Annotated in this window: 214 protein-coding genes and 4 tRNA genes (2 of these 218 cut by a window edge); 118 read left to right on the plus strand and 100 right to left on the minus strand. The window is 66.9% G+C overall.

All coding sequences use genetic code 11. The features are described 5' to 3' along the window. Both J2X65_RS00785 and J2X65_RS00790 read left to right on the plus strand, forming a co-directional pair. Positions 1–216, plus strand: partial view of an ABC transporter permease subunit gene (locus tag J2X65_RS00785; protein ID WP_310197377.1) — the end only. It extends 510 nt beyond the left edge of the window; the window shows 216 of its 726 coding nt (coding positions 511–726); its start codon lies off the left edge, out of view; its stop codon occupies positions 214–216. Then, entirely contained in the window at positions 213–947 is a 735-nt protein-coding gene (locus J2X65_RS00790) for an ABC transporter ATP-binding protein (RefSeq protein WP_310196603.1), read from the plus strand. The genes J2X65_RS00785 and J2X65_RS00790 overlap by 4 nt, the downstream gene beginning before the upstream one ends. A gap of 283 nt (positions 948–1,230) precedes the next feature. On the opposite strand, the gene fae is transcribed toward J2X65_RS00790, so the two are convergent. After that, positions 1,231–1,737: a formaldehyde-activating enzyme gene (fae, locus tag J2X65_RS00795; protein WP_214009807.1), complete on the minus strand. Its 507-nt coding sequence runs from the start codon at positions 1,735–1,737 to the stop codon at positions 1,231–1,233. A 532-nt stretch (positions 1,738–2,269) separates the two neighbouring features. Between fae and J2X65_RS00800 the strand changes: the two genes are divergently transcribed. The 12 genes from J2X65_RS00800 to J2X65_RS00855 all read left to right on the plus strand — a co-directional run bounded on the left by J2X65_RS00800 (position 2,270) and on the right by J2X65_RS00855 (position 10,874). After that, positions 2,270–2,479 (plus strand): hypothetical protein, encoded by a 210-nt coding sequence (locus tag J2X65_RS00800; protein ID WP_310196607.1) that lies wholly within the window; start codon positions 2,270–2,272, stop codon positions 2,477–2,479. A gap of 229 nt (positions 2,480–2,708) precedes the next feature. Further along, the gene (locus tag J2X65_RS00805; protein WP_404977636.1) at positions 2,709–3,176 is read left to right on the plus strand and encodes a hypothetical protein; all 468 of its coding nucleotides are present in this window, start codon (positions 2,709–2,711) and stop codon (positions 3,174–3,176) included. Between the two features lie 106 nt (positions 3,177–3,282). Continuing rightward, positions 3,283–3,549 carry a histidine kinase gene (locus tag J2X65_RS00810; RefSeq protein ID WP_310196610.1) on the plus strand — a complete coding sequence of 89 codons (267 nt, stop codon included), beginning with the start codon at positions 3,283–3,285 and terminating at the stop codon, positions 3,547–3,549. A 119-nt stretch (positions 3,550–3,668) separates the two neighbouring features. Continuing rightward, positions 3,669–5,399: a HAMP domain-containing sensor histidine kinase gene (locus J2X65_RS00815; RefSeq protein WP_310196613.1), complete on the plus strand. Its 1,731-nt coding sequence runs from the start codon at positions 3,669–3,671 to the stop codon at positions 5,397–5,399. Then, a complete protein-coding gene (locus J2X65_RS00820) occupies positions 5,396–6,097 on the plus strand; it encodes a response regulator transcription factor (RefSeq protein WP_310196616.1) in 702 nt (233 codons plus the stop codon). The genes J2X65_RS00815 and J2X65_RS00820 overlap by 4 nt, the downstream gene beginning before the upstream one ends. A 187-nt stretch (positions 6,098–6,284) precedes the next feature. Further along, on the plus strand, positions 6,285–6,377 hold the full coding sequence (gene pqqA / locus J2X65_RS00825) for a pyrroloquinoline quinone precursor peptide PqqA (RefSeq protein WP_310196620.1): 93 nt from the start codon (positions 6,285–6,287) through the stop codon (positions 6,375–6,377). A gap of 36 nt (positions 6,378–6,413) precedes the next feature. Further along, positions 6,414–7,379, plus strand: coding sequence for a pyrroloquinoline quinone biosynthesis protein PqqB (pqqB, locus tag J2X65_RS00830; protein ID WP_310196623.1), 966 nt, complete (start codon positions 6,414–6,416; stop codon positions 7,377–7,379). Next, on the plus strand, positions 7,376–8,128 hold the full coding sequence (pqqC, locus tag J2X65_RS00835; RefSeq protein ID WP_310196626.1) for a pyrroloquinoline-quinone synthase PqqC: 753 nt from the start codon (positions 7,376–7,378) through the stop codon (positions 8,126–8,128). The genes pqqB and pqqC overlap by 4 nt, the downstream gene beginning before the upstream one ends. Continuing rightward, on the plus strand, positions 8,129–8,431 hold the full coding sequence (gene pqqD / locus J2X65_RS00840) for a pyrroloquinoline quinone biosynthesis peptide chaperone PqqD (RefSeq protein WP_310196628.1): 303 nt from the start codon (positions 8,129–8,131) through the stop codon (positions 8,429–8,431). 80 nt (positions 8,432–8,511) lie between these two features. Then, positions 8,512–9,588 carry a pyrroloquinoline quinone biosynthesis protein PqqE gene (pqqE, locus tag J2X65_RS00845; protein ID WP_404977649.1) on the plus strand — a complete coding sequence of 359 codons (1,077 nt, stop codon included), beginning with the start codon at positions 8,512–8,514 and terminating at the stop codon, positions 9,586–9,588. Positions 9,589–9,607: 19 nt separating this feature from the next. Further along, entirely contained in the window at positions 9,608–10,321 is a 714-nt protein-coding gene (locus J2X65_RS00850; protein WP_310196633.1) for a hypothetical protein, read from the plus strand. 187 nt (positions 10,322–10,508) lie between these two features. Continuing rightward, positions 10,509–10,874: a hypothetical protein gene (locus J2X65_RS00855; RefSeq protein ID WP_310197381.1), complete on the plus strand. Its 366-nt coding sequence runs from the start codon at positions 10,509–10,511 to the stop codon at positions 10,872–10,874. A gap of 318 nt (positions 10,875–11,192) precedes the next feature. On the opposite strand, the gene J2X65_RS00860 is transcribed toward J2X65_RS00855, so the two are convergent. The 15 genes from J2X65_RS00860 to J2X65_RS00930 form a co-directional block, all read right to left on the minus strand. Next, the gene (locus J2X65_RS00860; protein WP_310196635.1) at positions 11,193–12,023 is read right to left on the minus strand and encodes a quinoprotein dehydrogenase-associated SoxYZ-like carrier; all 831 of its coding nucleotides are present in this window, start codon (positions 12,021–12,023) and stop codon (positions 11,193–11,195) included. A gap of 128 nt (positions 12,024–12,151) precedes the next feature. Next, on the minus strand, positions 12,152–13,360 hold the full coding sequence (locus J2X65_RS00865) for an MFS transporter (RefSeq protein WP_310196637.1): 1,209 nt from the start codon (positions 13,358–13,360) through the stop codon (positions 12,152–12,154). A gap of 28 nt (positions 13,361–13,388) precedes the next feature. Next, entirely contained in the window at positions 13,389–14,213 is an 825-nt protein-coding gene (locus J2X65_RS00870; RefSeq protein ID WP_310196640.1) for an aldo/keto reductase, read from the minus strand. Between the two features lie 371 nt (positions 14,214–14,584). Then, complete coding sequence (locus J2X65_RS00875; protein ID WP_310196642.1) at positions 14,585–14,731, minus strand: hypothetical protein; 147 nt, start codon at positions 14,729–14,731, stop codon at positions 14,585–14,587. Between the two features lie 415 nt (positions 14,732–15,146). Then, a complete protein-coding gene (locus J2X65_RS00880; protein ID WP_310196645.1) occupies positions 15,147–15,665 on the minus strand; it encodes a gluconokinase in 519 nt (172 codons plus the stop codon). Positions 15,666–15,798: 133 nt separating this feature from the next. Further along, positions 15,799–16,836 (minus strand): L-idonate 5-dehydrogenase, encoded by a 1,038-nt coding sequence (locus J2X65_RS00885; protein ID WP_310196647.1) that lies wholly within the window; start codon positions 16,834–16,836, stop codon positions 15,799–15,801. 59 nt (positions 16,837–16,895) lie between these two features. Then, on the minus strand, positions 16,896–18,176 hold the full coding sequence (locus tag J2X65_RS00890; protein WP_310196649.1) for a TRAP transporter large permease subunit: 1,281 nt from the start codon (positions 18,174–18,176) through the stop codon (positions 16,896–16,898). A gap of 2 nt (positions 18,177–18,178) precedes the next feature. Then, positions 18,179–18,754, minus strand: a complete 576-nt coding sequence (locus tag J2X65_RS00895) for a TRAP transporter small permease (RefSeq protein WP_310196651.1) — start codon at positions 18,752–18,754, stop codon at positions 18,179–18,181. A 153-nt stretch (positions 18,755–18,907) separates the two neighbouring features. Next, positions 18,908–19,924, minus strand: a complete 1,017-nt coding sequence (locus J2X65_RS00900) for a TRAP transporter substrate-binding protein (RefSeq protein ID WP_310196653.1) — start codon at positions 19,922–19,924, stop codon at positions 18,908–18,910. Between the two features lie 64 nt (positions 19,925–19,988). Then, a complete protein-coding gene (locus J2X65_RS00905; RefSeq protein WP_310196656.1) occupies positions 19,989–20,759 on the minus strand; it encodes an SDR family oxidoreductase in 771 nt (256 codons plus the stop codon). 11 nt (positions 20,760–20,770) lie between these two features. Beyond that, positions 20,771–21,970, minus strand: coding sequence for a mandelate racemase/muconate lactonizing enzyme family protein (locus tag J2X65_RS00910; RefSeq protein WP_310196658.1), 1,200 nt, complete (start codon positions 21,968–21,970; stop codon positions 20,771–20,773). A gap of 66 nt (positions 21,971–22,036) precedes the next feature. Next, complete coding sequence (locus J2X65_RS00915; RefSeq protein ID WP_310196661.1) at positions 22,037–23,062, minus strand: DctP family TRAP transporter solute-binding subunit; 1,026 nt, start codon at positions 23,060–23,062, stop codon at positions 22,037–22,039. Next, positions 23,040–23,867, minus strand: coding sequence for a FadR/GntR family transcriptional regulator (locus tag J2X65_RS00920; RefSeq protein ID WP_310196663.1), 828 nt, complete (start codon positions 23,865–23,867; stop codon positions 23,040–23,042). The genes J2X65_RS00915 and J2X65_RS00920 overlap by 23 nt, the downstream gene beginning before the upstream one ends. Positions 23,868–24,021: 154 nt before the next feature. Further along, positions 24,022–25,320, minus strand: a complete 1,299-nt coding sequence (locus J2X65_RS00925) for a BNR-4 repeat-containing protein (protein WP_310196666.1) — start codon at positions 25,318–25,320, stop codon at positions 24,022–24,024. After that, a complete protein-coding gene (locus J2X65_RS00930; RefSeq protein ID WP_310196669.1) occupies positions 25,317–26,516 on the minus strand; it encodes a polysaccharide pyruvyl transferase family protein in 1,200 nt (399 codons plus the stop codon). Before J2X65_RS00930 ends, J2X65_RS00925 begins: the two co-directional genes overlap by 4 nt. Positions 26,517–26,707: 191 nt before the next feature. Between J2X65_RS00930 and J2X65_RS00935 the strand changes: the two genes are divergently transcribed. The 5 genes from J2X65_RS00935 to J2X65_RS00955 are packed head-to-tail and all read left to right on the plus strand — an operon-like array spanning position 26,708 to position 31,632. Then, positions 26,708–27,955 (plus strand): polysaccharide pyruvyl transferase family protein, encoded by a 1,248-nt coding sequence (locus tag J2X65_RS00935; RefSeq protein ID WP_310196672.1) that lies wholly within the window; start codon positions 26,708–26,710, stop codon positions 27,953–27,955. Continuing rightward, positions 27,952–29,547: a tetratricopeptide repeat protein gene (locus J2X65_RS00940; protein WP_310196675.1), complete on the plus strand. Its 1,596-nt coding sequence runs from the start codon at positions 27,952–27,954 to the stop codon at positions 29,545–29,547. The genes J2X65_RS00935 and J2X65_RS00940 overlap by 4 nt, the downstream gene beginning before the upstream one ends. A gap of 35 nt (positions 29,548–29,582) precedes the next feature. Continuing rightward, complete coding sequence (locus J2X65_RS00945) at positions 29,583–29,840, plus strand: acyl carrier protein (protein WP_310196677.1); 258 nt, start codon at positions 29,583–29,585, stop codon at positions 29,838–29,840. 6 nt (positions 29,841–29,846) lie between these two features. Further along, a complete protein-coding gene (locus J2X65_RS00950; RefSeq protein ID WP_310196681.1) occupies positions 29,847–30,713 on the plus strand; it encodes a hypothetical protein in 867 nt (288 codons plus the stop codon). Then, on the plus strand, positions 30,706–31,632 hold the full coding sequence (locus tag J2X65_RS00955; protein WP_310196683.1) for a hypothetical protein: 927 nt from the start codon (positions 30,706–30,708) through the stop codon (positions 31,630–31,632). Before J2X65_RS00950 ends, J2X65_RS00955 begins: the two co-directional genes overlap by 8 nt. A 46-nt stretch (positions 31,633–31,678) precedes the next feature. Here J2X65_RS00955 and J2X65_RS00960 read toward each other — a convergent pair whose 3' ends face one another. Then, complete coding sequence (locus J2X65_RS00960) at positions 31,679–34,696, minus strand: glycosyltransferase (protein WP_310196686.1); 3,018 nt, start codon at positions 34,694–34,696, stop codon at positions 31,679–31,681. Between J2X65_RS00960 and J2X65_RS00965 the strand changes: the two genes are divergently transcribed. From J2X65_RS00965 to J2X65_RS00975, 3 genes are all read left to right on the plus strand, one after another. Then, positions 34,695–34,877 carry a hypothetical protein gene (locus J2X65_RS00965; protein ID WP_310196690.1) on the plus strand — a complete coding sequence of 61 codons (183 nt, stop codon included), beginning with the start codon at positions 34,695–34,697 and terminating at the stop codon, positions 34,875–34,877. The two genes, J2X65_RS00960 and J2X65_RS00965, sit on opposite strands and share 2 nt — an antisense overlap. 129 nt (positions 34,878–35,006) lie before the next feature. Continuing rightward, a complete protein-coding gene (locus J2X65_RS00970; protein ID WP_310196693.1) occupies positions 35,007–36,029 on the plus strand; it encodes an LLM class flavin-dependent oxidoreductase in 1,023 nt (340 codons plus the stop codon). A 328-nt stretch (positions 36,030–36,357) separates the two neighbouring features. Further along, complete coding sequence (locus J2X65_RS00975; RefSeq protein ID WP_310196696.1) at positions 36,358–38,037, plus strand: B12-binding domain-containing radical SAM protein; 1,680 nt, start codon at positions 36,358–36,360, stop codon at positions 38,035–38,037. Positions 38,038–38,071: 34 nt separating this feature from the next. On the opposite strand, the gene J2X65_RS00980 is transcribed toward J2X65_RS00975, so the two are convergent. After that, positions 38,072–39,067, minus strand: a complete 996-nt coding sequence (locus tag J2X65_RS00980; RefSeq protein ID WP_310196698.1) for a LacI family DNA-binding transcriptional regulator — start codon at positions 39,065–39,067, stop codon at positions 38,072–38,074. Positions 39,068–39,220: 153 nt separating this feature from the next. Here J2X65_RS00980 and J2X65_RS00985 point away from each other — a divergent pair, with 153 nt between their 5' ends. From J2X65_RS00985 to J2X65_RS01005, 5 genes are read left to right on the plus strand one after another with little or no spacing between them, the layout of a single operon-like run. After that, positions 39,221–40,279: a sugar phosphate isomerase/epimerase gene (locus tag J2X65_RS00985; protein WP_310196701.1), complete on the plus strand. Its 1,059-nt coding sequence runs from the start codon at positions 39,221–39,223 to the stop codon at positions 40,277–40,279. Then, complete coding sequence (locus tag J2X65_RS00990; RefSeq protein ID WP_310196705.1) at positions 40,276–41,436, plus strand: Gfo/Idh/MocA family oxidoreductase; 1,161 nt, start codon at positions 40,276–40,278, stop codon at positions 41,434–41,436. Before J2X65_RS00985 ends, J2X65_RS00990 begins: the two co-directional genes overlap by 4 nt. Continuing rightward, the gene (locus J2X65_RS00995; RefSeq protein ID WP_310196709.1) at positions 41,433–42,950 is read left to right on the plus strand and encodes a sugar ABC transporter ATP-binding protein; all 1,518 of its coding nucleotides are present in this window, start codon (positions 41,433–41,435) and stop codon (positions 42,948–42,950) included. Before J2X65_RS00990 ends, J2X65_RS00995 begins: the two co-directional genes overlap by 4 nt. Then, complete coding sequence (locus J2X65_RS01000; RefSeq protein ID WP_310196712.1) at positions 42,943–43,938, plus strand: ABC transporter permease; 996 nt, start codon at positions 42,943–42,945, stop codon at positions 43,936–43,938. The genes J2X65_RS00995 and J2X65_RS01000 overlap by 8 nt, the downstream gene beginning before the upstream one ends. Positions 43,939–43,965: 27 nt before the next feature. Then, positions 43,966–44,925, plus strand: coding sequence for an ABC transporter substrate-binding protein (locus tag J2X65_RS01005; protein ID WP_310196717.1), 960 nt, complete (start codon positions 43,966–43,968; stop codon positions 44,923–44,925). A 94-nt stretch (positions 44,926–45,019) separates the two neighbouring features. On the opposite strand, the gene J2X65_RS01010 is transcribed toward J2X65_RS01005, so the two are convergent. After that, complete coding sequence (locus J2X65_RS01010; RefSeq protein ID WP_310196720.1) at positions 45,020–45,727, minus strand: LrgB family protein; 708 nt, start codon at positions 45,725–45,727, stop codon at positions 45,020–45,022. Beyond that, positions 45,705–46,133 carry a CidA/LrgA family protein gene (locus J2X65_RS01015; protein ID WP_310196723.1) on the minus strand — a complete coding sequence of 143 codons (429 nt, stop codon included), beginning with the start codon at positions 46,131–46,133 and terminating at the stop codon, positions 45,705–45,707. Before J2X65_RS01015 ends, J2X65_RS01010 begins: the two co-directional genes overlap by 23 nt. An 88-nt stretch (positions 46,134–46,221) precedes the next feature. On the opposite strand from J2X65_RS01015, the gene J2X65_RS01020 reads away from it, so the two are divergent. Further along, positions 46,222–47,109, plus strand: coding sequence for a LysR substrate-binding domain-containing protein (locus tag J2X65_RS01020; protein ID WP_310196728.1), 888 nt, complete (start codon positions 46,222–46,224; stop codon positions 47,107–47,109). Positions 47,110–47,242: 133 nt separating this feature from the next. Here J2X65_RS01020 and J2X65_RS01025 read toward each other — a convergent pair whose 3' ends face one another. The 6 genes from J2X65_RS01025 to J2X65_RS01050 all read right to left on the minus strand — a co-directional run bounded on the left by J2X65_RS01025 (position 47,243) and on the right by J2X65_RS01050 (position 51,768). Further along, complete coding sequence (locus J2X65_RS01025) at positions 47,243–48,067, minus strand: lytic murein transglycosylase (RefSeq protein ID WP_310196731.1); 825 nt, start codon at positions 48,065–48,067, stop codon at positions 47,243–47,245. 203 nt (positions 48,068–48,270) lie between these two features. Further along, positions 48,271–49,527: an RNA polymerase sigma factor gene (locus tag J2X65_RS01030; RefSeq protein WP_404977650.1), complete on the minus strand. Its 1,257-nt coding sequence runs from the start codon at positions 49,525–49,527 to the stop codon at positions 48,271–48,273. After that, on the minus strand, positions 49,527–49,898 hold the full coding sequence (locus J2X65_RS01035; protein ID WP_310196736.1) for a YciI family protein: 372 nt from the start codon (positions 49,896–49,898) through the stop codon (positions 49,527–49,529). Before J2X65_RS01035 ends, J2X65_RS01030 begins: the two co-directional genes overlap by 1 nt. Before the next feature lie 26 nt (positions 49,899–49,924). Beyond that, the gene (locus tag J2X65_RS01040) at positions 49,925–50,245 is read right to left on the minus strand and encodes a MoaD/ThiS family protein (RefSeq protein WP_310196739.1); all 321 of its coding nucleotides are present in this window, start codon (positions 50,243–50,245) and stop codon (positions 49,925–49,927) included. A gap of 11 nt (positions 50,246–50,256) precedes the next feature. Beyond that, the gene (locus tag J2X65_RS01045) at positions 50,257–51,342 is read right to left on the minus strand and encodes a sialidase family protein (RefSeq protein WP_310196742.1); all 1,086 of its coding nucleotides are present in this window, start codon (positions 51,340–51,342) and stop codon (positions 50,257–50,259) included. A gap of 12 nt (positions 51,343–51,354) precedes the next feature. Then, on the minus strand, positions 51,355–51,768 hold the full coding sequence (locus tag J2X65_RS01050; protein WP_310196745.1) for a VOC family protein: 414 nt from the start codon (positions 51,766–51,768) through the stop codon (positions 51,355–51,357). A 205-nt stretch (positions 51,769–51,973) separates the two neighbouring features. Between J2X65_RS01050 and J2X65_RS01055 the strand changes: the two genes are divergently transcribed. From J2X65_RS01055 to J2X65_RS01065, 3 genes are read left to right on the plus strand one after another with little or no spacing between them, the layout of a single operon-like run. Further along, positions 51,974–52,462 carry a helix-turn-helix domain-containing protein gene (locus tag J2X65_RS01055; RefSeq protein WP_310196748.1) on the plus strand — a complete coding sequence of 163 codons (489 nt, stop codon included), beginning with the start codon at positions 51,974–51,976 and terminating at the stop codon, positions 52,460–52,462. Between the two features lie 12 nt (positions 52,463–52,474). Next, positions 52,475–53,653 (plus strand): HlyD family secretion protein, encoded by a 1,179-nt coding sequence (locus J2X65_RS01060; RefSeq protein WP_310196751.1) that lies wholly within the window; start codon positions 52,475–52,477, stop codon positions 53,651–53,653. Next, on the plus strand, positions 53,650–55,263 hold the full coding sequence (locus J2X65_RS01065; protein ID WP_310196754.1) for a DHA2 family efflux MFS transporter permease subunit: 1,614 nt from the start codon (positions 53,650–53,652) through the stop codon (positions 55,261–55,263). The genes J2X65_RS01060 and J2X65_RS01065 overlap by 4 nt, the downstream gene beginning before the upstream one ends. 75 nt (positions 55,264–55,338) lie before the next feature. On the opposite strand, the gene J2X65_RS01070 is transcribed toward J2X65_RS01065, so the two are convergent. From J2X65_RS01070 to J2X65_RS01115, 10 genes are all read right to left on the minus strand, one after another. Further along, complete coding sequence (locus J2X65_RS01070) at positions 55,339–56,253, minus strand: DUF2950 domain-containing protein (protein WP_310196757.1); 915 nt, start codon at positions 56,251–56,253, stop codon at positions 55,339–55,341. Positions 56,254–56,264: 11 nt separating this feature from the next. Then, positions 56,265–57,614 (minus strand): DUF3300 domain-containing protein, encoded by a 1,350-nt coding sequence (locus tag J2X65_RS01075; protein WP_310196759.1) that lies wholly within the window; start codon positions 57,612–57,614, stop codon positions 56,265–56,267. Positions 57,615–57,844: 230 nt separating this feature from the next. Then, positions 57,845–58,201, minus strand: coding sequence for a winged helix-turn-helix domain-containing protein (locus tag J2X65_RS01080; protein WP_310196762.1), 357 nt, complete (start codon positions 58,199–58,201; stop codon positions 57,845–57,847). A gap of 238 nt (positions 58,202–58,439) precedes the next feature. Continuing rightward, the gene (locus tag J2X65_RS01085; protein ID WP_310196765.1) at positions 58,440–59,963 is read right to left on the minus strand and encodes an altronate dehydratase family protein; all 1,524 of its coding nucleotides are present in this window, start codon (positions 59,961–59,963) and stop codon (positions 58,440–58,442) included. Between the two features lie 4 nt (positions 59,964–59,967). Next, entirely contained in the window at positions 59,968–60,978 is a 1,011-nt protein-coding gene (locus tag J2X65_RS01090) for a zinc-binding alcohol dehydrogenase family protein (RefSeq protein WP_310196769.1), read from the minus strand. A 110-nt stretch (positions 60,979–61,088) separates the two neighbouring features. Further along, positions 61,089–61,889, minus strand: a complete 801-nt coding sequence (locus J2X65_RS01095) for a transporter substrate-binding domain-containing protein (RefSeq protein WP_310196772.1) — start codon at positions 61,887–61,889, stop codon at positions 61,089–61,091. Between the two features lie 52 nt (positions 61,890–61,941). Further along, positions 61,942–62,670: an amino acid ABC transporter ATP-binding protein gene (locus J2X65_RS01100; protein WP_310196774.1), complete on the minus strand. Its 729-nt coding sequence runs from the start codon at positions 62,668–62,670 to the stop codon at positions 61,942–61,944. Further along, positions 62,654–63,307, minus strand: a complete 654-nt coding sequence (locus J2X65_RS01105) for an amino acid ABC transporter permease (RefSeq protein ID WP_310196778.1) — start codon at positions 63,305–63,307, stop codon at positions 62,654–62,656. The genes J2X65_RS01100 and J2X65_RS01105 overlap by 17 nt, the downstream gene beginning before the upstream one ends. Positions 63,308–63,318: 11 nt before the next feature. Further along, positions 63,319–64,002: an amino acid ABC transporter permease gene (locus J2X65_RS01110; RefSeq protein ID WP_310196780.1), complete on the minus strand. Its 684-nt coding sequence runs from the start codon at positions 64,000–64,002 to the stop codon at positions 63,319–63,321. Further along, positions 63,999–65,135, minus strand: a complete 1,137-nt coding sequence (locus J2X65_RS01115; protein WP_310196782.1) for a mannitol dehydrogenase family protein — start codon at positions 65,133–65,135, stop codon at positions 63,999–64,001. Before J2X65_RS01115 ends, J2X65_RS01110 begins: the two co-directional genes overlap by 4 nt. Positions 65,136–65,398: 263 nt before the next feature. Here J2X65_RS01115 and J2X65_RS01120 point away from each other — a divergent pair, with 263 nt between their 5' ends. Both J2X65_RS01120 and J2X65_RS01125 read left to right on the plus strand, forming a co-directional pair. Continuing rightward, a complete protein-coding gene (locus J2X65_RS01120; protein ID WP_310196785.1) occupies positions 65,399–66,328 on the plus strand; it encodes a GntR family transcriptional regulator in 930 nt (309 codons plus the stop codon). After that, the gene (locus tag J2X65_RS01125) at positions 66,325–67,260 is read left to right on the plus strand and encodes a sugar kinase (protein ID WP_310196787.1); all 936 of its coding nucleotides are present in this window, start codon (positions 66,325–66,327) and stop codon (positions 67,258–67,260) included. Before J2X65_RS01120 ends, J2X65_RS01125 begins: the two co-directional genes overlap by 4 nt. Before the next feature lie 21 nt (positions 67,261–67,281). Here J2X65_RS01125 and J2X65_RS01130 read toward each other — a convergent pair whose 3' ends face one another. The 6 genes from J2X65_RS01130 to J2X65_RS01160 form a co-directional block, all read right to left on the minus strand. Next, the gene (locus J2X65_RS01130; protein ID WP_310196789.1) at positions 67,282–71,064 is read right to left on the minus strand and encodes an error-prone DNA polymerase; all 3,783 of its coding nucleotides are present in this window, start codon (positions 71,062–71,064) and stop codon (positions 67,282–67,284) included. 10 nt (positions 71,065–71,074) lie between these two features. Then, complete coding sequence (locus tag J2X65_RS01135) at positions 71,075–72,610, minus strand: Y-family DNA polymerase (RefSeq protein WP_404977651.1); 1,536 nt, start codon at positions 72,608–72,610, stop codon at positions 71,075–71,077. Then, complete coding sequence (locus tag J2X65_RS01140; RefSeq protein WP_310196792.1) at positions 72,561–73,388, minus strand: hypothetical protein; 828 nt, start codon at positions 73,386–73,388, stop codon at positions 72,561–72,563. The genes J2X65_RS01135 and J2X65_RS01140 overlap by 50 nt, the downstream gene beginning before the upstream one ends. Before the next feature lie 125 nt (positions 73,389–73,513). Next, positions 73,514–74,065 (minus strand): DUF924 family protein, encoded by a 552-nt coding sequence (locus J2X65_RS01145; RefSeq protein WP_310196796.1) that lies wholly within the window; start codon positions 74,063–74,065, stop codon positions 73,514–73,516. Further along, on the minus strand, positions 74,062–75,891 hold the full coding sequence (locus J2X65_RS01150) for a monovalent cation:proton antiporter-2 (CPA2) family protein (protein WP_310196798.1): 1,830 nt from the start codon (positions 75,889–75,891) through the stop codon (positions 74,062–74,064). Before J2X65_RS01150 ends, J2X65_RS01145 begins: the two co-directional genes overlap by 4 nt. Positions 75,892–76,418: 527 nt before the next feature. Next, a tRNA-Leu gene (locus tag J2X65_RS01160) sits at positions 76,419–76,503 on the minus strand. A gap of 211 nt (positions 76,504–76,714) precedes the next feature. On the opposite strand from J2X65_RS01160, the gene lipB reads away from it, so the two are divergent. Next, positions 76,715–77,401 (plus strand): lipoyl(octanoyl) transferase LipB, encoded by a 687-nt coding sequence (lipB, locus tag J2X65_RS01165; RefSeq protein WP_310196800.1) that lies wholly within the window; start codon positions 76,715–76,717, stop codon positions 77,399–77,401. A gap of 6 nt (positions 77,402–77,407) precedes the next feature. Here lipB and J2X65_RS01170 read toward each other — a convergent pair whose 3' ends face one another. Then, on the minus strand, positions 77,408–77,692 hold the full coding sequence (locus J2X65_RS01170) for an acylphosphatase (RefSeq protein WP_310196802.1): 285 nt from the start codon (positions 77,690–77,692) through the stop codon (positions 77,408–77,410). Positions 77,693–77,840: 148 nt separating this feature from the next. Here J2X65_RS01170 and mgtE point away from each other — a divergent pair, with 148 nt between their 5' ends. From mgtE to J2X65_RS01185, 3 genes are all read left to right on the plus strand, one after another. Further along, complete coding sequence (gene mgtE / locus J2X65_RS01175) at positions 77,841–79,241, plus strand: magnesium transporter (RefSeq protein WP_310196805.1); 1,401 nt, start codon at positions 77,841–77,843, stop codon at positions 79,239–79,241. A 224-nt stretch (positions 79,242–79,465) separates the two neighbouring features. Then, positions 79,466–81,688 carry a bifunctional diguanylate cyclase/phosphodiesterase gene (locus tag J2X65_RS01180; RefSeq protein ID WP_310196807.1) on the plus strand — a complete coding sequence of 741 codons (2,223 nt, stop codon included), beginning with the start codon at positions 79,466–79,468 and terminating at the stop codon, positions 81,686–81,688. Further along, positions 81,688–82,506 (plus strand): YdcF family protein, encoded by an 819-nt coding sequence (locus J2X65_RS01185; protein WP_310196809.1) that lies wholly within the window; start codon positions 81,688–81,690, stop codon positions 82,504–82,506. Before J2X65_RS01180 ends, J2X65_RS01185 begins: the two co-directional genes overlap by 1 nt. A 16-nt stretch (positions 82,507–82,522) precedes the next feature. Here the strand turns inward: J2X65_RS01185 and J2X65_RS01190 are convergent, their stop codons facing one another. Both J2X65_RS01190 and J2X65_RS01195 read right to left on the minus strand, forming a co-directional pair. Continuing rightward, positions 82,523–82,816 carry a DUF3253 domain-containing protein gene (locus J2X65_RS01190; protein ID WP_310196812.1) on the minus strand — a complete coding sequence of 98 codons (294 nt, stop codon included), beginning with the start codon at positions 82,814–82,816 and terminating at the stop codon, positions 82,523–82,525. Next, complete coding sequence (locus J2X65_RS01195; RefSeq protein ID WP_404977652.1) at positions 82,813–83,511, minus strand: DUF599 domain-containing protein; 699 nt, start codon at positions 83,509–83,511, stop codon at positions 82,813–82,815. Before J2X65_RS01195 ends, J2X65_RS01190 begins: the two co-directional genes overlap by 4 nt. A 292-nt stretch (positions 83,512–83,803) precedes the next feature. Between J2X65_RS01195 and J2X65_RS01200 the strand changes: the two genes are divergently transcribed. From J2X65_RS01200 to J2X65_RS01215, 4 genes are all read left to right on the plus strand, one after another. Then, a complete protein-coding gene (locus J2X65_RS01200) occupies positions 83,804–83,929 on the plus strand; it encodes a hypothetical protein (protein WP_310196817.1) in 126 nt (41 codons plus the stop codon). Positions 83,930–84,125: 196 nt separating this feature from the next. After that, entirely contained in the window at positions 84,126–84,800 is a 675-nt protein-coding gene (locus tag J2X65_RS01205) for a glutathione S-transferase family protein (protein ID WP_310196818.1), read from the plus strand. Between the two features lie 54 nt (positions 84,801–84,854). After that, the gene (locus tag J2X65_RS01210; RefSeq protein WP_310196820.1) at positions 84,855–85,286 is read left to right on the plus strand and encodes a DUF1489 domain-containing protein; all 432 of its coding nucleotides are present in this window, start codon (positions 84,855–84,857) and stop codon (positions 85,284–85,286) included. A gap of 68 nt (positions 85,287–85,354) precedes the next feature. Beyond that, a complete protein-coding gene (locus J2X65_RS01215) occupies positions 85,355–85,558 on the plus strand; it encodes a hypothetical protein (protein WP_310196822.1) in 204 nt (67 codons plus the stop codon). Here J2X65_RS01215 and panC read toward each other — a convergent pair. Beyond that, the gene (gene panC, locus J2X65_RS01220; RefSeq protein ID WP_310196825.1) at positions 85,555–86,406 is read right to left on the minus strand and encodes a pantoate--beta-alanine ligase; all 852 of its coding nucleotides are present in this window, start codon (positions 86,404–86,406) and stop codon (positions 85,555–85,557) included. The genes J2X65_RS01215 and panC overlap by 4 nt on opposite strands. A gap of 156 nt (positions 86,407–86,562) precedes the next feature. Here panC and J2X65_RS01225 point away from each other — a divergent pair, with 156 nt between their 5' ends. Together J2X65_RS01225 and J2X65_RS01230 are read left to right on the plus strand one after the other, a co-directional pair. Continuing rightward, the gene (locus tag J2X65_RS01225; RefSeq protein ID WP_310196827.1) at positions 86,563–87,327 is read left to right on the plus strand and encodes a VWA domain-containing protein; all 765 of its coding nucleotides are present in this window, start codon (positions 86,563–86,565) and stop codon (positions 87,325–87,327) included. Continuing rightward, positions 87,324–88,028, plus strand: coding sequence for a DnaJ domain-containing protein (locus tag J2X65_RS01230; protein ID WP_310196830.1), 705 nt, complete (start codon positions 87,324–87,326; stop codon positions 88,026–88,028). The genes J2X65_RS01225 and J2X65_RS01230 overlap by 4 nt, the downstream gene beginning before the upstream one ends. Positions 88,029–88,043: 15 nt before the next feature. Here the strand turns inward: J2X65_RS01230 and J2X65_RS01235 are convergent, their stop codons facing one another. Continuing rightward, complete coding sequence (locus J2X65_RS01235) at positions 88,044–89,792, minus strand: SPOR domain-containing protein (protein ID WP_310196832.1); 1,749 nt, start codon at positions 89,790–89,792, stop codon at positions 88,044–88,046. Between the two features lie 337 nt (positions 89,793–90,129). Between J2X65_RS01235 and J2X65_RS01240 the strand changes: the two genes are divergently transcribed. The 5 genes from J2X65_RS01240 to J2X65_RS01260 all read left to right on the plus strand — a co-directional run bounded on the left by J2X65_RS01240 (position 90,130) and on the right by J2X65_RS01260 (position 94,858). Beyond that, a complete protein-coding gene (locus tag J2X65_RS01240; protein ID WP_213358529.1) occupies positions 90,130–90,468 on the plus strand; it encodes a phasin family protein in 339 nt (112 codons plus the stop codon). Between the two features lie 312 nt (positions 90,469–90,780). Continuing rightward, on the plus strand, positions 90,781–91,113 hold the full coding sequence (gene clpS / locus J2X65_RS01245; protein WP_310196835.1) for an ATP-dependent Clp protease adapter ClpS: 333 nt from the start codon (positions 90,781–90,783) through the stop codon (positions 91,111–91,113). A gap of 31 nt (positions 91,114–91,144) precedes the next feature. Continuing rightward, positions 91,145–93,592, plus strand: coding sequence for an ATP-dependent Clp protease ATP-binding subunit ClpA (gene clpA, locus J2X65_RS01250; RefSeq protein WP_310196837.1), 2,448 nt, complete (start codon positions 91,145–91,147; stop codon positions 93,590–93,592). 169 nt (positions 93,593–93,761) lie between these two features. Beyond that, positions 93,762–94,508: an AzlC family ABC transporter permease gene (locus tag J2X65_RS01255; protein WP_310196840.1), complete on the plus strand. Its 747-nt coding sequence runs from the start codon at positions 93,762–93,764 to the stop codon at positions 94,506–94,508. Next, entirely contained in the window at positions 94,505–94,858 is a 354-nt protein-coding gene (locus J2X65_RS01260; RefSeq protein WP_310196843.1) for an AzlD domain-containing protein, read from the plus strand. The genes J2X65_RS01255 and J2X65_RS01260 overlap by 4 nt, the downstream gene beginning before the upstream one ends. A gap of 18 nt (positions 94,859–94,876) precedes the next feature. Here the strand turns inward: J2X65_RS01260 and J2X65_RS01265 are convergent, their stop codons facing one another. From J2X65_RS01265 to J2X65_RS01280, 4 genes are all read right to left on the minus strand, one after another. Further along, entirely contained in the window at positions 94,877–95,299 is a 423-nt protein-coding gene (locus tag J2X65_RS01265) for an HIT family protein (RefSeq protein ID WP_310196845.1), read from the minus strand. A 47-nt stretch (positions 95,300–95,346) separates the two neighbouring features. Further along, a complete protein-coding gene (locus J2X65_RS01270; protein ID WP_310196848.1) occupies positions 95,347–96,558 on the minus strand; it encodes a GNAT family N-acetyltransferase in 1,212 nt (403 codons plus the stop codon). Between the two features lie 84 nt (positions 96,559–96,642). Continuing rightward, positions 96,643–97,404 (minus strand): glycerophosphodiester phosphodiesterase family protein, encoded by a 762-nt coding sequence (locus tag J2X65_RS01275; RefSeq protein ID WP_310196850.1) that lies wholly within the window; start codon positions 97,402–97,404, stop codon positions 96,643–96,645. Positions 97,405–97,411: 7 nt separating this feature from the next. After that, entirely contained in the window at positions 97,412–97,873 is a 462-nt protein-coding gene (locus tag J2X65_RS01280) for a RidA family protein (protein WP_310196851.1), read from the minus strand. Positions 97,874–98,017: 144 nt separating this feature from the next. On the opposite strand from J2X65_RS01280, the gene J2X65_RS01285 reads away from it, so the two are divergent. Further along, positions 98,018–98,842 (plus strand): cell envelope integrity EipB family protein, encoded by an 825-nt coding sequence (locus J2X65_RS01285; protein WP_310196854.1) that lies wholly within the window; start codon positions 98,018–98,020, stop codon positions 98,840–98,842. Here J2X65_RS01285 and J2X65_RS01290 read toward each other — a convergent pair. Continuing rightward, positions 98,799–100,136: a DNA polymerase IV gene (locus tag J2X65_RS01290; protein ID WP_310196858.1), complete on the minus strand. Its 1,338-nt coding sequence runs from the start codon at positions 100,134–100,136 to the stop codon at positions 98,799–98,801. The genes J2X65_RS01285 and J2X65_RS01290 overlap by 44 nt on opposite strands. A 40-nt stretch (positions 100,137–100,176) precedes the next feature. Continuing rightward, entirely contained in the window at positions 100,177–100,476 is a 300-nt protein-coding gene (locus J2X65_RS01295; protein WP_310196861.1) for a DUF3572 domain-containing protein, read from the minus strand. A gap of 125 nt (positions 100,477–100,601) precedes the next feature. Between J2X65_RS01295 and J2X65_RS01300 the strand changes: the two genes are divergently transcribed. The 5 genes from J2X65_RS01300 (at position 100,602) to J2X65_RS01320 (ending at position 106,278) form a co-directional block, all read left to right on the plus strand. Then, the gene (locus J2X65_RS01300; protein WP_310196863.1) at positions 100,602–100,973 is read left to right on the plus strand and encodes a response regulator; all 372 of its coding nucleotides are present in this window, start codon (positions 100,602–100,604) and stop codon (positions 100,971–100,973) included. A gap of 317 nt (positions 100,974–101,290) precedes the next feature. Beyond that, entirely contained in the window at positions 101,291–104,056 is a 2,766-nt protein-coding gene (locus J2X65_RS01305) for a molybdopterin cofactor-binding domain-containing protein (RefSeq protein WP_310196865.1), read from the plus strand. Then, positions 104,053–104,565 carry a 2Fe-2S iron-sulfur cluster-binding protein gene (locus J2X65_RS01310; protein WP_310196868.1) on the plus strand — a complete coding sequence of 171 codons (513 nt, stop codon included), beginning with the start codon at positions 104,053–104,055 and terminating at the stop codon, positions 104,563–104,565. Before J2X65_RS01305 ends, J2X65_RS01310 begins: the two co-directional genes overlap by 4 nt. Before the next feature lie 9 nt (positions 104,566–104,574). Continuing rightward, complete coding sequence (locus J2X65_RS01315; protein WP_310196870.1) at positions 104,575–105,198, plus strand: Isoquinoline 1-oxidoreductase subunit; 624 nt, start codon at positions 104,575–104,577, stop codon at positions 105,196–105,198. 153 nt (positions 105,199–105,351) lie between these two features. Then, positions 105,352–106,278: a ribokinase gene (locus J2X65_RS01320; protein ID WP_310196873.1), complete on the plus strand. Its 927-nt coding sequence runs from the start codon at positions 105,352–105,354 to the stop codon at positions 106,276–106,278. Between the two features lie 2 nt (positions 106,279–106,280). On the opposite strand, the gene rocF is transcribed toward J2X65_RS01320, so the two are convergent. Next, complete coding sequence (rocF, locus tag J2X65_RS01325; protein ID WP_310196876.1) at positions 106,281–107,204, minus strand: arginase; 924 nt, start codon at positions 107,202–107,204, stop codon at positions 106,281–106,283. Between the two features lie 238 nt (positions 107,205–107,442). Between rocF and J2X65_RS01330 the strand changes: the two genes are divergently transcribed. The 3 genes from J2X65_RS01330 to J2X65_RS01340 are packed head-to-tail and all read left to right on the plus strand — an operon-like array spanning position 107,443 to position 108,742. Continuing rightward, entirely contained in the window at positions 107,443–107,673 is a 231-nt protein-coding gene (locus J2X65_RS01330) for a hypothetical protein (protein ID WP_310196878.1), read from the plus strand. Between the two features lie 15 nt (positions 107,674–107,688). Then, positions 107,689–108,606 (plus strand): dihydrodipicolinate synthase family protein, encoded by a 918-nt coding sequence (locus tag J2X65_RS01335; protein WP_310196880.1) that lies wholly within the window; start codon positions 107,689–107,691, stop codon positions 108,604–108,606. After that, the gene (locus tag J2X65_RS01340) at positions 108,599–108,742 is read left to right on the plus strand and encodes a hypothetical protein (protein WP_310196884.1); all 144 of its coding nucleotides are present in this window, start codon (positions 108,599–108,601) and stop codon (positions 108,740–108,742) included. Before J2X65_RS01335 ends, J2X65_RS01340 begins: the two co-directional genes overlap by 8 nt. 6 nt (positions 108,743–108,748) lie before the next feature. Here the strand turns inward: J2X65_RS01340 and J2X65_RS01345 are convergent, their stop codons facing one another. Beyond that, positions 108,749–109,669 (minus strand): LysR family transcriptional regulator, encoded by a 921-nt coding sequence (locus J2X65_RS01345; RefSeq protein WP_310196886.1) that lies wholly within the window; start codon positions 109,667–109,669, stop codon positions 108,749–108,751. A 101-nt stretch (positions 109,670–109,770) separates the two neighbouring features. Next, positions 109,771–110,694 carry a LysR family transcriptional regulator gene (locus J2X65_RS01350; RefSeq protein WP_310196889.1) on the minus strand — a complete coding sequence of 308 codons (924 nt, stop codon included), beginning with the start codon at positions 110,692–110,694 and terminating at the stop codon, positions 109,771–109,773. A 175-nt stretch (positions 110,695–110,869) separates the two neighbouring features. On the opposite strand from J2X65_RS01350, the gene J2X65_RS01355 reads away from it, so the two are divergent. The 3 genes from J2X65_RS01355 to J2X65_RS01365 all read left to right on the plus strand — a co-directional run bounded on the left by J2X65_RS01355 (position 110,870) and on the right by J2X65_RS01365 (position 116,238). Then, a complete protein-coding gene (locus J2X65_RS01355; RefSeq protein ID WP_310196892.1) occupies positions 110,870–111,691 on the plus strand; it encodes an alpha/beta hydrolase in 822 nt (273 codons plus the stop codon). A gap of 89 nt (positions 111,692–111,780) precedes the next feature. Continuing rightward, positions 111,781–113,010, plus strand: a complete 1,230-nt coding sequence (locus J2X65_RS01360) for an efflux RND transporter periplasmic adaptor subunit (RefSeq protein WP_310197385.1) — start codon at positions 111,781–111,783, stop codon at positions 113,008–113,010. Between the two features lie 45 nt (positions 113,011–113,055). After that, entirely contained in the window at positions 113,056–116,238 is a 3,183-nt protein-coding gene (locus J2X65_RS01365) for a multidrug efflux RND transporter permease subunit (protein ID WP_310196895.1), read from the plus strand. A 115-nt stretch (positions 116,239–116,353) separates the two neighbouring features. Here the strand turns inward: J2X65_RS01365 and J2X65_RS01370 are convergent, their stop codons facing one another. After that, positions 116,354–118,369 carry a transcriptional regulator gene (locus J2X65_RS01370; protein ID WP_310196898.1) on the minus strand — a complete coding sequence of 672 codons (2,016 nt, stop codon included), beginning with the start codon at positions 118,367–118,369 and terminating at the stop codon, positions 116,354–116,356. A 135-nt stretch (positions 118,370–118,504) separates the two neighbouring features. Between J2X65_RS01370 and J2X65_RS01375 the strand changes: the two genes are divergently transcribed. The 3 genes from J2X65_RS01375 (at position 118,505) to J2X65_RS01385 (ending at position 122,073) form a co-directional block, all read left to right on the plus strand. Continuing rightward, the gene (locus J2X65_RS01375; RefSeq protein WP_310196901.1) at positions 118,505–119,590 is read left to right on the plus strand and encodes a pyridoxal-phosphate dependent enzyme; all 1,086 of its coding nucleotides are present in this window, start codon (positions 118,505–118,507) and stop codon (positions 119,588–119,590) included. Positions 119,591–119,610: 20 nt separating this feature from the next. Beyond that, complete coding sequence (locus J2X65_RS01380; protein WP_310196903.1) at positions 119,611–121,092, plus strand: pyridoxal-dependent decarboxylase; 1,482 nt, start codon at positions 119,611–119,613, stop codon at positions 121,090–121,092. Between the two features lie 204 nt (positions 121,093–121,296). Further along, positions 121,297–122,073 carry an SDR family oxidoreductase gene (locus tag J2X65_RS01385; protein ID WP_310196906.1) on the plus strand — a complete coding sequence of 259 codons (777 nt, stop codon included), beginning with the start codon at positions 121,297–121,299 and terminating at the stop codon, positions 122,071–122,073. 94 nt (positions 122,074–122,167) lie between these two features. On the opposite strand, the gene J2X65_RS01390 is transcribed toward J2X65_RS01385, so the two are convergent. From J2X65_RS01390 to J2X65_RS01405, 4 genes are all read right to left on the minus strand, one after another. Further along, entirely contained in the window at positions 122,168–123,802 is a 1,635-nt protein-coding gene (locus J2X65_RS01390; RefSeq protein ID WP_310196909.1) for an ABC transporter ATP-binding protein, read from the minus strand. 1 nt (position 123,803) lies between these two features. Next, entirely contained in the window at positions 123,804–124,922 is a 1,119-nt protein-coding gene (locus J2X65_RS01395) for an ABC transporter permease subunit (protein ID WP_310196911.1), read from the minus strand. Continuing rightward, positions 124,915–125,838, minus strand: coding sequence for an ABC transporter permease subunit (locus J2X65_RS01400; RefSeq protein ID WP_310196915.1), 924 nt, complete (start codon positions 125,836–125,838; stop codon positions 124,915–124,917). The genes J2X65_RS01395 and J2X65_RS01400 overlap by 8 nt, the downstream gene beginning before the upstream one ends. Before the next feature lie 66 nt (positions 125,839–125,904). Then, the gene (locus J2X65_RS01405) at positions 125,905–127,479 is read right to left on the minus strand and encodes a peptide ABC transporter substrate-binding protein (protein ID WP_310196917.1); all 1,575 of its coding nucleotides are present in this window, start codon (positions 127,477–127,479) and stop codon (positions 125,905–125,907) included. A 298-nt stretch (positions 127,480–127,777) separates the two neighbouring features. Between J2X65_RS01405 and J2X65_RS01410 the strand changes: the two genes are divergently transcribed. The 7 genes from J2X65_RS01410 (at position 127,778) to J2X65_RS01440 (ending at position 137,915) form a co-directional block, all read left to right on the plus strand. Further along, on the plus strand, positions 127,778–128,200 hold the full coding sequence (locus J2X65_RS01410; RefSeq protein WP_310196919.1) for a VOC family protein: 423 nt from the start codon (positions 127,778–127,780) through the stop codon (positions 128,198–128,200). Between the two features lie 125 nt (positions 128,201–128,325). After that, positions 128,326–129,714 carry a chromate efflux transporter gene (chrA, locus tag J2X65_RS01415; RefSeq protein WP_310196923.1) on the plus strand — a complete coding sequence of 463 codons (1,389 nt, stop codon included), beginning with the start codon at positions 128,326–128,328 and terminating at the stop codon, positions 129,712–129,714. A 126-nt stretch (positions 129,715–129,840) separates the two neighbouring features. Next, positions 129,841–131,307 carry a DUF1800 family protein gene (locus J2X65_RS01420; protein WP_310196925.1) on the plus strand — a complete coding sequence of 489 codons (1,467 nt, stop codon included), beginning with the start codon at positions 129,841–129,843 and terminating at the stop codon, positions 131,305–131,307. A 3-nt stretch (positions 131,308–131,310) separates the two neighbouring features. Then, positions 131,311–132,534: a DUF1501 domain-containing protein gene (locus J2X65_RS01425; protein ID WP_310196929.1), complete on the plus strand. Its 1,224-nt coding sequence runs from the start codon at positions 131,311–131,313 to the stop codon at positions 132,532–132,534. Positions 132,535–132,651: 117 nt separating this feature from the next. Further along, positions 132,652–133,728 (plus strand): recombinase RecA, encoded by a 1,077-nt coding sequence (gene recA, locus J2X65_RS01430; protein ID WP_310196932.1) that lies wholly within the window; start codon positions 132,652–132,654, stop codon positions 133,726–133,728. 224 nt (positions 133,729–133,952) lie between these two features. Then, positions 133,953–136,604: an alanine--tRNA ligase gene (alaS, locus tag J2X65_RS01435; RefSeq protein WP_310196935.1), complete on the plus strand. Its 2,652-nt coding sequence runs from the start codon at positions 133,953–133,955 to the stop codon at positions 136,602–136,604. A 60-nt stretch (positions 136,605–136,664) separates the two neighbouring features. Beyond that, a complete protein-coding gene (locus tag J2X65_RS01440; protein WP_310196937.1) occupies positions 136,665–137,915 on the plus strand; it encodes a cyclic nucleotide-gated ion channel in 1,251 nt (416 codons plus the stop codon). Positions 137,916–138,315: 400 nt separating this feature from the next. Here the strand turns inward: J2X65_RS01440 and J2X65_RS01445 are convergent, their stop codons facing one another. After that, entirely contained in the window at positions 138,316–139,527 is a 1,212-nt protein-coding gene (locus J2X65_RS01445; protein WP_310196939.1) for an NADP-dependent isocitrate dehydrogenase, read from the minus strand. 243 nt (positions 139,528–139,770) lie between these two features. Here J2X65_RS01445 and J2X65_RS01450 point away from each other — a divergent pair, with 243 nt between their 5' ends. Together J2X65_RS01450 and J2X65_RS01455 are read left to right on the plus strand one after the other, a co-directional pair. Further along, complete coding sequence (locus J2X65_RS01450) at positions 139,771–140,634, plus strand: cycloisomerase (protein ID WP_310196942.1); 864 nt, start codon at positions 139,771–139,773, stop codon at positions 140,632–140,634. Positions 140,635–140,787: 153 nt separating this feature from the next. After that, positions 140,788–141,585, plus strand: a complete 798-nt coding sequence (locus tag J2X65_RS01455; protein WP_310196944.1) for an RNA methyltransferase — start codon at positions 140,788–140,790, stop codon at positions 141,583–141,585. A 76-nt stretch (positions 141,586–141,661) separates the two neighbouring features. Here J2X65_RS01455 and J2X65_RS01460 read toward each other — a convergent pair whose 3' ends face one another. From J2X65_RS01460 to J2X65_RS01500, 9 genes are all read right to left on the minus strand, one after another. Beyond that, positions 141,662–142,972 (minus strand): L-fuconate dehydratase, encoded by a 1,311-nt coding sequence (locus tag J2X65_RS01460; RefSeq protein ID WP_310196947.1) that lies wholly within the window; start codon positions 142,970–142,972, stop codon positions 141,662–141,664. A gap of 34 nt (positions 142,973–143,006) precedes the next feature. Then, complete coding sequence (locus J2X65_RS01465; protein ID WP_310196950.1) at positions 143,007–143,852, minus strand: fumarylacetoacetate hydrolase family protein; 846 nt, start codon at positions 143,850–143,852, stop codon at positions 143,007–143,009. Positions 143,853–143,876: 24 nt separating this feature from the next. Then, complete coding sequence (locus J2X65_RS01470; RefSeq protein ID WP_310196953.1) at positions 143,877–144,608, minus strand: SDR family oxidoreductase; 732 nt, start codon at positions 144,606–144,608, stop codon at positions 143,877–143,879. Positions 144,609–144,635: 27 nt separating this feature from the next. Next, positions 144,636–144,965, minus strand: coding sequence for an L-rhamnose mutarotase (locus tag J2X65_RS01475; protein WP_310196955.1), 330 nt, complete (start codon positions 144,963–144,965; stop codon positions 144,636–144,638). Between the two features lie 12 nt (positions 144,966–144,977). Continuing rightward, positions 144,978–145,808 (minus strand): amidohydrolase family protein, encoded by an 831-nt coding sequence (locus J2X65_RS01480; RefSeq protein WP_310196958.1) that lies wholly within the window; start codon positions 145,806–145,808, stop codon positions 144,978–144,980. A gap of 7 nt (positions 145,809–145,815) precedes the next feature. Then, positions 145,816–146,820 (minus strand): aldo/keto reductase, encoded by a 1,005-nt coding sequence (locus tag J2X65_RS01485; RefSeq protein WP_310196961.1) that lies wholly within the window; start codon positions 146,818–146,820, stop codon positions 145,816–145,818. A gap of 67 nt (positions 146,821–146,887) precedes the next feature. Beyond that, entirely contained in the window at positions 146,888–147,844 is a 957-nt protein-coding gene (locus J2X65_RS01490; RefSeq protein ID WP_310196964.1) for an ABC transporter substrate-binding protein, read from the minus strand. Between the two features lie 85 nt (positions 147,845–147,929). Continuing rightward, positions 147,930–148,967 carry an ABC transporter permease gene (locus J2X65_RS01495; protein ID WP_310196968.1) on the minus strand — a complete coding sequence of 346 codons (1,038 nt, stop codon included), beginning with the start codon at positions 148,965–148,967 and terminating at the stop codon, positions 147,930–147,932. Between the two features lie 11 nt (positions 148,968–148,978). Further along, positions 148,979–150,544, minus strand: a complete 1,566-nt coding sequence (locus tag J2X65_RS01500; RefSeq protein WP_310196971.1) for an ATP-binding cassette domain-containing protein — start codon at positions 150,542–150,544, stop codon at positions 148,979–148,981. A 245-nt stretch (positions 150,545–150,789) separates the two neighbouring features. Here J2X65_RS01500 and J2X65_RS01505 point away from each other — a divergent pair, with 245 nt between their 5' ends. Then, a complete protein-coding gene (locus tag J2X65_RS01505) occupies positions 150,790–151,485 on the plus strand; it encodes a FadR/GntR family transcriptional regulator (RefSeq protein WP_310197387.1) in 696 nt (231 codons plus the stop codon). Between the two features lie 25 nt (positions 151,486–151,510). Here J2X65_RS01505 and J2X65_RS01510 read toward each other — a convergent pair whose 3' ends face one another. Beyond that, positions 151,511–152,503, minus strand: coding sequence for an alginate lyase family protein (locus tag J2X65_RS01510; RefSeq protein WP_310196973.1), 993 nt, complete (start codon positions 152,501–152,503; stop codon positions 151,511–151,513). A 512-nt stretch (positions 152,504–153,015) separates the two neighbouring features. On the opposite strand from J2X65_RS01510, the gene J2X65_RS01515 reads away from it, so the two are divergent. Beyond that, positions 153,016–153,741 (plus strand): FkbM family methyltransferase, encoded by a 726-nt coding sequence (locus J2X65_RS01515; protein ID WP_310196978.1) that lies wholly within the window; start codon positions 153,016–153,018, stop codon positions 153,739–153,741. Positions 153,742–153,757: 16 nt separating this feature from the next. Beyond that, positions 153,758–154,540 (plus strand): hypothetical protein, encoded by a 783-nt coding sequence (locus tag J2X65_RS01520; protein WP_310196980.1) that lies wholly within the window; start codon positions 153,758–153,760, stop codon positions 154,538–154,540. A 114-nt stretch (positions 154,541–154,654) separates the two neighbouring features. Here J2X65_RS01520 and J2X65_RS01525 read toward each other — a convergent pair whose 3' ends face one another. Genes J2X65_RS01525 through J2X65_RS01535 form a run of 3 tightly spaced genes read right to left on the minus strand, consistent with a single transcriptional unit; the run spans position 154,655 to position 159,394 of the window. Beyond that, positions 154,655–155,407, minus strand: coding sequence for a DUF6270 domain-containing protein (locus J2X65_RS01525; protein WP_310196983.1), 753 nt, complete (start codon positions 155,405–155,407; stop codon positions 154,655–154,657). Continuing rightward, positions 155,404–158,625, minus strand: a complete 3,222-nt coding sequence (locus J2X65_RS01530; RefSeq protein WP_310196986.1) for a glycosyltransferase — start codon at positions 158,623–158,625, stop codon at positions 155,404–155,406. The genes J2X65_RS01525 and J2X65_RS01530 overlap by 4 nt, the downstream gene beginning before the upstream one ends. Positions 158,626–158,656: 31 nt before the next feature. Next, a complete protein-coding gene (locus J2X65_RS01535; RefSeq protein ID WP_310196989.1) occupies positions 158,657–159,394 on the minus strand; it encodes a hypothetical protein in 738 nt (245 codons plus the stop codon). 416 nt (positions 159,395–159,810) lie between these two features. Here J2X65_RS01535 and J2X65_RS01540 point away from each other — a divergent pair, with 416 nt between their 5' ends. After that, a complete protein-coding gene (locus tag J2X65_RS01540; protein WP_310196991.1) occupies positions 159,811–160,305 on the plus strand; it encodes a hypothetical protein in 495 nt (164 codons plus the stop codon). A gap of 83 nt (positions 160,306–160,388) precedes the next feature. Here J2X65_RS01540 and J2X65_RS01545 read toward each other — a convergent pair whose 3' ends face one another. Then, positions 160,389–160,811, minus strand: coding sequence for a VOC family protein (locus tag J2X65_RS01545; RefSeq protein ID WP_310196994.1), 423 nt, complete (start codon positions 160,809–160,811; stop codon positions 160,389–160,391). A 67-nt stretch (positions 160,812–160,878) separates the two neighbouring features. On the opposite strand from J2X65_RS01545, the gene J2X65_RS01550 reads away from it, so the two are divergent. The 11 genes from J2X65_RS01550 to J2X65_RS01600 all read left to right on the plus strand — a co-directional run bounded on the left by J2X65_RS01550 (position 160,879) and on the right by J2X65_RS01600 (position 169,381). Then, on the plus strand, positions 160,879–161,640 hold the full coding sequence (locus tag J2X65_RS01550) for a Sir2 family NAD-dependent protein deacetylase (RefSeq protein ID WP_310196997.1): 762 nt from the start codon (positions 160,879–160,881) through the stop codon (positions 161,638–161,640). A 130-nt stretch (positions 161,641–161,770) separates the two neighbouring features. Continuing rightward, the gene (locus J2X65_RS01555) at positions 161,771–162,373 is read left to right on the plus strand and encodes a cold-shock protein (protein WP_310197000.1); all 603 of its coding nucleotides are present in this window, start codon (positions 161,771–161,773) and stop codon (positions 162,371–162,373) included. A gap of 142 nt (positions 162,374–162,515) precedes the next feature. Continuing rightward, complete coding sequence (locus tag J2X65_RS01560) at positions 162,516–163,028, plus strand: DUF192 domain-containing protein (protein ID WP_310197005.1); 513 nt, start codon at positions 162,516–162,518, stop codon at positions 163,026–163,028. Positions 163,029–163,248: 220 nt separating this feature from the next. After that, positions 163,249–163,325: transfer RNA gene (locus J2X65_RS01565), tRNA-Pro, on the plus strand. 91 nt (positions 163,326–163,416) lie between these two features. After that, complete coding sequence (locus tag J2X65_RS01570) at positions 163,417–163,722, plus strand: ETC complex I subunit (RefSeq protein WP_310197007.1); 306 nt, start codon at positions 163,417–163,419, stop codon at positions 163,720–163,722. A 68-nt stretch (positions 163,723–163,790) separates the two neighbouring features. Next, positions 163,791–163,867: transfer RNA gene (locus tag J2X65_RS01575), tRNA-Arg, on the plus strand. Positions 163,868–164,191: 324 nt separating this feature from the next. Continuing rightward, complete coding sequence (locus J2X65_RS01580; protein ID WP_310197010.1) at positions 164,192–165,583, plus strand: aspartate aminotransferase family protein; 1,392 nt, start codon at positions 164,192–164,194, stop codon at positions 165,581–165,583. 94 nt (positions 165,584–165,677) lie between these two features. Continuing rightward, on the plus strand, positions 165,678–166,595 hold the full coding sequence (locus J2X65_RS01585) for an LLM class F420-dependent oxidoreductase (protein ID WP_310197012.1): 918 nt from the start codon (positions 165,678–165,680) through the stop codon (positions 166,593–166,595). Between the two features lie 21 nt (positions 166,596–166,616). After that, positions 166,617–167,792 carry a M24 family metallopeptidase gene (locus tag J2X65_RS01590; RefSeq protein WP_310197017.1) on the plus strand — a complete coding sequence of 392 codons (1,176 nt, stop codon included), beginning with the start codon at positions 166,617–166,619 and terminating at the stop codon, positions 167,790–167,792. A 10-nt stretch (positions 167,793–167,802) separates the two neighbouring features. Next, positions 167,803–168,771: a 2-phospho-L-lactate transferase gene (gene cofD / locus J2X65_RS01595; protein WP_310197020.1), complete on the plus strand. Its 969-nt coding sequence runs from the start codon at positions 167,803–167,805 to the stop codon at positions 168,769–168,771. Between the two features lie 133 nt (positions 168,772–168,904). Next, entirely contained in the window at positions 168,905–169,381 is a 477-nt protein-coding gene (locus tag J2X65_RS01600) for a cupin domain-containing protein (protein WP_310197023.1), read from the plus strand. Positions 169,382–169,505: 124 nt separating this feature from the next. Here J2X65_RS01600 and J2X65_RS01605 read toward each other — a convergent pair whose 3' ends face one another. Further along, positions 169,506–170,450: a nucleoside hydrolase gene (locus J2X65_RS01605; protein ID WP_310197026.1), complete on the minus strand. Its 945-nt coding sequence runs from the start codon at positions 170,448–170,450 to the stop codon at positions 169,506–169,508. 246 nt (positions 170,451–170,696) lie between these two features. Between J2X65_RS01605 and J2X65_RS01610 the strand changes: the two genes are divergently transcribed. The 8 genes from J2X65_RS01610 to J2X65_RS01645 all read left to right on the plus strand — a co-directional run bounded on the left by J2X65_RS01610 (position 170,697) and on the right by J2X65_RS01645 (position 177,808). Beyond that, positions 170,697–171,818 (plus strand): ABC transporter substrate-binding protein, encoded by a 1,122-nt coding sequence (locus J2X65_RS01610; protein ID WP_310197030.1) that lies wholly within the window; start codon positions 170,697–170,699, stop codon positions 171,816–171,818. Positions 171,819–171,927: 109 nt separating this feature from the next. Beyond that, on the plus strand, positions 171,928–172,812 hold the full coding sequence (locus J2X65_RS01615) for a branched-chain amino acid ABC transporter permease (protein WP_310197034.1): 885 nt from the start codon (positions 171,928–171,930) through the stop codon (positions 172,810–172,812). Positions 172,813–172,816: 4 nt separating this feature from the next. Beyond that, positions 172,817–173,689 (plus strand): branched-chain amino acid ABC transporter permease, encoded by an 873-nt coding sequence (locus J2X65_RS01620; protein WP_310197037.1) that lies wholly within the window; start codon positions 172,817–172,819, stop codon positions 173,687–173,689. Then, entirely contained in the window at positions 173,673–174,428 is a 756-nt protein-coding gene (locus J2X65_RS01625; protein WP_310197040.1) for an ABC transporter ATP-binding protein, read from the plus strand. Before J2X65_RS01620 ends, J2X65_RS01625 begins: the two co-directional genes overlap by 17 nt. A gap of 5 nt (positions 174,429–174,433) precedes the next feature. Continuing rightward, positions 174,434–175,156 (plus strand): ABC transporter ATP-binding protein, encoded by a 723-nt coding sequence (locus J2X65_RS01630; RefSeq protein ID WP_310197044.1) that lies wholly within the window; start codon positions 174,434–174,436, stop codon positions 175,154–175,156. Positions 175,157–175,165: 9 nt separating this feature from the next. Then, a complete protein-coding gene (locus J2X65_RS01635; RefSeq protein ID WP_310197046.1) occupies positions 175,166–176,053 on the plus strand; it encodes a polysaccharide deacetylase in 888 nt (295 codons plus the stop codon). An 84-nt stretch (positions 176,054–176,137) separates the two neighbouring features. Next, positions 176,138–177,247 (plus strand): P1 family peptidase, encoded by a 1,110-nt coding sequence (locus J2X65_RS01640; RefSeq protein ID WP_404977637.1) that lies wholly within the window; start codon positions 176,138–176,140, stop codon positions 177,245–177,247. A 33-nt stretch (positions 177,248–177,280) separates the two neighbouring features. Beyond that, positions 177,281–177,808 carry an Lrp/AsnC family transcriptional regulator gene (locus J2X65_RS01645; RefSeq protein WP_310197052.1) on the plus strand — a complete coding sequence of 176 codons (528 nt, stop codon included), beginning with the start codon at positions 177,281–177,283 and terminating at the stop codon, positions 177,806–177,808. An 8-nt stretch (positions 177,809–177,816) separates the two neighbouring features. On the opposite strand, the gene J2X65_RS01650 is transcribed toward J2X65_RS01645, so the two are convergent. The 6 genes from J2X65_RS01650 to J2X65_RS01675 form a co-directional block, all read right to left on the minus strand. Further along, positions 177,817–178,578 carry an SDR family oxidoreductase gene (locus J2X65_RS01650; protein ID WP_310197057.1) on the minus strand — a complete coding sequence of 254 codons (762 nt, stop codon included), beginning with the start codon at positions 178,576–178,578 and terminating at the stop codon, positions 177,817–177,819. 268 nt (positions 178,579–178,846) lie between these two features. Then, a complete protein-coding gene (locus J2X65_RS01655) occupies positions 178,847–179,584 on the minus strand; it encodes a peptidase (protein ID WP_310197059.1) in 738 nt (245 codons plus the stop codon). A gap of 80 nt (positions 179,585–179,664) precedes the next feature. Then, a complete protein-coding gene (locus J2X65_RS01660; RefSeq protein WP_310197061.1) occupies positions 179,665–180,501 on the minus strand; it encodes a transglutaminase family protein in 837 nt (278 codons plus the stop codon). A gap of 69 nt (positions 180,502–180,570) precedes the next feature. Next, positions 180,571–181,515, minus strand: a complete 945-nt coding sequence (locus J2X65_RS01665; protein WP_310197064.1) for an alpha-E domain-containing protein — start codon at positions 181,513–181,515, stop codon at positions 180,571–180,573. A 12-nt stretch (positions 181,516–181,527) separates the two neighbouring features. Continuing rightward, complete coding sequence (locus J2X65_RS01670; protein ID WP_310197068.1) at positions 181,528–182,163, minus strand: LysE family translocator; 636 nt, start codon at positions 182,161–182,163, stop codon at positions 181,528–181,530. A gap of 237 nt (positions 182,164–182,400) precedes the next feature. Then, the gene (locus J2X65_RS01675) at positions 182,401–183,822 is read right to left on the minus strand and encodes a circularly permuted type 2 ATP-grasp protein (protein WP_310197070.1); all 1,422 of its coding nucleotides are present in this window, start codon (positions 183,820–183,822) and stop codon (positions 182,401–182,403) included. A gap of 206 nt (positions 183,823–184,028) precedes the next feature. Here J2X65_RS01675 and J2X65_RS01680 point away from each other — a divergent pair, with 206 nt between their 5' ends. Further along, on the plus strand, positions 184,029–184,766 hold the full coding sequence (locus J2X65_RS01680; protein WP_310197071.1) for a molybdopterin-binding protein: 738 nt from the start codon (positions 184,029–184,031) through the stop codon (positions 184,764–184,766). Between the two features lie 13 nt (positions 184,767–184,779). On the opposite strand, the gene J2X65_RS01685 is transcribed toward J2X65_RS01680, so the two are convergent. Then, positions 184,780–185,115: a GIY-YIG nuclease family protein gene (locus J2X65_RS01685; protein WP_310197074.1), complete on the minus strand. Its 336-nt coding sequence runs from the start codon at positions 185,113–185,115 to the stop codon at positions 184,780–184,782. Positions 185,116–185,216: 101 nt separating this feature from the next. On the opposite strand from J2X65_RS01685, the gene J2X65_RS01690 reads away from it, so the two are divergent. The 8 genes from J2X65_RS01690 (at position 185,217) to J2X65_RS01725 (ending at position 190,627) form a co-directional block, all read left to right on the plus strand. After that, positions 185,217–185,801: a DUF2239 family protein gene (locus tag J2X65_RS01690; protein WP_310197077.1), complete on the plus strand. Its 585-nt coding sequence runs from the start codon at positions 185,217–185,219 to the stop codon at positions 185,799–185,801. Next, a complete protein-coding gene (locus tag J2X65_RS01695) occupies positions 185,785–186,324 on the plus strand; it encodes a DUF1330 domain-containing protein (RefSeq protein WP_310197081.1) in 540 nt (179 codons plus the stop codon). Before J2X65_RS01690 ends, J2X65_RS01695 begins: the two co-directional genes overlap by 17 nt. A 101-nt stretch (positions 186,325–186,425) precedes the next feature. Then, on the plus strand, positions 186,426–186,932 hold the full coding sequence (gene gpt, locus J2X65_RS01700) for a xanthine phosphoribosyltransferase (protein ID WP_310197084.1): 507 nt from the start codon (positions 186,426–186,428) through the stop codon (positions 186,930–186,932). An 11-nt stretch (positions 186,933–186,943) separates the two neighbouring features. Further along, positions 186,944–187,426 (plus strand): hypothetical protein, encoded by a 483-nt coding sequence (locus tag J2X65_RS01705; RefSeq protein ID WP_310197086.1) that lies wholly within the window; start codon positions 186,944–186,946, stop codon positions 187,424–187,426. 80 nt (positions 187,427–187,506) lie between these two features. Continuing rightward, a complete protein-coding gene (locus J2X65_RS01710; RefSeq protein WP_310197089.1) occupies positions 187,507–187,917 on the plus strand; it encodes a DoxX family protein in 411 nt (136 codons plus the stop codon). 113 nt (positions 187,918–188,030) lie between these two features. Beyond that, complete coding sequence (locus tag J2X65_RS01715; RefSeq protein ID WP_404977638.1) at positions 188,031–189,740, plus strand: formate--tetrahydrofolate ligase; 1,710 nt, start codon at positions 188,031–188,033, stop codon at positions 189,738–189,740. Positions 189,741–189,777: 37 nt separating this feature from the next. Continuing rightward, positions 189,778–189,864, plus strand: a tRNA-Leu gene (locus tag J2X65_RS01720). 70 nt (positions 189,865–189,934) lie between these two features. Next, positions 189,935–190,627 carry an HAD-IA family hydrolase gene (locus J2X65_RS01725; protein WP_310197093.1) on the plus strand — a complete coding sequence of 231 codons (693 nt, stop codon included), beginning with the start codon at positions 189,935–189,937 and terminating at the stop codon, positions 190,625–190,627. 24 nt (positions 190,628–190,651) lie between these two features. Here the strand turns inward: J2X65_RS01725 and J2X65_RS01730 are convergent, their stop codons facing one another. Continuing rightward, positions 190,652–191,557 (minus strand): LysR family transcriptional regulator, encoded by a 906-nt coding sequence (locus J2X65_RS01730; protein ID WP_310197097.1) that lies wholly within the window; start codon positions 191,555–191,557, stop codon positions 190,652–190,654. A 116-nt stretch (positions 191,558–191,673) separates the two neighbouring features. Here J2X65_RS01730 and J2X65_RS01735 point away from each other — a divergent pair, with 116 nt between their 5' ends. The 13 genes from J2X65_RS01735 (at position 191,674) to J2X65_RS01795 (ending at position 207,093) form a co-directional block, all read left to right on the plus strand. Further along, positions 191,674–192,351: a L,D-transpeptidase gene (locus J2X65_RS01735; RefSeq protein ID WP_310197100.1), complete on the plus strand. Its 678-nt coding sequence runs from the start codon at positions 191,674–191,676 to the stop codon at positions 192,349–192,351. Positions 192,352–192,878: 527 nt separating this feature from the next. Further along, a complete protein-coding gene (locus tag J2X65_RS26955) occupies positions 192,879–193,976 on the plus strand; it encodes a septal ring lytic transglycosylase RlpA family protein (protein ID WP_404977639.1) in 1,098 nt (365 codons plus the stop codon). 96 nt (positions 193,977–194,072) lie between these two features. Further along, positions 194,073–195,350, plus strand: a complete 1,278-nt coding sequence (locus tag J2X65_RS01745; protein WP_310197103.1) for a D-alanyl-D-alanine carboxypeptidase family protein — start codon at positions 194,073–194,075, stop codon at positions 195,348–195,350. Further along, a complete protein-coding gene (tmk, locus tag J2X65_RS01750; protein WP_310197106.1) occupies positions 195,334–196,047 on the plus strand; it encodes a dTMP kinase in 714 nt (237 codons plus the stop codon). The genes J2X65_RS01745 and tmk overlap by 17 nt, the downstream gene beginning before the upstream one ends. Further along, positions 196,044–197,078, plus strand: coding sequence for a DNA polymerase III subunit delta' (locus tag J2X65_RS01755; protein ID WP_310197110.1), 1,035 nt, complete (start codon positions 196,044–196,046; stop codon positions 197,076–197,078). Before tmk ends, J2X65_RS01755 begins: the two co-directional genes overlap by 4 nt. A gap of 58 nt (positions 197,079–197,136) precedes the next feature. Continuing rightward, positions 197,137–198,690: a methionine--tRNA ligase gene (gene metG / locus J2X65_RS01760; RefSeq protein ID WP_310197112.1), complete on the plus strand. Its 1,554-nt coding sequence runs from the start codon at positions 197,137–197,139 to the stop codon at positions 198,688–198,690. Then, positions 198,687–199,460, plus strand: a complete 774-nt coding sequence (locus tag J2X65_RS01765) for a TatD family hydrolase (protein WP_310197115.1) — start codon at positions 198,687–198,689, stop codon at positions 199,458–199,460. The genes metG and J2X65_RS01765 overlap by 4 nt, the downstream gene beginning before the upstream one ends. Before the next feature lie 19 nt (positions 199,461–199,479). Further along, positions 199,480–200,286, plus strand: a complete 807-nt coding sequence (locus tag J2X65_RS01770) for an MBL fold metallo-hydrolase (protein WP_310197117.1) — start codon at positions 199,480–199,482, stop codon at positions 200,284–200,286. A 94-nt stretch (positions 200,287–200,380) separates the two neighbouring features. Continuing rightward, entirely contained in the window at positions 200,381–201,205 is an 825-nt protein-coding gene (mazG, locus tag J2X65_RS01775) for a nucleoside triphosphate pyrophosphohydrolase (RefSeq protein WP_310197120.1), read from the plus strand. Between the two features lie 241 nt (positions 201,206–201,446). Further along, positions 201,447–202,727 (plus strand): glycosyltransferase, encoded by a 1,281-nt coding sequence (locus J2X65_RS01780; RefSeq protein WP_310197123.1) that lies wholly within the window; start codon positions 201,447–201,449, stop codon positions 202,725–202,727. Between the two features lie 15 nt (positions 202,728–202,742). Continuing rightward, positions 202,743–204,044, plus strand: coding sequence for a glycosyltransferase family 4 protein (locus J2X65_RS01785; RefSeq protein ID WP_310197127.1), 1,302 nt, complete (start codon positions 202,743–202,745; stop codon positions 204,042–204,044). Further along, positions 204,041–205,177: a glycosyltransferase family 4 protein gene (locus J2X65_RS01790; RefSeq protein ID WP_310197130.1), complete on the plus strand. Its 1,137-nt coding sequence runs from the start codon at positions 204,041–204,043 to the stop codon at positions 205,175–205,177. The genes J2X65_RS01785 and J2X65_RS01790 overlap by 4 nt, the downstream gene beginning before the upstream one ends. After that, positions 205,174–207,093, plus strand: coding sequence for a glycosyltransferase (locus J2X65_RS01795; RefSeq protein ID WP_310197133.1), 1,920 nt, complete (start codon positions 205,174–205,176; stop codon positions 207,091–207,093). Before J2X65_RS01790 ends, J2X65_RS01795 begins: the two co-directional genes overlap by 4 nt. Positions 207,094–207,105: 12 nt before the next feature. Here the strand turns inward: J2X65_RS01795 and J2X65_RS01800 are convergent, their stop codons facing one another. The 8 genes from J2X65_RS01800 to J2X65_RS01835 all read right to left on the minus strand — a co-directional run bounded on the left by J2X65_RS01800 (position 207,106) and on the right by J2X65_RS01835 (position 218,576). Continuing rightward, the gene (locus tag J2X65_RS01800) at positions 207,106–207,606 is read right to left on the minus strand and encodes a class I SAM-dependent methyltransferase (protein ID WP_310197135.1); all 501 of its coding nucleotides are present in this window, start codon (positions 207,604–207,606) and stop codon (positions 207,106–207,108) included. An 8-nt stretch (positions 207,607–207,614) separates the two neighbouring features. Next, positions 207,615–208,796, minus strand: a complete 1,182-nt coding sequence (locus J2X65_RS01805) for an ABC transporter permease (RefSeq protein ID WP_310197136.1) — start codon at positions 208,794–208,796, stop codon at positions 207,615–207,617. Then, positions 208,793–209,791: an ABC transporter permease gene (locus tag J2X65_RS01810; protein ID WP_310197139.1), complete on the minus strand. Its 999-nt coding sequence runs from the start codon at positions 209,789–209,791 to the stop codon at positions 208,793–208,795. Before J2X65_RS01810 ends, J2X65_RS01805 begins: the two co-directional genes overlap by 4 nt. A gap of 3 nt (positions 209,792–209,794) precedes the next feature. After that, positions 209,795–211,714 (minus strand): ABC transporter substrate-binding protein, encoded by a 1,920-nt coding sequence (locus J2X65_RS01815; RefSeq protein WP_404977653.1) that lies wholly within the window; start codon positions 211,712–211,714, stop codon positions 209,795–209,797. Beyond that, the gene (locus tag J2X65_RS01820; RefSeq protein ID WP_310197393.1) at positions 211,698–213,533 is read right to left on the minus strand and encodes an ABC transporter ATP-binding protein; all 1,836 of its coding nucleotides are present in this window, start codon (positions 213,531–213,533) and stop codon (positions 211,698–211,700) included. The genes J2X65_RS01815 and J2X65_RS01820 overlap by 17 nt, the downstream gene beginning before the upstream one ends. 64 nt (positions 213,534–213,597) lie before the next feature. Then, positions 213,598–215,295 (minus strand): adenylate/guanylate cyclase domain-containing protein, encoded by a 1,698-nt coding sequence (locus tag J2X65_RS01825; RefSeq protein ID WP_310197144.1) that lies wholly within the window; start codon positions 215,293–215,295, stop codon positions 213,598–213,600. Positions 215,296–215,348: 53 nt separating this feature from the next. Then, on the minus strand, positions 215,349–215,858 hold the full coding sequence (locus J2X65_RS01830) for a Crp/Fnr family transcriptional regulator (protein WP_310197146.1): 510 nt from the start codon (positions 215,856–215,858) through the stop codon (positions 215,349–215,351). 30 nt (positions 215,859–215,888) lie between these two features. Continuing rightward, a complete protein-coding gene (locus tag J2X65_RS01835) occupies positions 215,889–218,576 on the minus strand; it encodes an ABC transporter transmembrane domain-containing protein (protein ID WP_310197148.1) in 2,688 nt (895 codons plus the stop codon). 151 nt (positions 218,577–218,727) lie between these two features. On the opposite strand from J2X65_RS01835, the gene J2X65_RS01840 reads away from it, so the two are divergent. Further along, positions 218,728–219,687 carry a polysaccharide lyase gene (locus J2X65_RS01840; RefSeq protein WP_310197151.1) on the plus strand — a complete coding sequence of 320 codons (960 nt, stop codon included), beginning with the start codon at positions 218,728–218,730 and terminating at the stop codon, positions 219,685–219,687. A 15-nt stretch (positions 219,688–219,702) separates the two neighbouring features. Here J2X65_RS01840 and J2X65_RS01845 read toward each other — a convergent pair whose 3' ends face one another. The 7 genes from J2X65_RS01845 to J2X65_RS01875 form a co-directional block, all read right to left on the minus strand. Next, positions 219,703–221,040, minus strand: a complete 1,338-nt coding sequence (locus tag J2X65_RS01845; protein ID WP_310197153.1) for a nucleotide sugar dehydrogenase — start codon at positions 221,038–221,040, stop codon at positions 219,703–219,705. Positions 221,041–221,083: 43 nt separating this feature from the next. Further along, positions 221,084–222,484: a GTPase HflX gene (hflX, locus tag J2X65_RS01850; RefSeq protein ID WP_404977640.1), complete on the minus strand. Its 1,401-nt coding sequence runs from the start codon at positions 222,482–222,484 to the stop codon at positions 221,084–221,086. 2 nt (positions 222,485–222,486) lie between these two features. Beyond that, a complete protein-coding gene (hfq, locus tag J2X65_RS01855; protein ID WP_213351732.1) occupies positions 222,487–222,738 on the minus strand; it encodes an RNA chaperone Hfq in 252 nt (83 codons plus the stop codon). Positions 222,739–222,888: 150 nt separating this feature from the next. After that, positions 222,889–223,749: a D-amino-acid transaminase gene (locus tag J2X65_RS01860; RefSeq protein WP_310197158.1), complete on the minus strand. Its 861-nt coding sequence runs from the start codon at positions 223,747–223,749 to the stop codon at positions 222,889–222,891. A gap of 17 nt (positions 223,750–223,766) precedes the next feature. Then, a complete protein-coding gene (locus J2X65_RS01865; RefSeq protein ID WP_310197161.1) occupies positions 223,767–225,215 on the minus strand; it encodes a potassium transporter TrkG in 1,449 nt (482 codons plus the stop codon). Between the two features lie 13 nt (positions 225,216–225,228). Next, entirely contained in the window at positions 225,229–226,605 is a 1,377-nt protein-coding gene (gene trkA / locus J2X65_RS01870) for a Trk system potassium transporter TrkA (protein WP_310197164.1), read from the minus strand. 75 nt (positions 226,606–226,680) lie between these two features. Further along, on the minus strand, positions 226,681–227,183 hold the 3' end of the coding sequence (locus J2X65_RS01875; RefSeq protein WP_310197167.1) for a sigma-54 dependent transcriptional regulator. It continues 868 nt past the right edge of the window; the window shows 503 of its 1,371 coding nt (coding positions 869–1,371); its start codon lies beyond the right edge, outside the window; its stop codon occupies positions 226,681–226,683.

Genomic DNA, 227,183 nt, shown 5'->3' on the forward strand with positions numbered 1-227,183 from the left:
GCCCGCTCCGGCCTCGCGCTCACCTGGAAGATCGTGCTGGTGGTGGAACTGCTCGGCCGCTCCAACGGCGTCGGCTTCGAGTTGCAGACGGCGTTCCAACTGTTCGACGTCGCCACCGTGCTCGCCTATGCGCTGGCCTTCACCCTGGTGGTGCAGATCATCGAACTGCTGCTGCTCCAGCCGCTGGAACGCCGCGCCGGCCGGTGGCGCCGGTGACCGGCATCGCCATCGACATCGGCGAGAAGCGTTTCCCGGCGGCGGCCGGCGCGCCCTCGCGGCTGATCTACCGGGATTTCCGGCTGGAGGTGGCGCCGTTCGCCTTCGTGGTGCTGCTGGCGCCCTCCGGCCTCGGCAAGACGACGCTGCTCAACATGGTCGCCGGCCTCGACCGGGATTTTTCCGGCACCATCCGATTCCGGCCGGCGGCCGGCACGGCCACCCGTCCCGAGGGACCACGCCTCGCCTATGCCTTCCAGAGCCCGCGGCTGCTGCCGTGGCGCAGCGTCGTGGACAATGTCGCGCTGCCGCTCGGGCGTGACCCGGCGGCCATGGAGAAGGCGCTGGCGATGTTGCGGCAGGTCGGGCTCGAGGAGCAGGCGCACGCCTTTCCCGAGCGGTTGTCGCTCGGCCAGCAGCGGCGGGCGGCGTTGGCGCGGGCCTTCGTCATCGATCCCGACGTGCTGCTGATGGACGAGCCCTTCGTCTCGCTCGACGAGGCCGGCGCGGCGCGGCTGCGCGACCTGCTGCGCCGGCTGCTGGCGCAGCGTCCGGCGACGGTGATGTTCGTCACCCATGACAGCCGGGAGGCGGTGGAACTCGGCTCGCGGATCGTGCGGCTCGACGGAGTGCCGGCGCAAATCGTCGCCGATGTCGCGGTGGAACTGAGCCCGCAGGAGCGCCGCTCGCCCGACGCCGTCGAGGCCCTGCGCCGGCAGGTGGTGGGCTGAGAAGACCGCAGCGGGTGCCGGACTGTGGAGAGTTTCTCCTGACATTTCAGGTGAAATATGGAAGTTTATTCATTGATCCATAAATGAAAAAGACCCGAGGCGGTGACCTCGGGTCTCGGGAGTTGGCGGTCGCCGAAGCGGCATCGCCGCTTCGGTCTGCACGAGCACGAGAACGGACGCGCCGATCTCACTTGTCGAGGAAGATTGCCGCCAACCGCTGAAGCAGGCCCTTCGGCAAAGGTGCCGCGGGCGGTGGTATTTTCTGCTCCGGGTTGCTTCCGATCTAAGCCGCGAAGGGGTGCTTGGCGCTGGCAGCGCCGGCGACGACCTCTTTCACCGTGGGCTGGCCGTTGATGGCGCGGGCGAGCGCCTCCTTGGTGGCCTGGTAGTTGTACTGCTGGATCTTGGCGTCGTCAGCGGCTTCCCAGTGGATGAACACGCCGACCGAGATGAACAGGTCGTCGGCTTCTTCCTCGGGGATGACACCCTCGGCGACGCTGTCCACCACCGCCTTGGCGACGGCGTACTGGGCGGGGCCGAACATCTGGACGGCCTGGCGGGCGTCCTTGATGGTGACCTTGTTGAACAGGATGGTGTTCGGCTTGGCCAGCAGGTTGGGGGTCACCACCGCGAGCAGCGAGGTGAAGCCATCCTTGTTGTTGGTGAGTGCGTTGACGAAGGCACTTTCCGCCGCGCTGCCGCGCGGGCCGATGATCAGGTCGATGTGGGCCACTTCATTGCCGTCGCCGACAAGCGATTCACCGATCAGAACCTTGTTGATCTTGGCCATCTTAATCCTCCCAAACGGGGTTGCTCATCAAAAGGGCGGGGTGCCCCTCTCCGATGTCCCGGCTATCTTTGTTGCAGCGTTTGAAACACCAAACCGGTTGGCCCGATAGCACGACCACACAGGTATGAGACTAGTTCCGCTTCGCGACTCCCCGCAAGGGGGACGACGTTGCAATCGCTGCTTTTGCGACGGTTTCGCGCCGCTCCCGACGAGGTTTCGCCGCGGCCGGGCGAAGAGAGCGGCTCACTCGCGACCATCGGCCGCGCATTTCGGCCGTGATCAGCCTTTAGTCATGAGCGGATCGGCCGCGCCCAATCCTTGACCGGTCCCCGACCGGACGGGATCGGGCCCGGACGGGGCGGCATGGCCGGGGCCGCATCGGCGGCACGCATGAGCGGACCGGGACGCCGGGCGTGGACAATATGGCGCAGGTCGCCGAAGGAGGCGTTCATCTGGCATGCCGCTTGCTGGCAGAGGGACGTCTAAGGGGAAACGCTCGGGTAGCTCAGGTCCACACTCAAAGGGTCCCGCTATGGAGCTCATTTTATCTATCTGCCTGATCGCCTCGCCCGGCGTGTGCAAGGAAGAAGCCGTGTCCTTGAACGTCGAGCAAGTGTCGCTCCCCACCCAGTGCATGATGGGCGCCCAGCCCGTAATCGCCGAATGGTCGGAAACCCACCCCAAATGGCGGGTGACCAAATGGCGCTGCGGTCGTCCGGGCGCGGCCGGCAAGGACATCTGACGCGAAGACTTCACTCCACCCGGTGCCCCGGCGCCGGGAGGAGTGGCGCGCCTTCCCTCGGGCCTGTTTCCGGCGGCCCGTCAAAATCATAAAATATTCATAAGAATCAATGTCCTAGACAGGAAGAGCTGCCGCACATAGGTTTCCTGACGGGAAGAAATCCCGGCTCGGATTGCCGTTGCCGCCTGGCGATGGCGTCAAAGCCAAAGATAATGTCAGGAGGAAACCTATGAGGGACGGGCATCGCCGCCGCGTCGGTACGGGCTTGATTCTCGCCACCTTGCTGGGCGCCGCCGCCGCCCTGTTGCCAGCCGGCACCGGCGTGCAGGCGGGGGATCTCGCCAAGGGCCGGCAGGAACTGCCGGAGATCGTGCTGGGCGATACCAACGGCAACGACTTCGCCGTGCCGGTGAAGGACATCACCATGGAAGGCGGCAAATCCTACCGCCTCAACGTGACGTCGAATGGCGGCAAGGAATACAAATTCATGGCGCCGGAATTCTTCCGGAACGTCTGGATGAACCAGATCGTCATCAACCATCTCGAAATCCATCCCTATGGCGCGCCGCACCACATCGAGTTCGACGATGCGGGCACCATCGCCCTGGAATTCGTGCCGATCCGCACCGGCACCTTCGAATGGTGGATCGAGGGACTGAAGGACAAGGGCATGCACGGCACGCTGACGGTGAAGTAGCCGCGGGTGCGGTGACCGCGCCGACACGTTCCATCACTTCCGCTTGCCGCCACTTCCGCTTGAGCAATGAAAGCGCCGGCACAGACCGGCGATCGGGGAGGATACCATGCAGAGATTCACGCGCAGCGCCGCCGGAGCCCTATTGGCGGCGGCGTTCGGCCTCGGGCTGACGCTGCCGGCTTCGGCCGACGAGGCCAAGGATTGCACCGCCGGCATCGCGCTGCTCAAGGCCGAGGCGGCCAAGAACCCGCCCAAGGCCACGCTCGACAAGATCAACAAGGCGCTCAAGGGCGCCGAGCGCGAGCTCGGCGAAAAGGAATATGACGAGTGCCTCGACTTCGTGAACGACGGCAAGAAGGCCGTGAAGAGCTGAGGCGGCCAGCCCGGATGAGGCGAAGGCGCACGTGCTGCGTCGCAGCGTGCGTTGCCTCGCCGGACATGAAATCATCGGGACTCTTCGCAAGAGGAGCGTCGATCCGGGAAGCCGCCTGAATGCTGCGCCTGTCTTTCTTTCCGCTGCGGAAACGTCTTGCCGCGCTGCGCGGACGGATGTCCTCGCTGCGCGCGCGGATGGCGCTGCTGCTCGCGGTGGCGGTGCTGGTGACGGCGGTCTCCGCCGCCTCGCTGGTGACGGCGCTCGGCGTCGTCAATGCCGAGGTCGACCGGCTGGTTTCCGCCCAGCAGCGGCTGGAGCTGCTCTCCGGCCTCTCCGGCCGCATCGGCGATTATGCGCTGGTGGCCCTGCAGGCGGCGCAGGCGCCGGACGGCCTCGGCAACCTGCCGGCGGCGGGCGACCGCGCGCGCGAAGCCTTCCGCCGCTTCGAGACCGCGCTGGGCGAGGAGGTGGCGCGGCTGACCGACGAGGAGCAGCGCACCCTGATGGCCGCCCGCAGCCGCACCATTGCGCGCCTCAGGGCACAGTTCGAGATGCTGGATCAGCGGGTGAAGGTGGCGATGATCACGCCGCAGCGCGCCGTCGGCGTGCGCCTCGCCCTCGACGTGTTCGCCGCCGGATTCGGCGCGCCGCTCGGCCAGGCGATCGAGGAAGAGCGCGCCAGCGCCCAGGCGGCGCAGGAGGCGGTGCGCGCGTTGCGCGCCCGGACCCTGCGCTGGGGCATCGCCAGTGTCGTGTTCGCGCTCGCGCTGGCGGCATTGATCTATCACCGGCTCGGACGCTCGCTCATCCGCCGCGTGGCCGACGTCTCCGCCGCCGCCGCCGCGGTGGCGCGCGGGCGCACCGATACGCGCCTGACGGTAACCGGCCATGACGAGCTCAGCCTCGCCATGGCGCGCTTCAACCGGATGGCGACGCAACTGGCCCGCCGCGAGGCCCGCCTCGTCGCCGACCAGCAGCGCCTGCAGGAGATCATCGACGCGCGCACCGCCGAACTGCGTGCCGCCAATCAACGGCTGGAAAATGTCGACCAGGCGCGCCGGCGCTTCTTCACCGATGTGAGTCACGAATTGCGTACCCCGCTGACCGTCATTCTCGGCGAGGCCGAGGTCACGCTGCGCCCGGCGGCCCCCCGGCCCGACGACATGCGCACGGCGCTGCTGGTGATCCAGGCGCGGGCGCGCCGGCTGCACCGGCGGGTCGAGGACCTGTTGCGCATCGCCCGTTCCGAGACCGGGCAGATCGAGCTCGAGCGCCTGCCGGTCTCGGTGGCCGATCTGTTTGCCGAGGTGGCCGAGAGCATGCGGCCGGTCGCGGCGGCCCGCCGGCTGACGCTGGAGAGCGGGGCGGCGGCGGGATTGACCGTGCAAGCCGACCGCGAATGGCTGCGGCAGGTGATCGAGGGGCTGGTGGCCAATGCGGTACGGCATTCGTTTCCCGGCGGATCGATTCGGCTGGACGCGGCCGTGGGGGCCGGCGAGGTTGTTCTGCGGGTGCGGGACCAGGGCGAGGGGATCCCCCGCGACGAGCTGCCGCACGTCTTCGAACGCTTCTGGCGCGGCGCGCGTGGCGGCGGCGAAGGCAGCGGCTTCGGCATCGGTCTCGCACTTGCGAAATGGGTCGTGGAGCGGCATGGCGGCACCATCGCCATCGAGGGCGCCGGCGGCGCCCCGGAGGGCGATCCGCATGCCGACGGCGAGGCGTCACCGCTGGCGCCGTCGTCGCCGGAGGCCGGGAGCGCTGGCGCCGGCGGCGATCTTCCGGGTACCTGCGTCGCCATCCGCCTGCCCGCCGTCCTGCCGCATGTCACGCTGGAGCCTGCCCAATGACTATCCTGATCGTCGAGGACGATGCCGATATCGGCTCCCTGCTGCGGCGGGGCTTCGCCTCGGAGGGCTACCAGGTGGAACTGGTGGGCGATGGCGACCTGGCGCTGCGCGCCGCCAATGGCAAGGTGCCGGAGGCGATCATTCTCGACGTGATGCTGCCGGGCCGCTCCGGCATCGAGGTCTGCAAGGCGTTGCGGGCCGCCGGCCAGACGGCGCCGATCATCATGCTTTCCGCCCGCTCCAGCGTGAACGAGCGTACCGAGGGACTGCTCGCGGGGGCGGACGACTACATCATCAAGCCCTTCGCCTTCGAGGAACTGCTGGCGCGGGTGAAGGTGCAGGCGCTGCGACGCAGCTCCGGCGAGGAGGAGGTGCGGGTGCTGACCGCTGGTCCGCTGACGCTCGATCTCGACGTGCGGCAGGTCCAGGCGGGGGAGGCGCGGGTGCGGCTGACCGAGCGCGAAGTGGAGCTCCTCGCCCTGCTGATGCGCCATGAGGGCGAGCCGCTCGCCCGCGCCGACATCTTCGCCGCGCTGTGGGCCGGCCATGGCGGCGCGTCGCTCAACGTCGTCGACGTCTATGTCGGCTATCTCCGGCACAAGCTCGGCGAGGTCATGGCCAGCGGCGAGCAACTCATCGTGACGGTGCGGGGACGCGGCTTCATGTTCGATCCCAGATCGGAGCTCACGCCCGGCTGATCATCACCTTGATGTCGAATGTGCTGCGTTGCAATGCGTCTGGTATACAGTCGACCCAAGAATAATTCCGGACCTGTTCTTGACGTTGAATGTCGGAGTGATCAGAGTAATATTGTCGTCGTCGCAGTAGGATGTGACGAATGCCTCTTATAAACTTCTTATGAAAGTATAGAGAGGCGACCATAACATGGAGGAAGTGAAAATGGCCTGGACGACCCCGCGTATCGTCGAAATCTGCGTCGGCCTGGAAGTCAACGCCTACATGCCGGCTGATTTCTGACGTCCGGAGGCGGGACGCGTATCGGAAGGCATCAAGATGCCAGAGGGCACGTCCCGCCTACGGCTTAAGGTTCTGGGCTCTGCGGCCGGCGGGGGCTTCCCGCAATGGAACTGCAGATGCCCGGTGTGCGCTCTCGCCTGGGAGGGCGATCCGCGCGTCAAGCGGCGGACCCAGACCTCCATAGCGGTCAGCGCCGATGGCGAGCGGTGGGCGCTGATCAACTGCGCCCCCGAAATATTGTCGCAGATCCAGTCCTTGCCGGCCCTGCAGCCGCAGCATGGCCGACGGCATACGCCGGTGGCGTCCGTGCTGCTCACCAATGCCGACATCGACCATGTCGCCGGCCTGCTCAGTCTTCGCGAGGGGCAGGCCTTTACCCTCAACGCGACAGCGGCCATCCATGACGTGTTGCGCGCCAATCCGGTTTTCGACGTGCTGGCCGCAGGGCTGGTCGAGCGCCGCCAGATCGGGCTCGACGCGCCGTTCGAGCTGGTCGCTGGGGTGACGGCGGCGCTGTTTCCCGTTCCCGGCAAGATCGCACTCTATCTCGAGGCCGGCGAGATCGCCACCCGTGGCGAGGTCGCCACCGCGCTTGAGGGCGAGCAGACCGTGGGGGTCGAGCTCAGCGACGGCAAGGCCCGCGTCCTGTTCATTCCCGGCTGCGCGCGTATGACCGAGGCGCTCGCCGCGCGGATCGCCGGTGCCGACGCGGTGTTGTTCGACGGCACGGTGTGGCAGGACGACGAGATGATCCGCGCCGGCGTCGGCAGCAAGACCGGCGCCCGCATGGGCCATATGGCGATGGCGGGCGAGGCGGGCTCGATCGCCGCCTTCGCCGGCCTGGAGGTCGGCCGCAAGATCTACGTGCATATCAACAACACCAACCCGGCGCTGATCGAAGGCTCGGCCGAGCGCCGCGCCGCCGAGGCGGCCGGGTGGGAGATCGCCGAGGACGGCATGGACGTCGTGCCGGCGGGCGCGACGATGGAGACCGCATCATGACGACGCTGCTCTCGCCGGAGGAACTCGAGGCGCGGCTGCGCGACGTCGGCCGGCGCCGCTATCACAGCCTGCACCCGTTCCATAAGCTGCTGCATGGCGGCGAACTGAATTTCGGCCAGGTGCAGGCCTGGGCGCTCAACCGCTATTTCTATCAGGCGATGATCCCGGTGAAGGATTCCTCGATCCTGGCGCGGATGGAGGAGCCGGAACTGCGCCGGGCCTGGCGCCAGCGCATCATCGATCATGACGGCGACAGGGAAGGCGAGGGCGGCATCGCCCGCTGGCTGAAGCTGACCGACGGCCTCGGCCTCGACCGCGACTATGTCACCTCGCTTCGCGGGCTGCTGCCGGCCACCCGCTTCGCCGTCGAGGCCTATGTGCATTTCGTGCGCGACAAGTCGCTGCTGGAGGCCATCGCCTCGTCGCTCACGGAGATGTTCTCGCCGGGCATCATCGGCGAGCGTGTCGCCGGCATGCTGAAGAACTATGATTTCGTCTCGAAGGAGACGCTGGCCTATTTCGACAAGCGCCTCACCGAAGCGCCGCGCGATGCCGATTTCGCGCTCGACTACGTCAAGCGCAACGCCCGCACGCCGGAGCAGCAGCAGGCGGTGATCCGGGCGCTGGAATTCAAATGCGACGTGCTGTGGGTTCAGCTCGATGCGCTCTATTTCGCCTATGTCGATCCGGCCATGCCCTATCCCGGCGCATTCATGCCGGAAGCGGCACGTGCCAGGCAGGAGGCCTGAATGACCGCGGAGACCGCCAGCACCCGGCTTCCCGCCACCGGCGTGCCCCGGCTCGCCCGCGGCGTGCGGCTGCGCCATGACGAGGCGCGCGGGCAATGGGTGCTGCTGGCGCCGGAGCGGGTGCTGCAGCCCGACCCGGTGGCGGTGGAGATCCTCAAGCGCGTCGACGGCGCGCGCAGCATCGACGCCATCATCGACGACCTGATCGCCGCCTTTGCGGTGGAGCGCGAGCGCGTCGCGGCCGATGTCGACGCCTTCCTCGCCGACCTCGCCGAAAAGGGAATGGTGGAGGTGGAGCCATGAACGAGGTGGTGAACGTCCTGGCCCGTACGGTGGCGGAAGCCGCGGCGCTGGTCCCCCAGCCGCTGCCTGTGCCCTATGGCATGCTGGCGGAGCTGACGCATCGCTGTCCGCTTATGTGCCCCTATTGCTCCAATCCGGTCGAGCTCGACCGCCGCAATGCCGAACTGGACACCGAGACCTGGCTGCGCGTCTTCGAGGAGGCCGCCCGGCTCGGCGTGTTGCAGGTGCACCTGTCCGGCGGCGAGCCGACCGCCCGCCGCGATCTCGAGCAGATGATCCGCCACTGCGTGAAGGTGGGGCTGTACACCAACCTCATCACCGCCGGCGTCGGCGTCACGCCCGAGCGTCTGCAGGCGATTTCGGAGGCCGGCATCGATCACGTGCAGCTGTCCTTCCAGGGCGCGACGGCGGAGGTGACCGACCACGTGTCCAACTTCAGGGGCGCGCATGAGCGCAAGCTGGCCGTGGCCGGCGAGGTGCGCCGGCTGGGCATTCCGCTGACCATCAATTCGGTGGTGCACCGCGCCAACATCCACCAGATCCCCGATTTCATCGAGCTGGCGCTGAAGCTGGGCGCCCGGCGCATCGAGATAGCCCATGCGCAATATTACGGCTGGGCGCTACGCAATCGCGGCGCGCTGATGCCGACGCGCGAGCAGGTGTTCCACGCCCTCGACGTGGTGGAGGCGGCGCGCGAAAGGCTGAAGGGCGTGCTGACCATCGACGCGGTGGTACCGGACTATTACGCGAAATATCCGAAGCCCTGCATGAATGGCTGGGGCCGGCAGTCGCTTAATGTCACGCCGTCCGGCAAGGTACTGCCCTGCCATGCCGCCGAGACCATCCCCGATCTCGACTTCTGGAACGTGCGCGAGCATTCCCTCGCCGAGATCTGGCAGGCCTCGCCAGCCTTCAACGCCTTTCGCGGCACCGACTGGATGCCGGACCTCTGCCGCTCCTGCGAGCGCAAGGAGAAGGACTGGGGCGGCTGCCGCTGCCAGGCGATGGCGATTGCCGGCGATGCGGCGGCGACCGATCCCGCCTGCCACAAGTCGCCGCTGCACGCCCATCTGCTGGCACTGGCGGAAGCCGACGCCGCCGCCGGCGTGGTGGATTACGACTATCGCCGCTTTTCGACCCCCGACCGGGCGCAGTGACGCCTTCCGGAGCCCCCGCATGCGCCTGATGCCTTCTCGCCTTCCGCTTAGCCGCCTCGCCGTTCTCGCGATCCTGCCGGTCCTTGCCGGCACCGCCGTGCTGCCGGCCGGCGCGGCGATCGCCCAGCCCGGCCCGGTGGAGCTGTTTTTCGAGACGCCCTATCTCGCCAAGCTGCCGAGCGGCACCCGCCTCTCCTACGATTATACCCATACCACGGCCCGCAAGGATCTCGGCGACAGTTTCGACGAGACCATGCAGCTCACGGTGGTGCCGGCGGAAGAGGATGCCTCCAAGCAGGTCGCCAAGGTGGATATACGTCGTGGCGAGGTGGAGCGCGGCGCCGGCCCGTTCCCGGCGATGAGCAATCCGCTGACGCTGGTGCTGCTGGAGCGCGAGGCGAAGGAGATCACCGATCTCAGCAAGGGCAGCCCCTACTACATCCGCAACCGCCTGCGCGACGCGCTGGCCAATGCCAAGGTGGAGCCCACCCGCTTCGACTATGACGGCAAGTCGGTGGCGGGCTGGAAGATGAGCATGACGCCGTTCGCCGACGATCCGCACAAGCAGCAGCTGGTGGAGATCATCAACCGCCGCTACGAGTTCCTGTTCTCGGACGAGGTGCCCGGCGGTCTCTACGCGATGCGGGTGGTGACGCCGCAGGCGGATGGCAAGGCCATCATCGAGACCAGCGTGACGCTTTCCGACCAGCCCGCCCCCGCGGCGGTGAAATGAGCATCGGGCCTTCGCGCTGCCGCGCGGGCCGGAAGAGACAGAGCGCCGGCCAACGGCGAAGAAACGGAGCAAGGCCATGCGCATTATGACCGGGGCCGCGATCGGCCTTTGCCTGTGTCTCGTCACCGGCGCCGCCTTTGCCCAGGCCGGCACGCCAGCACCGGCCGCGGCGCGCGCACCGGGAGCGATGGCGGCTGGCGATCCTGCCGGCACCCTCGTCGGTCCCGCCGGGGTGAGCCGGCCGGCGCCGTCCGCCAACGTGCCACCTGGCTTCATCAGCGATTATCCCACCGTCGCGCGGGCCGACTATGTGTTCGGCTGCATGGCGGCGAACGGCCAGACCCGGCCGGCGCTGGAGAAATGCTCCTGTTCGATCGACACCATCGCGACCATCCTGCCCTATGAGAAATATGTCGAGGCGGAGACGATCCTCAGCGTCGGCCAGGTGGCCGGGCAGCAGGCCGAGGTCTTCCGCTCGACCGGCATGTTCCGCGACATGGTTGCCGATCTGCGCCGCGCCCAGGCCGAAGCCGAGGTGACCTGCTTCTATTGAGGCCGGCCCCGGCAGCCTTATCGGCGGGCCGAAACGCCGTCGCCGGCTGGGCGTCAGTCCGGGGTGGCGAGCGTCGTCCTGCGCTCGTCCCGTCCGATTTCGACAGGACGCCGCTCGGCGGCCAATGAGAGGCATCGGGCGGTCACGCTCGCTTGTTGCGTCCGCAGCACCCCCCGCTGTCCCCGCAAAAGGGCGGATGACCGTAGTCCTCGCCCGGTCATCCAACCCGCAAGCCGCTTAGAGCAGGGGGCCCGCGGCGGCGTACGGGCTGTCGCTCCAACTTCGGATGCTGCCGTGGCCTTGGGGGATCCGATGCACTCAGCCGGCAGGCTTCAATTCGCCTTCGAAGGTGCGCCCATCGGTGTCACCGGCATTGACGTGAATCTGCTGCCCGGTCGGCTCGAAGGAGAATTGCAGGTTGGGATCCTCGCTCAGCGAGATGCCGCCTTCCATGGAAAGAATCAGCGCATCGCCCTGCCTGACGTCGATACGGTCGACATATTTCGCCGGGATATACAGCCGGGTGATCTGGTCCATCTGCAGCCCGGAATAGTTGGGATGCCGGATCATCAGCTGGACGCGGGCGAACCGGTTCGCCTTGGTGGCGTCGCCCAGCTGGCCCGGCTGGACCAGCCGCATTTTCATCTGGCCGATGTTCTTCAGCGCCGCTTCCTCGTCCTTCATCGCCGGGGCCGAGCAGCCGCCCGACGCCTTGACGTAGCGCTGCGCCATTTGCAGCGAGCCGTCCGAAAGCTGTGCTACTGCACGCACATAGCTGTAGGAGTTCACCCGGATGCGGGTGGCCAGGGCGAGGTCGTGGCGCTCGCCGCCGAAGGTGAAGGTCGCGGCGACGGGGGCGGGGTTCTCGTCGACAATGAGGGTGAGCTTCTCCACCGTGCGGGCATCGCCCGGCGGCAGCGCCACGGCGATCTCGATGGGCACCATCGCGGCGTCCTCGGCGCGGGTCGGTGCGGTGAGCGTCACCAGCGGGCCGGCATCGGCTATGGGGCGCTCGCCGAATATGTCCGGCTTCAACGCCTGCCAGGTGGCGTCGGCTCCCGCCTCCTGCGCCGAGCCGGCGGCGGAAAGGGCGACCAGCAGCGTGGCCGCCATGATCGATGTGGCGAGTACCGCCTTGGCGAGGCGCATGACAACTCTCCCGCTATGTCCGCCGGGTCGTTTCCCGCCCGGCGGTTCAGGAGCCGATCATACGCCTGCGTGGCGTGCCGGATAGCTCAAATCATCGTTGGCCGATCCGGCAGGCCACGTCGTGCGCCTCACGCCCGGCAGGGCTGCGTCGCCCGCCGGGCGCGGCCGAGCCATGCCAGCGCCAGTCCGCCGGCCGCCAGCAGCCCGCCGGCCACCGGCACCGCCTGATAGCCGAGATCGAGGCTGATCACCCCGCCGCCCACCGCGGCGCCGAGCGCGTTGCCGAGATTGAACGCACCGACATTGATGGAGGATGCGAGGCCCGGCGCCTCGGCCGCCGCCTGCATCACCCGCATCTGCACGGGGGGGACGATGGCGAAGGCGGCGGCGCCCCAGACCAGCAGCCCGATCGCCGCGCCGACATGGCTGGTCAGCAGCAGCGGCAGCGCGACCATGATGAGGGCGAGCGCGGCGAGGAAGATCTTCGTCGCGCCATCGAGCGACCAGTCCGCCAACCGGCCGCCAAGGCCGTTGCCGAGGGTGAAGCCGACGCCGATCAGCACCAAAGTGAGAGTGACGAAGGTGTTCGAAGCACCGGTCAGTTCCTCCAGCACCGGGGCAACATAGGTGTAGAGGGTGAACATGGCGCCGGCGCCCAGCACCGTGGTCGCCATGGCCAGCAGCACGGTCGGATGCGTCAGCACGCGCAGCTCCCGCCGCACATCGGGGAGCTTGCCCGCCTCGCCCCGCGGCAGCGCCAGCCACAGCGAGACGATGGCGACCAGACCCAGCACGGCCGTGCCGGCGAACGCCATGCGCCAGCCGATCTGCTGGCCGACCCAGGTCGCCGCCGGCACGCCGCCGATATTGGCGATGGTGAGGCCCATGAACATGGTCGCGACGGCGCTGGCCTGCTTCTCCTTCGGCACCACGCTTGCCGCCACGATGGCGCCGAGGCCGAAGAAGGCGCCATGGTTCAGGCTGGTGACGAGGCGGGAAGCCAGCAGCGTGTAGTAGTCCGGCGACAGGGCCGAGAGCAGGTTGCCGACGGTGAAGATGCCCATCAGCAGCATCAGCGCGGTCCGCTTGCCGAACCGGCTGAAGGCGAGCGTCATCACCGGCGCGCCGACCATCACGCCGATGGCGTAGGCACTGACCAGCAGGCCGGCGGTCGGGATCGAGACGTCGACGCCCTCGGCGATGACCGGAAGCAGCCCCATCGGCGTAAATTCCGTGGTGCCGATGCCGAAGGCGCCGACGGCGAGGGCGAGGAGCGGCCAGTTGATGCCGCCGCTCCGGCGTGCTCCGGCCCGTGCGTCCGATGCTATGGGGTCCATGTCGTGCTTCCCGCTCTCTCTGCCGCGTTTACGCGTCCCAGGCCGGCGCCAGGCCGGGCGGGCTGACCAGTCGCCCATCGGGGCGGGCGCGCTTTCCGATCGCCGCCATCTCCTCGTCGCTGAGCACGAAGTCGAAGATGGCGATGTTCTCGGCCACCCGCTCGGGCTTCGCCGTCTTGGACAGGGCGACGAAGCCCTGCTGGATCAGCCAGCGCAGGCCGACCTGGGCGGCGCTCTTGCCGTGCCTGGCGCCGATGGCGCGCAGCTGTTCATCACGCGGCACCGCGCTATCGGCCATGCCGAAATAGGCGGTGAGGCTGACCCCTGCGGCGGCGGCGGCCTTCACCATTGCCCGCTGATCGAGATAGGGATGAAGCTCGATCTGGTTCGTGACGATCGGCGCGCCGCTCAGCGCCACGGATTCGCGCAGCTGGGCGACGTTCTGGTTGCTGACGCCGATGAAGCGGGTGCGGCCGGCGGCCTGCGCCGCATTGAGCATGGCGATCTGCTCGGCAATCGCCACTTTGTCGCCGGGCCAGTGCAGCAGCAGCAGATCCACCTGGTCGACTTTCAGCTTGTCGAGGCTCTCCTCCACCGAGGCCGCGAACGGCCCGGGGCTGTATTTGTCGACCCAGACCTTAGTGGTGAGGAACAGATCCTCGCGGCGCGCCCCGGCGGCATGCAGGGCACGGCCGAGCGCGGCTTCGTTGCCATAGATCTGCGCGGTATCGAAATGGGTGAAGCCGGCTTCGAGCGCTGCCGGTACGACCCGTTCCACTTCATCGTCCGACATGCGGAAGACGCCGAAGCCGAGGGCGGGGATCTCGGCGCCCTTGACGGACACGGTCTGCATGCGAGTGCTCCTGATGGATGGTTATGCGGTAATCGCCGCCTTGTCCGCGTCACACGCCGGGACGATCCCGAACGGTGGTTCGTCGATCATTGCCAGGACGGGCCGCCGGCCGGGGATCGCTTCGATGGAGGCGCCGGCGTTGGCGGGGCGACCATGCCACGTGCACCCGTCCTGCTCGAGCGAGGTGCTCGAGGCGGGCCCTATGCCGTGGCCGGCTGATGGCGTGATGGCTGGACGCTTCTGCATGAGCCCCACATAAGACGGCAGGGCCGTCGCGATAATGCGCCTGAAACCCACATCATCTGTGAAATGATTTCACAGGCCGCATCCGGGCGCCGGCCGGCATCCAGCCTCCCACGCGCATCGCGCGATCAGGGGCGCGGCGCCGAGAGCTGCGACAGCACGATTTCCGTCATCGTCCTCGAATGTCCAGCGCTCGACACATCGCGGCGGCCATCCGGCCGCGCGGCAAGCGCGCAAACCGCCACGACACAGGAAAAGGCGACGACGGTCAGCATCCGCGCATTCATGGCTCATTCCTCCCTCGCGCCGGGACTTGCAGGCGGTAAGTGGCAGGTTAAGCAGCCGGGGGCTGATGCCCCATTATCCGCTGGCATCGATGCCTCATCGAGGGATATCGCCCGATCATCCCTTGGTTTGCATGGGAATGCCGACAAGCTTCTTCAACGGGGGAGAAATGTCGGGGCGGTGGCCAAGCCGCGCCGATCCACCGGCTTTCCGCGTGGCGACGAAGACGCCGGTGACATTCACCGCGATCCTGAGTTCATAGGTATCGAGGCGCTCTCCTCGATCGGCCCGCTAGGGCCAAGCCCGGCATTGTTGACCAGGATGCCGATGCCGCCGGACGCTTCGATGGTGTGGACGACAGCCTTCGGCGCATAGCGCCGCGGCGTCCGCGGGGCGTGCGCGCCGTCAGCCGGGCACATCCTGCCGGTGAAGGAGGACCTTGCGCGCCTCGGCGATGATCTCGGATGGCGACCGGGTGATGGACAGCCGCACCGGGTCCTCGTCGGCCGCCGGCGGCTCCAGGGTGGCGATCTGGCTGTCCAGCAGCGAGACGGTGGCGAAATGGCCGGGGCGGGCGCGCATGCGCTCGGCGATGACCTCACGCGGGCCGTCGAGGAAGACGAAGCGCACTGCGCCCAGCCGCTCGCGCAGAAAGTCGCGATAGCTTCGTTTCAGCGCCGAACAGGCGATCACCACCGGACGCTTCGGTTCGGCCCTGGCGGTCTCGCATACGGTCGCGAGCCAGGGCCAGCGCATCTCGTCGGTGAGGCCTATCCCCTGTCGCATCCGCTCGACATTGTCGGCGCTATGCAGGCGGTCCGCCTCGATGAAGGTGCCGGCGAGCGCAGTGGCGAGGCCTTCGGCGACCGCGCTCTTGCCGCAGCCGGACACGCCCATCACCACGATGAAGTCGGGGGCCGCCATATGCGCATCCTCAAGAGAGCCGGGACCATCGTCGCGGCCGGGGTATGAATCGGCATCCTATAGCAGCGTCGCTGCTGCGGCGGCGAGCGCCGTAACGGTCGCCGCCCGCCGGTGGCGCGCGGGCCGGAGCCGGTCAGGCCCCGAAGCGGAACTGCACCTTCATCGCCCGGCGACGGTCCGAGGCGAGGGCGAAGGCGGCCGCGGCCTCCTCGATCGGGAAACTGCCGGTCAGCAGCGGCGACAGGTCGACCGCTCCGCTCGAGACCAGCTCTGCGGCGCGGGCGAACTCCGTGTCGAAACGGAAGCTGCCCTTTATGTCGAGTTCCTTGGCGACGATGCTGTTCATCGGCAGCGGCAGGTCGCCGCCAAGGCCGACCAGCACGATGGTGCCGCGCGGGCGCACCAGTTCGATGGCCGTCGACAGTGCGGCGGCATTGCCGGAGCATTCCAGGGCGGCGTCCACGCGGCCCTTGTCGCGGGCGAGGTCGGCCAGCGCCCCGGTGCCGCCGGACACGTCGACGCAGCGCGTCGCGCCGAGACGCGCGGCGATCGCCAAAGCCTCGGGCGCGATGTCGGTGGCGATGATCTCGGCGGCGCCGGCCAGCTTTACCCCGGCGATTACCAGACAGCCGATCGGGCCGCAGCCGGAGACCAGGACCGTCTTGCCCTCGAGCCCGCCCGCTTGCGCTACCGCGTGCAGCGCCACCGCGAAGGGCTCGCACAGGGCGGCGAGGGCGAGATCGACCTCCGGGCCGACCTTCACCGCCTGCGCTTCCGGCACGGTCATCTCTTCGCGGAAGGCGCCCTGCACGTGCGGAAACCGCATCGCGCTGCCGTAGAAGCGCATGTCGAGGCACTGGTTGCGCAGTCCCTGCCGGCAATATTCGCACTGCCCGCAGGGGCCGGAGGGATTGACCGCCACCCGGTCGCCCACCGCGAGGCGGCTGACCGCCGACCCCACCGCGGCCACCGTGCCGGCGACCTCGTGGCCGAGCACCATCGGCTGCTTCAGCCGCACCGTGCCGAAGCCGCCATTATGGAAGTAATGCAGGTCCGAGCCGCAGATGCCGCCCGCGCCCATGCGCACCAGCACCTCGTTTGGGCCCGGCGCCGGCGCCGGCAGCGGCTCGATGCGCAGATCGTGCGGGGCGTGGATGACGATGGCGCGCATGGGACAGGTCCTTCGGTCGAAAATTGCCGGGAATAGGGGAGAGGTGGAGGACCCGGCGATCACCGGGTCATCCAGGCCAGCGGCCACATGACGATCTGCGGGAACAGCACCAGCAGGAACATCACGATGGTCTGGGCGATCAGGAAAGGCGTGACGCCGCGGATCACCCCGCTCATCGGCACCTTGGCGACGCCGCACACCACGTTGAGCACCGTGCCGACCGGCGGCGTCACCAGCCCGAGCGCGTTGTTCATGATGAACAGCACGCCGAAATAGACCGGGTCGATGCCCGCCTGCTTGATCACCGGCATCAGCACCGGGGTGAGGATCAGCACGGTCGGAGTGAAGTCGAGCGCCGTGCCAACGATCAGCACCAGGATCATCAGGATCGTCGTCAGCAGCATCGGGCTGTCCATGAACGGCGCGACCATCTCGGCCAACTGCTGGGGAATGTCGGCGGTGGTGATCAGCCAGGCCGACACGCCGGCGGCGGCGACCAGGAACATGATGACGGCAGTGGTCTCCGCCGCGCGGTAGATCAGGTGGAACAAGTCGCGGATCTTGATCTCGCGATAGATCACCACGCCGACGAACAGCGAATAGACGGCGGCGATGACCGCGGCTTCGGTGGGGGTGAAGATGCCGAACTTCAATCCGCCGATGATCACCACCGGCAGCAGCAGCGCCCAGAAGGCGTCACGTGTCTCGGCGAGGCGTTCCTTCATGCTGCGCCTGGGCTCGGTACGCGGATTGTCCCGGTTGATGCACCAGCGCCAGGCCAGCATGATCGCCAAGCCCATCATGATGCCCGGCACGATGCCGGCGATGAACAGCTTGGTGATCGACACCCCGCCGGTGACGCCGAAGATGATCAGGCCGATGGAGGGCGGGATCACCGGGGCGATGATGCCGCCGCAGGCGATGAGGCCGCAGGAGCGGTTCACGTCATAGCCGGCGTTGCGCATCAGCGGCACCAGCACCGAGGCGAGCGCCGCGGTGTCGGCGACCGCCGAGCCCGACAGCGAGGCCATGATCACCGCCGCCATCACCGCCACATAGCCGAGGCCGCCGCGGATGTGGCCGATCCAGGCCATCGCCATGGTGATGATGCGCCGGGTCATGCCGCCGGCATTCATGAACTCGCCGGCCAGCATGAAGAAGGGCACGGCGAGCAGCGGGAAGGAGTTGGCCCCGTCCCACATGTTCTGGATGATGATCTGCGGGTCGGTGAAGCCCATATAGAACATCATGACCAGGCCGCAGCCGATCAGCGCGAAGGCGACCGGCATGCCCAGCGCCATGAGCGCGAGCAGGGAGCCGACGAAAACGAAGACGATCATGATCAGCTCCCCTTGCGCGCGATCTGTTCGGCGAGCTCGTGCTCGACTTCCTGGATCTCCGACATGCCTTCTTCATTGACGTCGATGAGCTCGTGTTCCTCGACCATGCCGAGGAACAGCCGGACCAGGTTGGCGATGCAGATGATGCCGATGGCGGTGCCGGTGACATAGCTCACGCCATAGACCCAGAGCGTGGAGATCTGCGCGACCGGCGAGGCGTTGCCGGCGATGATCTCGTGCTGCAGCCAGGTGCCGTAGACGATATAGCCGGAGCAGATCAGCATGATGGCCTGGCTGATGCCCCAGCAAACCTTGCGTCCGATGACCGGCAGGGCCTGCACCACGATGTCGACGCCGAGATGCGCCCGCCGGTGCAACCCGACGATGGCGCCGAGAAAGGTCAGCCAGATAAAGGCGAAGCGCGGCATTTCCTCGGAAAGATCGATGCCGCTGTTGAAGAACAGCCTGAGCATCACGTTGCCGAAGACCATGATCAGCATGACGACCATGCAAATGACCATGATGACTTCGAGCAGCCGGTAGAACGCGGCGATCGCCGACTTCAGCAGCTGGTTCATCGGAACACCTTGGGAGACAGGATGCGGCTTTGGCGTCGAGGGCGCGCCGGCACGGGATGGCCGTCGATGCCTCGGCATCGCGCCGCCACCTCTGCGAATGGAAGGCACGGTGGAGGCGGACGGCCGGTGCACGGCCGTCCGCTCCGCAACCGCTCAGTTGCCGCCGCGCGCCTTGGCGATCTCGGCGTAGAAGCCGTCGACGAACTCGTCGCCGATCTGGCCCTTGAACTTGGCGACCACCGGCTTCACCTGCTCCTGGATGCGGGCCAGCTGCTCCGGCGGCACCGCATCGACCTCGACGCCGGCCTCCTTGAACTTGCCGATCACTTCCTTGTCGCCGGCGTCGAGCAGCTGGCGCTGCAGCAGGCCGGCCTCGACCGCGGCCTTGCGGACGCCGTCCTGCTCGGCCGGCGTCAGCTTGTCCCAGAACTTCTTCGAGGCCACCAGCGCCACCGGCGTATAGACGTGGTTGGTCAGCGAGATGTACTTCTGCACTTCCTGCATCTTGTTGGCGTACATGTGCAGCAGCGGGTTCTCCTGGCCGTCGATGGCCTTGACCTCCAGCGCCGGGAACACTTCGGAGAACGGCATCGGCGTCGCATTGGCGCCAATGGTCTTCCAGGTGTCGAGCGCCACCGGATTGGCCATCACGCGCAGCTTCAGCCCGGAAATGTCGTCGAGCTTGGTCACCGGGTGCCGGCTGTTCGACAGGTTGCGGAAGCCCATGCCGGTCCAGGTGAGCCCGACGAGCCCCGAGGGTTCGATCTTCTCGAAGATCTTCTTGGAGGAGGGACCGTCGAGGACCGCATAAACTTCTTTGGTGTTCTGGAACATGAAGGGCAGATCCCAGACCTGCACTTCCTTCACCCGGGTCGACAGCGGCGCCAGCGTGCCGATGTAGAATTCCTGCGTGCCGGCCTGCACCGCCTGGAGCTGCTTCTCGTCGCTGCCGAGCACCGCGCCGTGATAGGTCTGCACCTTCACATTGCCATTGGTGTAGGTGCCGACCAGTTCGGCGAACTTGGTCATTGCCGCCGCCTGGGGGTGGCTGTCCGGCATGGCGTGGCCGATCTTCGCCTTGATCTCGGCCGAAGCGGGCGCCGCGGCAAACAAGGCGGTGGCGGCGAAGAGGGCGGCGTAGGCGACGCGCATTCCAAAATGGGACTTCATGGGGTTTCTCCTTGGCAATATCGACGTATTCTTCTTGAGGGCTCCGCGGCGGCTGCCGCGGGTTTCACAGGACGGCCAGCATGCCTCCATCGACATAGATGATCTGGCCGTTCACATAGTTGGAGGCGGGGGAGGCGAGGAACACCGCCGCTCCCACGAGTTCGTCCGGCAGGCCCCAGCGCCGCGTGGGCGTGCGGCCCTTGACGAAGCTGTCGAACTTCGGATCGTTCATCAGCGCCTCGTTCATGTCGGTCGCCATGTAGCCGGGCCCGATGGCGTTAGACTGGATGCCGTGCTCGGCCCACTCCGCGGCCATGGAGCGGGTGAGCAGTTTGATCCCTCCCTTGGCGGCCGTATAGGGCGCGACCGTCGGGCGGGCGACTTCGCTCATCAACGAGCCGATATTGACGATCTTGCCGCCGGTGCCGCGGGCGATCATGCGCTTGGCGGCCTCGCGGCCGATCAGGAAGGCGCTGGTGAGATTGGTGTCCACCACCCGCCGCCAGTCGGCCGGATCGAGATCCAGCATCGGCTTGCGGAACTGGATGCCGGCATTGTTGACCAGAATGTCGACGGCGAGACCTTCGGCATCGAGGCGTTCGAAGGCGGCGAGGACCGCGGCATCGTCGGCGACGTCGAAGGCGAGCGCCGTGGCGGTCAATCCCTCGGCGGTGAGGGCCTCCGCCGCCGCCGCCGTGCGTTCGGCATTGGTGCCGTTGAGGATGAGGCGGGCGCCGGCCTGGCCGAGGCCGCGGGCGATGGCATAGCCGAGGCCGCGGGCCGAACCGGTGACGAGGGCGGTGCGGCCTTCGAGGGAAAAGAGTGCGAGCGACATGATCATCCCTCTCAGAGCGCGCTGCGGCGGATGGTGAGGTCGTCGCGCGTGAAGACCTCGGGCCTCAGCTCCAGCCCGAGGCCGGGCCCCTCCATCGGATAGGCGTAGCCGTTCTCGATGCGCGGCAGGACGGTGACGAGCTCATTGTACCAGCCGCGATAGAACGCCCGCACCGATTCCTGGATCAGCGTGTTGGGCTGGCTGAACGAGCAATGGATCGCCGCCACGAAGGCGACCGGGCCGGTGCAGTCGTGCGGCGCGAAGGGGCGGTGATAGGTGTCGGCCTGCGCGGCGATCTTGCGGCCCTCGGTGAGCCCGCCGGTCCAGCACAGATCGACCATCACCACATGGGCGGCATCGACGTTCAGATAGTCCTGATAGGCGAAGCGCGAGCCCAGCGTCTCGCTGGCGCACACCCACACATCGGTCGAGCGGGCATATTCCGCCAGCGCCTGCGGCGAGTTCATGCGGATCGGATCCTCGTACCAGGTCGGCGCATAGGGCTCGAGGGCGCGGGCGATCTTCTTGGCGGTCGGCAGGTTCCACAGCGAGTGGAACTCGACCATGATCTCCATCTTGTCGCCGACCGCCTTGCGGATCTTCTCGAACGGGACGATGGCGGCCTTCATCTGCTCGGCGCTGATATGGTTGCCGCCGGTCTCGATGCCGGCCGGGTCGAAGGGCCAGATCTTCATCGCCGTGATGCCTTCGTCCAGCAGGCTCTCGGCCAGCTCGTCGGCGCGGTTCATGAAGGCGTCGAGGTCCTCATAGGGACCTTCGCTCTCGCCGATGCCCCAGGTGGAGACCGGCTTGATGCTCATCGAACGGACATATTTATAGCCGGCGCAGGTATTGTAGAGCCGCAGCTTGTCATGGGCGAGGCCGCCGAGCATCTGGTGGACCGGCTGGTTGCAGACCTTGCCGAAAATGTCCCACAGCGCGAAATCGATGGCGGAGGCGGCGCGATATTCCACGCCGGTCGACGCCTGCGCCAGCGGCAGGTTGACCATTTCGCGGTTGAGCGCCTCGATGCGCAGCGGGTCGCGCCCGAGCAGGCGCCCGGCCAGCGTGTCGTGTATATGCGCCTCGACGGCGCCGGCACCGTAGAAGGTCTCGCCCAGGCCCACCACGCCCTCGTCGGTGTGGACATGAACCCAGAGAAGATTGGCGAATTCCGCGACGCGGATGGTCTCGATGGCGGTGATTTTCATGGATGCACAAGGTTGCATGGCGGTGTAGCCGGCCGGAGTTCGGCCGACCGGCGCACCGGCCGCGTTTCAGTTGGACTGACGGAACTTGCGGATGTCGGCGTTGACGGCCTCGACGAAATCGCGGCCGATGGTATCGGTGTTCTTGTCGAGCACCGGCTGGATGGCGGTGCGGATCTTGTCGAGCTCGGCAGGCGGCATCTCGGTCATCTGCATGCCGTTGTCCTTCAACTCGCCGATGGCCTGTCCCGCCTGACGCAGCTCGGCGGCGCGCTGGAAGGCGCGGGTCTCCTCGGCGGCCTTCTCGACGGCGGACCGCTGCTCGGGTGTCAGGCTGTCCCAGAGCTTGGCGGAGGTCACCAGCACTACCGGCGTGTATACGTGATTGGTGATGGTGAGGTATTTCTGCACCTCATACATCTTGTTGGCGTACATATCGACGACCGGATGCTCGTAGCCGTCGAGCGCCTTGGTCTCCAGCGCGGTATAGACCTCGGTGAAGGCCATCGGCACCGCGTTCATGCCCATGGCATTGAAGCTCGCCAGCGCCATCGGACTCTGCATCACCCGAACCTTGAGGCCCTTCATGTCCGAAAGGGCGTTCAGCGGGCGGCGGCTGTTGGACATGTTGCGGAAGGCGCCGCCCGACCAGACGAGGCCGTGCAGGTTCAGCGGCGACAGGTCGTCGAGCAGCCGGCGGCCCATCGGGCCGTCCAGCACCGCGGCGGCCTCCGCATCGGTCGCGAACAGGAAGGGGAAGTCGAAGATCTGCAGCTTCTTTTGCCGGGCGGCGAGGGGCGACAGGGCGCCCATGTAGAAATCGACCGTGCCCGACTGGGCGGCGATCAGCATCTTCTCTTCCGAGCCCAGCACGGCATTGCCGAAGACGGCGACCTTGATCTTGCCGTCGGTGCGCTTCTCCACCTCGGCGGCGAAGAACTTCATCGCCGCCGCACGCGGATGGCTGTCGGCGAAGGAATGGCCGAGGCGGGTGGTTTTCACCTCCTGGGCGTCACCGGGCGTGACGGCGGCGGCCGAAAGCACGGCGAAGGCGGCAAGCGCCGCAGCAAGGCTACGGCGAGAATAGTTTGCCATGGCGTTTCTCCTCATGACTTTTCTTAGTTTCCCGGCCGAGCTCTTGAATGGCTCGTTGCGCGGACGAGGCTTTGTCCGCTGCATCAGGCAGGTTGGGGATCGCGAGCATCCGGGTGTCGATGCGCAGCACCGCGCGCAGGTCGCGCTGTGCGTCGTCGAGCAGTGCGATCACCGCGGTCTCGGCGTCCAACGGGCGGCGCTGCTCGATCGCCTCGCAGACATGGCGGTGCAGCGGCAGCGAACGCACGCGGCCGCCAGGCAGGGCCGCCACGCGCTCGAAGCAGATGCGCAGCACCGTCGATATCACGCTCTGGAGCTGCGTCACGAACGGATTGGCACAGGCGCGGATGATGGTGTTGTGGAAGTCGAGGTCCGCCGTCGCGTAGTCGCCTTCGCCTTCGACGGCGGCGGCCATGACTTCGTAGGCGGCCCGGATCGCGGCGACTTCTTCCGCACTCGCCCGCTCGGCGGCCAGCCGGGCCGCCGCCGGCTCGACGATGCGGCGCAGTTCCATGATGTCGGTGCCGAGCGACACGTCGACGCCGTTCACATCGGCGCGCCAGATCATCACCTCGGGATCGAGCAGGCTCCACCGGCTCTGATCGAGCACCACCGTGCCCGTGCGCCGGCGCGCCTCGACCATGCCCTTCGACGCCAGCCCCTTGATCGCCTCGCGCAGCACGATGCGGCTGACGCCGAGCTGCACGCACAATACCGGCTCGGCCGGAATCACCTGACCGGGAGGGTAGATCCCGGCGCAGATGTCCTTGCCCAGGCGAGCAAGCGTATCGTGATAAAGCGTCATGCCAATCATCATACGTATGATGATTGAAGAGTCAAAATCATTCGCGAGCGGTCGATCGATCGGGAGCGGCGGCAGGCGGAATGCCGCCGGCAGGTGACGAGGCCGTCGCCTTGTTCCGAGCGAGGGGCTTCCGGCGGTGCGGCCGACCGGCCTGTTACCAGGCGTCGACCACGCTGGCCGGCCAGCGAAACAGCCGCGCCGGGGCCGAACTGAACGCCTGCTCGCCGTCGCCCTGCCCCTGGCGGCAGGCCTGGACATACAGCACCACGCTGCCGTCGCGGCGAAAGGTCTGCTCGTCGATCACCGGCTCATATTGGCCGAGGTCCTCGTCCACCAGGACGCGCGGCTCGCTCGCAGGTGGCCCATAGGGCGGCCGGTGGATGCTCAGCATCAGGCGGTTGCCATATTCGTGGCTGCGGAAGAAGCAGAGCACGGTACCGTCCCCGCGCACCAGCATTTCCGGCCGGCTGTGTGGCAGTGGCAGCGTGCCCCGGCCCGCCAGGGCGAAGCGGGTGCGGAAGGTCGACACTGCCCGCGCCTGCCATGCCGAATCGGCGTGCCACAAAAGGTGATATTGCGGGATGCCGGCGGCGTCGTTCCAATAGGTCAGCGCCATCGGGCGGCCATCCGGCCCCAGCGCGGCGGTCGCCTGGTTGATCAGATTGCGTCCCGGCGGCACCGGCCAGATCCGGGCGCCATGGAACGGCGTCACCGGCGTGCGAAATTCCACGCCGTCCGCGCTCGTCAACGTGGTCAGCCCGGCGTCGACGAAGACGAGGTCGATGCCGACATTCGCCACATCGCCGGCGGAGGTCAGGTCCGGTGCCAGCCGCCAGACCACGAACAGCGCAATGCGCCCGTCCGGCAGTTTGACAGGACGGTTGAGATAGGGCCCGGCGCCGAGCGTGCCGGCGATGCCGGACAGCAGCGGCTTTTCGTCGGGGACGAAGCCATCGCGTTCGGCGTTCCAGCGGCTGACGCGGATCTCGCCGCGCCAGGGCCCGCCATCCCGATACAGCAGGGCAAGCGCCGGCGGCTCCGAACGGCGGAGCAGCATCGGGTAAGTCAGCCGCTGCGCATGGTCGTGCTCCAGCTCGCGAGGCGGTTGCAGGTGGCCGGCGAGATCGGGCGCGAGGCGCATGTGCCACGCCGTCGAGGCATGGGCGCCGAACACCGCATGGATATCGCCGGCCGGCCCGCATTCGAGGCTGATGCAGGCATGGGCGTCGTGCGGGAGCACCGGCGAGGGGGTCGCGCAACGCGCCACGACACGGAAATCGGAATCGAGCCGGCACAGCACGACGGCGCCGGCGCCGTCATAGAAGGAGGCGATCCACCCGCGCTCGACCGGCAGCACGGCCTGATGACGAAACGGCACGCAATTGACGCTGCTGCTGGCCCAGGCGTCTCCGAGCGATGCGACGAGTGGCGAGCCGGTTATGTCGGTGGTCATGGCGTTTCATGCTCCCCGGCGCGGTGGCGCGCGGCGCCCTGCCGTGAGGAATAGCTATCCGCCTTGAACGGACGCAAGGCCCAGTCGGCGCCGAGATGGCTGCTGCCGAGGGCGGAGGCAAGGCGCAACAGGTTCAATACGCCGGGATGCGGGGCCCGGCGAGCCTCCAATACCGCCGCCGTCTGCTCCCAATGGTCGTCGAGCGCCGTGGCGACATCGCCGGGAAGCGGCAGCTTGTCCGGCATCGCCGCCAGCCTTGCGAACGCTTCCGGCCAGTCCGCGACCAGCGCCTCCGGCGTTCCCCGATGCGCCAGGAAACCGCGGAACCGCCGGGCCGGCGGCCGGGCCACCAGCACGCCCGGCACCGCATAGGCCGCCGCGGCGATGCAGCCATGCAGCGACTGGCCGACAAAGCCGCGCGCGAAGGCGAGGGCCGCCGCGATCTCCCGCAGCGAGCGGGGCGTGTCGACGAGCACATGCGGAGTGCGCAGATGCCGGGACAGATGGCGCAAATCGTCATCGTCCTTCACCGCCGGCCCGATCGCCAGCAACAGCGGAACAAAGCCGTCGCGCGCGGCGAACCTGTCGATTGCCGCAGCGATGAGCGGAAAGTCGGCGTCCCCGTCCCGCGCCCGGAGATGGATGGCGACGAAGGGCCGGTCGGTCGGCGCCACCGTCCGGGCGAGAAGCGCGCGAAAGATCGGTGCGAGTTCCGCCGCCGGCCACAGCGCGGCGAGGTCGTTCGCGGTATCGGGGACAAGGTGGATATCCGGCCGCAGCGGCCGCAGGAAGCCGACGCTGGCGGCGTCGCGTACCGCCACCCGGTCGGCCGCCGCCAGCGCGGCGCCGGCGAGCGCACCCAGCGGATGCCGGGTGAACGGCCGCGGCACGCCCGGCGCATTCCACACCAGCGGCAGATCGTGCACCGCCGCGTGCCAGCTGGCGCCCATCCACAGCGAGGCGAGCGCGCTCTCGCTGAGGGAGGTGGGCCGCCCGGCGATGAGGTTGCCGCCACCGATCACGATGCCGGCGCTCTCCGGCGCATGGCCGACCAACTCCCGCAGGCTGACGGAGGCGGGGGCGTCCGGCCAGATCGACGCGCGCCCAGTCAATGTGACGCCGGTGACGCGATAGCCGCGGTGGCGCAGGCGATGCGCGGCGAGCAGGGGAAACAGCGCGTCGCCGAAATTGGCCACATCGCAGAGGCACGCCACATGGAGCGTGCGCTGGGTCTCCGTCGAACCTGGCCGAACGTCTTCAAATCGCATCGCAAAATATGCCGGCGGATGGGGATGGATCAGGTGCGGGGCGTTGTGTCCGCCCGTGCGCGCGACTAGGCTAACCACAGTGAGAGACCACGACAATCGGGCTAGGGTAGGCGGCTCACATGATGGACCGTCAGGTCGTTGCCTTGTGCGGAACGTTCGATGTCGCGAATTTCGGCGACCTGATGTTTCCCATCGTCGCGGCCGCGCGGCTGGAGCCGTTCGGCTGGAGCGTTCTGCCGGTGTCGCCGACGAACGGGGCCACCAGCTTCGCCGATGCCCTGCCGACCCGCTCGATGTCGGAACTGCTGTGCGGCGAGTGCCGGCCCGATGCCGTGATGATCGGCGGCGGCGAAATCATCCACGCCTGGCGCGGCGACTTCCTGCGTGAATATCAGGTCGGCGATCTGGGCGAGCTCGCCTATATGTCGCTCTGGTACGGCGCGTCGCTGGCGGCGAGCGTCGCCGACGTGCCGCTGGCGTGGAACACTCCGGGCGTGCCGGCCCCCTTCGAGCGGCCGTTGCGCCGCGAGGCGCTGGATCCCGCCGTGGCCGCCGCCGACTATGTCTCGGTGCGCGATGCCACCAGCCGCATCTTCCTCGGACGCGCGCATGCGGCGACCGTGGTGCCCGACACCGTCGCCGGCATCGCCTCCGTATGGCCGAAGCCGGGGTTGGAGCCGGCCTTCCGCGCGCTGGTGCAGCGGGAGGGTATCGTGGCCGATGCGCGGCTGATGGCGGTGCATCTGCGTCCCGAGCGCATCGAGCCCGGCATGATTCCCGAGCTCGGCGCCCGGCTCAGCGACTTTGCCAGGGCGCATGGTGTGACGCCGGCACTGGTCGCCATCGGGCCCAGCCTGAATGATGGCGAAGGTGCCCGCGCCCTGGCCGCCAGCCTCACCGTCGACCACCTCGTCCTTGATGCGCCGCAGAGCCTGCGGGAGGTGGCGGCCCTGCTCGCCCATGCGGCGCTCTATGTCGGCAATTCGATGCATGGCTATGTGACGGCGGCGGCCTACGATGTGCCCGGCGTGATCGTCGCCCGCTCGGGATTCCGCAAATATCAGGGCTTCGCCGGCCATATTGGGCGTGACGACGACGTGGCGCGGAGCTGGGAGCGCGCCTTGCTGCGCGCGGCGGCGTTGGCGGCTGAGCCGCAGGGGCAGCTGATCCCCGCCGGCGTTCATGAGGCGCTGGACCGGCACTGGGCGCAGGTCGTCCGCATCCTCTCCGACCGCGCGGCCGGCACGGCGCGCCGGGCGGCATTTCTGCGCCACGTGCTCGCGGGCGGCCTGCGCCATGGCGGGCTCGCCGGCATCGCGCGCACGCTTCCCATGGCGGGGATGCCGTCCCCGAAGCTGTCGGCATGAGCGGAGTGACGCTGGCGACGCCGGCCGAATTCCGGGCCGCCGTTCAGGAGCGCCTCGACGGCAACGATCTCGCCGGCGCCCACCGCCTGGCGAGCGAGGCGGCCATCGCCCATCCCCGCGACATCGACTGCCAGCTTCAGCTGGGGCGGCTTCTCGATCAGGCCGGGCGCCACGGCGAGGCCGCCGCGCACTACCGGGCCCTGCGCGCGGTGTTCCCGAAAAATGCCTGGGTGGCGGCGCGCCTGGCCACCTCTCTCGCCAAACAGGGGCGCGGCGAGGAAGCGCTGGCGCTCTATCACACGACGGTCGCCGAAGCGGGACTGACCGAGGCGCAACGCACCCAGATCGCCCGCCAGATCGCCGCGCCGCTGCGCCGCAACCCTGCCGCCGCGGCCCTGCTGGCGTCGCGCGTCGCGGTGGCTCCCGACGATGCGGCGTTGCTGCGGGAGGCCGGAAGCGCCGCCGCCTCCACCCATAATCTGGCCGAGGCGATCGGCTTTCTCGACCGCTCCGCCGCGCTCCAGCCGCTGCCGGCCTGGGCGCATGCCATCCGCATCGACGCCCGACAGAAGCTCGCCCGCCGCACGGGCCAATGGCCGCCGGTCGATGCCAGGCTCGAAGCGGCGCTCGAAGCGGCGCTGGCGCAGCCGCCGCTTGCCGCGACCTATGTCCGCTTCCTCAATCGCCTGCCGCTGAGGCGGGCTACATGGACGCGGCTGTACCGGCGGGTGAGGGCGGCAGCCGATCTCGGCAGCAAAGACGGCTTCCTGCTCTACGAGATCCTGCTGGCCGCGTTGCAGGCGAATGATCGCGGCTTTGCCGACGAGGTGGCGGCGGCGCTGGTTCCCGGTTCGGAATGGGCGGAACGGGCGGCGCCGCTCATTGAGGCGCTGCATGCGGTATCCCCGGCGGTATGGTCGCGCTCGCGCCTGGAGGACGACAAGGCGGCGGAACTGCAGATCGTGCGCGTCCCCGGCGCGCAGGCGACGCTGCTGGTGTTCGCGACGCTGACCGGTAATTTCATGATGCTGCCGCTGGCGATGCTCGATGCGCTGCTGGCCGCGCTTCCGGTCAATGTCGTCTATCTGCGCGATACCATGTCCTATGCGCCGGGGCTGCGCGGCTTCCGCTCGTTCGGTCCGCATCTGGACAACACGCTCGCGCGCCTGCGGCGGGAGATCGCCGCGCTCGGCGCGCCGCGCCTGCTGACCCTCGGCGCTTCGGCCAGCGGGCTGTCGGCCATCCGCTATGGCGCCCGGCTCGGTGCGGAGCGCGCCGTCACCTTCGGCGCGCTGACCTCGCTGGGGCCGGAGTTCGGCCATGCGGCGATCCGCTCGGGCCGCCTGACCATGGCCGCGGTCACCGAGGCGCAAACCCGCTTCCGCGATGTGGCGACCGAGCTGGCCGCGGCGCCAGCGATGCGCGTGGAATTCCACTACGGCGCGGATTACAAGCTCGATGTCGACCATGCCTTCCGCGTAAAGGATCTGCCCGGCATTTCCATCCATCCGTCCGCCGGCGTGGATCACCATTATGTCGTCCTGTCGATGATCGCAGCCGGCACCTTCGCCGACGCGATCTGGCGCGATTGACGCCCCACCCGCTCGCCGTTGTTCCCGAGGATTCGATGCTTCCCACCCGCACTGCCGTCACCGAATGGATGCTGCAATACATCGCCTCGACCCTGGAGCTGGACCGGAGTGCCGTGGCGCTGGACGCGCGGTTCGATTCCTACGGGCTCGATTCCCTCGAGGTCGCGGTGATGGTCGGGCTGCTGGAGGACGAGTTCAGCCTCGAGATGATGGAAGAGGAAAAGCAGGCCGTTCCCAGCATCGAGGGTATGGTCGTCGCGCTGGTGAATGGCGGCAAGGTCCAGGAAGGCTGAGGCCGCATGATCCCCGCCGTCAGCCTGGTCATCGGCAGCTACCGCATGACCCGCCAGCTCCGGCGCACGCTGCTGTCGCTGGCGCCGCCCTATCAGCGACTGGAAGGGATCGGGCCGGTCGAGGTCATCGTGGTCGACAACGGCTCCGACCCGGCGCCGACCATGGACGATCTGGCGGTCGACGGCTTGGACGTGACACTGCATCACTGGCCGGACCCCACCCACTCGCCGGTGCCGGCGATGAATTTCGGCTTGTCGCAGGCGCGCGCGCCAATCATCGCGGCGATGATCGACGGCGCGCGCATGGCGACGCCGGGGCTGGTCGCGGCCGGGGTGAAAGGCTGCGCACTGCACCCGCAGGCGGTGGTGGCGACCTATAATTACCATCTCGGCCCGAAGCCGCAGCAGCACAGCATTCACGAAGGCTATGACGCGGCCGTCGAGGAGGCGCTGCTGCGCGACATCGCGTGGCCGCAGGACGGCTACCGGCTGTTCGAGATCGGGGTGCCCGGCAATGGCGAGGGCTTCCCCGGTCCGCTCATCGAAAGCAACGCGCTGTTCATGCGTCGCGAGATGTGGGACGCCCTCGGTGGCTATGATGTCCGCTTCGCCAGCCCCGGCGGCGGCGCGGCGAACCCGGACCTGTTCCGGCGGGCCTGCGAACTGCCGGGCGCGCAACTGATCAAGGTGGTGAACGAGGCCACCTTCCATCAGATCCACGGCGGCACCATCACCAATATGCAGAGCCGCGAGGCATTGCGCGGCCTGCTGCTGGAATATGCCCGGCTGCGTCGTCGCAAGCTGGCGCCGGTGACCGAGCCCGGATGGCTGCTCGACGGCCGCACCGGACAGGTGAGCGCTCCCGATGAGTGAAGCCTCTCCGGCGGTCAGCCTGGTCATGGCGAGCTATCAGATGACCCGCCAGCTCCGGCGCACGCTGCTGTCGCTGGCGCCGCCCTATCAGCGAATTGAGGGGATCGGGCTCGTCGAGGTCATCGTGGTCGACAACGGCTCCGACCCGGCACCGACCATGGACGATCTAGCGGTCGACGCGCTGAACGTGACACTGCACCACTGGCCGAACCCCACCCACTCGCCGGTTCCGGCGATGAATTTCGGCCTGTCGCAGGCGCGCGCCCCGATCATCGCGGCGATGATCGACGGCGCGCGCATGGCGACGCCGGGGCTGGTCGCGGCCGGGGTGAAAGGCTGCGCGCTGCACCCGCAGGCGGTGGTGGCGACCTACAACTACCATCTCGGCCCCAAGCCGCAGAACCAGAGCGTGCATGAGGGCTATGACACTGCCGCCGAGGAGGCGCTGCTGCGGCGGATCGGCTGGCCGGAGGATGGCTACCGGCTGTTCGAGATCGGCGTGCCGGAAGTCGGCGAGGGCTGGCCCGGCCCGCTTTTGGAGAGCAACGCGCTGTTCATGCGCCGTGAGATGTGGGACCGGGTCGGCGGCTACGATGCCGGCTTTGTCGGCGTCGGCGGCGGGGCGGCGAATCCGGACTTGTTCCGGCGCGCCTGCGAACTGCCCGGCGCCCAGCTGATCAAGGTCGCCGGAGAGGGCACCTTCCACCAGATTCACGGGGGCACCGTCACCAATGCGCCCGACCAGAAGGCCTTGCGGGCCGCCGGCGTCGAATATAGCCGGATCCGGGGCCGCCCGCTCGCGCTGGTGCGGCAGCGGGGCTGGCTGTTCGATCCGGTGACCGGCGTGGTGACCGCGGAGGACGATGCCGGCTCGGCGGCCGCGCCGCATGGCCCGCGCCCGGCACGGCGGGAGCCCTGAAGGCGAGGTTCCGGGCGACGGGAGGCCGCCGCCGCTACGGCGCGCGTCAGGCGTTCATGCGTGCCACGAGCGCGTCGACGATGGTTTCCACCCGGGCTTCCCAGGTCAGCCGTCGCGGCAGGCCGGCCGGCTTGCGGCCAGCCGAGAGCACCTTCTCGACGGCGGCAATGAAGCCGTCGGCATCCGGGGCGAGGGCGATACGCTTTGCAACCTCCTCGATATTGGCGACAGGCGTCGAGACGACGGGCACGCCGACCGAGAGATAGACGTAGAGTTTCAACGGGTTCATCGACTGGCTGAGCCCGTTGTCGAGATGCGGCATCAGCGCCACGTCGAACATGCGCATATAGTCGAGCGCCTCCTCATAGCGCCGGACGCCGAGGAAATGCACGTTCGAGCGGCCGCGCAGCCGCAGCACCTCGGGTTTGCCATGCGGCGAGCCGATGAGCACGATCTGCCATCCGGGCCGGCGTTCGGCGAGTTCTTCCAGCAGATCGACATCGATCCGCGCGCGCAGATTGCCGACATAGCCGAGGATCGGCCCGGTCAGGCCCGCCAGTTCGCCCGCCCGCGGCTGGTGCCGGGCCACGAGCCGCTCGCCGGCATTCGGCACCACCCGTATATCCGGGCGGAAGGCGGCAAATCCCCGCCGCTGGGCGTCACAATTGGCGAAGACCACGTCGACCCGCTTCAGGGTCTCGGCATAGGCGGCGGTGACGGCGTCCCGCTTCGCCTCGTCCACCATCTGCCGGTGGTCGTCGATGAGATCGGCGGCGGAAACCGGGAAGCCGATTTCGTCATGCAGGAGCGGGTAGTCGTCCACGATCGGTGCCACCAGGCTGATCGCGCTGCCGGCAATGCCGGCCTCGCGCAGCGTGCCGCGCACCCAGCCGGGATAGCTCTCGGCGGGCGGCAGGGTGTGCCCCAGCAGGCGCAGCGCCGCATCCTGTCCGCGATGGACGAAGACCCGCCGCAGGATGCGGGAATCGTCCTGCGTCCGCAGGAAGCGCCCGATGGTGTTGACCACCGTCAGATTGGACTGGTCCTCGATGCCCTGCACCGGATTGGCACGCGCGTGGATCTGGCGCACCGTCACCGGCGCATCGAACTGCACGATGCGGCCGATCCTGTCGTGCCGCGCCAGATAGCGGAGCAGCATGTCGTGGCGGCGGCCATAGATGCCGGTGTCGTTCTGCTTCCAGAAATAGGCGATGTCGATCGGCCGTTGCCGCAGGACAGCCGGGGCGAGCATCTCGTCGCGCAGCCAGGTCGGCCGTCCCTTGGGCAGGGTGACGTCGAAGCGCCGCGAGAGATCGTCGAGCAGATCGCTTGCCGCCTCCGGCCACACGCGCGGAGCGGCCTCCGCCGCCTCGACGACCTTCAGCAGGCGGGCCCGGTTCGCGCCATAGCTGTATTCCTCAAGAAAATAGTCGCGGCTCGCCTGGCTCTGGCCGGAGATACGGCCTTCGGCGACGTCGACGAGGAAGCGGCGCAGGTCGTCATCGGCATGAAGCCGCGCGACCGCCGAGGACGGCAGATCGGCAAAGGGCGGAACCTCGTTCACCGCCACCGGCACCCCGGCGGCGAGCGCATCGGAGAGCTTGGCGGGAATCTGGTAGGCGGAAATCGGCGAGGCGGGATTCTGGATGAGACAGACGGCATCCGCCATCGACATCAGTTCCGGCAGCAGCTTCCACGGCTGCGGCGGATGGATGTCGATGCGGGCGGTGGAGTTCTGGCGCAGGCCGTCGATCCAGGCATCGGTCGGCGGCACGCCGATGATGCACAGCACCAGCCGCCTGTCGCCTGCCGCCTCGATCCCCCTGATCAGCTCGACCACTCCCTTATGGTGGCGCGGCGTGCCGAGGAACAGCACCACCCGGTCGGTGGGGCCATAGCCATATTGGGCGCGCAGCTCCTCGCGGCGTCCGCGGGCGCGCTCGAACTGCAACTCGTCACGGGCATGGCGGATGATCGTGCCGCCAAAGCGCTGCTGCAGGGCGATGTTCGAGACCGTCACACCGTCGAAAAGCGGCACCAGCGTCTCGGCGACCCTGGTCCATGTCTCGCCGAACGGCACCCGGAGATCGTTGGCCTCCGCGGGAACATCCTCGCGGGCCATCGGCTCGCCGCCGCCGACGAAGGAGAGTTCGTGGTCGTCGCTGTCGAGGATTACCGGGCAGCCGAAGCGGTGCTTCGCCAAGAGGCCGAGCAGCAGGCCCGGCAGGCGCGGCTTGCAGACGATGACCACATCCGGACGCAGCTTCGCCACCTCCGCCTTCGCCCGGGCGAGGAAATCCACCATGTCGCCGCCGGGAAAGGTGCGAATGCGCATCGGGACGCCCCGCAGCGGCTCCCAGAGCTTGGTACCGAAGCGGGGAAACAGCGCGCCGAGCAACTGGACGTCATAGTGCTCGGAGAGCAGGTCGGCGATGAGATAGGCACGGCCGGCACAGTTGTGGGCGAGATCCCAGCAAATGACGAGTGCCGTCTTGCGGCCCTCCGCGCCGCCCGGCGTAACGGCGTTCGCCGGGGGCGGAACCAGCATGAAGTCGATCTCCGCCAGCACGGCGCGGCGTGCCTGCGGCTGGAACTGGACAGCGAGGCGATATTCCTTGGCCGGGTCGAAGGCCGGCAACGGCACCGCGCGCCTCAGTTCATTGCCGTTGAAGTGCTTGCCGGAGGCGATCCTGGCGATGATCCGCGTGGATTTGTTGGCGTCCACCTCGATGATGGCGACCCATTCGATCGCCCGTTCCGCCGAGGTTCCCGGAGCGAGCCGCATGGCCAGGCGCGCCCGGTGTTCTCCTTCCGGCAAGCCGGCGGCGTCGAGGCGAAGCGGCAGCCCGAGCCGCATCCGCGTCGCCGTCTTGGACCAGTCCAGCTTCAGTGCGCCGTCTGTCGACAGGCTGAGGGCTGCCTTGTTGGTTTTCGCGTCGTCGTCGGGCGTCCAGCACTCGGCGACCCAGCCATTCGCCAGCACGTGGCGCCGCTTTCGCAGGGTGACGGAGAAGGCGTCCTGCGGGAGCGGTTCGACGAGGCGGAAGGGAGAGCCAGCGGACATGCCCGACAACCTTTTGATTCGGTGGCGAATTTATCCCGCCTCCGCGCCGGATTCGAAAGGGCCGAATGATCGGAAATTCCGGCATTTCGATCGTTTCACCGCGGGCGATCCGGAGCGAGGCGCTTGGCGCGGTGCGTCCTGTACGACGCTGCAACGCGATCCTGGACGCGATCCTGAATGATTGCCGGTTTGCCCGCTTGATTGCGTCATCGCCGGAGTGGCATTGCAGAAGTGCCGGGCGTTTCGAGGTGCGCTCGCCGGCAGGAGCGCCTAGCTTGCGGCTTCCCTTCACCAGCGTCGCGGATATGTCGTGAAGAAGATCGGTTTCCTGTCCTTCGGCCACTGGTCGCCCTCGGTCCACTCGCAGACCCGCTCGGCGGCCGATACGCTGCTGCAATCCATCGAACTGGCGGTCGCCGCCGAGGAACTCGGAGCGGACGGCGCCTATTTCCGGGTGCATCACTTCGCCCGTCAGCTGGCTTCGCCGTTTCCGCTGCTGGCGGCGGTCGGCGCCCGCACCTCGCGCATCGAGATCGGCACTGCCGTCATCGACATGCGCTATGAGAATCCGATGTACATGGCCGAGGATGCCGGGGCGGCCGACCTGATCGCCGGCGGCCGGTTGCAGCTCGGCATCAGCCGCGGCTCGCCCGAGCAGGTCATCGATGGCTGGCGCTATTTCGGCTATGCCCCGGCCGAGGGTGAGACCGACGCCGATATGGGCCGCCATCATGCCGAAGCGCTGCTGGAGGTGTTGAAGGGCGAGGGTTTCGCCAAGCCCAACCCGCGGCCGATGTTTCCCAATCCGCCCGGTCTGCTCCGGCTGGAGCCGCATTCGGAAGGGCTGCGCGAGCGCATCTGGTGGGGCGCCAGCTCCAACGCCACCGCCATATGGGCGGCCAAGCTCGGCATGAACCTGCAAAGCTCCACCTTGAAGGACGACGAGACCGGCGAGCCGTTCCATGTGCAGCAGGCGGCGCAGATCCGCGCCTATCGGGAAGCGTGGCAGCAGGCCGGACATGCGCGGGTGCCGCGGGTCTCGGTGAGCCGCAGCATCTTCGCGCTGGTCAGCGAACAGGACCGCGTCTATTTCGGGCGCTCGGGTCAGGAGACGGATTCGATCGGCTTCATCGACGAGAGGACGCGGGCCATTTTCGGCCGCAGCTACGCCGCCGAGCCGGACGTGCTGATCGAGCAGCTGAGGGCCGACGAGGCCATTGCCGAGGCGGACACGCTGCTGCTCACCGTGCCGAACCAGCTCGGCGTCGCCTACAATGCCCATGTCATCGAGGCGATCCTGAAGCATGTGGCCCCGGCGCTTGGCTGGCGCTGAGGGGGCGGCGCGGTCGCCGGAGGCACGGGCACCCGGCGCTGGCACCTCGCGTCTTCACCTGGCGCCGGCACCTGCCGTTAGCTTCGGTCCAAGTGCGGTCGGAATTTGCGGGTCGGTATAGTAATGGAGGTAGTAGAGGATGCGGGGGCGGGGGCCGGACTCTTCCGCCAAGCTTGCGAAACCCCAGGCACGCATTGAGGCGTGGCGCCCTTGTCCGGACAGCCACTTATTTCCGCATAGAAGAAGAGGGAACGTCTGCTAAGCTCGTCGATGAAACCTGCGATTGGGGCGGGTGGCGTAAGTCCGTGTTTCCCACCAGGGGCATCATATGCACGAACGCGACGCGTCCGGTACGGCTCGACTACATCCTCGGGTTCTGCTCGTCTTTCCGCTCTTCAATCCGAACTCCTTCTGGAACTTCAAGGAAGCGTGCGAGCTGTACGGCGCCCGGTGCGTCGCGCCGCCGCTGGGCCTGACCACGCTCGCCGCGCTGCTGCCGGAGAGCTGGGACCTCCGCCTCGTCGACCGCAACGCGCGTGAACTCGCGGACGAGGACATATTATGGGCGGACCTCGTGCTGACCGGCGGCATGCTTCCGCAGCAATGTGACACGCTCGCGGTCATCGAGCGCTGCCATCGGCTGGGCCGGCCGGTCTGCCTCGGCGGACCCGATCCGACCTCCAACCCCGATGTCTATGCCGAGGCGGATTTTCTGGTTCTGGGCGAGGCCGAGGGCATCATCGGCCGCTTCGTCGAGGCCTGGGAAGCCGGCGAGCGAAGCGGTCGCTTCGATGCCGAGAAGTTCAAGGCCAATGTCGCGGAGAGCCCGATACCGCGTTTCGACCTGATCCGCTTCAAGGACTATCTCTATGTCGGCGTGCAGTTCTCGCGCGGCTGCCCGTTCACCTGCGAATTCTGCGACATCATCGAGCTTTACGGCCGGGTTCCCCGCACCAAGACCAACGAGCAGATGCTGGCGGAACTCGAGCGGCTGCTGTCGCTGGGCTATCGCGGCCATGTCGATTTCGTGGACGACAACCTGATCGGCAACAAGAAGGCCATTAAGAAATTCCTGCCCGAGCTCATCAGCTGGCAGCGACGGAACGGCTATCCGTTCCAGTTTTCGACCGAGGCGTCCCTCAACCTCGCGGATGACGCCGAACTGCTCACCATGATGAGCGAGGCGAACTTCTTCGTCGTGTTCACCGGCATCGAGAGCCCCGACCAGGAGACGCTGGTCGCGATGCAGAAAAAGCAGAACACCCGGCGCAGCATCACCGAAAGCGTCGAGCGTATCTATGCGGCGGGAATCTACGTCACCGCCGGCTTCATCGTCGGTTTCGACACCGAGCGCGGCGACATGGCCACGCCGATGATCGCTTGCGTGCAGGACAGCAATATTCCCGTCGCCATGGTCGGCCTGCTGCATGCGCTGCCGAACACCCAGCTGATGCGCCGCCTGAAGCGCGAGGGCCGGTTGTTCGAGGGCTATAATCTTGCGCCGGCCGAAGCGGGCGATCAGTGCACCGGCGGGCTCAATTTCACCACGCTGCGGCCGCGTGCGGAGATTTTGAAGGACTATCGGCGCGTCATCGAGGAAATCTACGCCCCGAAAGCGTTCTTCGAGCGCGCGCGCACCATGGCGCGCAAGCTGAAGCGGCCCCAATTGGGGGTGCAGCCGCCGCCGCGCGTCGTCATGCAGGAGCTCAAGCTGCTGCTCAGCGCCTGCCGGCGCATGACCCTCCAGCGCCCGGAGATCGCCCGCTATTTCTGGGCCACCCTCATCGATTGCTTCCGCCACAATCCCGCGGCGCTGGAGGCGGCGATGATGAACATGGTGCTGTATCTGCACCTGTACCCGTTCTCGCGCCACGTCATCGCCGAACTCGACGCCCGCATCGCCGAGATCGAGCAGGGGACATGGCACGCGCCGGCCCTGATGCCGGCGGAAGCCGACGTGGCGCCGGCCGGCATCGCCTCCCTGCTGCCGCAGGCGGCCAGCGCCTGACGCGGTGCCGCGCCCGCTCGGGTCCGCCGACCGGTCATCCGCGCGGCGGCGCCGTGCTTCCCCGCAGCACCAGCTCCACCGGCAGCACGGTGTCTTCCGAGCCCTCGTCGCCGCCGATGCGGTCGAGCAGGCGCTGGGCGGCATGGCGGCCGATGGCCTCGCGCGGCTGGTGGATGGTGGAGAGCGCCGGGGTCATGTGCGCCACCAGCTCGATATCGTCGAAGCCCATGACCGAGACATCGCGCGGCACCGTCAGCCCGCTATGCTGCACCTCGCCGATAAACCCGCAGGCCATTTCGTCGCTGGCGAGGAAGACCGCGGTCGGTCGCTCTTCCGGTGGCTGCGCCAGCCAGGCCGCGCCGGCGCGCTGCCCCGATGCCAGGGTGAAGTCGCCGGGGAAGAGCCGCGGCGCAGGCAGGCCATGCGCTTTGAGCGCCAGCTCCGCCCCCGCCAGCCGCGCATCGGTCAGCACATTGCCGACCGGGCCGGCGACATGGGCGATATGCCGATGGCCGAGCGCGATGAGATGTTCCACCGCCAGCTGGGCGGCCTGCCGGTTGTCGATCTTGACCCGCGGCGCGGCGAGGCCGGGTATCCATTCGCAGGCGAGCACCACCGGCATGCGCCGCGCCATCGCGTCGGCCGGCAGCGAGCCGTCGAGCACGATCAGCCCGTCCGCCCGGCTCGGCTCGGCATAACGCAGCAGCGAACCGCCGCCTTCCGCACGGGTATCGGCGACGAGGAGATTGTAGCCGGCCGGCGCCAGCACCGCCGCCATGCCGGCGAGGATCTGCGAGAAGAACGGGTTGGACAGGTTCGGCACCAGCGCGACCACGCCGCCGGTGCGCCGGTGCCGCAGGTTGCGCGCCGCGTGATTGAGCCGGTAGCCGGTATGGCGGATCGCCTCCTCGACGAGCCGGCGCGTCTCGGCATTGACGATCTGCGGGTTGGAAAGCACGCGGCTGACCGTGGCGGTGGAAACGCCGGCCAGCCGTGCGACATCCACGATTTTCGGTCGCTGGTGCTGCATTGCCTCTCCATAGACGCAGCGCGGACGGCTCCGCAAGCCGAATGAAATTCCGCAGGGGCAACCACTTGAAATCGATTACATGACTCCGCTAGGCTGTTTGCAACCGATTACAAAAACAATGCGGTTGGCCGGAAACATCGGTCGGGAGGTTATATGCGCACCATCAAGGGGCCGGGCCTGTTTCTGGCCCAGTTCATCGGCGCCGACGCGCCTTTTGACGGCTGGGATTCGATCACGCGCTGGGCGGCCGGGTGCGGCTACAGCGGCGTGCAGGTTCCCACCAACGATCCCCGAATCCTCGACCTCTACCGCGCCGCCGCCTCGCGCGACTGGTGCCAGGACTGGGCGGGGCAGGGCGCGGCCAACGGCGTCGCGGTCACCGAACTGTCGACGCATCTTCAGGGCCAGCTGGTGGCGGTGCACCCGGCCTATGACGCGATGTTCGATGCCTTCGCTCCGCCTGCGGTGCACGGCAATCCGGCAGCGCGCCAGCAATGGGCGGTCGAGCAGGTGAGGAAGGCGCTCACCGCGTCGAAGCATCTTGGCCTCACGGCGATGGTCAGCTTCTCCGGCGCGCTCGCCTGGCCTTATGTCTATCCGTGGCCGCAACGCCCGGCCGGGCTGATCGAGGAGGCGTTCGACGAGCTTGCCCGGCGCTGGCGGCCGCTGCTCGATTTCGCCGACGAGTGCGGCGTCGACATCTGCTTCGAGATACATCCCGGCGAGGACCTGCACGACGGCGACACCTTCGAGATGTTCCTCGACCGCGTCGGCCAGCATCCCCGGGCGAAGATGCTCTACGACCCGTCGCACTACGTGCTGCAGCAGCTCGACTATCTCGACCATCTCGACATCTATGCCGAGCGGATCGGCATGTTCCACGTCAAGGACGCCGAGTTCAACCCGACCGGCCGCAAGGGCGTCTATGGTGGCTACCAGCCCTGGCTGAAGCGCGCCGGCCGCTTCCGCAGCCCCGGCGACGGGCAGGTGGATTTCGGCGCCATCTTCTCGAAATTGGCGGCGATGGATTTCGACGGCTGGGCGGTGGTCGAGTGGGAATGCTGCCTGAAGCATCCTGAGGACGGCGCCCGCGAAGGGGCGGCGTTCGTGAAGAACCACATCATCCGCGTCACCGAGCGCGCCTTCGACGATTTCGCCGCCGCCGGCACCGACCGCGCCGCCAATCGTCGCCTGCTGGGGCTGGACCGATGATCGCAGCCGCGCCGTCGTCGACTCGTCTTCCCATCCGGCTCGGCATGGTGGGTGGCGGCTCGGGCGCCTTCATCGGCGCGGTGCACCGCATCGCCGCGCGGCTGGACGACGAGTTCCGCCTCGTCGCCGGCGCGCTGTCCTCGACGCCTTCGCGGGCGCAGGCTTCGGCCGAGGCCCTCGGCCTTGCCCGTTCCTATGACGATTTCGCCGCCATGGCGCGCGGCGAGGCGCGGCGCAAGGACGGCATCGAGGCGGTCGCCATCGTCACGCCCAACCACATGCATGCCGGCCCGGCCATCGAGTTCCTCAAGCGCGGCATTCATGTCATCTGCGACAAGCCGCTGACCGCGACCATGGCCGAGGCGAAGAAGCTGGCCAAGGTGGCCGAGCGGTCGAGCGCGCTGTTCATCCTCACCCACAACTATACCGGCTACCCGATGGTGCGGCAGGCGCGTGCCATGGTGGCGGCCGGAGACCTCGGCCGCCTCCGGCTGGTGCAGGTTGAATATGTGCAGGACTGGTTGACCGAGGCGGCGGAGAAAGCCGGTTCGAAACAGGCGGAATGGCGCACCGATCCTGCGCGTTCCGGGGCGGGTGGCGCCACCGGCGACATCGGCACCCACGCCTATAATCTCGCCGGCTTCGTCTCCGGCCTGACGCCGGAGGCGCTGGCGGCTGACCTCTCCAGCTTCGTGCCGGGCCGGGCGCTCGACGACAATGCCCATGTGCTGCTGCGCTATCCAGGCGGAGCGAAGGGCATGCTGTGGGCGAGCCAGGTGGCGCCGGGCAATGAGAACGGCCTGAGGCTGCGCGTCTATGGCGAAAAGGGCGGTCTCGAATGGGCGCAGGAGGACCCGAACCGGCTGTGGTTCACGCCGTTCGGAGAGCCGAAAAGGCTCATTACCCGCAACGGCGCCGGCGCCGGACCGGAGGCGGCGCGGGTCTCGCGCATCCCGCCCGGCCATCCGGAAGGCTATCTCGAAGCGTTCGCCAATATCTATGCCGAGGCGGCGCGGGCGATCCGCGCACATCGCACCGGTGATGCGCCGCCGGCCGGCACGCTTTATCCGACGCTGGCGGATGGCCTGGCCGGCATGCGCTTCGTCGCCGCCTGCGTGCAATCCTCCAAGCGGAACGCCGCCTGGGTGGCGCTATGAACACCGAGGCGGCGCCGGTTCTCGAACTCCGCGACGTCCGCAAGAGCTTCGGGCCGATCGAGATCCTGCACGGCATCGACTTCGCGCTGCGGGCCGGCGAGGTGCATGCGCTGATCGGCGAGAACGGTGCGGGCAAGTCGACGATCATGAAGATCCTCGGCGGCTTCATCGAGCCGACGTCCGGCGAGGTGCTGCTCGACGGCCGCCCCGCGCCTTATGACAGCGGCGCCGAGGCGGAGGCGGCGGGCGTGGTGGTGATCCACCAGGAGTTCAACCTCGCCCCCGATCTCACGGTGAGCGAGAACATCTGGCTTGGCCGCGAGCTCGGACGGGTGTTCCTCGATCACCGGGCGATGCGCGCCGGCACCCAGGCGCTGCTCGACCAGCTCGACAGCCATGTCCGCCCCGACGCGCGCATCCGCGACCTGCCGGTGTCCGACCGGCAAATGGTCGAGATCGCCAAGGCGCTGGCGCGCAAGGCGCGGGTGCTGATCATGGACGAGCCCTCGGCGGTGCTGACCAATCGCGAGGTCGAGGTGCTGTTCCGCCAGATCGACCGGCTGCGGGCGCAGGGCGTCGCCCTGCTCTACACCTCGCACCGGCTGGAAGAGGTCACCCGCCTTGCCGACCGCATCACGGTGCTGCGCGACGGCGCGGTGGTGCGCCGGGCGATGCGCGGCGAGCTCACCGAGGACGGCATGGCCACCGCCATGGTCGGCCGCGACCTTCAGGACATCTATCCCGCCAAGCGCCATCATGCCGGCGAGCTGGCGCTGGAGGTGCGCGGCTTCAGCGTGCCGCCTCTGGTGGAGGATGTGTCCTTCACGCTGAAACGCGGCGAGGTGCTGGGCATTTCCGGGCTGGTCGGCTCCGGTCGCACCGAGCTGGCCGAGGGACTGGTCGGGCTGCGGCCTGCCAGCGGCGATATGCGACGCGGCGGGGTGCGGGTGCGCATCCATTCCGTGCGGGAGGCGGCCGCCCATGGCATGGCCTACCTCACCGAGGACCGCAAGGAACGCGGCCTGCTGCTCGACAAGACGCTGCGGGAGAATCTCACTTTGTCCACTCTGCCGCGTTTCGGCGCGCCCTTCCTCTCCACGGAGAGGGAGGAGGCGGCGCTGACCCGGGCGATCGCCGATTTCGATATAAGGGCGCCGCGCCGCGACATGCGGGTGGGCAATCTTTCCGGCGGCAACCAGCAGAAGCTGCTGCTCGCCAAGACGCTGCTCTCCGATCCCGAGATCGTCATCATCGACGAGCCGACACGCGGCATCGACGTCGGCACCAAGAGCCAGATCTATGCCTTCATTGACGCGCTCGCCGCCAAGGGCAAAAGCGTCATCGTCATTTCCTCCGACATGCCGGAGATCCTCGGCTTGTCCGACCGCGTGCTGGTGATGCGCCACGGCCGTCTCGCCGGCGAGCTCGCGGGCGAGCGCATTTCCGAGACCGCCGTCGTCCGGCTGGTCATGGGCACGGCCGAGGAAGCCGCCAGGGAGCCGACCCATGTCTGATGCCGCCCTTCGCCCCGCGACCGGCTTCCGGCTGCCCGGCCTCTCGGCGCTGGGACCGCTGCTGGCCCTGATCCTGCTGGTGGTGCTCGGCGCCTTCCTTAACGACAATTTCCTGTCGCAGGGCAACGTCACCAACGTGCTCGCCCGCTCGGCCTTCATCGGCATGATCGCGGTCGGCATGACCTTCGTCATCACCTCCGGCGGGCTCGATCTCTCGGTCGGCTCGATGGCCGCCTTCATCGCCGGGGTGATGATCCTCGCCATGAACGCGCTCTTGCCGGCGATGGGCGTCGGCGTGCCGCTGATCCTCGTCGGGATGGCGATCGCGCTCGGCGCCGGGCTGCTCGCCGGGCTCGGCAACGGGCTGCTGGTGACCAAGGCGCATATCGAGCCGTTCATCGTCACCCTCGGCACCATGGGCATCTTCCGCTCGCTGGTGACCTGGCTCGCCGATGGCGGCACCATCAGCCTCGACTTCGCGGTGCGCCAGCTCTACCGGCCGGTCTATTATTCCGGGTTGTTCGGCATCGCCTGGCCGATCCTGGTCTTCGCTCTCGTGGCCATCGCCGGGCAGGTCGCCATGCGCCACACCCGCTTCGGCCGCTATTGCGAGGCCATCGGCTCCAACGACAAGGTGGCGCTCTATTCGGCTGTTAATGTCGACCGCATCCGGCTGCTCACCTATGTGCTGCTGGGGCTGCTGGTCGGCCTCGCCACCATCATGTACGTGCCGCGCCTCGGCTCGGCTTCCGGCTCCACCGGCATGCTGTGGGAGCTGGAAGCCATCGCCGCGGTGATCATCGGCGGCACCGCGCTCAAGGGCGGCTATGGCCGCGTCTGGGGCACGGTGGTCGGCGTGCTGATCCTCAGCCTCATCGACAACATCCTCATCCTGGCGGACCTGGTTTCCCCCTATCTCAACGGGACGATCCAGGGCGTCATCATCGTTCTCGCTGTGGTGCTGCAGCGCAGGAAAACAGCCGCCTGAGAGCGGCAATAATGGGAGGAAACACACGTGGAACGCAGGACATTTCTCGCCGGAACCGCCACCGCCGCGCTCGCCGCCGGCTTCGCGGCGCCCGCCGCGGCCCAGGCGAAGAAAGCGGTGATCGGCGTCTCGATCCCCTCGGCGACGCATGGCTTCATGGGCGGGCTGAACTGGCACGCGCAGGAGACCATCAAGCGGCTCAAGGCCACCTATCCCAACCTCGATTTCGTGCTCGCCACCGCCGGCGCGGTCGGCAAGCAGGTCAACGACATCGAGGATATGGTGGCCACCCGCAACATCGATGCGCTGGTGGTGCTGCCCTTCGAATCCGAGCCGCTGACCAGCCCGGTCAAGGCGGTGAAGGAGGCCGGCAAATGGGTGACGGTGGTCGATCGCGGCCTCGCCCAGCCGGGTATCGAGGATCTCTATGTCGCGGGCGACAACACCGCTTTCGGCCGGGTCTCGGGTGAATACTTCAAGGCCAACCTGAAGCCCGGCGCCAAGATCGTGGTGCTGCGCGGCATTCCGACCACGCTCGACAATGAACGTGTCGACGCCTTCCAGAAGGCGATCGAGGGCTCGGGCATCGAGATCCTCGACATGCAGCACGGCAACTGGAACCGCGACAAGGCGTTCGCGGTGATGCAGGACTACCTGTCCAAGCACAAGAAGATCGACGCGGTCTGGGCGGCCGACGACGACATGGCCATCGGCGTGATGGAAGCCATCTCGCAGGCCGGGCGGCAGAAGGAGATGTGGATCGTCGGCGGCGCCGGCATGAAGGAGATCATCAAGCGCGTCATGGACAAGGACCCGCAGGTTCCGGTCGACGTGTCCTATACGCCGGCGCAGATCTCCACCGCGCTGGAGGTCACCGCGCTGCGCTTCGTTTCCGACACGCCGGTCTATGGCCGCTTCATCATCGGCTCGACGCTGATCACCCCGGAGAACGCCGCGCAGTTCTACTTCCCCAACAGCCCGTTCTGAAGCGGGCGGCGGCGCCGGCCGTCTTTCGGGGGAGAGGTTGCTTCGGAAGACGGCCGCCAGCGTCGGCGTCGGGGCGCGGTCCCGGCGTTGAAGCCTATCGCAGCAGATGGGCGACGAGCGGGGCGGCCAGCACGTTGAGCAGGCCGACCAGCACCATCACCAGCCCGGCGACGGCGCCCTCGGTTTCGCCGATCTGGTGCGCCCGAGCGGTGCCGGCGCCGTGGGCGCCAAGGCCGAACAGGGCGCCGCGCGCGAGCGCGGTGGCGATCGGCATCCGCGCCAGGATGATATCGCCGATCGCGGCGCCGGCGATGCCGGTGACCACGACGAAGACGGCGGTGAGATCGGGAATGCCGCCAATGCCGCCGGACACCTCCATCGCGAAGGGCGTGCTGATCGAGCGCGGCAGCAGGCTGAGCCGTAGCGCCCCGTCGAGCCCCACCAGCGTCGCCAATCCCCAGCTGGTCAGCACCGAGGTGCCGCTGCCCACGAGCATGCCGACCAGCAGGACCGGCCAGTGCCGGCGGATGAGGTCGCGCTGCTGGTAGATCGGGATCGCGAAAGCGACGGTGGCCGGGCCGAGCAGCAGCACCAGCCAGCGCGTGCCGCCGATATAATCGCGATAGCTGGCGTGCAGCGCCAGCACCACCAGGGCAATCAGCGCCGGCGTCACCGTCAGCGGCGAAAGCCACCAGTGCGGCCAGCGGCGATAAAGCCGCTTGGCGCCCCAGTAGAAGCCGATGGTGACGACCGACCAGAGCAGGATGCGGCCGGCTGCCTCAGCGAGGAGCGGATGCACCATGTGCGGCCCTCCAGCGATAGCACCGGTCGACGGTGAAGGCGGTTGCGACCATCACGCTGACCGTGCTGAGCAGGATGACGAACAGGATCTTCAGCCCGGTCAGCCCCAGCAATTCGTGATGGTCGAGCACGGCGAGCACCGCCGGCACGAAAAACAGCAGCATATCTGCCAGCAGCCACTGTGCCCCGCGTCGCATGCTCTGCGTCTTGAGGCGCCGGCTGGCGAGCAGTGCCAGCACGATCACCAGCCCGACGATGCCGCCGGGCAGCGGCAGGCCGAGCAGCCGCACCAGCGCTTCGCCCGCCAGCCAATAGCCGATCACCAGCCCGACCTGCAGCGGCGCGCTGTGGCGCACGGTGCGGATGATATGGGCTGTAACGGTGCGGGCGGGGGCAGGGGCGGACATGACATACCTCTCGCCCCCTATGTAGGGTCTGCCGGACTATGATGAAAATGAATTGACTGACTAAAGAATATTCCATCAAGGAATGATCATGGATTTCCGCACGCTCCGCGCCTTTGTCGAAGTCGTTCGGCAGGGAGGCTTCTCCCAGGCCGCCAGGACGGTGTTCGCCACCCAGTCCACCGTGAGCAAGGCGGTGAAGCAGCTGGAGGACGAGATCGGGGCGCCGGTGCTCGATCGCATCGGTCATCGCAGCGTGCTGACGCCGGTGGGCGAGGTGGTCTATCGCCGTGGCGTCAAGCTGCTGGCGGACCGCGAGGATCTTCTCGCCGAGCTCGACGAGATTCGCGGCCTGAAGCGCGGCGTGCTGAAGCTGGGCCTGCCGCCGGTCGGCAGCGCGACGCTGTTCGCGCCGCTCTTCGCCGTCTATCGCCGTCGCTATCCGGGCATCGAGGTCCGGCTCGTCGAGCATGGCAGCGACCAGCTGGAGGAAAGCCTGCGGGCCGGCGAGATCGATTTCGCCGGCATGTTGCTGCCGGCCGCGCCGGAGTTCGAGTGGCAGGAAGTCGGCAGCGAGCCGCTCGTGGCGCTGCTGCCGGCGGCGCATCCGCTGGGGGCGCGCCGCCGCCTGACCATGGACGATCTGAGGGAAACGCCGCTTATCCTGTTCGACAGCGGCTTCACGCTGAACCGCATCATCCTCCATGCCGCCCGCCGGGCCGGTTTCGAGCCCGACGTGGTGGCGCGCAGCAGCCAGATCGACTTCATGGTGCAGCTGGTCGCGGCGGGGCTCGGCGTCGCCTTCCTGCCGCGCCTGATCGCCGAGCAGCGTTCGGCCCCGGCGGTGCGGCAGGTGCTGCTCGACGAGCCGGGCACGGAATGGGTGATGGCGATGGTCTGGCGCCGAGGCGCGTTTCTCTCGGAGGCGGCGAAAGCCTGGCTCGCCCTGGTGCGCGAGGAGCACGGCCGCGCCTCCTGAGCGGAGGCCGGTCGGCGCCGGGTGCAGCTAGAGCGCTTCCGGTGAAACGGGGTTCACCGGGCGCTCTAGATTGTTGTTTCTATGCATGTTCTTCACGCGAACCGGCAGCCAATTCGCTCGAAAATGCTCCGGTTCAGTTGACCAGCCGAGTGGCGAAGTAGGCGATCGCCTTCTGGTAGACGCCGGCCTTGTTCCAGCCGGCCAGCGCCCCGGCATTGGCGCCGTTCTCCCACGACTTGCCGCTCCAGCCATAGCCGCGCAGATAGTTCGCGGTGGAGGCCAGCACGTCGGCGGGGCTGCGGATCAGGTCGGCACGGCCATTGCCGTCGAAATCCACCGCGAAGCGCACATAGGAGGTGGGCATGAACTGGGTCTGGCCGAGTTCACCGGCCCAGGCTCCGCGCATCTCGCCGATGGAGAGATCGCCACGCTGGGCGATGCGCAGCGCGTCGAGCAGCTGGCCGGTGAAGAATTCCGAGCGCCGGCAGTCATAGGCCAGCGTGGCCAGCGACTGGAACACCGGCTTGTTGCCCTGGTTGGCGCCGTAATCGGTCTCCATGCCCCAGATCGCCACGAGGATCGGGCCGGGAACGCCGTAGCGGCTTTCGATGCGGGCGAGGAGGTCGGCATGCTGCTTCAGCTTGGCCTTGCCCTGTGAGATCCGCCCCGCGCTGACCCTCTTGGCGATGAACTCCTCGAAACTGACCGAGAAATGCCTCTGGTTGCGGTCGAGCCGGATGACGCTGGTATCGTATTTCGCACCGTCGAGCGCGGCGAGGGCGCGAGGGGAGATGCCCTGCGCCGCCGCGGCCTTGCGGAAGTCGCTCAGCCAGGCCGCGAAGCCGGCACCGTCATCGCCGCAGGGGGCGGCCAGAGCCGGCGCCGCCAGCGCCGAGAGCAGCGTGAAAACGAGAGAGCCGCGCGTCAGCGCGGCCTGCCAGTCGAAACGCGGGAACATGCAGCCACCCCATTGGTTTGCCGGGCTAATCTAGGCAGGGCCGGTGCATGCACGCAAGGCGGGCAGGTGGTTCGTCGGCACGCAATCGAGCGACAAGGTGAACGCCGCCCCGCGCGCGGTTGCCGATGTCGTCCCGCTCGGCGGAGCCCTGGCTGCGGTTTCCGCGCCGGCCGGCTAGTCAAGGACCGGCGCGCATAGGTGGCTCAGCCCTTGTCCATGCCGTCCAGATGGATGCGGATATGGTCGGCTTCCGCCGCCGTGCCGGCGAGGCCGATAGCGGTCATGAAGCCCTCGCGCGCCTCCCTTGCCCGGCCGAGCTGCATCAGCAGCGCGCCGCGCAGGCCGTGATAGTGGAAATAGCCCGAGAGCGCGTCGCCGAGCGGCTCGACCATGGCGAGCGCCGCTTGCGGCCCGCGCAGCTTCGCCACCGCCACCGCGCGGTTGAGCGTCACCACCGGCGAAGGCTGCATGATTTCCAGCGTGCCGTACAGCAGGTCGATCTGCGCCCAGTCGGTGTCCTCGGGCGTCGGCGCGCGCGCATGCAGCGCCGCGATCGCCGCCTGCACCTGATAGGGGCCGGGACGACGATGGCGCACCGCCTTGTCGAGCAAAGCCAGCCCTTCGGCGATCATCGCGGCGTTCCACAGCTGGCGGTCCTGATGATCGAGCAGGATCACCGCGCCATCGGCATCGAATCGGGCACCGGCTCGGGCGTGCTGGAGCAGCATGAGCGCCGCCAGCCCCATGATCTCCGGCTCGGCCGGGAACAGACGCAGCAGCAACCGGGCGAGCCGGATCGCCTCCTCGCACAGTGCCTCGCGGGCGCCGGAGGTGTCGCCGGCGGCGGAGTAGCCCTCGTTGAAGACCAGATAGATCATCGCCGCGACGGCGCCGAGCCGTTCGGCGCGCTCCACCGGACCCGGCGCCTCGAACGGCACGCCGGTGCCGCTCGCCTGGGCCCTGCCGATGCGCGCCTTGGCGCGGGTGATGCGCTGCTCCATCGCCGCCTCGGTTACCAGGAAGGCGCGGGCGATCTGCCGCACCGACAGCCCGGAGACGATGCGCAGCGCCAGCGCGATCTGCTGTGTCGCCGGCAGGTCGGGGTGGCAGCAGATGAACAGCAGCCGCAGCACGTCGTCGCGGTAGTGCGAGCCGTCGATGCGCTCGGCGATCTCGGCCTCGGCGTCGCCGGTGTCGGAGAGCGCGTCTTCCGGCGGCAGGTCGGTCTGCTTGGCTCGCCGCCGTACCGAATCGAGCGCGACGTTGCGGCCGACGAGGATCAGCCAGGCGGCCGGATCGCGCGGCGGCCCGTTCTGCGGCCAGCTCCGCAGCGCCCGCAGGCAGGCCTCCTGGAACGCCTCCTCGGCAAGGTCGAGGTCGCGGAAATAGCGCAGCAGCGCCGCCAGCGCCTGCGGGCGCGCGGCGGCAAGCGTGGTGCCGATCCAGCGCGCCTCGTCCATCATGGCCGCGCCCCGCCATCATGGAAGAGGCCGACCGGGCGGATCTCGTAGGAACCGCCCGGATTGGCCGCGCCGAGCTCGCGGGCGATGCCGAGCGCCTCCTCGAGATCGGCGCAGTCGAGGAGGTAGAAGCCGAGCAACTGCTCCTTGGTCTCGGCGAACGGGCCGTCCAGCACTAAGGGCGGGTCCTGGTCCTTGCGCAGCGTGGTGGCGGCGGTGGTCGGCAGCAGCCGCGCCACCGGGCCGAGCTTGCCTTCCCTGGCAAGTCGTTCCTGCACCACGGCGAGCTTGCGCATCACCGCGTCGTCCTCCTCCTTGGTCCAGGCGCAGACGACGTCTTCCTGATGGTAGCAGAGCAGGGCGTAGAGCATGTGTGGCCTTTCGATGTGCCCGGAGGTCAGCCGCCGCTGATGGCGGTGATCACGAAGACGTCCGCGCCGGGGGCAAGCGGGGTCGACAGGCGGGCGCGGCGCCCGTCGACGAACACATTGATGTGGCGGCGGATCGCCGGCGTCTCGTCGCAGAGCCGCTCGCGCATGCCGGGCCAGCGGGCGTCGAGTCCGTCCACCATTTCGGCGACGCTGCCCGCGACCAGCGCCACCAGCCGGGGAGCGCCGGGGAACAGCACCACCAGATGCGGCGGCAGGCGCACCAGCACCGGCGCCTGCGCCGGTTGCGGAGTTTCGCCTGGTCGTTCCCTTAGCGTGTCCTCGCCCATGGCAACGCTCCCTAGCGCTCGATCACCAGCGTCTCGACCGAGGTGATGGTCGGCAGATGCGGCGCGACGCAATCCCAGCTTTCGCCCTCGTCGATGCTGGCATAGAGCCCGCCGGCATTGGTGCCGAAATAGACCCCGGCCGGCTCCATCGTGTCGGTCGCCATCGCCTGGCGCAAGACGTTGAAATAGGCGCCGCCCTGCGGCAGGCCGGCGCGCAGGGCCTGCCAGCTGCGCCCGGCATCGCGGGTGCGCCACACCGCGGTGTTGCCCTCCGGCATGAAGCGGCCCTTGATGTCGCCGTTCAGCGGGATGAGGTAGAGGCTGTCCGGGTCGCGCGGATGCGCGGCGGCGGGAAAGCCGAAGGAGGAGGGCAGGCCGGTCTCGATGCTCTCCCACACCCGCCCGCCATCGTCCGAGCGGTACATGCCGCAATGGTTCTGCTGGTAGAGCCGCTCGCCGCCCCCCGGCGCCATGACGAGGCAATGCACGCACTGGCCGAATTCGGGATAGTTCTGCCCCTCGGGCATGAAATCGGCGCGGGTACCGCGGTTGCGGGTCTCCCAGCTGGCGCCGCCATCCTGCGTGGCGAACACGCCGGCGGCGGAGATGCCGACCCAGATCCGGCTTGCGTCCGCGGGATCGAGCACCAGCGAGTGCAGGATCAGCCCGGCGCCGCCGGGGTTCCACTCCGGCCGCGTCGGGTGCTTCTGCAACCCGTCGAGATGGCTCCAGCTTTCGCCGCCATCGGCGCTGCGGAACAGCCCGGCCGGTTCGACGCCGGCATAGAGGCTGCCATCCCCGCCGGCGGCGAGGCTCCAGACCGCCTTTACCGGCGCCTGTCCCGCCTCATAGGCGAGGCCCTGGCTCGAATGCGTCCAGCTGGCGCCGAAATCGGTCGACTTCCACACCGCCGGGCCGAACCACTCATTGCCGCCGCCGGCATAGATGGTGCCGCTCGCCGGATCGCCGACGACATGATTGGTCGGCCAGGTCTCGCAGAACGGGCCGCGCACCTCCCAGGAGCGGCGCGCAGCGTCGCTTTCGAGGATGAACGCGCCCTTGCGGGTGCCGACCAGAAGGAAAACCTGCTTCGCCATGGTGCCCTCCCGCTACTCGTTGGTGACGATCATCCACGACACGCCGAAGCGGTCGGTCAGCGTGCCGAAAGCCGGCGAGAAGAACGTCTTGGCCAGCGGCATGGTCACCTCGCCGCCTTCGGAAAGGGCGGCGAATTTCACCTCCGCCTCCTCGGGAGAGGCGACCGAAAGCGCCAGCGAAATGCCGCTGAAGCCGGCTTCGTCGGATTGGCAGCCATCCGAGGCCATCAGCTCGGCGTCCCCGACCTTGAAGCTGGAGTGCATGATCTTGTTGTCCCAGCCCTCCGGAACCATGCCGGGCGGCGGCGGCTCCGGCGCGTCGCTGAACCGCATGAGCGCGGTGACCTGCGCACCGATCGCCGTCTTGTAGAACGCGATGGCCTCTTCGGTGAGGCCGTTGAACATCAGATAGGCCTGCACGTTCATGATGTCGCTCCCTGGTCGATCCCCTCGCATCGGCGCTGCAGCCGCGCGGGCCGGCGCCGATGAGGCGAGGACGAGCCAAGCCAGCTTACTCCGACATCGCGGCAGGATTTTTTTGTGCGGTTCGTGTCCGGCCTCCGGAGCAGGGCGCCGCCTCGGCCGCATCCACTAACTTGCATAATGAAAGTTAGTGGATTACAAGCGCGCCATGGAACGCAAAAGCTTCGGCCACATGCAGTGCCCCATCGCCCGCAGCCTTGAGCATGTGGGGGAGTGGTGGAGCATCCTCATCCTGCGCGACGCCTTCTATGGCCTGTCCCGCTTCGATGAGTTCCAGGCGAGCCTCGGCGTCGCCACCAACACGCTGTCGCGGCGGCTGGCCGCGCTGGTGGAGGCCGGGCTGCTGGAGAAGCGGCCCTATATGCAGCGGCCGCCGCGTTACGAATATGTGCTGACCGACCGCGGACGGGATTTCCGTCCGGTGTTGCTCAGCCTGCTCGCCTGGGGCAATCGGCAGTTCGCGACGGAGGGCCGAAGCGTCGAGCTGATCGACCGCGAAAGCGGCGAGGCGGTCGAGCCGATCCTCTGCGACCGGGCGACGGGCCGGCCGATCGCGGAGATGCGGGTCCGCGCCGTCCCCGGTCCGGCCGCCGACGAGCGGTTGCGGCGCCGGCTCTCCGACCCTCCGGTCCTCTAGGGAGCACCCGTCGTGAGCGAGGTTGCCGAACGAAACAGCGGATTGGCCGAGAGCGGCCACCCCGGCTCGCTGCCGGTGATCGCGCGTCGCTTCAGTCTCAAGCGGCTGCTGGCCGGCGTGGCCCTTGGGGCGCTGATCCTGGGAGGGGGCGCCTATGGGCGCCATTGGTGGACCACGGCTCGGTTCCTGGAGAGCACCGACGACGCCTATGTCGGCGGCGAGGTGACGGTCATCGCCCCCAAGGTGCCGGGCTTCATCGACCAGGTGGCGGTGAGCGACAATCAGGCGGTGCATGCGGGCGACCTGCTGGTGCGCATCGACGATCGCGATTATCGCGCCGCGCTGGCCCGCGCCGAGGCGAGCGTCGCCGCGCAGCAGGCCGCCATCGGCAATCTCGATGCGACACGCGCGCTCCAGCAGGCGCTGGTGATGCAGGCCGAGGCGGAGCTTGCCTCGGCGCAGGCGGAGACCACCCGCACCCGCGCGGATTTCGACCGCTATCATCAGCTGTCCTCGGCGCAATATGCCTCGCAGCAGCGCTTCGAGCAGGCGGATGCCGATCTCAAAAAGGCCAATGCCGGCGAGCAGCGCGCCGCGGCGGCTCTCGAGGCGGCGCGGCGGCAGATCGAGGTGATCGACAGCCAGAAGCGGCAGGCAGAGGCGGCGCTGGATCAGGCCAGGGCGGATCGCGACATCGCCCGGCTCAATGTCGGCTTCACCCAGCTGCGCGCGCCCATAGACGGGGTGGTGGGCAACCGCAGCGCCCGCGTCGGCGCCTATGCCAATGCCGGTGCGGCGCTGCTTTCGGTGGTGCCGGCCCGCGGCCTGTGGGTGGACGCCAACTTCAAGGAAAGCCAGCTGGCTGGGCTGCATCCGGGCCAGGTGGCCCTCGTCACCGCCGACGTGCTGCCGGGCGAGGTCTTCCGCGGACGGGTGGAGAGCCTCGCCCCTGCCACCGGCGCGCAGTTCAGCGTGCTGCCGCCGGAGAACGCCACCGGCAACTTCACCAAGATCGTGCAGCGCGTCCCCGTCCGTATCCTGCTGGACGGCGATGCCGCGCATCTGGCGGTGCTGCGGCCCGGCCTCTCGGTCACGGCGGAAGTCGACCGGCGCGGCGCAGCGGCGGGCGAGGCAAAACTGGGCGAGGCGCAGGCCGGCGCGGCGGCCGTGGTCGCGGCCGAACACCCATGAGCACGGCGCGCGTCGTGGCGGGAGCGGCGACCCAGGCGGCGGTCCGCCCCGGCGGCAACCAGCTTTCCGACGGCGCCAAGGTGTTCGCCTTCGCCGTGATGTGCGTCGGCTTCTTCATCGCCCTGCTCGACATCCAGATCGTCTCCGCCTCGCTGCGCGATATTGGCGGCGGGCTGTCGGCCAGCCAGGACGAGGTCGCCTGGGTGCAGACCAGCTATCTGATCGCCGAGATCATCGTCATCCCGCTGTCGGGCTTCCTGGCGCGGGTGATGTCGACGCGCTGGCTGTTCTGCGCCTCCGCCGCGGGGTTCACCTTCACCAGCCTGCTGTGCGGCTGGGCGTGGAACATCGAGAGCATGATCGCCTTCCGGGCGCTGCAGGGCTTCCTCGGCGGCTCGATGATCCCCACCGTCTTCACCACCGCCTTCGCGTTCTTTCCGGGTCGGAAGGTCGTGGTGGCCGCGGCGACCATCGGCGCCTTGTCGTCTTTGGCACCGACGCTCGGCCCCACGGTCGGCGGATGGATCACCGACAACTATTCCTGGCACTGGCTGTTCTTCGTCAATCTGGTGCCCGGCGTGTTCGTCGCCGTGGTGGTGCCGCTGATGGTGCGGATCGATACGCCGGAGCCGGCACTGCTCAGGACCGCCGACTATCCCGGCATCGTGTTGATGGTGCTGTTCCTCGGATGCCTGCAATACACGCTGGAGGAGGGGCCGCGCTGGAACTGGATGGAGGATGCCACCCTGCGCACCACCGCTTTTATCGCGGCGGTCGCCGGCATCGGCTTCGTCTGGCGCACCCTGGCCGCCGCCCATCCGATCGTCGACCTGACGGCGCTGAAGAGCCGGAACTTCGCGCTGGGCTGCTTCTTCTCCTTCGTCACCGGCGTCGGCATCTTCTCCACCATCTACCTCACGCCGGTCTTCCTCGGCCGGGTGCGCGGCTTCAGCGCGTTGGAGATCGGCCTCGCCGTGTTCTCCACCGGCATCTTCCAGGTGCTGTCGATCCCGGTCTACACCTTCTGCGCCCGGCGCTTCGATCTGCGCTGGCTGATGATGCTGGGTCTGGCGCTGTTCGGTCTGAGCATGTGGAGCTTCACCCCGATCACCCATGATTGGGGCTGGCGCGAACTCCTGTTCCCGCAGGCGCTGCGCGGCTTCGCCCAGCAATTCGCCGTCGCCCCCACGGTGACGCTGACGCTCGGGGGGCTGGCGCCCGACAAGCTGAAGCTGGCCTCCGGCCTGTTTAATCTCATGCGCAATCTCGGCGGCGCCATCGGCATCGCCGCCTGCGGCACCATCCTCAACGATCGAACCAACCTGCATTTCCTGCGCATCGCCGAGCGCCTGACGCCGGCCAACGACGCCTTGGCGACCTTCCTCGACAAGGTGGGGCGTCATCACGCCCTGGTTCTCGGCGGCGATGCGACGCGCGGGCAGGATGCGGCATTGAAGCAGCTCTGGTCGCTCGTCTATCGCGAGGCGCTGGTGATGACCTTGTCGGATGCCTTCGCGGTCATCTTCATCTGCTTCGTGCTGGCCACCGCCATGGTGCCGCTGATGCGCAAGGTGGCGCCGCCCAGGGGGCCATCCGCCGACGCGCATTGACCTGCGCCGCCGCCGCGTCCGCGTCGGTGCTCCGGGCGGCGCTGCCTGCGATGTCCGGCCCAGGCCGCGCGGTCGCTAGTCGCCGACGCGGCTCCAGCCCTCGCCGGGATCGAAGACATTGATCCTCGCCGCCGCGCTTGCGGTCTCCCGGCCGAGATTCCGCTCATAGACCTGACCGCGCTGGTCGCACAGGAAGGTCATGATGCCGGTCTCCTGCCAGCGCTCGGGATAGGCCAGCATGGCGAAGCCGGCGAGCAGACGGCCATTGACCAGGTAGCTGTAGGCGCCGCCCGGCGCCGCCGGTCCCTGCCGGGTCAGGATGCGATAAATATAGCCATTATAGGCGCGCGGCTTGCCGGCATCGGCGACGCGCTCCAGCGCCGCCGCGGCGATATGGTCGCCGAGCGGGCTGCGGTCGTCGGGCGTCTCGGGTGCCCAGTACAGCCCATCACGCCGGCCCGGCGTGCTGATGAAGCGGCGGGCATATTGCTGCACCGGCTGGTCGTCGTGCAGCGAGGCGAAATACTCCTTCTGCGCAGCGATATAGTCGGCGCAGGCGCCGATGGCGGTGATCTCGTTGCGGCCGATCTCGCGGTCGATGACCTCCTGCCGCCCGGCGGCGAGATCGAAGGACCACGCCCCGCCGGTCTGCTTGAGCGGGATCGGGAAGCGCCAGCCCACCGTGCCGAAGGCCAGGACCTTTTCGCCATCCGGGCCGTCGACGATGCTGACGCCCTTGGCGGCGAGATCGAGAAAGGCATCGAGCCGCTGGCGGTCGGCCTTCTCGTCGCCGGAGGCCAGCAGGTCGCTCGCGCCGGGTCCGAAGATCTTGTCGAGATCCTGGTGTCCGGTCTGGCGGGCCGTCTCCACCAGCGCTGCGGCAGCGGCTTCCGGCGTGGGAAAGCTCTGCTGCGCCGCGAGCGGCTGTGTCAGCGCCAGTGCGGCACCGAAGAGGGAACCCGCGAGCAGCAGCGTCCGATAATGTCTCATGGCACCCTCCCTCACCGTCTGCCGCCGCCGCCGCGACCACCGCCTCCGCCGTGGCGGCCGCCACCGCCGCGCGCCGGCGGCCGAGCCACCGATTGGCGGCTGACACTGCCGCGTTGTGAGTATCCGTGCGCGCCGCCGCCGGCACGCACGTCGGCAAAGGCATTCGGCCGGGCCGGCGCTCGTGGCGAGGGACGGCTCGCGGCGCTCGGCCTTTGGGCCGGCGTGGGGCGCGCCGGGCGGGCGGCGGGTCTTGCTGCCGCATCGGCACGCCCCGCGGCCGGCCGGTTCGGGCCACCAGGACGGCCGGCCTCCGGGCGTCCCGGGCCGCCGGCGATGGCCGGCCGGTCGCCGCCGGCAGGCCCGCCCCCCGGCCGGTTGCCGATGGCCGGCCGGTCGATCCCGCCAATGTCCGGCCGCGATCCCGCGCCGGGCCGGCTACCGGGACGATTGCCGGGCTTGGCGAGCCCGGGCTTGCTTCCCTGGCCGGGGCGGTAGCGGTCGGGGTCGGGCCGCCACGGCCTGATATTGCCGTTGCCGTTGCCTATATTGATGTCATTGCCGATATTGATGTTGCCCGGCCCGCCGGGCCGGTAGCCGGGATAGCCGGGCCAACGCGGCGGATAGACCCACCCGCGCCCCCAGTCCCAGGCATTGTCGACAACGGCGCCAACCGCGACGCCGAGGCCGAAGCCGATCACGCCGGAGGCGAGGGCGGACGTCCCCGATTCATACACCACGGCGGGATCGTAGCTCGGGACATAGATCACCCCGGGTTCGGTCGGCTCTATGACGATATAGTCGTTGCCGCCCTGGGCCTCGACGGTCACCCGCTGCTGCGGCGTGCTGGTGAGGGCGCCGCTCTTCTGCGCTTCGCTGCGCAATTGCTGGATGATGGCGGCCACGTCCTCGGGCTGGTTGACGAAGGCATCGCCCAGGTCGGTGGTGGCGTCGAGATCCTCGTTCAGCTTGGCGATCACCTGCGGGAAACGCGTCAACGCCAGCACGGAGGGCTGCCATCCCTGGGTATCCAGCCCGCTGAAGTCGCCCTTGGCCACCGCCTCCTTGTTCTTGTCCAGCCAGCGTGCCGATTGGACGATCTCGATGGGATAGGCGCAGGACGGCAGCAACTGGGCGAGCAGATCATCGGGATAAAGCGCGTAGGGCGCGAGCAGCTTGCGCAGCTCTTCCTGGGTGAAGCGTGCATCCGCCTCGGCGGCTTCCGGTGCGGCTGGCGCGGCCGGGGCTGTTGATGGCGCGTTCTGTGCCTGCGCGTGGAGCGGGAGGCCTGACAGGAACAGCATCGAAGCAAAAAGCGCAGCCGGCACGGCGGACCTTAGCAGAGCCCTCGAATCCCAACTCATGCCAACCTCCTGGAACGCCGGATGCGGCGGCATTCATGGCTGCAAGACCATTACTCATCTTGAAGGTGGATCAACCGAGTGGAAAGCGTAAAAGCCCGCATTTTGCAGTCGTTGCGGGATTTCTGTTTATGCGGCGCAACATGAATGCCGAAGATTCGCAGTTTTTACGCCCCTTTTGGTGCGCTGCGCGGTGCGTGGCGGCTCTCGCCCCGTGTGGCCCCGCCTTGCGATCAGTCGGCGGCGGCCGGTCTTTGCGCCGCCTGCGCCTGCAATGCGTCGAGATGCGGCTGCGCGGCGGCGGTGGCGAGCCGTTCGATCAGCCGGTAGCTTTCGATGAGTTGCTCGCCGAAGGGAGTGAGCCGGGCGCCGCCACCATGCTTGCCGCCGGTCTGCGAGACGATGACCGGCTCGCCGAAGAGCCGGCCGAGCTCATCGACGAGATCCCAGGCCCGGCGATAGGACATTTCCATCGCGCGGCCGCCGGCTGAGATCGAGCCGGTGCGAACGATGGCCTCGAGCAGGGCGATCTTGCCGGGCCCGATGCGTCCATCGGGATCGAGGTCGATGCGGATGGAAAGCGAGGCCATGATTGCGGCGGTCCAGCGGGTCGACATTCGGTGGCGGTGCGTGCCGCCAACGACGGATCACAGGCGCGGCGCGGGACCAGCATGCCCGTCAACGCGGCGGCGTCAAATGCCGTATCCCGGGCATGGTGTCGCGACCCGCGGGGCGAGCGGGCCAGGCCGCAATGCGCCTAGGGTGCCGAGGCTCTTGACCTCGCGATAGCGAGGCCGCGGCGGCGCATCTGCCGCCGCGGAGCCGGCGCTACATCACCGCGCCGATCTGCCAGGGCACGAATTCGTTGCGGCCATAGCCGAGCAGCTCGGACTTCGAGCGCCGGCCGGAGGCGATGTCCAGCACCAGCTGGAAAATCTCCCGGCCCTTTTCCTCGATGGACACGCCGTCGAGGATATCGCCGCAATTGATGTCCATGTCCTCTTCCATCCGGGCGAAGAGGTCGGAGTTGGTGGCGAGCTTCACCGAGGGAGTCGGCTTGCAGCCATAGGCCGAGCCGCGCCCGGTGGTGAAGCACAGCATATTGGCCCCACCGGCCACCTGACCGGTCGCGGCGACCGGATCGTAGCCGGGGGTGTCCATATAGACAAAACCCTTGCGATCGATCTTCTCGGCATAGCGATAGACGCCGCGCAAGGTCGAGGTGCCCCCCTTTGCCACCGCTCCCAGTGATTTCTCCAGGATGGTGGTGAGCCCGCCCGCCTTGTTGCCGGGGGAGGGATTGTTGTTCAGCTCGCCGCCCGTGCGCGCGGCATATTCCGTCCACCAATCAATGAGATCGACGATTTTGCGACCGACTTCCTCGCTCTCGGCGCGGCGGGTGAGCAAGTGCTCGGCGCCGAAGATCTCCGGCGTCTCGGAGAGGATGGCGGTGCCGCCATGCCGCACCAGCAGGTCAACCGCCGCCCCCAGCGCCGGATTGGCGGTGAGGCCGGAATAGCCGTCGGAGCCGCCGCATTGCAAAGCGAGGGTCAGCTCGGAGACCGGCACCGTGGTGCGGCTGACCGCGTTAGCGTCGGCCAGCATCTCTTTGATTTTGCTGACGCCAGCTTCGATCGATTTACGGGTGCCGCCACTTTCCTGAATGGTCAGGGTCTGGAAATGCGGCCCCTCGACGATGCCGTATTCCTTCATCATCCGCGGAATCTGGAACACCTCGCAACCGAGGCCGACGACCAGTATCGAGGCGAAATTCGGGTGGCTGGCATAGCCCCACTGGGTGCGGGCGAGGATGTCGAACTCCTCGCCCTTGGAGGCCATGCCGCAGCCGGTGCCGTGGGTGAAGGCGACGACGCCGTCTATGTTCGGATAATCGGCGAGAATGCCGGAGCGGGTGACGGCATCGGCGATGAAGTCGGCTACCGTCGCCGAGCAGTTCACCGAGGAGAGGATGCCGATATAGTTGCGCGTGCCCACCCGCCCATCGGCGCGCCGGAAGCCCTCGAAAGTGGCCGGCAACTCGCCGGGCCTCAAGCCGGAATCCGGCTTCGCCTCGGTGGCGAAGGCATAATCCCGTTCGAAATCGTGCAGCACGACATTGTGCTCGTGCACCCATTCGCCCGCCGGGATGTCGTTCTTGGCGAAGCCGATGACCTGGCCGAATTTGCGGATCGCCTCGCCCTTGGGAATGGCGCGCGAAGCCACCTTGTGGCCCTTGGGGATCATCCGGCCGGCCGCGACGCCGTCAGGCAGTTCCGCGCCCGCCGCGAGCTTGTCGACGGCGATGATGACATTGTCGGCGTCGTTGAGACGAAGGATACGCGGGACGGTCATCGCGTCAGACTTCCAATATCGCCTTGATCACACCGGCTTCCGGCTTCAGCCAGGCATCGAACAGCTTCGGGCCGTCGATCAGCGGGCCGCGATGGGTGTTGAGCGCCTTGGTCGGCACCTTGCCGGCCTCCATCTGCCTGACGACCTCGGCGAAATCGTCGGCCTGGGCGTTGCGGCTGGCGAAGAGTGTCGCCTCGCGCTTGTGGAACTCCGGGTCGGAGAAGGTGATGTCGGTGCGCACCACGCTCACCAGCACGTAGCGGCCGGCATGGGCGAGGAAGCCGAAGCCGCGCTGCATCGCCGTCGCATTGCCGGTGGCGTCGATCACCACGTCGTAGAAGTCGCCGCCGGTCAGACGCTTGGCGGTCTCTTCGGCCTGCGTGTCGGCGAGCAGCATCTGGTCGGCGCCAAGCTCGTTGATGGTGAAGGCGATGCGATCTTCGCGCAGGTCCATCACCGTGACGTGTGCGCCGCGTGCTTTCGCGAAGATGATCGCCGACATGCCGATGGGGCCGGAACCCACCACCAGTACGCGGTCGTCGGGGGTGATGCCGCCACGCTTGACGCCATGGGCGCCGATGGCGAGGAATTCGATCATCGCCGCCTCGTCGATGGAGGCGGAGCCCGCCGGCACCACATTGCCGACCGGCACGCAGAGAAACTCGGCCATGCCACCATCGCGATGCACGCCCAGCACGTTGATGTTCATGCAGGCATTGTTCACGCCCTTCCGGCAGGCGAGGCAGGTGCCGCAGGAGAGATAGGGCACGATATAGACGTTCTGGCCCTTGGCGAGACCGCTGCCCTCAGGCGCGCTTTCCACGGTGCCGGAGAGTTCGTGGCCCATAATGCGGGGGTATTCGAGAAAGGGATGCTTGCCCTGATAGATGTGGAAGTCCGTACCGCAGATGCCCACGCGGCGAATGCGGATCAACGCCTCGCCCGGACCCGGCATCGGGTCGGGACGGCTGATGATCGACAGGCGGCCGGGTTCATCGCAGATCAGGGCTTTCATTGCAGTACGCTTTCCAGAGCAGGCATTTTGCCAAACAGAAGGCTAGAAGAAGACGCGGCCCGGTTTGGGAGCTCATCGCCCGGGTCGCCGGGCCGCAGTCGGGAGGCTCGTCAGTTGGTCGCCGGCAGGGTCTCCGGCAGTGGCACGCCGTTGTACTTTACATAGATCTCGCGCAGCTTGCCGCTGGCGAGGTCCTTGGCGATCCACTCGTTCAAACGGGTGCGCAGCGCCTCGTCGCCCTTGCGCAGGCCGATGGCGTAAGGATTGGTCTTCAGGACGATCTTGGTCTCGAGCGGGTCGTTCGGACGACGCTGGTTCACCGCCGCCATCACTTGCGGCGAGGAGCCCATCACATCGACCTGGCCGGACACCAGCGCCGTGATCAGCGTCGCGTCGTCGTCATAGCGGACGATCTCGGCATTCTTGATCTGGCTGGTGACTTCCTTGTCGTTGGTCGAGCCGCGCGTGGTGCCGATGCGCTTGCCGGCTAGGTCGTCAACGGTCTTGATCGTGGTGCCCTTCGGGGCGGCGACGACGATCTGGATCACGCCGTAGGCGTTGGAGAAGTCGATCACCTTCTTGCGCTCCTCGTTCACCGAGAAGGAGGCCATGACGATGTCGGCCTTGTTGGTGAGCAGGAAGGGCACGCGGTTGGGGCTCGTCACCTGCACGATTTCCAGCGGCACGCCGAGATCTGCGGCAAGCAGCCGTGCGCTCTCGACGTCGGAGCCGGTGGGCTGCATCTGCGCATCGGCCAGGCCGAAAGGCGGCGAGCCAAGGTCGATGGCAACCAGAAGCTTGCCGCGCTTCTTGATGTCTTCCAGCGTATCGGCGCTCGCCGCGTGAGGCAGTGCGAAGGATCCGGCAAGGCCGGCAAGTGCGGTGGCGGTCAGGAATGTGCGGCGGTTCATGGTTTCCTCCTTGGAATTGCGGATGCGGCCGTGGCGTCGGCGGCGGTGAATGTCAGAGGCCGCTGCCGACGAAGTCGGCGAGCTCGGCGGTTTTGGGTTTGTCCAGCATGGAGCCCGGGCCGGTCTCCCAGACCTTGCCCTTATGCATGTAGACGACCTGGCTGGCGACCTTGCGGGCGAAGGCCATCTCGTGGGTGACGAGGATCATCGTCATGCCGCCGCGGGCGAGGTCTTCCATCACCTTCAGTACCTCGCCGGTGAGCTGCGGATCGAGCGCCGAGGTGACTTCATCGAACAGCATCAGCTTCGGCTGCATGGCGAGCGAGCGGGCGATGGCGACGCGCTGCTGCTGACCGCCGGAGAGCTGTTCGGGAAAATGATCGGCCTTCTCGGCCAGCCCGACGCGGCGCAGCACGTCATGGGCGAGCTCGCGCGCCTCTGCCTTCGACTTCTTCTTCACGCAGGTCGGCGCCAGCATGATGTTCTGCTCGGCGGTGAGATGCGGGAACAGATTGTAGCTCTGGAACACGATGCCCACGTCACGGCGCAGTGAGCGGCGGTCAAGCTTGGCGTCGTGGACGGCATGGCCGCACACGTCGATGGTGCCGCCATCGATGGTCTCCAGCGCGTTGATGCAGCGCAGGGCGGTGGACTTGCCGGAGCCGGACTGGCCGATAACGGCGGCGACTTCGCCGCGGCCAACTTCGAAGGAGACGCCGTCCAGCACCTTGTTGGTGCCGAAGCTCTTGTGGACGTTCGAGAGTTTAACGACGGCTGACATTGAGCTTCCTTTCCAGCCGCCGGCTCCAGGTCGAGAGCGGGAAGCAGATGGCGAAATAGATCGCCGCCACGACCATGAAGACGGTGAAGGGCTCGAAGATCGAGTTGTTGATGAGCTTGCCGGCCTGGGCGAGTTCGACGAAGCCGACCACTGAAGCGAGCGAGGTGTTCTTGACGATCTGGACCAGGAACCCGACCGTCGGCGGGGTGGCGATGCGCATCGCCTGCGGCAGGATCACCCGCGTCATGCGCTGCCAGGGGGTGAGCGCCAGGCACTCGGCGGCCTCCCACTGGGTCTTCGGCACCGATTCCAGGCAGCCGCGCCAGATCTCGGCGAGGAAGCCGGAGGAATAGATCGTGAGACCAATGCCCGCGGCGATCAGCGCCGGGACTTCCTGGAAGCCGACGATGGCGATGCCGAAATAGATCAGGAACAGCAGGATCAGCAGCGGCGTGCCCTGCACGACCTGGATGTAGACAATGGCGGCGTAGCGCACCCCACGGAACGGGGAGATGCGCATCAGCGCCACCGCGAAGCCGACGAGGCCGCCGCCGATGAAGGCGATGGCGGACAGGCCGAGCGTCCACATGGCCGCCCAGCCGAGGAATTCGAGGTGTACGAGGCTGAAACTCGGCATCGGTCAGACCCTCACAACGCCGTGCCGAGCTTGCGCTTGCGCACGAAGACCGCGAGGCCGAACAGCCACAGCGCGATGCGCACAACGAAAGACAGGGCGAGATAGATGATGCCGACGACGATGTAGGTTTCGAAGGAGCGGAAGGTGTCGGACTGGATGCGGTTGGCCACCGCGGTCAGCTCTTCGGCGGAGATCTGTGAGGTGATCGATGAGGCCAGCATCAGCAGCACATACTGGCTGGTGAGCGCGGGATAGACCCGCTCGATGGCCGGGCGGATGACGACATGCCAGTAGATCTGCGGCTTGGAGAGCCCGAGGCAATCGGCGGCTTCCAGCTGCGACTTGTGCACGGATTCCAAGCCGGCGCGCACGATCTCGCAGGTATAGGCGCCGACATTCACCACCAGCGCGATGACCGCCGCGGTATTTGCCGAGACGCGCACGCCGAGGGTGGCGATGCCGAAATAGACGATGAACACCTGCACCAGCAGCGGGGTGTTGCGGATGATCTCGACATAGCTCGCTACCAGGAACTTCACCCAGGGCGGACCGTCGGCACGGCCGATGGCGCACAGCGTGCCGACGATGAAGCCCGCGACGGTCGATACCGCCGAGAGCTGCAGCGTGAGCCATGCGCCCTGCAGGAATTCCGGCCAGTAGGCCAGCAGCGCGGAGAAATCGAACTGATAGGTCATGCCGGAACCTGCTGCGCGTGCCGCGCCACCAGGGCGTCGAGCACCGGCGTGGCGGGCGCGCCGGGCTGGCCGGCGAGCCAGTCGAGGAAGGCCTTGATCCGCCGTTTCACCTTCACCCCATGGTTCTGGGCAATGTCGGCGATGCGGTGGTCGAGGAAGGGATTGCGGAAGCGGTCCAGCGTCACCGCGACATAGTCGCCAGCTTCCCGGCCCATGCCCCTGGCCTGGAAGCCGGGAACGACCTCCTGCGCGTACAGCGCATCAAGCCGGGCCCGCACAGCGTCGTCCGCCAGGATCGCCCGCACCGTCTCGTCCGCCGGGCGGCCCTCGCGCGCCCAGATGTCGGCGAGGAAGGTGTGGCCGAGATTGAGGATGTGCAGCTTCAGCCGTTCAAAGGGCTCGAGATCGTCGGCGAGCACGACGCTCGGGTGCGAGAAGGGCAGCGCCAGGCCGGGCTGCGCCTCGATGGCCCACAGGGCATAGGGCTCGGCGACGGCGCCGACCGGCTCGATGGGCTCGGAAACGATGCGGTCGACCAGCGTGTTGGCGAAGATCACCTCGCGGTCGAGCCACGCCGCGAAGGCGGCGGGGGCGCCGCTGGCGATGGCGAGTTCCTTCACCGCCGCCTTAAGTACCTCGCCGTTGCGGTTTATCAGCTCGCAGGGCAGCACGGTCACCGGCGCGGCGCCTTCGCTCCAGCGGTGGTGGAGCAGGGCGGCGAGCTTGCCGGGAAACGAGAGCGGCACGCCGCCGGCGAGCAGCGCCGGGCCGCGATCCTGAGCGGCGATCTCATAGCCGGCGTCACCCATATTGGAAACGACGATGCCGGCGTCGTTGGCAAACAGCGCCTTCAGCGCTTCCCAATCCGTCGCCGCCGACAGGCCGCGATCGACCGCGCGCACCGTCACCTGACGCTCGACCGGCAGGCCTTCCACCATGCCGCGTATGATCACCGGATAGCCTTCCGGCCGGCCGAAGGCGGTGACGCGCCCGGCGCGGGCGGCGGAGCCGGAGGCCTGTACCACGGTGATGGGGCCGATATTCTGCCCGGCCTCGCGCGCTTCATGGACGAAGAGATCCACATGCGCCTGGAGGAAACGGCTGGTGCCGAACTGGACGATACGCGTGCTCACGAACGGCGCGCTCCCAAGAGGCAAACGACAGGCGCCGCGATGGAGACGTGAGTCTCATCCGGTGCAATTCGTTGAAAATACATAAGATTTTTGCAGCCGCTCGCGCGCCACATAGTGCACTTCCTCACCCGACGTCATTCTTGTTTTTGTCTCTTATATATAAAAATCCACGGTAGACGCGGCGTGTCAATCTGTTTTTAATGTAAAAAAAACGGCGCTGCGGAAGAGCGGCGCCTGGGAGCAAACGACAAGCCAGAGGCCGCATGAAAGGCAATACCGTCTTCAAACGTAGCTATAACCAGTGTCTGCGCCAGCTGGCGGGATGTCCGATCGGCGCGGCGCTGCCCTCGGAGAGCGAACTCTCACAAACGCTCGATGTCAGCCGGACCACGGTGCGCGCGGTGCTGGCGTCACTGGCCAAGGCCGGCATTGTCAGTGGCGGGGTGGGGGGGCGCGTCCTCCAGCGCCATCCGCTGGAGGCGGATTATTTCCCCGACATGCAGACGCTTTCCGCCGGTGCCGCGGTGGAGCGGCGCTTCATGGAGTGGATTCTCCAGGGCGATTTCCACGCCGGGCAATTGCTGAACGCCGCCGAACTCGCCCGCCAGTTCGGCACCTCGACCACCACCATCCGCGAGCATCTGGCGCAGTTCCAGCACTTCGGCCTGCTCGAGCGGCGGCCGAACAGCGCGTGGCTTTATAAGGGGGTCACCCCGGACTTCGCGGCGGAAATCTATGACGTGCGCGAGATGTTCGAGCTGCACGCCACCCGGAGCTTCATCGAACTGGCGAATGATTCCCCGCCCTGGCGGGAGCTCGACCTGATCGAGGCGGAGCACCGTGCGTTGCTGGCGAACATCGATACCGAATATCAGTCGTTTCCTCAGCTCGACGAGCGGCTGCATCGTCTAATTCATGAAACATCGAGCAATCGGTTCATCATCGATTTCTACGATATCGTCTCGACGTTGTTTCATTATACCTATCGTTGGAATATGTCGGACGAGAAACAACGCAACACCATCGCACTTCTCGAGCATCTCGACTATATCGAGGCACTGCGCAGCCGGGACCAGCGCGCCATCGACGCGCGCTGCCGCAAGCATCTGCGCACGGCCCGCGCCACGCTGGCGCGCTCGATCGCGTTCGGTCCCTTTCGCGTCCCGTCCAGCCCCGTCGGAGTGTCTTCGTGACCAAGGTTTTTGCCAGCATCGGCGAGTGCATGATCGAATTGTCCGATGCCGGCGGCGGGCTCTATCGCCGCGGCTTCGCCGGCGACACGCTGAACACGGCGTGGGGAGTGCGTGGGCTGACCGACCCCGCGCAGGTGTTGGTGCGTTATGTCACGCGGGTGGGCGACGACGCGGCATCGGAGGAGATGCTGGGTTTCTTCTCCCGAGCGGGGATCGATGCCAGCCATGTCAGCCGCGTGCCGGGCCGGCCGGTCGGGCTCTATATGATCGCGCTGCAAGGCTTCGAGCGCAGCTTCACCTATTGGCGCGACAGTTCGGCGGCGCGGCTGCTCGCTGCCGATCTCGGCGCCCTGCGGGCGGCACTTGCCGATGCGGATTGCGTCTATCTTTCCGGCATCACGCTGGCGATCCTGCCGCCGGAACATCGCGGCAATCTGTTCGCCGCGCTCGCCGAGGCGAGGGCACGTGGCGCCATGATCGCGTTCGACGCCAATGTGAGAGTGCGGTTGTGGCCGAGCCTCGACGCGTTGCGGGCCGGGCTGGAGGCGGGCTATCGCGCGGCCACCATCGCGTTGCCGACCTTTCCCGATGAGGGCGAGATTTTCGGGGATGCCTCGGCCGAGGAGACGGTCGTTCGAATAGCTGGCTATGGAGTGCCGGAGATCGTGGTGAAGGACGGCGCGGAGCCCTGCACGCTGCAAGCGGAGGGCCGCATCGACGTCATACCGGCGGTCCCGGTCGCCGAGCCTCTGGATACCACCGGCGCCGGCGACAGTTTCAATGCCGGCTATCTTGCCGCGCGCCTTGCCGGGCGGAGCCCGGCGGAAGCGGTGCGGCTGGCGCATAAGGTGGCGGCGCGGGTGATTTGCAGCCGTGGCGCGCTGATCGATATGGCGGCGCTGCGGGAGATCACGCAGGCCGAGCCGGCCTGAGGGCGGGGCCGGAAGCGCGGCTCAGTGAAAGTCGCGCGACTTCGGCAGAAGCCGCACATTCCGCGGGTGCCCGCGGGTGGAATGGCGGCCACCGAGAATGTGCCCCTCCGGCGGGTCGCCGCCTGCCGATTCGGGAGCCGGGCCTGCGCGCCCGCGTGGAGCCTCGAACAGGCGGCCGAGTTCGGCGGTGCGGTCGATTATCCGTTCGCCCATCAGATGCACCACGCCATCCTTGCTCTTCTGCACCCGCCCCTCCACCACCACGAGGCGGGCACCCATCACCTGCGCGCGGTAGCGCTCGAACAAGCGGGCCCAGATGAGCACGTTGACGATGCCGGTCTCGTCCTCCAGCGTCATGAAGATGGCGTTGCCCTTGCCGGGCCGCTGGCGCACCAGCACGATGCCGGCGGTGCGCAGAAAGGCGCCGTCGCGGCTCGCCGCCACCTCGGCGCTGGACAGCACCCGCTCGGCCGTGAAGACCGGCCGCAGCATGCCCATGGGATGTCCCCTCAGCGACAGGCGGGTCGTCTGGTAGTCGATGGCGATCTGCTCCGGGAGCGGCATGACGGGCAGCGGCGCATCGTGCTCCTCGCCGAGCTCGCGGGCATCGGCGGCGGCGAACAGCGGAAGCGGCTTATCGTCTGGCAGCCGTCGTACCGCCCAGGCCGCATCGCGGCGGGAAAGGCCCATGGAGCCGAAAGCATCGGCCTCGGCGAGCTTCGTCAGCGTGGCGGCCGGCAGACCGGTGCGACGGGCGAGGGTCTCGATGTCCGGATAGCCCTCGCGGCGGGCTTTCACCAGCCGGTCGCCGGCGGTTTCACCGACGCCATCGACCTGGCGGAAGCCGAGCCGCAGCGCCAGCGTGCCGTCGGCCCGCTCCTCCAGCGTGCAGTCGTGGTCGCTGCGATTGACATCGACGGGGCGGATTTCCACGCCGTGCTCGCGGGCATCACGCACGATCTGCGCCGGGGCGTAGAAGCCCATGGGCTGCGAGTTGAGCAGCGCGCAGGCGAAGGCGGCCGGGTGGCGGCATTTTATATAGGCGGAGATGTAGACCAGCTTGGCGAAGGAGGCGGCGTGGCTCTCCGGAAAGCCATATTCACCGAAGCCCTTGATCTGCTCGAAGCAGCGCGCGGCGAAGGCGGGGTCGTAGCCGCGCGCCGTCATGCCGTGGATCAGCTTGTGCTGGAATTCGCCGATGGTGCCGATATTGCGGAAGGTCGCCATGGCGCGGCGCAACTGGTTGGCTTCGACATCGGAGAATTGGGCGGCGACCATGGCAAGATGCATGGCCTGTTCCTGGAACAGGGGGACGCCAAGGGTGCGGGAGAGTACATCTTTCAGTTCGTCGGGGTCATGGGGGGGAGCGGGTGAAGGGTAGCTGACGGGTTCCGACTTTTCCCGCCGGCGCAGATAGGGATGCACCATGTTGCCTTGGATCGGTCCCGGCCGGACGATCGCCACCTGGATCACGAGGTCGTAGAGCTCGCGCGGCTTGAGGCGCGGCAGCATGTTGATCTGTGCCCGGCTCTCCACCTGGAACACGCCGATGGAATCGCCGCGGCAGAGCATGTCGTAGACGTCGTCCCGTTCCTTCGGCACCTCGGCGAGGCCGTAATCGAGGCCCTCATGCTCCTTCATCAGGTCGAGGGCCTTGCGGATGCAGGTGAGCATGCCGAGCGCCAGTACATCGACCTTCATCAGGCCGAGTTCGTCGATATCGTCCTTGTTCCATTCGATGAAGGTGCGGTTTTCCATGACCGCCGGCCCGATGGGCACGATCTCGTCGAGCCGGCCGCGGGCCAGCACGAAGCCGCCGACATGCTGGGACAGGTGGCGCGGAAAGCCGATGAGGCGCCGGGCGAGCCCGATCACCCGGGCGACGGTCGGGTTGTCCGGATCGAGGCCGGCCTCGCGGGCGCGGCGGGTTTCGATCTCGCCCCAGCTGCCCCAGATCGTGCCGGCGAGCCGGGCGGTGACGTCCTCGGTGAGGCCGAGCACCTTGCCGACATCGCGGAAGGCGCTGCGCGGGCGATAGGAGATGACGGTGGCGACGATGCCGGCGCGGTCGCGCCCATAGCGCCTGTAGACGTACTGCATCACCTCTTCCCGCCGCTCATGCTCGAAATCGACGTCGATGTCCGGCGGTTCGCGGCGTTCGCGGGCGATGAAGCGCGAGAACAGCAGATTGCTGGTTGCCGGGTCGACGGCGGTGATGCCGAGCACATAGCAGACGGCGGAATTCGCCGCCGAGCCGCGTCCCTGGCACAGGATCCGGTTGCTCTCGGCGAAATCCACGATGTCGCGGATGGTGAGGAAATACGGCGCGTAGCCGAGCTCGGCGATCAAGGCGAGCTCGGTCTTCAGCTGTGCCTCGACCTTCTCCGTCATCCCGGCCGGATAGCAGATGGCGGCGCGGCGCCAGGTAAGCTCCTCCAGCCAGCCTTGCGGCGTGTAGCCGGGCGGTACCGGCTCCTCCGGGTATTCATATTTCAATTCGCCGAGAGAGAACTCGATGCGGTCGAGGAAATCGCGGGTCTCGGCAAGGGCTTCCGGCGCCTCGCGGAACAGGCGGGCCATTTCCTCGGGCGATTTCAGATGCCGCTCCGCATTGGCCTCGAGCAGCCGGCCGGCGGTCTCGATGGTGGTGCCGTGACGGATGCAGGTGAGCACGTCCTGCAGGTCGCGCTGGTCGGGGTGGTGATAGAGCACGTCGTTGACGGCGAGCAGCGGCACGCCGGCCCGGACGGCGCAGGCCTTCAGCCCGACGAGGCGACGGCGGTCGTCGCCGCGTCGCGGCATGTCGGCGGCGAGCCATAGCGAGCCGGGCGCCGCCGCATGGAGGCGGGCGAGGAGGTCGTCCAGCCCGTCGATCCGGCGCGGCGGCATCAGGATGAGCGACAGGCCGCCGGCATCGGCGAGGAGGTCGTCGAGTAGAAGCTGGCATTCGCCCTTGATGCCGGAGCGCATGTTGCCGGCGGTGAGCAGGCGGCAGAGCCGCCCCCAGCCGACACGGGTCTGGGCGTAGGCGAGGATATCCGGCGTGCCGTCGGCGAAGGCGAGCCGGGCGCCGACCGCGAGCTTGAAGGGCAGGGGCGGCGGCGCATCGGCAGCGCGGGGAGAGGGGGGCTCGGCAGCCGTCTCCCCGGCAGCAAGGTCCATGGCTGTCTGGAGGCAAGGGGATGGGAAGGGGGCGACATTGCCGGCCGGTGCGAGATGCGGGTGGCCGGCGCCGTCGGGGTCCACATGGGTGCCGTTCGGCTCGGCGGGGAGCGCGGCGATGGGTCGGCCGCCTTCCGGCGCCCGGCCTTCCCCGTGCCGTTCGCCGTGTCCGCCACCTCTGGGGGGCGTACGATCCTGATCGGCGGGAATGCCGTGCTTGGAGGCACCCCGGTCATCGGGGACGTGTTCGAGCCGGATGCCCGCCCGCCCGTGCGGCTGAACGCGTGCGCCCGCATCGCCGCCCGCTTCCTTCTCGCCATTGTCTTTCCCGGTCTCTTCGGCATCGGCGGCGCTTGGCGATACCGTCGCATGCTCCGCCTTCCCCTTCTCCTGCTTCCACTTCTCCTTCCACTTCTCTTGTCTGATCTCCTCGGCGTGCCTCACCGCCGCATAGGCGCGCACCACGCCGGCCACGGTGTTGCGGTCGGCAATGCCGATGCCGCCATGGCCGAGCGCGAGCGCTTCCGCCACCAGCTCCGCCGCGTGCGACGCGCCGCGCAGGAAGGAGAAATTGCTGGTCACGGCGAGTTCCGCATAAAAGGGAACCAGGTTGCCGACCGCTTTGCCAACCGCCTTGCTCATGCCCGCCTCCTCACGGAAACAACCCATGCAGGAACCAGCGTGGCGTGCCGCCGCCGCGTTCATAGAGACCGGCGCGGAAGAGCCAGAAGCGCCGGCCCTCGCGGTTCTCCACCCGGTAGTAATCCCGCGTGCGCTGGCTTTCCTGCACCCTTTGTGCCGTGAGGGTGCGCCACCATTCCGGCGCGATGCGTTCCGGTCCCTCGGCGCGCACCACCTCATGCATGACGCGGCGCCAGCGGAAGCGCAGGGGCGGGCCGTCCGGCACTTCCGCGAGCGCTTCGACCGGCTGCGGCGGCTCGAACAGGGTGATCGGGCGGGGCAGTTCCTCCTGCGCCACGGCAAGGGAGACCGGGGCAGGACCATCGATCGCCGGCACCAGCGCGCCGGCGCGGGCGGGGGCATGGGTATCCCGCAGGACGAAGCGCAGCACGCGCTCGCGCCCCAGCCGCGTGGTCAGACGGTCGATGAGGGCGGCGACCTCCTCCTCTTCGTTGATGCGGCCATCGAGGCCGATTTGGGCCGCGGCGAGCGGTTCGGCGCGCAGCACGGCGAGGCGGACGAGATCGAAGCCGAAACCGGGGTCGAGCGGATCGGCGAGGCTGTCCAGCCGCTCGCGGAACAGCCGGCCGAGAGCCGGGCCGTCGCGCAGGGGACGAGCGGTTTCCACCGAGAGCCGGCGGACCGCACCGTCGGTGCGGAAGAACGAAGCCTCGAAGGCCCGGCCGCCCTCGCCGCGCCCTTCCAGCATCCGTCCGATATCCGCGACGAGCAGGGTGAGCGCGCCCTCAATGTCGGCGGCATGCGAGATCGGTTCGGCGAAGCGCCGTTCGACGATGCAGTCGGGCAGCGGCCGACGCGGCACGATGCGTGCATCCTCATAGCCAAGGGTGCGGCGCAGCCGCACCAGCAGCTCTTCGCCGAAACGTGCCGCGAGCGGGGTAGCGGGACGTTGCGCCAGATCGCCCAGCGTCTTCAATCCCGCGCGGGAGAGGCCGCTCGCGATCGCCGGCGACAGGCCAAGCGCCGCGACCGGCAGGCCGGCGAGCCGTGCCGCTTCCTCGCCGGAGGGGATGAGGCCGCCGAGCCCGCAGCGCGCCGGGGCGCGGGCGGCCTCCGGTGTGTTCGCCACCACGGCGAAGGCCGTGAGGCCGTGCGCCTTCAGATGCGCGAGCAGCCGCGCGCGCATCGCTCCCTCTCCCCCGAACAGATGCGCGCAGCCGGTGATGTCCAGCACGAGCCCGTCCGGCGCATCGAGGGCCACCAGCGGTGTCCAGCGGTCGCAATCATCCGCCACGCGATTAAGGAAGGCGGCGTCGGCGGCCGGATCGAAGGTGACGACGTCGAGATCGGGCAGGCGCGCCCGCGCATCGGCGAGCGTGAGGCCCGCCTCCAACCCCGCCGCGCGCGCCGCCCGCGACAGGGCGGCGAGCCGCAACCCGCCAGTGGTGCGCTCGACGAAGACGAGCAGGCTGGAAGCCTTCGGTGCCGGATCGGCGTCAGCCGGTGCGGCGGAAGGGGAGCGGCGTCGCTGCCTCTCCAGCCGCAATTTCTCCAGCCGTTCGGCGGCTAGGAACGGAAACCACAAGGCGAGGTAGCGCGACGATGTCGCGGAAGGAACAGGTCTCACGATCCCACTCCAGATGCCAGGACCCGCCGGCATGGCCGGCCCGGTGACGCAAAAGGTCGATGAGGAAGGCGGGCGCCCCCGGCGCATCGCCAGCCAACGGGCGGGACGGTGCGCCGCGGACCTGCCAGCGGGTCACGCCGGCACTGGGCCCGGGTCGGCCGGTCGGGCGCAGCAGCAGCACGGTGACGCCGGAGGTGCCGGCCCGCAGCGACAGGCGGCGCGTGGCGGTGAGATCGAGCGCCTTCGGCTCGCCCCAGGGCTCCAGGATCACCGCGCCGAGCGCGGAACAGCGCACCGCATCGTCCGCTGCCCGCAGCGCCGCGTCGGCGCCGGGCGCACGCACCAGCAGCAGCCGGGCCGGATCGATGCCCAGCGTGTGCAAGCCCGCCGCGGCGAGACCACCGGCTTCGGTGTCGACGGTCTCCTGCCTTACCCACAGCAGCGGGCGCGCTCCTGCCGCTGAGCGGGCCGAGGTGGCACGCTGCGCCAGCGCCAGCGTGAAACCGGCGGCGGCGGCCATGTCGCCGGCCCCGGCGGCGAACACCTCATGCAGGGCGCCACAGGCGAGCGGACCGCCGAGCGCGCCGTCCGCTCCCGGCGCACCGAGATGGAAGAACTGGGTGCTGCCGGGGAGCCGCTCCGCCTCAAGGCCGGCGAGCACCCCCCGCAGCGCGGAGACAGCCGGTGTGATACTCATTTCGTTCCTCTTTTGTTCTCTACAACGCCCCGATCCGGCCGAGGAGTCAAGAGAGAACAGAGGTCGTCGGGGAAGGGAGGAGTGCGTCGCGGGCCCGTCGGTGGAGATATACCGCAGGGCGGCTTTCAGCCGGCGAAACCGCCCGCGGCGAGGAAGGCGGCCTCCTCCGGGGTCGTTTCGCGGGCGAGAAGACGGTTGCGATGCGGAAAGCGGCCGAAGCGGCGGATGATGTCGCGATGCCCCTGCGCATGGGCCAGCCACGGCTCGCCGAACGGGGTGGTGAGCGCGACGGAAATCTCCTGATCCGCCTCATCCTCCGAATGGGCGAAGGGCAGGATGAAGAACAGCCGCAGCGCCGGCTCCACGCGCTCCATGTGGCCTGCGGTGCGGGCCTGCCGCGCATAATGCCGTGCCAGCGGATCGGTGGCGTACATATGGCCGGTGCCGCGGAAGGCGTTGCGCGGAAACTGGTCGGTCAGGACCAGGAGCGCCAGCGTGCCATCGGCGCTCGCCAGCCAGTCGTCGCGGCGGCGGGCGGCGGCCTGCATGTGCAGATCGAGGAAGCGCGCGCGAAAATCCGCGTCGAAGGCGTCATCCTTCTCGAACCACCGCGCCTCGCCGGCCTCTCGCCAGAAATGCAGGACCGAAGCGATCTCCGCTTCGGCGGCCGGCGTCATCCCGCCACCTCGCCGGCCGTGGCCGCCTGCAGCGGCATCTTCGCTTCGGCGGCCGGCGGCTTCAGCGGCAGATTGCTGAGGACGAGGCTTCGGGCGGAGGCGTCGTACATGCCGCCGGTAAGTTCGATGTCGAGGCGCTCGGCGTCACGGCGGCGGACACTGGCGATGATGTCCGAGCGCCGGGCTTCCTCCACGTCCATCATGGCGAGCGCGTGCTCGCCGAGCGCGAGAGCGGATTCGAAGGTCTCGCGGATCTGGAAATCGACGCCGACATGGATCAGTTCGGCGGCGTTCTCGCGGTCGATGGCGCGGGCCAGCACCGGCACAAGCGGGAACTCGGCCTTGATCAGCTCGGTGATCTTCACCGCCGTCTCGCCATCGTTCACCGCCACCACGATCAGCCGCGCCTCGTGGGCACCGGCCGCGTGCAGGATGTCGAGGCGCGTCCCGTCGCCATAATAGACCTTGAAGCCGAAATCCTGCGAAATGCGGATGAGTTCCGGATCCGTCTCGATCAGCGTGACGGAGAAGCCGCCGGCCAGCAGCGGCTGGCTGACGATCTGGCCGAAGCGGCCGAAGCCGATCATCAGCACGTTCGCCGACAGATCCGCCGCCGCCTCGATGCCCTCCATCGAGGCCTGCTGCTTCGGCATCAGCCGATCATGGGCGATGATCATCAGCGGCGTCAGCGCCATCGAGACGATGATGGTGGCGGTGAGGATGGCGTTTTCCTCGACGGTGAGGATGCCGACGGTGGTCGCCGAGGCATAGAGCACGAAGGCGAACTCGCCCCCCTGCGCCATCAGCACCGCGCGCTCGACCGCCTCGTGATGATCGGCGTGGAACAGCCGCGCCACCACGTAGATAGCCACCATCTTGAGGATCATGTAGCCGACGACGCAGATCGCGATGAGCTGCCAGTTGGCGGCAATCACCGCGAGGTCGAGGGCCATGCCCACGCCGAGGAAGAACAGGCCGAGCAAAATGCCCCGGAACGGCTCTATGTCGGCTTCCAGCTGATGGCGGAAGGAGGATTCGGACAGCAGCACCCCGGCGAGAAAGGCGCCCATCGCCATGGACAGCCCGCCGAGTTGCATGGCGAGCGCGGCGCCGAGCACCACGAACAGCGCCGCCGCCGTCATCACCTCGCGCGCCTTGGCCTTGCCGAGGATGCGGAACATCGGGTCGAGCAGATAACGGCCGGCCAGCACCAAGGCCAGAACCGAGCCGAGGCCGATGGCGATGCCGATGAGCCGCTCATTGAGCGTGACTTCGCCGCCGCCGGGCGCCAGAAAGGCGACCAGCGCCAGCAGCGGCACGATGGCGAGGTCTTCCAGCAGCAGGATGGCGACTATGCGCCGGCCCTTCGGCAAGGCGATGGAACGTCGCTCCTCCAGCATCTGCATGACGATGGCGGTGGAGGTCAGCACGAAGCCGGTGCCGGCGACGAAGCTCGGGACCAGCGGATAGCCGAGCGCGAGGCCGACACAGGCAAGCAGGACGATACAGCTGCCGACCTGGGCAAGCCCGAGGCCGAAAATCTCGCCGCGCATGGCCCATAGCCGCGAGGGCTGCATTTCCAGCCCGATGATGAACAGGAACATGACGACGCCGAGCTCGGCGACATGCAGGATCGACTGCGGGTCGGAGAACAGGCCGAGGCCGAACGGGCCGATGGCGAGGCCCGCCGCGAGATAACCAAGTACCGAACCAAGGCCGAGGCGCTTGAACAGGGGCACCGCCACGACGGCAGCACCCAGAAGGACGACCACCGGCAACAAGTCGAAGCCATGGGCGGCAGCATCGGATGCGGCTTCGGCGGCCATCAGTCGTCCTCTCGCGCAGTGCCGGCATCCCGGAGCCGGCTTTCGCGGGGACCGTAAAGGCGCAGGCGAGCCAGGGCAATTATCGAACCGGGAAAGCGACCGCGATCGTCGTGCTAATTGACGTTCGGACCCCGCCTGTGGCGCCAAAGCGGCGGTGGGGGCTGCGCCACGATGCTGCCGAACCGATGGAACGCGCCGGTGCCCAACGAATCGGACACGGTCTCTTCGTCATCTCGCCGGATCAGTGCCCGCGGCGCCGTCGGTATTCCGACGTCCGCGCATGGCGTGCGAAGATCGCGACGACACGCGCAGCCAATGCCGGCGCGACAGTGGCGCAGCTGGAAGCGATTTTCGGCTGGACCGGGGGAACGATGGCCTCGCACTACACGAGGAGGGCCGACCGTAAGCGGCTAGCGAAGGCTGCGATGCACCTGCTCGCGAACGATGCCGGAACATCTCTTCCCGCCCCGTCGCCGAGACGCGGGAAAATAGAGAAGGCCAGTGAAATCAGCACCAAATCAGAAGAATGGTGCGGTCGAGAGGACTCGAACCTCCACGGTGTTACCCACTGCCACCTCAAGGCAGCGCGTCTACCAATTCCGCCACGACCGCAACCAAAACCGCCAGAGGGCCGAACCAGCGGCTGGCCCCGCGGCGCGGCATCGTCTAACAGATCGGTTCAGGCTTCACAAGAGCCGCGCGCGGCTGTGGACAGGCTGGTTTGTCCCGCGCCCCGCTCCTAGAGACAGATGCGCTCCCGATCATTATCTGTCCGGTCATGGAACACGCCGTATCACCCGCTCGCGACGACCTTACCGCCCCGATGCTGCCTGGCCCCGGCATGCCGCCGGTGCGCTGGCGCATCGCCTCTGCGCCCGTGGCCTATCCCGACGCGCTGGCCGAAATGGATGCGCTCGCCCAGGCGATCGCCACTGGGGACGCGCCGGAGACGGTGTGGCTGCTGGAGCATCCGCCGCTCTACACTGCCGGCACCAGTGCCCGGCCGGAGGACCTCGTCGAGCCCGACCGCTTCCCGATCTTCCAGACCGGGCGCGGCGGCCAGTTCACCTATCACGGCCCCGGCCAGCGGGTGGCCTATGTGATGCTCGACCTCAAGCGGCGCGCCCCCGATGTGCGGCGCTATGTGGCGACCCTCGAGGAATGGCTGATTCGCACCTTGTGGAACTTCCATGTCCGCGGCGAGCGACGGGAGGACCGCGTCGGCGTCTGGGTGCGGCGGCACGACCGCGCCGGCTCGGGCGAGGACAAGATCGCCGCGCTCGGCATCCGGGTGCGGCGCTGGGTGACGATGCACGGCGTGGCGCTGAACGTTGATCCCGACCTCGCGCATTTCGGCGGTATCGTGCCCTGCGGCGTGCGCGAGCACGGCGTTACCAGCCTCGTCGATCTCGGCTTGCCGGTGACGATGGAGGATGTCGACCTGGCGATGCGGCGTGAGTTCGAAGCCCTGTTCGGTCCGACGATGGACGAGAGGCCCCGCGAGGGCTGAAGTCCGCTACAGCGTCGGGCGCTGCTCGAAACCGTCCGGCACCGCATCGGCAGCCTCGGCGATCTCGATCTCCCGCACCCGTGCGGCGAGAGGACCGCGGCGGCAGGCATCGATGAGCGCCTCGCGAATGGCCGCGTCGGCATGGAGGAACGCCTCCACCGTGCCCTCGCGGCGATTGCGCACCCAGCCCCGCACGCCGCGCCGCTGCGCCTCGTCCGCCAGCCAGGCGCGGTAGCCCACCCCCTGGACGCGGCCGTGGATGACCAGCCGCACGCCACCCGCCTCGCTCATCGGCGCACCGCCCGATCAATCGGTCCCAGGCCCTCGGCAGGGATAGCCGCAAGGGTGGCCACAGGGGACGGAGCGCCTATTTGCCTTCCATGGCGATGCTTCATAAGAACAGCTTTCCTTCTCGAATCCGTGGTCCCGGGAGATCGGCATGAACGACGATACCGACCTCGCCGTTCGCCCGCACGAGCGCGATCCCGAGGACGAGCGGGCCCTCGTGGACGACCCCGCCTTCGTCGAGCACGTCGCGCAGGCCATCGAAGCGGGGCGCGGCGATGATTTGCGCGGGCTGATCGCCGATTTCCACGAGACCGACCTCGCCCGGCTGCTCGAGGCGCTGCCGGCTCCGGCGCGGCCGAAGCTCATCGAACTGCTCGGCGCCGATTTCGACTTCACCGCGCTTACCGAACTCGACGAGACCGTCCGTGTCCAGATCCTGGAGGAGCTGGAGACCAAGACTGTGGTCGAGGGCATGCGCGACCTCGATTCCGATGATGCGGTCTACATCCTCGAAGATCTCGACGACGCCGACAAGCAGGAGATCCTCGGGCAGCTACCGATCACCGAGCGCGCGGCACTCCAGCGCAGCCTCGACTATCCCGAGGAGAGCGCCGGCCGGCGCATGCAGACCGAGTTCATCGCGCTGCCGCCCTTCTGGACGGTCGGGCAGACGCTGGACTACATCGGCGAGACCGAAGACCTGCCGGAGACCTTCTTCGAGGTCTTCGTGGTCGATCCCACCTACCGGCTCACCGGATCGGTGCCGCTCGACCGCCTGCTGCGCACCAAGCGGGGGCTGAAGCTCGGCGACGTGGTCACGCCCGACCGGCATGTGGTGCAGGCGACCGACGATCAGGAGGACGTCGCCCGCGTCTTCGAACGCTATAATCTGATCTCGGCTCCGGTGGTCGACAGCGCGGGCCGCCTCGTCGGCGTGCTGACCGTCGACGACATCGTCGACGTCATCCAGGAGGAGGCCGACGAGGATGTGAAGGCGCTCGGCGGCGTCGCGGCCGACGAAGAGCTTTCCGACAGCTTCTGGACCATCGCCAAGAGCCGCTTCTCCTGGCTGCTGCTCAATCTCATCGCCGCCAACCTCGCCTCTTTCGTCATCGCGCTCTTCGAGGACGAGTTGCAGCGGCTGGTCGCCCTGGCCGTGCTGATGCCGATCGTCGCCAGCCAGGGCGGCAATGCCGCCACCCAGACCATGACGGTGGCGGTGCGGGCCATCGCCACGCGCGAATTGCGCGCCAGCAACGCCCGCCGGGTGATCGCCCGCGAGCTGCTGGTGGGCCTGTTCAACGGCGTCGTCTTCGCGGTGATCATGGCGGCGGTGGTGTTCGCCCGCTTCGGCGTGGCCGATCTCGGCTTCATCATCGCGCTGGCGATGATCATCAATCTCGTCGCCGCCGCGCTCGGCGGCATCCTGGTGCCGCTGACGCTCAACAAGATGGGGGTGGATCCGGCGGTATCGTCCGGGCCCTTCGTGACCACCATCACCGATGTGATCGGGTTCTTTGCCTTTTTGGGTATCGCGTCGCTCTGGTTCTGATCCGCAATTGCGCGAAGAGCCGCGATGATGTCACATGGCAGGATCGGCCGCGCGAGCGATCCGTCCAATGCTTTCAAACCACATTAAGTTTCGCCCGTTAAGGTCGCGCAAACATCGAAGATCGACGCTAAGGGAGCGCTTCCGACACCAGCGCGGACGCTCTCTGATCGGATATCGCGGCGGATAAGGCGGCAATGCGCATTCCGATCCACAGCGGAGCCGGCATGGCTTCGGCAAGGGCGAGCGACCGGACCATTTTGGCGGTGGCGCTGGTGGTGTTCGCGGCGATCGTCGCGATGGGGGCCTTCGCGCTGCTGGCGGCGGAGCGCGTCGACGCTGCGGCGCGCCAGCGATGGACCGAGCTCGTCTCCCGCGCTCTGGAGAGCAAGGCCGGATTGCTGCAACGCGATCTCGCCAGCTTCGCGCATTGGGACGAATCCGTGCTGCGGACCGCCTATTTTCTCGATGTCGACTGGGTCCACCGCAACTTCGGCAAGTGGCTGCGCGACCAGGACCATCACGACCGCTCCTATATCGTGCTGAACACCGCGGTCGCCTATGCCGCGATCGATGGCGAGCTGGTCTCCGGCGAACAGGCGCCCTTCGACGAATCGGCGCTGCTTCCCTTCGTGCTCGACGTGCAGAAGGCCGTCGCCGGGCGGAGCGACCGGCAGGACGTGGATGCCGGCGCCGGCGCGGCAACGCCTTCGGCCTTCCGTGCCGGCTATGTCCGTGTGGAGGGGCGGCCGGCGTTGGTCGGCGCCATCAGCGTCACGCCCGACTATGGCCGGGTGATCGCCCCGGAGCAGATGCCGCCGGTGGCCGTCACCGTGCTGTTCATCGACGATCATTTCCTGAACGTGCTGGCGCGCGAATTGCGGATCGCCGAGCCGACCGTCAGCCTCAATCCGCCCGAGGCCGGGCAGCATGGGGTGGCGATCCCGTTCGTCGCCGGCGAGGCGGAGCCGGCCTGGCTGGTGTGGAAGCCTGACGCGCCGGGGACGGCGCTGCTGCACGCCCTGCTGCCGGCTCTTGTCGCGACGACGGTGCTGCTGCTGGCCGCGGCCGTCTGCGTGTTGTGGTACGCGCGCCGGGCCACGCAAAACCTTGCCGCCAGCGAGGCCTATGCCTCGCGGCTCGCCTATGTCGATCCGCTCTGCGGCCTCGCCAATCGCGCCATGCTGATGCGGGTGCTCGGCGACCGCCTTCTCCAGCTCGACGGCACCGGACACCGGCTGGCGGTCTTCTTCCTCGATCTCGATGGCTTCAAGGACATCAACGACACGCTCGGCCATCATGTCGGCGACGTGCTGCTGGCGGAAATCGGGACGCGCCTGAGGGAGCTGTCGATTCCCGGCCTGCTGGCGTCCCGGTTCGGCGGCGACGAATTCGTCATCCTGGCGCCCCTCGGGGACAAGCCGGGCGAGGTCGAGGCCATCGGCAACGCCATATTGGAGGCGGTGCGCAAGCCGGCCGCCGTCGGGGGACAATTACTCGCCGTCGGCGGCTCGATCGGCGCGACGATCGCACCGACCCACAGCACCGAGGCCAGCGAACTTATCCGGCTCGCCGACATCGCGGTCTATCGGGCGAAGGCCGACGGGCGTGGCCTGTTGCGGCAGTTCGAACCGCGCATGGAGCAGGAGGTTCGCCAGCGGCGCGACATCGAGACCGACCTGCAGCGGGCGCTGAAGGAAAACGAGCTGACGCTGTTCTACCAGCCCCAGTTCGCCGTGGACGGCCGCACGGTGATCGGCTTCGAGGCGCTGCTGCGCTGGATCCATCCCGCGCGCGGCCTGGTCTCGCCCGCCGAATTCGTGCCGATCGCCGAACATTCCGGGCTGATCACCGAGCTCGACCTTTGGGCGGTGCGCCGGGCCTGCGAGCAGGCGGCCGACTGGGGGGGCGCGCGGATGGCGGTCAACCTGTCGCCGGTGGATTTCCGCATGCGCGACCTTGTCGGGGCGATCCGGCGCATCCTGGACGAGACCGGCTTTCCGGCCGAACGGCTGGAGATCGAGATCACCGAGAACCTGCTGCTCGGCAACCAGCCGGAAGCCTTCGCCTCGCTCACCGCACTGCGCGCCATGGGCGTGCGGATCGCCCTCGACGATTTCGGTTCCGGCTATTCCTCGCTCGGCTATCTCCGGCGCTTCCGCGTCGACACCATCAAGATCGACCGCAGCTTCATCCAGAATATCGGCCAGACCGACGACGCCGCGGCCATCATCGACTGCGTGGTGCGGCTGGCGCGCGCCCTCGCCATCACCGTCACCGCCGAGGGCGTGGAGACGCGCGAGCAACTGCGCTATCTCCAGTCGGTCGGCTGTCATCATGTGCAGGGTTATCTGCTGGCCAGCCCGATGCCGCCGGGCAGCCTCAGCCGCTATATCGGGCAAGTGAAGCACGCCCACGAACATAGCGCCTCCCGTCACGCGGAGGCCTGATGGACGACGTATCGGGCACGGCCTTCTTCTATGCTGCCAAGCTGTTGTGGATGCTGGCGGTGCCCTCGAGCGCGCTGACCCTTCTCGCCGGGCTCGGCCTGCTGGCGGGGCTGCGCTATCGCCAGGCCGGAGGCTGGATGACGCTGGTCGGCGTGCTCGGCCTGCTGATCTGCGGGCTGGGTACGGTGGGACGGGCGCTGGCGGTGCCACTGGAGAACCGCTTTCCGATCTTCGTCGATGATGGCCGGCCGATCACCGGCGTGGTGGTGCTGGGGGGCGGCGAACGCCCGGATGTCACCGCGGCACGCGGGCAACCGGCCCTCACCCAGGCGGGCGAGCGGATGATGGCGCTCGCCGACCTATCTCGACGCTATCCCGAGGCCCGCATCGTGTTTTCCGGCGGCAGCGGGGATCTGGAGCGGCCGCCGCTCTCGGAAGCCGATGTCGTGCGCATGGTGCTGCCGCAACTCGGCGTCGATCCGGCACGGGTGGCCTTCGAGGCCGCCTCGCGCAATACCGCCGAGAACGCGGCCCTATCCCGCGCTCTGGTGCGGCCGACACCTGGCGAGCGCTGGCTGCTCGTCACCTCCGCCCTGCACATGCCGCGTGCCATGGGCAGCTTCGCGGCGGCGGGCTTTCCGGTGACCGCCTATCCGGTGGACTATCGCACGGCAGGGACGGTGCAATGGACCCGGCCCTTCGCACGGGTCAGCGAGGGGCTCGAAATGACCGATGCGGCGTTGCGCGAATGGATCGGTCTGGTCGCCTATCGCCTTACCGGGCGCACCGACGCGCTGTTCCCCGGTCCGGCAAGCTAGCGCCGGCGGCGCAAGCCTATTCCGGCAGCGGGGAGGTGGAGGGGGGCGGGCCGAGCCGGTAGACGCCGCGGAAATTGACCGGGTCCACCGGCTTGCCCTTGCGGTAGATGCCGAGCGCGCCCTCCTGAGCCAGGCGTATCGCCACGCGCCGCACCAGCGGCAGCACGGCCTGCCACTTGCCTTCCGGCATCAGGGCGCGGGCCGGCATCGCCGGATCGATGGTGCGTGCGGTATCGGCGAGCGCGGCGCGGATCGCCGCCTCGACATCGGTTTCCGAGGGCAGGGGGTTGGAATGGACAGAGGCGGTCATGAATTCTCCAGGGTGGCGGTCTCGTCGAGCACCCAATGCGAATCGCGCCCGAACTGGCGGTTCAGCATCACCACGAAGATCGCGACGGTTCCGATGATGAGCGCCCAGCCGTTGATGTACCAGCCCAGATAGGCAATGGCGAAGAAGAAGCCGCGCTGGCCACGGTTGAAGTGCCGGCCGGCGAGGGTCGCCATGCGCGCCAGCTTGGCGACGTGCGCCTGCGCCTGCGGTGTCGCCGCCTCGGAAGGGGGCGGCGTCGAGCCCAGCATGATCGCGGTGTAGTTGAACAGGCGGTAGGCCCAGGCGAATTTGAAGAAGACATGGGCGAAGATGATGGTGATGCCCAGCGTCTTCATCTCCCAGCCGGCACGGTCGATCTGCACATAGGGCAGGTGGGAGAAGATGGCGAGCACCTCCTCGGTCGAGCGCAGGATGGCCAGCGAGGCGCCGACCGCGAGCAGCGAGGTCGAGGCGAAGAAGGCGGTGCCGTTTTGCAGCGCAGCGACGATCTGCGTATCGACGATGCGATTCTCCCGCGCCAGCATCCGCTGCATCCACTCGTGGCGGAAAGCGTCCATGCGCTGGTTGAGCGTCCGTCCCTCCGCCCAGCGGCCCTCCATCATCTGGTGATAGGCGAACCAGGCCGCTGCGAAGACCGCCAGCGCCGCGTAATCCAGATAGGAAAAGCCGATCATGGAGTTGCCTTCCATTCGTGGCTCCATTTCCTCGCGCTGATTCGGCGCTCGTGCCGCCGCGCGACTCTGCTGTAGGCCGGCGTCCGAGAGGCTTTCAAGCCTGTCGGCAAGACAGCTGTGCAAAAAGCGGGCATGCGTTATTTGCGCATCAGATCTGTGCATAACGCAGTGCAACCCTTCCCTAACGCGATTGCACCCGCGGTAACGTTTCATTAAATATCGTAATAATCCGCAAGTGGCCGATGTCTCATTCCGGTTGTGGCGGTGTAACGGGATTATCCGGAGTTCACGAATGAATTCCCTTACCGAGCGCTCCTGCTGGGGGGTCGCGCGCTGGGCTGTCGTCGCCATTCTTGTGGGCGTCGCCCTTGTCTATCTGTTCGGCGGCTTTGGCGGCACGCCGGCGGTCGTCGGCTGATCGAGCCACGCGGATCACAAGGCCATTGCGGCGGCATCGCCGAGGCTTAGTGCCTTGGCGCGCGATGCCTTGTTGGTGCGTGATGCCCGGGTGATGCATCATCGCCGCTGATGGTCCCCATGACAGCTCTTCGCTTGTCCATTGCCATGCGCCGCTTCACTCTGGCGCCGGCAATGAAATGATCGCGGAGAGGGGCATGGCACTGAAGCTGTTGATCGCGAACAAGAATTATTCGTCCTGGTCGCTGCGGCCGTGGCTGCTGCTCAAGGCGTTCGACATCGCCTTCGAGGAGGAGATGGTGTTGCTCGGCGATGCCGACTTCAAGGCGCGGATCAGCGTGCATTCGCCGGCGCAGCGGGTGCCGGTGCTGGTCGATGGCGAAGCCGTCGTCTGGGAATCGCTCGCCATCATCGAGCACATCGCCGAACGTTTCCCCGAAAAGGCGATTTGGCCGTCCGCACCGGCAGCGCGGGCCTATGCGCGGGCGATCGCCACGGAAATGCATGGCGGCTTCGGCGCCCTGCGTTCGGCCGTGCCGATGAACCTGTGGCGCCCGATCGAGCCGCGCCCCCTCTCCGACAAGGCCGCCGCCGATCTGGCCGGCATTGCCGGCCGCTGGCGCGCCACCCGCGAACGGTTCGGCGCCGGTGGGGATTTTCTGTTCGGCGCCTTCAGCGCCGCCGACGCCATGTATGCGCCGGTGGCCACGCGGATACGCACCTATGACCTGCCGGTCGACGCGGTCGCTGCCGCCTATGTGGAGGCGGTCCACGCGCATCCCGCTTTCGTCGAATGGAAGGCGGCGGCGCTGAAGGAAGAGCAGGTGCTGCCGGCGGACGAGGTCGACTGGCCGGTGGTGAAACGCGTATAGGAGGCGGTCCGCCGGCCTGTCGCCGCGCGGCGTCCGCTTTCCGGGCCTGCCTTCATGCCGCTGCACCTTCTGAAGCTCTGCGTCGGAGCCGAATCGATCAAGGACCTTGAGGACTGGATCGGCGAGACGCTGGCCGCGCGCGACGCGCGTGGCCTTCCCATCGAACAGACCCACACCACCCGCATGGTGCCGACCCGAACCGACGAGATTCTCGACGGCGGCTCGCTCTATTGGGTGATCAAGGGCGAACTGGCCTGTCGTCAGCGGTTGACCGACATTCGACCCTTCGTCGATGCCGACGGGATCAGGCGTTGCCATCTGGTGCTGGAGCCGAAGGTGCACCGGGTGGAGCCGCGGCCGAGCCGCCCGTTCCAGGGCTGGCGCTATCTCGCTGCCAAGGATGCGCCGCCCGATCTCGCCGGAGAGCCGGCCGCCGCCATGCCCGATCAGTTGCGGCGCGAACTGAGGTCGCTCGGCCTGCTTTGAGGGCGGATGGAACCGAATCGGCCATTCCCAGCGTTGTCCCTGCGGAAATCCTTCGACAGGAGGCAGAGATGACCAAGAATATCGACGAGGCCGGGCTAAAAGAAGGGCAGGCGGTCACCGAAGAGCGGCAGGTGGTCGAGAGCGGAAATGTCGTCGTGCAGGCAAAACCGGTGGAGCGTCAGGCAACCGAGGTCCGCCCCATGCGATATGTCCTGGGAATCGGCCTGCTTCTCGTCATCATCGGCATGATGGTGACGTATATGAGCGTCTAGTCGGGGACGGCAATATTATCGATGAGCCGCGTCGTCCCCAATCGCGCGGCGACGAGCAGGCGTAGCGGCCCCTCGTCGCGCGCGGCCACCGGCGCCAGCGTCTCGGCATGGCGGGCGTCGAGATAGTCCAGCGCGAAGCCGGCGCTGCGAACACCGTCGCGGGCGGCCTCGATGGCCTGGGCTATCGGCGCTCCCGAACGGATCGCCTGCGCCGCCCCGGCAAGCGCTCGATGCAGCACCGGGGCGATGCCGCGCTCTTCGGGGCTCAGATACACATTGCGGGAGGAGAGGGCGAGGCCGTCCGGCTCCCGCACGGTGGGCACGCCGATCACTTGCACCGGCAGATCGAGATCGCGCGCCATGCGGGTGACCACCGCGAGCTGCTGATAGTCCTTCTCGCCGAATAGCGCGACATCCGGCGCGACCTGGCTGAAGAGCTTGGCGACCACGGTGGCCACGCCGGCGAAATGGGTCGGGCGGAAATCGGTTTCCAGCCCGCAGGCCGGTCCAACGAGCGAGACGGTGGTCGCGAAACCCTGCGGGTACATCTCGTCGACATCCGGTGCGAAGACGACATCGACGCCGGCCAGCGCCGCCTTCTCGCGGTCCGCATCGAGGGTGCGGGGATAGCGCGCAAGATCCTCGGTGGGAGCGAACTGGGTGGGGTTGACGAAGATCGACACCACGATCCGCTCGGCGTGCTGGTGGGCGGCCTGCATCAGCGCGACATGGCCGGCATGGAGAGCCCCCATTGTGGGTACCAGCGCGATACGCTCGCCGGCAGCCCGCCAGAGGCGCACGCGGGCGCGCAGTTCGGCAACGGTGTGGATGGTCTCTATGTCGGCCACGGCGGAACCCGTCCTGAGATGCGAAGGCGGGCGGGAACCTAGCAGCGGTTCCCGGCCGGTCAACTGGCCGTCATCCGCGCCTTGCCCGCCGCAGGCCGGTCTCCCACTTAACCCGAGGGCCGGTCTAGTATCGGCGCCGAATCGCGATTGAAACCCATGGCTGCCGACCGACCCACATCCTCGAAACCGCCGGTCACCGGGCCGAAACTATCCTCGCCCGCCGCTTCGGCCGGTTCGGAAGTGGCGGCCTTCCTCGCCGAGGTGGCGGCGCGCCCCCCGGCCTCGGCGGCGGGCGAGGCGCGCGGCCGGCTGATCTTCGCACTCGACGCCACCATGAGCCGCCAGCCGACCTGGGACCTGGCCTGCACGCTGCAGGCCGGCATGTTTGAGGAAGCGGCGGCCATTGGCGGGCTCGACATGCAGCTGGTCTATTATCGCGGCATCCATGAGTGCCGGGCCTCAGGCTGGGTCGGCGACGGTCGCCGGCTGGGCGCATTGATGGCGCGGATCGACTGCCGAGGCGGCCGCACGCAGATCGGCCGGGTTCTGGCGCATGCGGGCTCGGAGGCCGAGCGCGCGCGGATCGGCGCGGTGGTGTTCGTCGGCGACGCGATGGAAGAGGCGCTGGACGACCTCTGCGCCAAGGCAGGTCCTCTCGCCCTGCGCGGCGTGCCGGTGTTCCTGTTTCAGGAAGGTCGCGATCCGGTTGCCGAGCGCGGCTTCCGGGAAATCGCGCGGCTGACCGGCGGCGCCTGGTGTCGCTTCGATGCCGGCGCGGCGGAACAGCTCAGCGCACTGCTGCGGGCGGCGGCGCGCTACGCTGCCGGCGGGCGGCAGGCGCTGACGGCGCTGGCGAACGCGTCGCCGGGAGCCAAGCAGTTGCTGGCGGCCATGTCCGGGCCGAAATCGGGGGCGGGATGATCAATCTTCTGGCCGGCGCGGCCATCGTCGCGCTGCTCTATTACGGACTGAAGTTCTTCGCGCGCACCGATCCCCAGCGTCTCGCCCGCCTCGCCCGCAGCGTCGGCGGGTGGATCGCGGTGTTGCTGGCCGGTTTTCTGGGAGCGCGCGGCCATATCGAGACCGCGCTGCCGCTCGGCATATTCGGCCTGTCGCTGCTCGGATGGAACATCGGCACCGCAGCCAGATCGCCATGGTCGCGGCTGCGCCGCAGCGCCGGCCGCTCCTCCACGGTGCGCACCGCCAGCCTCGAAATGGTGTTGAACCATGACAGCGGGCAGCTTTCCGGCCGCGTTCTCACCGGCCCTCTGGCCGGACGGGAGCTCGATACCCTGCCGACAGGCGAAGTGGCGCGGCTGGCGCTGACGCTCGATGCGGAAAGCCGGCAGCTACTCGAAGCGTATCTGGACCGCCGGGCGCCCGGTTGGCGTGAACACGCTGAGGGCGAGGCGGGCCGGCGGAGCGCTGCGCCGCCGCAGGGCGGTACGATGACGGAACAGCAGGCCTACGAAGTGCTGGGGCTTCAGCCGGGGGCGGGGACGGACGAGATCCGAAAAGCTCACCGCGCTCTTATGAAGAAACTCCATCCCGACCAGGGCGGGTCGAACTATCTCGCCGCCCGGGTGAATGAGGCCAAGGACATCCTGCTCCGCAGCCATTGATCGCCCCGTTTCCAATCAGTTGCGGAAGACCATGCAGCCGAACTGGCCCTTCAGCGCCTTGCACGCCTTCTGGGCCGCGGACTGCTCGTCGAAGCCGGCGAAGCGGGCCCGCACGATGGTGTTCGACCCCTTGGTCGCCTGCTCGGTGTAGGGGTCGACCTTGGCGAGGGCGGAGCCGGCCTTGGCCTTGGCCTTGGCGAGCTGCGCACGGGCATCGGCCTCGCTGCCGAAGGCACCGATCTGGATGGCCCAGCCCGAACGCGGCGCCGCCGTGGCGCGCGAAGTGGTCTCGGCGATCTGACGCGGGATTTCCGCCGGATCGGCGCTGGCCAGACGCACCGGCTTGGCGGTCGGCGTCGGCTTGGGTGCCTGGGCGATCTGCGGCGGCAGCGAGGCGCGGCCGGAGGGCGCAGACTGGGTGAAGGCCAGCGTGCCGAGAATGCCGGGCTGGTTCGAGAAGCCGGCCACGGGGGCGGACGGCTTGGCGACCGCCACGGTTTTCACCGAAGTGGGAATGATGGGCTCGGCCGAGCCAACGGAGGGAGCCGGCGGCGGCAGCGGCGCCGTGCGGGCCGGGGCGGGCTCCGGCATGGCCGGGGAGACCATGGCGATGCGCTGCGGCGGCAGGGCGCCGGTGGTGACGGGATCGGCTTCGCTCGCCTGCTCGGCGGTGTCTTCGTCGACCTCATCCGGCGCGGTGGCATCGACCACCGAGGCCATGGCGAGATTCGGCCGCCCCGAGGGGATCGGGATGACCGCCGGCGCCGGCGCTGCGGCAGGGGTGGGGATCGGCGCGGCCTGCGCCACCGCGACTTCCTCGGCCGCGCCGCTGCCGGAGGGAGGCGAGGACATGCGGGCCACCATCTGACGGCCGGAATAGGCGCGATCGAAGGTCCCGGAGATCAACTGGGCCATGCGGTTGTCGCGCGAGGCGCCGCTGGTGCCGCCCAGCACCACGCCGATGACGTAGCGGCCATTGCTCTTGACGCTGGTCAGCAGGTTGAAGCCGGAGGCATTGGTGTAGCCGGTCTTGATGCCGTCCACGCCTTCGAGGCGCCCGAACATGCGGTTGTGGTTGCGGATCGCGACGCCCTGGTAATTGAACGAACGGATCGAGAAATACGCGTAGTAGCGCGGGAACCGCTCCTGGATCGCGCGGCCGAGAATGGCCAGATCACGCGCCGTGGTGACCTGCTGCGGATTGGGCAGGCCGTTCGGGTTCTTGAAGGTGGTGCGGGACATGCCGAGCTGTCGGGCTCGACGGGTCATCAATGCGGCGAACGTATCGGAATCGCCGGCGATCGCCTCGGCGATCACGACTGCGGCATCATTGGCGGAGCGGGTAATCAGACCCTGGAGCGCGTCTTCGACCGAAATCGTCGAGCCGGCCCTCAGCCCCAGCTTGGTGGGGGACTGCCGCGAGGCATAGGCGGAGACGGGGAGGCGGGAGTCGAGCCGGAGCCGCTTGGCCTCGAGCTGCTCGAACAGCAGATAGAGCGTCATCACCTTGGTCAGCGAGGCCGGATGGCGCAGTGCGTCCGCGTTCTCCTCATGCAGGACGCGGCCGGTATTGGCGTCGATCACGATATCGGCATAACCGCGCTGCCACCGGCTATCGACCACCTGGGCGGCGGCCGGTTTCCTCTGGCTGGTCTTCTTCTTTCTCGCCGCGGCGTCCGCACCGCCCGTGCCCGCGATCGACAACACCAGAATGGCCACCCCAGCGCGCAGAAGTTGCGTGCCCACAGTTCCCGGAAGCCGCATGAACCCGTCCCGTCACTCAATTTGCCGGCCCGCGCCGGTCATTCGCATCAAGCCGGCTGGAGCGGATGCGAGGCCCTGAGGCGACCCGCATCGAGCTGACCGTTGCCGGACGATCACTCCCGCAATGATAAGGAGAGCGCGGTTACGAACTCGTAAATCCCGGCGTAAGCGAGGCAATTGCAGGCGCTTGGAAAAACTGGGTCAGTGATGCTGTCTTGTTGCGTCGCACAAAATTTATTGACGTTGATGGTGCGCTGCATTATTTCTGACGCTAGCGACGTTGATGCAGGCAGCGCGCGGTTCACGTTGGCGCATGAGAAAAGTGAGGAGCGACCCGATGATCCAGAACATCGACGAGATTCAGAAGCTGGGCAAAGACAATCTCGACCTGGCCATGAAGAGCTTCGGCACCGTGTCGAAGGGCGTGCAGGCCATCGCCGTCGAAGTGGCCGACTACTCCAAGAAGTCCTTCGAGGAAGGCACCGCCGCGGCCGAGAAGCTGTTCGGCGCCAAGACCCTCGACAAGGCCGTCGAGATCCAGTCCGACTATTTCAAGAACTCCTATGAGAGCTTCGTCGCCCAGGCGACCAAGATCGGCGAGCTCTATGCCGATCTCGCCAAGGAGTCCTACAAGCCCTACGAAGGCATTCTCGGCAAGCTGCCGATCGGCAAGTGAGCCCTGGCCGGTAATCGTCGCTGGTTCGGCCCGCCGCTGGGTGTGCCGCGTAGATTTGTCTCATGCGCCCGAAAGGCCCGGTGAAAGCCGGGCCTTTTTGTTTCAGCGTCTTCGCTTTTTCGGATTTTCCCGCTTTGCACGGTGCCGGGCGGTGCCGTGGGCCGGTCAACTCATTGCGACCGGCGCACGCTCTCGCTACTCTGGCAGAGTGAGCCGGGCGTACCTATTATATCGTGCAGCCCGGCCAGCTTAGCCGAGCGAGGTGAGCCTTTCATGTCAGTGACCACGCCTTCCCGAACTGTCGATACCAGGATGGGCGACGACGAGCGTCGCCGCCGCGGCGATGGCATGCCCGGGACAGCGGTGATCACCCGCACCAAGCCGCAGGTGAAGCGGCCGAGTCTGTATCGGGTACTGCTCCTCAACGACGACTACACGCCAATGGAGTTCGTCGTTCACGTGCTGGAGCAGTTCTTCAACAAGAACCGGGAGGAGGCCACTCACGTCATGCTGCATGTGCATCAGCACGGCGTGGGGGAGTGCGGCGTCTTCACCTATGAGGTGGCCGAAACAAAGGTCACGCAGGTGATGGACTTCGCACGAAAGCACCAGCATCCTTTGCAGTGCGTCATGGAGAAGAAGTGACGCTCTGCAGCGGCTAAACGAAGAGGTACCCATGCCGACCTTCTCCCGCAGCCTCGAGCAATCGCTTCACCGAGCCCTGGCGCTCGCCAACGAACGTCACCACGAGTACGCGACCCTCGAGCACCTGCTGCTGTCCCTCGTGGACGACCAGGACGCCGCGGCGGTGATGCGGGCCTGTAACGTCGATCTTGAAAAGCTTCGCCGCAACCTTGTCGAGTATATCGATACCGAGCTCGACAACCTCGTGCAGGACGGCGGCGAGGATTCCAAGCCGACGGCCGGCTTCCAGCGCGTGATCCAGCGCGCGGTGATCCATGTGCAGTCGTCCGGGCGCGAGGAAGTGACCGGCGCCAACGTTCTCGTCGCGGTGTTCGCCGAGCGCGAGAGCCATGCGGCCTATTTCCTGCAAGAGCAGGACATGACCCGCTACGACGCGGTGAACTACATCAGCCACGGCATCGCCAAGCGCGCGGGCATGTCGGAGAGCCGGCCGGTGCGCGGTGCCGAAGAGGAGACCGAGACGAAGACCGGGGACGAGACCAAGAAGAAGGCCGATGCGCTCGACGCCTACTGCGTGAACCTCAACAAGAAGGCACGCGACGGCAAGATCGACCCGCTGATCGGCCGCGACAGCGAGATTCAGCGGACCATCCAGGTGCTCTGCCGCCGGTCCAAGAACAACCCGCTTTTCGTTGGTGACCCCGGCGTTGGCAAGACCGCCATCGCCGAGGGGCTGGCCCGTCGCATCGTCGACGGCGATGTGCCCGAGGTACTGGCCACCGCCACCGTCTTCTCGCTCGACATGGGCTCGCTGCTCGCCGGCACCCGCTATCGCGGTGATTTCGAGGAGCGCCTCAAGCAGGTCGTCAAGGAGATCGAGGCCTATCCGAACGCCATCATGTTCATCGACGAGATCCACACCGTGATCGGTGCCGGGGCGACGTCGGGCGGCGCCATGGACGCCTCGAACCTGCTCAAGCCGGCACTGGCCTCCGGCTCGCTGCGCTGTATCGGCTCGACCACCTATAAGGAGTACCGCCAATACTTCGAGAAGGACCGTGCCCTGGTGCGTCGCTTCCAGAAGATCGACGTCGCCGAGCCGACCGTTCCGGACGCCATCGAGATCCTCAAGGGCCTCAAGCCCTATTTCGAGGACTATCACCGGCTGCGCTACACCAACGACGCCATCAAGGCGGCGGTGGAGCTCTCCGCCCGCTACATCCACGACCGCAAGCTGCCGGACAAGGCGATCGACATCATCGACGAGTCGGGCGCCGCGCAGATGCTGGTGCCGGAGGCCAAGCGCAAGAAGACCATCGGCGTGAAGGAGATCGAGGCGACCGTCGCCACCATCGCCCGCATCCCGCCCAAGACGGTCTCCAAGGACGATGCCGAGGTGCTCGCCACGCTGGAGACGACGCTCAAGCGGGTCGTCTACGGCCAGGACAAGGCCATCGAAGCGCTGTCCTCGGCGATCAAGCTGGCCCGTGCCGGCCTGCGCGAACCGGAGAAGCCGATCGGCTCCTACCTGTTCTCCGGCCCGACCGGCGTCGGCAAGACCGAAGTAGCCAAGCAGCTCGCCTCCTCGCTCGGCGTCGAACTGCTGCGCTTCGACATGTCGGAATATATGGAGCGTCATACCGTCTCGCGGCTGATCGGCGCGCCTCCCGGCTATGTCGGCTTCGACCAGGGTGGGTTGCTCACCGATGGCGTCGACCAGCACCCGCATTGCGTGCTGCTGCTCGACGAGATCGAGAAGGCGCATCCCGACCTGTTCAACATCCTGCTGCAGGTGATGGACCATGGCCAGCTGACCGACCATAACGGCAAGCAGGTGAGCTTCCGCAACGTCATATTGATCATGACGACCAATGCGGGCGCTGCCGATCTGTCGAAGTCGGCCTTCGGCTTCACCCGCTCCAAGCGGGAAGGCGACGACGTCGAGGCGATCAACCGGCTGTTCGCGCCGGAATTCCGCAACCGGCTCGACGCCATCATCGGCTTCGCCCACCTCACCAGCGACGTCATCGGCCTGGTGGTGGAGAAGTTCGTGCTGCAGCTGGAGGCGCAGCTCGCCGACCGCAACGTCACCATCGAGCTGTCGGACGACGCGACGGCGTGGCTGGTGGAGCGCGGCTATGACCAGCAGATGGGCGCCCGCCCGATGGGCCGGGTGATCCAGGAGCACATCAAGAAGCCGCTGGCTGACGAGGTGCTGTTCGGCAAACTGAAGAATGGCGGCCATGTCCGGGTCATCGTCGCCACGGACGAGGCCGGCGACAGCACGCTCGGCTTCGAGTTCCCGGAAGGCCCGGTCACGCCGAAGCCGGAGAAGATCGAGCCGCCCAAGGCCAAGCGGGTCCCGCGCCGCAAGCCCGCCGCTCCCAAGGCCAAGAAGGCCGGACCGGGTGAAGGTGGCAACCGCGGCCGTTCTTCCGGCGGCTCGCGCGTGCCCAAGGTGCCGCTGGTCAAGGCCTGAGCCTTCCCGTCGCGATCACAGCCCTCCCGCCGGATGCCCGGCGGGAGGGTTTTCTTTTGCCGCCGCCGCGGCCCGGGAGCCGGCTTCGCCGCATCGCGGCAAATCTTCCAAAGGTCGAGCTTGACCGTGACGCCGCACCGGTCAATCAACGGCCGACATGAGCGCGCCGATGCAGCCATCCGATCCAGCCGCCGCCGAGGCCGGCCCCGCCTTTCGTGCCGGTTACTTCCTGCGAGGTGTCGCGGGGGCCTTCTCGGTGCCCGGCGTCGTGCTGATGGCCACCTTTGTCGGCTTCGGCGGCCTGCTGCATGACGTCGGTTTCCCGATCGGCGCCGGATTGCTGTCGACGCTGCTGATCTGGGCGCTGCCGGCTCAGGTGATCCTCGTCGGCGGCATCGCCTCGGGCGCGGCGCTGCCGGCGATAGCGATCGCCGTGTGCCTCTCCGGCGTGCGGTTGATGCCGATGGTGGTGGCGCTGATGCCACTCATGCGCGGCAGGCGCCCGAGCTTGTGGCTGGAACTGATCGCGGCGCATTTCGTCGCCGTCACGATGTGGGTGGAGGGCTTCCGGCTGCTGCCCAAGGTGAGGCAGGAGGGACGGCCCTCCTATGCCATCGGCCTCGGCGCCGGGCTGACCGCCGCCAGCATGATCGCCACCGGCGCCGGCTTCTATCTCACCAGCTTGCTGCCGGGGCCGCTGGCCGTCGCCCTGCTGCTGCTCACCCCGATCTCCTTCACCATCCTCTTGGTGCGCAACGCCCGCGAGCGGGTGGACTGGCTCGCCATCGGGTTCGGCGCGGCGCTGTCGCCGCTGGTCGCCAACACGCCGGGCGGCCTCGACCTGTTCTGGAGCGGGGTCGGCGGCGGCACGCTGGCATTCTTCATCGCCCGGATCTGGAAGGCCGACCGGGCATGACGCCGTTCTCCAATGAAATGACCGCAATTCTCGTGGTGATCGTCATCGGCTTTCTGCCGAACGAGATATGGCGGGTGCTCGGCGTGTTGCTGGGGCGCGGGCTCGACGAGAACAGCGCCTGGATGCAATGGGTGCGCGCGGTGGCGACCGCGCTGCTCGCCGCCGTCGTCGCCCGTCTCCTGCTCATCCCGAGCGGCGCGCTGGTGGCGTTGCCGTTCCTGCTGCGCGCAGGTGCGGTGGGCGCCGGCGTCGCCGGCTTCCTGCTGGTGCGGCGCTCGGTGCTCGCCGGCGTGCTGACCGCCGAAGCGGTGCTGATCGCCGGTGCCTGGTGGCTCGGCGTCGTCAACTGACGCCGAGGCGAGCACGGCTCAGCCCTGCAGCGCCGCCTTCAGCCTGGCGGCCTGTTCGGCGAGAATTTCGGGCGCTTCCTTGTAGGACAGCGGCGGCCGAAGCTCGACGCCGAGCCGACGCGGAATCACATGAACATGCAGGTGGAACACTTCCTGCCCGCCGGCGTGCTCATTGTGCTGGGTCAAGGTGATGCCTTCGGCCTCGAAGACACCGAGCTGGGCCCGGGCAATGCGCTGGGCGGCGGCCATCACCGCGGCGAGGTCGTCGGCCTCGACATCCAGGAGATTGCGGGCCGGCGCCTTGGGAATCACCAGGGTATGGCCGGCCGCACGCGGCATGATGTCGAGGAAGGCGAGCACCTTGTCGTCTTCATAAACCCGGTGCGACGGGATCTCGCCGCGCAGAATCTTCGCGAAGATGTTGTTCGGATCGTAGGCCATCTCACCCTCCCTATGCCCGGATTGGATGGCAAGCCGGAGGGCGCGGGTCAAGGCTCGTCGTGATCCCGACGAAACGGCGCCTGTGCCGCGAGTTCCGCCTGCGCTTCCTGCGAATAGCTGCGCTCGCGCGCCAGATAGGCGGCAACCGCCTCGCGGAAGCCGGGATCGGCAATGAAATGCGCCGAGCGGGTGGTCACCGGCAGGTAGCCGCGCGCCAGCTTATGTTCGCCCTGCGCGCCCGCCTCGACGGTGGAGAGGCCGCGGGCGATGGCGAAATCGATGGCCTGATGGTAGCAGACCTCGAAATGCAGGAAGGGGTGCTCCTCGATGCAGCCCCAGTGCCGGCCATAGAGCGTGTCCGAACCGATGAAGTTGATCGCACCGGCGATCGAGCGGCCGCCACGCCGTGCCATGACCAGCAGGATGCGGTCGGCCATGCGCTCGCCGATCAGCGAATAGAAGCGGCGGTTGAGATAGGGCCGGCCCCATTTGCGCGAGCCGGTCTCCATGTAAAAGGCGAAGAACGCGTCCCAATCCGCCTCGGTAATCTCCCGGCCGGTGAGCCACTTGATGTCGATGCCGTCCGCCAGTGCGTCGCGGCGCTCGCGGCGGATCGCCTTGCGCTTGCGGGAGGCCAGCTCGCCGAGGAAATCGTCGAAGCTGCCATAGCCGCGATTGGTCCAGTGGAATTGCTGGTCGATGCGCGGCAGCCAGCCCTCGGAATCGAAGACCGCCGCATCGGTTTCGGTGAGGAAGGTCGCGTGCACCGAGGAGGCGCGACGCATGTCGCACAGCGTGGCGAGGCCCTGCGCCAACGCCCGCTTTGCGGCGGCGGCATGGGCGCCGGGGCGCACCAGCAGCCGCGGGCCGGTCGCCGGGGTGAAGGGCACGCTGACCTGGAGTTTCGGATAGTACTGGCCGCCGGCGCGCTCATAAGCGTCGGCCCAGCCATGGTCGAAGACGTATTCGCCCTGCGAATGCGTCTTCAGATAGGCCGGACAGAGGGCCAGCGGCTGGCCGCCTTCGCCCTCCAGAACCAGATGCTGCGGGTGCCAGCCGGTGCGGGCGCCGACGGAGCCCGATTCTTCCAATGCCGATAGAAATTCGTATGAAACGAACGGGTTATAGGGAGATTTCTCATCTTTAAGATCAGGATCCCTATCCAGCGCATCGGCAGGGTTGGCGCAGGCGTTCCACTGTGCGGCGGTGAGGGCGGATATGTCGCTCTCGACGCGCAGGCGGATGGTGTCGGAACTCATGAGCGTCGCGGAACCTCGGGCAGGGTGCGGCGGAGGCGCCGCATCGCACAATGTGCGCCTTCGCCCGGCGTCCTTAAAGAGCCCTCACGCCGATTCGATATCGGGCAGGAAGCCCTCGAAGATGATCTGGTCGGCGTGCCGTGCCGCGATCGCCCGGTCTTCCGGCGTGCGCACGGTCCAGCTCAGCACCGCCAGTCCGGTGGCGCGCCGGGCCAGCGACACCGCCGGCGAGGGCAGGTCCTTCACATAATGGGCGAGGAAGTCCGGCTGCATGCGCGGGAAATGCAGTAGATTGCCCCAGGCGAAGCGGGTCGCCGGGCTGAGCATGTCCCATTCCGGATCGTCGTAGAGGCGTTCCATGGTGAAGCCGCGCGGAATGGTGGGAGCGAGCGTCCGCACCGCTGCCACCAGATCGGGATCGAACGACATGAGCGCTATCGGGCCGGCATAGGCGGCCAGCACCTCCACGGCGCGGATGGCGACCGCCGTGTTGCCGTCGTAGCGGCTCTTGAGCTCGATCACCAGCGGCACGCGGCTGCCGACACGCTCCAGAAGCTCGGCGAGCGTCATGATGCGATCGGCGGTGCCGCGCATGACGACGCCCTTGAGCTCCTGCAGGGTGAGTGCCTCGCTCGGCCCGGTCGCCTCCGTCAGCCGATCGAGATCGTCGTCATGGAACACCATCGCCTCGCCATCGGCGGAAAGCTGGATGTCGACCTCGATGGCATAGCCGCGCGCCAGCGCGGCATCGACCGCCGAGGGCGTGTTCTCGATGATGCCGCGCGCCGCATCGTGCAGGGCGCGGTGAGCGATGGGACGCGCGGTCAGCCAAGCAGGGGCTTTCATGGGGCGATCAGGCGAATTCGATCACCGCATCGATTTCCACGGCGACACCCATCGGCAGCGCCGCCACCCCCACCGCCGAGCGCGCATGCCGGCCGGCATCGCCGAACACCTCGACGAATAGATCCGAGGCGCCGTTCACCACCTTGGGCTGATCGACGAAGTCCGGCGCCGAATTCACGAAGGCGTTCAGCTTCACCACCCGCTTCACCCGGTCGAGATCGCCGAGCGCCGCCTTGATCTGGGCGATGATATTGATCGCGCACTGGCGCGCCGCCGCCTTGCCGGCTTCGACATCGGCATCGACACCGAGCTTGCCGGTGATCGGCTTGCCATCGGCGAGGGCAACCTGGCCGGAAATCCAAAGCTGGTTGCCGCTGATGACCGTCGGTACATAATTGGCGACGGGCGCGGTGGCGGCCGGCACCGAGATACCGAGGGAAGCGAGCTTGGATTCGACGGTGCCGGACATCTGTGTCTCCATTGGCGACGCATGCGGGACGACGCGGCGGGCACTCAAAATTTTGCCCATCTTGTCGCCTTCGTTGGGGTAGCGATGTTTGGCCTATCGATCCGACGCGCGCAAGCCGCGCCCTTCCGGAAGGAGCTGGAGCTGATGACTGTGCCTGCCACTCTCAGGATCTGCGCATTCACCGGAGTGTCTTTCCTGGCTCTCGTCCTGCCGGCCTCGGCGACGATCCGGCTGGAGCCGCACCGTGCGACCTACGAATTGTCGCTCGACGCCGCCAAGCCGGCGAAGAACGTCAACGCCGCCGAGGGAACGATCGTCTACGAGCTACGCGGCAATGCCTGCGACGGCTATTCGGTGCAGCTGCGCCAGAGCACCAGCCTGGAAACCGAGGGCGGCCGACTGAGCAGCGCCATCACCACGGCCACCTGGGAGGACGGCGAGGGCAACTCCTATCGCTTCCGGGTGGAGAACACGGTGAACGACGATCGCCCGGAGGAGGCGGACGGTGTCGCCGAGCGCAAGGATGGCCGGCTGATCGTGAAAGCCACCAAGCCGGAGGCGTCCACCATCGAACTCGCCAAGGGCGTGCTGCTGCCGACCCAGCACATGATCCGCGTGCTCGCCGCTGCCGAGCAGGGAGACGCGGTGCTGGAGGCGCCGGTTTATGACGGGTCGCCCGACGCCCGGAAGATCTACGACACGCTGTCGGTCATCGGCCGCGCTGTCACCGGCGGCGCCGGGCTGGAGAAGACGGCCAGCGACGGCGTCCTCGCCGGGCGCGAGCGCTACCCGGTGGTAATCAGCTATTACGAGCGCGGTTCGGCGGAGCAGGCGCCGGATTACACCATCAGCTTCGACCTCTACGACAATGGCGTCAGCCGGGCGCTGAAGCTGGATTATGGCGACTTCGCCCTGCGCGGCACGCTCACTTCCTATGAGGCGTTGCCGCAGGAGAGCTGCTCGAAGTAGCGGCCTTTTCCTCGCGCCGGTCCGGTCGGCCGGCATCGATGAGGATGCCGCGCTCGATGATGCCGCGTCCGAATCGCTGGCGCAGCCGGTCGGCGGCGATCTCGGCATGGGCGGCCTTGGTGCCCGTCGTGTCGATCAGGTCGTCGGGATCGGCGGTCGCGGGATCGGCGAGATCGGAGACGCCGATGCCGATCAGCCGAAAGCGCCGCCCATCCGTCTCGTGGCGCAACAGATCGCGGCCGTGATCGAACAGCCGGTTGGCGAGGCGGGTCGGGTTGTCCAGCGAGCGGGCGCGGGTGACGAGCCGGAAATCGGCGGTCTTCAGCTTCAGCGTGATGGTGCGGCCGGCATGGCCGCCCGCCTTCAGCCGGTCCGACAGCTTGCGGCACAGGGCGTAGAGCGCCTGTTCCAGCTCGCGGAAATCGGAAATGTCGGTGTCGAAGGTGGTCTCGGTGGAGACGCTCTTGGTCTCTCGTTCCGGATTGACCTTGCGGTCGTCGCGGCCGAAGGCGAGCCGGGCGAGGCGCAGCCCCTCATTGCCGAAGCGGCGGGCCAGCGAGGTTTCGCCGGCCGCTTGCAGATCGGCAATGGTGCGGAAGCCCTCCCTGGCGAGGCGCTCCTGCGTTACCTTGCCGACGCCCCAGATCGTCCCCACCGGCCGCGGGGCGAGAAAGCCTGCCGCTTCCTCCCTGCCGATCACCGCGAAGCCGCGTGGCTTGTCGAGTTCGGATGCGATCTTGGCGAGAAACTTGTTCGACGCGAGGCCGATGGAGAGGCTGATGCCGATCTCCGCCTCGACATCGCGCGCCAGCCGGGCGAGGCTGCGTGCCGGGCTCTCGCCATGCAGGCGCTCGGTGCCGGACAGGTCGAGGAAGGCCTCGTCGATCGACAGCGGTTCGACTAGCGGGGTGAGGGCGCGCATGCGCTCGCGCACCTCGCGGCCCACCGCCACATATTTCGCCATGTTCGGCTTCACCACCACCGCCTCGGGGCACAGGGCCAGCGCCTTGAACATCGGCATGGCCGAGCGCACGCCCTGCACCCGCGCCAGATAACAGGCGGTTGAGACCACGCCGCGCTTGCCGCCGCCGATGATCACCGGCACGTCGCGCAGGCCTGGATTGTCCCGCTTCTCGACCGCCGCGTAGAAGGCGTCGCAATCGATATGGCCGATGGTGAGCAGGTCGAGCTCAGCATGGCGGACGACACGCGGGCTGCCGCAATGGCCGCAGCGCAACCCCGCGAGCCCGCCGGGGCGCGCATCGGTCAGGCAATCGCGGCAGAAGGCAGCCATGGTCCTCAACCCTTCCGATTCGCGGCGTCGGTCCTCCGCGTCAGTCTTCGCTGCCGGCATGAGCCAGGATGTCGCGCGCCGCCACCACGTGGCCGGGATCGATCTTTGCCTGGGTGGCATAGTCGATGAGCAGATCCTGCCGGTTGATCAGGTGATCGAGCAGCGCCACATGAAAGGCGGGCGAGCCGGCCACGCCGCGCAGATCGGCGGGCGAGAGGCCGCTTTCGGCGAGGAACGCGCCGATTCGCTCCGGGTCTCCGGCCATGAAGCCGAGGACGCCGATGGCGACTTCGCGTGCGGCCTGTCGCGTGGAGAGTGGCTTGGATTTGAGGCTTCGCATTTGTGGTTCCGTAAGGAATGGCAGGCTAGGTTGAGGCTGGCTGAAAGCTTGTTTTCGGCCAGGAGCTTCTCGACAACTCGCTCGAGCGCCGTCGCACCCGCCCAGAATCGCATATCGAGCGCCACATGCCCAAGACCGTTTTGATCGTGGAAGACAACGAGCTCAACATGAAGCTCTTTCGCGATCTGCTGGAAGCGCACGGCTACGCAACGCTTGCCACCCGCCACGGGGTGGAGGCGATGGAGCTCGCCCGCCAGCACCGGCCGGACCTTATCCTGATGGATATCCAGCTGCCGGAGGTTTCGGGACTTCAGGTCACCGCCTGGCTGAAGGCGGATCCAGAGCTGAAGGCGATTCCGGTGGTGGCGGTGACCGCCTTCGCCATGAAGGGCGACGAGGAGCGCATCCGGCAGGGCGGCTGCGAAGCCTATCTTTCCAAGCCGATCTCGGTGGCGAAGTTCCTCGAGACGGTCCGCCATTTCGTGCCGCAGGACTGATCGGCCGGCCGCTTTCGCGCCGTTGTCCGATATTATAGGCGCGAAGCCAAAATAAATTCGGAATATTACCGGCGCCGGGTCTGGTGCGCTTTCGAGAACTCATCTAAATTCCAGTCAATGGCTGCCAGGCTGGCAGTGCGCTTGAAAACAAGCGGTGGCGGGGGCTCGCTACATTTCCTTCTTTGTGCGTGCGGCGTGCGTAGTGGAGCGCGACGGCGGTAGCCGAGCGTCCGAATACTGTCTCGTGTGTGCCTGAAGTTTCTGTGCGTAGCGGAGCGCTGGTCCGAACGCTGGAACTCCGTTATGGAAGTGGTATTATGTTGCCGTCACGACGAGAGTTCATGAAGTGGAGCGCGGCCGGCGGCATCGTGCTCAGCCTGTCTCGTTTCGCCGGCGCGCAAACGCCCGACTTTCTCGAGCGCGAGACCTTGCCGGGCAGGGGCGTGCCCCATCCGGCGATCGGCCGTGTCGATGGCGTGGCGAAGGTTACCGGCGCCAAGCTTTATGCTTCGGATTTTCGCGCCGTCGACCTGCCAGGCTGGCCGGCGGAAACCCATCACGCGCTGCTGCTGCGTACGCCCGACGCCAGCCATGTCTATGAAGGGCTGGCCCTTGACGGTCTCGGGGCCGATGCGAAGCCGGCAACCATCATCGCCGCCGAGGACATCGCCAAGATCGGCCTGCGGGTGCCGCCCTTCTATACGGGCGACCTGTTCTGCCCGATCGGCACGACGCCGCTCTATCTCGGCCAGCCGGTGGCCCTGCTCCTCTTCGATCGCTTCGACGCCTATGACCGTGCGCGCACGTTCCTCCGCGACAACCCGCACCTGAAGTTCGGTGCCGAGACCGGGCCTCTGACCCGGCCGAATTACGGCGCCTTCCGCTTCACCCGCGTGGCCGGCGCGACCCCGGACGCGCCGGACCTGTATTCGCCGATACAGGAGGGCTGGATCAGCCCCGGCTTCGTCGAGAGCAGCGGCCGGCCGGTCTGGCAAGTGCTGCCGGATGCCAAGGGCGCCGATTACGTCAAGGGCGCGACCTATGGCACCGCGATCCGCGACGAGCTGGCCAAGCCCGCTGCCGGCACCCTTGTGCTGGACCGCTCCTTCGCGACCCAGTCCATCGACCCGATGTTCCTCGAGCCGGAGGCCGGGCTCGGCTTCTACGAGCCGGGCGCCAGGAAGCTCGATCTCGTGCTGGGCGTGCAGTCACCCTTCGAGGCGGCCGAGGCCATCGCCTACATGCTCGGCGAGGCGGTGCCGGACTTCAAGCCGGCCAGCATCGACGGCAAGTTCTGCTATGTCGGCGGCGGCTTCGGCGGGCGCGACCACACGCCGTTCCCGCTCTATCTGACGCTGGCGGCCATGTTCTTTCCCGGTCGTCCGGTACGGCTGGCGCATGATCGCTTCCAGCAGTTCCAGGGCGGCATCAAGCGCCATGCCTTCAAGATGCGCAGCCAGATCGCCGTCGACCGCGCCAGCGGCACCATTGCCGCCTTCGCTGCCGATCATGTGCTCGATGGTGGCGGGCTGATGAACTATTCGGTCAGCGTCGCGGTAGTCGCGGGCACCGGTGCCATCGGCATGTACAACGTGCCGAAGGTCGATGTGACGACGGTTGCCGAGCACACCCGCGGCGTCACCGCCGGATCGATGCGCGGCTATGGAACCGTGCAGTGCTTGACGGCGCTGGAGACGCTGGTCGACGAAGTGTGCACGACGCTGCCGCTCGACCCGATCGAATTCCGCCGCCGCAATGCGCTCAAGGTCGGCGAGCGCACCCTGACCGGCAATCCTTATTCGGTTTCCGTCCGGGCGCCGGAAATCCTCGACAAGCTCGACGGCCACCCGATCTGGCGCAACCGTGCCGCGGAAAAGGCGAAGGCGCCGGCGGGCGTTCTGGTGGGCACCGGCGTCGCCTGCGCCGCCAAGGATTACGGCACCGGCGCCGATTGCTCGCTCGGCACGGTGGAGATCGATGCCGAAGGCCGGATCTCGATCCATAGCGATGCGGTGGAGATGGGCAACGGTATCGGCACCGCCTTGGCGAACCGGGTTGCCGGCCATATCGGCGGCATCGCCGATCAGGTCACGGTGGCGCAGGTCGACGTGTTCGACGCGCTCGGCCTCGTCAAATCCGGCGATCCCTATTCGATCACCCAGGCCGAGCAGGACGCGGCGGCCGCCAATCCGCGCTGGGTGCCGGAAATTTCCTCGGCGACCAGCGCCTCGATCGGCGCCCATGTCGGCACGCAGGCAGCCTCCGAGGCGGCGCGCGTGGTGTTTCGCTTCGGTCTGTGGCCGGCCGCGCTGGCGATCTGGGGCATTCCGGCGGCCGATCCGCGCGTCAACCAGTCGGACCAAGCGTTCTGGCAGGGCGAGACGCTGATCTTTTCCGGCCTGCCGCCGCTGTCGCTCAAGGCGCTTGCCGCCAAGGCGCATCAGCAGGGCGGCGTCACCGGTGCCATGACGCATGCCTTCTCGCGCTGGGCCTGGTCCGAGGCGACCTTTGCGCTGCCCGGCGGCGACTGGTCCGCCGATATCGACGCGCTGGCGGTGCGCCGCGGCAGCGGTGCGTTCCAGGTGCTCGATCGCAAGGCGGTCGCCTTCCCGCCCACCGACTACAACCGCATCGGCACCTCCTTCGCCTCCATGTGCGGCACGACGCTGCGGGTGGAGATCGAGCGAGCCACCGGCAAGCTCACCATCGCCAAGGCCTATAGCGTCGTCGAATGCGGCCAGGCACTGGTGCCGGAGATTGTGCTCGGACAGTCGCAGGGCGGCTTCGCCATGGGCGTCGGCCAGGCTCTGCTGGAAGACCTGCCGCCCTTCGAGGAGGGGCCCGGCAACGGCCAGTGGAATCTCGGCCGCTATGTGGTGGCGCGCGCCTCCGACCTGCCGCTGCACGACCTCGAGATCGAGATCCTGCCGCCGCTGTCGCCGCGCGAGCCGCCCAAAGGCATGGCCGAGGTGGTGATGATCCCGGTCATACCCGCTTTGCTGAACGCCATCTTCGATGCCACCGGCCATCGCTTCCAGTCGCTGCCGGTGACGCCGCAGATGATCAAGGGAGTTATCGGGTGACCGCGCTCAGCCTTACCATCAATGGTCGCGCCATCGGTCCCATGGAGGTGCGCGACGACCTCTCGATGAACGATTTCCTGCGCGAGGTGCTGGGCATGACCGGCACCAAGTTCGGCTGCGGCGCCGCCCAGTGCCTCAGCTGCGCGGTGATCGTCGACGAGGACGGCGCCAGCGCCACCCGTCCGACCTGCATCGCCCCGGCGATCGATTTCAATGGCCTGACCATCCGCACCGTCGAGGGGCATGCCGCCGGCGGCGCGCTCACGCCGCTGCAGGTGAGTTTCATCGAGCATTTCGCCTTCCAGTGCGGCTATTGCACGCCGGGCTTCCTCAATGAGGGTCAGGTGTTTCTGGAGCGGCTGGCGCGCGATCCGATCCCGCGCGCGGATCTGGAGCGCACCCTTACCGAGGCGCTGGACGGGCATCTGTGCCGTTGCTCCGGCTATGTGAAGTACCACGAGGCGGTGCGCGCGGTCGTCTTGGCCGATGTCGGCCGCTATCTGACCTGAGAAGGTGCCATGATGGTCCGCGAATGGCGTCTTCCCGCCCTGATGATGGCCGCCGTGCTGGCGAGCGCAGCGGCGACCGGTTTCAGCGGCGCCGGCATATCGGCGACCGGGGCGGGGACGCTGGCGGCGCCGGCCGACTTTGCCCATATCGCCGATCCCAAGGCCCGCTCGGCCGCCTATTTCACTGAGCTGGGCAAGGTGCTCACCAATCCGCGTTGCACCAATTGCCATCCGGCGACCGAACGGCCGCGCCAGGGCGACGAGGCCCGGCTGCACCAGCCGCCGGTGTTCCGAGGCCTCGACGGCTTCGGCCTCGATTCGATGCGGTGCGGCAGCTGCCATCGCCGCGCCAATTTCGATCCCGCCCGCATGCCGGGGCACGAGGCCTGGCATCTCGCGCCGCCGGAAATGGCTTGGGAAGGCAAGACGGTTTCGCAGATCTGCGAGCAGATCAAGGACCCGAAGCGCAACGGCAACCGGACGCTGGCCGATCTCATCGAGCATATCGGCAAGGACACGCTGGTCGGCTGGGCGTGGCATCCCGGACCCGGCCGTACCCCGGTGCCGGGCACACAGGCCCAAGCCGGCGCGCTGGTCGAGGCCTGGGCCGAATCCGGGGCGGCCTGCCCCTGACAGGTGCCCGGCCTTTTCGGTCCGTGCCCCGGCGTGACCGGCGGCAGGAAATCCTCCGGCGACTTTCCCCTCAAGGGGGCTTTCCTTTCCGCACCGGCACGCGGCATCACTTGCTGGCCGGGGGCACCTCGGCCCAGTGCAGGGAGAGCAGCCGTGATCGTCGTATTCGGATCCATCAACATGGACCTCGTCGCCACGGTGCGCGCCATTCCGCGGCCGGGGGAGACGGTGCTGTCGCCGGGCTATCGCACGCTGTTCGGCGGCAAGGGCGCCAATCAGGCGGTGGCAGCCGCCCGCGTCCATGACGGCAGGGTCGCCATGGTCGGGCGGATCGGTCGCGACGGCTTCGGCGAGGCCTGCCGTGCCAACCTCGCCGCGAACGGGGTGACGGTCGAGCCTCTGGTCGCCGACGATGCGCCCACCGGCTGCGCCTTCATCACCGTCGATTCGCGGGGCGAGAACGCCATAACCGTCGCCAGCGGCGCCAATGGCAATGTCGCGGCGGTCGATCTGCCGGAGGCCCTGCTCGGCCCGGATACCATGGCGGTAATGCAGATGGAGGTGCCGCTGGCCGCGAGCCTTGCCGCCGCGCGGCGGGTGAAGGCTGCGGGTGGGAGCGTCGTCTGGAACTTCGCGCCGGCGCCCTCCGCCATTGCGGCGGAGGACCTCGCGGCCCTGCTGGCACACACGGATATCTTTGTCGTCAATGAGCTGGAGGCGCGTGCCGCCGCGACTCTCCTGGAGGCGGCGGCCGACGATTGGGACGCGGCGGCGTGCACCGTCGCCCGGCTCGGCCATACGACATGCGTCGTCACCGCCGGAGCGGCCGGCGCTGTGTCCTATGCGCCCGACGGCTCGCGCCTCCATGCGGCGGCGTTGCCGGTGACGCCTGTCGACACCACCGGTGCCGGCGACACGTTCGTCGGCATATTGGCGGCGGAGATGGTGGCCCATGGCCATCTGGCCGTTGCGCTGCGGCGCGCGTGCATCGGCGCGTCGCTGGCGTGCGTTGCCGAGGGCGCACAGACCGCGATGCCCACCCGCACAGCTCTTGTCGCGGCCGATACGGCTCCTGATTGAAGTCAGTGGCTCCGGGTCGGTCGGTCGAGCACGCGCCGGCCCATAAGGCTGGCCACCAGATCGACCATCAGCCGTGCGGTGCGGCCGCGCTCGTCGAGAAACGGGTTGAGTTCGACAAGATCGAGGCTGGTGACGAGGCCGCTGTCGTGCAGCATCTCCATCACCAGATGCGCCTCGCGGAAGGTGGCTCCGCCCGGCACGGTGGTGCCGACGCCGGGCGCGATGTCGGGATCGAGAAAATCGACATCGAGGCTGACATGCAGCAGGCCGTCGGCGGCGGCCACTCTCTCGAGGAAACCGCGCAACAGGACGGCGACGCCGTGCTCGTCGATGGCGCGCATGTCGTGCACGGTGACGTCGCCGGCCGCGAGCCTGGCCCTCTCGGCGGGATCGACGCTGCGAATGCCCATCATGCAGATGCGGGCCATGTCCAGCGGCGCGGAAAGGGGCGGGAAGATGCCCTCGAAACCCGGTTGGCCGGTGGCATAGGCCATCGGCACGCCATGCAGATTCCCGCTCTCGGTGCTGTCGAGCGTGTGCAGGTCGGGATGGGCGTCGAGCCAGAGCACGAAGAGCGGCCGTTCGAGATCGGCGGCGCGACGGCTGAGGCCGGACAGGGTGCCGGCGGCGAGGCTGTGGTCGCCGCCGAGGGTGATGGGCATGCCCTCGGCGCTGGCCTCATAGATCGTCGCGGCCAGAAGCTCGGTCCAGGCGACGATCTCCGGCAGGGATTTGATGGCGGCATTGCTGTGCCGCACGTCCGGCTGGCGGGTCGGCACCAGGTTGCCGCGATCGACGACGACGTGACCGAGCTCGCTTAGCGCACCGGCGAGCCCGGCTGCGCGAAAGGCGCTCGGCCCCATATCGCAGCCGAGCCGGCCTGTTCCCTCCTGCACCGGAGCTCCCAGCAAGATGCATGTCGTCACAGCGGTCTCCCCATTTCGAGGCAACGAGACTAGCAAGCCTCTTGGGGCATGCGAACACCGGGTTCGGTGGGAAGCCACATCGTTCGCGGCTCGTCCCGCGCCTCCTCCCAATCTCGCGGCCACCGGTCTTTATGCCGGCCTTACGGGGCGTGGTTCAGATCGCAATCGCTTCCTGAGGTCGGCCTACCTAGCTTGACGTTGCGGCGCACACAACGCGCCGGCAAGGTGATGATAGGCCATGAAACGTCTCAAGCATGCGCTGGCGGCCCGAATCGTTCCAATCGCCAATACGTTGCGTTTCGCCGTCGGAAAGGACCAGCTCGGTCATTGGATCGCCCTTGAGCTTCAGGGGCGCGGCGGCGGCTTCTTCCGCAGCAGGGAAGCGGCCCTCCACTATGCCGTCACCGAGTGCGGCGGCCGGCGGAGCGCCGTGCGCCTCGTGCGGCGTCCGCTGTTCCTGTCCCTGTAAGGCGGGGAACGCCAGATGCTCAATGGAACATTGGTGCCGTTGGTCACGCCGTTTCTTGGTGCGGCGGTCGACGAGGATGCCTACGCCCATCACATCGAGGAACTGCTGGCTGCCGGCGTCGGCGGGCTGATAACCGGCACCATCGCCGGCGAGGGGCCGACGCTGGCTTCCGCGGAAGCGCTTCGGCTGGTGCGGATCGCCACCGGCATCGCGGGACGGCGCGTGCCGGTGATCGCGGCGACCGGCACCCATTGCACGGCGACGACGATCCGCGCGACGCGGGATGCCGCCGAGGCCGGCGCGGCGGCGGCCATGCTGGTCACGCCCTATTACAACAAGCCGTCGCAGGAGGGGCTCCGCCAGCATTTCGAGGCGGTGGTGCGGAACTGCGAACTGCCTGTGATCCTCCATAATGCTCCACAGCGCACCAATGTGTCGTTGGCGCCCGAGACGATGCGGCGGCTGCTACAACAGCCGGGGTTGTTTGCCTTGTTCGACGAGGACGAGAATTCCGCTCGCAGCGCCGCCTTGGCACAGAGTTGCGCCGAGCGGCTCTGGAGGATCGCGCCGGGCTGCCAGTCGGCGTTCGCTCCCGGTGTCCGGGCGCCACGCGCCTGTATCGCCACGCTGGCCAATGTCGTGCCGCATCTCTGCGTACGGCTTTGGCAGAAGCGGATGAGCGGGCAGTTGGACGAGGAGGCGCGGCTGGCGGCGCCGCTGATCCGGTTGCAGCAGGCCGTCGATCTCGAACCGGAGCCGGCAGGTGTCAAATATGCCATCTCGCTGCTGAACCCGGCCTTCTCGCCCATACCCCGCCTGCCGCTGGTGGAGCCGGCGCCGGCATCCGCCGCAGCCATCCGTGTCGCCCTGGCCGGACTGACGATTGCGGATGAGCATGTGCGCGGCGCCTGCCAAGGGCTTCTTCATGCCTGAGCGGAACGTGGATCGCCGCGTCGGCGGCCGGATCGGCCGCCAGCGCCGCCGCCATGCTGCCGTGGCGCGCATCACCCTCATCATGAGCGCGGTGCTCGCCTTCGCCATGTTGCTGAGCCAGCTTTCGCGTTTCTGACCCGCCTCAGGCGGTGGACGGTCGACGCTCCCACGCCGAGCGGATGATCTCCACCAGCTGGCGCAGCGCGGCATGGTTCTGCCGGCGGCTCGGATAATACATGGCGAAGCCGGCACCGGTGGAGGCCCAGTCCGGCAGCACGATCTCGAGCCGCCGGTCGGCGAGGTGTGCCCGCACCCGTTCCTCCAGCACATAGCCGATGCCGAGCCCCTGGACGGCGGCATCGATGGTGGTCGCGGTATCGTTGAAGGTCAGCGTGCCGGCCAGGTCGAGGCGGATCAGCCTTTCGCCGTCGCCGAGCTCCCAGCGAAAGACCGCGTTATTGCCGAGCATCAGCCGAAGGCAGCGATGATCGCCGAGGTCCTCCGGCGCGCGGGGCCGGCCGAAGCGGGCGAGGTAAGTCGGCGACGCCACCGTCACCCAGCGCAGCGGCGGGGTGAGCGCCATCGCCACCATGTCTTCCGGTACGGTGTCGCCATAGCGGATGCCGGCGTCGAAGCCTTCCGCCACGATGTCGACCGGCCGATCCTCGACGGCGACGGACAGCCGCGTGTGGGGAAAGCGCTTGACGAAGTCCGGCAGCGCCGGACGCAGCAGCAGCATTGCGGCATCGGCCGGCACATTGAGGCGGATCTCGCCGAGGGAGGCGGCGCGTTCGCCGGCCGCCTCGTCCAGCGCCGCCGCGATGGTATCAAAGCCCTCCGCTAGCCGTTCGGCAAGGGCGAGGCCGAGCGTCGTCGGCGCCACCGAGCGGCTGGTTCGGTTGAGCAGCCGCGCACCCAGCCGGGTCTCCAGGCGGCGGATCGCATGGCTGAGCGCGGAGGTGGTGACGCCGATCTCGATGGCCGCGCCGGTGAAGCTGCGATGCCGGACGACGGTGGCGAAAGTGCTGAGATCGGCGAGGTCGGAACGCGAGAAGGCGGCCATGCGTGAACCGGAATCCGGATTTCATTGAAGCGGGCTCATAAAATCCCGGCCGACCGGGCGGAGCAAGCGCGAGCGCCTGTCGGGCCGACGCCTCGACGGCATCAGCGCACCGGTCGACGGCGCAGCACGTTCGAGGTGGCGAGCAACTCCGCCACCCAGTCAACGAACACCCGCAGCCGACTGCTCAAATGCCGGTTGGGCGAGTAGACGACGTGCAGCACGATGGGCTCGGAATGCCATTCGGGCAGTACCCGCACCAGCCGGCCGGCTTCCAGATGCGGCTCGATCAGCGAATAGATGGACTGGGCGATGCCGAGCCCGGTCAGGCAGGCGGCGAGATAGGCGGTGGAATCGTTCACCGCCAGCACATAGGGCGGATCGAGCTCATAGACCTCCTTGTCGCGCATGACGTCGAAGGGCATGCGCCGCCCAGTGCGCGGGCTGAAATAGGCGATGGTCTGATGGCCGCTTTCCAGATCGCGCGGATGCTGCGGCATTCCGTGGCGCTGGATGTAGCCCGGCGTCGCGCACATCACGAGTTCGATCTCGCCGACCCGTCGCGCGATCAGGCCGGGATCGAGCACGTCGCCGCCGCGGATGGCGCAGTCGATGTTTTCCGCCACCAGATCGGCCGGCCGGTCGGACACGCCGAGATCGAGCTGGATGTCGGGATAGCGCGCATGGAAGTCGGGCAAAGCGGGAATCAGCACGTGGAGCGCGAGCGAGGTACTGGTGTCCACGCGCAGCCGCCCGGCCGGGCTGGCCTGCGAACGCATCATCGAGCCGTCGAGTTCCTCGAGGTCGGAGAGCAGCGTTACCGCACGCTCATAATAGGCGGCGCCGTCGGGGGTGACTCCGACCCGACGCGTGGTGCGGTTGAGCAGCTTGGTGCGCAGATGCGCTTCGAGCTGCTGGATCAGCTTGGTGACCGTCGGTTTGGGCATGTCGAGGAGGTCGGCGGCGCGAGTGAAGTTGCCGGCCTCGACCACGCGGACGAAGGCCCGCATTGCCGCAATCTGGTCCATGCCCCGGTTTCTCCCTCCCGCGCGACGAACGAAACCCGATATTGTTTCCCTGTGTGAATAATGAAATCCCGAATCCGATATTTTTTCATTCTTGCTGAAGGACTAAATCTCGCTGCATCGCAGCAGGGGTGAAATCGGGTTGCCGTCATGGCCCCCGTTTTCCCAAGGTGATTTCATGTCGGCTCAATGGACCGAGGACAGGCTGGAACTGGACGGCGCGGCATTGCCCGTTCGCGTCTATCGCACCGGCTCGTCAGGGCGGCCGGCGCCGCTTGTCCTTCATCTTCATGGTGGCACCTTCACCTGCGGCGATTTCGACTGCAGCGCCATGATCTGCCGGGCGATGGCCGAGGCCGGGGCCGTCGTGGTGTCTCTCGACTATCCGCTGGCACCCCGGCATCCGTTTCCTGCCGCGCTCAATGTCAGCTTCGCCGCGCTCGGCCTGCTCTATCGCCAGCGTGCCCAATGGGCGGGGCGGGGGGCAAAGCTGTTCGTCGCCGGTGAGGAAGCCGGCGCCAACATCGCCACCGCGCTGACCCTGATGGCCCGCGACCAGCATCATCCGCCGGTCGCCGGCCAGATCCTGATTTCGCCCATGCTCGACCCGTGCCTGGCTTCCGGCTCCATCCACGCCGCCGAGGCGGGCGCCGCCGGCTGCAAGTGGGCGGATGGCTGGCACTCCTATCTCGGCTCGGCCGACAAGGGCGCGCATCCCTATGCCGCTCCGCTGGGCGCGCGCCGCCTTGGTGGGGTCGCGCCGGCCCTCATCATCACCTCGGACGATTGCCCGATGCGCGACGAGAGCCTCGACTATGTCCACCGCCTCCAGGGCTGTGGCGTGCCGGTCGAGAGCCATGTCGTCGCCGATGCCTCCGACTGGCCCGAGGACAATCCCAATGCCGCCGGCCTGCCGCCCTGGGCGCAGGACTTGCGGCCCTTGTTCGCTTCCTTTCTGGCAGGGCGCTCTGTCGCCGTCGCCGAGACCGTTCAGGCCTGAGGGCCGGGAGATTTCGCATGAGCACCGAAAAAGCTCGTAGTCACGCCGCCGTTCCGGAAATCGTCCAGGCCGAGCTCGCGCGTATAGAAATGGAGACGCCGCGCCGGCGCTGGCGTGATGCCGGCCTTGCCTTCGGCCTTGCCGGAATGGCGACGGCCGCCGCCGTCTGGTTCGCCTGGCCGATCAGCACCGCCCTCGCCACCGATCCGCCGGCACAGGCCCAGGCACCGCAGGCGACGCCGGTCTCGGTCGCGGTGCTGAAGACCCGCGACACCATGGAATGGGACGAGTTCTCCGGCCGCCTTCAGGCGGTCGAGCGGGTCGAGGTGCGCCCGCGCGTCGCCGGGGCGGTGAAGACGGTTCATTTCCGCGAGGGCGCGCTGGTGAAGCAGGGTGATCTGCTTGTCACCATCGACCCCGAGCCTTTCCAGGCCGCGCTGGACCGCGCCGAAGCGCTGCGCGAAGCGCTGGTCGCGCAGGTCGAATTCTCCCGCAGCGAGGTCGATCGCGGCAAGCAGCTGGTCGACAACCGCGTCGTCTCCGTTCGCGATCTCGACCAGCGCACCAATGTGTTTCGCGAGGCGCAGGCCAATCTGAAGGCGGCGGAAGCCGCCGTGCAGACGGCCAAGCTCGATCTCGGCTACACCGAGGTACGCGCGCCGGTGGATGGCCGCGTCGGCCGGCTGAACGTCACCGTCGGCAATCTGGTCGCGGCCGGTCCCACCTCGCCGGTGCTGACCACGCTGGTCTCCGTCGATCCCATCTATGTCGGCTTCGATGCCGATGAGAATGTGGTCAGCAAAGCGCTCGCAACGATCGGCGACGGCGATGTCCTCGGCCAGATCGATCGCATTCCGGTGGAGATCGCCACCGCGACCACCGGCGCCGATCCGATGCGTGGGCATCTTCAGCTGGTCGACAACCAGGTGGACGCAGCGACCGGCACCTTCCGGCTGCGCGCGGTGTTCGACAATCCGCAGGGCCGCCTCGTGCCGGGCCAGTTCGCGCGGGTGAAGATGGGCCGCGCCAAGACGGAGCCGGCGCTGGTCATCAACGAGCGCGCCATCGGCACCGACCAGGACAAGAAGTTCGTCTTCGTCGTCGATGCCGACAGCAAGGCCTCCTATCGCGAGGTGAAGCTCGGGCCGCCGACCGAAGGGCTGCGCGTGGTCACCAGCGGCCTCAAGGATGGCGAGCGTGTCGTCGTCAACGGCCTGCAGCGGGTGCGCCCCGGCGCGCTGCTGGCGCCGGAAATCGTGCCCATGGAAACCGCCTCCGCCGCCAAGGCGACGGGCTCCGCCACCGTCGCCGCCCAATAAGGCTCCCAGCCTCGGCCTGCTGACCTCCTTTGGGGGGAGGACGCTATGAATCTATCCAAATTCTTCATCGACCGGCCGATCTTTGCCGGCGTCATCTCGGTGCTGATCTTCGTCGCGGGCCTGCTGGCGCTGCGGGTGATGCCGATCTCGGAATATCCCGAGGTGGTGCCGCCGCAGGTCATCGTGCGCGCGCAATATCCCGGCGCCAGCCCCAAGGTTATCGCGGCGACCGTGGCGACGCCGATCGAGGAGCAGATCAACGGCGTCGAGGACATGCTCTACATGTCCTCGCAGGCGACGACCGATGGCGTGATGACGCTGACCGTCACCTTCAAGCTCGGCACCGATCCCGACAAGGCGACGCAGCTGGTGCAGAACCGCGTCAGCCAGGCCGAACCGCGCCTGCCCGAGGAGGTGCGCAGCCTCGGCGTGACGACCACCAAGAGCTCGCCCAACTTCATCATGGTGGTGCATCTGGTCTCGCCGAACGACCGTTACGACATCACCTATCTGCGTAATTACGGCGTCTTGAACGTCAAGGACCGGCTGGCGCGCATCGCCGGCGTCGGCCAGGTCGACATGTTCGGCGCCGGCGACTACTCGATGCGGGTCTGGCTGGATCCGCAGAGGATTGCCGAGCACGGCCTGTCGGCGGGGGATGTCGTCAACGAGATCCGTGCGCAGAACATCCAGGCGGCGGCCGGCATCGTCGGAGCCTCGCCCACCGTTCCGGGCGTCGATCTCCAGCTGTCGGTGAACGCTGCCGGTCGCCTCGAGACCGAGGAGGAGTTCGGCGACATCGTGGTGAAGACCGGTGCCGACGGGCAGGTGGTACGCCTGCGCGACGTCGCCCGTCTCGAACTCGGTGCGGCCGACTATGCGCTGCGCTCGCTGCTCGACAACAAGCAGGCGGTCGGCATCGGCGTGTTCCAGGCGCCGGGTTCCAATGCGCTGGAGATCGCCGCCAACGTCCGCAAGACGATGGAGGAGGTCAAGAAGACGATGCCGGAAGGCGTCGACTACGCCATCGTCTACGATACAACCCGCTTCGTCGATGCCTCGATCGAGGCGGTGGTCCACACGCTGTTCGAGGCGGTGCTGCTGGTCGTCATCGTCGTGGTGGTGTTCCTGCAGACCTGGCGGGCCTCGATCATCCCGCTGCTGGCCGTGCCGGTGTCCATCGTCGGCACCTTCGCGGTGATGTATGTGTTCGGCTTCTCGATCAACGCGCTCAGCCTGTTCGGGCTGGTGCTGGCCATCGGCATCGTCGTCGACGACGCCATCGTCGTCGTCGAGAATGTCGAGCGCAATATCGAGGAGGGGCTTTCCCCGCGCGACGCCGCCTATCGGGCGATGAGCGAGGTGTCCGGTCCGATCATCGCCATTGCGCTGGTGCTGGTGGCGGTGTTCGTGCCGCTCGCGTTCATCTCCGGCCTGTCCGGGCAGTTCTACCGGCAGTTCGCGCTGACCGTCGCCATCTCGACGGTGATCTCGGCGATCAACTCGCTGACGCTGTCGCCGGCGCTCGCCGCGCTGCTGCTCAAAGGCCATCACGCCGAGCCGGACTTCCTGCAACGCATCATCAATGCGCTGCTCGGCTGGTTCTTCCGCGGCTTCAACTGGGTGTTCTCGCGCAGCTCAAACGGCTACGGCCGCGGCGTGCGCGGCGTGCTCACGGTGAAGAGCGTGGTGATGCTGTTCTACGCCGTGATGCTCGGCGCTACCTGGTGGCTGTTCCAGACGGTGCCGTCGGGCTTCGTCCCGGCGCAGGACAAGCAGTATCTCGTCGGCTTCGCGCAGCTGCCCGACGGCGCCACGCTCGACCGCACGGAAGAGGTGATCCGCCGCATGACGGAGATCACGCTGGCCGAGCCGGGCGTGGAAAGCGCGGTGGCCTTCCCCGGCCTGTCGATCGCCGGCTTCTCCAACTCGTCCAATGCCGGCATCGTGTTCTCGACGCTGAAGCCGTTCGAGGAGCGCAAGGACCCCTCGCTCAGCGCCGGCGCCATCGCCATGTCGCTGAACCAGAAATACGGGGTGATCCAGGAGGCGTTCATCGCCATGTTCCCGCCGCCGCCGGTGCAGGGCCTCGGCGTGGTGGGCGGCTTCAAGATGCAGATCGAGGATCGCGCCGGTCGCGGCTTCGAGGAACTGGCGCGGGTGACCAACGCCTTCATGGCCAAGGCGATGCAGACGCCGGAGCTGATTGGCCAGTTCACCACCTTCCAGGTCAACGTGCCGCAGCTGTTCGCGAATGTGGACCGCACCAAGGCCCGCCAGCTCGGCGTGCCCATCCAGTCGGTGTTCGAGACGCTGCAGGTCTATCTCGGCTCGCTCTATGTCAACGACTTCAACAAGTTCGGCCGCACCTACTCGGTGCGTGTGCAGGCCGATGCGCCCTACCGGGCCAAGCCGGAGGATATCGGCAAGCTGAAGGTGCGCGCGAGCAACGGCGAGATGATCCCATTGTCGGCGCTGCTGAAAGTGGAGACCACCGCCGGGCCGGAACGCGCCATGCGCTATAACGGCTTCCTGTCCGCCGACTTCAATGCCGGACCGGCGCCGGGCTTCTCGTCCGGCCAGGCGCAGGATGCCGCGGCGCGCATCGCCGCCGAGGTCTTGCCGCCCGGCTTCGACTTCGAGTGGACCGACCTGACCTATCAGGAAATCCTCGCCGGCAATTCCGCGGTGCTGGTATTTCCGATCGCGCTGCTGCTCGTCTTCCTGGTGCTGGCGGCGCAGTATGAGAGCCTGACCCTGCCGATCGCCATCATCATGATCGTGCCGATGGGCATTCTCGCCGCGCTGTTCGGCGTGTGGCTGGGAGGAGGGGACAATAACATCTTCACCCAGATCGGCCTGGTGGTGCTGGTCGGCCTGTCGGCGAAGAACGCGATCCTGATCGTCGAGTTCGCCCGCGAGCTGGAGTTCACCGGCAGCAATCCGGTGGATGCGGCGGTGGAGGCGGCGCGGCTGCGGTTGCGGCCGATCCTGATGACCTCCTTCGCCTTCATCATGGGCGTGCTGCCTCTGGTGCTGTCGACCGGTGCCGGTGCCGAGATGCGCCATGCGATGGGTGTGGCGGTGTTTGCCGGCATGATCGGCGTCACTTTCTTCGGCCTGTTCCTGACGCCGGTGTTTTACGTGCTGCTGCGCGCGCTTACCGGCAACCGGCCGCTCCGCCAGCACGGCCACGGCATCGCCGCGTTGCCGCACCCGGCGGAGTGAGACGGCCGATCTGACGACGGATGAAGCCCGCCCGGTCCTCGGACTTGGCGGGCTTCATGCTGTCAGGATCCTGACGAGGCGGGCGGTCGCGCTCGCGCTCGCGCTCCGGGCGGGTCTAGCCGGCCAGCCCGATCAGCGAGGCGGCCCCGCGATAGCGGGCCTTCTCGTCGGCGGCGAAGTGGAAGGTATCGAGAAGGTCGTCGCCGCGGTAATGCGGGTTCTGGCGACGGATGCGCGCGACATGGGCGCGGGCTTCCTCGATGCGGCCGGCAAGGGCGAGGCAGTGTGCGGCGATCGCCAGTATGTGCACATGGGCATTGGGGCGGGCCGCGGCCTTGACCGCCCATCCGGCGGCCTCCTGAAAGGCCCCGAGCCGGACGAGCGCCAGGGCGCGGGTCCCCAGCATGCCGAACAGCAGCGGATCATAGGGACTGAGCAGGCGCGAATGGTCGGATGAGGCGATCGCCAGCGCCGGATCGCCGGTCTGGCAGTGCACGAAGGCCAGGGCATAGTGGCCGAGGGCGAAGTTCGGGCTGAGGTCGACGGACCGCTCCAGCTCGCGCACCGCCGCTTCATGCTCGTCCATCAGCCACAGGGCGCGTCCCATCGACCAATGGGCGGCGGGGTTCTGGTCGTCGACCAGCAGGCTGTGGCCGGCGGTCTCCAGCGCCTGCCGCGCTTCGACGCTCCGGTCGCCCCAGCGCTGGAAGGCGCTCTGCCAATGCGTGAAGGACAGCCCGGCATAGGCGCGGGAGAAGGTCGGGTCCAGCGCCACCGAACGTCGGAAGAAGGCTGCGGCGCGGGCGTTTTCCTCCGCGGTGAAGCGGTACATGTGCCAGAGGCCGCGATGATACGCCTCCCAGGCATCGAGCGAATCCGGAGGCTTGAGCAGTGCGCGGTTGCGCTCGGCGTTCTCGATCTCGGCGGCGATCGAGGAGACGATGCCGTTGCCGATCTCGTCGAGAAAATCCAGATGCCGACCCGTGCCGGCTTCCAGCCGCTCGGTCCATATGATCCGGGAGGTGGCGGCCTCGGCGATCTCCGCCGCCACCAGCACGACGCCTGGCCGCCGCTCGACGAAGCCTGTGGCGACATAGTCCACGTTGAGGCGGCGGCCGATCTCCTGCACGTCCAGCTGCTCGCCCGCCAGGGCGAAGACGGAGCCGCGGGAGATGATGAAGAGGCTGCGCAGCCGCGCCAGCCGGCTGATGATGTCGTGAGCAACGGCATTGCCGAGTTCGCTCGGTTCGCTGGCGCCGTCGCGCAGCTCGCGGAAGGGCATGACGGCGATGGACGCCCGCCTCGGTCCGACGGTTTGCGGCGGAGGCGGTGGCGATACCACAGGGGTATCGGTGCGCGGCGCCGCAGGCACGGGGCGCATCTGCCGGATCCGGTCCCAGGCCTGCCGCACCGGCGCGAAATCCACCCCTTCCTGGAGGAAGACCTTCTCGTTTCTCTCCAGATGCCGGGCGCAGTCCTCGACCATGCCCCGGTGCAGCAGTTCGAGCAGGAAGCGCTCATGCCCGCGGGGATCGCACGGGGCGAGGTCAAGCCAGCGGCGCGCGGCGGACAGGCCCTCCGCGGTGCCGGCCGGCATTCGCCGGGCCGCTTCCGCCAACACGTCGATATGGAGCGAGCGAAACTCGCTGCGCCGGCCGGCAAGCCAGTGTTCGAACTCGACGTGATGGTCGAAGACCACGCCTTCGAGGAAGTCGCCATCGCAGGAGGCGGCCAGCGCCTGCAAGGCGGCGAGGTCCAGCCGGTCGAGCCCGGTGCGGGCAGCATCGAGGAGGCGCGCGGTGTCGACTTCACAGCCGTCGAGATCGAGCCAGACATGATCCGCCGCCGTCCGCACGCGGAGCCGGGAAGGATCGTCCAGCAGGGCGCGGAGCTTGCTCAGGCACCATCGGAGCTCGCCGCGCGGGTCGTTCGGCACGTCCCAGAGCAGCGTGCAAAGCCTTTCGCGCAAGACCGGATGCGGGGCGAGGGAGAGATACGCCAACAATGCGCGAAGCTTTCGCGATGGCGGCAGTTGCAAGGCCACGCCGTCGCGGCACAGGGCAAGCGGCCCGATCAGGCGCAGGCTGCGTTGCGGGGGCAGGGACGACATGGCGTTCCGCGTCGTTTCCATGGGCACTCCCACGCCGCCTCCCACGCCCGATGACCCGTGGCGAGACTACCACTTGCGCCTCAAATTGGCATTAGACGGCTCGTTCCACAGAAACGCACCACGTCCGGAAGGCGAGCCGCTATGGGAGACGAGGCAATGCTCGAGCGGACCGAAGCGCGGACAACCAGCGGGCGAGGCAAGCTGTTCGACAGCGTGCTCGAGACGATCGGCGACACGCCGGTCATCCGCATCAACAATCTCGGCGTTGATCATGCGACGATCTACGTCAAGGCGGAGTTCTTCAACCCTGCTTCCTCGGTCAAGGACCGGCTCGCCATCGCCATCATCGAGGATGCCGAACGCAGCGGGGCGCTGAAGCCGGGCCAGACGGTCGTCGAGGCGACCAGCGGCAACACCGGCATAGGGCTGGCCATGGTGTGCGCCCAGAAGGGCTATCCGCTGGTGGTGACCATGGCCGACAGCTTCTCGGTCGAGCGGCGCCGGCTGATGCGCATGCTCGGTGCCAAGGTGGTGCTCACGCCGCGCGCCCAGAAGGGCCTCGGCATGTACCGCAAGGCGGTCGAACTCGCGGAAAAGAACGGCTGGTTCCTCGCCCACCAGTTCGAGACGGCGGCCAATGCCGCCATCCACGAGACGACGACTGCGCGCGAGATCGTCAACGACTTCGCCGGCACGCGGCTGGATTACTTCGTCACCGGCTACGGCACCGGCGGCACGGTGGTCGGCGTCTCGCGCGTGCTGCGGCGCGAGCGGCCCGAGACCAAGATCATCCTCAGCGAGCCGGCCAACGCGCAGCTGCTGGGCTCGGGCCATGCGCAGCCACGCGAGGACGACGGCGCTCCGGCGGCAAGTCACCCCGCCTTCGAGCCGCACCCGATCCAGGGATGGACGCCGGACTTCATCCCCAAGGTGCTGCAGGAGGCGATCGACGAGCATTATTGCGATCAGGTCGTGCCCATCGCCGGACCCAAGGCGATGGAATGGAGCAAGGCGCTGGCGCAGAGGGAAGGCATCTTCACCGGCATTTCCGGCGGCGCCACCTTCGGCGTGGCGCGGCAGATCGCCGAGGCCGCCCCGGCCGGCTCTGTGCTGCTGTGCATGCTGCCCGACACCGGCGAGCGCTATCTGTCGACCCCGCTCTACGAGTCGATCCCGGCGGATATGGATGCCGAGGAGCTGGAGCTGTCGCTTTCGACACCCGGCTTCCAGCTTCCTGCCTGAAGCGTGCGAGGACGATCGCCGTGGCTACGCATACCCCGTTGCAGAACCTGCCCGAGGAAACCCTCGACCCGCCGGACTGGTCCGCCGTTGCCACGCTGGCTCACCGGATCGTCGACGATGCCGTCGATCATGTCGCCCGCGTGCGCGAGCGGCCGGTATGGCGGCCGATGCCGGACGATGTCCGCGCCGCCTTCCAGACCGGGCTTCCGCAGGAGGCGATGCCACTGGAGGCCGTATACGGGCTGGTGCGGGATCGCGTGATGGCCTACCCGATGGGCAACATCCATCCGCGCTTCTGGTCCTGGTTCATGGGAGCGGGCAACTTCACCGGCGCGCTTGGAGATTTCCTGGCTGCGGTGCAGGGATCCAATCTCGGTGGCGGCAGTCATGCCGCCGCTCTGCTCGATCAACAAGTGGTCGACTGGCTTCGCGACATGGTCGGCTTCCCGGAGGGTGCGAGCGGGGCGCTGGTCAGCGGCGGCTCGGTCGCCAACCTGCTGGCGCTGACGGTCGCACGCAACGCCATGGCGGGCGTCGACCTGCGCGAGGAGGGGCTCGCGGCCCTGACGCGGCCCTTGCGGTTCTATGCCTCGGATCAGGTCCATTCCTGCCACCGCAAGGCCGTGGAGGCCCTCGGTCTCGGCAACAAGGCCCTGCGCCGCATTCCGACCGATGACCAGTGCCGGATCGACATCGCCGCCTTGCGCAAGGCGATCGCCGATGACCGCGCCCACGGCTTCGCACCGGCCTGCGTCATCGGTACGGCCGGAACGGTGAATTCCGGCGCGGTGGACGATCTCGACGCTCTGGCCGACCTCGCGGCCGAGGAGGAACTTTGGTTCCATGTCGACGGCTGCATCGGGGCGCTGGTCGCCATCGCGCCGGAGAATGGCTGGCGGGTGGACGGCATCCGCCGCGCGCATTCGGTCGCGCTCGATCCTCATAAATGGCTGCATGCGCCCTTCGAGGTGGGATGCGTCGTCTTCCGCGACCGGGCGATCCACCGGCAGGCCTTCGCGGTCTCGCCGGAATATCTGCAGGCGACGCCGCGCGGCATCGCCTCGGGCACATGGCTGCACGAATTCGGCCTGCAGACGAGCCGCGGTTTCGCGGCGCTGAAGGTCTGGATGGCGCTGATGGAGCATGGGCGGACGAAATTCGGGCGGCTCATCGACCAGAATATCGGCCAGGCCCGCTATCTCGCCTCCCTGATTGAGGACGAGGAGCAATTGTCGCTGCAGATGCCGGTCGGGCTCAACATCGTGTGCTTCCGCTTCGATCCCGGCGGCCTGGACGAGGAGCGGCTCAAGGCGATGAATGTCGAGATCATGCTGCAGCTTCAGGAGACCGGCGTGGCCGCGCTCTCCGATACCACGATCCACGGCCGGCATTGCCTGCGCGCCGCGATCTGCAATCACCGCACGCGTCGGGACGACCTCGATCTGCTCGTCGCCGACGTCCTGCGTCTCGGCAGGCAACTCGTCGTGCCGCAGCCTGCCTAGACGCGACCGGTGCGCTCGGCCGGCCTGGGCGGACGGGATGTCTGCGTCGCGGGAGCTTTTGCCCTCGCAGACGGAAGCCGGCGGATCACATTGCGGCGGGCGTGCCTTTCCGCCGTCGCCTGGAGCGGTATTCTCCGGTCCATCTCCGGCGAGCGGGCAGGCCTGTGCAGTCTCCCGGCTCGCGCAAAAACAAGGACATGGATCGTGAAGATTGATCTTTCAGGCAAGAGCGCCCTTGTCACCGGCTCGACCGAGGGCATCGGTTTCGCCATCGCCAAGGGCCTGCACGATGCGGGCGCCACGGTCGTCGTCAATGGGCGTACCCAGGCCAAGGTCGACGCCGCGGTGGTGCGACTGGGCGGGTCGGCGCGCGGCAGAGCTGCCGACCTTGCCACGGCGGAGGGCGTGACGGCCCTGGTCGCCGCCGAACCGGCCTTCGACATCGTGGTCAACAATCTCGGTATCTTCCAGCCGGTCGACTTCTTCGAGGCCGATGACGAGGTGTGGGAGCGCCACTGGCAGGTCAATGTCATGGCGTCCGTACGTGTGGCGCGGGCCTATCTGCCGGGCATGGCGGAGAAGGGGTGGGGACGCCTGTTGTTCCTCAGCTCGGAATCCGGCTTCAACATTCCGGTGGAGATGATCCACTACGGCGTCAGCAAGACCGCCGATGTCGCGGTGGCGCGCGGGCTGGCCAAGCGCATGGCCGGCACCGGCGTGACGGTCAATTCGATCCTCCCCGGCCCGACGCTGTCGGAAGGCGTGGCGGCAATGCTCAAGGAAGAGGTGGCCGCCGGCAAGACTCTGGAGCAGGCCGGCGCCGATTTCGTCAAGGCGCATCGGCCGGGCTCGCTCATCGGCCGGCCCGCCTCGGTGGAGGAGGTGGCGAACATGGCGGTCTACATCGCCTCGCCGCTGGCCTCCGCCACCACCGGCGCCGCCCTGCGCGTCGATGGCGGCCTCATCGACTTCATCGTGTGACGAGCCGTTCGGAAGAAGTGATATCCGGCCGGAATTTTCCGGCCGGGAGTCCCCTTTCTTGAAGACGGGGCGGGCAGGGTGAAGCCCCCGCCCGTCAGTTCTCGGCCGACGCGGCGCCGTTCGGGTTGTCGGTCAGGCCGTAGGCGGCGGCGATCAGTTCGCGCGTATAGGCGGCAGCCGGTGCGCCATAGACGTCCTCGGTGGGACCGGCCTCGACCAGCTGCCCGCGCCGCATCACCATGATCCAGTCGGAGAGTGCCCGCACCACCGACAGATCATGGCTGATGAACAGATAGGAAAGGCCGTGTTCCCTCTGGAGCCGCCGCAGCAATTCGACGATGCCCTTCTGCACCGAGCGGTCCAGCGCCGAGGTGGGTTCGTCCAGCACCAGCACCCGCGGCTTCAGCACGATGGCGCGGGCGATAGCGATGCGCTGGCGCTGGCCGCCGGAGAATTCGTGTGGATAGCGGTTGCGTAGCGACGGATCGAGGGTGACGTCTTCCAGCGCCGCGATCACCTGCTGTTCGCGCGTGCGCGCGTCGAGCTGGGGTTCATGCACCCGCAGGCCCTCGCTGACGATCTCGCCGACCGTCATTCGTGGCGACAGCGAGCCGTAAGGATCCTGAAAGACGATCTGCACCTGCCGGCGCAGCGCACGCAGGCCGGTGGCGTCGAGGCCGCCGATGGGGTGGCCGAACAGGCGGATATCGCCCTCGCTGTCGATCAGCCGGATCAGCGCCCGGCCAAGCGTCGACTTGCCGGAACCGGACTCGCCGACGATGCCGATGGTCTGTCCCTGCTTCAGTGTCACGCTGACCTTGTCGACCGCATGAATCTCCAGGGGCGGCCCGGCCAGCAGGCCGCCGCCGGTCTTGAAGGTGACGTCGATGCCGCGCGCCTCCAGTACGAGCGGGGCGTCGTCGGGCGGAGGGGCCTTGGTGCCGGTCGGTTCGGCGGCCAGCAGCATGCGGGTATAGTCGTGCTCGGGTCGCGTGAGCACGCGCGAGGCCGGCCCCTGCTCGACCACCTGTCCGTAGCGCATCACCGCCACCCGGTCGGCGAAGTGCCGGGCGAGGCCGAGATCGTGGGTGATGAACACGATGCCCATGTGGAAGCGCTGCTGCAGCGAACGCAGCAATTCGAGGATCTGCGCCTGCACGGTGACATCGAGCGCGGTGGTCGGCTCGTCGGCGATCAGCACGTCCGGCTCGGCGGCCAGCGCCATGGCGATCATCACCCGCTGGCGCTGGCCGCCGGAGAGCTCGTGCGGATAGGCGCGGAGCCGCCGCTCCGGGTCGGGAATGCCGACCAGGGCGAGCAGTTCCACCGCCCGTTGCCGCGCCGCCTTGGCGCCGAGGCGCTTGTGACGCATCAGCGGTTCGGCGAGCTGGTTGCCGATGGTGTAGAGAGGGTCCAGCGAGGTCATCGGCTCCTGGAAGATCATGGCGATCTTGGCGCCGCGGATCTCGTCGAGCGCCCGTGCCGGCAGGCCGAGGATCTCGCGCCCGCGATAGCGCACGCTTCCCGTGGCCCGGCCGTTCTTGGTGAGCAGGCCCATGGCCGCCATCATGGTCTGGCTCTTGCCGGAACCGGATTCGCCGACGACGGCGAGGGTCTCGCCGGGAGCCACCGTGAGATCAATGCCGCGCACGGCGTGAACCTCGCCATCCGCCGTGTCGAAACGCACGTCGAGATTGGCGAGTTCGAGCAGGGGTGTCGTCTCGCCCATGTCAGCGGTCCTTGGGGTCGAGCGCATCGCGCAGGCCGTCGCCGAGGAAATTCAGCGCGAACAGCGTCGAGGTAAGGAAGATCGACGGGAAGATCAGCAGCCAGTTGGCGGAGGGGATGTTCTTCGCCCCCTGCGCGATCAGCACGCCCCAGCTGGTCAAAGGCTCCTGCACGCCGAGGCCGAGATAGGAGAGGAAGCTCTCCAGCAGGATCACCTGCGGCACCAAGAGCGTCATGTAGACCGCCACCGGGCCGAGCGTGTTCGGCACCACGTGCCGCCACAATATGCCGGAAGGCGAGACGCCGAGGGCGAGGGCGGCCTGCACATATTCCTGCCGGCGGATCGACAGCGCCTGGCCGCGCACGATGCGTGCCATGTCGAGCCATTGCACCGCGCCGACGGCGATGAACATCAGCACGAAGTTGCGGCCGAAGAACACCACCAGCATGATGACGAGAAAGATGAAGGGCAGCGAGTAGAGCACGTCGACGATGCGCATCATGATGTCGTCGATGCGTCCGCCGAGATAGCCGGCGGTGGCGCCGTAGATCACCCCGATGACCACGGCGGTGAGCCCGGCGAGCAGCCCGATCGCCAGCGACACCCGGCCGGCGATGAGGGTGCGGGTGAGCAGGTCGCGGCCGGTATTGTCGGTGCCGAACAGGAAATAGCGCTTCGCGACCGCCGTGCTGAGCGTCATGGTCAGCCCGTCGGGCGAGGTGGTCTCCACCCGCGGATCGGTGAAGCTCGACGAACGGTCGAAATAGCGCACCACCCGCGGATCGATCGGCCGCGAGGAGCGGATGGTCAGGCTGACGCGGTCATCCTGATCGTTCCACGCGACGAGATCGACCCGCATGCGGCGGATCAGTTCATCCAGCATGCCGGAGATCTGGTCCGGCTTGGGATACGCCGTCAGGCTTGGCGGCACCCGGACGTAGTCGGTGTAGATGGTGGTGTAGTGATGGCCCGTCAGCAGCGGCCCGACGAGGCAGGCAACGCCCATCAGCACGAGATAGACCACGCTCACCACGGCGGCGCGGTTGGCGGTGAGGCGCCGCCAGGCGTCGATCCACAGCGACCGTCCCTTGACGGGCCGGGAGAGGACAAGCTCAGTCATAACGCACCCGCGGATCGACCAGCGCGTAAAGCAGATCGACGATCAGATTGAAGACGATGACGAAAACCGCGATCACCACCACGGTGCCCATCACCAGCGTGTAGTCGCGATTGAGGGCGGCATCGACGAAGTAGCGGCCGACGCCGGGAATGGCGAACACCGTCTCCACCACCACCGAGCCGGTGAGCAGCGCCGCCGCGGCCGGGCCGGCATAGGAGATGATCGGGAGCAGGGCGCCGCGCAAAGCGTGCTTCACCACCACCGACCAGCTGCCGAGCCCGAGCGCGCGGGCGGTACGGATGTGGTTGGCGCGCAGGGCTTCGATCATCGCCCCGCGCATGAGGCGGGCGACGATGGCGATCTGCGGCAAGGCCAGGGTCAGCGCCGGGCCGATCTTGTTGACGAGCGCTCCGCCGCCCCAGCCGGCGACCGGCACCCAGGCGAGAGTGAGGGCGAAGACCAGCTGATAGAGCGGGGCGATGACGAAGGTCGGAATGGTGGAGCCGGCGGTGGCGAGCGCGACCACGGCGTAATCGACGCCCCTGTTCTGCCGCAGGGCGGCGACGATGCCCAGTATCGAGCCGAGGATCAGCGCCAACACCAGGGCGGAGGCGCCGAGCTGTACCGAGACCGGCAGGCCGACGCGGAACAGGTCCGCCACGGTGAAGTCCGGCAGGTTGTAGCTGGGTCCGAAATCGCCGCGCAGGAGATTGCCGAGATAGGAGAGGTATTGCCGCCACAGCGGCGCATCGAGCTGGTAGACGCGCTCGAGATTGGCCCTCACCTCCGGGCTCAGCCCGCGCTCCTGGCTGAACGGCCCGCCCGGGGCGACGCGCAGCAGGAAAAACGAGAGAGTGACGATGAGGAATAGCGTCGGGATGGCGGTCAGGAGCCGCCGCAGCACATAGCGTAGCACTTGAATCGTCCTCGTGCCGGGAGGTGAAGCCGGCGGCGCGCGGAGCGCCGCCGCCGGCGGGCCGGCTCACTTGCTGATGAAGCGCGAGGGATGGATGGCCATCACGTTCGGCTCCCAGCCCTTGAGCTTGGGCGAGACGATCTCGTGATAGCTGTAATAGAGTAGCGGCATGTTGCCGAGATTGTCGACGAGCACCTTCTCGGCCTCGGCGAGCTTCTTCATCCGCGCCGCCGGATCGCCGCCGGCGGCGGCAGCCTCGTCCATCAGCTTCTCGAAAGAGAGGTTGTCGAAGTTCGAGTAGTTATTGCCGCTGGCCTTGCGGGAAATGCCGAGGAAGGATTCCGGGTCCTTGTAGTCGGCGATCCAGCCGCCGCGCGCATAATCGTAATCGCCCTTCTGCTCCAGATGGCCGTAATGGGTCTTGGTGTCGGTGTTGATCAGCGACACCTCGATGCCGAACGGCTTCAGCTGTTCCTGGATCGCCACCGCGGTGTTCTTGTGGTTTTCCGAGGTGTTGTAGCGGATCTCAAGCTTCAGCGGCTTGCCGGGGCCGTAGCCGAGCTCCGTGAGAATCTTCTTGGCCTCGTCCTCGCGGTCGAACTGGGACATCTTGGCGTAGTCCGCCTCGGCCGGCGTGTAGCCCTCGATGCCCGGCGGCACCATGGAATAGGCCGGCAACATCGAGTTCTGCCACACCTTCTCGGCGAGGAAGTCGCGATCGATGATCAGCGAGATGGCGCGGCGCAGCTTCGGGTTGTTCCACGGCGCCTTGTCGGTCTTGACGGCGTAGTAATAGGTGCCGAGATAGGGGCCGAGCTTCACCTGATCGCCGAACTTCTTCTTGAGATCGGCGAGTTGCTCGGTGGGCAGGTCGTCATTGGAATCCAGCTCGCCGGCCTCGTAGCGCTTGATGGCGGTGGAGCGATCCTCGGTCGGGATGTAGTTCACCACATCGAGCTTCACCTCATCGGCGGCGTGAAACTTCGGGTTCTTCACCAGCTTGATATGGTCGTTGGGAACGAACTCGGTGAGGGTGAAGGCGCCGTTCGAGACCAGGTTGCCGGGCTTGATCCACTCGGCGCCGAACTTTTCGATCGATGCCTTGTTCACCGGATAGGCGGCCTGGTGGGTCAGCATTTCCAGGAAATAGGGAGTAGGCGACTTCAGCGTCACCTCGAAAGTCTTGGCATCGACGGCACGTACGCCGAGTTCCTCCGGCTTCGCCTTGCCGGTGTTCACCTCTTCGCCATTCTTGATGACGTAGAGCATCGAGGCGTATTCGGCGCCGGTGGCGGGGTCCTCGAGCCGGCGGAACGAATAGACGAAGTCCTCCGCCGTCAATGGGTCGCCGTTCGACCAGGCCGCGTCCGGCCGCAATTTGAAGGTGTAGACCTTGCCATCGGGTGAAACCGTCCAGCTCTCCGCCGCTCCGGGAATAAGGTCGGAGGTGGCATCCTGCATCACCAGCCCCTCGAAGACATCGCGCAGGATATGCGCCTCATAGACGGTCGAGGTCTTGTGCGGATCGAGTGATTCCGGATCGGCGGAGTTGCCGCGATTGTAGATGCTCTCGGCGGCGGCCGGCAAAGCGGCGGTGCCGAGCAGGAGGGTGGCGATGAGAAGAGATCGGAAGCGGCTCATGTGAACATTCCTTTCACGCGAGATTGGCGTCGCACCTGCACGGTTCTAGTGCATGGCGACGATTTGTGCGAAGCCTTCCTTTGCCAATTCGCACGGACCGGTTTCACCTATGCACGCATCGGTAGGCATCCGGCCGACGACCGGACGACCGGCGAGGCCCGCGATTCAGCTGGCGAGCGCGGTTCCTGGAGAATGATCTTCTCTCCGGCAGTGTGAGCGCGAAAGCCCCTTCCACAGCGCGTCGGTTACGGTGGTGAGCCCGCTGTCGCGGGTATCCGACTCCGGGTAAGGTTCCTTCATGCGGGGCATTCATCACATCGCGATCATCTGTTCGGACTATCCGCGTTCCCGACGCTTCTATTGCGAGACGCTGGGATTTCCGGTGCTGCACGAGGTGTTTCGCGAGGAGCGATCCTCCTGGAAATGCGACCTCGACGCCGGCAATGCGCGGCTGGAGCTGTTCTCGTTTCCGGCGCCGGCGCCGCGCCCGAGCCGCCCGGAAGCCTGCGGGCTGCGCCACCTCGCCTTTGCCACCACCGACCTCGACGCTGAGATTGCGCGGCTCTCCCGCCTCGGCATCGCTGTCGAGCCGGTGCGGACCGATCCCTATACGAACAGGCGGTTCACCTTCTTCGCCGATCCCGACGGGCTGCCGCTCGAGCTCTATGAGGACGGGCCGGATGCGGGCGGGGAGGGTCAGGCGACTGGCGCGGCCGGCTGACTTCCGGCTGTCGTGTTTCCATGGCTTTGATCCCGCCTCCTTTGCCTTCCGGCGGAAGCCGCGTTCCCGATTCCCGCTGCATCCCATAACCCTGACCGTGCCATTGCCAGGACCGTGCCATTGCCATGACCACACCGCCCGCCCGCGCCACCCTCCCCAACGCCCCGACGCTGGCCGAAGCCTTCCGGGTGTGGGCGAAGATCGGCCTGCTCGGCTTTGGCGGCCCGGCGGGACAGATCGCGCTCATGCATAAGGAACTGGTGGAGGACCGCCGCTGGATCGGGGAGCAGCGCTTCCTGCACGCTCTCAACTACTGCATGCTGCTGCCCGGCCCGGAAGCGCAGCAGCTCGCCACCTATATCGGCTGGCTGTTGCACCGCACGGCGGGCGGGCTGATGGCCGGCTTGCTGTTCGTGCTGCCGGGCGCCCTGGTCATGCTGGCCTTGAGTTCCCTCTACGCCCTGTATCGTCATGTGCCGCTGGTCGACGCGCTGTTCTTCGGGGTGAAGGCGGCGGTGCTCGCCATCGTGGTGCAGGCGGTGGTGCGGATCGGGCGACGCGCGCTCAGGAACCGGTTGACGGTCGGCATCGCCGCCGCGGCCTTCCTGGCGATCTATCTGCTCCACCTGCCTTTCCCGCTCATCATCGCCTTGGCCGGGCTTACAGGCTGGATCGGCAACCGCTACGCGCCGGCGCTGTTCGTCCCGGCCGGCAACGGCGCGAGGGGGGAGGCGCCGGAGGTGCCCGGCGTCGTCGATGCGATGTTCGAGCGCGGCGAGCTCGCCCATGCCGCTCCTTCATGGGGCCGGGCGTTGCGGGTGGCGGCGACATGGCTGCCGCTGTGGCTGGGGCCGGTGCTGCTGCTCTGGGCGACGACCGGGTCGTCCAGCGTATGGACCCAGATCGGGGCGTTCTTCAGCGTCATGGCGGTGGTGACCTTCGGCGGGGCCTATGCGGTGCTCGCCTATGTGGCGCAGGCGGCGGTGGACAGCTTCGGCTGGATGACGCCGGGCGAGATGGTGGACGGCCTCGGTCTTGCCGAGACCACGCCCGGCCCGCTGATCCTGGTGGTGCAGTTCGTCGGCTTCCTGGCGGCGTTCCGCAATCCGGGAGCGATCGACCCATTGCTGGCCGGCACGCTGGGGGCCCTCCTGACCATATGGGTGACCTTCGCGCCCTGCTTCTTCTGGATCTTCCTCGGCGCGCCCTTCGTCGAATCGCTGCGCGGCAACCGTGCGCTGTCGGCGTCGCTTTCGGCGATCACCGCGGCGGTGGTCGGCGTGATCCTGAACCTCGCTTTGTGGTTCTCGCTCCATGTGCTCTTCCGCCAGGTCGAGAGCGTGGAATTTCTCGGCCTGCGGCCGGACCTGCCGGTGCCGGGATCGGTGGATTGGCGCGCCGCACTGCTGGCCGCCGCCGCCATGGTGGCGCTGCTGTGGTTCCGGCTCGGCCTGTTCACCACGCTGGCCGGCTGCGCCGTCGCGGGCATCTGCCTGCGGCTGCTGCTTTCGTAGCCGACGGTCGCCAAATCGCCCCAAATGGCTTTCACCGTCTCACCCGGGGGAGAGAGGCCGCGCGTCGGCTGCCCGTAACGCCGTCTCGGCGGGCGGGGCGATGCGCTTGCATGCAGGGCCGTTCGCATGTCCGACGACCTCGCCGCGCTCACTGCCCTTCGCCGTTTCGGGCTCGGTCCCCGTCCCGGCGACCTCAGCCATATCCGCTCGGACCCGCGCGGGGCGCTTGTCGAGGAGTTGGCGCGGCCGGCCGCGGTCCGGTTGGTCACTCCCGAACTACCGACCAGCCAGCAGGCCCTTGCCCGCAACGCCGCCTATCAGCGTGACGTGACCCGCGCCCGCCAGCAACCGCAGCCGAGGCCGGAGACCGCCGGGCCGATGACGGTGGCGTTGCGCATGGATGCGGGGGCCGGGCAGGGGATGGAGCGGCCAACCGGCCCGGCGATGGACGCGGCGGCCCCGTCGATGGCCGGCAGCGGCGGCCTCCAATCGCCCGACACCCCGGTCTACGAGCAGGAGGTGGCGGCGCGGCTCGTGCGCATGCACGAGGCACCGGTGGGCTTCACCGAACGCCTGGTGCTGTTCTGGGCCAACCACTTCGCCATCGCGCTCAAGGACGCGCCGATGCGCATCACCGCCGGCGCCTTCGAACGCGAGGCCATCCGCCCCTATGTGCTCGGCCGCTTCGCCGACATGCTGAAGGCGGTGGAGCAGCACCCGGCGATGCTGTTCTATCTCGACAACAACCAGTCCATCGGGCCGACCTCCAACACGGCGCTGAAGAACAAGCGTGGCCTCAACGAGAATCTGGCGCGCGAGACGCTGGAACTGCACACGCTCGGCGTCGATGGAGGCTACACGCAGGCCGATGTCACGTCGCTGGCCCGCATCCTCACCGGCTGGACGGTGGCGTCGGCGGATGAGGACGCCTTCCATGGCGGGAGCTTCACCTTCGCACCGGTCCGCCACGAACCCGGCGACCAGATGCTGCTCGGCCGCGTCTATCCCGAAGGCGGCGTCGAACAGGGGGAGGCGGCCTTGCTGGCGCTGGCGGCGCATCCGGCCACCGCACGGCACATCGCCCGCAAGTTCGCCAGCTATTTCGTCGCCGACGACCCGCCGCCGGCGCTGGTCGCCCGGCTGGCGGCGAGTTTCCGCAGCAGCGGCGGCGACCTGAAGCAACTCGCCCAGGTGCTGGTGGAATCTCCAGAGGCTTGGGACGGAGCCGCCGGCAAGCTGCGCTCGCCGCAGGAGTTCCTGTTTGCCGCGCTTCGGCTGACCGGCAAGCCGGATCAGGTGAAGATGGCGCTGGGCCAGCTCATCGCCATGGGGCAGCCGATGTGGAATCCCGGCAGTCCGAAGGGGTTCACAGACCGCAGCGACGAATGGCTGTCGCCAACCGGCATCAAGACGCGCCTCGATGTCGCCGACCAGATCGGCCGCGCCGCCGGCGCCGCCGATCCGCTGGCGCTTGCCGAGGCCGCCTTCGGCGTCACGATTTCGGAAGAGACGCTGCGGGCCGTGCGTCGCGCCGAGAGCCGGCCGCAGGCCATCGCGCTGCTGCTGATGTCGCCCGAATTCCAGAGGAGATAGCCATTGGACCTCTGCGAGACCTCGCTGTCCCGTCGCGCGCTGCTCGGCACCTCCGGCGCCCTGTTCGCCTGGGCCTTCATGCCGCGGATCGCGGGTGCGGCCGGCGGGCGGGATGCACGCTTCGTCTGCATCGTCCTGCGCGGCGCGCTGGACGGGCTCGCCGCCGTGGCGCCGGTCGGCGATCCGGCCTATGCCGGTCTGCATGGCGATCTTGCGCTCTCGCTCGATGGCGAGATCCCGGCGCTGCCGCTCGACGGCTTTTTCGCGCTGCATCCCTCGATGCCGAACTTCGCCCGGCTCTATAGGGCAGGGCAGGCCAGCGTCGTGCATGCGGCGGCAACCGGCTATCGCGAGCGTTCGCATTTCGACGGCCAGGACGTGTTGGAAAGCGGCCAGCCGGCCCCGGGGAAGATCGAGACCGGCTGGCTGAACCGCTTCCTTGCCGGCCTGCCGGCTGGCGATCGCGTCGCTCCGGCCGGCGCGCTCGGTGTCGGCCCGGTGGCTCCCCTGGTGGTGCGCGGGCCGGCCCCGGTGCTCGGCTGGAGCCCGGCGGTCCTGCCCCCGGCAGGCGACGATCTCGCCGACCGTCTCGCCGCGCTCTATGCCGAGCGCGATCCCGCCCTGCATCGGATGCTGGTCGAGGGATTGAAGACCGAGGATCTCATCGCGATGAACGGCCCGGCGATCCGGCGCCAGGGCGGCCTGTCCGATCCGAAGGGCATGAGCCGGACCGCGCTCGGTGCCGCGCGCCTGCTGGCGCAGCAGGAAGGCCCGCGCATTGCCGGCCTCGCCTTCGAAGGCTGGGACACCCATGCCAATGAGGGAGGCGTGAAAGGCCAGCTCGCCAACCGCCTGCGGGGCCTTGACGACGCCATCGGGGTTTTCGCCGAGACGCTCGGGCCGACATGGAAGGATACCGCGCTGATGGTGGTGACGGAGTTCGGCCGCACCGCCCGGATCAACGGCACGCGGGGGACCGACCACGGCACCGGTACCGTGGTGCTGCTGGCGGGCGGCGCCATTCGCGGTGGCCGGGTGATCGCCGACTGGCCGGGCCTGTCCGACGCGGCGCTGCTGGACGGGCGCGACCTGCGTCCGACCACCGATGTGCGCAGCGTGGCCAAGGGAATTCTCGCCGACCTGTTCGGCGCGCCGGCCGGCTATCTCGCCCGCGACGTGTTTCCCGACACTGCCGGGCTGGCCCCGCTCAAGGACCTGGTGGCCTGAGGGTCCGGCATCGGGCGCGATGATGACGTAGTTCGGGAACATATTGCGAACGCGGAACAAACAGGGTACATTCGCGAAATCTCAGCAAAACGCTTGCTTGCGACCCGGAGCCCGGCAATGACTCAATCTACGTTGCGACTCGTCGAAGGATCTTCCATGGACAAGGCCAAGGCGCTGGACGCGGCGCTTTCACAGATCGAGCGGCATTTCGGCAAGGGCTCGATCATGCGGCTCGGCAAGAACGACAAGATCATGGAGGTCGAAACGGTCTCCACCGGATCGCTGGGGCTGGATATCGCTCTCGGCATCGGCGGCCTGCCGCGTGGGCGCGTGATCGAGATCTTCGGGCCGGAATCGTCCGGCAAGACCACGCTGGCGCTGCATACCATCGCCGAGGCGCAGAAGAAGGGCGGCGTGTGCGCCTTCGTCGATGCCGAACATGCGCTCGACCCCATCTATGCCCGCAAGCTCGGGGTAGACCTCGACAATCTGCTGATCTCCCAGCCCGATGCCGGCGAGCAGGCGCTGGAGATCGCCGATACGCTGGTGCGCTCGGGGGCCGTCGACGTGCTGGTGGTGGATTCGGTGGCGGCGCTGACGCCGCGGGCCGAACTCGACGGCGAGATGGGCGACAACCAGCCGGGCATGCAGGCGCGGTTGATGAGCCAGGCCTTGCGCAAGCTCACCGGCTCGATCAGCCGCTCCAATACCATGGTGATCTTCATCAACCAGATCCGCATGAAGATCGGGGTGATGTATGGCAGCCCGGAGACCACCACGGGCGGCAACGCGTTGAAGTTCTACGCCTCGGTTCGTCTCGACATTCGCCGTATCGGCTCCATCAAGGAGCGCGAGGAGGTGGTTGGCAACCAGACCCGCGTGAAAGTGGTGAAGAACAAGCTCGCTCCGCCCTTCAAGCAGGTCGAGTTCGACATCATGTATGGCGAGGGTGTCTCGAAGATGGGTGAGCTCATCGACCTCGGCATCAAAGCGGGGGTCGTCGAGAAGTCCGGCGCCTGGTTCTCCTATGACAGCCAGCGGCTCGGCCAGGGGCGGGAGAACGCCAAGAACTTCCTGCGCCAGAATCCGGATGCCGCCGGCCGTATCGAGGCAACCATCCGGCAAAATGCGGGCCTCATCGCCGAGCAGATCCTTGCCGGTGAGCCGGGGAGCGAGGACGACGCCGACGCCTGAGGGCGCACCTGGGGCGGTTCGGCGACGTTTCGCGCACCAGGCGGTCGTCTCACCAGGCGGTCGTCCAGTCCGCTCAGTGGACGACGGCCCTGTCGTGGACAGGGCGGGCTTGGCACGAGGCCTTTCTGGACAAGCTATTGCGGCCTCGTTAGAACCGGGGCTCGCGCTGCTCCGGCGCGGGCCGGCGGACCTGCCGGCGGTCTATTTTCTACAGGCAGTGTTCGATGAGCGGCGTCAACGAGATCAGGTCGGCCTTCCTCGATTATTTCGCGAAGAATGGCCATCAGGTGGTGGACTCCTCGCCGCTCGTGCCGCGTAACGACCCGACATTGATGTTCACCAATGCCGGCATGGTGCAGTTCAAGAATGTCTTCACCGGCATGGAGAAGCGGCCCTATTCGCGGGCGGCGACATCGCAGAAATGCGTGCGTGCCGGCGGCAAGCACAACGATCTCGATAATGTCGGCTACACGGCCCGGCATCACACTTTCTTCGAGATGCTCGGCAATTTCTCCTTCGGCGATTATTTCAAGGAGAATGCTATCGAGTTCGCCTGGAACCTGATCACCCGCGAGTTCGAGCTTCCCGTCGAGAAGTTGCTGGTGACGGTGTACCACGAAGACGACGAAGCGTTCGACCTGTGGAAGAAGATCGCCGGGCTGCCCGAGAGCAAGATCATCCGCATCCCGACCTCGGACAATTTCTGGCAGATGGGCGATACCGGTCCCTGCGGTCCCTGTTCCGAGATTTTCTACGACCACGGGTCGCACATTCCGGGCGGCCCTCCCGGCTCGGCGGATGCGGATGGCGACCGCTTCATCGAGATTTGGAACCTCGTGTTCATGCAGTTCGAGCAGCTGCCGAGCGGCGAGCGGATCAACTTGCCGCGCCCTTCGATCGATACCGGTATGGGGCTGGAGCGCATCTCGGCGGTGCTGCAGGGCACGCATGACAATTACGAGATCGACCTGATGCGCGCGCTGACCGGCGCGGTCGAGGATCTCACCAATGTCACCGCCGACGGTCCGCAGAAGGCGAGCCATCGGGTCATCGCCGATCATTTGCGGGCCTCGACCTTCCTCGTGGCGGATGGCGTGCTGCCCTCGAATGAGGGGCGCGGCTATGTGCTGCGCCGCATCATGCGCAGGGCGATGCGTCATGCGCAGCTGCTCGGCGCCCGCGATCCGCTGATGCATCGGCTGGTGCCGGTGCTGGTGCGCGAGATGGGGCGTGCCTATCCCGAGATCGTGCGCGCCGAGGCGCTGGTCAGCGAAACCCTGCGCCTCGAGGAGACACGCTTCCGCAAGACGCTGGAGCGTGGCCTGTCGATCCTGGAAGCGGAGAGCGAAGGCCTCGGCGATGGGGCGAAGTTCTCCGGCGAAACCGCCTTCAAGCTTTATGATACCTATGGCTTCCCACTCGATCTGACCGAGGATGCGCTGCGCGCCCGCGGCATCAGCGTCGATACCGCGGCGTTCGACACGGCTATGGAGCGCCAGCGGGCCGATGCGCGGGCCTCCTGGTCGGGTTCGGGGGAGGCGGCGACCGATGCCGTCTGGTTCGGCATCCGCGAGAAGGTGGGAGCCACCGAGTTTCTCGGCTATGGCACGGAGATCGCCGAAGGTTCGGTCGTCGCCCTGCTGGCCGACGGCGTCGAGGTTTCGGAGATCGTTACCGGTGGTCGCGGCTTCTTGGTCCTCAACCAGACGCCGTTCTACGGCGAATCCGGCGGCCAGCTCGGCGATACCGGCGTCCTCACCGGCGAGGGTGGGGTGAAGGCGCGGGTGCTCGATACGCAGAAGAAGCTCGGCGACGTATTCGTGCATGAGGTGGAGGTGGAGAGCGGTTCGCTGACGTCCGGCATGGCGCTGGCGCTGGAGGTCGATCACGCTCGCCGCCGTGCCATCCGCGCCAACCATTCGGCGACGCATCTGCTGCATGAGGCGCTCCGGCGGGTGCTCGGCGATCATGTCGCGCAGAAGGGCTCGATGGTGGGGCCGGATCGCCTGCGTTTCGACTTCAGCCATCCCAAGCCGATGAGCGAAGAAGAGATCGGACAGGTCTCCGACATCGCCAATGCGGTGATCCTGCGCAACGAGCCGGTCGAGACGCGGCTGATGGCGGTCGACGACGCGATCGCCTCCGGCGCTCGGGCCCTGTTTGGCGAGAAATATGGCGATGAGGTACGGGTGGTCTCGATGGGGACCGATCCGGGCAATGGCGCCCCCTATTCGATCGAGTTGTGCGGCGGCATCCATGTCGGCCGCACCGGCGACATCGGACTTGTCTCCGTGCTCGGCGAAAGCGCTGTTGGCGCGGGCGTGCGACGCCTCGAGGCGATGACCGCGGATGCGGCACGCCATCATCTCGATGCACAGGGCAAGGCGCTGCAGGCGGCGGCGGCGGTGCTGAAGGCGCCCGTCGGCGAGGTCGAAGCGCGTGTCGCCCAGCTCGTCGAGGAGCGGCGCAAGCTGGAGCGCGAGCTTGCCGAGGCGCGCCGCCGCCTGGCGATGGGCGGCGGCGAGGCGGCCGAGGAGCCGGCCCGTACGATCGGCTCGATCAGGTTGCTGGCCAGGCAGGTCTCCGGCATCGATCTCAAGGATCTCAAGAGCCTCGCAGACGAAGGCAAGAAGCGGCTCGGCTCCGGCATCGTGGCGATCGTCGCGGTTACCGAGGAAGGACGCGCCGGCCTGGTCGTAGGTGTGACGCCGGATCTGACCGATCGCTATGACGCGGTGGCCCTGGTGCGCCGGGGCGCCGAGGCCTTGGGCGGCAAGGGCGGCGGCGGCCGCGCCGACATGGCGCAGGCCGGCGGGCCGGATGGAGCCAATGCGTCAGCGGCGCTGGAGGCTATCGAGGCGGCGCTCGCCGGCTGACGGGCACCACCACCGCTGCGGCGGTGGATCAAGCGGGCTTTCGGGAGTGGACGTGGCATCATGGCATCCCGCGGGCAGCATGGCGGCTGGTTGTCGAGCGCCGGGCGCCGCGGCCTGCGGCGTCGGCTTTACGAGGTACTGGAAGGGAACGCCTCGGAGGACCGGGTCGGCCGCTGGGTCAACGCCGGGCTGATCGGCCTCGTGCTCGCCAATGTGGTCGCGGCGGTGCTGGAGACCGTGCCGAGCCTGCTGTTGCACGACGCCGCGCTGATGCGCGGCTTCGAGGCCCTTTCTCTGATCGTTTTCGCGCTGGAGTACGCGCTGCGGCTGTGGATCGCGCCGGAGGACCCGCGCTATCGCGGCCTGCGCCATCGGACGGCCCGTCTGCGCTACGCGCGCTCCCTGCCGGCGCTGGTCGACCTGGCGGCGTGGCTGCCCTTCGTGCTGTCGGCGCTGTGGGGCGTCAATCTGCGCACGCTGGCGATCCTCCGTTTGATGCGGTTTGTGAAGCTCGCCCGCTATTCGCCTGGTATGCAATCTCTTTTCGAAGTGTTGCGCTCGGAACGGCAATCGCTGCTCGCCTGCCTTTGGCTGTTGGTGGCGGCGGTTCTTATCGCCGCCTCGGCAATGTATGTCGCCGAGGGCAGCGTGCAGCCCGACCATATGGGGTCGATCCCGCAGGCGATGTGGTGGGCCATGTCGACGGTAACGACGGTCGGTTATGGTGACGTCTACCCCGTGACCCCGATCGGGCGGGTGATCGCCGGGCTGACCATGCTCACCGGGATCATCATGATCGCGCTGCCGGTCGGCATCATCGCCACCGCCTTCGTCGACATCATCAAGCGGCGGGATTTCGTGATCACCTGGGGCATGGTGGCACGCGTGCCCCTGTTCGCCGATCTCGACGCCGCGGCGATCGGCGAGATTCACAAGGTGCTTTCCGCCCACACCGCCCAGCCTGGGGAGATCATCGCCCGGCGCGGCGAGCAGGCGCGCTCGATGTATTTCATCGCTTCGGGCGAGGTGGAGCTGGAGTTCGGCGATGAGACGGCGGTGCTTGGCACCGGGCAATTCTTCGGCGAGATGGCGCTGCTGCACAACACCCGCCGCGCCGCCACCGCTCGCGCCCGGCGGCGCTGCATGCTGCTGGCGCTCGATGCCGAGGATTTGGCCGAGGTCATTCGTCATCACCCCGGCATCGGCCAGCGCATCCGCAGCATGGCGAAGGATGAGGACGGCCCGCACGCCGTCGGCCGGCGCAGCGATATTGCCGCCGGTGAAGTGCCCGAGAAGGACGAGAGGGACTGAAGTCCCGTAAGGCGGGGCGTGGAGCCTATCGGTTTGAAAGGGAGCGCTTAGGCTTTGACCCCGCCCAATCGGCGGAGCAGGCTCCTTCCGGAATTGGCACGAGCGCGCCCAGGGTAGCTCGGTGGTCACGTTCGCCTGAGCTTCAGCGAGCCAGTCGCCAGCCATATTCGCCGGTATTTCCTGCATGATCCCTGCGGCGTGGTCGGGTCGCGCCGCCACGGCCGTGACGGCATTCGATGCCGAGCCGAGCATCGGGCCATAACCGAGGTGGCGGGGCCACCCACTCGTTCCGCGGTGTTATCGGCACCGTTCGGCGCGGTAGGTAGCGGCGCATTTCCGCCTTCTGGCACAGGCACGTGCGGGATGGGAGAGACCCCCATCCCGCCGTTGGATAATCGTGTCAGGCCAGGGCCTTGCGCAGATTATCGGAGATCTTGTCGAGGAAGCCGGTGGTGGAGAGCCACTTCTGGTCCGGCCCGATCAGCAAAGCGAGGTCCTTGGTCATGTCGCCGGCCTCGACGGTGTCGACGCATACCTTCTCCAGCGTGGCGGCGAAGGTGGCCAACTCGGCATTGTCGTCGAGCTTGGCGCGATGCGACAGGCCGCGCGTCCAGGCGAAGATCGAGGCGATGGAGTTGGTCGAGGTCTCCTTGCCCTTCTGGTGCTCGCGATAGTGACGGGTCACCGTGCCGTGGGCGGCCTCGGCTTCCACCGTCTTGCCGTCGGGCGTCATCAGCACCGAGGTCATCAGGCCGAGCGAGCCGAAGCCCTGCGCCACGATGTCGGACTGCACGTCGCCGTCATAGTTCTTACAGGCCCAGACATAGCCGCCGGACCACTTGAGCGCCGAGGCGACCATGTCGTCGATCAGGCGGTGCTCGTACCAGATCTTCCGCTTCTCGAACTCAGCCTTGAACTCGGCGTCGTAGATGTCCTGGAAAATCTTGCGGAAGCGGCCGTCATACTGCTTCAGGATGGTGTCCTTGGTGGAGAGGTACACCGGGTAGTTGCGCATCAGGCCGTAGTTCAGCGAGGCGCGGGCGAATTCGACGATCGACTCGTCGATGTTGTACATCGACAGCGCGACGCCGGCGCCGGGGAACTTGTAGACTTCGTGCTCGATAGTGGTGCCGTCCTCGCCGACGAACTTCACCGTCAGCGTGCCCTTGCCCGGCACGGTGAAATCGGTGGCACGGTACTGGTCGCCGAAGGCGTGGCGGCCGACGATGATCGGCTGGGTCCAGCCGGGAACGAGGCGCGGCACGTTCTTGCAGATGATCGGCTCGCGGAAGATCACGCCGCCGAGAATGTTGCGGATGGTGCCGTTCGGCGACCGCCACATCTTCTTCAGGTTGTATTCCTTCACCCGGCCGACATCGGGGGTGATGGTCGCGCATTTCACGCCGACGCCGACCCGCTTGATCGCTTCCGCGGCATCGATCGTCACCTGATCCTCGGTGCGGTCGCGGTTCTCGACGCCGAGATCGTAATATTCCAGGTCGATGTCGAGATAGGGGTGGATCAGCTTGTCTTTTATGTACTGCCAGATGATGCGGGTCATCTCGTCGCCGTCGAGCTCGACGACGGGATTCGCGACTTTGATCTTCGCCATGGTTCTACCTCGCGCGGAAGCAGCTTCGTAATGGGGCCTCGGCGCCAGTCCGCGCGGCAGGCGCCGGTGCGAGCGTGATACCGCGACCTTGGGTCAAACGAAAGCGGTTCGGGCACCGACTTTCTGGCAAGTTGCCGAGGGCCGGGCAGGGGATTGTCGCCTGAGGTTCATGCGGTGCTGCTAGGCGGCGGGCGTCACACAGTCTTGGCGGCCGCGTGCGCGCCGCCGCCATGGGAGACGTCCATGTTCAATCGATCCGTTTTCACCACGAAGCGCCGGGCGATCGTCGCCGGTGCCCTGCTGGCCACCGCCTGCGCCGGGACGGCGCTTGCCCAGGAGCAGCGGCCGGCGGCCGAGACGATCCGCCGTGTGCAGGTGCCGGAGGCCCGTCAGGCCGTCGCCGTCGCCGAGCGCTCCTTCTATGCGATCGACAACCGGACCATTGCCAAGTTCGATAAGGAGACCGGCAAGCAGGTCGCCAAATGGGAAGGGCCGAAGGGTGGGCCGATCCTGCATCTCGACAGCGGCGTGGTGCGCGACGGCAAGCTCTACACCGCTCATTCCAATTATCCGGACTGGCCGATGGTGAGCTCGGTGGAGATATGGGACGCCGAGACGCTGAGGCATCTGGAGAGCCACAGCTTCGGTATCGAGCGCGGTTCGTTCACCTGGCTCGACCGCGACCCGCAAGGCCGCTGGTGGGGTGCCTTTGCCAATTACAACCGGGTGTTCGACAAGAGCCCGCTCGCCTATGGCAACAAGTTCAACACCCAGATCGTGCGCTTCAACCCCGATTGGAGCATTGCCGAGGCGTTCGTCTATCCCGATGCGCTGGTGGCGCGCTTCCAGGACATGAGCAATTCCGGCGGCGCTTTCGGGCCGGACGGGCGGCTCTACATTACCGGCCACGACAATGCCGAGCTCTATGTCGTCGCCCCGCCGGAGATGGGGTCGGTCATGCAATGGATAGAGACCATCCCGATCGAGATCGGCGGGCAGGGCTTCGCCTTCGATCCCGCCGAGCGCGGCGTGGTGTGGGGTCTGATCCGCAACAAGACCGGCGGGCCGAACGACGTCACGGTGAGCCGTCTGCCGCCGCGGTCGTGAGATCCGCTGGAATAGACGCCCACGAGCGGGCCTGACGGGCACCAACCCCGTTCAAATTTGCTCGGACATGCTCTAGGAGGAGCGCATGTCCGAGCTTTCCTGCATCCTCCCGCCCGCCATCCGCGCCCTTCCGCCGTCGAGGGAGGTACGTTGATGCCCGGCGCGGGAACCGACAGCACCAAGCCCTGGCACGAGGGCGGGCCGGTGGTGATCCTCGTCGAGCCGCAACTCGGCGAGAATATCGGCGCGGCGGCGCGCGCCATGGGCAATTTCGGCCTGTCACGGCTGCGGCTGGTCAATCCGCGCGAGGGCTGGCCCAATCCGAAGGCGGTGACCTTCGCCTCAGGCGCCGACCGCATCCTGGAGCAGGCGGCGGTGTTCCCGGATGTGCGCTCGGCAGTGGCGGACCTGACGTTCATCGCCGCCACCACGGCGCGCGAGCGTGGCATGGCGAAGCCGGTGATGGGAGCCGACGCCATGGCCGCAGAACTCGCCGGCCGCCTCGCCGCGAATGAGGATGTCGGCCTGTTGTTCGGGCGCGAGCGCACCGGCCTCTATACCGAGGAGGTGTCGCTCGCCGACGCCATCCTCACCTTGCCGGTGAACCCGGCCTTCGCCTCGCTGAACCTCGGCACCGCCGTCGCGATCGTCGGCTATGAATGGTACAAGCTCGCCTCCGGCGGCGCGCTGCCGTTCCAGCCGCCGGAGCGCTCGCCGCTTGCCGACAAGGCGGATCTTTTCGCCTTCTTCGACCATGTCGAGCAGGAGCTGGAATCCGCCGATTTCTTCCGCTCGCCGGAGAAGCAGCCTTCCACCACCCGCAACATCCGCAACATCTTCCATCGCGTCGGCCTGACCCGGCAGGATCTGGCGACGCTGCACGGCATGATCACCGCGCTGGTCGAGGGGCGGGAAGGCCGTGCCGCCCGCCGCGCCAGGCGCGAGAGCTGAACGCCCGGTATCCGGCCGCTGGCGGTGCTCGCCTTGCCCTCTCCCCAATGGGGAGAGGGTGTGAAGGGTTGGCGCTTCAGGCCGTGCGGGCCAGCGGTGCGGCTTCCACCACCGGCGCATAGGCGAAGGCCTCCAGCGTTTCCGGCTTCATCTCGATGGAGAAGCCCGGCCGCTGGGGCGGCATGTAGGCGGCGTTCTCGATCACGCAGGGATCGAGGAAGTGCTCATGCAGATGGTCGACATACTCGATCACCCGCCCGTCCTTGGTGCCGGACACGGCGATGTAGTCGATCATCGACAGGTGCTGCACATATTCGCACAGGCCGACGCCGCCGGCATGCGGCCATACCGGCAAGCCGAACTTCGCCGCCACCAGCAGCACCGCGAGCACCTCGTTGAGCCCGCCCATGCGGCAGCTGTCGATCTGCACCACGTCGATGGCGCCTTCGGCGATGAACTGCTTGAACATGATGCGGTTCTGGCACATCTCGCCGGTGGCGACCTTCACCGGCGCGATGGCCTCGCGGATCTTGCGATGGCCGGCGACGTCGTCGGGGCTGGTCGGCTCCTCGATGAAGAAGGGATTGGCGAAGGAGAGCTTCTTCACCCAGTCGATGGCCTCGTCCACCTCCCACACCTGGTTGGCGTCGATCATCAGATAGCGGTCCGGCCCGATCACCTCGCGGGCGATGGTGAGGCGGCGGATGTCGTCTTCCAGGTCGCGGCCGACCTTCATCTTCACATGGTTGAAGCCGGCGTCGATGGCTTCCTGGCACAGGCGGCGCAGCTTGGCGTCGTCATAGCCGAGCCAGCCGGCGGAGGTGGTGTAGCAGGCATAGCCCTCGGCCTCGAGGGTGGCGATGCGCGCGGCCTTGCCGCTTTCAGCCTGCCGCAGGATGGCGAGGGCATCGTCGCGGTCGAGAACGTCGGTCAGGTAGCGGTAATCGACGATGTCGGCGATCTCTTCCGGCGACATCTCCGCCACCAGGCGCCACACCGGCTTGCCGGCCTCTTTGGCGAGCAGGTCCCAGAAGGCGTTGACCACCGCGCCGGTGGCGAGGTGCATCGCGCCCTTCTCCGGGCCGATCCAGCGCAGCTGGCTGTCGCTGGTGAGATGGCGCCAGAACTTGCCAGGCGCCGCGCGCACGGTGTCGAGTTCGGTGCCGACCACGAGATGGCGCATGGCGGAGATCGCCATGCAGCAAATGTCGTTGCCGCGGCCGATGGTGAAGGTCAGCCCGTGGCCTTCGAGGCCGGGAACGTCGGTCTCCAGGATGACATAGGCCGCGGAATAATCCGGGTCCGGATTCATCGCATCCGAGCCGTCGAGCGACAGCGACGTGGGAAAGCGCAGATCGACGATGCGCATATCGGTGATTTTCGCCATGGCGGAGCCTCCGGCAGGATCGGTGGAGCGAGGATCAGAGGTCGGGAACGAAGGTCTGCTTTTGTGAGCCGAGGCCCTCAATGCCGAGTTCGACGACATCGCCGGCCTTGAGGTAGCGCGGCGGCTTGAAGCCGAGGCCAACGCCCGGCGGCGTGCCGGTCGAGATGATGTCGCCGGGATGCAGCGACATGAACTGGCTGAGATAGGAGACCAGATAGGCGACGCCGTAGACCATGGTCCTGGTCGAGCCATTCTGCATGATCGCGCCGTTCACCTTCAGCCACATGCCGAGATTGTGCGGATCGGGAATGGCTTCCTTGGTCGCCAGCCAAGGGCCGATCGGGCCGAAGCCGTCGCAGGATTTGCCCTTGGTCCATTGGCCGACACGCTCGAGCTGGAATTCCCGCTCGGAGACGTCGTGGCAGACGCAGTAGCCGGCGACATAGTCCATCGCCTCGTCCTGCGAGACGTATTTCGCGCGTTTGCCGATGACCACGGCGAGCTCGACCTCCCAGTCTGTCTTGGTCGAACCCCGCGGGATCGGCACGTCGTCGTAAGGGCCGGCGATCGCCGAGGTGGCCTTCATGAACACCACCGGCTCGGGTGGCATTGCCATGCCGGATTCCGCCGCGTGGTCGGAGAAGTTCAGCCCGATGCAGATGAACTTGCCGACGCCGGCGACACAGGGGCCGAGACGGGTACCCTCGGCGACCAGCGGCAGTGCGCCGGCATCGAGGCCGGACAGCGCGGCGAGCGCGGCGGGATCCAGCGTCGCGCCGGCGATGTCCGGCACATGGGCCGAAAGGTCGCGGATGCGGCCTTCGGCATCGATCAGGCCCGGCTTTTCCTGGCCTGCCTCGCCGTAACGCACGAATTTCATGGAACCATCCCTTCCGTGCGTGGCTCAGAGCGACCAGCCGCCATCGATGGCGATGGCCTGGCCGGTGGTGTAGGTGGCACCGGCGAGATAGACGGCGAGATCGGCGATCTCCTCCGGCGTGCCGATGCGGCCGATCGGCTGGCGGGCGATGAAGGCGGCGCGGGTGGTCTCGTAGTCGCCCTGGGCGCGCAGTCGTTCCTGCAGCGAGGGGCTTTCCACCGTGCCGGGGCAGATGGCGTTGCAGCGGATGTTCTGCGCCACGTAGTCGGCCGCGACCGACTTGGTCAGGCCGATCACCGCTGCCTTGGTGACGCTGTAGGCGAAGCGGTTCGGCACGCCTTTGATGGAGGAGGCGACGGAGGCCATGTTGATGATGGCACCCTCGCGGCGATCCAGCATGCCGGGCAGCACGGCGCGGATGGTGCGCACCATCGACTTGATGTTGAGATCGACGGCGAAGTCGAGGTCGCCGTCCTTCATCTCCAGGATGCTGCCGGGATGCACCACGCCGGCGCAGTTGAACAGCACGTCGACCGCGCCGATGCCGGCGACGAAATCCGCTACCGCCTTGTCGTCGAGCACGTTGAGCTTGGCGGCGACGAGCCGGTCGGAGGCCGGCAACTCGGCGAGCAGCGTCTCGTTGATGTCGGTGGCGTACACCTTGGCGCCGGCGGCCAGATAGGCGAGGGCGCTCGCCCGGCCGATGCCCTGCGCGCTGGCGGTGACGAGGACGGTCTTGCCCTCAAGATTGGCCATGGCCACTTCTCCGTTGTTCGCTATCGGTCAATCGAGGTGGAAGACTTCTTCCGCCATCGCCCACCATTCGCCCTCCTTACGGGTGGCGAGCGGGCGCTGGCAGGGAATGGTCAGCTTCCACCACTCCTGGTTCTTCGGGTCGGCCGCCATCTTGGCCATGTCGGCGGCGAAATCGGTGCCGTGATATTCCCAGGTGCCAAACAGGATGTTCTCAGGCTCCCGCAGGAAGATCGTGTAGTTGCGGATGTTGCAGCGGCTGATCAACTCCAGCACCTCCGGCCACACCGCCGCGTGCAGCTGCTTGTAGGTATCGACCATGTCGGGTTCGAGCCCGATCATCATGCCCATGCGTTGCATAGAGAACTCCGTTCAGGCCGAGGCGGCGCCGGCGAGCCGGTAGAAGGTGATGGCATTGCCGCCGAACACCGCGTCGTGGTGCTCGCTCGGCACGATGGTCTGGCATTGCTCGACCCAGGTGACGTAGTCGCCGGCCAGCCGCAGCACCGGCCAGTCGCTGCCGAAGATCAGCCGCTCGGGACCGAACAGTTCCAGCAGCGTCTCGGCATAGGGGCGCACCGCCGCAGGCCCGCGCCCGCCGGCCTCCGTCAGCAGGCCGGAAAGCTTGCACCAGACATTTGGCAGCGCCGCCAGCCGCGCCATGGCCTGCCGCCATGCGGTGATCCGCCCGTCGGCGATGAGCGGCTTGGCCCCGTGATCGATGACGATCCGCAACTCCGGATGACGGGTGGCGAAGGCGAGCAGCGGGGCGAGATGGCGCGGGAGAACCAGTGCGTCGAAGGCGAGGCCATGGGCCATCATCGCCTCCACCGCCGAGTCGAGGGCGGGATCGTCGATCCAGCCGTCCTCGGCGATGTCCTGCAGCATTGGGCGGATGCCCTTCAGCTTCGGGTCGGCGGCGAGCCGCGCAACGGCGTCCGGCGCATCCGCCGCCTTGAGGTCGGTCCAGCCGACCACCGCCTTGATGAAATCATGCTGCGCGGCGAGGTCGAGCATATAGGTCGTATCCGCCTCGCGCTCCATGGTCTGCACCAGCACCGTGCCGTCGAAACCATTGGCGGTGAGCAGAGGCTCAAGGTCCTCCGGCCCGAAGTCGCGATGGATTGCCGTGAGCTCGGCCGGCGGCCATTGGCCGGTCCGGTCGGCGATGCGCCAGAAATGCTGGTGGGCGTCGATCCGCATTATCGCCTCACGCCGGGACCGGAGCGCCGTCGGCGATCAGCCCGCGCTCCTTCAGCCGGTTCCAGAACGAAGCCGGGATGGTCTCCTCGAACCAGCCGATATTGGCGGTGATCTGCTCGGCATTGCGGGCGCCGGACACCACGGTGAGCGCGGCGGGGTGGGCGAGCGGGAACTGCAGCGCCGCGGACTGAAGCGTCACGCCCTCGTCGGCGCAGGCCGCGCGCAGCGCCTCGACGCGGGCGACGATATCGGCGGGCGCGTCGCCATAGTTGAACTTGTTGCTGCCGGCGAGAATGCCGGAATTGAACACGCCGGCGGCGACGATGCCGACGCCGCGCCGGGCGCACTCGTCCATGAAGCCGAGGCTCTGCTGCTCCAGCAGGGTATAGCGGCCCGCCAGCATGCAGATGTCGATGTCGGCGACCTTGAGCGCCTCCTCGATCACCTCGAATTCGTTGACCCCGAGGCCGAACGCCTTGATGGCGCCCTGCTCGCGCAGGCTCGCAAGGGCGCGGAAGCCGCCGCCTTCGGTCAGCTGCCGCCAGTAGTGCTCGTGTCGGTCGCCATGGGTGAGGCGGCCAATGTCGTGCACATAGAGGATGTCGGGCGCCAGCAGGCCGAGCCGCTGCTGGCTCGCCTCGAAGGAGCGCATCACGCCGTCTTGGCTGTAGTCGAACACCGGGCGGAACGGCAGCGGCTCGGCATAGCCGTCCTCTATCGCGCCGACGGTCGGGTCCGGCGTCATCACCCGCCCGACCTTTGTTGAGACCGTATAGCTGTCGCGCGGCAGATCGGTGAGCATGGTGCCGAGGCGGCGCTCGGAACGGGTGAAGCCGTAGAAGGGCGCGGTGTCGAAATAGCGGATGCCGGCCTCCCACGACGCCCGGAAGGCGCCGGCGGATTCGGCGTAGCTGGTGACGCGGTAGAGGTTGCCCATCTGCGCGCAACCAAGGCCCATCGCGGTGACGGCGAGCTGGGTGCGGGCGTGAATGCGAGTAGCGCCGGCCTTCATGATGATCCGTGTCCGTTCGGAAGGGGCGGGGCGCAGGCTTTTCCCGCGCCCCGCAGGCGGGAGGCGATCAGTAGAGGACGTTCTTGGCTTCCGGCTGCTCGATATTCGCCTTGGTCACCACGACGGCGCCGGTATCGACGAACTTGTCGACCTTCTGCTTGTCGATCAGCTTGGAGACGGTCTTCACGCCGAGATCGCCCATCTGGAACGAGCCCTGCACCACGATGGCCGAGAGCGTGCCGTCCTTGACGAAGTCCTGCAGGTCCTGGTTGCCGTCGAAGCCGACCGCGACGATCTTGCCGGATTTGCCGGCCTGCTTGATGGCGCGGGCCATGCCGATGGCGGTCGGCTCATTGGCGCCGAAGATGCCCTTCAGGTCGGCATTGGCGGCCAGCACGTCGGTGGTCTGGTTCAGCGCGGTCGCCATCTGCGACTGCGAGTAGAACGGGCCGACGATCTGGAGCTTCGAGTTCGCCTTGATGTAGTCGGTGAAGCCGCCCACGCGGCCGATCTCCGAGCCGGCGCCGGCGACATAGCTCATAACCGCGATCTTGCCTTCGGGGCCGGTCTTCTCGATCAGCGCCTTGGCGGCCAGCTCGCCGGCCTTGCGATTATCGGTGGCGAGGAAGGACTGATAGTACTGCTCGGCGCCCTTGGCGAGCATCGAGTCGATGATGACCACCGGGATGCGGGCCTCCCACGCCTTCTTCACCGCCGGCACCAGCGCGTCGGGATCGGAGGGGGCGAGCACGATGCCCGACACGCCGCGGTTCACGGCGTTTTCCACCATGTTCACCTGATCGGCGATGGCGGATTCCGAGGCCGGGCCCTGGAAGGTGAGGGTGTTCTTGCCGCCGGTTTCCTTGAGCGCGGCGTCGGCGCCCTTCTGCACGTTCTGCCAGAAGGTGGAATTCACCGTCTTGACGATGACGGCGATTTCGCCGGCATGGGCGGTGGTCTGCGCCGTGGCGGCGGCGCCGATGAGCACTGCCGAGGCAAGCAGGGCGGAGACGAGCTTCTTCATGGTTTCCTCCAGATTCAGGCGTTCGTCAGGGATAGGCGCCGGTTTTCCGGTCGCCGGGGCGGTTTGGTGAGCTGGAGCGCCGCGGTCAGCGACGGTTGCGCAGCTGGTCGATCCACACCGTGAGCAGGATCACCAGGCCGATGATGATCTGCTGGGTGAAGGCGGAGACGCCGTTCATGTTCAGCCCGTTGCGCAGGATGCCGATCACGAAGGAGCCGATGAACGTCCCCGAGATCGTGCCGACACCGCCGATCAGCGAGGTGCCGCCGATCACCGCGGAGGCGATGGCGTCGAGCTCGTACATCACGCCCTCGTTCGGCTGGGCGGTGACGAGGCGGCTCATCAGCACGCAGCCGGTGAGGCCGGCGAGGCTGCCGGACAGGATGTAGGTGAAGCAGGTGACGCCGGAGACGTTGACGCCGGAGAGCCGCGCCGCCTCGGCATTGGAGCCGACCGCATAGATATGGCGGCCGAGCACCGAGCGGTTGAGCATCAGCGCGACGGCAAGGGCGATCACCACCATGAGCACCACCGGGTAGGGGATGCCGGGGAACACCACGTTCGGGAAGCCGTCATCGCCGATGGTGACGATGCGGAACAAGGCGCCGTTGCCGAGTTCGCCGAAGGATTCCCCGAGGCCGGACACCGCGCGGGCGCCGGTGATCTGCAACGCGACGCCGCGGGCGATCAGCATCATGCCCAGCGTCGCGATGAAGGGCGGCAGGCGCATCTTGGTCACCAGCACGCCATTGATCACCCCGCACAGCGAGCCGGTGAGGATGCCGAGCATCATGGCGACGGAGACCGGCATGCCGAGCTCCTTCACCGCCAGCGCCGCCACCACGCCGGCCAGCGCCAGCACCGAGCCGACCGAAAGATCGATGCCGCCGGTGATGATCACGCAGGTGGCGCCGATGCCGAGCAGGGCGATGGACGTCACCTGCAGCGCAATGGTCATGCCGTTATTGACGGTGAAGAACGCGCTGCTGGTGAAGGAGAACACCACGATCAGCACCAGGAGGCTGCCAAGGGCGGCGAATTTCTGCAGCAGGTCCTTCTGCCGGTCGGACAGGCGGCCGCTCGGTTTTCCCGTGGCGGGCGGCGTGGTGACGGTCATGGTCATTCTCGGCTCCGTCAATGGCGGCTGTCCGGCCGTCCATAGCCGGATGCGTAGTGCATGATTTCTTCCTGGCTGGTGCGGGCGGTCTCCAGCACGCCGGTGATGCGGCCGTGATGGAACACGCAGACGCGGTCGGTCATGCCGAGGATCTCCGGCAGCTCCGACGAGATCAGCACGACGCCGATGCCTTCGGCGGCCAATTCGTCCATGATCTTGTAGATGGCGAACTTGGCGCCGACGTCGATGCCGCGCGTCGGCTCGTCGAAGAACAGCACCCGCGATTTGCGGAACAGCCACTTGCCGATGATGATCTTCTGCTGGTTGCCGCCGGAGAGCAGGCGGACCGGCTGCTTGAGCGACGGCGTCTTGATGCTGAGCAGATCGATATATTGCCTGGCGGCCCTGGCATGCTTGGCAAAGTCGATCAGCCCGAAGCGGTTCGACACCTCGTCCATGTTGGCCAGCGTCATGTTGGCGTCGACCGGCATCTTGACGGCCAGACCCTGCGCCTTGCGGTCCTCGGAGAGATAGGCGAGGCCGGCGGCGATGGCGTCGCGCGGCGAGCGGATGACCAGTTGCCGGCCCTCCAGCGTCACCGTGCCGGCATCGATGGCGTCGGCGCCGAAGATGGCGCGGGCCACCTCGGTGCGGCCGGCGCCCATCAGCCCGGCAAAGCCGAGGATCTCGCCGCGCTTGAGCTCGAAGCCGATGTCGGAGAACACGCCGTTGCGGGTGAGCCCCTGCACCGCGAGGATGACGTCGCGGGTCGGGCGGGACGTGCGCTCGGGGAATTTCTCTTCCAGCGAGCGACCCACCATGCGGGCGACGATCTCGTCGACGGACGTCTTGGCGAAATCGTCGGTCGCCACATAGCGCCCGTCGCGCAGCACGGTGACGCGGTCGACGATCTCCGCCATCTCGTCGAGCCGGTGCGAGATGTAGATAATGCCGACACCGGCGGCCTTGAGGTCGTGGATGACCTTGAACAGCAGCCGGGTCTCCTGCTCGGTGAGCGAGGAGGTCGGCTCGTCCATGATCAGCACTTCGGCATTGAGCGACAGCGCCTTGGCGATCTCGACCATCTGGCACTGGGCAACCGAGAGCTCGCGCACCAGCCGGTCCGGGTCGATGGCGACGCCGAGGCGGTCGAGGCAGGCCTTGGCATCGGCGCGCAACTTGCGGCGGTCGATCAGGAAGCCGCGCCGCGGTTCGCGGGCGAGATAGATGTTCTCGGCCACCGTGAGGTGGGGCACCAGGTTCAGCTCCTGGTGGATGATGGCGATGCCGACCGCCTCGGCCTCCAGCGGCGAGGTGAACTGGCGCGGCTGGCCCTTGTAGACGATGCGCCCGGAAGTCGGCGGGAACACGCCGCTGATGACCTTCATCAGTGTCGACTTGCCGGCGCCGTTTTCGCCGCAAACCGCGTGCACTTCGTGGCGCCGCAGGTTGAAGCTGACGCCCTGCAGCGCTTTGACGCCGGGAAATTCCTTGGTGATGTTCTCCAGCGCGAGCAGCGGCTCGCCCTGCGCATCACTCTGCGGCGCCCGCGGCTGTGCGCCGGCGGTCTGGCCGTATCCCATGGCGTCCTCCCATGTCGCGATTGCGACGTCACGCCCGCTTGCAGCAGGTCTTGTCGGCTTGTGGGCCGGTTACCGATCTATGGTGGCATTTTGCCGTAACTGGTCAAGCCAATTTTTACCGAACCAGGAAGATTCGGTCAGACCAAACCGAAATCATATGGCCAGACAGCCGGTTGATGGTCGGCTATCTCTCGCTTGCCGCTGCCGGCTTCGGCTCCTATGGTAAGGCCAAACGGGGCCTGATCATGAACATCATTCGCACGGCCGAGCGCCGACTCTACCAGCAGGTGGCCGATCAGATCCGCGGGCTGATCCAGAGCGGGCATTTCTCGGCCGGCAGTCGTTTGCCGGCCGAGCGCGATCTCGCCCAGCAACTCGGCGTGTCGCGCCCTTCGCTGCGCGAGGCGCTAATCGCGCTTGAGATCGACGGCACGGTCGAGATCCGCATGGGCTCGGGCATCTATGTGATCGGGATGGCGGAGCGCCGCGCTCTGGCCCCGGCGGCGACCGGCGAGAGCCCGGTCGAACTCATGGAGGCGCGCGCGACGGTGGAGAGCGCGGTAGCCGCCCTGGCGGCGACCCGCATGACGCCCATGATGCTGCAGGCGCTGCGTGTCACTCTGGACGCCATGCGGTTGGACATAGAGGAGGGGCGCAAGCCGCTCGATCACGACCGGCAGTTTCATCTCGCCATTGCCGGCCAAACCGGAAACGGCGTCATCGCCCGGCTGGTGGCCGAACTCTTCGACGAGCGGCACAGCCCGATGTCCTCGCAGTTCCGCGCGCATTTCGACACGCCGGCAAATTGGCTTTCGGCATTGGCCGAGCACGAGGCGATCCTGGCGGCACTGGAGGCGCGCGACGGCCCGCTCGCCGAAGCGCTGATGCGCGTGCATCTCGCCGAATCGAAGCGCCGCTGGGTGGAAAGCGAGCCGCGCTGAGTTTCCGTGCGCCCCGCGCCGCGCGCTACCGCGCGCAGCTCAATGCGGCGACAAGAGTGGTCAGGCGGCCGCCGAGGCGGCTTGAACCCCTGCCGTTCTGCAGGCTCGCCGGCACCTTTCCGGTTTCCAGCGCGTCGAGCCAGACGGTGTTCCCGACATCGACCTGACGCGCACCGGCGCGTGCGGCGAGCCATTGCGGGTCGGCGAGGATGTGGCGCAGGACGCCGTCCAGCTTGGCGATGATGGCCTGTTCCTGCGCGGGCATCGGGTCGCCGAAGCACGCGCGGATGTCGCTATAGAGCATCACCGGCTGCGCCGCGAAGAAGTGATAGTGCGAAGCCTTGGCGCCGCGGCTCATTTCCCGCGGCAGGGTGCCGTCGGGCAGGGCGGTGGCCAGCGAGAGCCCCACTTTGGTGTTGGCCCACTGCACCAGATCGGCCTGGCCGCTGAGATAGCCGGTGGTGCCTACGCCGAGCGCCGCCCAGAGGACATGATTGTTCAGATGACCGTGCTGGTCATGAAACGCCATCACCTGATGCGCGATGTCGACCAGCCATGCCAAGGCCGGGGCGGGCAGCGGCTTGCCGGCCCGCTGCAGCTTGAACGCGGCCAGCGACATGCCGGCGAGCGCCCAATGCTGCTCATAGCCCGATTGCATCGCATCGGTCTTTCTCAGCAGCCGTCGGTCGCGCCGTTCCCGCTCGAAGGCCTGGCTGAGGCAATCGACGCCGGCATCGTTCGGGGCCGCGATCGCCGCATCTGAGGCCTGCGCCACGAAGGACAGGAAGCGCCGGATGTCGCGGATGCTGTCCTGGTATTCCGACAACTCCTGGTCGAATTCCTCGGATCCCGGGCGTACCGCCGCGTCGGGACGACGCACGTCGATGAGCGAGGGCAGGGACGGGGGATTCTCGCAGGATTGGGCTCGGGCGGCGCCGAGGTCGCCGAGAAGCGTGCAGACAATCACCAGCGCGGCGGCCAGGCACGTCAGGTAACGGAAATGTCCGGATTCCGGCATAAATATCTAATCCAATACCACTACAATGGATCTAGCGGGCGGCGGCGTCTTGCACCGGAGATGTTCGACAGAAAAGCACGCGAAATGATGGCGGGCGATGAGGTATTATTTTCCGAGAGTTTTCGCCTGTTGCTGTTCAGCCCGGTGCGCTTGACGTCGAGGAAAACTGATGTTCAGCTGACACGAAGGACAAAATGGAGAAGGGTGGACATCTCAAGACAATCATCCGCGACCTCCATTTTTCTCTTGATATCTTACCAAGAAGGTGTTTTGGCACGTGCAGCGCCGGGGCGATACAATTGAGCCTGTGCCAGGGGCCGGGCCGATTTGCCGGCTGCTCCGGCTCGATCGATGGGGGCACGAAGGCTCAAAGGTCGGATATCGAAAAACTCTGATGATAGAGTAACATGGATTCTGGTACTGCGCTTGCACTTGTGCTTTAGGGTATCTCAAATGGACGAGAGACTGCGAGGTTGCGGCTCCGTACGAGTCGGGTTTGGGAGACGAGGCGCATGCTGAAAGCTGACGATAGACATCGCGTCGCACACGATGTCGAGGTAGGCGGATCAGTCCAGATTCTGAACGATATTGCGACCCATCTCCCCAATCTGAAGCTGGAAACCATCGTCGAAACCGGTGCGAATCTGGGGACATCATTGTCCCGCTTCCTGAGCCTGACAAGCGCGCGGGTGGTCGGTTTCGAGCTCTCCAGCTCGAGCTTCGCCAAAATCGAGAAGAAGCAGGCGGGGGGTGCGCGCGCACGCGTCCTCAATATGGCGCTGGGCTCGAAGTCCGGTCATGCCCAGCTGAACGACAAGCACAACACCATCCTCAATATGGCGCCGGCCAAGACGCAGGGCACCGACGTCATCGAGGTGGTGACCGGCGACGAGTTCTGCCGGCGTGAGAAAATCGATCGGATATCGCTTCTCAAGATCGGTACGGAAGGTTTCGACTTTCAGGTGGTCGAAGGTTTCAGGTCGATGTGGGATGAGCAGAAGATCGATATCGTACAGGTCGGTTGTTCAATGAACATCACGAACCGGAAGTGGGTACCTTTCGCTGCCTTCTTCAATTATTTTTCGGCACGTGATTATCATTTGTTCGCCCTTTATGATATGGCGTTCGAATTGGACGGAAGGCCGATCATTCGTCGCAGCAACCCAGTTTTCATTTCTTCATCTGTTATTATGAACAATAAAAAATCCAACAGCCGTTCTGCTGTTGCGCAAAAGTGAGGCTGGGAGAGGAACGTTGGGATTTGGTCGTGTCATAGTTGTCATCTCGATCGGCAATCGGCCTTGGTTCGCCTCGTGCTTGAGCTGGATGGAGCGCTATGCGAAGCGGTGCAAGGCGGATTTGCGGATAATCGAGTCCACGCCGTCGCGCGTCGAATTCCCGTTTCCCGATCTCCCCGACAAGCCGGGGCGCCCGCATAAGTTCGAATACGCAATGAAGCAGTATTGCGTCGGCAAGCTGATGGACGAGGGCTACAGCAACGTGCTGATGCTGGACGACACCTGCATCATCTCGCCCACTGCGCCGGACCTCTTTTCCATCGTCGAGCCAGGCCGGTGCGGCTACACCCATACCAGCCGCGACCACGCCGAGGACTCTTTCCGGGTCATCCAGGCCGAAACGGCAAGGAATGGGTGGGAGGAGGTGGCTTATGACCCCGCCCTCTACGCCAATACCGGCGTCATGCTGTATGACGCGGTGTATTCACCGGCCTTCCTCGCGAAGAACATCATCGAGGCGGCGCCGCTGCTGTTCGCCCGCTATCCGCACCAGACTCTATCCTATTACCTGCTTCGGAAATACGATGTTTCGATGCAGCGAATTGACAAGCGCTTCAATAACAGCACGCTCTTCGTCAACGAGCCCGGCACGGACTGGCGCGATTCCGAGCTGACCGACTCCTTCATTTATCACGTGACCGGCTTCTGGAAGGAGGATCGGGAAGAAGTGGTGAATGTGGTGCTCAACAAGCTGGCCGAAAAGTTCGTGTCAGAGCTCGGCGAGGTGCCCTCCGTCTGAGCGGGGCCGAATGTCCGCGGCTCTGTGGTACGACCTATGTTGCGTCCGTTTCAATAGCACGGTGTGTGTCAACAAGGCCGGTTGGCGTCGGCGCCGGCGGCTGCTGGGCAACCGTCAGTCCTGTTGCGAATGTGCTTCGGCGGGGAAGCGGGCGGCGATGGCCGCCCAGACATTCTTGTAATACGAATCTATGTAGTGATAGGGAGCTGGCCCCCACTGATGTTCCGTCGCGGCGTGCTGAAACGCGTCGTCGGCGCGCACTGAGACGGCGTCCGGCAGGGTCTCGCAGAGAATGTCGTAAAGCTGGTTGAGGAAGACGTTCTGATCGCGCACGGCATCGTCATCGGCGCCGCCACCGGGCGCCCAAACCGCGCGGTGGATCACGATCGGCATGGCGCCGACCGCTTGCTTCAGCTTGGTGGCCCATAGCGGGGCTCGCTCCAGGGTCTCCTTGCGTATCGCCGAGGGAGAGCGATACTTCCAGGGCGGCGGCAGCTTGCCCACCGCCACCTCGAAACCCTTGGAATTCACCAGAATGGTATCGCCATTGTTCCAGGTGGCGAGCCGTTCGTCGATCATGTCGACGATGCAGATGTCGGCCTCGACATTGCTCAGCTGCTTGAAGGCGGATTTGGCGATGTCGGTCTCGAAGTTTCGCCGCTCGAAGCCCGGCAGGTCGGCCGGATCGCCGTAGGACAGGTTGCCCGGTGATCTGGCGAGGATGGAGCGCACGGTGCCGCGGGCGAGATATTTCTTCACCTGCACGGCTTCGTTGGTCGCGATGCGGATCATATCGCGACTGACGCAGGTACCGAGAATGGCGACGCGCTTGATGCGCGTCTCTACGGGCACGGCGGTTTCCGTCAAGATGCCGTTCCCAGAATGCCGGACATGCGGTTCTGCAGCGAGGTCACGTGGCAGTTCTGTGCCACGAAATCACGCCCGGCACGTGCATAATGCATATAGAGATCCTGATCCGCCCATATTCGCCTTATGGTCTCGCCGACCTCCTGCGGCTCGCAATAAATGGCGGCGTCGTGGAAGGTCTCGCGGAACACCGGCGGCAGCACGGCTGGCACGCCACGCGCCATGGCCTCGGCGACGTTGCGGCCGAATTCCTCGATATATTGCGTGTGCGGGAAGTGCACGAGGAAGTCGAGGGAATCGATGAAGTCGAGCACGGGTATGCTGTCGAACTCCAGCACTTCCCAATTTTCCGGGATGCCGCTCAGCAGGCGTTCCGGCGTGTTGGCGCCGCCCAGCAGTCGAACCGGCACGTCGGTTCCCACCATATAGGCCGCGGAGAGCAGGGAGGTCTGCTCCGGCCACTTGGTCCAGTGGTCGCGGGCGTGGCGGCCGATGATTGGCGGCCGGCCGGAGGCATCGCGCGGCGGCGGGTCGCGCAGCGGCACGTTGATCGGCGGCAACCAGTCGGTCTCGGTCATCACCAGCCCGCTGTCCTGCTCGTCGAGATGGCGCCGCACCAGGGTCGAAATCGGCGCCCAGAGCGGCCGTACCCCGAACAGTCGCCGGAAATCCCGCTCGGCGATCAAGGGTTCATAGAAGAGGTTTTGTCCGCCCAGCACCTGATAGGGCAACTGGTTCACCAGGATCACCCCATGCTTGGTGGTGATCCGCGGGAAGCGGTCCAGCATGTGCTTCATCACCGGCGGGTGATGCAGGATCAGCAGGTCGCATTCGGCTTCCTCTTCGCAGGTGATGATGTCCACCTGCTCCAGCTGGTTGCGATCGCGATAGGCGGGGTCGATGTCCGGCAGCAGGCGCAGGTCGCCGCGCGGCCAGTGGAACAGGCCGACGCGTCGTCCCGCCGCCACCGCGGCATCGATATAGCCGAGATTGCAGCCGCGCGTGCCGCCGAGCAGCGACAGATCCGAGACCAGGATCATGTCGTATTTCGGTTCCGGCCGCATATGGTAGGGCAGCAGCAGCTGCGGCGAGGCGAAGGGCACCTTCTTGCTCGCGCGCTCGCCGGGGATGACGCCTTCGGCCTCCCACTTCCGCCGCATGTGCTCGACCTGGCGGTCATATTCGTGACGCACGCCGAAGGTGAGGCTGAGCAGGCTGGTTTCTCCCTGCTCGGTCAGCGATTCCGGACGGACGAGGAAGAACGACATCGGCGTGTTGGGCAGCGCGTCGACCAGTCGCTCGGGGCCGAATTTGTTGCGCAGGCGCGCAACCATCTCGGCGTCGGCATTGGCGCGCACGCCGTCCCACACGCCGACCTGATCGAGATCGCTGCGGCGCACCAGCAGCGAGGGATAGCTGCGATGCACGGTTTCAAGATTGCGCCGGCTCGGGCGGATGCCGAAGCGCAGGTCCGGCGTCACGCGGCACATCATGGAGAAGGTGGCCTTCACCTCCTCCGGGTCGCGTTCGAGGAACGGCTTCATCTGCGCCGCGAGCATCTCCGGATGCGACCAGTCATCACTGTCATGGACGGTGATGTACTCGCCGGTGGCGTAGCTCAGCGCATTGTTGCGGGTGATGTAGGCACCCTGGTTCTCGCTGTTGCGGAAGATGCGCACGCGGTCGTCGAGGGCGGCGAAGTGCTGCATCCGCTCCCAGGTGCCGTCGGGGCTGCAATCCTCGACGATGACCAGTTCAAGGTTGCGCCATGTCTGGGCGAGGATCGACTCCACCGCGAGGTGAAGATGTTCCTCGGCGCCATAGGCGGCCATGAGCACGCTGATCTTCGGGCCGTCTGTAATCCAGCGGTCGGTGGCGTCGCAGCGCAGGCTGTTGATATTCAGCTCTTCCTTGTCGAGGTCGACAAGGAGCGTGGCCAGCCCGTCCTGTGCGAACATCGCATTGAACGCCGCGAGGCGCTCCGCGCTCATTTCCTTCAGCCGCTCGGGATTGTTGACCCCGCGCAGATAGGCGACATTGGTGCCCATCAGCCGGTAGTCATTGTCGTCGGGCCGGCCCTTCGCCGCATCCTCGACGCGCTTGGCAGCGGTGTCGAGATCGCCGATCTGCAACAGCGCATTGATCTCGACGAGGCGGAAGGTCTTGCGGCGGGCGAACGGCTTGGAAAGCGTGCGCACTTCGCCGAGCAGTTCCGCCACCTGGCGGAAATCGCCCTTCACCGAGAACCAGCGCGACAGCTCCCAGCTGGCCCGCACCCGTGCTTCCGGGTGCGACAGGCGCGACTTGGCGATGCGCAGCAGGCTTTCCTGCGCCACTTGCGAATAGCCGCCCCACAATGCCCGCTCGAGATGCCCGATCTCGTTGTCGATCGCCTTGAGATCCTTGGAAGCGATGCTCGGGGCCGGCGGAGGAGGGGGGGCGGGCGCCGCGACGACTGCCGGAGCGGCTTCGGCGGCCGCAGGAGCGGCCTCGACAGCCGGCTTGGCTGCGGCGGGAGGAGAAAACAGCGGCAGCACCGTGGCCGTCACCGGCGCCACGACCGCCGGAGCGCCTTCCTCGCGCAGCGATCCGATGGAGGGGAGCGGAACGCCATTATACTGCGTTCCGTTCTGCAGGTCGCCTTCCTTGACGATGGTCGCCAATCCCAGGCGCACCGCGACGCGCGGCGAGCGGATCACGAAATCCAGGTGCAGTGTATCGCTGACGCCCCCCGGAATCCGGCTGGCGGCAATGTCGTCATAGGCTTCCTTGAGCACCTCCTGGTCCTCCGGCCGGAGAGCTATCTCATGGCCGATGGCGTAGGGGGTCACATCGATATTGTTGTCGACGGCAACGACGATCGAAACCAGCTTGCCGCCCTTGCCGCGCCGGACGATCTCGATCGCATCGACGATGCCGGCCTCCTCGCCATCGGCGCCGCCGATGACGAAGGCCACCGCGATCGGAAAGCGATGGTCCTTGGGATCGACGGGGATCTCCGCTTCGATACGGAGAAACCCGTCATCCTGGACACCAAGCACCCGCAGCCCGGGCACCATGATGCCGCCGCCCTCGCCGATCAGCGGTATCGAGACCGTGCTGTACGCAGCCTTGGTCGCCCCTTGCTTGAGGACGATCGACCACCCCCCCCGTACGAAAGCCCGTGCGCCGGAAACCCGCACGCCGTCAAGGGAGGATTCGGCCAGATTCGTCTTCATGCGCGACCTTCGACTGCAGCGGCATCAACCCTCACGCCGCCGCGGTTGCCTCGACGACGGCTTCGCTAAACGAGGGGGCGACGTAATAGAACACGGTATTGCTGTTGATGTCACGGAACTCACTCGGCGGAATGCGCCAGCGATCGAGGTCCGAATCCGAGAAGCGCGCCGCGAAATTGAAGCGGGGGTTGCTCTGGCGGCGCAGGGTGGCCAGCGCGCGCGGGAAGTCGGCCGCGCCGAACAGCCGGTTGCGGTCGCCGCGGCCGAACCGCTTCGAGCGCTCGGCCTCGTCGAGCATCAGCCCGCCGCCTTCGTCGGTGCGAGGCCCGCGCACGGTCACGGTGAACAGGTGAATGCCGTTCGGCTTCAGAAGGCTGTCGAGCTTCGTCACGGCGTCCATCGGCAGGCCGTTCAGAATTTCGAGCGCGTTGTTGTGCAGGATGATGTCGTACTTGTCCTCGGCCGATTCAATCAGCGTATCGAGATCGGGATACGACTGGCACTCGACGAAGTCGACGGTCGCGCTGTCGATCGTCTTGGCGGTGTAGCCCTTGCCGTAGGTTTTGCTCAGGAAACGCGCCGCCGCCCGATCCGGCAGGATATGGAGAACCTTCTTCTTCTTGCTCTCGAAATATCCAAGGCACTTCAGCGCAAGAATCTCGGCACGCTCTCTGGCCTTCGACTTGCACTTCTTGCACTCTTCCAGGGTGCGCCCCCGGAAGTCGACAAACGTATCGCCCCCGCAAATCGGACAAGAGAAATCAGTCACCTTCTTATCCCCATAATAAAATATAAAAGGCCCAAGTGAGCAATCGCAGCATAAAGCTAACCCAGCTTCGATCCCCTTGGCAAGATGGGAGAAAATGAATTGAACCCTCTCCGTAAGGTTGAACTGGAGTAATTTTTGCAACGTCCGGCGGAACGCGGGGTGCGCCTATGCCGGATCGCCGCCGCGCCCGCCTCCCATGAAAATGGTACTGGAGGAAGTCGCATATTGCGCTGCGGCATAGGTTTGCGGGCGATGGGCGCGGCTTTCTGGTTCCCGCATGTCGTCGCGTGGCGGTGGCGGATGCCCGCCGCGCGCCGGCAATCGGGTTCCGGGCGAAGCCGATAGCGCCGATTCCGCCTCGGGCTTAATCTCGCCGCCTTGGCGCGCTGATTGTTACGCCTGTCATGTGGAAACTGTTGAAATCGCTCCCGCGCCTTCTCTTCGAAGCCGCCATCGTGCTGATCGTCGTCCTCGACGAACTGGCGCGCCCTATCTATCGCCCGCTTATCGCGGCGGTGGCGCGTTGGCGCCCGATGCAACGCTTCGAGGCCTGGGTGGCCGGGCATGAGCGTTTCGCCATCCTCGTCCTGCTGGCCGTGCCGCTCGCCATCGTTGAGCCGATGAAGTTCCTGGCGCTGGTCTGGGCGGCGCGCGGCCACTACGCCTCCGGCACCCTCGCGCTCGGGCTGGCCTATCTCGCCAGCTTCATAGTGGTGGAGCGCATCTACAGCGCCGGCAAGCCGAAGCTGATGACCTTTCCCTGGTTCGCCTGGGGGGTCGGGCTGATGCTGAAGATGCGCGCCGCGGTGCTGGAGGTGTTGCGCGCAAGCGCGCTCTGGCGGGCCGGCACCCGGTTGGCGGCGCGGTTGCGCGCCGCCTTCGTGCGGTTCAGGACCCGGCCGGAGCGCTAAGGGCGGAACGCGCGCCGTCAGCACCCGCCGGGCGAGGGGATGTCACCGAAGGGATGTCACCGAGAGCACGTCACCGGGGGATGTCACCACTTGCCGGTATTGGGCAGGGAGATCCACGGCTCCTGCGGCTCCTTGGCGCCGCCCTTCTGCAGCAGCTCGATGGAGATGTTGTCGGGCGAGCGGATAAACGCCATGTAGCCGTCGCGCGGCGGGCGGTTGATGGTGACGCCGGCATCCATCAGCTTCTGGCATGTGGCGTAGATGTCATCCACCTCATAGGCGAGATGACCGAAATTGCGGCCCTCGCCATAGGCTTCCGGGTCCCAGTTATAGGTCAGCTCGACCTCGGCGACGCCGGCCTGGCCGGGGGCGGCGAGAAAGATCAGCGTGTAGCGCCCCTGCGGAACCTCCTTGCGGCGCACCTCCTCGAGGCCGAGCTTGTTGACGTAGAAGTCGAGCGAGGCATCGATATCGGTGACGCGCACCATGGTGTGCAGATATTTCATGGCTTCCTCGGCTGAAACAGCGGATGTCGGGCCCGCGGGCCGGACAATGAACAGGCGGCAGCAACATATGGTCCTCGACGACGACATCAAGTCCGGGCGGGAAGCGCTGGCCGAGATCCTCGCCGGCATGCGCTCGGGTGTCGCGTTTACCGGTGCCGGCATCTCCACCGAATGCGGCATTCCCGATTTCCGCTCGCCCGGCGGCCTGTGGACCCGCAACCGGCCGATCGATTTCGAGACCTTCCTGTCGAGCCGGCCGATGCGCGACGAAGCCTGGCGCCGGCGTTTTGCCATGGAGGAGGCGTTCGGCGGCGCCCGGCCCGGCCGCGGCCATCGGGCGCTCGCCCGCCTGGTCGGCGATGGACGTCTCGCCGCCGTGGTCACGCAGAACATAGATGGCCTGCACCAGGCCTCCGGCGTGCCGGAGGAGCGGCTGGTCGAGCTGCACGGCAATTCCACCTATGCCACCTGCCTGGCCTGCGGGCTGCGGCACGAGCTTTCCTGGGTGCGGGCGCGATTCGACGCGCTGGGCGGGAGGGCGCCGGATTGCCGGGCGTGCGACGGGCCGGTGAAGACCGCGACGATTTCCTTCGGTCAGGCGATGCCGGCCGAGGCGATGCTGCGAGCCCGCCAGTTTACACAGGCCTGCGATGTGTTTCTGGCCATCGGGTCGTCGCTCGTCGTGTATCCCGCCGCCGGATTTCCCTTGGAAGCCAAGAGGAACGGGGCGACGCTGGTGATCATCAACCGCGAGCCGACCGAGTTCGACCCGCTCGCCGATCTGGTGATCCATGCCGACATCGGCGACATCTTGGATGAAGTCCAATAGCCACAGTACGGCTTTTTGAATCGATTGGGGTGTTTTCGTGGCGGGATCGGGTGCTATGCTCACCGCTGCTGGAATCGCGGGCTGTGCTGAAGCTGGGCGGCGGGGGCGCTGCCGCAAGTGGGGTGGGTCGATGGTGTCCGACGGATCTTCGCCACGTTATGGTCTGGACGCGCGTGGCGGGCCGGCTGGCGATCTCGACGAGGGCTCCGATGCGGATGCCGCCGTCATCCAGGTCGCCGGCTCCATAAAGTGGTTCGACGTTTCCAAGGGCTACGGCTTCATCATTCCCGACCAGGGCGGCGGCGACATCCTGCTGCACGTGACCTGTCTGCGCCGTGGCGGCTTCCAGACCGCGCAGGAGGGCGCGCGCGTCGTCTGCGAGGTGGTGGCGCGTGAACGCGGCTTCCAGGCCCTGCGCGTGATATCGATGGACGAGACCACGGCGCTGCATCATTCGCAGCTGCCGCCGGCGCGCACCCATGTCGCGGTGCAGCCAACCGGCGGCTTCGAGCGGGCCACGGTGAAATGGTTCAATCGCCTGCGCGGATTCGGCTTCCTCAGCCGCGGCGAGGGCACGCCTGACATCTTCGTCCACATGGAAACGCTGCGCCGCCACGGCCTCACCGAATTGCGCCCGGGCCAGGTGGTGCTGGTGCGCTTCGGGCCGGGGCCCAAGGGGCTGATGGCCGCCGAGGTGCGGCCGGACGGCTCCTCCATGCCGTCTTCGCACTGAACTCCCAGCCCTTGAACGACGATCGGTCGCCGGTCCGGTCATATCGGCGCCATGTTGCGCTGGTGCCTTCCCGCTTCCCCGTCCGAGCAGGCGAGGCACATCCGCGGTGCCTTGCAGGCTGCCACAGCAAAACCATCACGCCATGACCGCCTCCTTCCGCCTCTCCGCCTCCTTCCGCCTCTCCGCTTCCTTCCGCCTCTCCGCCCTGCCGGTTGCTGTGCTGGCGCTCGGTATCCTCTTTCTTGCCCTGGCGCCGCAGGCCGTGCATGCGGCCAGCTTCGAGAAGGCGACCATCGTCACCCGCTCGGGGCCGGTCACGTTCGACGTCGAGATCGCTGTGAATGCCGAGGAGCGTGCCAAGGGGCTGATGTACCGCACCGAGCTTGCCCCCAATGCCGGCATGCTGTTCGATTTCGCGGTGTCGCAGCCGGTTTATATGTGGATGAAGAACACCTATATCCCGCTGGATATGCTGTTCATCCGCGCCGATGGACGTATCGCCCGCATCGCCGCCGACACCACGCCGCTCTCCACCCAGACCATCGAATCCGGCGAGCCGGTGCGTGGCGTGCTCGAACTGCCGGCCGGTACCGCGAAGGCACGCGGCATTGCGGTTGGCGATCGCGTCCAGCACCGCTTCTTCACCGCGAAATAGCGTGCCCGCCGATTTCGTCGAATCGCCATCCTGCTCGGGCGGCGCCGCCTGCGGCCTGCGGCGGCGCATTCCGGACGGCATCGGCGAAACATAGCAGCTGGGTTTGTCGGGAGTTTTGGTTCATGCCCTTGCCATTGCCGGCGTCTCTGTGCCATTTCATGTCCCCGACGGCGGCAGTGTCGCTGTCGGATTTCGTTGGAGCACAACGGGTTTCGGTCGGCGGGGTATAGCGCAGCCCGGTAGCGCGGAAGTTTTGGGTACTTCAGGTCGCAGGTTCGAATCCTGCTGCCCCGACCAGACCGGACACGCGCCGCGCTTCGTCGCCTTCGCCGCTGGAGAAAGCCGGGTCACGGGCCTCGGGTCCGCGGGGATTTGGGAGCGCAGGTCGATGGTTGCACGCATCTATAAGCCGAGCCGCAACGCGATGCAGTCGGGCACGGCGAAGACCAAGCTGTGGGTGCTGGACTATGAGCCCGAGCAGCCCCGCCAGGTGGAGCCGCTGATGGGCTACACCAGCTCCGGCGATATGAAGAGCCAGCTGCGGCTGCGCTTCGACAGCAAGGAAGAGGCGGTCGCCTATGCCGAGCGGCACGGCATCGCCTTCCAGCTGCAGGAGCCGAAGGAGCCGACCCGCCGCCGCATCGCCTATTCCGACAATTTCAGCTTCCGCCGCGTCGGTCAGTGGACGCATTGAAGCCCGCCCCGGCCGCGCCGCCGGCGCGGAGCGGTTGATCCGCGCCTTGTGCGTCGCCAGCGATCTGTGGCCCCGTAGCTCAGCTGGATAGAGCAGCCGCCTTCTAAGCGGCAGGTCCCTGGTTCGAGCCCAGGCGGGGTCGCCATTCAACCCGGTGATGATTCCATCACGTGTCACGTCGGGTGGGGGGTATGTGGGAACATATCGCCCTCGGGTCGGCGTGCCGGAATTCTTCGGCGACACTCGCAAGATCACACGCGATTCCCGGCGCTGTGCCGGAGTGCCGCCGCCAGTGGCCAACTGTCGGTTTGGGCGACCGGAAAAACACGTTTGATTGGGCCTATTGACCGAAATGTCACCGGCAGATGCTCCGGCTTGCCGGGACTGTCTCGTCGCCGCGGCGCCTATCATCGGGCCGCATGACGCCGGCCCCACGGGCCGTGCGCCGCAGATTTGACGGGAGAAGACCATGCTCGACCATTCCGGCCCGACCGACAATCAATTCCACGCTTGGGACCGGGATTACTTCTTCCACCCTTCGACCCATATGGCGCAGCATGCGCGCGGCGAGACGCCGAACCGCATCGTCACCGGCGGCGAGGGGGTCTACATCGTCGATCGCGACGGGCGCCGCAGCCTCGATGCCTTCGGCGGACTTTATTGCGTAAATGTTGGCTATGGCCGGAAATCCATCGCCGATGCCATCGCCGACCAGGCGCACAAGCTCGCCTATTATCATGCCTATGCCGGCCACGGCTCCGAGCCCTCGATCGAACTGGCCAAGATGGTCATCGATCGCGCGCCGAAGGGCATGAGCCGGGTGTTCTTCGGCCTATCGGGTTCGGATGCCAACGAGACCAACATCAAGCTGATCTGGTATGTCAACAACGTGCTCGGCCGGCCGGAAAAGAAGAAGATCATCTCGCGCTGGCGCGGCTATCACGGATCCGGCCTGATGACCGGCAGCCTCACCGGCCTTGCCGGCTTTCACAACCAGTTCGACCTGCCGCTCGGGCCGATCCTGCACACCGAGGCGCCGTATTATTTCCGCCGCGCCGACCGCAGCCTCACCGAGGAGCAATTCTCCGACTTCTGCGCCGCCCGGCTGGAGGAGATGATTCTGGCCGAGGGGCCGGACACCATCGCCGCTTTTGTCGGCGAGCCGTTGCTCGGCACCGGCGGCATCGTGCCGCCTCCCGCCGGCTACTGGCCGAAAATCCAGGCGGTGCTGAAGAAATACGATATCCTGCTGGTCGTCGACGAGGTCATCACCGGCTTCGGCCGGCTCGGCACCATGTTCGGCTCGGATTTCTACGGGCTGGAGCCGGACCTCATCACCATCGCCAAGGGCCTCACCTCGGCCTATGCGCCGCTGTCCGGCGTCATCGTGTCGGAGAAGGTCTGGAAGATCCTCGTCGAGGGTTCGGACAAGTTCGGCCCCATCGGCCATGGCTGGACCTATTCCTCGCACCCCCTCTGCGCCGCCGCCGGCGTCGCCAACCTGCAGCTGATCGACGAGCTCGACCTGCTCGCCAATGTTCGCGAGGTCGGTCCTTATCTGCGCGGCGCGCTGGCCGAGGCGCTGGCCGATCATCCCCTGGTCGGCGAGGTGCGCGGCGAAGGCCTGCTTGCCGCCGTCGAACTGGTGAAGGACAAGGCCGACCGGGTGTTCTTCGATCCGCCGAACAGGGTGAGCGCGCGTGTCGCTGGCGCCATGCTGGAGCGCGGCGTGATCGCCCGCGCCATGCCGCAGGGCGATATCATCGGCTTCGCCCCGCCGCTGTGCCTCACTCGCGCGGAAGCCGACATCGTCGTCGAGGCGACAAGGCGGGCGGTCGAGGCCGTCGCGTCCGGCCTTTGAGTGGTTCTCCCGACTTTTGCCAGTGCATGCCACGTCCTAAACGCATAGACGGAGCGGGCTCCCTTGCGACCCGCCACCTCCTTGGAGAAGCCTCATGAAGATCGGCGCCCTGTTCCCGCAATTCGAGATCGGTACCGATCCGAAGACCATCAAGGACTTCGCCGTCACCGCCGAGGAGCTCGGCTACACCCATCTCACCGCCTTCGACCAGATCATCGGCCTCAACAAGGCCAGCCGGCCGGGCTGGACCTATGTGCACGACGCCGAGGACATGTTCCACGAGCTGTTCGTGCTGTTCGGCTATCTGGCGGCGGTCACCAGCAAGATCGATTTCGTCACCGGGGTGCTGGTGCTGCCGATGCGCGGCACCGCCTTGGTCGCCAAGCAGGCGGCAGAGGTCGACCTTCTGTCCGGCGGCCGGCTGCGCCTCGGCGTCGGCGTCGGGGTGAAGCCGGAGGAATTCGAGGCCTGCGGTGAGGAATTCGGCAATCGCGGCAAGCGGATGGACGAGCAGATTGATGTTCTGCGCAAGCTCTGGTGCGCGGATCTGATCACCTATGAGGGTAAGTATCACCGCATCGAGGATGGCGGCATCAACCCGCTGCCGGTGCAGCGGCCGATCCCGATCTGGATCGGCGGTGTCTCGGACGCCGCCATCCGTCGTGTCGCCCGGCTTGGCGATGGCTGGCTGCCGAACTTCCAGACCGACGACACCGGCCGGCGCGGCATTGAGGAGATGAAGGCGCAGGCCCGCGCCTTCGGCCGCGACCCGGACGCCATCGGCATCGAAGGGACCATGACCATCATCGACCGCAGCCCGGCGGAGCTGAAGGAGGAGGTGGAGGCCTGGCGCGCCATCGGTGCTACCCACATCACCGTCAACACCATGCCCGAGCGCTGGGTCGAGGAAGAGAAGCGCTGGAACAAGGCGGCCATCGGCCGCCTGTCCGACCCGCAGGCGCATGTCGAGGCGATCCGGCACTTCCGCGCCGCGCTGCCGCATCTGTTCTGAGCGGCGGAAGGGGGAAGGCCGATGCCGGTGTTCGCGCGGGAGGAATATCTCGGCCGCCTCAAGCGGGTGAAGGCACGGATGCGCGAGCGTGGCCTCGATGCGCTCGTCTGCGCCGATCCGGCGAGCATGAACTACCTCACCGGCTATGACGGCTGGTCGTTCTATGTCCACCAATATGTGCTGGTCGGCCTCGACCGCGAGGAACCTCTCTGGGTCGGCCGGGCGATGGATGCCCCCGGCGCCCGCCTCACCAGCTTTCTCGCCGCGGATTCCATCCGGGCCTATCCCGAGACCCATGTCGATTCCCCGACCTTGCACCCGGCGCAGTTCCTCGCCGGCGTGATTGCCGATCTGGGATGGGAGCGGGCGACCATCGGCGTCGATCTCGACGCCTTCTATTTCACCGCCCGCGCCTATCTCGAACTCGGCAAGGCCTTGCCGGCCGCCCGCCTGGCCGATGCCAGGCTGCTGGTCGCCTGGGTCCGCCTGGTGAAATCCGAGGCCGAGATCGCCGTGATGCGTGGCGCTGCAGCCATCGTCTCCCATGCGATGGTGGTCGGCATGGAAACGGTCGCGCCGGGCGTGCGCGAATGCGATGCGGTGGCGGAGATCACCGCCGCGCAGTTTCGCGGCATCGCCGGCTTCTGGGGCGATTATCCCGCCGCCCTCGCCAATGTGCCGCATGGCGAGAAGACGGCGGCGCCGCATCTCACCTGGACCGGCGAGCGTTACCGGCAGGGCGAGGTCGCCTATCTCGAACTTGGCGGCTGCCACGCCCGCTATCACGCCGCGCTGGCGCGCACGCTCTATATGGGCACCCCGCCGGCGCCGTTGCTGGATGTCGTGAAGGTGGTCGCCGAGGGCATGGACGTCGCACTCGATGCCGCCCGCGCCGGCACCACCGCGCATGAGGTGGCGAGCGCCTGGAACCGCGTCATCGCCCGCGCCGGCTACGAGAAGCCCTCGCGCATCGGCTATTCCATCGGCCTCAACTATCCACCGGACTGGGGCGAGCGCACGCTCAGCCTGCGCGAGGGCGAGCGTGCGGTTCTGGAAGAAAACATGTGCTTCCACATGATCCTGGGCATGTGGATGGACGATTGGGGCTATGAACTCAGCGAAACCTTCCGCATCACCGCCTCCGGCGCGCCGGAGGTGATGACCCGTTTTCCGCGTGAATTGGTGATCAAGCCCTGACGGTGCAACGATGTCGAGACCGGACGAGAATTCACGTGCCCAGGTGTTGGCGTTGTGTGGCGGCATTGGCGGCGCCAAGCTGGCGCTTGGCCTGTACCGCACGCTGGCACCCGGCCATCTCACCGTCGCCGTCAATACCGGCGACGATTTCACCCATCTCGGCCTGCATGTCTCGCCCGATATCGACACCGTCGCCTACACGCTGGCCGGGCTGAACGACACCGAGCGCGGCTGGGGTCTCGCCGGCGAGAGCTGGCATTTCATGGAAGCGCTGGGTCGGCTCGGCGGCGAGACCTGGTTCCAGCTCGGCGACCATGACCTCGCCACCCACGTCCTGCGCACCCAGCGTCTGGCGGCGGGCGAGACGCTGTCGCAGGTCACCGCCGCGATTGCCGCCCGGCTCGGCCTGCACGGCCGGCTGCTGCCGATGAGCGACGACCCGGTTCGTACCCTCGTCGATACGGAGGAGGGCCGGCTCGCCTTCCAGAACTATTTCGTCGCGCAGCGCTGCCGCCCGCGCGTCACCGCGATCTCCTTTGAGGGCGCAGAGCAGGCGAAGGTGCAGGAGGACGTGCTGGCGCTGCTCGCCGACGGCACGCTTGCCGCCATCGTCATCTGCCCGTCCAACCCCTATCTTTCGGTCGATCCGATGCTGGCGATCCCCGGCCTGCGCGCGGCGCTGAAGGCCTCGCCGGCGCCGGTCATCGCCGTGTCGCCGATCGTCGCCGGCAAGGCGGTCAAGGGGCCGACCGCCAAGATCATGGAGGAACTCGGCCTGCCGGTGTCGAGCCGGGCCATCGCCGAGCATTATGGCGATCTGCTCGACGGCTTCATCCTCGATGATTCCGATGCGGTGGAGACCGCCCGCCTCGGGGTGCCGGCGGTGGCGACGCGCACATTGATGGAAACGCTGGAAGACCGCGAGCGCCTTGCCCGCTCGGTGCTCAATTTCGCCGCCGGCCTGCGCCGCCATGGCTGAAGCCCGCGCGCCTCTGCGGCTTCGGAGTGCATTCCCCCCGGGATATATATATCCGGCAGCGCCGCCCTATGTTTCGCGGCATGATGCGGCGAAGCCCGGGCGCGACCAGCGGGCTTTCCCAGGGAGCTTCGCCATGCCGGACACCTCTACCGATACCTATTATCTCTTCGGCGTCCTCGTGCGCTTCCTTCAGCGCAGCCGCGAGACCGGCGGCGCCTATTGCCTCGCCGAGGCGCTGGTCGCCCCCGGCGCCGGCGCGCCGCCCAATCGCCATCCCGGCGACGACGAGGCGTTCTATGTCCTCGATGGCCGCTTCGAATTCATGATCGACGGCGCCGTTATTGCTGCCACCGCCGGCAGCTTCGTCAAGGTGCCGACGGGTGCGCCGCACGCCTTCCGCAATGTCGGCACCGAGCCGGCGCGGCTTCTGGTGCTCAATACGCCCGGGGTGGTGCATGACGGCTTTTTCAGTGAGGTCGGCGAGCCCATGCCTCCCGGCACCACGACGCTGCCGCCGCCCTCCGATACGCCGCCGGATATCCCCCGCCTGGTGGAGATCGCGCACCGCAACGGGCTCGAACTGCTGATCGGCGACGCGCCGCATCGCTGAAGCCGGCGACGCCCTCGCCAGGAAGGCCGCCGACACATCAGGTCGGCGGCCGCTCCCTGGCCCGGTGGGGCGAGAGGGGGCTCACCGCCGGCAATCGACTGTGCCCAGATATCCCGCGCGCCCGTCACGGCAGCCGCGCGATGCGCTCCAGCATCAGCTCATAGAAGGGCGGATTGTCGAGGTCGCGCAGCACCAGGCAATTGGCCGGTTTCTTGGTGACGTTCCACCAGTCCACCACCGTCATGCCCGAGGTGACCGGCGAATGGATCTCGACCTCGACATGGCATTTGCGGCCCTGGAACAGGTCCGGCCGCAGCAGGTAGCCGATCACGCAGGGGTCGTGCAGCGGGTAGCTGTCGGTGCCGAATTTCTTGTTGCCGTAGTCCTGGTAGAACTCGGCCATGCCGGCCGCCTCGACGGCGGTGCGCTTGCCGACGGCGCGCAGGCGCCGCAGCCATTCCGGCGTCATCACCGCCTTGTAGGTGAGGTCGATAGGCACCATCGTCACCGGCGCGCCGGAGGCCAGCACCACATGGGCCGCGTGCGGGTCGACATAGATGTTGAACTCCGCCGCCGGCGTGGTGTTGCCGCCCTCGAAGAAGCCGCCGCCCATGAACACCACCTCGGCGAGACGCGGGATGATCGCCGGCTCCTTGATCATCGCCACCGCGAGATTCGTCATGGGTCCGAGCGTGCAGACCGAAATTTCTCCGGGCGCCGCCGCCATCACCGTATCGATGATGAAGTCGACACCGTGCCGGTTGCCGAGCGGCGCCGAGGGCGGCGGCAGCTCGCAGCCGTCGAGGCCGCTCGGGCCGTGGACATATTCGGCGGTAAAGCCGGGCTTCACCATCGGCCGCGGGCAGCCGGGATAGACCGGAATGTCGGCCCGGCCGGCCAGTTCGATCACCATCTGCGCGTTGATCGTGGTGCGGGCGAGCGGCACATTGCCATGCACGGCGGTGACGCCGACCACCTCCAGCTCGTCGGGCGAGCCGAGCGCCAGCAGCAGCGCGAAGGCGTCGTCCTGCCCCGGGTCGGTGTCGATGATGATCTTGCGCCGCGTCATGAAACGTCCCTCGTTTGCCGTGGTGGCACGATAGGCCGGCCCGGCGGAGAAAAGCCGGAGACAGGGCGCCAGCCTGCCCGAAATTCCTTCGGTCGATGTCTGGTCATTCGGGATGTTTCTTCCTACGCCTCGTCGTTAACGTGATGGCATCATGCGCCAGGGTGGTTTTCCGCGTCGAATGCGACGGCAAACCACCCTTGCGCCAAAGAATAATCCGCAAGCGACCTCACCAGAGAGCACATCGTCATGAAGAAGATTCTGTCTTTGGCCTTTTGCAGTGCACTCGCTCTCGCGGCGGTGCAGGGCCCGGCCCGCGCCGCAGATCCCATCGAAATCGGCGTCATCGCCAACCTCACCGGCTCGGCGGTGAAGACCAGCGTGCAGATGACCCGCGGCGTCGAGCTTGCCGCCGATGCCATCAATGCCGCCGGCGGCATCGATGGCCGGCCGGTGAAGCTGATCGTCGAGGATTCGGAGAATCGCGCCCAGGAGGCGCTGAACGCTGCCAACAAGCTCTACAATGTCGACAAGGTGCCGGCCGCCATCATGTTCGGCGGTTCCGGCCTGATGATCCCGGTGGCGGAACTGGCCAAGGAGAAGGGGCGGGTGCTCGTCAACACCTCTTCCTCCTCGCCCAAGCTCGGCAACTATCCCGGCACGCTGTTCTCGATCCTGCCGCTGGACGATATTGTCGGCAAGGAACTCGGCCTGCTGATCGCCGACAGCGGCGCCAAGACCGCCGCCATCGTGGTGCCGAACTCCACCTTCGGCCTCGGCGTCGCCGAAGCCGCCGCCGCCGCATTCGAATCCAAGGGTGGCAAGATCGTCAAGAAAGTCGCCTTCACCGAGGGCCAGCCCGACTACCGCGCCGACATCCAGCCGGTCGTCCCGGCCAAGCCGGACGTCATCATCACCGCCGGCTATGGCGACGATTCCCGCGCCATGCTGAAGGCCGCCCGCGAGCTCGGCCTTACCGCCAAATGGTACGCCGCCTATCCCTCCATCCTCGAGATCGAGAACAAGGACTTCCTCGACGGCAAGCTGTTCGGCGTCGACAATGGCGGCTATGCGCAGCCGGCCGGCAAGGCGGTCGCCGACAAGTACGGCGCCAAGTTCAACGGCACCGCCGATCTGATGGCGCATGTCTATTACGGCTATGACGCGCTGATGGTCATCGCCGCCGCCATCAAAAAGGCCGGCAGCGCCGACCCCGCCGCCATCGCCAAGGCGCTGCCGGAGGTGGTGAAGGCCTATGACGGCGCCACCGGCAAGATCGTGTGGGACGCGCGCGGCCAGCGCATCGCTCCGCCGATCGATGTCATCGAGTACAAGGCCGGCGACTTCGCCACCACGGCCACCCGCAACTGACGTCAAGGCCCAAGCCGTCCGGCGTGCTGCGGCGCGCCGGGCGGTTTCGTCTGTCCGCCGTGTCCGTCCGCTCCTCGCCCGTCGTGCTCTTGGAAAGCCGTCCCCGCCCGTGCTCCAGGTCCTGTTCAATTCCCTCGTCTATGCCAGCATGATCGCGGTGATCGCGGTCGGGGTGGCGCTGTGCTACTCGATCCTGCGTTTCGCCAATTTCGCGCATATCCAGTTCGCGGTGGTCGGCGGCTATCTCACCTACAGCTTCGCCGCCATTCCCGGCCTGCCGCTGCCCGCCGCTGTGGCGTTGAGCGCGGTGGCGACCGGCCTCATCGCCATCCTCGTCGATTTCCTGGTCTTCAGCCGCCTGCGCGACATCACGCCGGAGGGCAAGATGATCGTGTCCTGGGGCGTGGCGCTGTTCCTGCGCTCGGTGGTGGCGATCATCTATGGCGGCGGCGCGCGGGTGTTCGATCTCTCCTATGAGGTCGTCGCCATCGGCGACGCGGTGTTCACCACTCTCGATGCGCTGGTGGTCGTGGTCGCGGCGGCGCTGATGCTGCTGCTGCATCTGTTCCTGAATTTCACTCGCGTCGGCTCCGGCCTGCGCGCACTCGCCTCCAATGCCGATCTCGCGGTGACGCGCGGCATTCCCGGCGATCGGCTGATCAAGCTGATGTGGTTCCTCTCCGGTGCTCTCGCCGCCATCGGCGGCACGCTGCTCGCCTTCGAGACGCGGCTGCAGCCGAACATGGACCTCATCATTCTCCTGCCGGTGTTCGCGGCGGTGACCATTGGCGGCCTGTCCAACGTGTTCGGCGCGGTGCTCGGCGCGCTCATCCTCTCGGTGGCGCAGAACCTGCTGATCTATATCGATTTCGGCGCCCTGCTCGGCGGCGACAGCTGGCAGATTCCCACCCAGTTCCGCGACTACGTCGCCGTGCTCGCGCTGGTGCTGGTGCTGCTGCTGCGCCCGCGCCTGTCGCCGCTGGCGGGGAGGTGAGGGGATGCTCGATTTCGCCATCTACTGCCTTACCATCGTCGCCGTCTGGTCGGTGCTCGGCCTCAGCCTGAACATCCAGTTCGGCCTTACCGGCCTGGTCAATTTCGGCCAGATCCTGCCCTTCGGCCTCGGCGCCTATGCCGCCGCGCTCGCCGCGCGGGCGGGCATGCCCTGGCCGGCGGGCGCCGCGCTCGGCCTCGGCTTCGCGGTGGTCGTCTCGCTGCTGGTGCTCTTGCCGGCGCGCCGGCTGTCGCAGGACTACTGGGCGCTGATCACGCTCGGCGCCGGCGAACTGTTCCGCCTCACCGCGCTGAACGCGCCGAGCCTCGGCGGCGCCGACGGCCTTACCGTGCCGCGCTTCGCCGATCCGCATCTGGCGCTCGCCTGCGCGCTGGCGCTGCTGGCCGCCGCCTGGTTCATGGCGCTCCGCATCGCCCGCTCGCCATTCGGGCGCATGCTGAAGGTGCTGCGCGAGGACGAGGTGCTCGCCGCCACTCTCGGCCGCAACCCGGTCACCTATCAGCGTACGGTGTCGATCATCGGCTGGGCGATGGCGGCGGCGGCCGGCGTGCTCTACGCCCACATCGTCGGCTATGTGTCGCCCAGCAGCTTCACCGTCACCGAGACCTTCATCGTCTGGACGGCGCTGATCCTCGGCGGGCCGGGCAACACGCTCGGCGTGGTCGTCGGCGCGGCGGCGGTGCAACTGCTCAGCGTGTCCTCGCGCTTCATCGCCGGCTGGATCGACCTGCCGGCCGATGTGCTGGCCAATGGCCGTCTGGCGCTGTTCGGCCTGGTGCTGGTGCTGATGTTCCTGTTCCGCCCGCAGGGCCTCATCCCCGAGACCAGGGAGGTCCGCGATGCTGAGCGTCACTGACGTCTCGCTGTCGTTCGGCGGCTTCCAGGCGCTGCGCGCGGTATCGCTCGCGGCGGCGCCGGCGAGCATCACCGGCATCATCGGGCCGAACGGCTCCGGCAAGTCGACGCTGCTCAACATCGTCGCCGGCGTCTATGTGCCGGATGCCGGCGCGGTGACGCTGAACGGCCGCCCGCTCGCCTATGGCCGGCCGGAGCGGGTGGCCGCGGCCGGCATCGGCCGCACCTTCCAGGTGCCGCGCCTGGCGCACCGGCTCACCGTGTTCCAGAACATGATGGCCGGCGAGCGCGATCAGGCGGGGGAGGGTGTGTTCAACCTTTTCCTGCGCCCCGGCGCGGTGGCGTCGCGCGAGGCGGAGATCGCCAGCCGCGCCGAGGCGATGCTGAAGCGTCTTGGCCTCGCCCACAAGGCGAACGACTATGCCGGCTCGCTCTCCGGCGGCCAGCAGAAGCTGCTGACCATGGGCATGCTGCTGATGTCCGATCCCGCCGTGCTGCTGCTCGACGAGCCTGCGGCCGGCGTCAACCCGGTGCTGATCGAGCAGCAGGCGGCGCTGTTGCACGAGTTGAAGGCGGAAGGGCGCATCGTGCTGCTGATCGAGCACAATATGGAAATGATCGCCAATGTCTGCGACCGGGTGTTCGTGCTCGATGCCGGCGAGCTGATCGCTTCCGGCACTCCCGCCGAGATCCGCGCCGATGAGCGGGTGGTGCGCTCCTATCTCGGCATGCCGGCGTGAACGCGATGACCGAGGTGTTGATCCTCTCCCATCTCACCGCCGGCTACGGCCCGATTACCGTGCTGGACGACCTCTCGCTCACCCTGCGCGCCGGCGAGGTGGTCGCCGTGCTCGGTGCCAACGGCTCCGGCAAGTCGACGGTGCTGAAGACCGCGATGGGGCTGACCAAGGTCCGCTCCGGCTCGATCTCCCTCGCCGGCCGCGACGTCACCCGCCTGCCGGCGCATGGCCGGGCGGCGGCCGGTCTCGGCTATGTGCCGCAGACCCGCAACGTCTTCGGCGATATGAGCGTCGCCGATAATCTGCGCATGGGCGCCTATCTGCGCCCCAAAACCTTCGAGCGGGAGGTGGAGAAGGTCTTCGCCCTGTTCCCGCGCCTGAAGGAGCGCCGCCGCGCGTTGGCCGGCAACCTCTCCGGCGGCGAGCGGCGCATGCTCGCCATTGGCTCGACGCTGCTGGTGAACCCTTCGGTTCTGCTGCTCGACGAGCCCAGCAGCGATCTCGCCCCAGCCACCGTCGATCTCGTCTTTGAAGCCATCGCCGACGTGCACAAGCGGCTTTCCATCCCGATCCTGCTGGTCGAGCAGAACGTCACCAAGGCGCTCGGCCTGGCCCATCGCGTCTGCGTGCTGGTGCGCGGGCGGGAGGCGCTGGACGCGCCGGTCGCCGAGGTGAATACCCATGATCTGCATGCGCTGTTCCTCGACGGGGGCGTGCGCACCAGCTGAGGAGCCGCGATGATCGCCAATCCGCCCCCCTGGCCGAACGGCGCCCGCTGCGCCGTGGCCTTCAGCTTCGATGTCGACGCCGACAGCGTCGTGCATGCCGCCCATCGTGCCGGCGCGCGCGATCTGCCGCAGGCGCTGGCGCATATGCGCTACGATCCCTTCGTCGGGACACCGCGCCTGGCCGACATGTTCGCCCGCGCCGGCGTGCCGCTCACCGCCTTCGTGCCGGGCTGGGTGATCGAGACCTATCCGGCCGCCATCGAGACGCTGCTGAAGGCCGGCGCCGAGATCGGCCATCACGGCCATTTCCATGAATGGCCGAGCAAGCAGACGCGGGACGACGAGCTTGCCACGCTGCGCCGCGGCAGCGAGGCCATTGAGCGCTTCTGCGGCGCGAAGCCGAAGGGCTATCGCGCGCCCTATTACGGCCTGTCCCGCGCCACCTTCGATCTCCTGATCGAGGAGGGCTTCTCCTATGATTCCTCGCTGTTCGCCGACGACGTCCCGATCCTGCTGGACAATGGCCGGGGCCGCCTCATCGAATTGCCGGTGCCCGCTTCGGTCGACGACTACAACCAGTACGTTTCCGCCCGTGCCTTCGATTATCTCATGAAGATCTCGCCGCCCTCGCAGGCCCTCGCGGTGTTCCGCGAGGAGTTCGATGCCTTTCGGGAGTTCGGCGGCTTGTTCGTGCCGGTCTGGCACCCCGCGGTCAGCGGCCGCCCGGCGCAGGCACTCGCCATCCGCTCGCTCATCGAGCACATGCAGGCCAAGGGGGATGTCTGGTTCGCGACGCTCGCGCAGGTGGCCGATCACGTCCGCGCGCTGGAATCCGCCGGCACATGGTCGCCTCGGATCGAGAATACGCCATTCCACATTAGAAACATTCTCGAATAATTTAGGACTATCCTATTGATGGGATAAAAGGTTCTTATGCTGAGGCGCATTTCATATTGCATAGATTTCGTCTACTAGTTGTCTATGAATTCATACCATTTCACTCCCTTCGGCCGACCGCGCGCGCGGCGCTATGGCATCGCTTTCGATGGCGTGCCGGGGATGAACAACGCCATCACCGATGTGCCCGGCGTTTCCGTCGGCTATGCGACGTTGATCGAGGGCGAGGGGCCGCTATCGGTCGGGCAGGGGCCGGTGCGGACCGGGGTGACCGCTATTCTGCCGCGTTCGCGCGATCAATTGGCGCTGCCGGTATTTGCCGGGATGTTCAGTGCCAATGGTAATGGCGAGATGACGGGAGCGCACATCATCGAGGAGATCGGCGCGTTCGGCTTCCCGCTCACCATTACCAACACCCATAGCTGCGGCCTCACCCGCGATGCCACGCTTGCCTGGATGAATGCCCGCGCGCCGGGCGTGATGGAGGAGGCCTGGGGTCTGCCCGTCGCGGCCGAGACCTATGATGGCTTCCTAAACGACATCAATGGCTTCCATGTGAAGCAGGAACACGTCTTCGCCGCCATCGACAGCGCCGTCGAGGGGCCGATCGAGGAGGGCAGCGTCGGCGGCGGCACCGGCATGATCGCCTTCGGCTTCAAGGGAGGTTCCGGCACCGCCTCGCGCCGCGTCGAATGGGCGGGAGAGACCTTCACCGTCGGCGCCTTCGTGCAGGCGAATTTTGGCCAGCGCCGCAATCTGATGATCCGCGGCCGCCGCGTCGGCGATGAGCTGGCCGAGCCGGCGATGATCGAGCGGACGCCGCGCATGGAGAAGGGCTCGATCATCGCGGTGGTTGCCACCGACGCGCCCTTCCTGCCGCACCAGCTCAAGCGCCTGGCCCGCCGGGTGCCGCTTGGCGTCGCCTGGACCGGCGGGCTCGGCTACCATTCTTCCGGTGACATTTTTCTCGTCTTCTCGACGGCCAATGGCGCTGCTGCCGCCGGCGCGCGCGGACGACGGCTGACAGCGGATTTCGTACCGGAATCCGACATTGATCCGTTTTTTGACGCATTGGTGCAGAGCGTTGAAGAGGCGATTCTCAACGCCATGGTCGCCAACGACGACATGACGGGACGTGATGGTAATTTTGTACCGGCTCTGCCTAAGGATTGGTTGAAACGTAGTTACGGTTGATTGCGGCGTTCGGCACCAGGGAAAGGGAAGCCAATGGCAGGCGACAAGCTGGACGCGGTGGATGTGCGCATCCTCGCCTTGCTTCAGAAGAATGGGCGCATCAAGAAGGTTGAGCTCGCCTCCGCCATCGGTCTCTCGCTGAGTTCCTGCTGGGATCGGCTCCAGAAGATGGAGCAGGCCGGCTATGTGCGCGGCTATCGCGGCGAGATCGATCTTGGCCGATTGGTCAAGACGGAACTCATCTTCACCACCCTCACATTGCAGCACCACACCAGCGCGCATTTCGCCCGCTTCGAGCAGGTGGTGAAGACCATCCCCGAAATCCTGGCCTGTCACGCGGTCGGCGGCGGTATTGACTACATATTACACGTCATCGCCCGCAACATAACTCACTACCAGGAGATCATAGACGATTTGCTAACCCGCGAGATTGGCATCTCCGTCTATTTCACCTATGTGGTGACCAAGACGGTGAAGCGCTTCGAGGGCTATCCGATCGCCGAGCTTCTCGATGTTTCCCTGGAGGCGGAAGAGCCGCCGCGCCAGCGCCGCGGCGGCTGACACCCGTTTCAGCCGCGCCCGACAAAGGGGGCGGCGCTGGCCATGACCGTCATGGTCAGCACATTGGCATCGAGCGGCAGGCTCGCCATATAGGCGACCGCCCTTCCGGCATGGACGGGATCGAACACCGGCTCGACCATGATCTGGCCGTTGGCCTGCAGGATGCCCGACTTCATCTTCGCCGCCATGTCGGTATCTGCATTGCCGATGTCGATCTGGCCGCAGGCGATGTTGTGGGCGCGCCCCTCCAGTGCCACCTGCTTGGTGAGGCCGCTCACCGCATGCTTGGTGGCGGTATAGGGCGCCGTCAGCGGCCGCGGCGCATGCGCCGAGATCGAGCCGTTATTGATGATGCGCCCGCCCTTCGGCTGCTGCGCCTTCATCAGCCGGATCGCCGCCTGGGTGCACAGGAACACGCCGGTGAGGTTCACATTCACCACGCGCTGCCAGTCCTCGAACGGCACGTCCTCGATCGGCGCGCCCGGCGACCAGCCACCAGCATTGTTGAACAACAGGTCAAGCCGGCCGAAGCGCGCCGCCACCTCGGCGAACAGCGCATCGACCGCCGGCTTGTCGCTGATGTCGGCGGGAAGAACATGAGCGTTTGCGCCGATATCCCCGGCGAGCGCCTCCAGCGGCTGGCGCCGGCGGCCGGCCAGCACCAGGGTCCAGCCATCGGCGGCGAGCGCCAGTGCCGCGGCTTTGCCGATGCCGGTGCCGGCACCGGTAACGAGGGCGATCTTCTGGGGAGCGGCGGGGGTGGCGTTCATGGCTTTCCTCATTCAAGCCGCCGTCGGGGCTGTTTCTCTGCAGGAGACATGGAACCCGAAGGCTTACGTGGTCGTTATCGCGGCAGGACGGGTTAAATTTCAAGGAGGACGCAAGCAATGCCTGCCATTCTGATGTGGTTGATCGGCATTCCGATCCCGATCATCATCCTTCTCTACCTGCTCACCTGATCATGGGCGATCAGTACATCTTCCGTCGCTTCTGAAAGGCCCGGCCGGCACCCACGTGCCGCCGGGCTTTTCCATGTGGTCAGCGATAGGGCGGGCGCGGTATATTGTTATGTGCCGCTCGCAACGCCGCCGACCAGCGCTCGCGCAGATCGTGGAAATAGGGCTCGCCCGGCTCGATGCGGTAATTGAGTTCCGATTGGCCGGCGTCGCGGCGCGTCATAAGGATGTCGATCGGCATGCCGACACCGAGATTCGACCGCATGGTCGAATCCATCGAGATCAGCCCCAGCTTCAGCGCATCATAGAGATCGGTGTTGTAGGTCACCGAGCGGTCGAGCACCGGCTTGCCGTATTTGTGCTCGCCGATCTGCAGGAACGGCGTGTCCGACGTGCACTCGATGAAATTGCCGGCGGCATAGATCATGAACAGCCGCAGCCGCCCGCCATTCACCTGGCCGCCGAACAGGAAGGAGACGTCGAAGCGTACATCGGCCTCCTTCAGGCCCTCGGCATAAAGGTCGTGGACATGGCGGATGGCGCGACCGACCAGCTGCGTCGCCCGGAACATGCTGGAGGCGCCGACCAGCGTGTCCTTCTCGCCGGTCTCCGGGTTGTCGAGCCCCTCCTGCAGGGTCGAGATCACCGCCTGCGAGATCGAGAGATTGCCGGCGGTCGCCAGCGCCATCACGTGCCGGCCCGGCTCCTCGAAGACGTGCAGCTTGCGAAAGGTCGAGACATTGTCGAGCCCCGCATTGGTGCGGGTGTCGGCGATCATGACGAGACCGTCGCGCACCAGAATTCCGCAGCAATAGGTCATTGAAGGCACTTCCCCCAGCGCGCGCACGGCGCATGTTCATGGCGCGTCCTTATAGCGGGACGCTTGATGGGCGGGCAATATCAGCCCTGGATCTGGCGGCTGGATTGATCGACGGTGAGCGCCACCGACAACACTTCGTCGCCGCCGCCATAGCGGTTTCCGCGTACCGGCGCGGCGCTCAGATAATCGAGGCCGACGGCGACGCGCACATAGGCGTCGGTCGGGCAGAGGTCGTTGGCGGCGTCGAAGCCCACCCAGCCCAGTCCCTCGATATGCGCCTCCGCCCAGGCGTGGCCGGCCTGGTGCCCGGCGCCCTGCTCGGCATGGGCGCCGTCGCCGACCAGGTAGCCGCTGACATAGCGGGCCGGAATGCCGAGATGGCGGGCGCAGCCGATGAACACATGCGCGAAGTCCTGGCAGACGCCGCGCTTCAGCGCGAAGGCCTCGGCCGCCTTGGTGGAGACGATGGTCGGATCGGGATCGTAGGCCATCTCCTGCGCCAGCCCGCCCATGAGCCTGTGCAGCCGGGCGAGGCGATCCGGCTCGTCGCCGGTCGCCGCCTCGGCGAATTTCCGCATCTCGGCGCTGGAGGCGGTGAGTTCGCTGTCGCGCAGGAAAAGGCTGGGCGGGAAGCGTTCCACCGTGCCGCGCACCACGCCCGAGGTGTCCTGCGTCTCGACCTCGCCTTCCACCGTCACCCGCAATTCGGCGAGCGGCCCGTCGACGGCGAAGGTGTGGGTGAGGTTGCCGAAAGCGTCCTCATGCGCCTGTAGCCGGCAGCTTTCCGAGACATCGATGCGCCAGTTGACGACATATTGCCCGTCATGGCTGCGCGGGGTCAGCCGCAGGATCTGGATGGCGCCGTTGGCCGGCGGCTCATAGCGGTAGACGGTTGCATGGCTGACATGGATACGCATGGAAACACCGTTGGCGGCGCGGAAGTCGAGCGCGGGAAGCGGCAGGCACGGGCGGGGCCGCGGCCACCGCTACAGCAGGTACTGCTCGGTCACCGTCGCGCCGAGACGGTTGTTCTCGGAAACGAAGGTCTCGATATATTCGTGCAGGCCGGTCTGGAACACGTCATCCATCCGGCTGTTGGACAGGCGGGTAAAGGTGGAACGGGCCAGCCGCTGCGCGGTTCCCTGCCGTCCATAATAGGCGGCAATGTCATCGAGATAACGCGAAATGTTCTGGTAGCAGCTGGTCAGCGAGCGCGGCATCTGCGCGTTGAGGATCAGCAGGTCCGCCACCAGCCACGGCTTCACGCTTTCGCGATACACCCAGTGGAAGGAGGTCAGCGCCGATACCGAGCGCAGGATCGACGACCACTGGAAATAGTCGAGCGGCCCGCCGACATGCTCGCTGTCCGGCAGCAGCACATGATACTTCACGTCGAGGATGCGCGCGGTGTTGTCGGCGCGCTCGACATACATGCCGACACGCGAGAACCAGAAGGCGTCGTTGCGCAGCATGGTGCGGTAGGCGGCGCCGTCGAAGCGCAGCGAGGTCTCCTTGACGAAGGAGAGGAAGCGCGCCAGCTCCTCGCGGGTCATGTCCTTGGTGGAATAGCGCTTCAGCTCCAGCCAGGCGGTATTGATGGTCTCCCACATCTCGATGGTCAGCGCGGTGCGCACCGAGCGGGCATTGGTCCGGGCGATCTCGAAGCAGTTGCGGATCGAGGAGGGGTTCTCCGGTGCGAAGGCGAGGAAGTTGATGACGTTCTGCTCGGTCGCATCCTCGCCATGCACCTGCTTGAAATGCTCGGCGCAGCCGGCGGTAAGCAGCGCCGAGCGCCATTCATTGGTCGAGCCGCCATAGGCGACGGGCAGCTGGGCGAGGCGCTGGGTGACGTCGAGCAGGCGGGCAAGGCAGTCGGCGCGCTCCATGTAGCGGGCGAGCCAGTAGAGATTGTCGGCGGTACGTGACAGCATGAGACCCGCGCCTTATTTGGCGTTGCGCCAGGCGAGCGTGGCAAGGCCCGCCCCGATGAGAAGGGAGCCGCCGATGCGGTTCACCGCGACGACGACCGAGGAATTCGAGATGGTGCCGCGCAGCTTCCCGGCCACCAGTGCGTAGCCGAAGGCGTTCGCCGCCGCCAGCACCAGGAAAGTGGTTTCGAAGACCAGCATCTGGCCGAGCATCGGCCGGGACGTGTCGAGGAACTGCGGCAGGAACGCCACGAAGAAGGTGATGCTCTTGGGATTGAGCGCCGTCACCAGCCAGGCATGGCCGAGCATCTTGAGGGCACGGCCCCGCCCGTGGCCGTTCCCTTCCGCCGGGGCGACCAGCGGGCTGGCGCCGGCGCGCCACAGCTTGATCCCGAGCCAGATCAGATACAGCGCGCCGATCCACTTCAGCACGGTGAACAGCGTCGCCGAGGTGGCGAGCAGCGCGCCGAGGCCGAACATAGACAGCGTCATCGCGGTGAAGTCGCCGAGCGCCACGCCGGCCGCCACGGGGAGGGCGACCTTGCGCCCCTGCCCGAGCGCATAGGAAACGACGAGCAGGATGGTCGGCCCGGGAATGAGCAGCAGCACCGCCGAAGCGGCGACGAAGGCCAGCCAGGTTTCGATGCTCATGTTCGCTCCTCCTCGATCCGTCCTGCCTCTTGCCCCTCAGGAATGAGGAACCTGCCTTGCCCCCTCTCCTCATCGGAGAAAGGGGTGGGGTGAGGGGGGAGGACCGCTTGCCATACTGGCCGAACCCCTCGCCCAGCCCTTTCCCTCAGGGAGAGGGCTTGCCGTTGCACCCGGTTCGCACGTCGTCCTGCGCGCCATTTTCCGACACTCTTGCCGCCTCCGCTCGTGCCGCGCCGCTCAGCTCTCCTCCAGCACCCAGGTGTCCTTGGTCCCGCCGCCCTGGCTGGAGTTCACCACCAGCGAGCCGGCCTGCAGCGCCACCCGCGTCAGCCCGCCCGGCACGATCCGCACCCGGTCGGAGCCGGTCAGCACGAAGGGGCGCAGGTCGACATGGCGCGGCGCGATGCCTTCCTCGACGAAGGTCGGGCAGGTGGACAGCGCCAGCGTCGGCTGGGCGATGAAATTGGTGGGGTCCTGCTTCAGCTTGGCGCGGAACAATTCGATCTGCGCCTTGTCCGCGCGCGGGCCGATCAGCATGCCGTAGCCGCCCGAGCCATGCACCTCCTTCACCACCAGCTCGTGGAGGTTATCGAGCACGTATTTCAGGTGGTCGGCCTCGCGACAGCGCCAGGTCGGCACGTTCTTGAGGATCGGCTCCTCGCCGAGATAGAAGCGGACGATCTCCGGCATGTAGCTGTAGACCGCCTTGTCGTCGGCGACGCCGGTGCCGACCGCATTGGTCAGCGTGACGTTGCCGGCGTGATAGGCGCTCATCAGCCCGGGCACGCCGAGCACGCTGTCCGGGCGGAAGGCGAGGGGGTCGATGAAATCGTCGTCGAGGCGGCGATAGATCACGTCGACGCGCTTGGGTCCCTCGGTGGTGCGCATATAGACGATGTCGTTCTTGATGAAGAGGTCGCGCCCCTCCACCAGCTCGACGCCCAGCTTGTCGGCGAGGAAGGAGTGCTCGTAATAGGCCGAGTTGAAGATGCCCGGCGTCAGCACCGCCACCACGGGGTCGCTGGTGGCGGTCGTCGGGGCGAGCGACTTCAGCGTCGCCAGCAATTCGTCGGCATAGTTTTCCACCGGCGCGACGCGGTTCTCCGCGAACAGCTCGGGGAACAGCCGCATCATGATCTCGCGGTTCTCCAGCATGTAGGAGACGCCGGAGGGGGTGCGGGCATTGTCCTCCAGAACGTAGAAGGTGTCGGCGTCGATGCGCACCACGTCGATGCCAGCGATGTGCACATAGAGGTCATGCGGCACCTTCTGGCCGTTCATCTCCGGGCGGAACACCGGGTTCTGGTAGACGAGGTCCTCCGGCACGATGCCGGCGCGCAGGATCTCGCGCTTGGAATAGACGTCCTTGATGTAGAGGTTCAGCGCCTTGGTGCGCTGCTCCAGCCCCTTGGAGAGCCGGGCCCATTCGCCGCCGGTCAGCACGCGCGGGATGATGTCGAAGGGGATCAGCCGTTCCTGGGCGTCGCTGTCGCCATAGACGGCGAAGGTGATGCCGATCTTGCGGAAGATGAACTCCGCTTCCTTGCGGCGATGGTCCAGCACGTCGGGCGGCACGTTGCTCAGCCAGCGGGCCAGGGCGGTGTAGGCGGCACGGACCGAGCCGTCCGCATTGGTCATTTCGTCGAACGCGACGGTCATCGTGAAAGCTTCACTCCCCAACTCGGGCTAGTTAGCTACAAACGCCGTGCCAGCGGAAGAGGGGGCGAAGTCGCTATGGCGATATTGCGCGGAATGGTTTCCTTTTGCCCAAAACGCAGGCGTCCTGCCCTTGCCTCAAGCGAGCTTTGCGCGCATGTGCGGCAATGGCGACGCCCGCTGCGGCGCAAGGGACGGGGAATCGGTGGATGAGCACGCAGGAAGCGGTCACGGCGAGCATTCTGGTCATTGGCGACGAGATCCTGTCCGGGCGCACCAAGGACAAGAATATCGGCTACATCGCCGAATATCTCACCGCCATCGGCGTCGATGTCTGCGAAGTGCGGGTGGTGCCGGACATCGAGGACGAGATCGTCGCGGCGCTGAACGCCCTGCGCGCCCGCTACACCTATGTGTTCACCACCGGCGGCATCGGTCCTACCCATGACGACATCACCGCCGATGCGGTGGCGAAGGCGTTCGGCGTCGGCATCTCGGTGAATGCGCAGGCCCGCGCCATGCTGCTGGAGCGCATTCCCGAGGCCGACCTCAACGAAGCGCGGCTGCGCATGGCGCGGATCCCGCACGGCGCGGCGCTGGTCGTCAACAAGATCTCCAAGGCGCCGGGGTTCTGGATCGGCAACGTCATCGTCATGGCCGGCGTGCCCTCGATCATGCAGGCGATGCTGGACGAGGTGGCGCCGCAGCTGAAGACCGGCCAGGTGATGCTGTCGGAGACGGTGCGGGCGGACGCCAAGGAGGGCGATGTCGGCGGTCCGCTCGCCGAGATCGCTAAAGCGCATCCCGGCGTGTCGATCGGCTCCTATCCCTTTGCCGACGAGCTCGGCCAGCCGAACACCAATCTGGTGGTGCGCTCCCGCGAGCCGGATCTGCTGGCGGCGGCGATGGCGGATGTGAAGGCGATGCTGGCGGCGCGGCGAGCCTGACGCCGTCGCCCGATCAGATCGCTTCCGCCCCAAGGAGGCTCGTCCAGTGGTCGAGCCGCTCCTTCAGCACGCGGTCGAGAATGTGGGCGATCTCCGCCGCGTCCATCCGCTCGAGAATCTCGAAAGCAAAGGCGTCGGCGCCATGCCGGGCCCAGGCCGTCTGCAGCGAGCGGGGCGCCGCGCCGTGCTGGCGCAGCGTGAAGCTGAGCCGGTTCCAGATCGCGGCGAGGTTCGGCGCGCGGCCGACCCATTGCTCGCCGCTCGCCGCGCACTGCACGGCATAGATGCCGGCTTCCACCTTCCGTTCCTTGTAAGCGGTCGATGCCGCCTTCCGCGCGTCCCGCTCCATGCCGCGTCCTCCTGATCGTCGCCTGCGTCGAGTTGCTATTTACATCCGGGTAAAAATAACGCAATAATTATATCCGGATTTAATTCGTCGAGGAGCCTGCCATGTCCGATGCCGATCGCATCCTCTGCACTGCGTTCGAGGACAGTTCCCGTCTCGCCGCGGGCCGGCTGGCCGAGGTGGCGCCGATCGTCAGGGCGGCGATGCGGGCGCGTCCTGCGGCCAGCTTCCTCGTCTTCGACGACGCGACCGGCCGGGTGATCGACATCGATCCGCGCGAGCCCCCTCCGCCCGGCGCCCCGCCGCAGCCGCCGGAAGCCGCCGCGCGATCCGGGCGGGGCCGCCCGAAGCTCGGCGTCGTCGCCCGCGAGGTGACGCTGCTGCCCCGCCATTGGGACTGGCTGACCCGTCAGCCTGGCGGCGCCTCGCAGGCGTTGCGCCGGCTGGTGGATGAGGCCCGGCGCGTCGATGGCGGCCACAGCGCCGCCCGCGAGGCGAGGGCGGCGGCCTACGCTTTCCTTTCCGCCATGGCGGGCGATCGCGCGGGCTTCGAGGAGGCCGCGCGGGCCCTGTTCGCCGGCGATGCCGACGGCTTCGTCCGGCACAGCCGCTCCTGGCCGCCGGACATCCGCGCCCATGCGGAGCATCTGGCGACGCCGAAGGAGGGCGCCGATGCCGGTCTATCTTGAGCCGACCCAGGAAGCCGCCCGGGCGCTGTTTCGGCGGGGACTCGCGGGTGAGGTCGTCATGCTGAACCTTGTCCGCCTGCGCGCGGTGGCGGACTATGCCGCCCATCCGCAACTGGCGCCGCCGCAGCCGGTCAGCGGCGCGCAGGCCTATGACCGCTACATCGCCCACACCTTGCCCCATCTCACGGCCAGCGGCGGGTCGCTGCTCTTCCTCGGCGAAGGCGGCCCGTGGCTGATCGGTCCCGACGGTGCGCGCTGGGATCGGGCGATGCTGGTGCGCCAGCATTCGGTGGCGGCCTTCATGGCCTTCGCCACCCACGAGGCCTATCTCGCCGGCCTCGGGCATCGGATGGCGGCGGTGGAGGATTCCCGGCTGTTGCCGCTGGCGGGGCTGCCGCTTCCAGGCGGGGACGACGGCGCGAGACCTGTCCGATCAACGCGATCAGCGGATCGACAGGAAGACGCTCTGGATCCGGCCAGCTTCCACGAACCCTTTCCGCGGGAGAGGCTCCGGCCTCGCTAATCCTGTTGTTTCCTTGGCAACCCCCCTTCATCCGCGCCGTCACACCCGCTATTGATCCGCGCAGGCGACGGCACGCACGTCCGCCCGCAGGAGGCCCGCACATGTCCGACCCGCACCAGCAGAAGGCGTTTCCCGTCTCGTGGGACCAGTTCCACCGCGACGCCCGCGCGCTGGCCTGGCGCCTGTCCGGCTTCGGCCCGTATGAGGGGCTGGTCTGCATCACCCGCGGCGGGCTGGTGCCGGCGGCCATCGTCGCCCGCGAGCTGGGTCTGCGGCTGATCGAGACCGTCTCCATCGCCTCCTATCACGACTACAAGAACCAGGGCGAAACCCAGGTGCTGAAGCCGATCGCCCAATCGGTGCTGGACGCGGCAGGCGAGGGCGGCAAGGGCCTGCTGGTCATCGACGATCTCGTCGACACCGGCTCGACCGCGCGGCTTGTGCGGGCGATGCTGCCCAAGGCGCATTTCGCCACCGTCTATGCCAAGCCGGCGGGGCGCGACGTCATCGATACCTTCATCACCGAAGTGAGCCAGGACACCTGGATCTACTTCCCCTGGGACATGGGCCTGTCCTTCCAGCCGCCCATCCGCGACGGCGTCGCCTGAGGAGAACTGCGATGAGCGGCAATGATTTCCACGCCAACCCGCCCGAGGACGGCGACGAGGGCTATGACGAGGCCTATGAGGCCCATCGCGCCGCGCTGTGGGACATGCTGATGGCCTATGCCGACCAGCACGATCTCGCCGATGGCTTCCTGTCCGATCTCGTCTCCGATCTCGGCCTGTCGCTGCGCATGGTCGCCTATGCGGCCGAGACCGAGCGCCCCTCGGTCGGCGGGCTGCGGCTCGATCTCGATCGCTATGCCCGCGAGATGGGCGAATCCGTGCGCGAAGCCAAGAAGGGCGCGGGCGAGTTCATCGCCGAGGCCAAGGCCGCCCGCGATGCGGAAGCCGCCGCCGAAGGCGAGGGCACCACGGCGGAGCCCGAGGCTGACGCCGCACAGGCCCCCGAGGTCGCGGAAGACCGCACGGAGACGGCGGCCTCGCCGGAGAAGACCGCGGCGCTTACCGGCGCGCGCGCCTTTCCCCGGCGGCAATAAAGCCGGTGTCCCATCTCGCAAACCGCAGGTTGTTGCGGTATGCGGAGGTGGTTCACAACCTCTGCTATAGGGCTTCTCCCATGACGCCTGCCTTCGTTTCCGCGATCCTCCGGTCGCCGGCCACCTTCCTGTTCGCGCGCCTCTTGCTGGTGGTTCCCTTCCTTGGCAGCGGCATCGCCAAGCTGGTCGATTTCCCCGGCGCGGTGGCCGAGATGGCGCATTTCGGCCTCAACCCGCCCTGGCTCTATGCCGTGGCCACCATCATCACCCAGCTGGCCGGCTCGGTGCTGATCCTGCTCAACCGCGCGACCTGGCTCGGTGCCGGTGCGTTCGGCATCTTCACCGCGCTGACCATCCCGATCGCCCATCATTTCTGGACGATGGAAGGCATGCAGGCGCAGATGGAGTTCTTCTTCGCGGTGGAGCACATCGCCGTCATCGGCGGCATGATCCTGGTCGCCATCCTCGGTGAGCGCACCCGTACCGCCTAGGCGGTGCCGGCGGTCGCGGAGCAGGAACCGGGCGGCCTTTTGTTCGACGGCCTTGAGCCGGCCGGCCTGGACATGCTCTAAGGCGGCGCGGAACTGAGTGAGCAGGAACGGTGATGGCAGGAACGGCGATGGAGCGCGGCGCACGTAAGGTCGATCCCAACAGCGACGCGGCGATCGCCGCGTCGGTGACCCCGCGGCCGATCGAGGAGGTCGGCGCCCGGCTGGGGCTCGATCCGCGCGTCCTGTTCCGCTACGGGCATATCAAGGCCAAGATCGCGCTGGAGGCGGTGCATCCTGCCGAGGCGAAGGCCGACGGCAAGCTCATCCTGGTCACCGCCATCAACCCGACCCCGGCCGGCGAGGGCAAGACCACCACCACCATCGGCCTGGGCGATGCCCTGTCGCGCATCGGCAGGAACGTCGCCATCGCCCTGCGCGAGCCCAGCCTCGGGCCGGTGTTCGGCTCCAAGGGCGGCGCCACCGGCGGCGGCCGGGCGCAGATCATCCCGATGCAAGACATCAACCTGCATTTCACCGGCGACTTCCACGCCATCAGCGCCGCCCACAACCTGCTCGCCGCCGCCATCGACAACCACATCTACTGGGGCAATGCCCTCGACATCGATGCCCGCCGCATCAATTGGCGCCGGGTCGTCGATCTCAACGACCGCGCGCTGCGCCATGTGACGGTGGGGCTCGGCGGCCCGCCCAACGGCTTCCCGCGCGAGGACGGCTTCGACATCACCGTCGCCTCCGAGGTGATGGCGATCTTCTGCCTCGCCCGCTCCTTCGAGGATCTGGAAGAGCGGCTCGGCCGCATGGTGGTGGCGCACACCCGTGCCCGCCACCCGATCACCGCCGCCCAGCTGAAGGTGACCGGCTCGATGGTGGCGCTGCTGCGCGACGCCTTCCAGCCCAACCTCGTGCAGACGCTGGAGGGCACGCCGGCCCTCGTGCATGGCGGCCCCTTCGCCAATATCGCCCATGGCTGCAACTCGGTGGTGGCCACCCGCACCGCGCTCGGCCTCGCCGATTACGTGGTGACCGAGGCCGGCTTCGGCGCCGATCTCGGGGCGGAGAAGTTCCTCGACATCAAGTGCCGGCAGGGCGAGATCGCCCCGTCAGTGGTGGTGATTGTCGCCACGGTGCGGGCGCTGAAGATGCATGGCGGCATCGCCCAGAAGGACCTCGGCCCGGAAAACCCGGCGGCGGTGCGGGCCGGGGCCGGCAATCTGGTGCGCCACATCGAGAACATGAAGTCCTACGGCCTGCCGGTGGTGGTGGCGATCAACCGCTTCACCTCCGACACCCCGGCGGAGATCGCCGAGATCGAGCATGCCTGCGCGGCGGTCGATGCCGAGGTGCACCTGTGCAGCCATTGGGCGGAAGGCTCGGCCGGCGCCGTCGGCCTTGCCGAGGCGGTGGTTCGGCTCGCCGAAGGGGCGTCCGATTTCAAGGTGCTGTACAAGGACGACCTGCCGCTGGTGCAGAAGATCGAGACCATCGCCCGGCGCATCTACCGGGCCGGTTCGGTGGCGTTCGACGCCGGCGCGCTGAAGAAGCTCGCCGATTTCGAGGGCATGGGCTATGGCGATCTGCCGGTGTGCATGGCGAAGACGCAGTACAGCTTCTCCGCCGATCCCGGCTTGCGCGGCACGCCGTCCGGCTTCGTGCTGCCGGTGCGCGACGTGCGCTTGTCGGCCGGCGCCGGCTTCGTCGTCGCTTTGTGCGGCGATGTGATGACCATGCCCGGCTTGCCGTCGCATCCGGCGGCGGAGAACATCTATGTCGACGAGACCGGCTTCATCGCCGGCCTGAGCTAGCCCCGCCCCGGCGCTCGATGCCGGGTCGGCATTTTCGGCGGACGTGGCGAAACTGGTAGACGCACGAGACTTAAAATCTTGCGCCCTCAAAGGCTTACGGGTTCGAGTCCCGTCGTCCGCACCACCCATCGCCGCGGCGCCGTCCGCCGGCCGTATCCTTTTATCGCCTGCCGCGGCCCACAGGAGTGCCTGGAGTGTTCGACCGGAATTTCGGCGCCTTCCTCTTCGACATGGACGGGACCGTGCTCACCTCCATCGCCGCGGCCGAGCGCGTTTGGACGCGCTGGGCGGAGCGCCACGGCCTCGATGTCGCGCGTTTCCTGCCGACCATTCACGGCGTTCAGGCGGTCGACACCATCCGCCGGCAGGCACCGAACCTGCCCGGCATCGACATCGCGGCCGAGACCGCCTGGGTGACGCAGGCGGAGATCGAGGATGTCGACGGCATCGCGCCGATCCCCGGTGCCGCCGCCTTCCTGGCCGCCCTGCCGCCGGAACGCTGGACCATCGTCACCTCGGCGGCGCGCGAGCTGGCGGCAGCCCGGCTCAAGGCGGCCGGCCTGCCGCCGCCGGCGCGCATGGTGTGCGCCGAGGACATCGCGCGCGGCAAGCCGGAGCCGGATGCCTATCTGCATGCCGCCGAGCGGCTCGGCGTCCGCCCCGAGGATTGCCTGATCTTCGAGGATGCCCCGGCAGGCATCGCCGCAGGGGAGGCGGCCGGCGGCACGGTGCTGGTGATCACCCAGACCCATCACCAGCCGCTGGCGACCCCGCATCCCGCGGTGCGCGACTATCTCGGCCTCGGCGCGACAATTGCCGCCGATGGCTCGCTGCGCCTCACCTGCCACACGGCAGGGGAGCGGGCAGGGAAGGGCCCTGGCCGCTGAGCAGCCGGAGCCGGCGAGAGGGGCTCAGTCGATTCCATCCACCGCCTTCAGCCGCGGCACGATGAAGTCGACAAAGGCGCGCACCGCCGGGCGCAGGAAGCGGGTCGAGGGGAAGCTGATGAACAACTCGCTCGGCTTCACCTCGTAATCGGGCAGGATGCGGACCAGTTCGCCGCGGGCCAGCGCGTCGGCCACCAGCAGCGTCTGCACCGGGCCGGGTCCGTGGCCGGCCTTGAGGCTGCCGACGATCACCTGCGCCGCATTGGTGCGCAGCAGCGGCTGCACGGGCACCTCGATCGTCTCGTCGCCGCGCAGCAGCGCAAGCCGGCCGCGATCGGACAACACCGTGGTCGTCGCCACGATCGGCCGGGTCGCGAGATCGTCCGGGGTCGCAATCGGGCCGGCCTCGGCGAGATAGGCGGGGGAGGCGACCATTATACGCCGCACCACGCCGACATGGCGGACGACGATGTCGAGGCCCTCGGGACGGCCATAGCGCAAGGCGAGGTCGAAATTTTCGTAGACGAGGTCGACCGCGCGGTTGTCGAGCACCAGGTCGGCGGTGATGCCGGGATGGGCGCGCTGGAACTCGATCAGCAGCGGATGCAGGCACTGCGCGCCGAGGCAGGCGGGGGCGAACAGCCGCAGCGAGCCCTCCAGCCGGTCGGCATCGCGTCGCACGCCTTCCAGCGCCGCGTCGATCGAGGCGAGCGCCGCGCGCGAGGCCTCGAACAAGGCCTGCCCCTGCGCGGTCGGGCGCACGGCCCGCGCCGAGCGTTCAAGCAATCGTGCGTTCACATGTCGTTCGAGATTGCGCAGATGCTTGGTCACCGCCGGTTGCGAGATGTCGAGATCGCGCGCCGCGCCGGTCACCGAGCCCTTCTCCACCGTTCGGATGAAGGCACGCAACGCCAGGGATAGATCCATCATGCTTCCGGAATACCATATCCCAAAGTTATGATCACAATTGCATCATAGCATATGGACATGGCGGCGGCCATCAGGCTTTCTGCCTCGCATCAGCTCAGTCGAGGTCCTTGAGAATCATGCCGCTTACCCGTCGTGCCGCGCTCTTCGGTGCCCCCCTGTTTCTCGCCGGCTGCGCGACGCAGGGCCGTCTGCCGGCGCCGACCGCCGCGACCCCTTCCATCGATCCGCGCTGGGCGGCCATGTATGGCCCGGTGGAGGGAGAGCCCTTCCCGGTGCCGGCGGTGGATATCTCTGAGATCGATCCGCAGTTCCTGCGGCAGGAGGTGGCCTATCGCGGCGCCGAGCCGGCCGGCACGCTGGTAGTCGATCCCAACCGGCGCTTCCTCTATCTCGTGCGCGAGAACGGCCGGGCGATCCGCTACGGCGTCGGCGTCGGCAAGCAGGAAGGCTTCAACTTCCAGGGCGAGGCGACCATCGCCCGCAAGGCCCAGTGGCCGCGCTGGACGCCGACCCCGGCGATGATCGCCCGCGAGCCGGAGCGCTATGGCCCCTATCGCGACGGCTTGCCGGGCGGGCCGACGAACCCGCTCGGGCCGCGGGCGCTCTATCTCTACAAGGATGGCCGCGATACCCTGTATCGCCTGCACGGCACCATCGAGCCCTACACCATCGGCACCATGGTGTCCTCCGGCTGCATCCGCCTGCTCAACCAGGACATCATCGATCTCTATCGCCGCGTGCCCACCGGCTCGCGGGTGATCGTGCTGCCTGCCGGCGCTGCCGGCGTCGCCTGAGGCCAAACGGGTCGGGCAAGGGGAGGGTGGTGCGGCTTGCGCCCTGCCGTCCCCGCCCCTTTTCGGGGCGCGGATTTCCGGCTGCGCCGACGCGCGCCCATTGTGGACATGGCGCGGAACTCCATCGGCAATGCCGGGTGGCGGCTCCACGATGTTGCCGCGTTCCTGCCGCCAGCCTGTCCGCTGGCGGTCGCTCAACCTTGAAAACGCAAGGCTTTCCTGAGCGGCAGCTTACCGTTTGTTTACCATATTGTAATGTGCGCCGCATTTCTGCCGTACTCGGGCAGCCTCCTGTGGCATAAGGAGTGGGGGATCGGGTGAGTGGCCCGGTGTCCCGAATGTGGGTTTGCATCCGCGAGTATTCGGCGCCCGCCTTAATCGGCGCCGCAGCGGCTGCCAACAGAACGGTCGGGTGTATGGGGCAGGAATCGGCTCTGGATCGAGTTGCCGGCAAGTCGTCGGCGCGGGTGGCTTCATCGGGCCTTTCGGGGGTCTGCCGCATCGCGGTGCTTGTCGGAGCCGGCCTGTTGGTCGCGAACTGCACGGCTGAGAACAAGCTCACCAGCAAGATCGATCCCAAATACGGCGTGGCAGCCAGCCCGCGCGTGGTGAAGCCGGGTGATCCGGTTCCCAAGGGGGGTGGCGCCTATCGCGTCGGCAAGCCCTACACCGTCGCCGGGCGTGTCTATACTCCCTCCGAGAACAGCAAATATCGCTCCGAGGGTCTCGCCTCCTGGTATGGCGACGATTTCCACGGCCGCCTGACCGCGAATGGCGAAGTGTTCGACATGCACTCCATCGCCGCGGCGCATCCCACGCTGCCGATGCCGAGCTATGTGAAGGTCACCAATCTCGCCAACAGCCGCTCGATGGTGGTGCGCGTGAACGATCGCGGCCCGTATCACGGCAACCGCGTCATCGACGTTTCCTCGCGTGCCGCCGATCTTCTCGGCTTCAAGCGTTCCGGCACCGCCCGCGTGCGGGTGGAATATGTCGGCCGCGCGCCGCTCGAAGGCTCCGACGACATCCAGCTGGCGGCGACGCTGCGCGAGAATGGCAAGCAGGTCATCCCCACCACCATGCTGGCCTCGGCCGGCTCGGTAATGCCGCGCATGGCCGCGCCGGCGCCAACCCGCATGGCGGTCGCCGCCAATGTGCCGCTGCCGCCGAGCCGTCCGTTCGAGCTCGGCGAGCCGAGCGCCGAGGACGTCGCCGAAGCCCCGGTCGCCGGGCCGGTGGTGGCCAGCGCCTATTCCGTCAATCCGGTGCGTGTCGCCGCCCGTCCGGCGCAGCAGGCGTCGGCCGTGGTCGCTCCGCCCGCCCCGGCGCCGCAGCAGGTCGCCTTCGCGCCGCTGCCTCCCAAGCCGGCGGTCAGGCCGGTGGCGGCCGCCCCAGTCACGGCCGCCCCGGTCGCGGCCCAGCGGCCGGCCGTCGCGGCGGCTCCCATCGCCAAGCCGGCTCCCGTCCGTGCCGCTCCCGCCACGGCCCCGGCGGCGGTCGCCCAGATGGCGCCGCAGCCGACCCGGCAGCAGGCGCTCGCCGCAGCCGGCTGGGTGGTCGGTGCGCAGCCGGTGATGAGCTATTCCTCCTCGCAGGGCGCAGCGAGCGGCCAGGGCCTCTACTGATCCCTTCCGATCGGTTGCCACGCCGTCGCGAGGGTCTGATTGCCCCCGGCGGCCGCGGCTGCTAACTCTTCCGACATGCGCGGAGGGTCGTCGAGCATGTCTTCGGGCAAGCGGTCATCACATGTCGCCGCCAGACCCGGCCGGATCGATCGGATCCGGCCTTGCTTCGGTCGCACCATACATCTCATCGTACCGGCGTTGACGCTGATTTTCGGCTTTTTGCCGCTGCCTGCCCACGCCCAGGCCCAGCCGCCGGCCATCGCCTCGCCGCAGGCGATTCTGGTCGATTACGAGAGCGGCACGGTGTTGTTCGAGCGCGCCGCCGACACCCCGTCCGCCCCCGGCAGCATCGCCAAGATGATGACGACAGCCGTGGTTTTTCAAGAGCTTGCAGAAGGCCGCCTGACGCCGGATACCGAGTTCAAGGTCAGCGAATATGCCTGGCGGCGCGGTGGCGCGCCTTCCGGGGGTGCGACCATGTTTGCCGGCATCAATACCTCGATCAAGGTCTCCGACCTGTTGCGTGGCGCCATTATCCCCTCGGGCAACGACGCCACCATCATCCTGTCGGAAGGCATTTCCGGAAACGAATTGGCTTTCGTTCAGAAAATGAACGATGAAGCGAAGAAAATTGGCTTGACGGCCTCCGTATTCGCCAATGCAAGCGGGTTGTCTGACCCGACACAGCAGACCACGGCGCGCGACATGATGCGGCTGGCTACGCACATCATTCGCAACTACCCGCAATATTACACGATCTATGCTGAGAGCGACTTTCTCTGGAACAAGATCCTCCAGAACAACCGAAACCCATTGCTCGGCATGAGCCTCGGTGCCGACGGTTTCCAGACCGGCTATCTGAAGGAGTCCGGCTTCAACCTCGTGGGTTCGGCGGTTCAGAACAACCAGCGCCTTATCTTGGTGTTGCTCGGCGCCAAGAGCGACAAGGAACGCGCCGACGACGCGCGCAAGCTGCTTGAATGGGGCTTCCGCGCCTTCGAGTCGAGGCTGTTGTTCGACAAGGGCCAAGTGGTTGGCGAAGCGACGCTTTATGGCGGCGCGCGCGGCGGCGTGCCGCTGGTAGGCACGTCGGCCATACGTCTCCTGGTGCCGCGCAACGGTACAGAGCGGATCAATGCCCGCATCCTCTATGAAGGCCCGGTCGACGCTCCGGTCACCGCCGGTACCGAGCTAGCCCGGCTGCGGGTAATGCGGGGCGATCACCTCGCCTTGGAAGTGCCGCTCGTCGCGGCAGAGAACATCGCCGAGGGGCCGCTCTGGCGCCGGGCGCTCGACGGCGCCTACGAACTGGTCGTGGGCCTTGCGCGCGATGGATTCAGCAAGCTGAAGAACGCTTATGCCCGAGCCACTTAAGCGGCGGGCGCCGCGACGGCGGGTCCTTCCGGTGGGGCCGGGGCGCTTCATCACCTTCGAGGGCGGGGAGGGCGCCGGCAAGTCGACCCAGGTGCGCCTGCTGGCCGAGCGTCTGCGGCAGGCCGGTGTAGCGGTCGTCACCACCCGCGAGCCTGGCGGGTCGGCGGGTGCGGAAATCTTGCGTCATGTCATCCTCTCGGGTGCGGCGAAGCCCTTGGGGCCGTTGGCCGAGGCGACCTTGTTCGCCGCCGCCCGCGCCGATCACCTCGACGCCACCATCCGTCCTGCTCTCGCGGCGGGGCAATGGGTGATCTGCGACCGCTTCGCCGATTCCACCCGCGTCTATCAGGGGGCGCTCGGCCAGATCGATGCCGGGCTCCTGCGGGAGCTGGAGGCGGTGACGGTGGGCGAGACCCGGCCCGACCTCACCATCATTCTCGACGTGCCGGCGGATGAAGGGCTAGGCCGTGCGGCGGCACGATCAGGTGTCGGAGCCGATCGTTTCGAGCGCGAAGGATTGAGCTTTCACAAGCATTTGCGTGATGCCTTTCTCGCGCTTGCGCGTGAGGAGCCGCAGCGCTGCGTGGTGATCGATGGCCAACGCGACATCGAAAGCGTTGCGGCCGACGTGTGGCGGGTGGTCGACGAGCGGCTGGAAAGGTCGACGAAACAAGGCCCGTCAAGGAGTGTGCGATGAGCGAAGCTATCGCCGAAGCGGATCGCTTCGGCACCGCGCCGAGCCCGCGCGCCAATCATCTGCTGATCGGCCATGGCGAGGCAGAAGCCTCGATCCGCGAGGCATGGGATGCCGGTCGGCTGCCGCATGCATTGCTGATCGGCGGACCTGAGGGCGTGGGCAAGGCGACCTTCGCCTATCGCCTCGCCCGTTTCGTGCTGTCCGGCGGCCGTGCACCTGCCGGAACGCTGGAGATCGGCGCCGATCATCCGGTGTCGCGGCAAGTGACGGCGCTCTCCCATCCCGACCTGCTCGTGCTGCGGCGCGTGTCGAACGATGCCGGCAAACTGCCGACGGCCATTCCCGCCGAGGTGGTGCGCAAGGTGCGCAGCTTTTTCGGCTCGACGGCGGCGCTGGGCGGCTGGCGGGTCTGCGTGGTCGATACGCTGGACGAGATGAATACGCAGGGCGCCAACGCTTTGCTGAAGACGCTCGAGGAGCCGCCGGAAAATGCGCTGTTCTTGTTGATCAGCCACGCGCCAGGCCGCCTTTTGCCGACGATCCGCTCGCGCTGTCGCGCCTTGCCGTTGCGGGCGCTGTCGCAGGAGCAGGTGATGCAGGCGCTCGATCATCTGGCCGGCCACATGCCAGATCTCTCCCGCGCGCGCTTCGCCGAGGCGGCGGAGGCCAGCGAGGGCAGCGTCCGTGAGGCACTGGCCCTGCTGTCGGCCGATCGCCTCGCCGTGCGCCGGGCCACCAATGACCTCCTGGCACAGCTTCCCCACGTCGATTCCAAGGCACTGCACAGCCTTGGCGACAAGCTGCAGGCCGACCGCGAAGGCGGTGCCGAGAGCTTCATGGCTGCTGTGGAGAACTGGATTTCCGACCGCGCGACCGGCAGGGTGCAAAGCCCGGGCGTGCGCCTTGCACGCCTGCCGGAGGTGTGGGAGAAGGTTCGCCGCGCCGCGATCGACGCGGATGTCTATAATCTCGATCGTAAGACGTTCGTATTCCGGATCTTCGCGTCGCTTCACGAGGCGGTAAGGCCCTGACCGCGCGAGGCAGCCCGCTGGGTCCGGCAGCCGCAGGATCGTGCCAGGATTACGCCTTGTGAAACCCACCTTCTACATCACCACGGCCATCGACTACCCTAACGGCTCGCCGCATATCGGCCATGCCTATGAGAAGATTGCCACCGACGCCATCGCCCGCTTCAAGAAGCTGGACGGCTACGACGTGCGCTTCCTCACCGGCACCGACGAGCACGGGCTCAAGATGGCCCAGACGGCGGAAAGACAGGGGCTGACTCCGTTGGAGTGGGCGACGAAGAATTCCAATCGCTTCAAAGCGATGGATGGTCTTCTTCGTGTCGAATATGATCGCTTCATCCGCACCACCGACGAGGACCATATCGCGGCGAGCCAGGAGATCTGGCGGCGCATGGCTGATAATGGCGACATCTATCTCAGTGCCTACACCGGCTGGTATTCGGTGCGCGACGAGGCCTACTACGGCGAGGACGAGACCACGGTGAATGCCGACGGCGTCCGCCTCGGCCCCCAGGGTACGCCTGTCGAGTGGACCGAGGAGAACAGCTATTTCTTCCGCCTCTCGGCCTATCAGGAAAAGCTGCTCGCCTTCTACGAAGCGCATCCCGATTTCATTCGTCCCGAAAGCCGGCGCAACGAGGTGCTGAGCTTCGTGAAGGGTGGGCTTCAGGATCTTTCGATCAGCCGTACCACCTTCTCCTGGGGCGTGCCGGTGCCGGACGACCCGGCGCATGTGATGTATGTATGGGTCGACGCGCTCACCAATTACATCACCGGCGTCGGCTTTCCCGATGACGCCAGCGAAACCTTCAAGCGCTTCTGGCCGGCGGATTTGCACGTCATCGGCAAGGACATCATCCGCTTCCATGCCGTGTACTGGCCGGCCTTCCTGATGTCGGCCGGCCTCCCGGTGCCGAAGACCGTGTTCGCGCACGGTTTCATCCATAATCGCGGGGAGAAGATGTCGAAGTCGGTCGGCAACGTGATCGACCCCTTCGATCTCGCCCAGGCCTATGGTGTCGACGCGCTGCGCTATTTCCTGCTGCGCGAGATTCCGTTCGGCCAGGACGGTTCCTACAGCCACGAGGCGATCGTCGCCCGTACCAATGCCGACCTCGCCAATGATCTCGGCAACCTCGCCCAGCGGTCGCTGTCGATGATCGCCAAAAACCTTGGGGGCGTGCTGCCGGAGCGAGGCGTGCTGTCGCCGGAGGACGCCACCATGCTCGCCAGCGCCGATGGCCTGCTGTCGGCGGCGCGCAATGCGATGGATGAGCACTTGCTCCACCAGGCGCTGGCGGCTGTGTGGGCGGTGGTGGCCGATGCCAACCGCTACTTCGCCGCCTCGGCCCCCTGGGAACTGCGCAAAAGCGCGCCGGAACGTTTCGGGACCGTGCTGTGGACCACTGCCGAGGTGATCCGGCAAGTGGCGGTGCTTGCGCAGGCCTTCATTCCCGATAGTGCCGGCAAGCTGTTGGACCTGCTGGCGGTGCCGGCCGATCGACGGGATTTCACCACTCTGGGGGAGGGCGGCCGCCTGGCGGCCGGCGCTCGCCTGCCCCCTCCGGCGCCGGTTTTCCCGCGCTATGTCGAGCCGGAAACGGCCAGCGCATGATCGTTGACAGTCACTGCCATCTCGATTTTCCGGACTTTGCTTCCGAGCTCGATGCGGTGGTCGCACGTGCTCGTGCCGCCGGTGTTGGCCGCATGGTGACCATCGGCACCCGCGTGCGTCGGGCTAGCGAGGTGAGGGCGATCGCCGAGCGTTTCGACGATGTCTTCTACTCTGTGGGCACCCATCCGCATAATGCCGGCGAGGAGCGTGACGTCACCCTCCCCGAACTCCTCGCCGCGGCCAACCATCCCAAGGTGGTCGCCATCGGCGAAGCGGGGCTCGATTATCACTACGATACCGCTGCGCGCGATGATCAAATGCACGGTTTCCGCCTGCACATCGCGGCGGCAAGGCAAACCGGCCTGCCGCTGGTGATTCATGCCCGCGAGGCGGATGACGATGTCGCCCAGCTTCTTGAGGAAGAATATGCCAAGGGTGCCTTTTCCTTCGTGCTGCACTGCTTCACCGCGGGTGCCGAGCTAGCGCGTCGGGCAGTGGCCATCGGTGGCTATGTATCGTTCTCGGGTATCCTGACCTTCAAGAGCGGTGCGCCGTTGCGCGAGATCGCAGCATCGCTGCCGGCCGAACGACTGCTGGTGGAGACGGATGCCCCCTATCTCGCGCCCAACCCATGGCGGGGAAAGCGCAATGAGCCTTCTTATGTCGTAGAGACGGCTCGTATTCTGGCGGAAACGCGTGGGATTGCCACCAAGGACGTCGCCAAGCTGACCACCGATAATTTCTTTCGCCTGTTCTCCCGAGCCCACTAAAAGCGAGCCGCCTGCGCCCATGGTCCTGACCTTCACCATCCTCGGCTGCGGCTCTTCCGGCGGCGTGCCGCGGGTGGGGCAGGGTTGGGGAGCTTGCGATCCCGCCGAGCCGCGCAACCGCCGCCGCCGCTGCTCGCTGATGGTGGAGCGCTCCGACGGGGAGGGCAAACCAGTGACCCGGCTGCTGGTGGACACCTCCCCTGACTTGCGCGAGCAGCTGATCGATGCCGGCGTGACTCGCCTCGACGGCGTTCTGTTCACCCATGAGCATGCCGACCACACCCACGGCATTGACGATCTGCGGCCGCTCACCATCCTGCACCGCAAGCGGATGAACGTTTTCCTGGATGCCGAGACCTCGGCGATCCTCAATGCCCGCTTCAGCTATTGCTTCCAGTCGCCGCCCGGTAGCGATTATCCCCCGATTCTCGACGAGCATCGTTTCGAGCATGGCGATACGATCCGCATCGATGGTCCGGGCGGGCTCATTGAGGTCACGGCGTTCCGGATGTTTCACGGGGCGATCATCGCCTATGGATTCCGCTTAGGCGACCTGGCCTATTGCCCGGACCTTCACGACCTGCCGGTCGAAAGCCTGCCTTATCTCGAAAGGCTCGACACCTGGATCATTGATGCGCTGCGCTACACGCCGCATCCGACACATTTGTCGGTGAGCGAGGCGCTAGGCTGGATCGAGCGAATGAAGCCGCGTCACGCCATACTGACCAATCTGCATACCGACCTCGACTATCATAAGCTCGCTGCCGAACTGCCAGCCGGCATTGTGCCGGCCTATGACGGCATGAAAATATCGTTGCCTGGTTAGAGGTTGGGCTCGGACATTCAGCTGAACCTGAATTTGTATTTTCCATAATATGTCTTCTGCGACTTGTTGCCATAATGACGGAGCCATCGAAACCGTGACGCCTTCCCGCGACATTGAACGCCTCCTCGAGATCATGGCGGTGCTCCGCACGCCGGGTTCCGGTTGTCCGTGGGACCTGGAGCAGGATTTCGCCTCCATCGCTCCCTACACCATCGAAGAAGCCTATGAAGTTGCCGACGCCGTTGCTCGGGAGGATTTCGAGGATCTGTGCGACGAACTCGGCGACCTGCTGCTACAGGTCGTGTTCCATGCGCAGATGGCGCACGAACGTCAGCTGTTCGATTTCGGCGACGTGGTCACCGCGATCACCTCGAAGATGGTTCGCCGCCACCCGCATGTGTTCGGAGCCGTGAGTGGTCGTGACGTCGCAGCGGTCAGCCAGGCATGGGCGGAGATCAAGGCGGAGGAAAAGCGCCTCCGCGCCATACGGCGCGCGAAACATGATCTTGCACCCGAAGGCGAGGGTGAGCGCATCTTGTCGGGCGTGCCGGTTGGGGCACCCGCCCTCACCCGCGCCGTGAAGCTGCAACAGAAGGCTGCGATGGTCGGGTTCGACTGGCCCGATGCCGGCCCGGTGATCGCCAAAATCCGGGAGGAAATCAGCGAGGTCGAAGCCGAGATCGTCCGTGGCGATCGCGCCGCGGCGGGAGCCGAGGTGGGCGATTTGCTGTTTGGCGTCGCAAATCTCGCCCGCCATCTCGGGGTGGACCCGGAAGCGGCGCTGCGTGGCACCAACGATAAGTTTACTCGTCGGTTTGCCCATATAGAGGACGCGTTGGCGCGGCAGGATCGGCGCCCCTCGGAAGCCACGCTCGACGAGATGGAAGCGCTGTGGCAGCAAGCCAAATCGTCTGGCTAAATCATTCCTTTATTGAGTTCTTTCTTATCCGAACCTGCGATGCGCTCGTGGAGGATATGAAAGAGGATGCCGTGCTTTTCGGCATCTACTTTTGATAGAATCTCGGCTAGGCACATTGAAGTCTGCTCGACAGAGCGGATATCTGGGCTTTACGATTTCTCCGGTAGGCCATCCGGGGATGGCGCAGGGCGAAGGCCTCGCCTAGCATGAGTCCGGCGGACATTCGCAAGTGGATGGTTTGATGGAATTTCCTCGTATGCCGGCGCCGTCGATCACGGAGGCTAGCCGGCCGGGCAAGGCCACGCCCCGCATCTTGATGTACAGCCACGACACTTATGGGCTGGGGCATATCCGTCGCACCCGCGCAATCGCCAACGCGCTGGTCGGGGCTCATGACGACCTGTCCGTACTGATCATTTGCGGCTCCGCCCTCGCCGGCAGTTTCAATTTTGCTCCCGGCATCGATTTCGTTCATGTGCCGAGCGTCGCCAAGAGCGAGGACGGCGAGTATGCCAGTGCCAATCTGCGCCTGAGCCTGCCGCAGGTCACCACTATTCGCGAGGCGCTGATCCGCCAGACCGCTGAGGCCTTCCGTCCCGACATCTTCATCGCCGACAAGGAGCCCGCCGGATTTCGTGGCGAACTGCTGCCGACGCTCAAGCTGATGGGCCATATGGGCACGCGGCGCGTGGTCGGTATTCGCGACGTCCTCGACGGGCCGGAGGCGATCCGCACCGAATGGCATGACAAGGGCGCGATCCGCGCCCTGACCGAACACTATGACGACGTGCTGGTCTATGGCCTCGAGGAGTTCTACCGTCCCCTGGACGGCATTCCGTTGCCGGCCGAGCTTCGGTCGCGCCTCGTCTATACTGGCTATCTGCGTCGCTCGGTTCCGGGTGGGCTTGCCACGATGCGTTACCCTCGTGCGACCAAGGAGCCCTTCATCCTGGTCACCACGGGTGGCGGTGCGGATGGCGCCGGGCTTATCGATTGGGTCATATCGGCGTATGAGGCGGATCCCTATATTCCCCTGCCCGCGGTGATCGCCTTCGGACCCTTTCTGTCGAACACCCAGCGTGGCCATTTCCTGGAGCGGATCGATCGCCTTGCGAAGGTCGACGCCATCGTGTTCGACCCCAAGATCGAACGGCTGATGAACCGGGCCTCCGCCGTGGTTGCCATGGGTGGTTACAATACTTTCTGCGAAATATTGTCCTTCGACAAACCGGCGCTGCTGGTCCCGCGTTCGCGTCCGCGCCTCGAGCAGACCATCAGGGCCGCCCGCGCTGCCGAGCTGGGTCTGATGCGGATGCTGGAGGACCCGATGGAGCACGGTGCAGCCTCTCGCGACCCTCTGCAGATGGCTGCGGCGCTCACCGCCTTGCGCGACCAGCCATCCCCCTCCAGCGTGCAGATGCCGGGACTTCTGGATGGGCTGGGACGAATCACCCGCCACCTGGAGCCGCATATCCGCAAACCGGAGCGCGACAGCGAACCGGCTCTCGGCATCGGGATCTGAACAATGCAGGCACCTATGCGTGAAGACGGCGCCAGTCTGGCGCCGATCCCGCACGGGGAGGGCACCTCCCCTCGTCTCGCCATCGTTCTCAAGGGATATCCGCGGCTGTCGGAAACCTTCATCGCCCAGGAAATTCTGGCGCTGGAACAGGCTGGATATATTTTCGACATCTGGTCGTTGCGGCGCCCGACTGACCGCTACCGTCATCCCATGCACGAGCAGATCACGGCGCGGCTGTTCTATCTGCCGGAGTATCTGCGCGACGATCCGCGCCGGGTGGCGCGTGGCCTTGGCCATGCCCTGCGGCGGTTGAACTGGCGGGCGGTGCTGCCGGTGTTCCTGCGCGATCTCGCCCGCGATTTCTCGGCAAGCCGCGTCCGCCGTCTTGGCCAGGCGGTGGTGCTGGCGCGTGAGGTCGATCCCGCCATTCGCCACCTACATGTGCATTTCCTGCACACGCCGGCTTCGGTGACCCGCTACGCGGCTCTCCTGAGCGATCGCTCTTTTTCGTTTTCGGCGCACGCCAAGGATATTTGGACGACGCCGGATTGGGAGCGTCGCGAGAAGATCGCGGGCGCACATTGGGGGGTGACCTGCACCCGCGACGGCTGGTCGGAGCTGCGGCGCGTGGCCGAGCCCAGCACTCGCGAGCGGGTGGAACTCGTCTATCACGGCCTTGACCTTGCACGTTTTCCGCAGCCGCCGGACAGCCGCGAGCCGGCAGATGGACGCGACCCTACCCGGCCGGTGCGGCTGCTGGCAGTTGGCCGTGCGGTGGAAAAGAAGGGGTTCGACGACCTTCTCACCGCCTTGGGGCGATTGTCCCCTGCCCTGCATTGGCGGTTGGTCCATATCGGCGGTGGCGAGCTGCTCGACACGCTTAAGGCGTGGGCCGGCCAGCTCGGTCTCGCCGACCGCATCGAGTGGCGCGGCAGCCAGGCGCAGGGCGCCGTTGTCGAGGCTATGCGGCAGGCCGATATTTTCGTCCTGCCCAGCCGCCCGGCCGGCGACGGTGATCGGGATGGGCTGCCCAACGTGCTGATGGAGGCGGCGACGCAGGCGTTACCGGCTATCTCTACCGATTTCGCCGGCGTACCGGAATTCATCGAGAACGGCGTCAATGGTGTGCTGGTGCCGCCAAAGGCACCAGTGGAACTCGCCGAGGCGCTCGCAACGCTCATCGCCGATCCCGTCGAGCGACAGCGATTGGGACGTGCGGCCTATCAACGCCTGATCTCCGCCTTTTCTTTTGAGGCCGGCATTTCACGTCTGGACGAGTTGATGAGACCGCTCGCCGCCGCTCGCCGGCGGTCATGAGGATCCTGTTCCTCGCGCCGCTGAAGCCGCCCGACCATCCGGTTCCGTCGGGCGAGCGGACGGTGGCGCGGTTGTTCCTGAAGCTGCTGGGGCGGCTGGGCTATACGGTGCAACTGGCTTCCCGCCTCCGAACCCTCACCGCCTCCCCGTCATCGCTTGCCTGGGATCGCCTGCGTGAGATGGCGGGCCGCGAGATCGAACGCATTCTCGCCGAACAGGCCGATGATGAGCCGGTGGCTTGCGTCTTCACCTACCACGTCTACTACAAGGCACCGGATCTGATCGGCCCTGCCCTCGCGGAGGCGCTCGGCGTGCCCTATGTCATCGCCGAAGCCTCGCGTGCCCCGAAACGAGCTGAGGGGCCTTATGCGGATGGACATCGGCTCAGCGAGGCGGCGATTGATCGGGCCGATCTCGTGCTTACCCCGACCCGACATGATCGTGCAATGTTGGAGGCCCTGCGACCGCCGCATCAGCGCCTGGTCGATCTTCGTCCCTTTCTCGATCTCGATGAATGGCCGCTGGCCGGGGTTTCGCGCTCGGCAGCAGCTTCGGACGAAATCCGCCTGATCACGGTGGCGATGATGCGCGAGGGGGATAAGTTCGCCTCCTATCGCCAGCTCGCCGATGTGCTGGAGCGGGTGAAGGATCGTCCATGGCGCTTGACCATTGTCGGCGATGGACCGGCGCGCGGAGAGGTGGAGGCGTTCTTCGCAGCCATTAGCGACCGTGTGCGCTTTCTCGGAGCGGTTTCCGACCGGCCGGCGCTCAGCCGCTTGCTGGCCGATTCGGATCTCTTCATCTGGCCGGGAGTGAACGAGGCCTTTGGTGCCGTTTATCTGGAAGCGCAGGCGCACGGCCTCCCCTGCCTTGCCGCCAGCTATGGCGGCATTCCCGACGTGATAAGAGACACGAAGACCGGTCGTCTGGCGCCGCCGGGCGATAGTGCGGCGCTGGCGGCCTGCTTGATTGAACTGATCGACGATCCCGCACGTCGTGCCGGGATGGGAGTTGCCGCCGCGCAGTTCGTCGCGAATGAGCGCAACCTCGCTCCGGCGATGACAGCGGTTCGGCGGGCCTTCATCGATGTCGGCATTTCCCTGCCCGCTTCCCCGCCCGGAGTTCCGTTATGACCGGCCGCACGGCGTTCATCGTGGTCACCCACCTGCTCGGCGTCGGTCATCTCGCGCGGATGGCGGCGCTCGGCCGGGCGTTGGCGGCGGAGGGATGGCGGACGGTGGTAGCCTCGGGCGGACGGCCTAATTCGACAGTGCGCATCGATGGCTGCGACGTCGTCCAGTTGCCGCCGCTGTATTGCGCCGGTGCCGACTTCGGTAGGTTGTTGATGCCGGACGGCCGGTTGGTCGACGAGGCCTATCTCGCCCGCCGCACCGAGATGCTGACCGACGCGTTCGATCGGGCACGGCCGGATGTGCTGATCACCGAGCTGTTTCCGTTCGGCCGTCGTAACCTGACGGCGGAATTCGAAGCGGTGTTGCAAAGGGCACAGGCGCAGCTTCCGCGTCCGGCGGTGCTGTGCTCGATTCGTGATGTCCTCAACCCTCCCTCCAAGCCGGAGAAAGCGGAAAGCGCACTGGCAAGGCTGGCAGCCTATTATGACGGCGTGCTGTTCCACGGCGACAGCGATGTCGTGCCGCTTTCAGTCTCATGGCCTGCCCCGAAAGACCTGATGCGGCGCATCAGAGATACCGGTTATCTCCATGATGGAGGCAGTGTTTCCGAGGTTGATGGCACGGATGGTCGTGACGAAATCCTGGTATCCGGCGGCGGATCGACGGCCAGTCTGCCTCTGGCGCGAGCCGCGCTGGCCGGCGCGGCAAAGCTGCCGACACGGCGCTGGCGGCTGCTGATCGGACAGGGGGTTCCCGAGGCGGATTTCGCCGGGCTCAAGGCCGCTGCTCCAGCTAATCTGATTGTCGAGCGGGCGCGCCCGGATTTTCCGCTGCTGCTACGTCGGGCGGCGTTATCGATCAGCCAGGCGGGCTACAACACGGTGCTCGACCTCGCGGCTGCCGGGGTTCGCGCATTGCTGGTGCCCTTTGCCGAAGGTGGAGAGCGTGAGCAGACCTTGCGCGCTTCCGAACTGGAGCGGCGCGGCCTCGCGCGTGTCATTCCAACCGAAGAGATCGACGGCGCCCGTCTGGCGGCGGCGGCCACGGATCTGCTGACGCTGCCCCGCCCGGATTGGTCTGGGATCGCGCGCGATGGCGCCGCCCGTGCGGTGGGGCTTATTGGCGAATTCGCCGCGCGCGCGGTCGCCCGCAGCAAGGCGCTCGATCGGCTCGACGCCGCACTTCTCCGCGCCGAGACGATGAAGCGGCCGCTGCGTTTCTGGTGGCGCGACGACGATGCCGCTGTGCCTAGCGCCGCGCTCGATCGCCTGCTGGGCCGCGCGATCGACCGCAACATACCCATCTCGCTGGCGACGATACCAGCGCGCGCAACGCCGGAACTGGCGCGTCATATCGAGCCGCTCGGCATGGTCGATGTGCTGGTGCACGGCTGGAGCCATAGGAGCTATGCTCCGGCCGGCCAGAAGAAGGCGGAGTTTGGTGAGCATCGCCCGCTCGCCGTGATGGCGGCGCAGGCGGAAGAGAGCCTGAAGCGCGTGGAAACGCTATTCGGCAGCAAGGCGGCTCCGGTCTTTGTGCCACCGTGGAATAGAGTGGATCCCGGCTTCGTCACCGCCCTGCCCGGCTGTGGCTTCCGCGCGCTATCGACCTATCAAAGACGGAAGACCCGCTACGCGCGCCCCCAGTTGCTGCAGATCAATACCCATTTCGACCCGATCGCCTGGCGGGAAGGCGGCGGCCTCGTGGACGAGAATATTCTGCTCGATCGTCTGGCGGGTCTCATCGAAGAGGAACTGGCTGCGGAGACCGCCACGTTGGAGCCGATCGGGCTGCTTACCCATCATCTTGTGCATGATGGCTGGATTGAGCGCTTCCTGGACGAACTCGTTGGCCGGCTGCTGGGTTCGCGCACGGTTCGCTTCGTCGGTATGCCGGAGATACTTGCCGAGAGTTGAGGTCGCGGTGCCTCAGCCGGCCCGGCGGTATAGATAATAGCAGCCCTGTTGGGCGCCGGGTGGAAGGTCCACTTGCTCGCAACCCACGAGATTCAGCGGCAGATCGGACATGATAATGCCCCCGGGCGCCATGACCGATGGCAGCAGGCGACCGGACATGGCAGCGACGCGACGGTTTGATTCCTTGTCGAAGGAGCCGAGGTCTGAATTGGCCAGAACGACCTTGCCCTCCAGGCTTTGGTGCAGGGCTGGAAGTGTTTCCTCTATCTCCCCGAGGAAGAGAAAGGCGGGATCGGGCTGGCATTCCGGATAAGCCGTATTGACCCGATCGAACACGTAGATAGTTCGGCCGCCAAGATGTCTGCGCAAATGATCGAACGTCCGGCCCAGACCGAGGCCTAATTCCACCACCGGGCCGGCGCGCCCGGAAATTTCCTCGAAAGCCCAGGCAAGGCAAGCGTGCTGCGACTGCAGCCGAAACAGGGTTTTCTCCAGGCGAGACGGACCGATCATCGTCCGACTTACCGGTAAGGATCGGCGGCGTCGCGCAACCCATCGCCGAGAAAGTTGAAGGCGAGGATCACGGCAATCACCGGCACCACCGGCAGGATGAGCCAGGGATACAGCACGACGATGTTGATGTTCTGCGCCTCGTTGAGCATCACGCCCCAGCTGGTGATCGGCGGCCGCAGGCCGAGACCGAGAAAGCTGAGGGCGGTTTCGCCCAGGATCATGCTGGGGATGGCTATGGTGGCCGATGCGATCAGGTGGCTCATGAAGCCGGGCACCAGATGACGGAACACCACGCGTGGCGTGCCCGCCCCCATCAATTGAGCGGCGACGACGTAGTCATCCTCGCGCAGCGACAGCAGCTTGGAGCGGACGGCGCGTGCAAGGCCGGTCCAGTCCATCAGGCCGAGGATCACGGTGATGCCGAAATAGACCAGGATCGGGCTCCAACTCGGTGGCATGATGGCGGAGAGCGCCAGCCAGAGCGGAATGGTCGGCAGCGACTGCACGACCTCGATGGTCCGCTGCACCAGGAGATCGAACAAGCCACCATAATAGCCGGCAAGGCCGCCGATCACGATGCCGAGCGTGAAACTGACGGCAATGCCGATCAACCCGATGGTGAGCGAAATGCGGGCCCCGAAAATGATGCGCGAGAGCATGTCTCGCCCCAACCGGTCCGTGCCGAGCAGGAACAGGGTGCCGCCCTCGCCTGGACAGACGAGGTGGAGATCTCCCTCGAACAATCCCCAGAAGCGATAGCTATCCCCACGGCAGAAAAAACGAACCGGGAAAATCTGTTGCGTGTTTTCGCTGTAGTTGCGCTTCAGGTTGCTCATATCGAGCGTGGCGTTCAATCCATAGGTGAACGGCCCGATGAACTGCCCTTCGTGAAACAGGTGCACGCTTTGCGGCGGCGTCCGGATGAAGTCGGTATGCCGCGTCTGGTAGTTGTACGGCGCGAGAAATTCGCTGATCAGGATCGAGGCGTAGAGCAGTATCAGGAAGATGCCGGAGGCAAGCGCCAAACGGTGCTTGCGGAACTTCCACCACATCAGCGTCAGCTGCGAGGCGAGATAGACCCGCTCCTGCGCCTTGGTCAGCTTGTCGGCCTGCTGCGGATCGAAGACCCCCTCGGCGACGAAATGCGGTAGCGGCGCGCCGGCTGGAGGCAGGGAGAGCGGCTGGTTCATTTGGTGCGGCCTCCCTGCAGGCGGATGCGGGGATCAAGGAAGCCGAGCAGGATGTCGGAGATCAGCACCCCGACTACAGTCAGGCAGGAGAGGAAAAGCAGGAACGAGCCGGCAAGATACATGTCCTGGCTTTGAAGGGCACGCAGCAGCAGCGGGCCTGTGGTCTGGAGCGACAGCACCACGGCCGTGAGTTCCGAGCCCGAGACGATGGATGGCAACACGTCGCCGATGTGGGAAACGAAGAAGTTCAGCGACATGCGCAGCGGGTATTTCACCAGCGCCTTGCCGGGGGGCAGCCCCTTGGCTTTTGCTGTAATATAATACTGCTTTTGCAGCTCATCCAGCAGATTGGCGCGGATCGCGCGCACCATCGAGCCGGTGCCGCCAGCCCCGATGATCAGCACCGGAATCCACAGATGTGCGAGGATCGACTGCGCCTTGGCCCAGCTCATCGGCTGGTTGAAATAGATAGGGTCCATCAGGCCACCGATGGACAGGCCGAACCACACATTGGCGAAATACATGAAGATCAGCGCCAGCAGGAAATGCGGCACGGCGATGCCGATCAGGCCGATGAAGGTCAGCCCATAGTCGCCCCAGCTGTACTGATGCGTCGCCGAATAGATTCCGATCGGAAAGGCGATGACCCAGGTCATCAGGATGGTGCAGAACGACACCAGCACCGTGAGCGCAAGTCGCTCGCCGACGACATCGCTCACCGGCATTTCATATTCGAACGAATAGCCGAAATCACCCTGAACGAAGCCGGTGACCCAGAGAAAATAGCGTTCGATCAAAGGCTTATCGAAACCGTACTCCTTCTTCAGGAATTCGACGCGGCTCATGTCGGCTTTTTCGCCCTGCGCCGCCATTTCCGCGACATAGGTCTCGAAATAGTCGCTGGGCGGTAGCTGCATCACTGTGAAGATCAGCGCGCTGGTGATCAGCAAGGTTGGTATCATGATCAGGATGCGACGGGCGATATAGCGCAGCATCGCCTAATCCTTACCGACATTGTCGAACCAGAAGGTATCCGGCATGTAGACCCCGAAATAAGCGCCAGGCTCGAAACTGAAGATGCCGACGTCGGGAACGTTCTTCAGATGGTTGGAAACCACCACCGGCTGCGAGGCGCGGTTGACGATGCCGATGGTGAACACCTCGTCGGCATTGATCTGCAGCATGCGCTGCCAGATGGCTTGGCGCTCGTCGGTCGTCACCGATTGACGCCAGCGCTGCTGCAGGTCGATGAGTTCCTGCGCCGCCGGGAGATCGGGCTTCTCGCCCACCTGGCCACCGGTTTCGACGAACTGGCCCCATTGCGGCCATTGAAACTGCATGGAGTTCGAAGGAGAAAGGCCGTCAGGCGCCATGTCGGGCCCCGGAATGGCGTTGTCGATGCCTGGCCACACCGACATCATCGCATTGCCGGAGCTGACGCTGCGCCTCAAGAGGTCGGTCTGCGTTGCACGCACGAACAGCTTGATGCCGATCTTTTCCCAGTCATAGGCGACCAGTTCGAGAATGTCGGTTTCCTCGGTGCTGTTGCCGGCGGTTTCGATGGTGATCTCGGCGCGACGGCCGTCCGGCAGCAGGCGAATGCCGTCGTCATCGCGCTTGGCCAGCCCGGCGGCGTCGAGCAGCTGATTGGCGAGCGCCGGATCATATTGCGCCCAGGCGGCGTCGTATTTGGAATCGTACAACGCACTGCCGGGGATGATGGTGTTGGCCCCCTCGTGGGCGAGCCCGAAGAAGATCACCTGATTGATGTCGCGCCGATTGATGCCGACCGACAATGCGCGCCGGACATTGACGTCGCGCAGCACGGCCCGCCAGCTCGGGTCCTTCACGTTCAGATTGGGAAAGATCGCGACATAGGCGCCCTCCCCGCGCTCCCACAGGCGGACAGTGTAGTTGCCGCGTTCTTCGCCCTCCTTCAGGAAGGTATAATTGTCGAACCGCAGATAGCGCGCCTGAAGATCCGATCCGCCCGCGCCGACTTTCGCCGGGATGAGCGAGGCGGTGCCGATGGAGATGGTGATCCGATCCACATAGGGCAGCTGCCACCCGCGCTCGTCGACGCGATGAAAATAGGGGTTGCGGTCGAAGACGAAGAATTCGGCCGGTGGCTTGGTGCGCGGGATCCAGGGTCCCAACATCGGCAGTTCCGGGTTTTCCGGCCGGTAGGAGCGCGCCATGCGGTCGTGCAGTGCACCCCAGTCTTTCACCCGTTCCTGCCGGATGATCGCGCCAAGACGGATCGGATCGGCGTAGCGCTGGTGAAACTGGCGCAGATAATGTGCCGGCACGAAGATCTCGAGCGGCTGCGCACCGGCAAGTGCCGGCAGAAACGACGGATTGGGCTTGCTCCAGCTGAAGCGTACCGTCGTCTCGTCGACAACCTCGAACTTGGCGACCTCTCCATCAACAAAGAGCTGCATCGGCGGGCCGCCGGGGCTCAGCCGTTCATTATTGGCCATGTCCTCCCAGAAATAGCGGAAATCCTCGCTGGTGAAGGGCCAGCCATCCGACCATTTGTGCCCCTTGCGCAAATGCAGGGTGAAGATGCGTCCCTCCTCGACCTCGACCTTCTCCAATATATCGGGAACGATCTTGCCGGCGGTATCGAACACCACCAGGCGGGTATAGCCGTAGATGCTGATGGCGCGGATGTCGCGCTGGTCGCCCATCAGCATGCGCATGGTGCCGCCATAGCGGCCAGGTTCGCGGCCCATGCCGGCGAGGTCGATCACCCTTGGATGATCCGGCAGCCGGTCGGCGAGGGCCGGCATCTGGTTGATGTCGACATCGGTACGCAGCAGAGGCGGTTCCGGAGGATACCGCCCCGGCGCTGCCAAAGCGACGCTGCTGCCGATGAGGAGCAGCAGCAGAGCCAGTGGTCTACTGCGCCGCATGATGATGCCCCCTATGCGCAGCGATATCGTGGGCAGTGCAGCGCTCGGCTGCCAACACGCTGTGTCCGTTACCGAGATCGATCATGCGCAGGGCACTGCCCTCGACGTCCCGGAACTCGGCTGGCCAGCTTGCCGGATCCGAAGCGGTGCCGCCGGACATGGCGACATCGAAATCGAGCTTCCGGTCGAGATCCGGAAGTGGCACGGCCTTCAGCAGGCAACGCGTATAGGGATGTGCCGGGCTGCGGAACAGTTCCTGCCGCGGCCCGATCTCGACGATGCGCCCGCGGGCCATCACCGCGATGCGCTCGGCCATGTAGTGCACGACCGCGAGATTATGCGAAACGAACAGGTAGGTCAGCCCAAGCGACGCTTGCAGATCTTTGAGAAGATTGAGGATCTGCGCCTGCACGGAAACGTCGAGCGCCGAGACCGGCTCGTCGCAGATGATGAGATCCGGATCGAGCGCCAGGGCCCGGGCGATGCCGATGCGCTGGCGCTGGCCGCCGGAAAAACTGTGCGGATAACGGTTGAGAAAGCGGGGGTCGAGACCCACGGCGTGCATGAGTTCGACCGCCCGCTGCTTCTGGGCCGCGGCGTCGCCCTTTCCCTGGATGATCATCGGCTCGCGGATGATGTCCAGCACGGTCATGCGTGGCGACAGCGAACTGACCGGATCCTGGAAGATCATCTGCATGTGCGGGCGGAAAGCCTTCAACGCATGCGAATCCAAGCCCAGCACATCCACCGGGCCCTTCTCGCCATGGAAAACGATCTCGCCGGCATCCGCCTTGCGCGCGCGCATGATCATGTTGCCGACGGTGGTCTTGCCGGAGCCGCTCTCTCCGACAAGGCCGAGGCATTCGCCACGGCCGATGTCGAAGCTCACATCGTCGACCGCCAATACGCTGCCGCCGCTCTTGGAGCCATAGGTCTTGCGCAGATGGCGCACGCTCAGCAGCGGCGCGCTGTTGCCTTCGTAGCTCGGCTTCTTCCGGGTCGGAACCACGGGTGCAACATCGCGCAGCGCCACCAGGCGTTCGCCTTCCTTCATGTCGAAGTCGGGCGACGCCTTCAGAAGAGCCTTGAGATAGGGATGCGATGGCCGGCGGAAGATGTCGTCGACCGTACCGGCTTCCATCAGTTCGCCACGATAGACCACCACCACCTCGTCGGCCATGTTGGCGACCACGCCGAGATCATGGGTGATCAACAGGATCGCCATGCCGATATCGCGCTGAAGCTCCTTCATCAGCTTGAGCACCTGCGCCTGAATGGTGACATCGAGCGCGGTGGTGGGTTCGTCGGCGATGAGCAGGGCCGGATGGCAGATGAGCGCCATGGCGAGCATGGCGCGCTGGCGCAGGCCGCCGGAAAGTTCGAACGAGTAGCGGTCATAGGATCGCGCCGGGTCGCGGAAGCCGACCAGGCCGAGCATCTTTTCCGTGACCGCCCTCGCCTCCTTGCGCGGATGCGGGCGGTGAAGCTGAAGCGCCTCTTCGATCTGGCTGCCGACGGTGTGCACCGGCGAAAGCGACGACATCGGCTCCTGGAAGATCATGCCGATGCGGCCGCCGCGAAGCTTGCGCATCTTGGTGCCGTCAGCCGGCAACTGGGCGATGTCGAGGGTCTTGCCGTCCTTGATCGGATCGCTGAACAGGATGCGGCCTTGCGTAATAATGCCGTTGCGGGGCAGCAACCCCATCACCGCCTGAGAGATGACGGTCTTGCCGGATCCGGATTCCCCGACGAGCGCGACCGTTCGTCCGGCTGGCACGCGCAGTGAGATGCCCTTCACCACCTCGTTGAGATGGCCATGCATCTCGAAGGAAATGCGTAGATCCTCGATGCGCAGGACATCGGAAGGCGTCGTAGGCGCCACGCGTCTATACTCCGGCCTTGTTCAGGACCCGCAGCATAGCAGGGCGCGCCATGATCTTGTCCAGCGCCGCACGGTCCGAAATGGCATAGGCTGGCACTGTCGTATTGTGTGTATCGACCACCACGTCGCGAACGCTGTGATCGGTAAAATCATAGCCGGACGCTTCTGCGGTCGAGGTCGAGATCACGTAGTCCGCCAGGAATTCCTTGGAAGCCGCCTCCAGCCCAACCGAGAAGGCGACGGTCGAGCCGATGGCCCGCATGACCGAATTCTGCAACCCGTCGCCGATGCGGGCGAGCACGACCGGCCCGGTGTGAATGCCGATGCCGGCCCGGATCGGAATGGGCAGGGCTCCACGCATTTCCGAGTTGAGCAGATCGAGCACCCGGCTCATGTCGCGCGCCGCGCTCAATGCGGCTCGCGCACCGGCACCGACGTGATGCTCGTCGGCATCGAAGACCGCCAGCAGCCCGTCGCCATACATCAGGTCCACATGTCCGTCATGACTCTCCACCGCCTGGGTCATTTCAGCGGCGAATCGATTGATCAGCACGGCGATTTCATAGGGCAGCCGGTTCTGCGTCAGGGTGCTGAAAGCCCGCAGATCGAGGCACAGGACCGTGGCGCTCCGTTCCAGCGCCCATTCATTCGCGTCGCCATCGACGTCGGCGGTAGGGCGCCCGAGCACCGGCATCAACACTCTTACGCCGATGTCGTGATTGGGGCGCAACTGGCAGCCGAGCCGCACGTTCTCGGGAGCGCCGATATGGGAAAGCAGCAGCCTCTCCGGCCCCGACACATCCGGCAGGCCCTTGGCGCCCGAAAGGATATGTACCCGGCAAGTCGAGCACCGCCCTCGCCCGCGGCAGGTCGAGGGGTGCGGAATGCCGTGCATGCGGCTCGCTTCCAGCACGGAGACCCCCCGCGGCACCTGCACCGGCCCGAAGCCGCGATAGGTGATGGTCACTGTGGCACGCGAGCGCCGCCTCACGTAAGCGAAGCTGATCAGGCCGGCGAGCCCGATACCAAACGCGCCGAGTCCGCTGTCGAGCATCATGCGCGCGCGATCGAGGCCCGCCCGCTGTTCGGCGCTCATCGGGGTGGGGTTTGCATACCTGGCCGCAGCCTCGCGCCCCGAAGCCACAAAGCCGGCCAGCGCCAGCAGCGGCACGATGATCGCGGCGATCAGCGCTGGGCCCTTCCAGTGCGGATACCAGCTCTGATAGCGCAGGGAATGATGGATTCCCACCACGCCATGCGTCCAGGAGACCAGCAGCAGCATGGTCTGCCAGAGAGCCAGCGTAGGCCACATCCGCGACAGGACGGCGTGATAGTTCTCGTCCGCGCCAAACCAGGCGCCGCCCACACGGGTCTCCAGCACGTGGCCCGCAGCCAGCAGCGGGATCGCGAGACCCGACACGATCTGCCAGGCTTCGTCGCGGGGCATGCGCCAGGTATGACGGCGCAGGATGCGCTGGCTGGCGAGAACCATATGAGTCAGAAAACAGCCATAGAGCAGGATGCTGCCGGGAAGCGACTTCCACAGCAGCCATCGCCATTGCTGCGCCGCCTCCATAGCCTCCAGCCCGAATATGCCGAGCGCATGATTGGCGAGATGAGTCAGCACGAAGGCGAAAAGGATAACCCCCGACCACAACCGCATATGGCATGCCCAGGGATGGTCGCGGAATTCCCGCTGCACCTTCTCGGGGGTCGGCGTGCCGGCGGTCGTGCTGACGGAGGACATCTGAGTGGTCAGTGTGTGTGCTGCGGCTCGGCAACGCTACGTCCTGCATCCACCGCCGGTGCGCCCGGCGGCAGTTGCTGCACGAGCTGAGCGCAGATGTTGTTGAGGTCCATGATCTGCCGTCCCAGCTCGCGCATGACGGCAAAATTGAACGGCGGCGATTCCTTCAGCAGCTGAAGGAAGATGTCGCGGTCGATGCGCAAGGCGACCAGCGGGGTTTCGGCGGTGATCGTCACCATGCGAGCCTGGTCGCACAGCACGCCCGCCTCGCCGAGAATGGCGCCGCGCACATGCTGGGCAAAGTTGATCACCCCGGCTGACGTGCGCAGCGACACCGTGAACTGGCCTTCGAGCACGATATAGACCGCATCGGACTCGGCGCCCTGCTCGTAAATCACCTCGTCGCGCTGGAAGGTGATCCGGTCACTAACCATTGCCAGCAGCTTCAGCTTGGACGCTTCCACATGATGGAACATGCGGAATTTCTGCAGCGACCTGACTTCGTCCTCGATGGTCATTTGCCAACCTCCTGAGGAACACGATCCCCTTTATGCAGATGCCGCCGTCGGCACCAGCTCCACCGCTTCGGAAGCGGTCTTAGCACTGTCTTTCCGTTCCAGACCGGCGAACTTAGCACCCTCGAACTTCAGTACCATGTCGAAGTTCGACAGATCGTCTTCGATCGATTGGGTCACGATGACGGTCCGCCCCTGCATGGCATCCATGATGTTCTGAAGGATCATATGGCCTTCCGACGGCGCGAAGCTAGATAGAGCATCGTCTAGAATGAGAATATCCGGCCGGCGCAGCATTGCGCGGGCCAACTGCACCGTCACGCGCTGCTGTACCGAGATCAGGCGCCCGCCCGGCCCGACTTCCTGGTCGAGGCCCTTCGAGACCACGAAGCTCTCCAGTCCGTGCTGGTTCAGCACCTCGGCCACCTCGGCGAGCAGCCTGTCGCGCATATGGGTCTTTCCATAACGTATGCGGCCGAATATCAGATTGTCGCGGATCGACGCCGCCGGCATCAGCCGGCCTTCATCGTAGAACTCCACGTCCTTGGCGTCCGACGCCGGCAGGAATTGCCGGAAGCTGGTGCGCGCCCGCAATATGCGGGCAACCAGCCGATCGTCGATCAGGTTCAGGCGATGCCTCGGCTCGACATACATCAGCGCATAGCCGATCAGCTTGTCGCGGACCTGAGCGCTGAGATGCCGCCGCTGGCCGCGATTCCAGGCTGAGCGCACCTCCGGCCACACCGCCTCGATCTCGGCATTGTCGATAAAGGAATAGCGCTCGCGCAGCGGGTTGTCGGGGGCGAGATCTTGGAAGACATCCGCCACCGTCTCCACCATCTTGATGCCGATCGCGGTGAGCGGCGCCGTGAGGGCTTCCGCCGCGATGATCGAGCGCATGAACGGGTCGGCGGCCATGTTCTCCGGCGCGAAGCGGTTGCCGACCGCCACGCCGTAAAGCAGGTTCTCGCCAATGCTCGCGCTAGTGTTGAAAGTGTCGGGCTGGAAAGCCTCGACATATTGCGCGAGGCCCTGCTCCCGGAAGCGTTCGATCATTGCCGGCCGCGCCGCCAGCAGTTGCTCGCCGATTTCGGGCGGGACATTGTCGCCGAGGCGGCTCGACATGCCGACGCGAAAGATCTCGTCATAGCCGCGCACGACGCGCAACGCGTTGCTGATGGCGGCATCGACCTCGGCAGGGCTGGAGACGCCGATGGCGGCATAGTCGATCCAGTCGGCGTCGGGCGAAACCAGCGGATTGTCGGTCATGCGCGCTTCCTCGATCCAGTAGCGCTGCCTGGCCGAGAGCTGTGCCCGGTCGTCCAGCCGCGGCGTCGCGCGGCGCAAGGCCAGGGTAAGGTTGTCGCGTATCGACCCCGACATGATGAAGGGCTCGCTGGATACGTAGAGCATGAGGCTGCTGGCCTCGCGATCGGACATCGCAGCGATCTCGTGCCCGCCAATCGTGACGCTGCCCTGATAATCGGTCACCTGACGTCCGATCACCTTTGCCAGAACGTCGCGCCCCCCTCCGGTTGGACCGGCGAAGGCGATGCGGCCGGGCCTGTCAAGGGCGACCGACATGCGGTCGAGCTGGACCAGGCCGCGGCCATTGACCACCCGCAGGCCAACCACGGTAATCGCCGCATCGGCCGGGATCGCCGGGGGCGCCTCGGTAGTTTCCTTCGGCAGCAGGGTGTCCTTGGAGAACTGGCTGACCACCTGCTCATATTTGACGGTGACGTCCGCCCTCTGCTGGTCCCAGTCGATCAGCTCCTTGATCGGCGTGGGCAGGTCGCGATACGCGGCGATGACGGCCACCAACTGGCCGATGTCGAGCTGGCCCTGGAGGGCCAGATATCCGCCAAGCGTATAGAAAACGAAGGGGGTTAGCTGGGCGAGTAGGTTGTTGAGATATTTGACCGCGAATTTGCGCCGGTAAAGCCGCAAGCGGATATCGAACAGCGTGCCGAGCCGGTGCCCGATTTCCGCCGAAGAGTGGCCGGTGACCCCGAAATTGTGCAGCGCCGGCGCCGCCTCGATCATCTCGCCGATACGTCCGGCCAGGATGCGCGATTCGATCTGCCGTTCCCGCCCGAGTCGGATCTGTTCGCGGCGCAGATGCGGGATGACGACGCCCTGCACCAGAATCAGCCCGATGGCGAGCGTGCCGAGCCACAGATTCTGGGCCAGGATGAACGCCATGGCGGTGAGCGCCTGGGTGCCGAGAAACGCCGGTGTGATGAAGGCTTCGCCGAAGAAGCCGCCGATCGGCTCGACCTCGTCCTTGATCATGCTGGTGACTTCCGCCGACTTGGTCGTGCGAATGTCCTCCGGGCGAAAGCGCATCACCAGACCGAACAGGTCGAAGCGCAGCCGCCGCAGCATGCGCTCGCCGAGCACGCCCTTGCGGATATTGATGACGTATTTGAACCAGCCGCTGATCAGAGTGAGGACAAGAAAGACTAGGCTCAGCGCGAAGAGGTAGGGCAACTGGGCCAGCATCAGCCCATCGGAGATCACATAGCTGCCGCCGCCGAGGAAATCCGGCAGCGAGATCGTGAAGGCGAACAGACGGGCCTGGGTCACGCCATTCTCGAAGACACTGCCCTGAATGCCCTCGTTGACGATGCGCTTGGGGACGTCGAGCGACCACCAATAAAAAGGCAGCGATGCCACCACGTAGAACAGCACAATCAGCTGCTCACGCCGGCTGTACATCCAGACGTAACGAAAAAAATTTACCGACAACGCGCTTGGCGCCTTCTCTCGCTGAAGGGTACTCTAACGGCCATAGATGGTGTGCTCGCCGCTCTCTTGCCGAGGGCTTCACCACTTTATGATCCTAGCATGACAATTGAGTCCCGGTGACATGCGCACTGCCACGACCCTTGCCCTGCTCGCAGCCCTGCTCACCTCGCAGGGCATGGCCGACTCGGTGCGGAATGTTCCTCTCTTCGACGGATTCGAGGGGCAGGACTTCGCGCCGGCAGGCGGCCTCTACTACAAGCACAACCGCGAGCAGAGCGCCGGAACCGTGGTGTTCCAGTCCCAGGTGGTACGCAGCGGCCAGCAGGCGCTCGACCTGTCGGTGCGGCCATTGTGCAAGCCCGAGAACGAGCTGTGCAGCGAGCGCGCGGAGATCTGGGAGAAGCCCGAAGTGCTGGTCCCCTATGGCCAGCCGACATGGTACGGGCTTTCGATGCAGCTCGCCCAGCCGATCTCAACCGAGCGCCACCGCTATGTGATGATGCAGTGGAAGCGCGAGATCGATCCCGGCGCGATGGGCGACTACAGCCCGTTGCTCGCCCTGCGCCTGATGGAGGGGCGCGTCGCCGTGACCGTCGATACCGATACCGGCGCGTTCGCGCCTGTCGGTACGCCGGAGCGCCCGGCCGGGTGCAAGCCGGGCGAAGCGGTGGCCGCGCCGCCCGACGAATTCAACCAGTTCCGCACCCTGATCGCCATCGAGCCGGGGCAGATGGGGCCGGAGGAGGCCGGCTTTACCGGCTGCACGCCGGATATCAGGGTGACGACACGCGGGACGCTACCGGCGGGCGAGTCGGGCTGGATCGATTATGTCTTCATGGTGAAGCCCGGCCCGAAAGGGGATGGGCGGATCGAGGTCGTCGCCAATGGCGAATGGATCGTCACGGTCGAAGGCAAGATCGGCCATGAGGGGCCGCAACTCGGCGACCACATGTATTTCAAGTTCGGCCCCTATCGCGGCGGCGATGGCAATATCTGGCGGCTCTATTACGACGATTTCCGACGGGGGCCTGCCTGCACGGATGTCGCCGATGCGGCGACCTGCGCGAAGATTGGCGGTTGAGCCGCCAATCCGGCTTCAGGCCTTGACCAGCCGCCGCGGCGAAAGACCAAGCCGCGCGAAGACGTTGCGGGTGTCGACCACCAGCTTGGCCTGCGCTGCTACCAGACCATAGTCGACGCCGTCATGGTCGGTCGCGACCAGCACCGCGTCGAAGCCGGCAAGCGTCGAGGCATCGAGCGGGATAGATTGCTTGCCGCTGAGGCGCGGATGCCGGCGGGTCGGCGGCAGCGCGGCCACTTGCGGATCATGGAATTCGCACAACCCGCCGCGCTCGTCGATCAGCTCCATAAGCTTCAGGGCCGGGCTCTCGCGGACGTCGTCGACGTTCTTCTTGTAGGCGACGCCGAGCACCAGGATGCGTGCGCCGGCAAGGCCGCGGCCGAAGTGGCGATCCAGCGCTTCGGCGAGCTGGTCGACCACCAGATAGGGCATGCGGGTGTTGATCTGCCCGGCAAGCTCGATGAAGCGGGTTTCGATATCGAATTCCCGCGCCTTCCATGTCAGGTAGAACGGGTCGATCGGGATGCAATGTCCGCCGAGGCCGGGACCGGGATAGAAGGGCATGAAGCCGAACGGCTTGCTGCTTGCGGCTTCGATCACCTCCCAGATATCGACGCCCATGGCGGCGTAGACGCTCTTCAGCTCGTTGACCAGAGCGATATTCACTGAGCGGAAGATGTTCTCCGTTAGCTTCACCGCCTCGGCGACCTGGGTCGAGGAAACCGGCACTACGGCACTGATCAGCTGGCTGTACAGCCGCTGCGCCAGCCTGCCCGCCTCCGGTCCATCGCCTCCGACCACCTTGGGGATGGTGGCGGTGGAGTAGCTGGGATTGCCGGGATCCTCGCGCTCCGGCGAGAAGGCGAGGAAGAAGTCGCGACCGGAGACGAGGCCGGTCGCTTCCAGGATCGGCTTCACCAGTTCCACGGTCGTGCCCGGCCAGGTGGTTGACTCCAGCACCACAAGCTGGCCGGGCCTAAGGGTGGTCGCGATGGTCCTGGTCGTGTCGGCGACGAAGGAGAGGTCAGGCTCGCGCTGACGCGTCAACGGCGTCGGCACGCAGATGACGACGGCATCGCAGTCACCGAGCCCGGAGAAGTCGCCGGCGGCCTTGAAGCGCCCGCCGGCCAATGCCGCCTCCATCCGCGCTGCCGGAATATAGCGGATCACCTGCTCACCGGCGTTGATCGCATCGACGCGGCGCGCATTGATGTCGAAGCCGATCACGGAGAAACCGGCTTCGGCGGCAACCAGCGCCAAAGGCAGGCCGACATAGCCGAGGCCGATGATGCCGATGGTCGCCCGGCGCGTGTGGAACAGCGTTTCGAGCTCGGCGAAGGTGGGCGTCGTCATTCTGGGAATCCGGGGGAGGTGTCGGTGAAGAGGGGAACGGCTCTCAGGCAGCACCGCGCCGCCCGGTGATGCGGCGGGCACCGAAGCGGCGCTCGATGTTCTCGGCCCGGTCCGGCGCCACCCGAACCACCAGATGCAGCGTACCGGTGTCGCCGTTGCGGCGGTCCAGCACTTCGCTATGGCGGTAGAGCCAGCTGAGCCCCTCCCCGTCCGCCGGGTCGAGATCGAGCGTCAGCGTCACCCGATCACGCGAGAGCCGGCGGGCGATGGCGAGCTTGAGCTCGTCCAGACCCTCGCCGGTCAGTGCCGAAACCGGAATCGGATGCGCGTCGCCCGTGAGGCGGGCCGCGGAATTGAATATCTGGGTGCGCCCATTCTCGTCGAGGCGGTCGATCTTGTTCCATACTTCGATCAGCCGCTGGTCATCCTCGGGATCGACACCGAGGCCACGCAACACATCGGCCACATCGGCGGCCTGCGCCTGCGTGTCCTCGTGCGAGACGTCCCGCACATGCAGGATGATGTCGGCTTCGATCACCTCTTCCAGCGTCGCCCGGAAGGCCGCCACCAGCTGAGTCGGCAGATCGGAGATGAAGCCCACCGTGTCGGAGAGAATGATCTGGTCGCCGGTATCGAGCTTCACCGAGCGCAGCGTCGGGTCGAGCGTCGCGAAGAGCAGATCCTGCGCCATCACGCTGGCGGCGGTGAGCCGGTTGAACAGCGTCGACTTGCCGGCATTGGTATAGCCGACGAGGGCAACGACCGGGTAAGGCACCTTTTTTCGGCTGGCACGGTGCAGCGCGCGGGTGCGCTTCACCTGCTCGAGTTCGCGCTCGATCTTATAGATGCGCTCGCCGATGACGCGGCGGTCGGCCTCGATCTGGGTCTCGCCGGGGCCGCCGAGGAAGCCGAAGCCGCCACGCTGACGCTCGAGATGGGTCCAGGAGCGGACCAGCCGGCTCTTCTGGTAGTTCAAATGCGCGAGCTCGACCTGGAGCACGCCTTCCTTGGTGCGGGCGCGCTGGCCGAAGATCTCCAGGATCAGCGCCGTCCGGTCGATCACCTTGGCGGACCAGGCTTTTTCGAGATTGCGCTGCTGCACGGGGCTGAGCGGCGCATCGACAAACACCAGCCCTGCCTCGTGCGCCTTCACGTCTTCGGCGATTTCCTCGACCTTGCCGCTGCCCAGATAGGTGGCGGGCCGCACGGCGGAAAGGCCGACGATGTGAGCGGAGACCACATTGAGATCGATGGCGCCCGCGAGGCCGACCGCCTCGTCGAGCCGGGCGTCAGGCGAGCGCCTGCGCCCCCCCTCCTCGCCCGGCCGGCGCGAGACATGAGGCACAAGGACGACGACACGGGTGGCATCGCCGCTCGGTTGGTCGATCGGGACGGGGCCCTCGCCGGAACCGGCGGGGGAACGCCGGGAGTTCCTGCTTTCCAAGCTCAACCCTTCTCGCCGGTCTCGTCAGGCTCGAAAAGTTGGACGGGGTGACCGGGCATGATGGTGGAGATCGCGTGCTTGTAGACCAGCTGGGAGTGTCCATCCCGCCGCAGCAGGACGCAGAAATTGTCGAACCAGGTGACAACCCCCTGCAGCTTCACGCCATTAACGAGGAAGATCGTAAGTGGCGTCTTGTTCTTGCGGACGTGGTTGAGAAAAGTGTCCTGAAGGTTTTGGGTACGTTCCGCGGCCATGATTTTTTGATCCGTTGTTTGTGTGGTGCGCCGGCGCGGCTGCCGCCTTTACCTCTCCCGTCCGGGGATCGGCAATAGCGAGCATGCTCTTTTAGCATCGCACACCAAGCCTATCGCGCAAGATGCATTCGTCTGTGAAGGGGTCTTGCGCTATTTCCGGGCAAATTCCGCAACATCGTAGAAAGAATCGCGCAACGAGCGCGCGATCGGGCCCGGTTTGCCGTCACCGATGGTCTTTCCGTCGATACTGACAATCGGCACCACCACATTGCTGGCCGAGGAAATGAACGCCTCGCGGGCAGCGAACGCCTCGTCGAGCGTGAAATCACGCTCATCCACCGTCAGGCCAAGTCGATTCGCGACTTCCAACAGCACGGTGCGGGTGATTCCGCGCAGAATGCCCGTTTCCGCCGGCCGGGTGACGATGGTACCTGCCTCAGTGACAATCCAGGCATTGGTGGACCCGCCCTCCATGACCACGCCATCCCGCACGAACCACGCTTCGCGGGCGCCGGCCTCCTTGGCTGCCTGCTTGGCGAGGACGTTTGGCAGCAGGCCGACGGTCTTGATGTCAACGCGATCCCAGCGATTGTCAGGAACCGTGATGACGGCGGCGCCGCTGATGGCCGGTGCCGGCGCCTTTGCCGGGATCGACGCGCGGGCGGTGACGACGATCGACGGCGGCGTGTCGGGAGAAGGGAAATAGTGGTCGCGCCGGGCAACGCCGCGCGTTACCTGCAGATAGACGATGCCGTCGCGCACGCGATTGCGCCGGATGGTCTCGCGCAGCACCACCCCGAGCGCGTGGAGAGACATAGGCATTGCGATCCGCAGTTCGCGCAGTGAGCGCTGCAGGCGTCCCATGTGGCGGCGCTCGTCGACCATCCGGCCGCCACGCACCTCGCAGACCTCGTAGACGCCGTCGGCGAACTGGTAGCCGCGATCCTCGACATGCACGGCGGCTTCGGCATGCGGGACATACAGACCGTTTACATAAGCCACGCGCGACATGATTTCCTCGAACGGAGTTACCGCCGCCAAAAGGCGAAATGTGCCAATCCCATGACGACGAGGATCTCCAGTCGTCCGAGAATCATGGCGATTGCCAGTATAAGCTGGGCGTAGGCTGGTAGCGCGATCCAATCCGGCCACACGACGCCTTCCGTCCAGCCGGCGGAATAGATCGGCCCGGCATTGCTGATCGCCGCGACGATGGCGACGAGGGCCGACTCGAAGCTCGGCATTGCCGGTGCGATGGCAGCCGTCAATATGACGACCACGCAGCAGGCGACGCCGAAGCACAGCCAGATCGATTTCATCATCTGCATGGTGATGCTCTGCTGCCCGAGGCGGCGCGGATGCACCGCATTGGGATGCACCAGGCGTTCCAGTTCCAGCGAGCTCTGCACCGCCATGGCGGCGGCACGGTACATCTTGATGCCGCCCGACGAGGAAAAGCTCGCCCCACCGACGAACACGACCATCAGCACCAGGACCAGCGGCAGGACGGCGAAAGCGCCGGCATGCGGCTCGATGGCGGTGGTGGTGACCAGCGCGATGCCGGCGAACAACCCGTCCTCCAGCGCCAGCGGCAAGGACTGGTGGCCGATCGGCGTCGCATACCAGCCGGCGGCCGCCAGGATGCCGACAATCAAGCTCGCCATTACCACGCCGAGATTTTCCTGCTGGCCGAGTGCCAGGCGAAAGCGCCGGCTGAGGATCATGCGATGCCAGAGGATGCTCGTACCGCCGATTAGCATGAACAGCATCATCACCAGCTTCACGGCGAAATGCCCATAGGCCGCCATGCCATCGGCATCCGGCAGTACGCTGCCGGTCGACAGCGCGGCGCCGGCAAGGCCGAGAGCGTCGAACACCCGCACGCCCACCGCATAGAGCATCAAGGTGCAGATCAACGTGGCGCCGAAATAAAACGGAAGGACCTGCCGCAGGGCATCGGAGAGGGAGGTTGCCCCGCTCCGCCGCAGCAGATGGCTGCGCTCGGCGTGATCCGGCAATCCGCCAACCCCGGCGGGCCCCAGCACGGCGACAAAGCCGACCAGAGTCAGCAACCCGCCGGTCCATTGCAGGGTCAGCAACCAGCCCAACGTCGCCCGCGGCAGCGCGTCCACATCGTGGATCGCTCCTCCGCCGGTGGTCGTGAAGGCTGAGATCGCCTCGAACCAGGATTGGGCGAAGGTGAATGGCGTAGTCGCATAGATCGGAAAGGCGGCAATGGCCGGAATGCCCAGCCAGAGCACCAGGAGCAACGCGAAGGACGACAGGCGGCCAAGCCGCGCCTTGACGTTTCGCAGCCCGAGATAGACGGCGCCGGCGCCGAATATAGTGAGCAGGGCCGTCGCCAAAAACGCCGCCGCACCGTCCTCGTGCCGCAGCAATGCACCGATCGCTGCGGCGAGCAGGAACACCGCCACCACGCAGGCAGCAGCGGCTCCGTAGCGGGCGAGCGCGATCATCTGGCGGCGCCTCTCAAAAGAATTCCAGGCTGACCCGGAACATCTGCTCCACCCGCTTCACCCGGTCTGCGAGTGCGAACAGGATCACCCGATCGCGGGCGTGGATGACGACATCGCCACGCGGCAATATCAGCTGCCCGCCGCGCATGATGGCGCCGATGCGCATGCCGTCGAACAGATCAAGATTCCGCAGTGGCTTGCCGACCAGAGGCGAGGTTTCCAGCGCCTCCGCCTCGATCACTTCGCCGGCGCCGTTCAGCAGCGAATGCACGCCGCGGATACGTCCCTTGCGCACATATTGCAGGATTTTGGAGACGGTGATCTGCCGCGGATTGACGTAAGCATCGATGCCGAGCCCGCGTGCGAAGCCTGGGTAGCTCGGATCGTTCAGCAGCGAGAGCATGCCCGCCGCCCCGAGCTCGCGCGAGAGCAGGCAGGAGAGGATGTTGACGCGGTCATCATTGGTGACGGCGACCATCATGTCGGCATCGCCGATCGAGGCTTCCTCGAGAATCAGCCGGTCGAGCGCACTGCCGCGCAGCACCACCGTCTTGGAAAGCTCCTGCGCAATCGCCTCGGCACGCTCGGCATTCTCCTCGATGAGCTTCACCCGGGCGCGGGGATTTCGCCGTTCCAGTTCCCGCGCCACGTAGAGGCCGATATTGCCGCCGCCGCCTATGACGACCCGCTGCGCGGGTGGCTCGTCATGGCCGAAGATCGACAGGGTGCGGGTGACCTGGTCGGTGCCGGCGACGAAATAGACGAGGTCGCCGGCGATCAGCGCATCGGCGCTGCGGGGCACGAACACCCGTCCCTTGCGGTTGACCGCCACCACCACCGCGCGCAGATCCGGGAACAGGTCGGTGAGCTGGCGCAGCGGGGTATCCAGCACCGGGCAATCGTCGGCACAGCGCACGCCGACCACCACGGCGGCACCGTCGGCAAAGCTCACCGTGTCGATCGCACCGGGCAGCGACAGGCGGCGCAGCACCATCTCCCCCACTTCGATCTCTGGCGAAATAACGACATCGATCGGCAGGTGGTCGCGGGAGAACAGGTCGCGCCAGTGGCCGTGGAGGTAGCTCTGGGCGCGTACGCGGGCGATCTTGGTCGGAACGTCGAACAGCGCATGGCCGACCTGACAGGCGACCATGTTGACCTCGTCGTGCAGTGTCACAGCGATCAGCATGTCGGCGGCCTCCAGGCCGGCACGCTCCAGCACGTCGGGATGCGAGCCGTGGCCGACGAAGCCGCGCACATCCAGCGTGTCGGTCACCGCCTGGATAAGGCGCGGCGACGTGTCGATGATCGACACGTCGTTCTGCTCGGCCGCCAAACGTTCGGCGATGCCAAAACCCACTTGGCCCGCACCGCAGATGACGACCTTCATCGCTACCCCCAAACTCTCACGCCGGACACTATATCATTCCACCCGCTGCGCCATCGGCGCTTTGCGCGGAACAGCTCAGCCGATGCCGAGGGCTTTCAGTTTGCGGTGCAGCGCCGAGCGCTCCATGCCGACGAATTCGGCGGTGCGCGAAATATTGCCGCCGAAGCGGCTGATCTGCGCCACCAGATATTCGCGCTCGAACACCTCGCGGGCGTCGCGCAGCGGCAGGCCCATCAGATGTTCGCCGCCGGTGCCATTCGGCAGGTTCGGCACCAGGGAGCCGACATCCGGCGGCAACATGCCCGCCGTGACCGGAGCGTCAGGTTCGCCTGTCGCGAGAATCAGCAGCCGCTCGATGTTGTTGCGCAACTGGCGCACATTGCCTGGCCAATCATGCGATTGCAGCACGGCGAGCGCGTCGTCGGCGATGCGCCGGCGCGGCAGCCCGGTGCCCTGCGAGATCTGCTCGAGGAAGAATTCCACCAACTCTGGTACATCGTCGCGGCGTTCGGCCAGCGGCGGCACCCGGATCGGCACCACGCCGAGGCGATGATAGAGATCCTCGCGGAAGCGTCCTT

It is taken from the genome of Ancylobacter sp. 3268 (genome assembly GCF_031456575.1).
Lineage (GTDB): Bacteria > Pseudomonadota > Alphaproteobacteria > Rhizobiales > Xanthobacteraceae > Ancylobacter.

Coding starts and splice junctions, on each gene's coding strand:
- fae (WP_214009807.1), bottom strand. CDS start 1,737: ATGGCCAAGATCAACAAGGTTCTGATCGGTGAATCGCTTGTCGGCGAC.
- J2X65_RS00800 (WP_310196607.1), top strand. CDS start 2,270: ATGGAGCTCATTTTATCTATCTGCCTGATCGCCTCGCCCGGCGTGTGC.
- J2X65_RS00805 (WP_404977636.1), top strand. CDS start 2,709: ATGAGGGACGGGCATCGCCGCCGCGTCGGTACGGGCTTGATTCTCGCC.
- J2X65_RS00810 (WP_310196610.1), top strand. CDS start 3,283: ATGCAGAGATTCACGCGCAGCGCCGCCGGAGCCCTATTGGCGGCGGCG.
- J2X65_RS00815 (WP_310196613.1), top strand. CDS start 3,669: ATGCTGCGCCTGTCTTTCTTTCCGCTGCGGAAACGTCTTGCCGCGCTG.
- J2X65_RS00820 (WP_310196616.1), top strand. CDS start 5,396: ATGACTATCCTGATCGTCGAGGACGATGCCGATATCGGCTCCCTGCTG.
- pqqA (WP_310196620.1), top strand. CDS start 6,285: ATGGAGGAAGTGAAAATGGCCTGGACGACCCCGCGTATCGTCGAAATC.
- pqqB (WP_310196623.1), top strand. CDS start 6,414: ATGCCAGAGGGCACGTCCCGCCTACGGCTTAAGGTTCTGGGCTCTGCG.
- pqqC (WP_310196626.1), top strand. CDS start 7,376: ATGACGACGCTGCTCTCGCCGGAGGAACTCGAGGCGCGGCTGCGCGAC.
- pqqD (WP_310196628.1), top strand. CDS start 8,129: ATGACCGCGGAGACCGCCAGCACCCGGCTTCCCGCCACCGGCGTGCCC.
- pqqE (WP_404977649.1), top strand. CDS start 8,512: ATGCTGGCGGAGCTGACGCATCGCTGTCCGCTTATGTGCCCCTATTGC.
- J2X65_RS00850 (WP_310196633.1), top strand. CDS start 9,608: ATGCGCCTGATGCCTTCTCGCCTTCCGCTTAGCCGCCTCGCCGTTCTC.
- J2X65_RS00855 (WP_310197381.1), top strand. CDS start 10,509: ATGGCGGCTGGCGATCCTGCCGGCACCCTCGTCGGTCCCGCCGGGGTG.
- J2X65_RS00860 (WP_310196635.1), bottom strand. CDS start 12,023: ATGCGCCTCGCCAAGGCGGTACTCGCCACATCGATCATGGCGGCCACG.
- J2X65_RS00865 (WP_310196637.1), bottom strand. CDS start 13,360: ATGGACCCCATAGCATCGGACGCACGGGCCGGAGCACGCCGGAGCGGC.
- J2X65_RS00870 (WP_310196640.1), bottom strand. CDS start 14,213: ATGCAGACCGTGTCCGTCAAGGGCGCCGAGATCCCCGCCCTCGGCTTC.
- J2X65_RS00875 (WP_310196642.1), bottom strand. CDS start 14,731: ATGCTGACCGTCGTCGCCTTTTCCTGTGTCGTGGCGGTTTGCGCGCTT.
- J2X65_RS00880 (WP_310196645.1), bottom strand. CDS start 15,665: ATGGCGGCCCCCGACTTCATCGTGGTGATGGGCGTGTCCGGCTGCGGC.
- J2X65_RS00885 (WP_310196647.1), bottom strand. CDS start 16,836: ATGCGCGCCATCGTCATCCACGCCCCGCACGATCTGCGCATCGAGCCG.
- J2X65_RS00890 (WP_310196649.1), bottom strand. CDS start 18,176: ATGATCGTCTTCGTTTTCGTCGGCTCCCTGCTCGCGCTCATGGCGCTG.
- J2X65_RS00895 (WP_310196651.1), bottom strand. CDS start 18,754: ATGAACCAGCTGCTGAAGTCGGCGATCGCCGCGTTCTACCGGCTGCTC.
- J2X65_RS00900 (WP_310196653.1), bottom strand. CDS start 19,924: ATGAAGTCCCATTTTGGAATGCGCGTCGCCTACGCCGCCCTCTTCGCC.
- J2X65_RS00905 (WP_310196656.1), bottom strand. CDS start 20,759: ATGTCGCTCGCACTCTTTTCCCTCGAAGGCCGCACCGCCCTCGTCACC.
- J2X65_RS00910 (WP_310196658.1), bottom strand. CDS start 21,970: ATGAAAATCACCGCCATCGAGACCATCCGCGTCGCGGAATTCGCCAAT.
- J2X65_RS00915 (WP_310196661.1), bottom strand. CDS start 23,062: ATGGCAAACTATTCTCGCCGTAGCCTTGCTGCGGCGCTTGCCGCCTTC.
- J2X65_RS00920 (WP_310196663.1), bottom strand. CDS start 23,867: ATGACGCTTTATCACGATACGCTTGCTCGCCTGGGCAAGGACATCTGC.
- J2X65_RS00925 (WP_310196666.1), bottom strand. CDS start 25,320: ATGACCACCGACATAACCGGCTCGCCACTCGTCGCATCGCTCGGAGAC.
- J2X65_RS00935 (WP_310196672.1), top strand. CDS start 26,708: ATGATGGACCGTCAGGTCGTTGCCTTGTGCGGAACGTTCGATGTCGCG.
- J2X65_RS00940 (WP_310196675.1), top strand. CDS start 27,952: ATGAGCGGAGTGACGCTGGCGACGCCGGCCGAATTCCGGGCCGCCGTT.
- J2X65_RS00945 (WP_310196677.1), top strand. CDS start 29,583: ATGCTTCCCACCCGCACTGCCGTCACCGAATGGATGCTGCAATACATC.
- J2X65_RS00950 (WP_310196681.1), top strand. CDS start 29,847: ATGATCCCCGCCGTCAGCCTGGTCATCGGCAGCTACCGCATGACCCGC.
- J2X65_RS00955 (WP_310196683.1), top strand. CDS start 30,706: ATGAGTGAAGCCTCTCCGGCGGTCAGCCTGGTCATGGCGAGCTATCAG.
- J2X65_RS00965 (WP_310196690.1), top strand. CDS start 34,695: ATGCCCGACAACCTTTTGATTCGGTGGCGAATTTATCCCGCCTCCGCG.
- J2X65_RS00960 (WP_310196686.1), bottom strand. CDS start 34,696: ATGTCCGCTGGCTCTCCCTTCCGCCTCGTCGAACCGCTCCCGCAGGAC.
- J2X65_RS00975 (WP_310196696.1), top strand. CDS start 36,358: ATGCACGAACGCGACGCGTCCGGTACGGCTCGACTACATCCTCGGGTT.
- J2X65_RS00980 (WP_310196698.1), bottom strand. CDS start 39,067: ATGCAGCACCAGCGACCGAAAATCGTGGATGTCGCACGGCTGGCCGGC.
- J2X65_RS00985 (WP_310196701.1), top strand. CDS start 39,221: ATGCGCACCATCAAGGGGCCGGGCCTGTTTCTGGCCCAGTTCATCGGC.
- J2X65_RS00990 (WP_310196705.1), top strand. CDS start 40,276: ATGATCGCAGCCGCGCCGTCGTCGACTCGTCTTCCCATCCGGCTCGGC.
- J2X65_RS00995 (WP_310196709.1), top strand. CDS start 41,433: ATGAACACCGAGGCGGCGCCGGTTCTCGAACTCCGCGACGTCCGCAAG.
- J2X65_RS01000 (WP_310196712.1), top strand. CDS start 42,943: ATGTCTGATGCCGCCCTTCGCCCCGCGACCGGCTTCCGGCTGCCCGGC.
- J2X65_RS01010 (WP_310196720.1), bottom strand. CDS start 45,727: ATGGTGCATCCGCTCCTCGCTGAGGCAGCCGGCCGCATCCTGCTCTGG.
- J2X65_RS01015 (WP_310196723.1), bottom strand. CDS start 46,133: ATGTCCGCCCCTGCCCCCGCCCGCACCGTTACAGCCCATATCATCCGC.
- J2X65_RS01020 (WP_310196728.1), top strand. CDS start 46,222: ATGGATTTCCGCACGCTCCGCGCCTTTGTCGAAGTCGTTCGGCAGGGA.
- J2X65_RS01025 (WP_310196731.1), bottom strand. CDS start 48,067: ATGTTCCCGCGTTTCGACTGGCAGGCCGCGCTGACGCGCGGCTCTCTC.
- J2X65_RS01030 (WP_404977650.1), bottom strand. CDS start 49,527: ATGGACGAGGCGCGCTGGATCGGCACCACGCTTGCCGCCGCGCGCCCG.
- J2X65_RS01035 (WP_310196736.1), bottom strand. CDS start 49,898: ATGCTCTACGCCCTGCTCTGCTACCATCAGGAAGACGTCGTCTGCGCC.
- J2X65_RS01040 (WP_310196739.1), bottom strand. CDS start 50,245: ATGGGCGAGGACACGCTAAGGGAACGACCAGGCGAAACTCCGCAACCG.
- J2X65_RS01045 (WP_310196742.1), bottom strand. CDS start 51,342: ATGGCGAAGCAGGTTTTCCTTCTGGTCGGCACCCGCAAGGGCGCGTTC.
- J2X65_RS01050 (WP_310196745.1), bottom strand. CDS start 51,768: ATGAACGTGCAGGCCTATCTGATGTTCAACGGCCTCACCGAAGAGGCC.
- J2X65_RS01055 (WP_310196748.1), top strand. CDS start 51,974: ATGGAACGCAAAAGCTTCGGCCACATGCAGTGCCCCATCGCCCGCAGC.
- J2X65_RS01065 (WP_310196754.1), top strand. CDS start 53,650: ATGAGCACGGCGCGCGTCGTGGCGGGAGCGGCGACCCAGGCGGCGGTC.
- J2X65_RS01070 (WP_310196757.1), bottom strand. CDS start 56,253: ATGAGACATTATCGGACGCTGCTGCTCGCGGGTTCCCTCTTCGGTGCC.
- J2X65_RS01075 (WP_310196759.1), bottom strand. CDS start 57,614: ATGAGTTGGGATTCGAGGGCTCTGCTAAGGTCCGCCGTGCCGGCTGCG.
- J2X65_RS01080 (WP_310196762.1), bottom strand. CDS start 58,201: ATGGCCTCGCTTTCCATCCGCATCGACCTCGATCCCGATGGACGCATC.
- J2X65_RS01085 (WP_310196765.1), bottom strand. CDS start 59,963: ATGACCGTCCCGCGTATCCTTCGTCTCAACGACGCCGACAATGTCATC.
- J2X65_RS01090 (WP_310196769.1), bottom strand. CDS start 60,978: ATGAAAGCCCTGATCTGCGATGAACCCGGCCGCCTGTCGATCATCAGC.
- J2X65_RS01095 (WP_310196772.1), bottom strand. CDS start 61,889: ATGAACCGCCGCACATTCCTGACCGCCACCGCACTTGCCGGCCTTGCC.
- J2X65_RS01100 (WP_310196774.1), bottom strand. CDS start 62,670: ATGTCAGCCGTCGTTAAACTCTCGAACGTCCACAAGAGCTTCGGCACC.
- J2X65_RS01105 (WP_310196778.1), bottom strand. CDS start 63,307: ATGCCGAGTTTCAGCCTCGTACACCTCGAATTCCTCGGCTGGGCGGCC.
- J2X65_RS01110 (WP_310196780.1), bottom strand. CDS start 64,002: ATGACCTATCAGTTCGATTTCTCCGCGCTGCTGGCCTACTGGCCGGAA.
- J2X65_RS01120 (WP_310196785.1), top strand. CDS start 65,399: ATGAAAGGCAATACCGTCTTCAAACGTAGCTATAACCAGTGTCTGCGC.
- J2X65_RS01130 (WP_310196789.1), bottom strand. CDS start 71,064: ATGAGCAAGGCGGTTGGCAAAGCGGTCGGCAACCTGGTTCCCTTTTAT.
- J2X65_RS01140 (WP_310196792.1), bottom strand. CDS start 73,388: ATGAGTATCACACCGGCTGTCTCCGCGCTGCGGGGGGTGCTCGCCGGC.
- J2X65_RS01145 (WP_310196796.1), bottom strand. CDS start 74,065: ATGACGCCGGCCGCCGAAGCGGAGATCGCTTCGGTCCTGCATTTCTGG.
- J2X65_RS01150 (WP_310196798.1), bottom strand. CDS start 75,891: ATGGCCGCCGAAGCCGCATCCGATGCTGCCGCCCATGGCTTCGACTTG.
- lipB (WP_310196800.1), top strand. CDS start 76,715: ATGCTGCCTGGCCCCGGCATGCCGCCGGTGCGCTGGCGCATCGCCTCT.
- J2X65_RS01170 (WP_310196802.1), bottom strand. CDS start 77,692: ATGAGCGAGGCGGGTGGCGTGCGGCTGGTCATCCACGGCCGCGTCCAG.
- mgtE (WP_310196805.1), top strand. CDS start 77,841: ATGAACGACGATACCGACCTCGCCGTTCGCCCGCACGAGCGCGATCCC.
- J2X65_RS01180 (WP_310196807.1), top strand. CDS start 79,466: ATGGCTTCGGCAAGGGCGAGCGACCGGACCATTTTGGCGGTGGCGCTG.
- J2X65_RS01185 (WP_310196809.1), top strand. CDS start 81,688: ATGGACGACGTATCGGGCACGGCCTTCTTCTATGCTGCCAAGCTGTTG.
- J2X65_RS01190 (WP_310196812.1), bottom strand. CDS start 82,816: ATGACCGCCTCTGTCCATTCCAACCCCCTGCCCTCGGAAACCGATGTC.
- J2X65_RS01195 (WP_404977652.1), bottom strand. CDS start 83,511: ATGATCGGCTTTTCCTATCTGGATTACGCGGCGCTGGCGGTCTTCGCA.
- J2X65_RS01200 (WP_310196817.1), top strand. CDS start 83,804: ATGAATTCCCTTACCGAGCGCTCCTGCTGGGGGGTCGCGCGCTGGGCT.
- J2X65_RS01205 (WP_310196818.1), top strand. CDS start 84,126: ATGGCACTGAAGCTGTTGATCGCGAACAAGAATTATTCGTCCTGGTCG.
- J2X65_RS01210 (WP_310196820.1), top strand. CDS start 84,855: ATGCCGCTGCACCTTCTGAAGCTCTGCGTCGGAGCCGAATCGATCAAG.
- J2X65_RS01215 (WP_310196822.1), top strand. CDS start 85,355: ATGACCAAGAATATCGACGAGGCCGGGCTAAAAGAAGGGCAGGCGGTC.
- J2X65_RS01225 (WP_310196827.1), top strand. CDS start 86,563: ATGGCTGCCGACCGACCCACATCCTCGAAACCGCCGGTCACCGGGCCG.
- J2X65_RS01230 (WP_310196830.1), top strand. CDS start 87,324: ATGATCAATCTTCTGGCCGGCGCGGCCATCGTCGCGCTGCTCTATTAC.
- J2X65_RS01235 (WP_310196832.1), bottom strand. CDS start 89,792: ATGCGGCTTCCGGGAACTGTGGGCACGCAACTTCTGCGCGCTGGGGTG.
- J2X65_RS01240 (WP_213358529.1), top strand. CDS start 90,130: ATGATCCAGAACATCGACGAGATTCAGAAGCTGGGCAAAGACAATCTC.
- clpS (WP_310196835.1), top strand. CDS start 90,781: ATGGGCGACGACGAGCGTCGCCGCCGCGGCGATGGCATGCCCGGGACA.
- clpA (WP_310196837.1), top strand. CDS start 91,145: ATGCCGACCTTCTCCCGCAGCCTCGAGCAATCGCTTCACCGAGCCCTG.
- J2X65_RS01255 (WP_310196840.1), top strand. CDS start 93,762: ATGCAGCCATCCGATCCAGCCGCCGCCGAGGCCGGCCCCGCCTTTCGT.
- J2X65_RS01260 (WP_310196843.1), top strand. CDS start 94,505: ATGACGCCGTTCTCCAATGAAATGACCGCAATTCTCGTGGTGATCGTC.
- J2X65_RS01265 (WP_310196845.1), bottom strand. CDS start 95,299: ATGGCCTACGATCCGAACAACATCTTCGCGAAGATTCTGCGCGGCGAG.
- J2X65_RS01270 (WP_310196848.1), bottom strand. CDS start 96,558: ATGAGTTCCGACACCATCCGCCTGCGCGTCGAGAGCGACATATCCGCC.
- J2X65_RS01275 (WP_310196850.1), bottom strand. CDS start 97,404: ATGAAAGCCCCTGCTTGGCTGACCGCGCGTCCCATCGCTCACCGCGCC.
- J2X65_RS01280 (WP_310196851.1), bottom strand. CDS start 97,873: ATGTCCGGCACCGTCGAATCCAAGCTCGCTTCCCTCGGTATCTCGGTG.
- J2X65_RS01285 (WP_310196854.1), top strand. CDS start 98,018: ATGACTGTGCCTGCCACTCTCAGGATCTGCGCATTCACCGGAGTGTCT.
- J2X65_RS01290 (WP_310196858.1), bottom strand. CDS start 100,136: ATGGCTGCCTTCTGCCGCGATTGCCTGACCGATGCGCGCCCCGGCGGG.
- J2X65_RS01295 (WP_310196861.1), bottom strand. CDS start 100,476: ATGCGAAGCCTCAAATCCAAGCCACTCTCCACGCGACAGGCCGCACGC.
- J2X65_RS01300 (WP_310196863.1), top strand. CDS start 100,602: ATGCCCAAGACCGTTTTGATCGTGGAAGACAACGAGCTCAACATGAAG.
- J2X65_RS01305 (WP_310196865.1), top strand. CDS start 101,291: ATGTTGCCGTCACGACGAGAGTTCATGAAGTGGAGCGCGGCCGGCGGC.
- J2X65_RS01315 (WP_310196870.1), top strand. CDS start 104,575: ATGATGGTCCGCGAATGGCGTCTTCCCGCCCTGATGATGGCCGCCGTG.
- J2X65_RS01330 (WP_310196878.1), top strand. CDS start 107,443: ATGAAACGTCTCAAGCATGCGCTGGCGGCCCGAATCGTTCCAATCGCC.
- J2X65_RS01335 (WP_310196880.1), top strand. CDS start 107,689: ATGCTCAATGGAACATTGGTGCCGTTGGTCACGCCGTTTCTTGGTGCG.
- J2X65_RS01340 (WP_310196884.1), top strand. CDS start 108,599: ATGCCTGAGCGGAACGTGGATCGCCGCGTCGGCGGCCGGATCGGCCGC.
- J2X65_RS01345 (WP_310196886.1), bottom strand. CDS start 109,669: ATGGCCGCCTTCTCGCGTTCCGACCTCGCCGATCTCAGCACTTTCGCC.
- J2X65_RS01350 (WP_310196889.1), bottom strand. CDS start 110,694: ATGGACCAGATTGCGGCAATGCGGGCCTTCGTCCGCGTGGTCGAGGCC.
- J2X65_RS01355 (WP_310196892.1), top strand. CDS start 110,870: ATGTCGGCTCAATGGACCGAGGACAGGCTGGAACTGGACGGCGCGGCA.
- J2X65_RS01360 (WP_310197385.1), top strand. CDS start 111,781: ATGGAGACGCCGCGCCGGCGCTGGCGTGATGCCGGCCTTGCCTTCGGC.
- J2X65_RS01365 (WP_310196895.1), top strand. CDS start 113,056: ATGAATCTATCCAAATTCTTCATCGACCGGCCGATCTTTGCCGGCGTC.
- J2X65_RS01370 (WP_310196898.1), bottom strand. CDS start 118,369: ATGGAAACGACGCGGAACGCCATGTCGTCCCTGCCCCCGCAACGCAGC.
- J2X65_RS01375 (WP_310196901.1), top strand. CDS start 118,505: ATGCTCGAGCGGACCGAAGCGCGGACAACCAGCGGGCGAGGCAAGCTG.
- J2X65_RS01390 (WP_310196909.1), bottom strand. CDS start 123,802: ATGGGCGAGACGACACCCCTGCTCGAACTCGCCAATCTCGACGTGCGT.
- J2X65_RS01395 (WP_310196911.1), bottom strand. CDS start 124,922: ATGACTGAGCTTGTCCTCTCCCGGCCCGTCAAGGGACGGTCGCTGTGG.
- J2X65_RS01405 (WP_310196917.1), bottom strand. CDS start 127,479: ATGAGCCGCTTCCGATCTCTTCTCATCGCCACCCTCCTGCTCGGCACC.
- J2X65_RS01410 (WP_310196919.1), top strand. CDS start 127,778: ATGCGGGGCATTCATCACATCGCGATCATCTGTTCGGACTATCCGCGT.
- chrA (WP_310196923.1), top strand. CDS start 128,326: ATGACCACACCGCCCGCCCGCGCCACCCTCCCCAACGCCCCGACGCTG.
- J2X65_RS01420 (WP_310196925.1), top strand. CDS start 129,841: ATGTCCGACGACCTCGCCGCGCTCACTGCCCTTCGCCGTTTCGGGCTC.
- recA (WP_310196932.1), top strand. CDS start 132,652: ATGACTCAATCTACGTTGCGACTCGTCGAAGGATCTTCCATGGACAAG.
- alaS (WP_310196935.1), top strand. CDS start 133,953: ATGAGCGGCGTCAACGAGATCAGGTCGGCCTTCCTCGATTATTTCGCG.
- J2X65_RS01440 (WP_310196937.1), top strand. CDS start 136,665: ATGGCATCCCGCGGGCAGCATGGCGGCTGGTTGTCGAGCGCCGGGCGC.
- J2X65_RS01445 (WP_310196939.1), bottom strand. CDS start 139,527: ATGGCGAAGATCAAAGTCGCGAATCCCGTCGTCGAGCTCGACGGCGAC.
- J2X65_RS01450 (WP_310196942.1), top strand. CDS start 139,771: ATGTTCAATCGATCCGTTTTCACCACGAAGCGCCGGGCGATCGTCGCC.
- J2X65_RS01455 (WP_310196944.1), top strand. CDS start 140,788: ATGCCCGGCGCGGGAACCGACAGCACCAAGCCCTGGCACGAGGGCGGG.
- J2X65_RS01460 (WP_310196947.1), bottom strand. CDS start 142,972: ATGGCGAAAATCACCGATATGCGCATCGTCGATCTGCGCTTTCCCACG.
- J2X65_RS01465 (WP_310196950.1), bottom strand. CDS start 143,852: ATGAAATTCGTGCGTTACGGCGAGGCAGGCCAGGAAAAGCCGGGCCTG.
- J2X65_RS01470 (WP_310196953.1), bottom strand. CDS start 144,608: ATGGCCAATCTTGAGGGCAAGACCGTCCTCGTCACCGCCAGCGCGCAG.
- J2X65_RS01475 (WP_310196955.1), bottom strand. CDS start 144,965: ATGCAACGCATGGGCATGATGATCGGGCTCGAACCCGACATGGTCGAT.
- J2X65_RS01480 (WP_310196958.1), bottom strand. CDS start 145,808: ATGCGGATCGACGCCCACCAGCATTTCTGGCGCATCGCCGACCGGACC.
- J2X65_RS01485 (WP_310196961.1), bottom strand. CDS start 146,820: ATGAAGGCCGGCGCTACTCGCATTCACGCCCGCACCCAGCTCGCCGTC.
- J2X65_RS01490 (WP_310196964.1), bottom strand. CDS start 147,844: ATGAAGAAGCTCGTCTCCGCCCTGCTTGCCTCGGCAGTGCTCATCGGC.
- J2X65_RS01495 (WP_310196968.1), bottom strand. CDS start 148,967: ATGACCATGACCGTCACCACGCCGCCCGCCACGGGAAAACCGAGCGGC.
- J2X65_RS01500 (WP_310196971.1), bottom strand. CDS start 150,544: ATGGGATACGGCCAGACCGCCGGCGCACAGCCGCGGGCGCCGCAGAGT.
- J2X65_RS01505 (WP_310197387.1), top strand. CDS start 150,790: ATGAACATCATTCGCACGGCCGAGCGCCGACTCTACCAGCAGGTGGCC.
- J2X65_RS01510 (WP_310196973.1), bottom strand. CDS start 152,503: ATGCCGGAATCCGGACATTTCCGTTACCTGACGTGCCTGGCCGCCGCG.
- J2X65_RS01515 (WP_310196978.1), top strand. CDS start 153,016: ATGCTGAAAGCTGACGATAGACATCGCGTCGCACACGATGTCGAGGTA.
- J2X65_RS01530 (WP_310196986.1), bottom strand. CDS start 158,625: ATGAAGACGAATCTGGCCGAATCCTCCCTTGACGGCGTGCGGGTTTCC.
- J2X65_RS01545 (WP_310196994.1), bottom strand. CDS start 160,811: ATGAAATATCTGCACACCATGGTGCGCGTCACCGATATCGATGCCTCG.
- J2X65_RS01550 (WP_310196997.1), top strand. CDS start 160,879: ATGGTCCTCGACGACGACATCAAGTCCGGGCGGGAAGCGCTGGCCGAG.
- J2X65_RS01555 (WP_310197000.1), top strand. CDS start 161,771: ATGGTGTCCGACGGATCTTCGCCACGTTATGGTCTGGACGCGCGTGGC.
- J2X65_RS01560 (WP_310197005.1), top strand. CDS start 162,516: ATGACCGCCTCCTTCCGCCTCTCCGCCTCCTTCCGCCTCTCCGCTTCC.
- J2X65_RS01570 (WP_310197007.1), top strand. CDS start 163,417: ATGGTTGCACGCATCTATAAGCCGAGCCGCAACGCGATGCAGTCGGGC.
- J2X65_RS01580 (WP_310197010.1), top strand. CDS start 164,192: ATGCTCGACCATTCCGGCCCGACCGACAATCAATTCCACGCTTGGGAC.
- J2X65_RS01585 (WP_310197012.1), top strand. CDS start 165,678: ATGAAGATCGGCGCCCTGTTCCCGCAATTCGAGATCGGTACCGATCCG.
- J2X65_RS01590 (WP_310197017.1), top strand. CDS start 166,617: ATGCCGGTGTTCGCGCGGGAGGAATATCTCGGCCGCCTCAAGCGGGTG.
- cofD (WP_310197020.1), top strand. CDS start 167,803: ATGTCGAGACCGGACGAGAATTCACGTGCCCAGGTGTTGGCGTTGTGT.
- J2X65_RS01600 (WP_310197023.1), top strand. CDS start 168,905: ATGCCGGACACCTCTACCGATACCTATTATCTCTTCGGCGTCCTCGTG.
- J2X65_RS01605 (WP_310197026.1), bottom strand. CDS start 170,450: ATGACGCGGCGCAAGATCATCATCGACACCGACCCGGGGCAGGACGAC.
- J2X65_RS01610 (WP_310197030.1), top strand. CDS start 170,697: ATGAAGAAGATTCTGTCTTTGGCCTTTTGCAGTGCACTCGCTCTCGCG.
- J2X65_RS01620 (WP_310197037.1), top strand. CDS start 172,817: ATGCTCGATTTCGCCATCTACTGCCTTACCATCGTCGCCGTCTGGTCG.
- J2X65_RS01625 (WP_310197040.1), top strand. CDS start 173,673: ATGCTGAGCGTCACTGACGTCTCGCTGTCGTTCGGCGGCTTCCAGGCG.
- J2X65_RS01630 (WP_310197044.1), top strand. CDS start 174,434: ATGACCGAGGTGTTGATCCTCTCCCATCTCACCGCCGGCTACGGCCCG.
- J2X65_RS01635 (WP_310197046.1), top strand. CDS start 175,166: ATGATCGCCAATCCGCCCCCCTGGCCGAACGGCGCCCGCTGCGCCGTG.
- J2X65_RS01640 (WP_404977637.1), top strand. CDS start 176,138: ATGAATTCATACCATTTCACTCCCTTCGGCCGACCGCGCGCGCGGCGC.
- J2X65_RS01645 (WP_310197052.1), top strand. CDS start 177,281: ATGGCAGGCGACAAGCTGGACGCGGTGGATGTGCGCATCCTCGCCTTG.
- J2X65_RS01650 (WP_310197057.1), bottom strand. CDS start 178,578: ATGAACGCCACCCCCGCCGCTCCCCAGAAGATCGCCCTCGTTACCGGT.
- J2X65_RS01655 (WP_310197059.1), bottom strand. CDS start 179,584: ATGACCTATTGCTGCGGAATTCTGGTGCGCGACGGTCTCGTCATGATC.
- J2X65_RS01660 (WP_310197061.1), bottom strand. CDS start 180,501: ATGCGTATCCATGTCAGCCATGCAACCGTCTACCGCTATGAGCCGCCG.
- J2X65_RS01665 (WP_310197064.1), bottom strand. CDS start 181,515: ATGCTGTCACGTACCGCCGACAATCTCTACTGGCTCGCCCGCTACATG.
- J2X65_RS01670 (WP_310197068.1), bottom strand. CDS start 182,163: ATGAGCATCGAAACCTGGCTGGCCTTCGTCGCCGCTTCGGCGGTGCTG.
- J2X65_RS01675 (WP_310197070.1), bottom strand. CDS start 183,822: ATGACCGTCGCGTTCGACGAAATGACCAATGCGGACGGCTCGGTCCGT.
- J2X65_RS01680 (WP_310197071.1), top strand. CDS start 184,029: ATGAGCACGCAGGAAGCGGTCACGGCGAGCATTCTGGTCATTGGCGAC.
- J2X65_RS01685 (WP_310197074.1), bottom strand. CDS start 185,115: ATGGAGCGGGACGCGCGGAAGGCGGCATCGACCGCTTACAAGGAACGG.
- J2X65_RS01690 (WP_310197077.1), top strand. CDS start 185,217: ATGTCCGATGCCGATCGCATCCTCTGCACTGCGTTCGAGGACAGTTCC.
- J2X65_RS01695 (WP_310197081.1), top strand. CDS start 185,785: ATGCCGGTCTATCTTGAGCCGACCCAGGAAGCCGCCCGGGCGCTGTTT.
- gpt (WP_310197084.1), top strand. CDS start 186,426: ATGTCCGACCCGCACCAGCAGAAGGCGTTTCCCGTCTCGTGGGACCAG.
- J2X65_RS01705 (WP_310197086.1), top strand. CDS start 186,944: ATGAGCGGCAATGATTTCCACGCCAACCCGCCCGAGGACGGCGACGAG.
- J2X65_RS01710 (WP_310197089.1), top strand. CDS start 187,507: ATGACGCCTGCCTTCGTTTCCGCGATCCTCCGGTCGCCGGCCACCTTC.
- J2X65_RS01715 (WP_404977638.1), top strand. CDS start 188,031: ATGGCAGGAACGGCGATGGAGCGCGGCGCACGTAAGGTCGATCCCAAC.
- J2X65_RS01730 (WP_310197097.1), bottom strand. CDS start 191,557: ATGATGGATCTATCCCTGGCGTTGCGTGCCTTCATCCGAACGGTGGAG.
- J2X65_RS01735 (WP_310197100.1), top strand. CDS start 191,674: ATGCCGCTTACCCGTCGTGCCGCGCTCTTCGGTGCCCCCCTGTTTCTC.
- J2X65_RS01745 (WP_310197103.1), top strand. CDS start 194,073: ATGTCTTCGGGCAAGCGGTCATCACATGTCGCCGCCAGACCCGGCCGG.
- tmk (WP_310197106.1), top strand. CDS start 195,334: ATGCCCGAGCCACTTAAGCGGCGGGCGCCGCGACGGCGGGTCCTTCCG.
- J2X65_RS01755 (WP_310197110.1), top strand. CDS start 196,044: ATGAGCGAAGCTATCGCCGAAGCGGATCGCTTCGGCACCGCGCCGAGC.
- J2X65_RS01765 (WP_310197115.1), top strand. CDS start 198,687: ATGATCGTTGACAGTCACTGCCATCTCGATTTTCCGGACTTTGCTTCC.
- J2X65_RS01770 (WP_310197117.1), top strand. CDS start 199,480: ATGGTCCTGACCTTCACCATCCTCGGCTGCGGCTCTTCCGGCGGCGTG.
- J2X65_RS01780 (WP_310197123.1), top strand. CDS start 201,447: ATGGAATTTCCTCGTATGCCGGCGCCGTCGATCACGGAGGCTAGCCGG.
- J2X65_RS01785 (WP_310197127.1), top strand. CDS start 202,743: ATGCGTGAAGACGGCGCCAGTCTGGCGCCGATCCCGCACGGGGAGGGC.
- J2X65_RS01790 (WP_310197130.1), top strand. CDS start 204,041: ATGAGGATCCTGTTCCTCGCGCCGCTGAAGCCGCCCGACCATCCGGTT.
- J2X65_RS01795 (WP_310197133.1), top strand. CDS start 205,174: ATGACCGGCCGCACGGCGTTCATCGTGGTCACCCACCTGCTCGGCGTC.
- J2X65_RS01800 (WP_310197135.1), bottom strand. CDS start 207,606: ATGATCGGTCCGTCTCGCCTGGAGAAAACCCTGTTTCGGCTGCAGTCG.
- J2X65_RS01805 (WP_310197136.1), bottom strand. CDS start 208,796: ATGAACCAGCCGCTCTCCCTGCCTCCAGCCGGCGCGCCGCTACCGCAT.
- J2X65_RS01810 (WP_310197139.1), bottom strand. CDS start 209,791: ATGCTGCGCTATATCGCCCGTCGCATCCTGATCATGATACCAACCTTG.
- J2X65_RS01820 (WP_310197393.1), bottom strand. CDS start 213,533: ATGCATGGCCATCTCAACGAGGTGGTGAAGGGCATCTCACTGCGCGTG.
- J2X65_RS01830 (WP_310197146.1), bottom strand. CDS start 215,858: ATGACCATCGAGGACGAAGTCAGGTCGCTGCAGAAATTCCGCATGTTC.
- J2X65_RS01835 (WP_310197148.1), bottom strand. CDS start 218,576: ATGTACAGCCGGCGTGAGCAGCTGATTGTGCTGTTCTACGTGGTGGCA.
- J2X65_RS01840 (WP_310197151.1), top strand. CDS start 218,728: ATGCGCACTGCCACGACCCTTGCCCTGCTCGCAGCCCTGCTCACCTCG.
- J2X65_RS01845 (WP_310197153.1), bottom strand. CDS start 221,040: ATGACGACGCCCACCTTCGCCGAGCTCGAAACGCTGTTCCACACGCGC.
- hfq (WP_213351732.1), bottom strand. CDS start 222,738: ATGGCCGCGGAACGTACCCAAAACCTTCAGGACACTTTTCTCAACCAC.
- J2X65_RS01860 (WP_310197158.1), bottom strand. CDS start 223,749: ATGTCGCGCGTGGCTTATGTAAACGGTCTGTATGTCCCGCATGCCGAA.
- J2X65_RS01865 (WP_310197161.1), bottom strand. CDS start 225,215: ATGATCGCGCTCGCCCGCTACGGAGCCGCTGCTGCCTGCGTGGTGGCG.
- trkA (WP_310197164.1), bottom strand. CDS start 226,605: ATGAAGGTCGTCATCTGCGGTGCGGGCCAAGTGGGTTTTGGCATCGCC.